Annotated in this window: 223 protein-coding genes, 5 tRNA genes and 3 pseudogenes (2 of these 231 cut by a window edge); 108 read left to right on the top strand and 123 right to left on the bottom strand. The window is 68.6% G+C overall.

Annotated features, from left to right (window positions below):
• A protein-coding gene (glsA, locus tag CyaNS01_RS10820) for a glutaminase A (protein ID WP_186697085.1) crosses the window boundary here: on the bottom strand, positions 1-1,725 show its 5' portion. It extends 117 nt beyond the left edge of the window; 1,725 of the gene's 1,842 nt are visible here — the first part of the coding sequence; the start codon lies at positions 1,723-1,725; its stop codon lies beyond the left edge, outside the window.
• Positions 1,726-1,883: 158 nt separating this feature from the next.
• Here glsA and CyaNS01_RS10815 point away from each other — a divergent pair, with 158 nt between their 5' ends.
• Together CyaNS01_RS10815 and CyaNS01_RS10810 are read left to right on the top strand one after the other, a co-directional pair.
• Positions 1,884-3,017, top strand: coding sequence for a dipeptide epimerase (locus CyaNS01_RS10815; protein WP_186700682.1), 1,134 nt, complete (start codon positions 1,884-1,886; stop codon positions 3,015-3,017).
• Positions 3,014-4,129, top strand: a complete 1,116-nt coding sequence (locus CyaNS01_RS10810; protein WP_225875644.1) for a DUF1611 domain-containing protein — start codon at positions 3,014-3,016, stop codon at positions 4,127-4,129. The genes CyaNS01_RS10815 and CyaNS01_RS10810 overlap by 4 nt, the downstream gene beginning before the upstream one ends.
• A 24-nt stretch (positions 4,130-4,153) precedes the next feature.
• Here CyaNS01_RS10810 and CyaNS01_RS10805 read toward each other — a convergent pair.
• Positions 4,154-4,226 (bottom strand) — tRNA-His (locus CyaNS01_RS10805).
• A 159-nt stretch (positions 4,227-4,385) separates the two neighbouring features.
• Between CyaNS01_RS10805 and CyaNS01_RS10800 the strand changes: the two genes are divergently transcribed.
• Genes CyaNS01_RS10800 through CyaNS01_RS10790 form a run of 3 tightly spaced genes read left to right on the top strand, consistent with a single transcriptional unit; the run spans position 4,386 to position 7,621 of the window.
• Positions 4,386-4,763, top strand: a complete 378-nt coding sequence (locus CyaNS01_RS10800) for a DUF4359 domain-containing protein (protein WP_186697084.1) — start codon at positions 4,386-4,388, stop codon at positions 4,761-4,763.
• Entirely contained in the window at positions 4,760-6,100 is a 1,341-nt protein-coding gene (locus tag CyaNS01_RS10795; protein WP_186697083.1) for an amidohydrolase family protein, read from the top strand. The genes CyaNS01_RS10800 and CyaNS01_RS10795 overlap by 4 nt, the downstream gene beginning before the upstream one ends.
• Positions 6,101-6,142: 42 nt before the next feature.
• A complete protein-coding gene (locus tag CyaNS01_RS10790; RefSeq protein WP_186697082.1) occupies positions 6,143-7,621 on the top strand; it encodes an FAD-binding oxidoreductase in 1,479 nt (492 codons plus the stop codon).
• On the opposite strand, the gene CyaNS01_RS10785 is transcribed toward CyaNS01_RS10790, so the two are convergent.
• The 5 genes from CyaNS01_RS10785 to murA all read right to left on the bottom strand — a co-directional run bounded on the left by CyaNS01_RS10785 (position 7,618) and on the right by murA (position 12,216).
• Positions 7,618-8,103: a pentapeptide repeat-containing protein gene (locus CyaNS01_RS10785; RefSeq protein ID WP_186700680.1), complete on the bottom strand. Its 486-nt coding sequence runs from the start codon at positions 8,101-8,103 to the stop codon at positions 7,618-7,620. The two genes, CyaNS01_RS10790 and CyaNS01_RS10785, sit on opposite strands and share 4 nt — an antisense overlap.
• Before the next feature lie 167 nt (positions 8,104-8,270).
• A complete protein-coding gene (locus tag CyaNS01_RS10780; protein ID WP_225875643.1) occupies positions 8,271-9,542 on the bottom strand; it encodes a folylpolyglutamate synthase/dihydrofolate synthase family protein in 1,272 nt (423 codons plus the stop codon).
• Positions 9,535-10,728, bottom strand: coding sequence for an aspartate aminotransferase family protein (locus tag CyaNS01_RS10775; protein ID WP_186697081.1), 1,194 nt, complete (start codon positions 10,726-10,728; stop codon positions 9,535-9,537). The genes CyaNS01_RS10780 and CyaNS01_RS10775 overlap by 8 nt, the downstream gene beginning before the upstream one ends.
• Positions 10,729-10,760: 32 nt before the next feature.
• Positions 10,761-10,842 (bottom strand) — tRNA-Leu (locus tag CyaNS01_RS10770).
• 12 nt (positions 10,843-10,854) lie between these two features.
• On the bottom strand, positions 10,855-12,216 hold the full coding sequence (gene murA, locus CyaNS01_RS10765; RefSeq protein WP_186697080.1) for a UDP-N-acetylglucosamine 1-carboxyvinyltransferase: 1,362 nt from the start codon (positions 12,214-12,216) through the stop codon (positions 10,855-10,857).
• A gap of 326 nt (positions 12,217-12,542) precedes the next feature.
• Between murA and CyaNS01_RS10760 the strand changes: the two genes are divergently transcribed.
• The 7 genes from CyaNS01_RS10760 to CyaNS01_RS10730 all read left to right on the top strand — a co-directional run bounded on the left by CyaNS01_RS10760 (position 12,543) and on the right by CyaNS01_RS10730 (position 18,171).
• Positions 12,543-12,626, top strand: a tRNA-Leu gene (locus tag CyaNS01_RS10760).
• 11 nt (positions 12,627-12,637) lie between these two features.
• Positions 12,638-12,886: a hypothetical protein gene (locus tag CyaNS01_RS10755; RefSeq protein WP_186697079.1), complete on the top strand. Its 249-nt coding sequence runs from the start codon at positions 12,638-12,640 to the stop codon at positions 12,884-12,886.
• A gap of 10 nt (positions 12,887-12,896) precedes the next feature.
• A complete protein-coding gene (locus CyaNS01_RS10750; protein ID WP_225875642.1) occupies positions 12,897-13,718 on the top strand; it encodes an RNA methyltransferase in 822 nt (273 codons plus the stop codon).
• 64 nt (positions 13,719-13,782) lie between these two features.
• Positions 13,783-15,237 (top strand): dihydrolipoyl dehydrogenase, encoded by a 1,455-nt coding sequence (locus CyaNS01_RS10745; protein WP_186697078.1) that lies wholly within the window; start codon positions 13,783-13,785, stop codon positions 15,235-15,237.
• Between the two features lie 41 nt (positions 15,238-15,278).
• Positions 15,279-16,163: an indole-3-glycerol phosphate synthase TrpC gene (trpC, locus tag CyaNS01_RS10740; RefSeq protein ID WP_186697077.1), complete on the top strand. Its 885-nt coding sequence runs from the start codon at positions 15,279-15,281 to the stop codon at positions 16,161-16,163.
• 36 nt (positions 16,164-16,199) lie between these two features.
• Positions 16,200-17,165 carry an amidohydrolase family protein gene (locus tag CyaNS01_RS10735; protein ID WP_186697076.1) on the top strand — a complete coding sequence of 322 codons (966 nt, stop codon included), beginning with the start codon at positions 16,200-16,202 and terminating at the stop codon, positions 17,163-17,165.
• A gap of 271 nt (positions 17,166-17,436) precedes the next feature.
• A complete protein-coding gene (locus CyaNS01_RS10730; protein ID WP_225875641.1) occupies positions 17,437-18,171 on the top strand; it encodes a sulfotransferase in 735 nt (244 codons plus the stop codon).
• Positions 18,172-18,300: 129 nt separating this feature from the next.
• Here the strand turns inward: CyaNS01_RS10730 and rpsD are convergent, their stop codons facing one another.
• Positions 18,301-18,909 carry a 30S ribosomal protein S4 gene (rpsD, locus tag CyaNS01_RS10725; protein WP_186697074.1) on the bottom strand — a complete coding sequence of 203 codons (609 nt, stop codon included), beginning with the start codon at positions 18,907-18,909 and terminating at the stop codon, positions 18,301-18,303.
• Positions 18,910-19,048: 139 nt separating this feature from the next.
• Between rpsD and yidD the strand changes: the two genes are divergently transcribed.
• From yidD to aqpZ, 4 genes are all read left to right on the top strand, one after another.
• On the top strand, positions 19,049-19,309 hold the full coding sequence (gene yidD / locus CyaNS01_RS10720; protein ID WP_225875944.1) for a membrane protein insertion efficiency factor YidD: 261 nt from the start codon (positions 19,049-19,051) through the stop codon (positions 19,307-19,309).
• A 60-nt stretch (positions 19,310-19,369) separates the two neighbouring features.
• Complete coding sequence (locus tag CyaNS01_RS10715) at positions 19,370-19,645, top strand: glutaredoxin family protein (RefSeq protein WP_186697072.1); 276 nt, start codon at positions 19,370-19,372, stop codon at positions 19,643-19,645.
• Positions 19,646-19,674: 29 nt separating this feature from the next.
• Positions 19,675-21,192, top strand: a complete 1,518-nt coding sequence (locus CyaNS01_RS10710) for a UDP-N-acetylmuramoyl-L-alanyl-D-glutamate--2,6-diaminopimelate ligase (protein WP_186697071.1) — start codon at positions 19,675-19,677, stop codon at positions 21,190-21,192.
• An 88-nt stretch (positions 21,193-21,280) separates the two neighbouring features.
• Complete coding sequence (gene aqpZ / locus CyaNS01_RS10705) at positions 21,281-22,021, top strand: aquaporin Z (protein ID WP_225875640.1); 741 nt, start codon at positions 21,281-21,283, stop codon at positions 22,019-22,021.
• Positions 22,022-22,037: 16 nt separating this feature from the next.
• On the opposite strand, the gene CyaNS01_RS10700 is transcribed toward aqpZ, so the two are convergent.
• From CyaNS01_RS10700 to sppA, 12 genes are all read right to left on the bottom strand, one after another.
• Entirely contained in the window at positions 22,038-23,222 is a 1,185-nt protein-coding gene (locus CyaNS01_RS10700; protein ID WP_186697070.1) for an aminotransferase class V-fold PLP-dependent enzyme, read from the bottom strand.
• Positions 23,223-24,365, bottom strand: a complete 1,143-nt coding sequence (locus tag CyaNS01_RS10695; protein ID WP_186697069.1) for a hypothetical protein — start codon at positions 24,363-24,365, stop codon at positions 23,223-23,225.
• Between the two features lie 153 nt (positions 24,366-24,518).
• Positions 24,519-24,698, bottom strand: a complete 180-nt coding sequence (locus CyaNS01_RS10690; RefSeq protein ID WP_186697068.1) for a hypothetical protein — start codon at positions 24,696-24,698, stop codon at positions 24,519-24,521.
• A 70-nt stretch (positions 24,699-24,768) separates the two neighbouring features.
• Positions 24,769-26,286, bottom strand: coding sequence for an AAA family ATPase (locus CyaNS01_RS10685; RefSeq protein WP_186697067.1), 1,518 nt, complete (start codon positions 26,284-26,286; stop codon positions 24,769-24,771).
• Positions 26,283-26,903 carry a DUF177 domain-containing protein gene (locus CyaNS01_RS10680; protein WP_186697066.1) on the bottom strand — a complete coding sequence of 207 codons (621 nt, stop codon included), beginning with the start codon at positions 26,901-26,903 and terminating at the stop codon, positions 26,283-26,285. The genes CyaNS01_RS10685 and CyaNS01_RS10680 overlap by 4 nt, the downstream gene beginning before the upstream one ends.
• Before the next feature lie 83 nt (positions 26,904-26,986).
• On the bottom strand, positions 26,987-28,135 hold the full coding sequence (yidC, locus tag CyaNS01_RS10675; RefSeq protein WP_186697065.1) for a membrane protein insertase YidC: 1,149 nt from the start codon (positions 28,133-28,135) through the stop codon (positions 26,987-26,989).
• Between the two features lie 61 nt (positions 28,136-28,196).
• The gene (locus CyaNS01_RS10670; protein WP_186697064.1) at positions 28,197-28,607 is read right to left on the bottom strand and encodes a PH domain-containing protein; all 411 of its coding nucleotides are present in this window, start codon (positions 28,605-28,607) and stop codon (positions 28,197-28,199) included.
• Complete coding sequence (gene rnpA / locus CyaNS01_RS10665) at positions 28,604-28,987, bottom strand: ribonuclease P protein component (protein WP_186697063.1); 384 nt, start codon at positions 28,985-28,987, stop codon at positions 28,604-28,606. Before rnpA ends, CyaNS01_RS10670 begins: the two co-directional genes overlap by 4 nt.
• A 4-nt stretch (positions 28,988-28,991) precedes the next feature.
• Positions 28,992-29,129, bottom strand: a complete 138-nt coding sequence (rpmH, locus tag CyaNS01_RS10660) for a 50S ribosomal protein L34 (RefSeq protein WP_186697062.1) — start codon at positions 29,127-29,129, stop codon at positions 28,992-28,994.
• Between the two features lie 82 nt (positions 29,130-29,211).
• A complete protein-coding gene (locus CyaNS01_RS10655) occupies positions 29,212-29,814 on the bottom strand; it encodes a DUF2808 domain-containing protein (RefSeq protein WP_186697061.1) in 603 nt (200 codons plus the stop codon).
• A 72-nt stretch (positions 29,815-29,886) separates the two neighbouring features.
• Positions 29,887-30,261, bottom strand: a complete 375-nt coding sequence (gene aroH / locus CyaNS01_RS10650) for a chorismate mutase (protein WP_186700667.1) — start codon at positions 30,259-30,261, stop codon at positions 29,887-29,889.
• Complete coding sequence (gene sppA / locus CyaNS01_RS10645) at positions 30,258-31,070, bottom strand: signal peptide peptidase SppA (protein WP_186697060.1); 813 nt, start codon at positions 31,068-31,070, stop codon at positions 30,258-30,260. Before sppA ends, aroH begins: the two co-directional genes overlap by 4 nt.
• A gap of 63 nt (positions 31,071-31,133) precedes the next feature.
• Between sppA and CyaNS01_RS10640 the strand changes: the two genes are divergently transcribed.
• Genes CyaNS01_RS10640 through CyaNS01_RS10630 form a run of 3 tightly spaced genes read left to right on the top strand, consistent with a single transcriptional unit; the run spans position 31,134 to position 35,044 of the window.
• Positions 31,134-32,069 (top strand): DMT family transporter, encoded by a 936-nt coding sequence (locus CyaNS01_RS10640; RefSeq protein ID WP_186697059.1) that lies wholly within the window; start codon positions 31,134-31,136, stop codon positions 32,067-32,069.
• The gene (locus CyaNS01_RS10635) at positions 32,069-33,193 is read left to right on the top strand and encodes a glycosyltransferase (RefSeq protein WP_186697058.1); all 1,125 of its coding nucleotides are present in this window, start codon (positions 32,069-32,071) and stop codon (positions 33,191-33,193) included. Before CyaNS01_RS10640 ends, CyaNS01_RS10635 begins: the two co-directional genes overlap by 1 nt.
• Positions 33,194-33,217: 24 nt before the next feature.
• Entirely contained in the window at positions 33,218-35,044 is a 1,827-nt protein-coding gene (locus CyaNS01_RS10630) for a glycosyltransferase family 39 protein (protein WP_225875639.1), read from the top strand.
• On the opposite strand, the gene CyaNS01_RS10625 is transcribed toward CyaNS01_RS10630, so the two are convergent.
• Entirely contained in the window at positions 35,038-35,613 is a 576-nt protein-coding gene (locus CyaNS01_RS10625) for a DUF721 domain-containing protein (RefSeq protein WP_186697057.1), read from the bottom strand. The two genes, CyaNS01_RS10630 and CyaNS01_RS10625, sit on opposite strands and share 7 nt — an antisense overlap.
• Before the next feature lie 111 nt (positions 35,614-35,724).
• On the opposite strand from CyaNS01_RS10625, the gene CyaNS01_RS10620 reads away from it, so the two are divergent.
• The 5 genes from CyaNS01_RS10620 (at position 35,725) to CyaNS01_RS10600 (ending at position 40,299) form a co-directional block, all read left to right on the top strand.
• Positions 35,725-36,504, top strand: coding sequence for a PspA/IM30 family protein (locus CyaNS01_RS10620; RefSeq protein ID WP_186697056.1), 780 nt, complete (start codon positions 35,725-35,727; stop codon positions 36,502-36,504).
• A gap of 156 nt (positions 36,505-36,660) precedes the next feature.
• A complete protein-coding gene (locus tag CyaNS01_RS10615; protein ID WP_186697055.1) occupies positions 36,661-36,993 on the top strand; it encodes a co-chaperone YbbN in 333 nt (110 codons plus the stop codon).
• Positions 36,980-38,203, top strand: coding sequence for an aminotransferase class I/II-fold pyridoxal phosphate-dependent enzyme (locus CyaNS01_RS10610; protein ID WP_186697054.1), 1,224 nt, complete (start codon positions 36,980-36,982; stop codon positions 38,201-38,203). The genes CyaNS01_RS10615 and CyaNS01_RS10610 overlap by 14 nt, the downstream gene beginning before the upstream one ends.
• Complete coding sequence (locus CyaNS01_RS10605) at positions 38,200-38,940, top strand: biotin--[acetyl-CoA-carboxylase] ligase (protein WP_186697053.1); 741 nt, start codon at positions 38,200-38,202, stop codon at positions 38,938-38,940. Before CyaNS01_RS10610 ends, CyaNS01_RS10605 begins: the two co-directional genes overlap by 4 nt.
• Before the next feature lie 132 nt (positions 38,941-39,072).
• The gene (locus tag CyaNS01_RS10600) at positions 39,073-40,299 is read left to right on the top strand and encodes a M23 family metallopeptidase (RefSeq protein WP_186697052.1); all 1,227 of its coding nucleotides are present in this window, start codon (positions 39,073-39,075) and stop codon (positions 40,297-40,299) included.
• Here CyaNS01_RS10600 and CyaNS01_RS10595 read toward each other — a convergent pair.
• Positions 40,296-41,003 carry an ABC transporter ATP-binding protein gene (locus tag CyaNS01_RS10595; RefSeq protein WP_186697051.1) on the bottom strand — a complete coding sequence of 236 codons (708 nt, stop codon included), beginning with the start codon at positions 41,001-41,003 and terminating at the stop codon, positions 40,296-40,298. The two genes, CyaNS01_RS10600 and CyaNS01_RS10595, sit on opposite strands and share 4 nt — an antisense overlap.
• Before the next feature lie 4 nt (positions 41,004-41,007).
• A complete protein-coding gene (locus CyaNS01_RS10590) occupies positions 41,008-42,600 on the bottom strand; it encodes an NAD(P)H-quinone oxidoreductase subunit N (RefSeq protein WP_370561834.1) in 1,593 nt (530 codons plus the stop codon).
• 149 nt (positions 42,601-42,749) lie between these two features.
• Between CyaNS01_RS10590 and topA the strand changes: the two genes are divergently transcribed.
• From topA to CyaNS01_RS10565, 5 genes are read left to right on the top strand one after another with little or no spacing between them, the layout of a single operon-like run.
• A complete protein-coding gene (gene topA / locus CyaNS01_RS10585; RefSeq protein ID WP_186697050.1) occupies positions 42,750-45,512 on the top strand; it encodes a type I DNA topoisomerase in 2,763 nt (920 codons plus the stop codon).
• Positions 45,512-46,048, top strand: a complete 537-nt coding sequence (locus CyaNS01_RS10580; protein WP_186697049.1) for a hypothetical protein — start codon at positions 45,512-45,514, stop codon at positions 46,046-46,048. Before topA ends, CyaNS01_RS10580 begins: the two co-directional genes overlap by 1 nt.
• Positions 46,048-46,707, top strand: coding sequence for a DUF2232 domain-containing protein (locus CyaNS01_RS10575; protein ID WP_186697048.1), 660 nt, complete (start codon positions 46,048-46,050; stop codon positions 46,705-46,707). The genes CyaNS01_RS10580 and CyaNS01_RS10575 overlap by 1 nt, the downstream gene beginning before the upstream one ends.
• A gap of 2 nt (positions 46,708-46,709) precedes the next feature.
• Positions 46,710-47,843, top strand: coding sequence for a nicotinate mononucleotide-dependent phosphoribosyltransferase CobT (cobT, locus tag CyaNS01_RS10570; RefSeq protein WP_186697047.1), 1,134 nt, complete (start codon positions 46,710-46,712; stop codon positions 47,841-47,843).
• Positions 47,844-47,886: 43 nt separating this feature from the next.
• On the top strand, positions 47,887-48,915 hold the full coding sequence (locus CyaNS01_RS10565; protein ID WP_186697046.1) for a twin-arginine translocation pathway signal: 1,029 nt from the start codon (positions 47,887-47,889) through the stop codon (positions 48,913-48,915).
• A gap of 30 nt (positions 48,916-48,945) precedes the next feature.
• Here the strand turns inward: CyaNS01_RS10565 and CyaNS01_RS10560 are convergent, their stop codons facing one another.
• On the bottom strand, positions 48,946-50,118 hold the full coding sequence (locus CyaNS01_RS10560; RefSeq protein ID WP_225875638.1) for an aldo/keto reductase: 1,173 nt from the start codon (positions 50,116-50,118) through the stop codon (positions 48,946-48,948).
• Entirely contained in the window at positions 50,105-50,683 is a 579-nt protein-coding gene (locus CyaNS01_RS10555; RefSeq protein ID WP_186697045.1) for a bifunctional nuclease family protein, read from the bottom strand. Before CyaNS01_RS10555 ends, CyaNS01_RS10560 begins: the two co-directional genes overlap by 14 nt.
• A 71-nt stretch (positions 50,684-50,754) precedes the next feature.
• Between CyaNS01_RS10555 and CyaNS01_RS10550 the strand changes: the two genes are divergently transcribed.
• Complete coding sequence (locus CyaNS01_RS10550; protein ID WP_186700661.1) at positions 50,755-51,408, top strand: riboflavin synthase; 654 nt, start codon at positions 50,755-50,757, stop codon at positions 51,406-51,408.
• Between the two features lie 27 nt (positions 51,409-51,435).
• The gene (locus CyaNS01_RS10545) at positions 51,436-52,047 is read left to right on the top strand and encodes a DUF308 domain-containing protein (protein ID WP_186697044.1); all 612 of its coding nucleotides are present in this window, start codon (positions 51,436-51,438) and stop codon (positions 52,045-52,047) included.
• 40 nt (positions 52,048-52,087) lie between these two features.
• Here the strand turns inward: CyaNS01_RS10545 and CyaNS01_RS10540 are convergent, their stop codons facing one another.
• The 4 genes from CyaNS01_RS10540 to CyaNS01_RS10525 form a co-directional block, all read right to left on the bottom strand.
• Complete coding sequence (locus CyaNS01_RS10540) at positions 52,088-52,504, bottom strand: AbrB family transcriptional regulator (protein ID WP_186700659.1); 417 nt, start codon at positions 52,502-52,504, stop codon at positions 52,088-52,090.
• A 118-nt stretch (positions 52,505-52,622) separates the two neighbouring features.
• The gene (locus tag CyaNS01_RS10535) at positions 52,623-53,252 is read right to left on the bottom strand and encodes a cytochrome c oxidase subunit 3 (RefSeq protein ID WP_186697043.1); all 630 of its coding nucleotides are present in this window, start codon (positions 53,250-53,252) and stop codon (positions 52,623-52,625) included.
• On the bottom strand, positions 53,249-54,874 hold the full coding sequence (ctaD, locus tag CyaNS01_RS10530; RefSeq protein WP_186697042.1) for a cytochrome c oxidase subunit I: 1,626 nt from the start codon (positions 54,872-54,874) through the stop codon (positions 53,249-53,251). Before ctaD ends, CyaNS01_RS10535 begins: the two co-directional genes overlap by 4 nt.
• A gap of 50 nt (positions 54,875-54,924) precedes the next feature.
• Positions 54,925-55,794 (bottom strand): cytochrome c oxidase subunit II, encoded by an 870-nt coding sequence (locus CyaNS01_RS10525; protein WP_186697041.1) that lies wholly within the window; start codon positions 55,792-55,794, stop codon positions 54,925-54,927.
• 263 nt (positions 55,795-56,057) lie between these two features.
• On the opposite strand from CyaNS01_RS10525, the gene CyaNS01_RS10520 reads away from it, so the two are divergent.
• From CyaNS01_RS10520 to CyaNS01_RS10495, 6 genes are read left to right on the top strand one after another with little or no spacing between them, the layout of a single operon-like run.
• Positions 56,058-57,056 (top strand): heme A synthase, encoded by a 999-nt coding sequence (locus CyaNS01_RS10520; RefSeq protein WP_370561506.1) that lies wholly within the window; start codon positions 56,058-56,060, stop codon positions 57,054-57,056.
• A 3-nt stretch (positions 57,057-57,059) separates the two neighbouring features.
• The gene (locus CyaNS01_RS10515; protein ID WP_186697039.1) at positions 57,060-58,022 is read left to right on the top strand and encodes a heme o synthase; all 963 of its coding nucleotides are present in this window, start codon (positions 57,060-57,062) and stop codon (positions 58,020-58,022) included.
• Between the two features lie 39 nt (positions 58,023-58,061).
• Positions 58,062-59,084 (top strand): ATP-binding cassette domain-containing protein, encoded by a 1,023-nt coding sequence (locus CyaNS01_RS10510; protein WP_370561831.1) that lies wholly within the window; start codon positions 58,062-58,064, stop codon positions 59,082-59,084.
• Positions 59,085-59,090: 6 nt separating this feature from the next.
• On the top strand, positions 59,091-59,990 hold the full coding sequence (locus CyaNS01_RS10505) for an ABC transporter permease (RefSeq protein WP_186697037.1): 900 nt from the start codon (positions 59,091-59,093) through the stop codon (positions 59,988-59,990).
• Between the two features lie 12 nt (positions 59,991-60,002).
• Complete coding sequence (locus tag CyaNS01_RS10500; protein WP_186697036.1) at positions 60,003-60,821, top strand: hypothetical protein; 819 nt, start codon at positions 60,003-60,005, stop codon at positions 60,819-60,821.
• Positions 60,822-60,823: 2 nt separating this feature from the next.
• Complete coding sequence (locus CyaNS01_RS10495) at positions 60,824-61,510, top strand: N-acetylmannosamine-6-phosphate 2-epimerase (protein WP_186697035.1); 687 nt, start codon at positions 60,824-60,826, stop codon at positions 61,508-61,510.
• A 24-nt stretch (positions 61,511-61,534) separates the two neighbouring features.
• On the opposite strand, the gene groL is transcribed toward CyaNS01_RS10495, so the two are convergent.
• Positions 61,535-63,220 carry a chaperonin GroEL gene (gene groL / locus CyaNS01_RS10490; RefSeq protein ID WP_186697034.1) on the bottom strand — a complete coding sequence of 562 codons (1,686 nt, stop codon included), beginning with the start codon at positions 63,218-63,220 and terminating at the stop codon, positions 61,535-61,537.
• 185 nt (positions 63,221-63,405) lie between these two features.
• Between groL and CyaNS01_RS10485 the strand changes: the two genes are divergently transcribed.
• On the top strand, positions 63,406-63,597 hold the full coding sequence (locus tag CyaNS01_RS10485; RefSeq protein ID WP_186700889.1) for a hypothetical protein: 192 nt from the start codon (positions 63,406-63,408) through the stop codon (positions 63,595-63,597).
• Between the two features lie 36 nt (positions 63,598-63,633).
• Here CyaNS01_RS10485 and fabG read toward each other — a convergent pair whose 3' ends face one another.
• Together fabG and CyaNS01_RS10475 are read right to left on the bottom strand one after the other, a co-directional pair.
• Positions 63,634-64,386 carry a 3-oxoacyl-[acyl-carrier-protein] reductase gene (gene fabG / locus CyaNS01_RS10480; RefSeq protein WP_186697033.1) on the bottom strand — a complete coding sequence of 251 codons (753 nt, stop codon included), beginning with the start codon at positions 64,384-64,386 and terminating at the stop codon, positions 63,634-63,636.
• Between the two features lie 66 nt (positions 64,387-64,452).
• Positions 64,453-65,286 (bottom strand): glycosyltransferase family 9 protein, encoded by an 834-nt coding sequence (locus CyaNS01_RS10475; RefSeq protein ID WP_186697032.1) that lies wholly within the window; start codon positions 65,284-65,286, stop codon positions 64,453-64,455.
• Positions 65,287-65,354: 68 nt separating this feature from the next.
• Here CyaNS01_RS10475 and ispD point away from each other — a divergent pair, with 68 nt between their 5' ends.
• Entirely contained in the window at positions 65,355-66,050 is a 696-nt protein-coding gene (ispD, locus tag CyaNS01_RS10470) for a 2-C-methyl-D-erythritol 4-phosphate cytidylyltransferase (RefSeq protein ID WP_186697031.1), read from the top strand.
• Between the two features lie 2 nt (positions 66,051-66,052).
• Here ispD and CyaNS01_RS10465 read toward each other — a convergent pair whose 3' ends face one another.
• Both CyaNS01_RS10465 and CyaNS01_RS10460 read right to left on the bottom strand, forming a co-directional pair.
• A complete protein-coding gene (locus tag CyaNS01_RS10465; RefSeq protein ID WP_225875637.1) occupies positions 66,053-66,997 on the bottom strand; it encodes an LD-carboxypeptidase in 945 nt (314 codons plus the stop codon).
• On the bottom strand, positions 66,994-67,944 hold the full coding sequence (locus CyaNS01_RS10460; protein WP_186697030.1) for a 4-hydroxybenzoate polyprenyltransferase: 951 nt from the start codon (positions 67,942-67,944) through the stop codon (positions 66,994-66,996). The genes CyaNS01_RS10465 and CyaNS01_RS10460 overlap by 4 nt, the downstream gene beginning before the upstream one ends.
• 108 nt (positions 67,945-68,052) lie before the next feature.
• Here CyaNS01_RS10460 and CyaNS01_RS10455 point away from each other — a divergent pair, with 108 nt between their 5' ends.
• On the top strand, positions 68,053-69,666 hold the full coding sequence (locus CyaNS01_RS10455; protein WP_186697029.1) for a Ppx/GppA phosphatase family protein: 1,614 nt from the start codon (positions 68,053-68,055) through the stop codon (positions 69,664-69,666).
• Here CyaNS01_RS10455 and CyaNS01_RS10450 read toward each other — a convergent pair.
• Positions 69,647-70,453 carry a helix-turn-helix domain-containing protein gene (locus tag CyaNS01_RS10450; protein ID WP_186697028.1) on the bottom strand — a complete coding sequence of 269 codons (807 nt, stop codon included), beginning with the start codon at positions 70,451-70,453 and terminating at the stop codon, positions 69,647-69,649. The genes CyaNS01_RS10455 and CyaNS01_RS10450 overlap by 20 nt on opposite strands.
• Before the next feature lie 183 nt (positions 70,454-70,636).
• Positions 70,637-70,708, bottom strand: a tRNA-Val gene (locus tag CyaNS01_RS10445).
• 214 nt (positions 70,709-70,922) lie between these two features.
• Here CyaNS01_RS10445 and CyaNS01_RS10440 point away from each other — a divergent pair.
• The gene (locus tag CyaNS01_RS10440; RefSeq protein WP_255460029.1) at positions 70,923-72,356 is read left to right on the top strand and encodes an FAD-dependent oxidoreductase; all 1,434 of its coding nucleotides are present in this window, start codon (positions 70,923-70,925) and stop codon (positions 72,354-72,356) included.
• Here CyaNS01_RS10440 and cobM read toward each other — a convergent pair.
• From cobM to petC, 4 genes are read right to left on the bottom strand one after another with little or no spacing between them, the layout of a single operon-like run.
• Complete coding sequence (gene cobM / locus CyaNS01_RS10435; RefSeq protein ID WP_186697026.1) at positions 72,318-73,079, bottom strand: precorrin-4 C(11)-methyltransferase; 762 nt, start codon at positions 73,077-73,079, stop codon at positions 72,318-72,320. The two genes, CyaNS01_RS10440 and cobM, sit on opposite strands and share 39 nt — an antisense overlap.
• Entirely contained in the window at positions 73,076-73,933 is an 858-nt protein-coding gene (lgt, locus tag CyaNS01_RS10430) for a prolipoprotein diacylglyceryl transferase (protein WP_186697025.1), read from the bottom strand. Before lgt ends, cobM begins: the two co-directional genes overlap by 4 nt.
• A gap of 31 nt (positions 73,934-73,964) precedes the next feature.
• The gene (gene petA, locus CyaNS01_RS10425) at positions 73,965-74,900 is read right to left on the bottom strand and encodes a cytochrome f (RefSeq protein ID WP_186697024.1); all 936 of its coding nucleotides are present in this window, start codon (positions 74,898-74,900) and stop codon (positions 73,965-73,967) included.
• A 37-nt stretch (positions 74,901-74,937) separates the two neighbouring features.
• Positions 74,938-75,486: a cytochrome b6-f complex iron-sulfur subunit gene (petC, locus tag CyaNS01_RS10420; RefSeq protein ID WP_186697023.1), complete on the bottom strand. Its 549-nt coding sequence runs from the start codon at positions 75,484-75,486 to the stop codon at positions 74,938-74,940.
• Between the two features lie 168 nt (positions 75,487-75,654).
• Between petC and CyaNS01_RS10415 the strand changes: the two genes are divergently transcribed.
• Positions 75,655-75,984 (top strand): DUF3067 family protein, encoded by a 330-nt coding sequence (locus CyaNS01_RS10415; RefSeq protein ID WP_370561503.1) that lies wholly within the window; start codon positions 75,655-75,657, stop codon positions 75,982-75,984.
• Between the two features lie 2 nt (positions 75,985-75,986).
• Here CyaNS01_RS10415 and tatC read toward each other — a convergent pair whose 3' ends face one another.
• Both tatC and CyaNS01_RS10405 read right to left on the bottom strand, forming a co-directional pair.
• On the bottom strand, positions 75,987-76,865 hold the full coding sequence (gene tatC, locus CyaNS01_RS10410) for a twin-arginine translocase subunit TatC (RefSeq protein ID WP_186697022.1): 879 nt from the start codon (positions 76,863-76,865) through the stop codon (positions 75,987-75,989).
• Positions 76,862-78,547, bottom strand: coding sequence for an NFACT RNA binding domain-containing protein (locus CyaNS01_RS10405; protein WP_225875635.1), 1,686 nt, complete (start codon positions 78,545-78,547; stop codon positions 76,862-76,864). Before CyaNS01_RS10405 ends, tatC begins: the two co-directional genes overlap by 4 nt.
• Before the next feature lie 61 nt (positions 78,548-78,608).
• Between CyaNS01_RS10405 and gmk the strand changes: the two genes are divergently transcribed.
• Positions 78,609-79,163: a guanylate kinase gene (gmk, locus tag CyaNS01_RS10400; protein ID WP_186697020.1), complete on the top strand. Its 555-nt coding sequence runs from the start codon at positions 78,609-78,611 to the stop codon at positions 79,161-79,163.
• A 71-nt stretch (positions 79,164-79,234) separates the two neighbouring features.
• Here the strand turns inward: gmk and CyaNS01_RS10395 are convergent, their stop codons facing one another.
• Together CyaNS01_RS10395 and CyaNS01_RS10390 are read right to left on the bottom strand one after the other, a co-directional pair.
• Positions 79,235-79,351 (bottom strand): Photosystem I reaction center subunit IX, encoded by a 117-nt coding sequence (locus CyaNS01_RS10395; protein WP_186697019.1) that lies wholly within the window; start codon positions 79,349-79,351, stop codon positions 79,235-79,237.
• Positions 79,352-79,362: 11 nt separating this feature from the next.
• Positions 79,363-79,860: a Photosystem I reaction center subunit III gene (locus tag CyaNS01_RS10390; protein ID WP_186697018.1), complete on the bottom strand. Its 498-nt coding sequence runs from the start codon at positions 79,858-79,860 to the stop codon at positions 79,363-79,365.
• A 108-nt stretch (positions 79,861-79,968) separates the two neighbouring features.
• Here CyaNS01_RS10390 and tsaD point away from each other — a divergent pair, with 108 nt between their 5' ends.
• The 3 genes from tsaD to wecB all read left to right on the top strand — a co-directional run bounded on the left by tsaD (position 79,969) and on the right by wecB (position 82,903).
• Complete coding sequence (gene tsaD, locus CyaNS01_RS10385) at positions 79,969-81,024, top strand: tRNA (adenosine(37)-N6)-threonylcarbamoyltransferase complex transferase subunit TsaD (RefSeq protein ID WP_186697017.1); 1,056 nt, start codon at positions 79,969-79,971, stop codon at positions 81,022-81,024.
• Between the two features lie 165 nt (positions 81,025-81,189).
• On the top strand, positions 81,190-81,354 hold the full coding sequence (locus CyaNS01_RS10380) for a high light inducible protein (RefSeq protein WP_186700653.1): 165 nt from the start codon (positions 81,190-81,192) through the stop codon (positions 81,352-81,354).
• Positions 81,355-81,784: 430 nt separating this feature from the next.
• The gene (gene wecB, locus CyaNS01_RS10375; protein WP_186697016.1) at positions 81,785-82,903 is read left to right on the top strand and encodes a non-hydrolyzing UDP-N-acetylglucosamine 2-epimerase; all 1,119 of its coding nucleotides are present in this window, start codon (positions 81,785-81,787) and stop codon (positions 82,901-82,903) included.
• A gap of 19 nt (positions 82,904-82,922) precedes the next feature.
• Here the strand turns inward: wecB and CyaNS01_RS10370 are convergent, their stop codons facing one another.
• Positions 82,923-83,984, bottom strand: a complete 1,062-nt coding sequence (locus tag CyaNS01_RS10370; RefSeq protein ID WP_225875634.1) for an efflux RND transporter periplasmic adaptor subunit — start codon at positions 83,982-83,984, stop codon at positions 82,923-82,925.
• A 219-nt stretch (positions 83,985-84,203) separates the two neighbouring features.
• Here CyaNS01_RS10370 and ychF point away from each other — a divergent pair, with 219 nt between their 5' ends.
• Together ychF and CyaNS01_RS10360 are read left to right on the top strand one after the other, a co-directional pair.
• Entirely contained in the window at positions 84,204-85,295 is a 1,092-nt protein-coding gene (gene ychF, locus CyaNS01_RS10365; RefSeq protein ID WP_186697015.1) for a redox-regulated ATPase YchF, read from the top strand.
• Positions 85,296-85,381: 86 nt separating this feature from the next.
• A complete protein-coding gene (locus CyaNS01_RS10360) occupies positions 85,382-85,603 on the top strand; it encodes a hypothetical protein (RefSeq protein ID WP_186700887.1) in 222 nt (73 codons plus the stop codon).
• Here the strand turns inward: CyaNS01_RS10360 and CyaNS01_RS10355 are convergent.
• Positions 85,575-86,828: an MFS transporter gene (locus CyaNS01_RS10355; RefSeq protein WP_225875633.1), complete on the bottom strand. Its 1,254-nt coding sequence runs from the start codon at positions 86,826-86,828 to the stop codon at positions 85,575-85,577. The genes CyaNS01_RS10360 and CyaNS01_RS10355 overlap by 29 nt on opposite strands.
• Before the next feature lie 56 nt (positions 86,829-86,884).
• Between CyaNS01_RS10355 and CyaNS01_RS10350 the strand changes: the two genes are divergently transcribed.
• Positions 86,885-88,450 carry an alpha/beta fold hydrolase gene (locus CyaNS01_RS10350; RefSeq protein WP_225875632.1) on the top strand — a complete coding sequence of 522 codons (1,566 nt, stop codon included), beginning with the start codon at positions 86,885-86,887 and terminating at the stop codon, positions 88,448-88,450.
• A 10-nt stretch (positions 88,451-88,460) separates the two neighbouring features.
• Here CyaNS01_RS10350 and CyaNS01_RS10345 read toward each other — a convergent pair whose 3' ends face one another.
• The 14 genes from CyaNS01_RS10345 to CyaNS01_RS10280 all read right to left on the bottom strand — a co-directional run bounded on the left by CyaNS01_RS10345 (position 88,461) and on the right by CyaNS01_RS10280 (position 100,398).
• Positions 88,461-89,492, bottom strand: a complete 1,032-nt coding sequence (locus CyaNS01_RS10345; RefSeq protein ID WP_186697014.1) for an ABC transporter permease — start codon at positions 89,490-89,492, stop codon at positions 88,461-88,463.
• Entirely contained in the window at positions 89,489-91,117 is a 1,629-nt protein-coding gene (locus tag CyaNS01_RS10340; protein WP_186697013.1) for an ABC transporter substrate-binding protein, read from the bottom strand. The genes CyaNS01_RS10345 and CyaNS01_RS10340 overlap by 4 nt, the downstream gene beginning before the upstream one ends.
• 100 nt (positions 91,118-91,217) lie before the next feature.
• Positions 91,218-91,430 (bottom strand): hypothetical protein, encoded by a 213-nt coding sequence (locus tag CyaNS01_RS10335; protein WP_186697012.1) that lies wholly within the window; start codon positions 91,428-91,430, stop codon positions 91,218-91,220.
• Between the two features lie 310 nt (positions 91,431-91,740).
• The gene (locus CyaNS01_RS10330) at positions 91,741-93,102 is read right to left on the bottom strand and encodes a homoserine dehydrogenase (RefSeq protein WP_186697011.1); all 1,362 of its coding nucleotides are present in this window, start codon (positions 93,100-93,102) and stop codon (positions 91,741-91,743) included.
• Positions 93,103-93,133: 31 nt separating this feature from the next.
• On the bottom strand, positions 93,134-93,568 hold the full coding sequence (locus CyaNS01_RS10325; RefSeq protein ID WP_186697010.1) for a SufE family protein: 435 nt from the start codon (positions 93,566-93,568) through the stop codon (positions 93,134-93,136).
• A gap of 4 nt (positions 93,569-93,572) precedes the next feature.
• Complete coding sequence (locus CyaNS01_RS10320; protein WP_186697009.1) at positions 93,573-94,109, bottom strand: hypothetical protein; 537 nt, start codon at positions 94,107-94,109, stop codon at positions 93,573-93,575.
• A gap of 42 nt (positions 94,110-94,151) precedes the next feature.
• Positions 94,152-94,331, bottom strand: a complete 180-nt coding sequence (locus CyaNS01_RS10315) for a hypothetical protein (RefSeq protein ID WP_186697008.1) — start codon at positions 94,329-94,331, stop codon at positions 94,152-94,154.
• A 71-nt stretch (positions 94,332-94,402) separates the two neighbouring features.
• A complete protein-coding gene (locus CyaNS01_RS10310; protein ID WP_186697007.1) occupies positions 94,403-95,059 on the bottom strand; it encodes a 5-formyltetrahydrofolate cyclo-ligase in 657 nt (218 codons plus the stop codon).
• 12 nt (positions 95,060-95,071) lie between these two features.
• A complete protein-coding gene (ruvC, locus tag CyaNS01_RS10305; protein WP_186697006.1) occupies positions 95,072-95,554 on the bottom strand; it encodes a crossover junction endodeoxyribonuclease RuvC in 483 nt (160 codons plus the stop codon).
• Positions 95,555-95,566: 12 nt separating this feature from the next.
• Positions 95,567-96,655, bottom strand: coding sequence for a magnesium chelatase ATPase subunit I (gene bchI, locus CyaNS01_RS10300; RefSeq protein WP_186697005.1), 1,089 nt, complete (start codon positions 96,653-96,655; stop codon positions 95,567-95,569).
• Positions 96,652-98,097, bottom strand: coding sequence for a DUF3370 domain-containing protein (locus CyaNS01_RS10295; protein WP_186700645.1), 1,446 nt, complete (start codon positions 98,095-98,097; stop codon positions 96,652-96,654). Before CyaNS01_RS10295 ends, bchI begins: the two co-directional genes overlap by 4 nt.
• Before the next feature lie 2 nt (positions 98,098-98,099).
• Positions 98,100-99,206, bottom strand: a complete 1,107-nt coding sequence (locus tag CyaNS01_RS10290) for a serine hydrolase (protein WP_225875631.1) — start codon at positions 99,204-99,206, stop codon at positions 98,100-98,102.
• Positions 99,207-99,232: 26 nt separating this feature from the next.
• Positions 99,233-100,024 carry an RNA methyltransferase gene (locus CyaNS01_RS10285; RefSeq protein WP_225875630.1) on the bottom strand — a complete coding sequence of 264 codons (792 nt, stop codon included), beginning with the start codon at positions 100,022-100,024 and terminating at the stop codon, positions 99,233-99,235.
• Complete coding sequence (locus tag CyaNS01_RS10280) at positions 100,021-100,398, bottom strand: cytochrome c (protein ID WP_186697004.1); 378 nt, start codon at positions 100,396-100,398, stop codon at positions 100,021-100,023. Before CyaNS01_RS10280 ends, CyaNS01_RS10285 begins: the two co-directional genes overlap by 4 nt.
• 135 nt (positions 100,399-100,533) lie before the next feature.
• Here CyaNS01_RS10280 and petG point away from each other — a divergent pair, with 135 nt between their 5' ends.
• A complete protein-coding gene (gene petG, locus CyaNS01_RS10275; protein ID WP_186700639.1) occupies positions 100,534-100,647 on the top strand; it encodes a cytochrome b6-f complex subunit V in 114 nt (37 codons plus the stop codon).
• 78 nt (positions 100,648-100,725) lie between these two features.
• Here petG and CyaNS01_RS10270 read toward each other — a convergent pair.
• From CyaNS01_RS10270 to CyaNS01_RS10240, 7 genes and pseudogenes are all read right to left on the bottom strand, one after another.
• A pseudogene (locus tag CyaNS01_RS10270) lies at positions 100,726-101,226 on the bottom strand (RsmD family RNA methyltransferase); the annotation flags it as partial.
• On the bottom strand, positions 101,223-101,867 hold the full coding sequence (gene hisH, locus CyaNS01_RS10265) for an imidazole glycerol phosphate synthase subunit HisH (protein ID WP_186697003.1): 645 nt from the start codon (positions 101,865-101,867) through the stop codon (positions 101,223-101,225). The pseudogene CyaNS01_RS10270 and the gene hisH, both read right to left, overlap by 4 nt.
• Positions 101,864-102,937, bottom strand: a complete 1,074-nt coding sequence (locus tag CyaNS01_RS10260; protein ID WP_186697002.1) for an LOG family protein — start codon at positions 102,935-102,937, stop codon at positions 101,864-101,866. The genes hisH and CyaNS01_RS10260 overlap by 4 nt, the downstream gene beginning before the upstream one ends.
• A 55-nt stretch (positions 102,938-102,992) precedes the next feature.
• Complete coding sequence (gene trxA / locus CyaNS01_RS10255; protein ID WP_186697001.1) at positions 102,993-103,316, bottom strand: thioredoxin; 324 nt, start codon at positions 103,314-103,316, stop codon at positions 102,993-102,995.
• Between the two features lie 165 nt (positions 103,317-103,481).
• Positions 103,482-104,645 (bottom strand): GuaB3 family IMP dehydrogenase-related protein, encoded by a 1,164-nt coding sequence (locus CyaNS01_RS10250; protein WP_186697000.1) that lies wholly within the window; start codon positions 104,643-104,645, stop codon positions 103,482-103,484.
• Between the two features lie 68 nt (positions 104,646-104,713).
• Complete coding sequence (locus CyaNS01_RS10245; protein ID WP_186696999.1) at positions 104,714-105,283, bottom strand: CAAD domain-containing protein; 570 nt, start codon at positions 105,281-105,283, stop codon at positions 104,714-104,716.
• Positions 105,284-105,353: 70 nt separating this feature from the next.
• Positions 105,354-106,508 (bottom strand): homocysteine biosynthesis protein, encoded by a 1,155-nt coding sequence (locus tag CyaNS01_RS10240; RefSeq protein WP_186696998.1) that lies wholly within the window; start codon positions 106,506-106,508, stop codon positions 105,354-105,356.
• A gap of 106 nt (positions 106,509-106,614) precedes the next feature.
• Here CyaNS01_RS10240 and gyrA point away from each other — a divergent pair, with 106 nt between their 5' ends.
• Both gyrA and crtL read left to right on the top strand, forming a co-directional pair.
• Positions 106,615-109,296, top strand: a complete 2,682-nt coding sequence (gyrA, locus tag CyaNS01_RS10235) for a DNA gyrase subunit A (RefSeq protein ID WP_186696997.1) — start codon at positions 106,615-106,617, stop codon at positions 109,294-109,296.
• A gap of 11 nt (positions 109,297-109,307) precedes the next feature.
• Complete coding sequence (crtL, locus tag CyaNS01_RS10230; protein ID WP_186696996.1) at positions 109,308-110,645, top strand: lycopene beta cyclase; 1,338 nt, start codon at positions 109,308-109,310, stop codon at positions 110,643-110,645.
• A 28-nt stretch (positions 110,646-110,673) separates the two neighbouring features.
• Here crtL and CyaNS01_RS10225 read toward each other — a convergent pair whose 3' ends face one another.
• Positions 110,674-112,242 carry a glycoside hydrolase family 57 protein gene (locus CyaNS01_RS10225; RefSeq protein ID WP_186696995.1) on the bottom strand — a complete coding sequence of 523 codons (1,569 nt, stop codon included), beginning with the start codon at positions 112,240-112,242 and terminating at the stop codon, positions 110,674-110,676.
• A 73-nt stretch (positions 112,243-112,315) separates the two neighbouring features.
• Here CyaNS01_RS10225 and CyaNS01_RS10220 point away from each other — a divergent pair, with 73 nt between their 5' ends.
• The 3 genes from CyaNS01_RS10220 (at position 112,316) to CyaNS01_RS10210 (ending at position 115,496) form a co-directional block, all read left to right on the top strand.
• A complete protein-coding gene (locus CyaNS01_RS10220; protein WP_186696994.1) occupies positions 112,316-112,933 on the top strand; it encodes an NYN domain-containing protein in 618 nt (205 codons plus the stop codon).
• A 67-nt stretch (positions 112,934-113,000) separates the two neighbouring features.
• Positions 113,001-114,644 carry a 2-isopropylmalate synthase gene (locus tag CyaNS01_RS10215; RefSeq protein ID WP_186696993.1) on the top strand — a complete coding sequence of 548 codons (1,644 nt, stop codon included), beginning with the start codon at positions 113,001-113,003 and terminating at the stop codon, positions 114,642-114,644.
• Positions 114,645-114,647: 3 nt separating this feature from the next.
• On the top strand, positions 114,648-115,496 hold the full coding sequence (locus CyaNS01_RS10210; RefSeq protein ID WP_186696992.1) for a carbohydrate ABC transporter permease: 849 nt from the start codon (positions 114,648-114,650) through the stop codon (positions 115,494-115,496).
• A gap of 18 nt (positions 115,497-115,514) precedes the next feature.
• Here the strand turns inward: CyaNS01_RS10210 and CyaNS01_RS10205 are convergent, their stop codons facing one another.
• The 4 genes from CyaNS01_RS10205 to CyaNS01_RS10190 form a co-directional block, all read right to left on the bottom strand.
• Entirely contained in the window at positions 115,515-115,955 is a 441-nt protein-coding gene (locus CyaNS01_RS10205; protein WP_186696991.1) for a hypothetical protein, read from the bottom strand.
• A 69-nt stretch (positions 115,956-116,024) separates the two neighbouring features.
• Positions 116,025-116,288, bottom strand: a complete 264-nt coding sequence (locus CyaNS01_RS10200) for a hypothetical protein (protein ID WP_186696990.1) — start codon at positions 116,286-116,288, stop codon at positions 116,025-116,027.
• Between the two features lie 4 nt (positions 116,289-116,292).
• Positions 116,293-117,369, bottom strand: a complete 1,077-nt coding sequence (locus tag CyaNS01_RS10195) for a glycosyltransferase family 2 protein (RefSeq protein WP_186696989.1) — start codon at positions 117,367-117,369, stop codon at positions 116,293-116,295.
• A 27-nt stretch (positions 117,370-117,396) separates the two neighbouring features.
• The gene (locus tag CyaNS01_RS10190) at positions 117,397-118,128 is read right to left on the bottom strand and encodes a hypothetical protein (protein ID WP_186696988.1); all 732 of its coding nucleotides are present in this window, start codon (positions 118,126-118,128) and stop codon (positions 117,397-117,399) included.
• A gap of 193 nt (positions 118,129-118,321) precedes the next feature.
• Here CyaNS01_RS10190 and CyaNS01_RS10185 point away from each other — a divergent pair, with 193 nt between their 5' ends.
• Both CyaNS01_RS10185 and CyaNS01_RS10180 read left to right on the top strand, forming a co-directional pair.
• Positions 118,322-119,695 (top strand): tetratricopeptide repeat protein, encoded by a 1,374-nt coding sequence (locus CyaNS01_RS10185; protein WP_186696987.1) that lies wholly within the window; start codon positions 118,322-118,324, stop codon positions 119,693-119,695.
• 119 nt (positions 119,696-119,814) lie between these two features.
• Positions 119,815-120,990, top strand: a complete 1,176-nt coding sequence (locus CyaNS01_RS10180) for a hypothetical protein (RefSeq protein WP_186696986.1) — start codon at positions 119,815-119,817, stop codon at positions 120,988-120,990.
• Here the strand turns inward: CyaNS01_RS10180 and CyaNS01_RS10175 are convergent.
• The 5 genes from CyaNS01_RS10175 to CyaNS01_RS10155 are packed head-to-tail and all read right to left on the bottom strand — an operon-like array spanning position 120,965 to position 129,798.
• Complete coding sequence (locus tag CyaNS01_RS10175) at positions 120,965-121,252, bottom strand: hypothetical protein (RefSeq protein ID WP_186696985.1); 288 nt, start codon at positions 121,250-121,252, stop codon at positions 120,965-120,967. The two genes, CyaNS01_RS10180 and CyaNS01_RS10175, sit on opposite strands and share 26 nt — an antisense overlap.
• Positions 121,252-122,784 carry an HlyD family secretion protein gene (locus tag CyaNS01_RS10170; protein WP_186696984.1) on the bottom strand — a complete coding sequence of 511 codons (1,533 nt, stop codon included), beginning with the start codon at positions 122,782-122,784 and terminating at the stop codon, positions 121,252-121,254. Before CyaNS01_RS10170 ends, CyaNS01_RS10175 begins: the two co-directional genes overlap by 1 nt.
• A complete protein-coding gene (locus tag CyaNS01_RS14860; protein WP_186696983.1) occupies positions 122,784-125,753 on the bottom strand; it encodes a peptidase domain-containing ABC transporter in 2,970 nt (989 codons plus the stop codon). Before CyaNS01_RS14860 ends, CyaNS01_RS10170 begins: the two co-directional genes overlap by 1 nt.
• Positions 125,750-126,571 (bottom strand): peptidylprolyl isomerase, encoded by an 822-nt coding sequence (locus CyaNS01_RS10160; protein ID WP_186696982.1) that lies wholly within the window; start codon positions 126,569-126,571, stop codon positions 125,750-125,752. The genes CyaNS01_RS14860 and CyaNS01_RS10160 overlap by 4 nt, the downstream gene beginning before the upstream one ends.
• A complete protein-coding gene (locus CyaNS01_RS10155) occupies positions 126,568-129,798 on the bottom strand; it encodes a glycosyltransferase (RefSeq protein WP_225875629.1) in 3,231 nt (1,076 codons plus the stop codon). The genes CyaNS01_RS10160 and CyaNS01_RS10155 overlap by 4 nt, the downstream gene beginning before the upstream one ends.
• Here CyaNS01_RS10155 and CyaNS01_RS10150 point away from each other — a divergent pair.
• The 3 genes from CyaNS01_RS10150 to CyaNS01_RS10140 are packed head-to-tail and all read left to right on the top strand — an operon-like array spanning position 129,707 to position 133,043.
• On the top strand, positions 129,707-131,614 hold the full coding sequence (locus CyaNS01_RS10150; protein WP_186696981.1) for a hypothetical protein: 1,908 nt from the start codon (positions 129,707-129,709) through the stop codon (positions 131,612-131,614). The two genes, CyaNS01_RS10155 and CyaNS01_RS10150, sit on opposite strands and share 92 nt — an antisense overlap.
• Positions 131,615-131,636: 22 nt before the next feature.
• Positions 131,637-132,815, top strand: coding sequence for a DUF563 domain-containing protein (locus tag CyaNS01_RS10145; RefSeq protein WP_186696980.1), 1,179 nt, complete (start codon positions 131,637-131,639; stop codon positions 132,813-132,815).
• A 3-nt stretch (positions 132,816-132,818) separates the two neighbouring features.
• Positions 132,819-133,043 (top strand): AbrB/MazE/SpoVT family DNA-binding domain-containing protein, encoded by a 225-nt coding sequence (locus tag CyaNS01_RS10140; RefSeq protein WP_186696979.1) that lies wholly within the window; start codon positions 132,819-132,821, stop codon positions 133,041-133,043.
• A 129-nt stretch (positions 133,044-133,172) separates the two neighbouring features.
• On the opposite strand, the gene CyaNS01_RS14795 is transcribed toward CyaNS01_RS10140, so the two are convergent.
• On the bottom strand, positions 133,173-133,304 hold the full coding sequence (locus CyaNS01_RS14795; RefSeq protein WP_255460028.1) for a hypothetical protein: 132 nt from the start codon (positions 133,302-133,304) through the stop codon (positions 133,173-133,175).
• 125 nt (positions 133,305-133,429) lie between these two features.
• Between CyaNS01_RS14795 and CyaNS01_RS10135 the strand changes: the two genes are divergently transcribed.
• From CyaNS01_RS10135 to CyaNS01_RS10115, 5 genes are all read left to right on the top strand, one after another.
• Positions 133,430-133,648, top strand: a complete 219-nt coding sequence (locus CyaNS01_RS10135; protein WP_186696978.1) for an AbrB/MazE/SpoVT family DNA-binding domain-containing protein — start codon at positions 133,430-133,432, stop codon at positions 133,646-133,648.
• Between the two features lie 57 nt (positions 133,649-133,705).
• Positions 133,706-134,014: a type II toxin-antitoxin system PemK/MazF family toxin gene (locus CyaNS01_RS10130; protein WP_225875628.1), complete on the top strand. Its 309-nt coding sequence runs from the start codon at positions 133,706-133,708 to the stop codon at positions 134,012-134,014.
• 399 nt (positions 134,015-134,413) lie between these two features.
• Positions 134,414-134,653 carry a Nif11-like leader peptide family natural product precursor gene (locus CyaNS01_RS10125; RefSeq protein WP_186696976.1) on the top strand — a complete coding sequence of 80 codons (240 nt, stop codon included), beginning with the start codon at positions 134,414-134,416 and terminating at the stop codon, positions 134,651-134,653.
• Positions 134,654-134,722: 69 nt separating this feature from the next.
• The gene (locus CyaNS01_RS10120; protein ID WP_186696975.1) at positions 134,723-135,130 is read left to right on the top strand and encodes a hypothetical protein; all 408 of its coding nucleotides are present in this window, start codon (positions 134,723-134,725) and stop codon (positions 135,128-135,130) included.
• A 10-nt stretch (positions 135,131-135,140) separates the two neighbouring features.
• Entirely contained in the window at positions 135,141-135,341 is a 201-nt protein-coding gene (locus CyaNS01_RS10115; protein WP_186700635.1) for a class I SAM-dependent methyltransferase, read from the top strand.
• Between the two features lie 182 nt (positions 135,342-135,523).
• Here CyaNS01_RS10115 and CyaNS01_RS10110 read toward each other — a convergent pair whose 3' ends face one another.
• Positions 135,524-136,168, bottom strand: coding sequence for a Uma2 family endonuclease (locus CyaNS01_RS10110; protein ID WP_186696974.1), 645 nt, complete (start codon positions 136,166-136,168; stop codon positions 135,524-135,526).
• Positions 136,169-136,271: 103 nt separating this feature from the next.
• Between CyaNS01_RS10110 and CyaNS01_RS10105 the strand changes: the two genes are divergently transcribed.
• Positions 136,272-136,493: a type II toxin-antitoxin system PrlF family antitoxin gene (locus CyaNS01_RS10105; protein WP_222934182.1), complete on the top strand. Its 222-nt coding sequence runs from the start codon at positions 136,272-136,274 to the stop codon at positions 136,491-136,493.
• Between the two features lie 78 nt (positions 136,494-136,571).
• The gene (locus CyaNS01_RS10100; protein ID WP_186696972.1) at positions 136,572-137,147 is read left to right on the top strand and encodes a hypothetical protein; all 576 of its coding nucleotides are present in this window, start codon (positions 136,572-136,574) and stop codon (positions 137,145-137,147) included.
• Positions 137,148-137,175: 28 nt separating this feature from the next.
• Here CyaNS01_RS10100 and CyaNS01_RS10095 read toward each other — a convergent pair whose 3' ends face one another.
• On the bottom strand, positions 137,176-137,409 hold the full coding sequence (locus CyaNS01_RS10095) for a DUF5320 domain-containing protein (RefSeq protein WP_186696971.1): 234 nt from the start codon (positions 137,407-137,409) through the stop codon (positions 137,176-137,178).
• Between CyaNS01_RS10095 and CyaNS01_RS10090 the strand changes: the two genes are divergently transcribed.
• The gene (locus CyaNS01_RS10090) at positions 137,396-137,551 is read left to right on the top strand and encodes a hypothetical protein (RefSeq protein WP_186696970.1); all 156 of its coding nucleotides are present in this window, start codon (positions 137,396-137,398) and stop codon (positions 137,549-137,551) included. The genes CyaNS01_RS10095 and CyaNS01_RS10090 overlap by 14 nt on opposite strands.
• 209 nt (positions 137,552-137,760) lie before the next feature.
• On the opposite strand, the gene CyaNS01_RS14330 is transcribed toward CyaNS01_RS10090, so the two are convergent.
• Both CyaNS01_RS14330 and CyaNS01_RS14995 read right to left on the bottom strand, forming a co-directional pair.
• Complete coding sequence (locus tag CyaNS01_RS14330; protein ID WP_222934226.1) at positions 137,761-138,039, bottom strand: hypothetical protein; 279 nt, start codon at positions 138,037-138,039, stop codon at positions 137,761-137,763.
• A gap of 64 nt (positions 138,040-138,103) precedes the next feature.
• Positions 138,104-138,181: pseudogene (locus tag CyaNS01_RS14995) on the bottom strand (hypothetical protein); the annotation flags it as partial.
• A 109-nt stretch (positions 138,182-138,290) separates the two neighbouring features.
• Between CyaNS01_RS14995 and CyaNS01_RS10080 the strand changes: the two are divergent.
• The gene (locus CyaNS01_RS10080) at positions 138,291-139,475 is read left to right on the top strand and encodes a glycosyltransferase (protein ID WP_186696969.1); all 1,185 of its coding nucleotides are present in this window, start codon (positions 138,291-138,293) and stop codon (positions 139,473-139,475) included.
• Positions 139,476-139,844: 369 nt separating this feature from the next.
• Positions 139,845-141,290 carry a heparinase II/III family protein gene (locus CyaNS01_RS10075; RefSeq protein WP_186696968.1) on the top strand — a complete coding sequence of 482 codons (1,446 nt, stop codon included), beginning with the start codon at positions 139,845-139,847 and terminating at the stop codon, positions 141,288-141,290.
• Between the two features lie 51 nt (positions 141,291-141,341).
• Here CyaNS01_RS10075 and CyaNS01_RS10070 read toward each other — a convergent pair whose 3' ends face one another.
• The 3 genes from CyaNS01_RS10070 to CyaNS01_RS10060 form a co-directional block, all read right to left on the bottom strand.
• Positions 141,342-141,536: a hypothetical protein gene (locus tag CyaNS01_RS10070; protein ID WP_186696967.1), complete on the bottom strand. Its 195-nt coding sequence runs from the start codon at positions 141,534-141,536 to the stop codon at positions 141,342-141,344.
• 313 nt (positions 141,537-141,849) lie between these two features.
• The gene (locus CyaNS01_RS10065) at positions 141,850-142,443 is read right to left on the bottom strand and encodes a zeta toxin family protein (protein WP_186696966.1); all 594 of its coding nucleotides are present in this window, start codon (positions 142,441-142,443) and stop codon (positions 141,850-141,852) included.
• A gap of 4 nt (positions 142,444-142,447) precedes the next feature.
• Positions 142,448-142,870, bottom strand: a complete 423-nt coding sequence (locus CyaNS01_RS10060; protein ID WP_186696965.1) for a hypothetical protein — start codon at positions 142,868-142,870, stop codon at positions 142,448-142,450.
• A 237-nt stretch (positions 142,871-143,107) separates the two neighbouring features.
• On the opposite strand from CyaNS01_RS10060, the gene CyaNS01_RS10055 reads away from it, so the two are divergent.
• On the top strand, positions 143,108-143,632 hold the full coding sequence (locus tag CyaNS01_RS10055) for an MbcA/ParS/Xre antitoxin family protein (protein WP_186696964.1): 525 nt from the start codon (positions 143,108-143,110) through the stop codon (positions 143,630-143,632).
• An 8-nt stretch (positions 143,633-143,640) separates the two neighbouring features.
• Positions 143,641-144,138, top strand: coding sequence for an RES family NAD+ phosphorylase (locus CyaNS01_RS10050; protein WP_186696963.1), 498 nt, complete (start codon positions 143,641-143,643; stop codon positions 144,136-144,138).
• Here CyaNS01_RS10050 and CyaNS01_RS10045 read toward each other — a convergent pair.
• Positions 144,072-144,968: a hypothetical protein gene (locus CyaNS01_RS10045; protein WP_186696962.1), complete on the bottom strand. Its 897-nt coding sequence runs from the start codon at positions 144,966-144,968 to the stop codon at positions 144,072-144,074. The genes CyaNS01_RS10050 and CyaNS01_RS10045 overlap by 67 nt on opposite strands.
• A gap of 269 nt (positions 144,969-145,237) precedes the next feature.
• Here CyaNS01_RS10045 and CyaNS01_RS10040 point away from each other — a divergent pair, with 269 nt between their 5' ends.
• The 11 genes from CyaNS01_RS10040 (at position 145,238) to CyaNS01_RS09990 (ending at position 155,916) form a co-directional block, all read left to right on the top strand.
• Positions 145,238-145,480: a Nif11-like leader peptide family natural product precursor gene (locus tag CyaNS01_RS10040; protein WP_186696961.1), complete on the top strand. Its 243-nt coding sequence runs from the start codon at positions 145,238-145,240 to the stop codon at positions 145,478-145,480.
• A gap of 184 nt (positions 145,481-145,664) precedes the next feature.
• Positions 145,665-146,516, top strand: coding sequence for a class I SAM-dependent methyltransferase (locus CyaNS01_RS10035; protein ID WP_186696960.1), 852 nt, complete (start codon positions 145,665-145,667; stop codon positions 146,514-146,516).
• A 63-nt stretch (positions 146,517-146,579) separates the two neighbouring features.
• Positions 146,580-149,597: a glycosyltransferase gene (locus tag CyaNS01_RS10030; protein WP_186696959.1), complete on the top strand. Its 3,018-nt coding sequence runs from the start codon at positions 146,580-146,582 to the stop codon at positions 149,595-149,597.
• An 84-nt stretch (positions 149,598-149,681) separates the two neighbouring features.
• Complete coding sequence (locus CyaNS01_RS10025; RefSeq protein ID WP_186696958.1) at positions 149,682-150,725, top strand: dehydrogenase; 1,044 nt, start codon at positions 149,682-149,684, stop codon at positions 150,723-150,725.
• Between the two features lie 3 nt (positions 150,726-150,728).
• On the top strand, positions 150,729-151,307 hold the full coding sequence (locus tag CyaNS01_RS10020; RefSeq protein ID WP_186696957.1) for an SIS domain-containing protein: 579 nt from the start codon (positions 150,729-150,731) through the stop codon (positions 151,305-151,307).
• Positions 151,304-151,999, top strand: a complete 696-nt coding sequence (locus CyaNS01_RS10015; protein WP_186696956.1) for a nucleotidyltransferase family protein — start codon at positions 151,304-151,306, stop codon at positions 151,997-151,999. The genes CyaNS01_RS10020 and CyaNS01_RS10015 overlap by 4 nt, the downstream gene beginning before the upstream one ends.
• Positions 151,996-152,535, top strand: coding sequence for a D-glycero-beta-D-manno-heptose 1,7-bisphosphate 7-phosphatase (locus tag CyaNS01_RS10010; protein ID WP_186696955.1), 540 nt, complete (start codon positions 151,996-151,998; stop codon positions 152,533-152,535). Before CyaNS01_RS10015 ends, CyaNS01_RS10010 begins: the two co-directional genes overlap by 4 nt.
• A gap of 83 nt (positions 152,536-152,618) precedes the next feature.
• Positions 152,619-153,563 (top strand): hypothetical protein, encoded by a 945-nt coding sequence (locus CyaNS01_RS10005; protein WP_186696954.1) that lies wholly within the window; start codon positions 152,619-152,621, stop codon positions 153,561-153,563.
• 182 nt (positions 153,564-153,745) lie between these two features.
• Complete coding sequence (locus CyaNS01_RS10000) at positions 153,746-154,531, top strand: hypothetical protein (protein ID WP_186696953.1); 786 nt, start codon at positions 153,746-153,748, stop codon at positions 154,529-154,531.
• Positions 154,532-154,649: 118 nt separating this feature from the next.
• Positions 154,650-154,835, top strand: a complete 186-nt coding sequence (locus CyaNS01_RS09995; RefSeq protein ID WP_225875627.1) for a transposase — start codon at positions 154,650-154,652, stop codon at positions 154,833-154,835.
• Between the two features lie 148 nt (positions 154,836-154,983).
• Positions 154,984-155,916: a hypothetical protein gene (locus tag CyaNS01_RS09990; RefSeq protein ID WP_225875626.1), complete on the top strand. Its 933-nt coding sequence runs from the start codon at positions 154,984-154,986 to the stop codon at positions 155,914-155,916.
• On the opposite strand, the pseudogene CyaNS01_RS14615 reads toward CyaNS01_RS09990, so the two are convergent.
• Positions 155,847-157,006 (bottom strand): annotated as a pseudogene (locus CyaNS01_RS14615) (ISAs1 family transposase). The gene CyaNS01_RS09990 and the pseudogene CyaNS01_RS14615 overlap by 70 nt on opposite strands.
• Before the next feature lie 90 nt (positions 157,007-157,096).
• On the opposite strand from CyaNS01_RS14615, the gene CyaNS01_RS09975 reads away from it, so the two are divergent.
• Entirely contained in the window at positions 157,097-157,852 is a 756-nt protein-coding gene (locus tag CyaNS01_RS09975) for a hypothetical protein (protein WP_186696951.1), read from the top strand.
• A gap of 462 nt (positions 157,853-158,314) precedes the next feature.
• On the opposite strand, the gene CyaNS01_RS09965 is transcribed toward CyaNS01_RS09975, so the two are convergent.
• The 11 genes from CyaNS01_RS09965 to CyaNS01_RS09915 all read right to left on the bottom strand — a co-directional run bounded on the left by CyaNS01_RS09965 (position 158,315) and on the right by CyaNS01_RS09915 (position 167,217).
• On the bottom strand, positions 158,315-159,910 hold the full coding sequence (locus tag CyaNS01_RS09965; protein ID WP_186696950.1) for a hypothetical protein: 1,596 nt from the start codon (positions 159,908-159,910) through the stop codon (positions 158,315-158,317).
• Between the two features lie 242 nt (positions 159,911-160,152).
• Positions 160,153-160,491, bottom strand: coding sequence for a nuclear transport factor 2 family protein (locus tag CyaNS01_RS09960; protein ID WP_186696949.1), 339 nt, complete (start codon positions 160,489-160,491; stop codon positions 160,153-160,155).
• Positions 160,484-161,185, bottom strand: a complete 702-nt coding sequence (locus tag CyaNS01_RS09955) for a hypothetical protein (protein WP_186696948.1) — start codon at positions 161,183-161,185, stop codon at positions 160,484-160,486. The genes CyaNS01_RS09960 and CyaNS01_RS09955 overlap by 8 nt, the downstream gene beginning before the upstream one ends.
• A gap of 5 nt (positions 161,186-161,190) precedes the next feature.
• Positions 161,191-162,705 carry a glycosyltransferase family 2 protein gene (locus tag CyaNS01_RS09950; RefSeq protein ID WP_186696947.1) on the bottom strand — a complete coding sequence of 505 codons (1,515 nt, stop codon included), beginning with the start codon at positions 162,703-162,705 and terminating at the stop codon, positions 161,191-161,193.
• Positions 162,706-162,709: 4 nt separating this feature from the next.
• The gene (locus CyaNS01_RS09945) at positions 162,710-163,333 is read right to left on the bottom strand and encodes an HAD family phosphatase (RefSeq protein ID WP_186696946.1); all 624 of its coding nucleotides are present in this window, start codon (positions 163,331-163,333) and stop codon (positions 162,710-162,712) included.
• Between the two features lie 6 nt (positions 163,334-163,339).
• Complete coding sequence (locus CyaNS01_RS09940; protein WP_186696945.1) at positions 163,340-163,993, bottom strand: phosphodiesterase; 654 nt, start codon at positions 163,991-163,993, stop codon at positions 163,340-163,342.
• 26 nt (positions 163,994-164,019) lie between these two features.
• On the bottom strand, positions 164,020-165,198 hold the full coding sequence (gene rfbB / locus CyaNS01_RS09935) for a dTDP-glucose 4,6-dehydratase (RefSeq protein ID WP_186696944.1): 1,179 nt from the start codon (positions 165,196-165,198) through the stop codon (positions 164,020-164,022).
• 171 nt (positions 165,199-165,369) lie between these two features.
• Positions 165,370-165,747 (bottom strand): hypothetical protein, encoded by a 378-nt coding sequence (locus CyaNS01_RS09930; RefSeq protein WP_186696943.1) that lies wholly within the window; start codon positions 165,745-165,747, stop codon positions 165,370-165,372.
• On the bottom strand, positions 165,744-166,649 hold the full coding sequence (gene rfbD, locus CyaNS01_RS09925) for a dTDP-4-dehydrorhamnose reductase (protein ID WP_186696942.1): 906 nt from the start codon (positions 166,647-166,649) through the stop codon (positions 165,744-165,746). The genes CyaNS01_RS09930 and rfbD overlap by 4 nt, the downstream gene beginning before the upstream one ends.
• Complete coding sequence (locus CyaNS01_RS09920; protein ID WP_186696941.1) at positions 166,646-166,939, bottom strand: HigA family addiction module antitoxin; 294 nt, start codon at positions 166,937-166,939, stop codon at positions 166,646-166,648. The genes rfbD and CyaNS01_RS09920 overlap by 4 nt, the downstream gene beginning before the upstream one ends.
• Positions 166,939-167,217 carry a type II toxin-antitoxin system RelE/ParE family toxin gene (locus CyaNS01_RS09915; protein ID WP_186696940.1) on the bottom strand — a complete coding sequence of 93 codons (279 nt, stop codon included), beginning with the start codon at positions 167,215-167,217 and terminating at the stop codon, positions 166,939-166,941. The genes CyaNS01_RS09920 and CyaNS01_RS09915 overlap by 1 nt, the downstream gene beginning before the upstream one ends.
• Before the next feature lie 491 nt (positions 167,218-167,708).
• Here CyaNS01_RS09915 and CyaNS01_RS09910 point away from each other — a divergent pair, with 491 nt between their 5' ends.
• The 4 genes from CyaNS01_RS09910 to galE all read left to right on the top strand — a co-directional run bounded on the left by CyaNS01_RS09910 (position 167,709) and on the right by galE (position 169,774).
• Positions 167,709-167,861 (top strand): hypothetical protein, encoded by a 153-nt coding sequence (locus CyaNS01_RS09910; RefSeq protein ID WP_186696939.1) that lies wholly within the window; start codon positions 167,709-167,711, stop codon positions 167,859-167,861.
• A gap of 269 nt (positions 167,862-168,130) precedes the next feature.
• Positions 168,131-168,412 carry a HEPN domain-containing protein gene (locus tag CyaNS01_RS09905; RefSeq protein WP_186696938.1) on the top strand — a complete coding sequence of 94 codons (282 nt, stop codon included), beginning with the start codon at positions 168,131-168,133 and terminating at the stop codon, positions 168,410-168,412.
• Positions 168,413-168,422: 10 nt separating this feature from the next.
• Positions 168,423-168,752, top strand: coding sequence for a nucleotidyltransferase domain-containing protein (locus tag CyaNS01_RS09900; RefSeq protein WP_225875624.1), 330 nt, complete (start codon positions 168,423-168,425; stop codon positions 168,750-168,752).
• Positions 168,749-169,774, top strand: a complete 1,026-nt coding sequence (gene galE / locus CyaNS01_RS09895; protein WP_186696936.1) for a UDP-glucose 4-epimerase GalE — start codon at positions 168,749-168,751, stop codon at positions 169,772-169,774. Before CyaNS01_RS09900 ends, galE begins: the two co-directional genes overlap by 4 nt.
• 5 nt (positions 169,775-169,779) lie before the next feature.
• Here galE and CyaNS01_RS09890 read toward each other — a convergent pair whose 3' ends face one another.
• Genes CyaNS01_RS09890 through CyaNS01_RS09875 form a run of 4 tightly spaced genes read right to left on the bottom strand, consistent with a single transcriptional unit; the run spans position 169,780 to position 174,099 of the window.
• Entirely contained in the window at positions 169,780-170,214 is a 435-nt protein-coding gene (locus tag CyaNS01_RS09890; protein ID WP_186696935.1) for a TA system VapC family ribonuclease toxin, read from the bottom strand.
• The gene (locus tag CyaNS01_RS09885) at positions 170,211-170,450 is read right to left on the bottom strand and encodes a hypothetical protein (protein WP_186696934.1); all 240 of its coding nucleotides are present in this window, start codon (positions 170,448-170,450) and stop codon (positions 170,211-170,213) included. Before CyaNS01_RS09885 ends, CyaNS01_RS09890 begins: the two co-directional genes overlap by 4 nt.
• A 25-nt stretch (positions 170,451-170,475) precedes the next feature.
• The gene (locus CyaNS01_RS09880; RefSeq protein ID WP_186696933.1) at positions 170,476-172,005 is read right to left on the bottom strand and encodes a peptide ligase PGM1-related protein; all 1,530 of its coding nucleotides are present in this window, start codon (positions 172,003-172,005) and stop codon (positions 170,476-170,478) included.
• 12 nt (positions 172,006-172,017) lie between these two features.
• Entirely contained in the window at positions 172,018-174,099 is a 2,082-nt protein-coding gene (locus tag CyaNS01_RS09875; RefSeq protein ID WP_186696932.1) for an HDIG domain-containing metalloprotein, read from the bottom strand.
• Between the two features lie 70 nt (positions 174,100-174,169).
• On the opposite strand from CyaNS01_RS09875, the gene folD reads away from it, so the two are divergent.
• Positions 174,170-175,051: a bifunctional methylenetetrahydrofolate dehydrogenase/methenyltetrahydrofolate cyclohydrolase FolD gene (gene folD / locus CyaNS01_RS09870; protein WP_186696931.1), complete on the top strand. Its 882-nt coding sequence runs from the start codon at positions 174,170-174,172 to the stop codon at positions 175,049-175,051.
• Between the two features lie 5 nt (positions 175,052-175,056).
• Here the strand turns inward: folD and CyaNS01_RS09865 are convergent, their stop codons facing one another.
• On the bottom strand, positions 175,057-176,388 hold the full coding sequence (locus CyaNS01_RS09865) for a hypothetical protein (protein WP_186696930.1): 1,332 nt from the start codon (positions 176,386-176,388) through the stop codon (positions 175,057-175,059).
• A 146-nt stretch (positions 176,389-176,534) separates the two neighbouring features.
• On the opposite strand from CyaNS01_RS09865, the gene crtE reads away from it, so the two are divergent.
• The 3 genes from crtE to CyaNS01_RS09850 are packed head-to-tail and all read left to right on the top strand — an operon-like array spanning position 176,535 to position 179,565.
• A complete protein-coding gene (gene crtE, locus CyaNS01_RS09860; RefSeq protein WP_186696929.1) occupies positions 176,535-177,491 on the top strand; it encodes a geranylgeranyl diphosphate synthase CrtE in 957 nt (318 codons plus the stop codon).
• On the top strand, positions 177,491-178,063 hold the full coding sequence (locus CyaNS01_RS09855; RefSeq protein ID WP_370561501.1) for a divergent PAP2 family protein: 573 nt from the start codon (positions 177,491-177,493) through the stop codon (positions 178,061-178,063). The genes crtE and CyaNS01_RS09855 overlap by 1 nt, the downstream gene beginning before the upstream one ends.
• A complete protein-coding gene (locus CyaNS01_RS09850; RefSeq protein ID WP_225875623.1) occupies positions 178,060-179,565 on the top strand; it encodes an ATP-dependent RecD-like DNA helicase in 1,506 nt (501 codons plus the stop codon). The genes CyaNS01_RS09855 and CyaNS01_RS09850 overlap by 4 nt, the downstream gene beginning before the upstream one ends.
• Here CyaNS01_RS09850 and CyaNS01_RS09845 read toward each other — a convergent pair.
• The 6 genes from CyaNS01_RS09845 to CyaNS01_RS09820 form a co-directional block, all read right to left on the bottom strand.
• Positions 179,562-180,236: a GAP family protein gene (locus tag CyaNS01_RS09845; protein ID WP_225875622.1), complete on the bottom strand. Its 675-nt coding sequence runs from the start codon at positions 180,234-180,236 to the stop codon at positions 179,562-179,564. The two genes, CyaNS01_RS09850 and CyaNS01_RS09845, sit on opposite strands and share 4 nt — an antisense overlap.
• A 20-nt stretch (positions 180,237-180,256) precedes the next feature.
• On the bottom strand, positions 180,257-180,505 hold the full coding sequence (locus CyaNS01_RS09840; protein WP_255460026.1) for an acylphosphatase: 249 nt from the start codon (positions 180,503-180,505) through the stop codon (positions 180,257-180,259).
• A gap of 2 nt (positions 180,506-180,507) precedes the next feature.
• The gene (locus CyaNS01_RS09835; RefSeq protein ID WP_186696928.1) at positions 180,508-181,977 is read right to left on the bottom strand and encodes a cobyrinate a,c-diamide synthase; all 1,470 of its coding nucleotides are present in this window, start codon (positions 181,975-181,977) and stop codon (positions 180,508-180,510) included.
• Position 181,978: 1 nt separating this feature from the next.
• Positions 181,979-183,292: a glucose-6-phosphate dehydrogenase assembly protein OpcA gene (locus CyaNS01_RS09830; RefSeq protein WP_186696927.1), complete on the bottom strand. Its 1,314-nt coding sequence runs from the start codon at positions 183,290-183,292 to the stop codon at positions 181,979-181,981.
• A 69-nt stretch (positions 183,293-183,361) separates the two neighbouring features.
• On the bottom strand, positions 183,362-184,885 hold the full coding sequence (gene zwf / locus CyaNS01_RS09825) for a glucose-6-phosphate dehydrogenase (RefSeq protein ID WP_186696926.1): 1,524 nt from the start codon (positions 184,883-184,885) through the stop codon (positions 183,362-183,364).
• 121 nt (positions 184,886-185,006) lie between these two features.
• A complete protein-coding gene (locus CyaNS01_RS09820) occupies positions 185,007-186,182 on the bottom strand; it encodes an FAD-binding oxidoreductase (RefSeq protein ID WP_186696925.1) in 1,176 nt (391 codons plus the stop codon).
• Between the two features lie 174 nt (positions 186,183-186,356).
• Between CyaNS01_RS09820 and CyaNS01_RS09815 the strand changes: the two genes are divergently transcribed.
• Complete coding sequence (locus tag CyaNS01_RS09815) at positions 186,357-186,917, top strand: SRPBCC family protein (RefSeq protein WP_186696924.1); 561 nt, start codon at positions 186,357-186,359, stop codon at positions 186,915-186,917.
• A gap of 249 nt (positions 186,918-187,166) precedes the next feature.
• On the opposite strand, the gene CyaNS01_RS09810 is transcribed toward CyaNS01_RS09815, so the two are convergent.
• Positions 187,167-187,239: transfer RNA gene (locus CyaNS01_RS09810), tRNA-Glu, on the bottom strand.
• Between the two features lie 61 nt (positions 187,240-187,300).
• A complete protein-coding gene (locus CyaNS01_RS09805; RefSeq protein WP_225875940.1) occupies positions 187,301-188,410 on the bottom strand; it encodes a histidine kinase in 1,110 nt (369 codons plus the stop codon).
• Between the two features lie 235 nt (positions 188,411-188,645).
• On the opposite strand from CyaNS01_RS09805, the gene CyaNS01_RS09800 reads away from it, so the two are divergent.
• The 3 genes from CyaNS01_RS09800 to pepN all read left to right on the top strand — a co-directional run bounded on the left by CyaNS01_RS09800 (position 188,646) and on the right by pepN (position 192,446).
• Positions 188,646-189,188: a hypothetical protein gene (locus tag CyaNS01_RS09800; RefSeq protein WP_186696923.1), complete on the top strand. Its 543-nt coding sequence runs from the start codon at positions 188,646-188,648 to the stop codon at positions 189,186-189,188.
• Between the two features lie 65 nt (positions 189,189-189,253).
• The gene (locus tag CyaNS01_RS09795) at positions 189,254-189,712 is read left to right on the top strand and encodes a cAMP phosphodiesterase (RefSeq protein ID WP_225875621.1); all 459 of its coding nucleotides are present in this window, start codon (positions 189,254-189,256) and stop codon (positions 189,710-189,712) included.
• Positions 189,713-189,749: 37 nt separating this feature from the next.
• Positions 189,750-192,446: an aminopeptidase N gene (gene pepN / locus CyaNS01_RS09790; RefSeq protein WP_186696922.1), complete on the top strand. Its 2,697-nt coding sequence runs from the start codon at positions 189,750-189,752 to the stop codon at positions 192,444-192,446.
• A 35-nt stretch (positions 192,447-192,481) separates the two neighbouring features.
• Here the strand turns inward: pepN and CyaNS01_RS09785 are convergent, their stop codons facing one another.
• Together CyaNS01_RS09785 and CyaNS01_RS09780 are read right to left on the bottom strand one after the other, a co-directional pair.
• Positions 192,482-193,636 carry a glycoside hydrolase family 10 protein gene (locus CyaNS01_RS09785; protein WP_370561827.1) on the bottom strand — a complete coding sequence of 385 codons (1,155 nt, stop codon included), beginning with the start codon at positions 193,634-193,636 and terminating at the stop codon, positions 192,482-192,484.
• A 74-nt stretch (positions 193,637-193,710) separates the two neighbouring features.
• Complete coding sequence (locus CyaNS01_RS09780) at positions 193,711-194,718, bottom strand: ribose-phosphate pyrophosphokinase (RefSeq protein WP_186696920.1); 1,008 nt, start codon at positions 194,716-194,718, stop codon at positions 193,711-193,713.
• A gap of 69 nt (positions 194,719-194,787) precedes the next feature.
• On the opposite strand from CyaNS01_RS09780, the gene CyaNS01_RS09775 reads away from it, so the two are divergent.
• Complete coding sequence (locus CyaNS01_RS09775) at positions 194,788-195,480, top strand: hypothetical protein (protein ID WP_186696919.1); 693 nt, start codon at positions 194,788-194,790, stop codon at positions 195,478-195,480.
• Between the two features lie 4 nt (positions 195,481-195,484).
• Here CyaNS01_RS09775 and CyaNS01_RS09770 read toward each other — a convergent pair whose 3' ends face one another.
• On the bottom strand, positions 195,485-196,561 hold the full coding sequence (locus tag CyaNS01_RS09770) for an LCP family protein (RefSeq protein ID WP_186696918.1): 1,077 nt from the start codon (positions 196,559-196,561) through the stop codon (positions 195,485-195,487).
• 110 nt (positions 196,562-196,671) lie between these two features.
• Between CyaNS01_RS09770 and CyaNS01_RS09765 the strand changes: the two genes are divergently transcribed.
• Together CyaNS01_RS09765 and malQ are read left to right on the top strand one after the other, a co-directional pair.
• Complete coding sequence (locus CyaNS01_RS09765) at positions 196,672-197,859, top strand: Coenzyme F420 hydrogenase/dehydrogenase, beta subunit C-terminal domain (RefSeq protein WP_186700613.1); 1,188 nt, start codon at positions 196,672-196,674, stop codon at positions 197,857-197,859.
• Positions 197,856-199,391, top strand: a complete 1,536-nt coding sequence (malQ, locus tag CyaNS01_RS09760; protein ID WP_186696917.1) for a 4-alpha-glucanotransferase — start codon at positions 197,856-197,858, stop codon at positions 199,389-199,391. Before CyaNS01_RS09765 ends, malQ begins: the two co-directional genes overlap by 4 nt.
• On the opposite strand, the gene CyaNS01_RS09755 is transcribed toward malQ, so the two are convergent.
• Entirely contained in the window at positions 199,379-200,203 is an 825-nt protein-coding gene (locus tag CyaNS01_RS09755; RefSeq protein ID WP_225875620.1) for a helix-turn-helix transcriptional regulator, read from the bottom strand. The two genes, malQ and CyaNS01_RS09755, sit on opposite strands and share 13 nt — an antisense overlap.
• Positions 200,204-200,334: 131 nt before the next feature.
• Positions 200,335-201,063 (bottom strand): pseudouridine synthase, encoded by a 729-nt coding sequence (locus tag CyaNS01_RS09750; RefSeq protein ID WP_186696915.1) that lies wholly within the window; start codon positions 201,061-201,063, stop codon positions 200,335-200,337.
• A 72-nt stretch (positions 201,064-201,135) separates the two neighbouring features.
• On the opposite strand from CyaNS01_RS09750, the gene CyaNS01_RS09745 reads away from it, so the two are divergent.
• Positions 201,136-202,140, top strand: a complete 1,005-nt coding sequence (locus CyaNS01_RS09745; RefSeq protein WP_186696914.1) for an RpoD/SigA family RNA polymerase sigma factor — start codon at positions 201,136-201,138, stop codon at positions 202,138-202,140.
• 5 nt (positions 202,141-202,145) lie between these two features.
• Here the strand turns inward: CyaNS01_RS09745 and CyaNS01_RS09740 are convergent, their stop codons facing one another.
• Both CyaNS01_RS09740 and CyaNS01_RS09735 read right to left on the bottom strand, forming a co-directional pair.
• The gene (locus CyaNS01_RS09740) at positions 202,146-202,529 is read right to left on the bottom strand and encodes a hypothetical protein (RefSeq protein ID WP_225875939.1); all 384 of its coding nucleotides are present in this window, start codon (positions 202,527-202,529) and stop codon (positions 202,146-202,148) included.
• Positions 202,530-202,598: 69 nt separating this feature from the next.
• Positions 202,599-204,278 carry an AarF/ABC1/UbiB kinase family protein gene (locus CyaNS01_RS09735; protein ID WP_186700609.1) on the bottom strand — a complete coding sequence of 560 codons (1,680 nt, stop codon included), beginning with the start codon at positions 204,276-204,278 and terminating at the stop codon, positions 202,599-202,601.
• A 183-nt stretch (positions 204,279-204,461) separates the two neighbouring features.
• On the opposite strand from CyaNS01_RS09735, the gene CyaNS01_RS09730 reads away from it, so the two are divergent.
• The 3 genes from CyaNS01_RS09730 to CyaNS01_RS09720 are packed head-to-tail and all read left to right on the top strand — an operon-like array spanning position 204,462 to position 207,345.
• The gene (locus CyaNS01_RS09730; protein WP_225875618.1) at positions 204,462-205,814 is read left to right on the top strand and encodes an aminotransferase class I/II-fold pyridoxal phosphate-dependent enzyme; all 1,353 of its coding nucleotides are present in this window, start codon (positions 204,462-204,464) and stop codon (positions 205,812-205,814) included.
• Positions 205,815-205,849: 35 nt separating this feature from the next.
• Complete coding sequence (gene cbiT, locus CyaNS01_RS09725; RefSeq protein WP_225875617.1) at positions 205,850-206,503, top strand: precorrin-6Y C5,15-methyltransferase subunit CbiT; 654 nt, start codon at positions 205,850-205,852, stop codon at positions 206,501-206,503.
• Positions 206,500-207,345 carry a phosphatidate cytidylyltransferase gene (locus tag CyaNS01_RS09720; RefSeq protein ID WP_186696912.1) on the top strand — a complete coding sequence of 282 codons (846 nt, stop codon included), beginning with the start codon at positions 206,500-206,502 and terminating at the stop codon, positions 207,343-207,345. The genes cbiT and CyaNS01_RS09720 overlap by 4 nt, the downstream gene beginning before the upstream one ends.
• A 6-nt stretch (positions 207,346-207,351) precedes the next feature.
• Here the strand turns inward: CyaNS01_RS09720 and CyaNS01_RS09715 are convergent, their stop codons facing one another.
• The 5 genes from CyaNS01_RS09715 to CyaNS01_RS09695 form a co-directional block, all read right to left on the bottom strand.
• Positions 207,352-207,960, bottom strand: a complete 609-nt coding sequence (locus CyaNS01_RS09715; RefSeq protein ID WP_225875616.1) for an LmeA family phospholipid-binding protein — start codon at positions 207,958-207,960, stop codon at positions 207,352-207,354.
• A complete protein-coding gene (locus CyaNS01_RS09710) occupies positions 207,957-208,817 on the bottom strand; it encodes an alpha/beta fold hydrolase (protein ID WP_228008990.1) in 861 nt (286 codons plus the stop codon). The genes CyaNS01_RS09715 and CyaNS01_RS09710 overlap by 4 nt, the downstream gene beginning before the upstream one ends.
• Positions 208,818-208,864: 47 nt before the next feature.
• The gene (locus tag CyaNS01_RS09705; protein WP_186696910.1) at positions 208,865-210,058 is read right to left on the bottom strand and encodes an iron-containing alcohol dehydrogenase family protein; all 1,194 of its coding nucleotides are present in this window, start codon (positions 210,056-210,058) and stop codon (positions 208,865-208,867) included.
• A gap of 94 nt (positions 210,059-210,152) precedes the next feature.
• Positions 210,153-212,702, bottom strand: coding sequence for an ATP-dependent Clp protease ATP-binding subunit (locus CyaNS01_RS09700; RefSeq protein WP_186696909.1), 2,550 nt, complete (start codon positions 212,700-212,702; stop codon positions 210,153-210,155).
• A gap of 168 nt (positions 212,703-212,870) precedes the next feature.
• The gene (locus CyaNS01_RS09695; RefSeq protein WP_186696908.1) at positions 212,871-213,401 is read right to left on the bottom strand and encodes a GNAT family N-acetyltransferase; all 531 of its coding nucleotides are present in this window, start codon (positions 213,399-213,401) and stop codon (positions 212,871-212,873) included.
• Between the two features lie 44 nt (positions 213,402-213,445).
• Between CyaNS01_RS09695 and lysA the strand changes: the two genes are divergently transcribed.
• The 5 genes from lysA to CyaNS01_RS09670 all read left to right on the top strand — a co-directional run.
• Complete coding sequence (lysA, locus tag CyaNS01_RS09690; RefSeq protein ID WP_370561824.1) at positions 213,446-214,870, top strand: diaminopimelate decarboxylase; 1,425 nt, start codon at positions 213,446-213,448, stop codon at positions 214,868-214,870.
• A 105-nt stretch (positions 214,871-214,975) separates the two neighbouring features.
• Positions 214,976-215,722, top strand: coding sequence for a diadenylate cyclase (locus CyaNS01_RS09685; protein WP_225875938.1), 747 nt, complete (start codon positions 214,976-214,978; stop codon positions 215,720-215,722).
• Positions 215,719-216,495, top strand: coding sequence for an isoprenyl transferase (locus CyaNS01_RS09680; protein ID WP_186696905.1), 777 nt, complete (start codon positions 215,719-215,721; stop codon positions 216,493-216,495). The genes CyaNS01_RS09685 and CyaNS01_RS09680 overlap by 4 nt, the downstream gene beginning before the upstream one ends.
• A gap of 57 nt (positions 216,496-216,552) precedes the next feature.
• Positions 216,553-217,524 carry a biotin synthase BioB gene (bioB, locus tag CyaNS01_RS09675; protein ID WP_186696904.1) on the top strand — a complete coding sequence of 324 codons (972 nt, stop codon included), beginning with the start codon at positions 216,553-216,555 and terminating at the stop codon, positions 217,522-217,524.
• Positions 217,525-217,534: 10 nt separating this feature from the next.
• Positions 217,535-218,134: the 5' portion of a rhodanese-related sulfurtransferase gene (locus CyaNS01_RS09670; protein WP_186696903.1), read on the top strand. 360 nt of this gene lie beyond the right edge of the window; only the first 600 of its 960 coding nucleotides appear in the window; its start codon is at positions 217,535-217,537; its stop codon lies off the right edge, out of view.

Raw genomic sequence — 218,134 nt, 5'->3', positions numbered from 1 at the left:
CTCGAGGCCCGCGCGGCCCAGCACCAGGCAGCTTCCGGGGGCCTCGGCCAGCACATCGGCACTGCCCTCGCCGCTGCCCAGGAAGGCCACTTCCCCGAACCAGCAGCCGGCGCCGAAGCTGGCGAGACGATCCTGGCGCCCGTCGGAGCCCACGGCGTTCAGCACGCTGAAGCGGCCCGATTCGATCAGAAACAGATCGCTGCCGGGGCCCCCGCCACGGCAGGCCAGCTCTCCGGCCTGGAACCTCCGCCGCTGCAGCAGGGGCTCGAGCAGCTTGCGACTCGCTTGTGGCAAGCGCTCCAGCAGCCCCGGCCGCTGCTCCAGGGGTGGAGCGGCCGGAGCGGGCCGCTCCGCCAGCAGCAGCTCCTCGGCGTGCTCCAAGGCCTCATCCAGGCTGCTGAAGGTCTGCAGCCAGGGGATTGGCGTCGGCACGCCCAGGCCTTCTGGCCACAGCGCCTCCCCGTGCCTGCCCATGCAGAGCAACACGGTGCTGTGCCGGGGGCCGAGGCTGCCGAGCTGCTGCCGCATCAACCTGGCGCCCACGGCGGGCAGGCTGCTGACCCTGGTCAGGTCGAGCACCAGCACGGACCCCGCCTTGGCCTGGCGGTCGATCTCCGCCAGGAGCTCCTCGCCGGCGGCGAAATCGAGCACCCCCTGCACCTCCAGCAGCTTCAGCCGGGCGCCCTGGCGATCGAGCCAGTCGCGCTCCCCCTGCTGGCGCCAGCGGCGCGAATGGCGCCGGCAGCCGTCGCTGCTGGAGCGCAGGCAGCGCCCCGCCGGGGCTGGCTGGTTGAACAGGTGCAGATCCAGCTGCCGAGACAACCACTCACACACCGCAACGCCTCGAACGGAGTTGCCCAGACTGTCCAGGGGCGGGGAGTACACCGCCAGCCCAAGACGGCCGGGCACCACGGCCAGCAGGCCGCCGGCCACGCCGCTCTTGGCCGGCATGCCCACATCGTGCAGCCACTGGCCGGCGTAGTTGTACATGCCGCAGCTGCCCATCACGGCCAGCACGTTGGTGGTGGTCTGCGGCTCGATCACGCTGACGCCGGTGCGGGGATGGCGGCCCTGGCAGGCGAGGGTGGCGGCCATGCTGGCCAGATCGAGGCAGCTCACCGACACGGCGCACTGCCGGAAGTACAGCTGCAGGCTGGGCTCAGGGTCGCTGCCGATGATCCCGAACTGGCGCAGCAGGTGGCCGATGGCGCGGTTGCGGTGGCCGCTGTCCCGCTCGGAGCGGAACACCGCCTCATCCACCGTCAGGGGCCGGCCGGCCAGGCTGGAATAGAAGTCGAGCAGCAGGCCCGCGGCATGGTCCGGGGCCTGGGCCATCACCTGGGCCGTGGTGGCGATTGCGCCGGCATTGATCATCGGGTTGCGCGGCCGGCCTGACGCCCCATCCAGGCTGATGGCGTTGAAGGCATCCCCCGAGGGCTCCACCCCCACCGTCTGCAGCAGCTGGCCCGCCGGCAGCAGTTTCAGGGCCAGGGCGTAGGTGAATGGCTTGGAGATCGACTGAATCGTGAAGCACTCAGCGGCGTCTCCGACGCTGTACACATGGCCGCTGGTGGTGGCCAGGGCAATGCCGAAATGGTCGGGGTTGGCCTTGGCCAGCTCCGGGATGTAGCGGGCCGGCTGGCCATCCTTCAGGTCTGAGAAGCGGGCGTGGGCCTCGTTGAGAATCTCCTGGATCGCTGTGGCGTTGACGCTGGACGGGGCCATCGCGAGGCTGCGGGGAGGGGGCCGATGCCGGGGCCGGCCGACGCCTGGAGTCTGGAGCCCCGCCCAGCCCCAGCCCCCCGCTGGCCCGCAGGCCCTTCGGTGCGACCGACCCCGTGCCAGCGTGGTTTCAACGCCGCACCCGCCAGGGGCCCGAACCGATGCGCTGCCGCCTGCGCCCGTTCCGCCTCACCAAGGCCGTGCCCCTGGCGATCAGCCGTGGCAGCACCAGCGCGGTGGAGCATCTGCTGGTGGAGGTGAGTCACGAGGGCCTCACGGGCCTGGGGGAAACCGGCGGTTTCGACACCGGCCATCGCCACTACGACACCGCCGCCGTCGCCGCCGAACTGGAGGCCCTGGCCCCGCATCTGCAGGGGGCCTCACCCCTGGGGTCGCAGAGCCTGGAACCGCTGCTGGCGCAGCTCTCGCCCCCCGCCCGCTGTGGCCTCGATCTGGCCCTGCACGACTGGCGGGGCAAGCGCCTCGGGCAGCCCCTCTGGCGGCTCTGGGGCCTGGATCCAGGCGCCTGTGTCGCCACCAGCGTCACCCTGGGGCTGGGCACGCCCTCGGCGGTGCTGGCGCGGCTCGAGCGCTGGTGGCAGCAGCTGCCCGCCAGCCGCATCAAGCTCAAGCTGGGCAGCCCGGAGGGCCTCGATCACGACCGCGCCCTGCTGCAGGCGGTGGCGGAGGCCCTGGAGCGCAAACGGCAGCAGGCTGGCGCGGCCTGTGAGCTGCAGGTGGATGCCAACGGGGGCTGGAGCCTGGAGGACGCCCTGCGCCTGCTGCCTGAGCTCCAGGCCCATGGGGTGGTGCTCCTGGAGCAGCCGCTGGCGCCGCAGCTTGACCCGACGCGCGACAGGGCCGGCTTCGCGGCCCTGCATCCCCACTGCCCCCTGCCCCTGGTGGCCGATGAGAGCTGCTGGAACCTCGAGGATCTGCTGCGGCTGGCCCCCCACACCGATGGGGTCAACATCAAGCTGCTCAAGAGCGGCGGACTCACGGAGGCCCTGCTGATGGCCCAGACGGCGCGGCGTCTGGGGCTGGGGGTGATGCTGGGCTGCTACTCCGACGGCGCCCTGCTGAACGGCGCCGCGGCCCAGCTGCTGCCGCTGGTGCGCTGGCCCGATCTCGACAGCCACCTCAACCTGGTGGACGACCCCTTCACGGGCCTGGACTGCCAGGGCGATCAGCTGCTGCTGCCCGGTGAGCCGGGCCTGGGGATCGGTGTGGCGGAGGCCTGGCCCGGGCTGGTGCCCAGGGCGGCTGCGGGGCTGGCGCCGGAGGGGCTGCCGTGAGAGCCGAGCCGCCAGGGGGGGGCGCCCGCACCTGCCTGCAGGCCCAGGATCCGGTGGTGCTGCTGCTCCACGACGGCCTCGACAACCTCTCCGGCAAGACCGGCCTGGCGATGCTGCGCTACCGGCCCGGGCCGCTGCTGGCCGTGGTGGATCCGGCCCATGCCGGCCGCAGCCTGAAGGAGGTGACCGGCATCGATCGCGCCGTGCCGGTGCTGGAGAGCGTGGCGGCAGCCCTGCCCCTGGGGCCGGCGGTGGCGGTGGTGGGACTGGCGCCCTCCGGGGGGCTGCTGCCGCCGGCGCTGCGGGCCGACCTGGCGACGGCCCTGGGGGCGGGCTGGTCGGTGGCCAGTGGCCTGCACAGCCGCATCGGCGACGACCCCGGCTTGGCGGCCCTGCTGGCGCCTGGGGCCTGGATCTGGGACCTGCGTCAGGAGCCCTCCGGGCTGGCGGTGGCGTCGGCGCGGGCGGCCGATCTGCCCTGCCGGCGCCTGCTGGCCGTGGGCAGCGACATGGCCGTGGGCAAGATGAGCGCCTGCCTGGAGCTGCTGGCGGAAGCCCGGCGGCGCGGCCGCGCGGCGCGCTTCGTGGGCACCGGCCAGGCCGGCATCCTGATCGCCGGTGGCGGTGTGCCCCTGGACGCTGTGCGGGTGGACTATGCCGCCGGTGCCGTGGAGGCCGCCGTGCTCGAGGCGGGCGCTGGCCTCGGCCGGGACGGTCTGCTGCTGGTGGAGGGGCAGGGCTCTCTCTGCCACCCGGGCTCCACCGCCACCCTGCCGCTGCTGCGGGGCAGTCAGCCCACCGAGCTGCTGCTGGTGCACCGGGCCGGGCAGCGCCACATCAAGGGTCTGCCCCACCTGGTGATCCCGCCGCTGCAGGAGCTGATCGCCGTGGTGGAGGGCCTGGCGGCCCTCGGCCGTGCCGACGGCCTGCGGCCCAGGGTGCGGGCGGTGGCCCTCAACACCATGCAGCTGGCGGAGCAGGAGGCCGTTGCGGCCACCGCCCGCACGGCGGAGCAGCTGGGGCTTGCCTGCGCCGATCCCGTACGCCAGGGCGCCGGGATGCTTCTGGAGGCCCTGGATGGGTCAGCCGGGGCTGATCTCCTGGCCTCCTGACGGCCCCCTGAGCGGGGATGGAAGGGCGAGCGAGGGGATTCGAACCCCCGAATGGCGGCGCCACAAGCCGCTGCCTTAACCACTTGGCGACGCCCGCCATGGCCTGGGCCAATGTACCAAGTCGTGCGCTGGCGTCCGGGGCTGGCCCGGGGCTCCGGTCCTGCGCTGAACGCCTCCTCCTGGTGCCAGGCTGGCAGCACTTCCGGCCTCCTCCGCCCTGCCTGACCCGCGCAGCTCCGCCTGGTGTGCACCCCTGGTGGGAGGCGCCGTCCTGCTCGCTGGGGCCGGGGGGATGCTGGCCTGGACCAACCCCGGCCCTGCCGAGTTCGCCGACTTCGCCGCGGGCCGGTTGGTGGAGGAGATCTCCAGCCGGGTGTGTGAGAGCAGCACGCTCCCCTCGGTGCTGGGCCTGGCGGTGGCCGACTGCGCCGCCCTGGTGGCCTCCCAGCGCACCTCCTTGGGCGCGGTGGTGCAGCGACAGACCCGCCGCACCAATTTCGGGGTGCTGAGCGTGTATCACAGCCAGCTGGGTGGTCAGCAGGTGCTGCGCTGGCGGGTGCCCCGCTTCGAGGCCACCGTTGTGGGTGTGGCAGGACGGTTCGTGATCGTGCAGGCGCGGGAGCCTGGTTCATGAGCGCCCATCCACCCGGCGCCACCCCCGCCAGCGCCCTCGGGAGCAGGGCGGGCCGTCTGGAGTTGCGCCTGCCCAGGGCCCTGCTGGAGGCGCGGCAGTCGGATCTCGCTCCGGTGGATGCCGAGGGCCTGGTGGCCGTGGAGCTCAGCTGGCAGGAGGGACGGATCACCGGTCTGCGCCCCCTGGGGCCGGAAGCCGCTGCCGAGTCGCTGCCCCTGGCCCTGCCCCCCCTGGTGGAGCCCCACGCCCATCTCGACAAGGCCTTTTCGGCCCCGCGCTTCCCCAACTGGGACGGCACCATGGCCGGCGCCCTGGCCCAGAACCAGAGGGAGTACGGCGAGCGCAGCGAGGCCCAGGTGCTGGAGCGGGCCGAGCGCGCCCTGCAGCTGGCCTGGCGCCAGGGGGTTCGGGCCCTGCGCAGCCATGTGGACAGCGTCGGTCCAGGGGCCGTGGCGAGCTGGGAGGCCCTGCTCGAGATCCGTCGCCGCTGGGCCGGCCGGGTGGAGCTGCAGCTGGTGGCCCTGACGCCCCTGCTGCACTGGCTCACCCCCCAGGGCGAGGAGCTGGCCCGCTGGGTGGCCGAGCGGGGTGGCCTGCTCGGCGGGGTGCTCGGCCCGCCCTACGGCGCCAGCCTCTCCGACCGCGAGGCCCTGGCGGCCCTGCTGGCCCTGGCCGAGCGCCATGGGGCGGCGGTGGATCTGCACGTGGACGAGGCCGACACCCAGCCCGCCCGGGGGGTGGAGCTGGTGGTGCGCCTGGCCCTGGAGCAGCGCTGCGAGGTGCCGATCGTCTGCAGCCATGCCGCCAGCCTGGCCCTGCTGTCGGATCGCCGCGCCGACCGGCTGGCGGAGCGGCTGGCCCAGGCCGGCATCGGCGTGGTGGCCCTGCCGCTCACCAACCTCTGGCTGCTGGGCCGGCGCCCTGGCCGCACGCCGGACCGACGGGTGCAGGCCCCGATCGCCACGCTGCAGCGGGCCGGCGTGCGGGTGGCGATCGGGGCCGACAACGTGCAGGATCCCTGGTTCCCAGGCGGTGACTTCGATCCGATCGAGCTGCTGCGCCTGGCGGCCATCACCAGCCACGTGGTGCCCAGCCGCCGCCAGGGCCTGGCGCCCTTCAGCACCGCGGCCGCCGCTTTGCTGGGGCTGGAGTGGGATGGGGTGCTGCGGACCGGCGCCCCGGCCGACCTGGTGGTGCTGGCGGCGCGCAGCTGGGGCGAGCTGCTGGCCCGCAGCCCCCAGCGCCGGGTGCTGCGGGCCGGGGTGTGGCTGGAGCCGCCACCGATGGAGCAGCCCTCCCCTCTGCTCCGCGCAGTGGGGCCAACGCCGCGCCAATGATGGTGAGCTCGGGGCCTGTGGGCTCCCCTGGGTTGCGCTGCGATGGCCTCACCTCCCCCCGCTGCTGGATCGGCTCTCTGCCTGGAGGGGCTGCCGCCGAGGCCGGATCCGGCCGTGATCGCCCAGTTGGCAGAGGAGCTCGCTGGTGAGCTGGCCCCAGAGCAGGCCCCAGACCAGGCCGCTGCTGGTGCTGGCCTGGAGCTGGTGGGGGAGGGGCAGCCGGCGGAGCTCCAGCGCCTGTCGCGGGATTTTTTCGACTACTCCCCCCTGCTGGTGCCGGTGTTCCAGGCTCAGCGGGCCCAGCTCGCTGTAAGGGCCTCGACGGTGGAGCAGGTGCGGGCCGTGGCAGCCGGCTGCGCCCGGCTGGAGGTGCCTCTCACCGTGCGGGGGGCCGGCACCGGCAATTACGGCCAGTGCGTGCCGCTGGCCGGTGGCGTGGTGCTGGAGCTGATGGGGCTGAATCGCCTGCGCAGCCTGGATCCCCGCAGCGGCGTGATCGAGGTGGAGGCGGGCCTGGTGATGGCGACCCTCGAGCAGCAGCTGGCTCCCCATGGCCGGGCCCTGCGGCTCCAGCCCAGCACCGCCCGCAGCGCCAGCATCGGCGGCTTCGTGGCGGGGGGATCCGGCGGGATCGGCTCGCTGCGCTGGGGCTTCCTGCGGGATCCGGGCAACCTGCTGGGTCTGGAGGTGGTCACGGTGGAGCCTGAACCGCGGCTGCTGCGGCTGGATGCGACGGCCAGCCAGCCGCTCAACCATGCCTATGGCACCAACGGCATCCTCACGGCCCTGCGGCTGCCCACCACCGAGGCCGTGGCCTGGCAGCAGCTGGTGGTGGGCTTCGAGTCCTGGCAGCAGGCCGTGGCGGCGGCGTCCGCTCTGGCCGGCACCGCCCTGCTGCTCCAGGCCATCACCCTGCTGGAGGCACCGATTGCGGCCCGCTCCCCCTGGCCGGCGGGCTGCCCGGCCGCGGCGCCCGGCGAACACCGGCTGCTGCTGCTGGCCGCGCCCGACAGCCTGGAGCTGCTGCCGGGCTGGCTGCAGGCCAGGGGCGGCTGCCTGCGCTGGCAGGCCCCCCAGGGGGAGAGCCGGGGCCTGCCCCTGCGCGAGCTCAGCTGGAACCACACCACCCTGCACTGGCGTGCCCAGCAGCAGGGCTGGACCTACCTGCAGATGCTGCTGCCCCAGCCGGAAGCCCCCTGCCTGGCGGCCCTCAGCGAGCGCTGGGGCGACGACCTGCTCTGGCATCTGGAGGCGGTGCGCCAGCAGGGATGCGCCCGCCTGGCGGCCCTGCCCCTGCTGCGCTGGCAGGGGGAAGCTCCCCTGGCGGCCCTGATGCAGCAGGCGCGCCAGCAGGGGGCGGTGATCTTCAACCCCCATGCGATCACGGTGGAGGACGGCGGCCTGGGCGCCATCGACGCCGACCAGGTGGCCGCCAAGGCGGCCTATGACCCGGGCGGCCTGCTCAACCCCGGCAAGCTCAGGGGCTGGCTGGAGCGTCAGCGCCAGCAGCCCCAGCCCTAGCAGCCCAGGCTGAGCCGGGTGTCGGCGCCGGTCACGGGGTGGGTGCCCTCGGCGTCGCGGCAAAGCAGGCGCTGGTCGACCCGGTCGAGCAGGGCGCCGCTGAAGTCGGCATCGGTCACCGTGGCGCCGCTGAAATTGCTGCCGGCGGCGATCACGTCGCTGAGGTTGGCGCCACTGAAATCGGCGCCGCTGAAGTCCACCTTGTCCATCAGCACGCCACTGAGGTCGGCCCCGGCGAAGCTGGCCTCGGGGAAGGCGGCCTGGGTGAGGATGGCGCCATGCAGGTTGGCGCCGGAGAAGTCGGCCTGGCGGCCGGAGGCCCCCGCAAAGGAGGTGTTGGCCAGGTCCTGGCCGCTGAAGTCCTTGCCGCTCTGGTTGGTGAGGGTGTAGTCCACTCCGGAGAATTCCGCTGCTGCTGGACCTGCCCCGGCGGTGAGTCCGCCGGCCAGCAGGCCCAGCATCAGGCCGAGCCCCAGGGCCATGCGCAGCAACGGCCGCCGCCGCCGCCATGGCTGCAGCAGCTGGTGGCAACGGCTCAGCACCTGGCTCAGCCCCTGGTCCCAAAGCCCTGCCGGTGAAATGGTGCGGAGGCGGGGGGCCATGGCGAGCGGGGCGGTGGTCTTCACTCTGGGCCCACGGGGCGCTGCCGTCAGCCTGGCGCTGCCGCGCTGGCGAGCAGGTGGCCCAGCAGGTAGAGGGATCCCGCCACCAGCACCGGCCCCCGGCCCTGCCGGGCGGCGGCCCGCAGCGCGGTGGGCAGGTCTGGGGCGCTGTGCAGCCGGGCGGCCTGGCCTGGGCCCAGACCGCCCAGCAGTGCGCTCTGGCGCCACGAGGCATGGCCGGGCACCGGCACGATCCAGGCCTGATCCCCAGGGCCGAGCAGGGCCTGGAGGATCTCGGCCCCCTGCTTGTTGGCCAGCATTCCCAGCACCCAGCGGCGGGCACCGGGGGGCAGGCCGTGGCGCCGGCCGTGCTGATCGAGCTCTGCCCTCAGTCGCTGGGCCGCCGGCGCGTTGTGGGCGCCGTCGATCAGCAGCGGCAGGCCCTGCCACTGGAGCCGCTGCAACCGCCCCGGCCAGCGGGCCGCGGCAAAGCCCTCCCGGATCGCCTGCTCGGGCAGATCCCAGCCCTGGCGCCCCAGGGCCTGCAGCATGCCCAGGGCCACGGCGGCATTGAGCTGCTGCACCTGCCCCGGCAGCCCCAGCGTCCAGGTGTTGTCATCCAGGGGGGTCACCCACCTCAGGCGCACGCCCAGCCGGGCCGCCTGCTGCCGCAGCACCGCTTCCACCGCCGGCATCTGGGGGCCGCTGACGGCTTCCACCCCCGCCCCCAGGGCGCCTGCCTTCTCCAGGGCGATGCTGGCCGCATCCGGGCCCAGCACCTCCAGGTGATCGAGGCCGATGCTGGCGAAGCCCACCACGCGCCGATCCGGATGGCAGCTGGTGGCATCGAGCCGGCCCCCCAGGCCCACCTCCAGCACCACCAGCTCCAGATCCGCCTCGGCGAAGGCCAGGAAGGCGGCGGCCGTCACCAGTTCGAAGGGGGTGAGCCGGTGGCGTTCGGCCACGGGCCGCGCCGCCTGCAGCTGGGCCCGCAGCTGCAGCTCCGAGATCGGTGCGCCGCCGAGCTGGATGCGCTCGGTCCAGCTGCTCAGGTGGGGCGAGGTGTAGAGGCCGGCGCGGATGCCGGCGGCGAGCAGGGCGGCATGCACGAGGGTGCAGATCGACCCCTTGCCATTGGTGCCCGCCACCTGAACCGCGGCGAAGCGGCGCTCTGGGTGGCCGAGCTCCGCCAGGGCAGCCTGCAGGCGCTCCAGGCCGAGCTCCACGCCCCGGTGGCTGAAGGGCTGGATCAGGTCGGCGAACGGATCGGAGCTGGGCAGGGTCCCGGCGGACCCGGCTCGAGGGATGACGTCAGGCAAGGCTGAGCAGGGCCCGCTCCAGCAGCGCCACGGCCTGGTGCAGCTCCCGGGGGCGGATGGTGAGGGGGGGTACAAAGCGCACGACCGTCGGTCCGGCCGGCACCACAAGCAGCCCCTGGGCCAGGGCCGCCTTCACCAGCTCCGGAGCGCTGGGCCCTGCCCCGCTGAGCACCAGTCCCTGCAGCAGGCCCCAGCCGCGTACGCCGGTGAGCTGGTGTGGGTGGCGCTGCACCAGGGCGGAGAGTTCCTGGCACAGCAGCGCTTCCATCGCCTGCACGTGCTGGAGCAGCTGCCGCCGCTCGATTTCGGCCAGCACCGTGAGAGCGGCCCGGCAGGCGAAGGGATTGCCCCCGAAGGTGCTGGCGTGATCGCCCGGGCGGAAGTGATCCACGGCCCGTTTCACGGCCAGGGCACCGATGGGGATGCCGCCTCCCAGACCCTTGGCCAGGGTGATCGCATCGGGCTCCACCCCCAGGCGCTCGTAGCCCCAGAGGCGGCCGCTGCGGCCCACGCCGATCTGCACCTCATCGAAGATCAGCAGGATCTGATGGGCGTCGCAGAGCTGGCGCACCCTCTGGAAGAAGGCCCGCTCGCCAGGGTGCACGCCCCCTTCCCCCTGCAGGGGCTCCAGCAGCACGGCCGCCACCTGTGGTCCCTCGGCCTCGGAGGCCTCGAGCAGGGCTTCGAAGGCGGCGGTGTCGTTGTAGGGGAAGTAGCGGAAGCCCTGCACCATGGGGGTGAACCCCTGGTGGTATTTCGGCTGGCCCGTGGCCGTCACGGTGGCCAGGGTGCGGCCGTGAAAACTGGCTTCCGCCGTGAGGATCAGCGGCGGCCGCTCCACCGTGCCCACCAGGCCCCGGACCACCTGGGCGTGCTTGCGGGCCAGCTTGATGGCGGCCTCGTTGGCCTCGGCGCCGGAGTTGCAGAAGAAGACGCGATCGAAGCAGCTGCGGGCCGTGATCGTGGCAGCGAGCTGCTCCTGTTCTGGAATCCGGTAGAGGTTGGACACGTGCTGCAGCCGGCCCAGCTGGCGGGTCAGGGCCCGCCGCAGACGGCCGTTGCTGTGGCCCAGGCTGCACACCGCGATGCCGGCGACGCAATCGAGATAGCGCCGGCCCTCGCTGTCCCACACCCACACGCCGCGGCCGCGGCAGAGGCTCACCGGCAGGCGGGGGTAGGTTTGCATCAACGGCGACCCGGGGTCGGTGGCCGTGGCGATAGGAGCGGTGGGACTTGAACCCACATGCCCGAAGGCGCTCGATTTTGAGTCGAGTCCGTCTACCAATTCCGGCACGCTCCCCTGGAGTGGAGCTTAGGCGGCGCTGCTCCCCTGGGTCTGGAGATGGCGCTCGGCCGGCGCCGGCCGAGCGCCGATCCGCTGGATGCAGGCGCCCACGGAGGCCAGCTTGTGCTCCAGGCCGGCGTAGCCGCGATCGAGGTACTCCAGGCCACGCACGCTGGTGACCCCCTCAGCCGCCAGGCCGGCCAGCACCATGGCGGCGGAAGCCCTGAGGTCGGTGCCCTGCACCGGGGCGCCGCTGAGCTGGGCCACCCCCTCGACAAAGGCGATGTTGCTCTGCAGGCGGATGGCGGCCCCCATGCGCTGCAGCTCAGCCACGTGCTGCATCCGATTCTCGAAGATGTTCTCGGTGACCACACTGGTGCCACGGGCCGTGGCCAGCAGGCTCATGAAGGGGGCCTGAAGATCGGTGGGGAAGGCGGGGAAGGGCTGGGTGCGCAGGTCCACGGCCTGGATGTCGCTGGCCTCAATGGTCATGCCGACGCCGTCGTGGTCGAGGCGACAGCCCGCCGCCTCCAGCTTGGTGAGCACAGCCCCCAGATGGTCGGTGATCACGGGGGTGACGCGCAGCCGCGAACGGGTGATCGCCGCAGCCAGAAGCAGGGTGCCGGCCTCGATGCGGTCAGGGATCACGGCGTAGTCGGCGCCATGCAGGCGCTCCACCCCCGTGATGGTGATCGTCTGGGTGCCGGCGCCGCGGATGCGGGCGCCCATGGCGATCAGCAGGCCGGCCAGGTCGGCCACCTCAGGCTCCTGGGCGGCGTTGGCCATCACCGTTTCGCCCTGGGCGAGCACGGCGGCCATCATCAGGGTTTCGGTGGCGCCCACGCTGGGACAGTCGAAATAGATGCGGCCACCGCTGAGGCGCTTGCCGCGGCCGGGTACCACCGCCGTGACCACGCCATGCTCGATGGTGACCTGGGCCCCAAGCGCCTTGAGCCCCTTGACGTGCTCCTCCACTGGCCGGGTGCCGATCTTGCAGCCGCCGGGAAGAGGCACCTTGGCCATGCCCATCCGGGCCAGCAGGGGACCGATGCAGAAGAAGCTCGCCCGCAGGCTGTTCACCAGCTCATAGGGAGCCGTGGTGCTGTGGATGCCGGAGCCGTCCAGCACGAGGCTGTTCGCCTCGCGGCTGACCTGGCCGCCCAGGCTCTGCAGCATCTCGCCCATGCCCACGATGTCGGTGAGGGGAGGCACGTTGCGCAGCCTGATCTGATCGCGAGTGAGCAGGCAGGCGGCCATCAGCACCAGGGCCGAGTTCTTGGCGCCATCGACGCGCAGCTCACCCTCAAGACGCCGGCCACCGGTGATCTGGAGCTCCGGTTGGGCCTTGCTCAGGTCGGTCGCGAGGGATGGCAGGGATAGGGCTGTCATGAATTCCCGGACATCCCCGGCCTTTTTGTCTGGGCATGTTGACAACAAAAGGCCAGATCGTCTAGGTGGCCGCTGCGGGAACTGCACCATGCCCCTGGCAGTCAGGGGGGAAGACCCGCTATCGGCTGATTCAGGGCGATCCCTGGCGCCATCCGGTTTGCTGGCCCAGGGGGGCTGCAGCGGCAGGCGCAACGGGGCGCTTGGGTGTGGCCAGGTGGATGTGCCCGTGCGCACACGGGGAGATGGGGTGTCCTGCGGGGAAGGGCCCCGGGAGCGGCGCGTCGGGCCGATGCCGTATGGTTCCGAAGTCGCAGAGCGACGGCCACGCGGATGTGGCGGAATTGGTAGACGCGCTAGTTTCAGGTACTAGTGGCAGCAATGTCGTGGGAGTTCAAGTCTCCCCATCCGCATTTGAGATTCCATGATTCTTCTAAAAATCACCAATTCCTCCGAAGTGGTTGCTTCGAAGGTGGGCAAGTTTCTGGAGAGTCTCACGCCTGACGCCATGGATCAGACCACCGTTGAGGACATCGTGGTGGGCAAGCTCATTGAAAACTTGAGGGCCGAGGGCATCAAGGGTGAAGTGGCCGCTGTTAAGGGGATGGAGCTGGAGGAGGCCGAGATCGTGATGCAGGACGCCATGCGGGTGCGCCGCCACGAGCGCTTCTGAGGCCGGCCGCTTGCTCCCGGAGCTGATCAGCAGCCGCCGCAATCCCCTCGTGCGTCGCCTGCGCCAGCTGCACGCGGGCAAGGGCCGCCGGGATCTGCAGTTGCTGCTGCTGGAGGGCACCCACCTGTTGCAGGAGGCGGTGCGCCTCGGTCTGCAGCCCGTCGACCTGCTGGCCACGCAGGCCTGGCTCGAGACGCACCGGAGCTGGCTCGACAGCCTGCCGCTGCCCCTGCAGCCCGTGCCGGTGACGCCGGAGGTGCTGGCGGCGGTGGCCACCACGGAGCACCCCGACGGCGTGGTGCTCAGCCTGTCCATGCCAGGGCTCGGCTGGGGGCCGCCCGTCCCGTCGCTGGTGCTGGCCCTGGATCGGCTTCAGGATCCAGGCAACCTCGGCACCTTGATGCGCACCGCCCTGGCCAGCGGCGTGGAGGCGCTGTGGCTGGTGGAGGGGGCCGACCCGTTCCAGCCCAAGGTGCTGCGGGCCTCGGCCGGCGCCGCCCTGGCCCTGCCGCTGCAGCGCTGCAGTCGCGCCCAGCTGCTGGCGCGCCTGCATGAGCTGGGCGCCGTCGCTGCTCACCATGGGTGCCAGCCCCCCCAGGTGGTGGCCGCCGTGCCCCCCGGCCCCGCCGCCCTGCCCTACTGGCAGCTCGACTGGCAACGCCCCACCGTGCTGCTGCTGGGCCAGGAGGGCTCAGGCCTGGCGCCGGAGCTGCTGGCCTGCGCCAGCCACTGCGTCACGATTCCCCACAGCCCGGCGGTGGAGTCGCTGAACGTGGCGGTGGCGGCGGCGCCGTTGCTGCTGGAACGCCAGCGCCAGCGGCTCACGGCCTGAGGCCCGAGCGGCAGACAGGCGACCACTGGCGAGGGAGAATGCCGCCATCTGTGCACGGCCCCTGGTGAGCGACGCCCCTGACGACCGCAGCTTCGACTTCGACCTGATCGTGATCGGCGCCGGCTACGGCGGCTTCGATGCGGCCAAGCACGCCGCCGAGCATGGCCTCTCGGTGGCGATCGTGGAAGCGGCGGAGATGGGCGGCACCTGCGTGAACCGCGGCTGCGTGCCCAGCAAGGCCCTGCTCGCAGCCAGCGGCCGGGTGCGGGAACTGGCCGATGCCGAGCACCTGGCCGGCTTCGGCATCCACGCCGCGCCGGTGCGCTTTGAGCGCCAGAAGATCGCCGACCACGCCAACCAGCTGGTGGCCACGATCCGCACCAACCTCACCAAGACCCTGGAGCGCGCCGGCGCCACGATCCTGCGGGGCCAGGGCCGCCTCGCCGGCAGCCAGCAGGTGACCGTGCGGGCCAGCGGTGGCGGCGTGGAGCGCACCTACAGCGCCCGCGACGTGATCCTGGCCACGGGGTCGGAGCCCTTCGTGCCCCCCGGCATCGAGACCGACGGCCGCACCGTGTTCACCAGCGACGAGGCGGTGAGCCTGGAGTGGCTGCCGCGCTGGCTGGCGATCGTGGGCAGCGGCTACATCGGCCTGGAGTTCGCCGACGTCTACACCGCCCTGGGCTGTGAGGTCACCATGATCGAGGCCCTGGATCGGGTGATGCCCACCTTCGATCCCGACATCGCCAAGATCGCCGCCCGCCATCTGATCGACGGCCGTGACATCGACGCCCGCGCCGGCCTGCTGGCCCGCAAGGTGACGCCGGGCTGCCCGGTGACGATCGAGCTGGCCGACATGCAGAGCCGCGAGCTGGTGGAAACCCTGGAGGTGGATGCGGTGCTGGTGGCCACCGGCCGCGTGCCCAGCAGCAAGCAGCTCAACCTGGCCTCCGTAGGGGTGGAGACCAACCGGGGCTTCATCCCCGTGGATGAGCGGATGCAGGTGCTGCTGAACGGCGAGCCCGTGCCCCACCTCTGGGCCGTGGGGGATGTGACCGGCAAGATGATGCTGGCCCACACCGCCGCCGCCCAGGGCAGCGTGGCGGTGGACAACATCCTGGGCCATGTCCGCCGTATCGATTACCGCTCGATTCCCGCGGCCACCTTCACCCATCCGGAGATCAGTTCGGTGGGGCTGAGTGAGGTTGAGGCCAAGGAGCTGGCGGCCGCCGAGGGCTTCGCGCTGGGCAGCGTGCGCAGCTACTTCAAGGCCAACTCCAAGGCCCTGGCGGAGCTGGAGAGCGACGGGCTGATGAAGCTGCTGTTCAACAAGAGCACCGGTGAGGTGCTGGGCGCCCACATCTACGGGCTGCACGCCGCCGACCTGATCCAGGAGATCGCCAACGCGGTGGCACGCCGCCAGAGTGTGATCCAGCTCGTGAACGAAGTGCACACCCATCCCACCCTCAGTGAGGTGGTGGAGGTGGCCTACAAGCAGGCCGCCATGGCCGTGGCCTGAGGGCCGGCCCCGTTCTGTCCCTTCCTCTCGTCCGTTGATCCATGCAGATTCGTCGCCGCCCCCCGAACCCCAAGGTGAAGGTGGCCTTCCTGGAGTACGGCGTGCCCCACGCCGAGGCGGCGCCGCGCCACATCCTCGAGGAGATCGTGTGGGAGAAGGACCGGGAGGTGGCCACGGCCCGCGAGCGGGTGCCCCTGCAGAAACTGGCCCGCCAGGTGGCCGATCTGCCCCCCACCCGCGACTTCGAGGCCGCCCTGCGGGCCAGCTGCCGCAAGCCGGCCGTGATCGCCGAGATCAAGAAGGCCAGCCCCAGCAAGGGCGTGATCCGCGAGCACTTCGACCCCGAGGCCCTTGCCCGCGGCTACGCCGCCGGAGGGGCCAGCTGTCTGTCGGTGCTCACCGACAAAGTCTTCTTCCAGGGAGGCTTTGAGGTGCTGGTGCAGGTGCGCCAGGTGGTGGAGCTGCCCCTGCTCTGCAAGGACTTCATCCTCAGCCCCTACCAGCTCTACCAGGCCCGCGCCGCCGGCGCCGATGCCGCCTTGCTGATCGCCGCCATCCTCACGGATCAGGATCTGACCTACCTGCTCAAGGCGGCCCGCAGCCTCGGCCTGGCCACGCTGGTGGAGGTGCATGACAAGGCCGAGCTGGAGCGGGTGCTGGCCCTGGAGGGGGTGCGGCTGATCGGGATCAACAACCGGGATCTCGCCAGCTTCCACACCGACCTGGCCACCACCGAGCAGCTGATGGCGCGCCACGGCGCGGCGCTGCGCGCCAAGGGCGCCCTGCTGGTGAGCGAATCGGGCCTGTTCAGCCGCGATGACCTCGATCGGGTGCAGAGCGCCGGGGCGGACGCGGTGCTGGTGGGCGAAGCGCTGATGCGCCAGGACGATGTGACCGCCGCGCTGGAGGCCCTGATCGGCGGCTGAAGGCGGCCTGTTCAGGTCTCTGCTGCACTGCACCCCATGCCAAGGATCCTCAACAAGATTGCTCTGGAGGAACACTTCAGCGCCCCGGGCCTTGAGCCAACGATCAACGAGGTGGCCTTCTTTGATCCCGGGGTGCTTGCGGGCATTGAGGCGGCTTTGCCGGAGCTGGCCGAACAGCGCCTCCTCGCCATGGACAGGGCCGGCATCGCGATAGCCGTGCTGTCCCAGACGGCACCGGGTGTGCAGTCCATCAGGGATAAAGCCCTGGCGGTGGAGCTTGCCCAACGGGTGAATGATTTCCTGCACACACGCATGGCGCTGGCCCCGGCGCGGTTTCGTGGCTTCGCGTGTGTGGCTTTACAGGATGTGGATGCCGCCTGCAACGAGCTCAAACGTTGTATTCAGGAACTTGGATTTGTCGGCGTGCTTGTGAACGGTGCCACTAATGGCGTCTACTTGGACGAGCCCCATTTTGCTCCTTTCTGGCATACCTTGGAGCAGCTTGATGTACCGCTTTATCTCCACCCTGGCCTGGTGAGTGAGCACGATGCGGCTTTCCGCGGCCATCCAGAGCTCGAAGGTGCCGTGTGGAGCTGGACCTGTGACACCGCCACCCACTTACTCCGTCTGGTGTTTGCTCAGCTGCTGGATCGCCACCCTCGGGCAAGGCTGATCCTGGGTCATATGGGGGAAACCCTTCCCTACATGCTCTGGCGCTTGGACAGCCGGGCTGCGGTGACAACCGTCGGTCGTGCCTTGATCCGCCCCCCATCAGAGACCCTCAAGCGTCATGTCACGGTGACGACGTCTGGAGTCTGTGCGGATGTCCCCCTGCGTTGCGCCCTTGAAGCCATGGGCGACCACGCGGTGATGTTTTCCACCGATTATCCCTATGAAGACATTCAGTTGGCGGCTGACTGGATCGAGCAGGCTGCCATCACAGAAGACCAGCGGATCAGGGTGTGCTGCACCAATGCGCGGCGCGTCCTGCGCCTGGCATGAGAGGCCTGGTCTTGAACAGGCGTTGGTGGCTCGACCATGACACAAGCCGCCAGAGGCGGGGCGGGGTGAAACAAGACAAGCTGGGATTAATCCCGGAGATCAGACCTTGCAGGAACAGAATGCCACTCTTGATAGTCCAGGCTGGAATGCCATTGTGGCAATGCGTTGACGGAGCCTTGTGGGATTAAGACTTGAACGAAGGCCTTACGCCGAAATTGCAGATGGTCTTGCTGGGTTACACGCCAGACAGGTGAGAATGGGCAGGCGATACTTGCCTAATTTCATCATCATCGGTGCCGCCAAGTCGGCCACGACAACACTTGCAGCCGTGCTCTCAAGCCATACTGATATTTTCATCAGCCGGCCCAAAGAGCCGAAGTTTTTTGGGCGCCATTACGGTAAGGGCTGGCCATGGTATCGGGGCCTCTTCAGGGCCGGATCGGGCTTTGCCTGGCGCGGTGAGGCGAGCACAATGTATGCCAGCCCGCTGAGGGAATTTCGGGATGCTCCTGGGCTGATGCATCGATACTTCCCAGGAATGAAAATCGTCTATGTCGTGCGTCATCCGCTTGATCGGCTCGTGTCTCAGTGGCGCCACGTCAAAGGACGATGCCCTGACTATGTGGCATTTGAGCGAATTCTTTCCGATCGTCGAGCCGCTCGCCTGTTGATCGGTTGTTCCAGTTACTACGAAAGAATCAACGCCTATCGAAGATATTTCCCGGATCAGCAGATCCATTGCTTGACGTTTGAGGATCTGATCGCTGATCCTGCTGCCGTGCTCGGGGAGCTGCTGGTTTTTCTGGGGCTTCCGCCTCAGACGCACAGCATTCTGGAAGCAGGAGAGTTGCCCAAGCTCAACAAGGTGGGACAAAAGGGTCGTGCCCATGTATCGGAGCCCGACTGGCCAGGCCCGATGCGTGCCTCTGTGATTCAACGGCTCCGTCCTGATGCGGAAGCCTTTCTCGCCTACATCGGCAAGCCAAAGGATTATTGGACTTGGTGATCAGGGGATGCACCTGCACGTGCTCACGCAGCGGGCGAGCAAAGGGCTCTGGGGGCTGTGGTCAGAGCTGCCCGATGAGCAGGCTGACCACAGCCCCCAGACCCCTTGCTGTGCCTCTGACTGGGAGTCCTACACCTTGCGGGAATAGAACTCCACCACCAGCAGCTCGTTGATTTCGAGGGCGACCCATTCGCGCTCGCAGCGGCTGATCACCTTGGCGGTGAACTTGCCCTTGTCCAGTTCCAGGTGGGGCGGGATGTTGGCCAGGCCCGGGAATTCCAGGTTGCCCTCCGCCAGCTTGCGGCTCTGCTTGCGCTCGCGCACGGCGACCACGTCGCCGGGCTTGCACTGGAAGCTGGCAATGTCCACGACCCGGCCGTTCACGGTCACATGGCCATGGTTCACGAACTGGCGAGCGCCGGGCACGGTGGGCCCGAAGCCGAGGCGGAAACAGATGTTGTCGAGCCGGCTCTCGAGCAGCTTGAGCAGGTTGGTGCCGCTGGAGCCTCCCTGGGCTCGCGCTTTCTTGACGTAGCGCACCAGCTGGCGCTCGGAGATGCCGTAGTTGAAGCGAAGCTTCTGCTTCTCTTCCAAGCGGATGGCGTATTCGGAGCGCTTGCGACGGGCTTGGCCGTGCTGACCGGGGGGATAAGACCGCTTGGCGGACTTACGGGTGAGACCGGGAAGGTCTCCCAAGCGCCGCGTGATCCTCAGACGAGGGCCGCGGTAACGAGACATGAAAACAAGGTGGTGGGACGGAACGGGACCCCAGGTGGGTCCCATGGCGGCCGCAGCTGGGGCATGCTGGATCAAGTCCGCTGCCCGCGCCTTGACGCGCCAACGATCGATCTTATCGGTTGGCCCCGTGGCCCTCGGACTGGCCCCATCCCCTGAGTTGCCCGGGCCTGCGGGCCCCTCCCGCTGGCTGGCCTGGCTTCTGCTGGGGCTGATCGGCCTCTACCGCCGCTTGCTCTCCCCCCTGCTGGGCCCCCGTTGCCGCTTCATTCCCAGCTGCAGTGCCTATGGCCTGGAGGCGATCAGCCGCCATGGACCCTGGCGCGGCGGCTGGCTCACCCTGCGGCGGCTGCTGCGCTGCCACCCCTTCACGCCCTGCGGCTGTGATCCGGTGCCCGACTGAACCGGCCCGAGGGCTCCCCTCAACCCTGCTCTCACCTTCCTGTTTCGCCCTGCGTCCCCGATGGCCGATCACCTGGTGCTCTACTCCCGCCCGGGCTGCTGCCTGTGTGAGGGGTTGGAGGAGAAGCTGCGCCGGCTGACGCCGCCGCCGCCCCTGGTGGTGGTGAATGTGGACGACGATCCTTCCCTGCAGGCCCGCTTCGGGCTGGAGGTGCCGGTGCTGGGCTGGCGCACGGCCACGGGCGAGCAGCTGCTGCCCCGGGTGCCGCCTCGCCTGGTGGACACGGCCCTGCTGGTTTGGTTGGGCAAGAACGGTTTTCCTGGGGGAAGCGTCTAGAACGGCGCCAGCCCACCCGTTGCCCCGCCATGCCCACCCTGCTTCACCCCCTGCTGAGCGAAGTGGGACTGCAGGTGCCTGAGGGCCTTCCCGACGCGACGGTGCGCTCGATCAGCTGTGACTCGCGCCGGGTGGGTCCCGCCACCCTGTTCATCGGTCTGCCCGGCACCCAGGTGGATGGCGGCCGCTACTGGCGCGCTGCCCTCGAAGCGGGGGCCTGCCTGGCAGTGGTGGGTCCCGGGGCGATCCTCGACGACCGCCCCGGCGACGGCGATCCGGTGCTGGTGGTGGAGGAACCCGTGGCCCGCTGGGCCGGAGCCCTGGCCGCCGCCTATTGGGCACAACCCAGCGCCCGCCTGGGCCTGATCGGGGTCACCGGCACCAACGGCAAGACCACCACCACCCACCTGATCGAGCACCTGGCGGGGGCGGCGGGTCTGCCGACCGCCCTGTTCGGCACCCTGGAGAACCGCTGGCCCGGCTACAGCGTCACAGCCCAGCACACCACCGCCTTCGCCGATCTGCTGCAGGCCCAGCTGGCCCGCGCGGTCGAGGCCGGCGCCCGGATCGCGGCCATGGAGGTGAGCTCCCACGCCCTCGATCAGCAGCGGGTGGCCGGCTGCCAGTTCGCCGGGGCGGTGTTCACCAATCTCACCCAGGACCACCTCGACTACCACGCCTCAATGGAGGCCTACTTCGCCGCCAAGGCGCTGCTGTTCACCTCCCCCCTGCTCAAGGCCAGTGCCAGCCCCACCGTGGTGGTGAACGGCGACGACCCCTGGGGTGCCCAACTGGCCCGCCAGCTGGGGCCGCGCTGCTGGCGCAGTTCCCTGCTCGACCCCGGCGCCGAGCTGTTCATCGATTCCCTCGAGATGGAGAGCAGTGGCGTGCGCGGCCGGCTGGTGACGCCCCTGGGAGAGGGCCGCTTCCAGTCGCCGCTGCTGGGCCGCTTCAACCTGATGAACCTGCTGCAGGCCGTGGGAGCCCTGGTGCAGCAGGGGATCCCCCTGGACCTGCTGCTGCCTGGACTGGCCAGTTTCCGCGGGGTGCCCGGACGCATGGAGCGGGTGAGCCCCGCCGGCAGCCAGCCCCAGCCGGTGGTGTTGGTGGACTACGCCCATACGCCCGATGGTCTGGACAATGCCCTGCAGGCCAGCCGGCCCTTCACCAGGGGGCAACTGATCTGCGTGTTCGGCTGCGGCGGTGATCGCGACCGCAGCAAACGCCCCCAGATGGGCGCCATCGCCGCGCGCCTGGCCGATCGCGTCGTGGTGACCTCCGACAATCCGCGCACGGAGGATCCCCAGGCCATCCTCGACGACGTGGTGGCCGGCATCCCCGCCGGCACCGACCTGGAGGTGGAAGGCGACCGGGCCGGCGCGATCGCCGCGGCGATCAGGGCAGCGCAGCCCGAGGATCTGGTGCTGATCGCTGGCAAGGGCCATGAGGATTACCAGATCCTGGGCACCACCAAGATTCACTTCGACGACAGGGAGGAGGCCCAGAAGGCCCTCGGCTCCAGGCTGGGCTTAGCCGGCTTGAAGTGACAAGGATGGTGAACTCGGAGCAAACACGCTGCCAGGGCGACCCTTGGCCAGTACGTTTACCTCGTCCGGTATCTGATGTCACCGCTCCATGGCTTCTTCCGTGCCCATGTCGAGGAAATTCCTCGCCGAGTTGATCGGTACGTTCTGGCTGGTGTTCGGTGGCTGCGGCAGCGCCGTGCTGGCCGCCGTCTTCCCCTATGACGATGCTGCGGTCAATCCCCTCGGTCTCGGTTTCCTCGGGGTCTCCCTCGCTTTTGGCCTCACGCTGCTCACCATGGCCTACGCCATCGGCCATATCTCCGGTTGCCACATCAACCCGGCCGTGACCTTCGGCCTCTGGGCCAGCGGCCGCCATCCCGGCTCGCAACTGCTTCCCTACATCGCCGCCCAGGTGATCGGCGGCGTGATCGCCGGCGGCCTGCTGCTGGGCATTGCCAATGGCCGACCCGGCTTTGAGCTCAGCGGCAGCAATCCCCTGGCCACCAACGGCTTCGGGGCCCACTCCCCCGGGGGCTATGGCCTGCTGTCGGCGCTGATCATTGAAGTGGTGCTCACCTTCATCTTTCTGCTGGTGATCCTGGGCGTCACTCACAAGGATGCGATCAAGGACCTCGCCGGCGTGCCGATCGGCCTGAGCCTGGTGCTGATCCACCTGATCAGCATCCCCGTCACCAACACCTCGGTGAACCCCGCCCGCAGCACGGGCGTGGCCCTCTGGGTGGGTGGTGATGCCGTGGGCCAGCTGTGGCTGTTCTGGCTGGCGCCGATCGTCGGTGCGCTGCTGGCTGGCTGGGTCCAGCGTCAGCTGCTGGATGGCCGCAGTGACTGAGGGATCAACGGAGTGATCAACTGATCAGGCCCGGCGCGGTGAACTCGGCCAGAGTTCCCACCAGCTGGGCCAGCTCAGCTTCTGTTGTGGTGATGTGGGTGCAGGCGCGCAGGCAGTGGGGGGCGTCCAGGGTGCGAAGCCAGAGGCCCCGCTTCCCCAGCTTGCGCACCAGAACCCCCGGCTCCATGCCCTCCACCACGAAGCTCACCAGCCCTGCGGGTGGGGGCTGGTGCAGCAGCGTCCGTACGCCTGCCAGCCCCTGCAGCTGCTGCCACAGGGACCCGGCCCGCGCCTGGATCTGATCGAGGCGCGGGGCGTCGGTGCCTTCACCCTCCAGCAGTTCCAGGGAGCGATCCAGGCCGGCGAACAGGGGGATGCAGGACGTGGCCACCTCAAAGCGGCGCCCGTCGGTGTGAAAGCCACTGGTGGCGCTGCCCTCATGGCTGAGGCTGCGCCAGCCGATCAGGGTGGGCTGGGCTTCCGCCAGCAGCCGCTCAGAGAGGGCCACCACGCCCAGGCCCTCCGGCCCACAGCACCACTTGTGACCTGTGCAGGCGTAGATGTCGGCCGCCTCGGCTGCCTCGGCCACGGGGATGCTGCCCAGTGACTGGGCAGCATCCACCAGGAGCCAGGGTCGCTGCGGGTGCTGGTCCAGCCGGCTGGCCACAGCGGCGATCGGCATCACCTGCCCGGTGTTCCAGAGCAGGTGGGAGAGCACCACCAGGCGGGTGCGGGGGCCGAGGGCGTTCTCCAGCCGCTGCAGCACTGCGGCGTCGGTGGCCGCTGGGTCCTGCAGCAGGTCAGCAACCTTGAAGCGCTCAATCGTGAGTTGCTGGCGTCGGGCCAGCTCCTGGCAGGCCGCCACCACGCCGGGGTGCTCACAATCGCTCAGCAGCAGCACGTCTCCCTGCTGCCAGGGCAGGCCCCAGAGGGGAAGCACGCAGCCGCTGGTCACGTTCTCGGTGAAGGCCAGGCGCTGAGGCGGTACCCCGAGCCAGCGGCCCAGGCGCCTGCGCAGGCCGGCCACCGTTGACTCCACAAAGGGCCACACATCCCCAGTGAATGGTCCCAGCTCCTGCAACTGGCCCCAGGCCGCAACCATGGCCTCCAGACTCGCGGTCGGCAGGGGGCCCTGGCCGCCGTAGTTGAAGTAGGTCTTGTTGGCCAGGGCTGGCAGCTGGTCGCGAAAGCCGCTGGTCATTCAGGCCTGGGTGCCGAAGGTCACCTGGCAGGCCGTATTGATCAGCTGGGCTTCCGCCGGTGTGGTGGGCACCTCGCCGTTCAGCAGCCCCTCTTCGCAGTCGGCCTCCATCTCATAGGTGCCTGAACCGTTGTAGACGGCAAACGTGACTCCCGTGTCTTCCATAGGTTCAACGCTGCCGTAATAGAGCTGCCAATTGGTATCGGGCACCAGCACGGTGGGCTGACGGCGCTCGATGGCCCGATCAATGGAGTCGTTGATGATCGCCGCGGTGGTGAGGGCGGTCACGCCCCACACCACGGACTGCCCGAGCCACCAGCCCCACGGTGGTGAACTGGACCAACCGCCGTACCAGCCACCGCCCCAGGGACGGGAGTTGTACCAGCCGCGTTGACGGGCCCAGCCGCCGCGTCCGTAGTAGTTGTTGACCACCACCGGACGGCGCCATTGGTTCCGCTTGGTGCGGTTGTAGCTGCGCCAGCGGTTGCTGTCCCAGCCTCTGTAGCGGTTTTCGGCCTTGCGGTAGCCGCGGTCATAACCCCGGTGGTAGCCGCGCTTGCGGCCCTTGTCGACCCCCTCCCGGTAGCCGGTCCTGACGCCTTTGTTGTAGCCACGGTCTTTGCCTTCGCGCAGACCCTGGCGATAGATACGATCGCGTTCAGCCTTGGTGAGGCTGCGATCGGATCTTGGTGTTCTGCCTTTTTTGTTGTTGCCGTTGTTGTTGTTTTTGGCGTTCCGATCCCTGGCTCGATCGTTTTTCTGCTTCCGTTCGGCTCGCTCTTTCCGTTCGGCTCGCTCCTTGCGATCGTTCTTCTGGTTGTTGCTGGTCTTTCGATTGCCGTTGTTTTTCTGATTCCTGTCGCTTGTCTTGCGGTTGTTATTCTGGCGCTTCTCAGATTTCTGATCGCGGTTCTTCTTCTTTTTCTTATCCCGGTCTTTATCCTTGTTTTTCTCCTTGGCGATCAGCACTGGGCCGCTGTCGCCGCCGCCCACCATGGCAGGGTTGGCCCGTTGGACTGAGGGTTGCTGCTGGGACTGCCGCAGAGCAGCCACGGAGGGCAGGGCGGTGGCGCCCGCCATCAGCAAAGCCATGCTGATGGCGGGCAGACTCAGACCAGCCTTGTGTTTTGAGTGGAGTGTCATGCCAAGGTCAAATTGGCGATGAAGGCACTATGGACAGCCTGGAGGGGGCTTGACAAGCTTGGCTTTCCAGTTCCCAAGGTGGTGCTGATTGTGTTCTGAAGTAACGCCCCTGCGTGGCAGCCGCAGAGGCCAACCACTCAGCGGCGTTCAGCCTCAGAGCACCTGGCCGAGGGCCACGGCCGCGATGGCCGAAAACAGGGTGATGCCGAGCGCGGTGATCGGGTTCTGTCCCTGGGCCACCGCGACGGTGGTCACCACCCCGGCACCGATGCAGGCCACGGCCAGCTGGGTGAACAGTTCACCGCGGTCACGAGGCGTGGGGCTGGGGGTCATGGCGCTGCCAAGGTCGTCAGCAGACCGTAAGGGGGGTGGACAGGCCGACCCAGCTGGAACCACGGGCTTGTTACCTGGCGTCGGAGTTCGTTACGCCCCGCAACCTGGAGGCGGGTCGGGCTCGCCCCGTGCTGGCCCATTGCTCCAGGGCCTCGAGCTGCTCGCGGGCCGTGCGGCTGAGGGGAACCACCTGGCTGGCCGCGGCGATCAGGTCGGCTTCGCCGAACTCGCGCCGCTCGGCAAAGGCCAGGTGCATGGCCTCGATCACCGTCTGCTCCAGCTCCGCTCCGGAGAAGCCCGCCGTGCGATCCACCAACACCTCCAGCGGCAGGCTGTGGCCCGGCCGGCGCTGGCGCAATTGCAGGTCGAGGATGGCGCGCCGTTCCTCCGCTCCCGGCAGTGCCAGCAGAAAAATCTCATCGAAGCGACCCTTGCGCAGCAGTTCGGGGGGCAGCCTCTCGGCCGCGTTGGCCGTGGCCACCACGAACACCGGGCTGGTCTTTTCCGCCATCCAGGTGAGCACCGTGCCCAGCACCCGCTGGCTGGTGCCGCCGTCACTGCGGCCGTCGCTGCTGGCCCCGAGACCGAAGCCCTTGTCCACCTCATCGATCCAGAGCACGCAGGGCGCCATGGCCTCCACCCTCTGGATCATGTCGCGGGTGCGGGCCTCCGAGGCCCCCACCAGGCCGGCGAACAGGCGCCCCACATCCAGTCGCAGCAGGGGCATCGACCAGCTGTGGGCAATGGCCTTGGCCGTGAGCGACTTGCCCGTTCCCTGGGGGCCCACCAGCAGCACCCCCCGGGGCAGGGGCAACCCGTAGGCCCGGGCCTCCTCGCTGAAGGCCCGGCGCCGTTGCTCCAGCCAGTGCTTGAGGGATTCGAGCCCGCCGATGTCGGCCGGGCTGGAGCTGCTGGGGCAGTACTCCAGCAGGTCGCTCTTGGCGATCGCCTGGCGCTTTTCCTCCAGCACCTCGGCCAGGTCGTCGGCACCCAGCTGGCCGCGGCGGGCCAGGGCGCGGGCCGCCAGCTGGCGCACGCGCTGTTCGCTGAGGCCGTGGCAGGCCGCCGTGAGCTGGCGCAGCACCGGCGGATCGAGCGCCCGGCCACTGGCGGCGGCGATCGAGCTCAGCAGCTGGCCGATCTCCTCGGCATCCGGCAGCGGCAGATCCAGCAGGGTGATGCAGTCATCGAGGTCCGGCGGCACCTTCCAGTCCGGCGCCGTGATGATCAGGGTGCGGGGGGTCTGGCGCAGGCTGCCGGCCAGGTTGCGCAGGCGGCGGCAGATGCCGGCATCCTCGCCGTAGCGGTGGAAGTCGCGCAGCAGCAGGATCGCGCCCTGCTCAGCAGGCAGGGAATCGAGGCAGCTCAGGGCCGCCATCGGATTGCGGCTGGCCTCGCCCTCGCGGTTCGGGGCGCCGCGCAGGCCATCCACGAAGTCCCAGCGCAGCAGGGTGCGGTTGCCCAGCCGCCGCGCCGCCTGCTCCAGCAGGGCCTCCACCCGCTGCTCCTCGAGGCTGCGGATCCAGATGATCGGGGTGCGGGCCCGGATCATCAGGTCGAGGTGGTCGGCCCAGCTGGTTTCGCTCATGGTTGCGGTCTGGGATGGTTTGGCCCCTTGGCGGCGTTCTGGCGCAGAGCGGCCAGGGCTGCCCAGCGGGGGTCGCCGCCGGCGGCCTCGCCAGGCAGCTCGCCAGCGGGCTCCCCCACGGGTGGGCCGCTGCCCCAGTGGGCCGGGCCTGGGCAGTCGGCACCGCAGCGGTTCACCAGGGGCAGCTGCAGGCTCAGCTGCTCGAAGATCCAGTGGGCCGGGTCGAAGTCGCCGCGGGGATCGAGGGATTCGCTGAGGTTGTCGGCGTCGAGATCGAGGCGGGGATCCAGCGCCCGGGTCAGGGCCACATCCAGGCTCTGGGGGTCGGCCGAGCCCAGCCAGATCAGCTCCTGAGCCTTGGCTTCCAGGGAGTGGTTGTAGTGGCCCAGGCAGCGGTCGCAGCAGAGGGTCACGATCGTGGCCGCCTCCCCCTCCACCTCCAGGGCGTCGCCGCGGTGCCGCGCCCGCACCACGCCCCGCACCGGCGTGAGGCTGTCCAGGCCGTTGAGGTGGTGCTCCAGAGGCCATTCGAGGCCGCCCTTGAGGGCCTGGAGCTCACGGATCGGCACGGGCCGCAGCCGTGGCGGCGCAGGGGGGGTGGCGTGGGGAGAATCCATCGGGGGGTGGTGGGGCGGGAAGCACCGGTGGCCGCAGTCCTCCATGCCGCTGCGGTGGACCCGCTGGCATCACCGGCGCGGGATCATTTCTTGCCCTTGGGCTCGAAGGGAAGCCGGCCGCCCCGCTCGCCGATGCCGACGCCGCCGGCTGCCACGGTGATGGCCTGCTGCGACCTCTGCTGATCGAGGATGGCCTGCAGGTTGTCGGGCAGGGCCTCGCGGCTGAGCAGAAAGGTCTGCAGAGCCTGAAAGATATTCGCCACCACCATGTAGAGCAGCACCCCGGCCGGCAGGGGGAAGAACAGGAACATGGCCGTGATCATCACGGGGGTGATCTTGTTGGCCGTGGACTGCTGCGGATTGGCCGGCATGCCCATCCCCGAGAGGATCTGGGAGATGAACAGGGTGGCGCCGAAGCCGGCCACCAGGCCGGCGATGTCCCAGTTCACCTGGCCTTCGCTCATGAAGCCCACCTGACCCAGGGCCTTGATGAACAGGAAGCCGCTGCGGGCCGCCAGGCCTGGAATCTTGGCCTCCACCGTGGCGTCGCCGGGGGCGATGGCGGTGATGGTGCCGTTCTGATCCACCCGCACCACCTCCTCGCCCTTCGTCACGCTCCAGCTGGGCTGGAAGGCGTCGCCGTTCTCCACCCCGGCCAGCACCGAGGCGAAGCTCTCATCGGTCTTGGTGTGCAGCGTCACGGTTTCGCTGCTGCCCACCGCCAGCTTGTTGCCGGCCTCGAGGCTGGCGATCACCGGCACATGGCTGGTGCTGGTGACGAAGATCGAGTGGCTGGCCGTGTTGAAGGGCTTGGTCTCGATCGTGGCCACCTGGTCGGCGGGCAGCACCTTGAGGTTCACGGTGTAGGGCACATCGGCGAAGGGTGAGCCCCGCAGGGTGGCGAACAGGGCGAACAGGATCGGCATCTGCACCAGCAGGGGCAGACAGCCCGCCAGAGGGCTGCCGAACTCCTTCATCAGCTTGCCCAGCTCCTCCTGTTGTTTCTGGGGGTTGCTGGCGTGCCGAGCCTTGATCTCGGCCTGGCGCTTCTGCATCACCGGCTGGGCGATGCGCATGCGGCGGGCATTGCGGATCGATCCGGCGCTGAGCGGAAACAGGGCGAGCCGGATCACCACCGTGAGGGCAATGATCGCCAGCCCGTAGCTCGGCACCAATCCGTAGAAGAAATCGAGGATCGGGAGGAGCAGGTTGTCGGAAATGTAGCCGATCACAGCGGTGGGGGCCTGGGGGTTGAAGGAGGGCGAGGCTCAGTGTGCCTGAGCAGGCGGGGGTTCAGGCGGCCATGCCCTTGGGGGCGGCCGGACGCCTGGCCTGACGGCGTTCCTCGATGTAGGCCTCCAGCTCACGAAACCTGGGCATGGAGCGCATTTCGAGCTTGGCGCCGTCGTTGAGCACCAGCACCATGTCGCCCCAGGCGCCGAAGCCCCGGGGCACGCTGCGCACCTCCCGGATCTGGCTGTACACCACCTGGGTGCGGTCGCGGCCCAGCCAGCCGCCATTGATCTCGATGCGGCGGCTGGTGATGCGGAAGCGCAGCCACAGGGCGCGCACCACGGCGCCCACCGCAAAGGGCAGGCCGATCACGGTGAGGCCGAAGAGCAGGTTGGTGATCAGGTCGCCCTTGGCCGGGCCCCCTTCGTAGAACACCGTTTCCTGGATCTCGGTGGGGCTCTGCTTGCTCATCGTCTCAGACCTGCCCGGTGCAGAAGCTGTTCACATTCTTCCAGCAGGGCGTCGTCTTCGCGATCGACACTGCCTGGCTTGAGGCTGAGCAGCAGCCAGATCGGCCCCTGGCACGGGGCGATCCCCTGGTTGGTCAGGTGGTTGTGCAGCAGCCGGCGCAGGTGGTTGCGCCGCACGGCCCGCTTGTGCACTTTGGAGCTGATCACCACCCCACAGCGCCAGGGACTCTGGGCATGGCCACGCTCGGCGGCGGGCTCGAGAGCCGGCTTGACGGGATGCCAGCGCAGGCTGAGGTGGGGGCTGTGGAGCTGTCGGCCCCGGCGGTAGAGGGCGTCAAAGACCCGCTGCCCCTTCAGGCGGTGGCGGCGGGGCAGAGCCATGGGTTCAGACGGCCAGGCGGGAGCGGCCGCGACGACGACGGGTGCGGATCACACGGCGGCCGGTGTGACTGCGCATGCGCACTCGGAAACCAGAAACCCGCTTGCGCTTGCGGCTCGTGCCCCCCAGGGTTCGCTTGGTCATGGCTCTCTGTTCGCTCCTTCCGTCGCGTGTTGACTGGTGATCGATCAAGCTATCAGGCCAGCTTGCGCCGCCTGGCCTGAACTCAGTTGCTGGGCGGGTCGATCTGGATCAGCCAGCTGCCCAGGTAGCCCGAGATCGGCACCTCGCCGGGGGCCTGGGCCAGGGCATTGAACTGGTACATCCCCACGTCAAAGGGGTTGAACAGCCGCATGTACACACCGATGGTGTCGGTGTCAGACACCGGCGTGTCGGGGAAGATCTCAATGGCACCGCCGTTCTCGGCGATCTCGATCGTGGCGGGGATGGTCTCCAGGCAGCGCGTGCGCGACAGCATGCCGCCCTTGCTCATCCTGCAGAGCTCCACCCGGCTGGGATCGATCTTGGCGTCAAAGTGATCGGGGATCGTGACGCTGAGCTTGAGGATGGCCGTCTTGCGGTCCTTCGGGCGCAGCACCAGGTAGTACTCCGAGCGCTGCAGGCGCTGGGTGTTGGTCATGAAGAAATAGAGCTTGCGGTAGTCGCGGCTGTTCTCCCAGCGGAACTCCAGCAAGCCAGGGGTGCCCTGGGCACGGGCCGGCGGCTGCAGGGCCGCAGGGCTCAGCAGACTCAGGGCGCTGAGGGCGGCGGTACCGAGACCCGCTGCCACGGCAAGGGCCAGGGGGCGGCGTGGTGGGTGGAAACCCATGGGGCCTGCTCCGATCAATCCCTCAATCCCAGCAGAGCGGACGGAGCGCTGCGGGCTCAGGTGGTCGGCGGGCTAGCTGGCGCGGTCGGGCCGCAGGCGGCTCGCGCCCCGCAGATAGGGATGGCAGGGCTGGCGATCCGGATCCATCCAGGCGTGGGCCAGCAGGCGGATGCAGTGGGTCAGATCCCCTGCCACCGCCATCTGCTGACAGTCGAGCAGGGCAACATGCTCCCAGCCAGCGCGGCGCCTGGCGATCGCGGCCGGGAAGCAGGCGTCGAGGTCCGTGGTCACCGAGAAGGTCACCGAGAGCACCTGATGGCCTTCCAGGCCATTGCGCTCCACCAGCGCCTGCATCAGTTCCGCCACGGCCTCGTCGATGGCAGCCGCCGTGTTCGCCTGGCAGGTGGTGGCCCCGCGCAGGGCCCGCAGCTGCAGCCCGCCGCTCATGGGCGGAACAGCCACAGGGGCTGGCCGCACCAGCCGAGCTCCAGGCTGAGCAGCTGCTGCAGCCGATCCACCTGGCTGCGGCCGGGGATCAGGCCGGCGAAGCGCCTGGGTGGCGCCCCGAAGGTGATCGGCCGGGTCTTCTCCGCATCCAGCCCGGCCAGGTCGGCCACCAGGCGGCGGGCGGCCTCCTCATCCCCCAGCGCGTCCACCAGCCCCAGCTCCAGCGCCTGGGCCCCACTGAACACGCGCCCATCGGCGAAGGCCCGCACCGCCTTGGTCTCGAGCCCGCGGCCCTCGGCCACGGCGCCCACGAACTGGTGATAGCTGGAGTCGATCAGGCTCTGCAGCAGCTCCCGTTCCGCCTCGCTCAGGGCCCGATCCGGCGAGAGGATGTCTTTGTAGAGGCCGCTCTTCACCGTTTCGAAGCTCACGCCGAGCCGCTTCAGCAGCTTCGAGAGGTTGTTGCCCCGCAGGATCACGCCGATCGAGCCGGTGATGCTGCCGGGGTTGGCCACGATCTTCTCGGCCGCCACGCCGATGTACACCCCCCCGGAGGCGGAGATGTTGCCGAAACTGGCCACCACCCGGCAGCCCTTCTGACGCAGCCGCAGCAGGGCGGCATGGATCTCCTGGCTGTCGCCCACCGTGCCGCCGGGACTGTCGATCCGCAGCAGCAGGGCCGGGCACTCCCGTTGCTCCACCTGGCGCAGGGCCTTCAGCACCCTGGTGCGCGTGCCCCCGCCGATGGGGCCTTCGATGGCGATCCGCGCCATGGTGCGGCGTGTCTTGCGGCGCCAGGGCCAGACCATGGAACTCTTGTGTGGTTGCCGGATCTTAAAAAGAAGCCTCCACCGGCCTTGAAAACCGCCCCCATGCCCCAGGCCCTGCGCTGGCTGCTGATGCTGTTGCCGTTCGCCCTCTGGGGCACGGCGATGGCGGCCATGCGCCCGCTGCTCAGCGACGGCGGGCCCCTGCTGGTGGCCACCCTGCGGCTGCTGCCGGCCGGGGTGCTGCTGCTGCTGGCGGCGCTGCTGCTGGGCCGTCCCCTTGCCATCCACCGCGCTGACTGGCCCTGGCTGCTCGCCTTCGCCCTGGTGGACGGGGCCCTGTTCCAGGGCTTGCTGGCCCGGGGCCTGGTGCAGACCGGGGCTGGCCTGGGCTCGGTGCTGATCGACTCCCAGCCCCTGCTGGTGGCCCTGATGGCCCGCAGCCTGTTCGGCGAGGCGATCAACCCGGTGGGCTGGCTGGGGCTGGTGCTCGGGCTGCTGGGCATCCTCTGCCTGGGTCTGCCGGCCGCCGTGCTGCGCCACTGGTGGCTGGAAGGACCCCTGGTGCCGGATCAGCGGGCCTGGAGCCATGGCGAGCTCTGGATGCTGGCCGCGGCGGTGGCGATGGCGGTGGGCACGGTGCTCTGCCGCTATGCCGTGCGCCACAGCGATCCGCTGGCGGTCACCGGCTGGCACATGCTGCTGGGGGGTCTGCCGCTGCTGGCGCTGCACGGGGCGCCGCTGCTGGCCTCGGGTGGCCCCTGGCTGCCGGCCTGGTCGTCGCTGCAGTGGGGCCTGATGGCCTACGCCAGCCTGCTGGGCAGCGCCCTGGCCTACGGCTTGTTCTTCTGGTTCGCGAGCAGCGGTGATCTCACCGGCTTCACCGCTCTCACCTTCCTGACTCCCGTGTTTGCCGTGCTCTGTGGGGTGGTGTGGCTGCAGGAGCGGCTCTCGCCGCTGCAGTGGCTGGGGGCCGGGCTGGCGATGGTGTCGGTGCTGCTGATCAACCGCCGCCAGCAGCTCTGGGGAGGACCGCTCTGATGCGCATCCTGGTGGTGACCACCCCGATGGGCCCCCTGGGCAGCGGCGCCGGTGGCGGTGTGGAGCTCACGGCCCTCTCCCTGGTGGCGGGGCTGCTGCAGCGCGGCCACCAGGTGATGGTGCTGGCCGCCGAGGGCTCCCGGCTGCCGGCCAGCTGCGGCGGCGCTGAGCTCTGGCTGGAGCGTGGTGAGGCCCAGCCCAGCTGCCAGCACCAGGAGCGCCACAGCCCGCTGCTGATCCCGGCCGATGGCCTGCTGCCCCGCCTCTGGCGACGGGCCCTGAGCGAGCAGCATCGCGCCGATGTGATCCTGAACCTTGCCTACGACTGGCTGCCGCTCTGGCTCACGCCCCACGTGACCACGCCCCTGGCCCACCTGATCAGCATGGGATCGGTGGGCGAGGCGATGGATGCGGTGATCGCCGAGGTGGCGGCCCGCCAGCCGGGGCGCCTGGCCTTTCACACCGCCGCCCAGGCCGCCGATTTCAGCCTGCCGGCAGCGCCGCGGCTGGTGGGCAACGGTTTTGATCTGGATCAGTACGGCTTCAATCCCCAGCCGGAGCGGCTGCTGGGCTGGGCCGGCCGCATCGCCCCCGAGAAGGGCCTGGAGGATGCGGCGGCCGTGGCGGCTCAGCTGCAGATTCCCCTGGCGGTGTGGGGTCTGCCCCAGGATCCGGCCTATGCCCGCTGGGTGGAGAGCTCTGTGCCCCCCGGCACGCTGCAGTGGCGGGGGTTTCTGCCCACCGAGCAGTTGCAGCGCGAGCTGGGGCGCTGCGCGGTGCTGCTCAACACCCCGAAGTGGAACGAGGCCTTCGGCAACGTGGTGGTGGAGGCCATGGCCTGTGGTGTGCCGGTGGCCGCCTATGCCCGCGGTGGCCCGGGGGAACTGGTGCAGGAGGGGCTTACCGGTGCCCTCGCGGCTGCCGATGACCGGGCGGCCCTGGCGTTGGCCACCGAACGGGCGCTGGGGGTGGAGCGGGCGGCCTGCCGACGCTGGGCGGAGCGCCACTGCTCGCGGGCGGTGTTCGCCGAGCGGATCGAGGGCTGGCTGGAGGAGGTGTGGCGGGAGGCGGGACTGCAGGGGGGAGGTGCTGCAGCGGAGGGTGGCCCCGCCCGGCGCAGATAGGGTCGCCCCAGTTCCCTGGGCCCTGTGACCCCTGCTCCAGTTCCCACCTGCCAGCGTCGCCGGGTGCTGCTGCTGTGTCTTGGCCTGGGGGTGGTGCTGTTTCTGTGGCAGCTGGGGGTCAGCGGCCTGGTGGACGAGACGCCGCCGCTGTTCGCCGCCTCGGCCCGGGCGATGGCCGAGGCCGGCGACTGGCTGATTCCGTGGGTCAACGGCCTGCCGCGCTACGACAAGCCGCCACTGGTGTACTGGGGGATGGGCCTGGTCTATGCCCTTCCCGGCCAGGGGTGGTGGAACCCCCTGGGCACCTGGGCGGCCCGGCTGCCCTCAGCCCTGGCCACGATCGGGCTGATGCTGGCCCTGGCCGACACCCTGCTGCGCTGGCCCCAGCACGGCCGCCGTGCCGCCCTGGCTGCCCTGACGGCCGCCGTGGCCTTCGCCCTCTCGCCTCTGGTGCTGCTGTGGGGACGGATCGCGGTGAGCGACGGCCTCTTTTCCGGTTGCCTGGGCCTCAGCCTGCTGCTCTGCTGGCGCTGCTACGCCGCGGGCGGCCGCGGCTGGTGGTGGGGCTGGCTCTGGCTGGGCCTGGCGGTGCTCGCCAAGGGGCCGGTGGCGGTGCTGTTGCTCGGCCTCACCCAGCTGCTGTTCGGCTGGCTGCAGGGTGACCTGGCGCGGCTCTGGTGTCGGCTGCGGCCGCTGCCGGGACTGGCGATCACGGCGGCCCTGAGCCTGCCCTGGTACGGCCTGGCCCTGGCGGTGGAGGGGGAGCCCTTCTGGCGCAGTTTCTTCGGCTACCACAACCTGCAGCGCTTCACGGCTGCGGTGAACAACCACTCCCAGCCCTGGTGGTTTTTCGGGCCGGTGCTGCTGCTGGCCAGCCTGCCCTGGAGCCCCGTGCTGCTGCTGGGCCTGGTGCAGGGCCTCAGGGGGGGCGAGGCCTGGCGCTGGCGCCCGGTTCCGGTGGCGCCGCTGCCCCCGGCCCTGTCGCTGCAGCGCTACAGCGCCTGCTGGCTGCTGGCGGTGCTGCTGTTCTTCACCCTGGCGGCCACCAAACTGCCCAGTTACTGGCTGCCCGCCACGCCTGCGGCGGGGGGGCTGGTGGCCCTGGCGGCCCAGCGGGCCCAGGCGAAGCGCTGGGGCTGGGGTTGGGCTGCAGTCAGCACGGTGCTGTTGAGCCTGGTGATGGCCCTTGCTTTCGCCGCTGCCCCCCTGTGGCTGCCGCTGGTGATCACGCCGGAGATGCCGTCGCTGCCCCAGGAGCTGTTGGAGTCGAGGCTGCTGGCCCTCGCCGCCGCCTGTTACGGCCTGGCGGCCCTAGTGGGGGCGGTGCTGTGGTGGCGGCGTCAGCCGCTGCCGGGGCTGGCGGCCCTGCAGGTGCCGCTGCTGCTGTTCGTGCCGCTGGTGCTGCTGCCCAGCTGGCAGCTGGGGGATCGGCTGCGGGGCCTGCCGGTGCGGGCCATGGCCAGCGCCGTGCGGCAGCACCAGACGCCTGACCAGCCCCTGGCCATGGTGGGCATGTTGAAGCCCTCGCTGCACTACTACAGCCGCCGTGTGGTGATCTACGAGGGGGCACCGGCCACGGGGCTGGTGAACCTGGCCGATCGCCTGGGCCGGGAGCGTCGCCGGGGTCAGGAGCCGAGCGGGGCGGAGCAGCAGCCTTCGGTGCTGCTGGTGATCGATGCCGCCACGGCTGAGCGGCCCCACTGGCGCGCTCTGGAGCCCGAGCTGCTGGCCTCCTCCGGCATCTATCGGCTCTGGCGCCTGGATCGCCAGCGCCTGGAGCGCCGGGCCGCGGCACTGGCCGCCGCCGGTGTACGGCCCGATTGGCAGGATCCGCGGCCCGAGCGCTACTGAGGGCTGCCGCTGACGGGGTTCTCGGCGAGGAGCTGGCGGCGGCAGAAGCTGCAGCTGCCCCAGCGGGCCATCTCCCCGGCGGGGGCTGGGCAGTGGCAGCCGGGGCAGGTGGCCATGCCGTGCACATCCACCCGGCTGGGGTGCCGGGCCCAGCTGCCTGCTGTCTCTTCAGCGGCCAGACCGGGCTGGGTGACTGGATGGTGCTGGGTGAGGCGCACTTCCCGCACGGCAAAGCCGGCGGCCCGCAGGCTGCCCAGCAACTGGTGGCGGTTGTACTGCAGGGCCTGCAGCCAGGGGCCGGGGGCGGCTCCCACCGTGAGCACCGAGCCCTGCAGGCGCAGGGGGCGGCAGTGTGGGGCCAGTTGGGGACCCGCCAGCGTCGGCCAGCGCTGCCAGAGCGCCCCCAGGTTGCCCTGGCGCTGCCACTGCTGCTGCAGGGTGTCGAGGCACTGGGCCAGGGCCGTGGCCGGCGGGTGGCTGGCCGGCACCATCACCGTGATGCTGCCGATACGGCGCTGACCCGTGGCCGGGGCATTGCCGCGGCTCCGCTGTCGCTGCGACCCTGCCATTGCCGCCAATCAGATCCTGCCCCCATTCTGAGTCCTGAGCGCGATGGTGCCGCTCCGATCAGACGCCGGTGGCGTTCATGGTTAGCCTCTGGCCTTGCCCCCAGCTGCGCCATGGGCTTTTTTGACCGCCTCAGCCGACTGCTCCGTGCCAACGCCAATGCGGCGATCGGCAGCATGGAGGATCCCTCCAAGATCCTTGACCAGTCCGTCGCGGACATGCAGTCCGACCTGATCAAGCTCCGCCAGGCGGTGGCCACGGCCATTGCCAGTCAGAAGCGGATCGCCAACCAGGCCGAACAGGCGGAGAGCCAGTCCAAGACCTGGTATCAGCGCGCCGAACTGGCCCTCCAGAAGGGGGAGGACGACCTCGCCCGCGAGGCCCTCACCCGCCGCAAGACCTACGACGACACCGCCACCGCGCTCAACGCCCAGCTCAACAGCCAGGCCGGCCAGGTGGACGCGCTCAAGAAGAGCCTGGTGGCGCTGGAGGCCAAGATCGCCGAGGCCAAGACCAAGAAGGACATGCTCAAGGCCCGGGCCCAGGCTGCCCAGGCCCAGGAGCAGCTCCAGAGCGCCGTGGGCAACCTCGGCACCAACTCCTCGATGGCGGCCTTCGAGCGCATGGAGGAAAAGGTGCAGAACCTGGAGGCCCGCAGCCAGGCGGCGGCCGAGCTGGCCGGCGCCGACCTCGAGAGCCAGTTCGCTGCGCTTGAGAGCAGCGATGTGGACGATGAGCTCGCCGCTCTCAAGAACCGGCTCTCCGGCGCCGCCGGCCCGGAACCTGTGGCCCTGCCCAAGGACAGCGATCCGGTGCCCCAGCTGGAGCCGGTGAAGGTGGCCCAGGTGGATGCCGAACTCGAAGAGCTCAAGCGCTCGATCGACAAGCTCTGATCCCCCGTTCTGCTCGCCATGGGCCCTGAACCACCCGCGGGGGTCATGGCTTGACCGTTGGCTGCCCCTGAGCGGTGCCGGCGGGCCCCTACCTTGAAGCCTCGCTCCGAAGGGTTCCCTCCCTCCACGCTCCCGTTCTTTCCCTCTGCTGTTCCCGTGTCCACTGCCGTGTCCGTCGTTCATCTCACCGACGCCAACTTCGACGCTGAAGTGATCGCCTGCAGCGAGGCGGTGCTGGTGGATGTCTGGGCCCAGTGGTGCGGCCCCTGCCGTCTGATGGCACCGCTGATGGACTGGGCTGCCAGCGACTACGCCGGCCGCCTCAAGGTGGGCAAGCTCGAGGCCGATCCCAACCCCGGCAGCCGCGACCGCCTGCAGGTGCAGGGCCTGCCGACCCTGGTGCTGTTCAAGGCCGGCGCCCCGGTGGCTCGCCATGAGGGCGCCATGGCCAAGGCCCAGCTCAAGGCCTTCCTGGATGCCCATCTCTGAGCGCCTGGCCCAGCTGGGAAGTGGCGTCTTCGCCCGCAACGACCGACGCAAGAGCGCCTACAGCCTGAGGGCCGCCGCTGCCGACAGCGGCCTGGAGCCCCTGCTCGATCTCTCCCTGGGATCCACCGATCTGCTGCCGCCGCCCGAGGCGATCGCGGCGATGCAGCGCGTCCTCGACGCCCCCTCGAGTGCGGCCTATTGCCTGCACCACGCCACGCTGCCCTTCCGGGAGGCCGCCGCGGCCTGGGCGCAGCGGCGTTTCGGGGTGTCCGTCGATCCGCAGCGCGAAGTGCTGCTGCTGGTGGGATCCCAGGAGGGCACGGCCCACCTTCCCTTGGCGGTGCTGAATCCCGGCGATGCCGCCCTGCTGCTCGACCCCTACTACCCCTCCCACCTGGGGGGCCTGCAGCTCGCCTCGGCCCGGCCCCAGCTGTTGCGCCTCGATGCAGCCAGCGGCTGGCGTCCCGATTTCGAGCGGGTGTCCACCGCCGAGTGGGAGGCCCTCAAGCTGATGGTGCTGGGGTTCCCCCACAACCCCACGGCCACCACCGGGGAGCAGGCCTGGGTGGATGCGGCCATGCACAAGGCCCTGCGCCACGACGTGGTGCTGGCCCATGACAACCCCTACGTGGACCTGGCCCTCGACGGGGAGGCCCCGGCCCTGCTGCGCCACCCGGGCTGGCGCAGCCATGGCATCGAGTTCTTTTCCCTCTCCAAGAGCTGGTGCCTGGGGGGCTTCAGGCTGGCCTTCGCCATCGGTGCCGAGTGGCTGATCACCGCGTTGAGGCAGCTCAAGGGGGTGGTGGATTTCAACCAGTCCCTCGCCCTGCAGGCCGGGGCGATCGCCGCCCTGGAGCAGGCCCCCCACTGGCCGGCCCAGCTGGGCCGGACCTACCGCCAGCGACGCGACCACATGGCCGCGGCCCTGGAAGCTGTGGGCTGGCCGGTGCGCCGCCCCAGCATGGCCCTGTATCTGTGGCTGGCCCTGCCGCCCCAATGGCAGAGCCAGTCAGGCGAGGACCAGGGCGAGGGCTCAGAAGCCTTCTGTGCCGCCCTGCTGCAGGCCACCGGGGTGGCCCTCACCCCCGGCAACGGCTTTGGCCCCGGTGGTGAGGGCTGGGCCCGCTTGGCCCTGGTCCACCCCACGGAACAGCTGCAGCAGGGCGCCGCCCGCATCGGCACCTGGCTGGCCGCCGGGGCGCCCCGGTGAGCGGCTGGCAGATCCGGCGGCTGCCCGTGTGCGCCAGCACCGAGTGGGAGCTGGATCGCTGGCTGCGGCACAGCCCCCCCGGCCCCCAGGGCCCCGATCCGTGGCGGGCCGTGGTAGCGAGGCGGCAGCGCCACGGCCAGGGGCAGAGGGGGCGGCCCTGGTGCGCGCCCGCTGGCGGGGTGTGGCTCAGTGCCGCCTTCCCCTGGCCTGGAGCGTCGCGGGCGCCGGCCAACCTGCCCCTGGCTCTGGCCGTGGGCCTGGCGCGGGAGCTGGAAGGACTGGGTCTGCCGGTGCGGATCAAGTGGCCGAACGATCTGCTCGTGCATGGCGGCAAGCTGGCGGGCCTGCTGCCGCGCCAGCGCTGGCGTGGGGGCCGCCTGCTCTGGGCCCAGGCCGGCATCGGCCTCAACGGCACCAACCGGGTGCCGCCCGGGGCGGTCTCGGTGGCTCAGGCTCTGGCCCGATCAGGAGGGCGGCGGGGACCAGGCCCCGGCCGCTGGCATCCCCAGGCCTGCCCCAGACGACTGGAGGCGAGGGTGTGGAGCGCGCTTCGCTGGGCCATGGCCCAGGCGGGTGAAGCGGAACTGGTGCGGGACCAGGCCGAACAGCGGCTCTGGCAGCCGCCCGAGGGAGTGCTGGTGGGGGAGGAGCCGTGGCAGGTGGCCGGTCTGGAGCTGGATGGTCGCCTGCGGCTGCAGAGGGGGGTGGCCCTCACCTGGCTCAGCCGTAGCTTCTGAGCCTGTCGTTCTCGCGACAGCATGGGTAGCGGCAGCTGGTCGGTTCGCGGGTGAGAATGGGGCCTCGCGGCTGCCCTGGGAGCCCTGACGCCTGCGCTGACGCTCGCCCCACTGCCTGCTCTGATCCGCTCCATGGCACGTCTGTTCCACCTCCATCTCCTTCCTGCCGCCCTGGTGACGGGTGGAACCCTGATCGGGCTGGTGGGCCTGGGGATCGCCCAGGAGCGATCCCCAGCCGATGCGGCGGCGCCCTCCCAGGCCCCCACGGCCTCAGAGGCTCCTGCCGCCGCCGCCGGCGCCGCCGCCACCTCCTCTGAGGCCGGGAGCGCTGCCGGGGCGGAGCCTCGAGCCGGGCGGCCGCTGCGCCGCCCGCCCACCCCCGCTGCCGCAGTCCCGGCACCTCGCTCCGTGCCCCCTGCCTCAGCGCGGGACTCCCCTCCAGCGGCCAGCTTCGACAGCTCCCTCGATGCCCTCGTACGCGAGGGCGTTGTCACCCCGGCCGAACGGGAGCGGGTGCGTTCCGGCAGCCGCGCCATCCCGTTCAACAGCCCCGCGAATGTCCAGGCCTGCAGCAGCGGCGCTCTCTCAGCCCAGGAGTGCCGCCGGGGCGTGGTGGTGCGGGGCTGGGGTCGCCCTGGCAGCAGCACGTCGGCCTCCGGCGGCCTTCTTGGCGGCGACGCCGGCAGCGGCATCACCGGAGCCGGACAACGGCTGATCGGCGGGGCCCCGCTCACCACGCCGCTCACGGTCCCCGTGGCGGCCCTGCTGGCCGGCAGCGGCGGCGGCTTCCGCCTTGCCGATGTGTTCGCGGTCACGCCCCGCCCCTCGCCGATCGGTGGCAACGGCAATCGCCGTCTGCTCTTTCCCCTGATCGGTTCGGCCGTCACCAGCAGTGGTTTCGGCTTCCGCGTCCACCCCGTGCTGGGCAGCTGGCTGATGCACGCCGGCCGTGACCTGGCGGCGCCGGAGGGCACGCCTGTGGTGGCCTCCCTCAGCGGCCAGGTGATCAGCAGCGGCGTGGCAGGCGGTTACGGCCTGGCCATCGAGATCGAACATGAGCGCCCCAGGCGGCGCACGCTCTACGGGCATCTCAGCGAGCTCTACGTGAAGCCCGGCGATCGGGTGCGGCAGGGGGAGGTGATCGGCCGGGTGGGCAGCACGGGCCTCAGCACTGGCCCTCACCTGCATTTCGAGCTGCGGCTACCCGCCGATGGCGGCTGGCTGGCGGTGGATCCCGGCGATCTCGACCCTGGCCGGGCCGCCGGCGGCAGCGATGCCATCGCCCTGTTGATGGGCCAGCTGCTGCAGAGCCTGGAGCGGCCCGTCGCCCCCCTGGCCCCTGCCCCTCCAGCGGGCTAGCGGGCGGCCAGGGCCGGTGTCTGGGTGGTCGTCTCGGTGATCCGGCCATCACGGAAATGGACCACCCGGTCGGCGCGGGCGGCCACATCGTCTTCATGGGTCACCATCACCACGGTCATGCCGCCTCGGTGCAGTTCATCGAAAATGGCCAGCACCTCCTCGGTGGTGCGGGAATCGAGGGCGCCCGTGGGTTCATCGGCCAGCAGCAGGGCGGGTTGGTTGATGATCGCCCGGGCGATCGCCACCCGCTGCTGCTGGCCGCCGGAGAGCTGGTTGGGTTTGTTGTTCAGCCGATCCGCCAGCCCCACCCGTCCGAGGGCCTCCTCGGAGCGCCGCCGCCGTTCCGGGGCCGGCACTCCCGCGTACACCATCGGCAGCATCACGTTGTCGAGCGCCGAGAGCTGGGGCAGCAGGTGGAACTGCTGGAACACGAACCCCAGATCGCGGTTGCGCAGATCGGCCAGCTGGTCGTCATTGAGCTGGTTCACCTGGGTGCCGCTGAGGCGGTAGCTGCCGGCACTGGGCCGATCCAGGCAGCCGAGGATGTTCATCGCCGTGCTCTTGCCCGAACCGGACGCCCCCATCACGGCCAGATAGTCACCGCGGTTGACGGTGAGGCTGAGGCCATCGAGGGCCCGCACCTCCGTGTCACCTGAGCCGTAGACCTTCTCCACGGCCTCGAGTTGGGCAACGGGCTGGATCACGGCATCAACCGATCGGTGGAGCTGTGGCGCTGGCGATGGCCTGCTGCAGGATCGGCGTGCCCACCACCGCCTCGCTGGCCCAGGTGAACAGCGGGCTGGAGAGCACCCCTCCCACCGCGGTGACGATCACACAGCCCACCAGCGCCGTGCGCAGCTCCGGCATGCCGGCAATCGACCAGGAGATCTCCGGGTAGGCCTTCACCACATCGGACGCTTCCTGGGGCTCTTTGACCACCATCATCTTGATCACGGAGATGTAGTAGTAGATCGAGACCACGGAGGTGACCAGGCCCACCACCACCAGCAGATATTGCTGATCAGCCCAGCCGGCGAAGAAGAGGTAGATCTTGCCGAAGAAGCCCAGCATCGGGGGGATACCGCCCAGGGAGAGCAGGCAGAGGCTGAGCCCCAGGGTGATCAGGGGATCTTTCTGGTAGAGGCCTGCGTAGTCGGCAATACGGTCGCTGCCGGTGCGCAGAGAGAACAGGATGATGCAGGCGAACGCCCCCAGGTTCATGAACAGGTAGGCGGCCATGTACAGCACCATGGCCGCGAAGCCGTCCTCGGTGCCGCACACCAGCCCGATCATCACGAAGCCGGCCTGGCCGATCGAGCTGTAGGCGAGCATCCGTTTCATGGAGGTCTGGGCCAGGGCCACCACGTTGCCCAGCACCATGCTGAGGATGGCCAGCACGGTGAACAGCAGCTTCCACTGAGCATCAAAGCTCTCGAAGCAGCCCACCAGGATGCGAACGGCCAGCGCGAATCCTGCCGCCTTGGAACCCACCGAGAGGAAGGCCACCACTGGGGTGGGCGAGCCCTCGTAGACGTCGGGCGTCCACTGGTGGAAGGGCACGGCGGCGATCTTGAAGGCCACGGTGGCCAGCACGAACACCAGTGCCAGGGCGGTGACCGGCGAGGCGCTGGTCTGCAGGGCCAGGGCGACGGCATCCAGTCCGGTGGCACCACCGGTGAGGCCGTAGAGCAGGGAGGCTCCGTAGAGGAACACCGCCGCGGCGGCAGAACCCACCAGCAGGTATTTGAGTGCCGCCTCGGAACTGCGGGCGTCGCGCTTCATGTAGCCCGCCAGCAGGTAGCTCGATACCGAGAGCGTTTCCAGGGAGATGAAGATGCTCACCAGATCGGTGGCGCCGCAGAGGAACATGGCGCCGAGGGTGGCGGCCAGCAGGATGGCGGCGTATTCGCCCACCGGCGTGCCGCTGCGCTCCACGTAGCGCCAGCTCAACAGCAGCGAGATCAAGGTGGAGGTCGCCACCACGCCGCGGAAGGCGATCGCCAGGTTGTCGGCGAGGAAGGAGCCGAGGAAGGACGGCTCCAGCGCCGGGGTGTTCCACTGCAGGGCCAGCAGCACCAGGGCGCCGCCGAGACCGGCGTAGCAGAGGGGCGGCACCCAGCGGCTGGCGGCCTGCTCGCCGGCCAGATCCACCAGCAGACAGGCGATCAGGGCCAGCAGCACGGCCACCTCAGGGGCGATGGCGCCGGCATTGAGCTGGAGGCTGAGCCCACCACTGCCGAACCCCGCACCGATGGCCTGGGTGGCGGGTTGGGCCGCCTCTGCGAGCGTGGCAGCGGCCACGGCTGGGAGAGCACCGAGCAGGGAGATCACGGGGGTGATGCGGCCAGATTTGGTGCCGGAACTGTAGCGGCGTTGCCCCGGTTCCCCAGCGGCAGGATGCGGTGCCGGCCGCCGATGCGATAAAGAGGGGGGAGGTCGTTCGCCTGTCTGTGGGTCACACCCTCGTCATCGTTGAGAGCCCCACCAAGGCCCGCACCATCCGTGGATTCCTGCCCAAGGACTTCCGCGTGGAGGCCTCCATGGGACACGTGCGGGACCTGCCGAACAACGCCAGTGAGATCCCTGCCGCTCACAAGGGTGAGAAGTGGGCGAACCTGGGCGTGAACACCGCCAGCAACTTCGAGCCGCTCTACGTGGTGCCGAAGGACAAGAAGAAAGTGGTGAAGGAACTCAAGGACGCCCTCAAGGGCGCCGATCAGCTCCTCCTGGCCACGGATGAGGACCGGGAGGGTGAAAGCATCAGCTGGCACCTGTTGCAGCTGCTACAGCCCAAGGTTCCCGTCAAGCGAATGGTGTTCCACGAGATCACCAAGGCGGCCATCGGCCGCGCCCTCGACGACACCCGGGAGCTCGACATGGAGCTCGTCCACGCCCAGGAGACACGCCGGATCCTCGATCGGCTGGTGGGCTACACCCTCTCGCCGCTGCTCTGGAAGAAGGTGGCCTGGGGCCTGTCGGCCGGCCGGGTGCAGTCGGTGGCGGTGCGCCTGCTGGTGCAGCGCGAGCGGGCCCGCCGGGCCTTCCACAGCGGCAGCTACTGGGACCTCAAGGCCCAGCTGGAGCAGGCCGGCGGCCGCTTCGAGGCCAAACTCAGCCACCTCAAGGGGGAGCGCATTGCCGGCGGCTCCGACTTCGACGAGACCACCGGTGCCCTCAAGGCCGGCAGCCGAGTGCGGCTGCTGGCCGAGGACGAGGCCCGCAGCCTCCAGGCCGCCGTGCAGAGCGGAGCCTGGTCGGTGGCGCAGGTGGAGGCCAAGCCGAGTGTGCGTAAGCCGGTGGCGCCCTTCACCACCAGCACCCTGCAGCAGGAGGCGAACCGCAAGCTGCGGCTCTCGGCCCGCGAGACGATGCGCGCCGCCCAGGGGCTCTACGAGCGGGGCTTCATCACCTACATGCGCACCGATTCGGTGCACCTCAGCGACCAGGCGATTCAGGCGGCCCGCAGCTGCGTGGCGGCCAAGTACGGCGACACCTACCTGAGTCCCGCGGTGCGGCAGTTCTCCACCAAGGCCCGCAACGCCCAGGAGGCCCACGAGGCGATCCGACCGGCCGGGGAGAGCTTCCGCGAACCAGGCGACACCCGCCTGGAAGGCAGGGATCTGGCCCTCTATGAGCTGATCTGGAAGCGCACTGTGGCCAGCCAGATGGCTGAGGCGCGGCTCACGATGCTGGCCGTGGATCTGGAGGTGGAGGGCGGCAGCCTCGGCACGGCGCGCTTCCGCGCCAGCGGCAAGCGGATCGATTTCCCCGGCTTCTTCCGTGCCTACGTGGAGGGCAGCGACGACCCCGATGCGGCCCTGGAGGGCCAGGAAGTGCTGTTGCCCGCCCTGGCGGTGGGCGATGCTCCGGCCTGCCAGGGGGTGGAGGCCCTCGGCCACCAGACCCAGCCTCCAGCGCGCTACAGCGAGGCCGCCCTGGTGAAGATGCTGGAGAAGGAGGGCATCGGCCGCCCCTCCACCTACGCCTCGATCATCGGCACGATCGTGGACCGGGGTTACGCCACGCTCCTGAACAACTCCCTCACCCCCAGCTTCACGGCCTTCGCGGTGACGGCCCTGCTGGAGGAGCACTTCCCCGATCTGGTGGACACCAGCTTCACCGCCCGGATGGAGCAGAGCCTCGACGAGATCTCCCACGGCCAGGTGGCCTGGCTGCCCTACCTGGAGTCGTTCTACAGAGGCGAGAAGGGTCTCGAAACCCAGGTGCAGCAGCGCGAGGGTGACATCGACCCCGGCGTCTCCCGCACCGTGTCGCTGGAGGGGCTGCCCTGCGTGGTGCGGATCGGCCGCTTCGGGGCCTACCTGGAAACCAAGCGGGTGGCCGATGACGGCACCGAGGAGCTGCTCAAGGCCACCCTGCCCCTGGAGATCACCCCGGCCGATCTCGACGCCGACAAGGCCGAGCTGCTGCTGCGCCAGAAGGCGGAAGGTCCCGAGTCCCTGGGCGAGGACCCCGAGACGGGTGAGCAGGTGTACCTGCTGTTCGGCCAGTACGGCCCCTACGTGCAGCGCGGCCAGGTGAGTGAGGCCGTTCCCAAGCCCAAGCGCGCCTCGCTGCCCAAGGGCCAGAAGCCCGAGGAGCTCAGCCTCGCCGATGCCCTGGGCCTGCTGCGCCTGCCCCGGACCCTCGGCGACCATCCCGAGGGCGGAAGGGTGGAGGCCGGCCTGGGCCGCTTCGGGCCCTACGTGGTGCACCACAAGGGCAAGGGCGAGAAGGACTACCGCTCGCTGAAGGCTGAAGATGACGTGCTCATGGTGCCCTTGAGCCGCGCCCTGGAACTGCTGGCGATGCCCAAGCGTGGCCGCGGTGGCCGCACCGCCCTCAAGCAGCTCGGGCTGCCGGAGGGCAGCGACGAACCGGTGCAGCTCTTTGATGGTCCCTATGGCCTCTACGTGAAGCAGGGCAAGGTGAACGCCTCCCTGCCGGAGGGCACCACGGCCGACACCATCACCCTGGAGCAGGCGATCGAGCTGCTGGCGGCCAAGGCCGCCACGGGCAAGACCTCCAGGGGCAAAGCCTCCCCTGGCACGACAGCCACCGGCAAGCGCGCCGCCTCCGCCAAGACCGCCAAGACAAAAGCCGCTGCGGCGGCCAAGAGCCAGCAGGCCGCCGCCAAGAAGCCTCCCACCACCACCAAGACCGGTCGGCTGCGGGCCAGCGCCGTGCGCGTGATCAAAGCGGCGGAGAGTTGATGCTCCGGCCCCGCCCCGATGGCCGCCGCTGGGGGCCGGTTCTGTGCGCCGGCTTCATCGGCGTGCTGCTGGGCGGGTGCAGTGGGACTCCCCTGGGGGAACAGCTCTCGCGCAGTTTCTCGGCCCCCGACCCCGCCACACCAGGTGATGGGGCCCCTGCTGCCACGCAGGAGACCACAGCGCCGGCCACCCCTGGATCCCCCACCGCGGCCCCCGGCGCTGCAACCCCGCCCGGAGGGGCCACGGCCCCAACGGCGGCCCAGCCGAAACCGGAGCCGGGGGCAGCCACCCCCCGGGCGCCCGTGCTCTCCCCGGCTCCCTACCGGATCACGCTCAAGCTGGCCGGGGCTGATCCGGCTGCGCCCGCCGAGGCCCTCACCGAGGCCCTGCGGGCGGCCGGGGTGCCCTTCGAAGTGGAGATGATCGAGCGGGTGCTGTCCTCCGGCGGTGCCGCCGACCCTGCCCCCATAACCACTCCCGCTCCGGCCCCAAGCGCCACGCCCCCCGCGACGCCTCCGGCCCCGGCGACCCGCTGATGGCTCCCCGGTCCGTCGACAACAGCCTCAGCCGCCGCCAGGCCCGCCAGCTGATGGACACCGCCTACCTGGCCGCGGCCACCGGGCTGCTCTGGCTGGCGCTCTACTACCTGCCGGTGGGCAGTCCCCTGTTCCGCCTGGCCCTGCCCCTGCCCCTGGCCCTGCTGCAGCTGCGCCACGGCTGGCGCTGCGCCGTGGAGGGGCAGGCGGTGGCCTGCCTGCTGGCGGTGGCGCTGATGGGGCCGATCCGCGGCCCGCTGCTGCTCTTTCCCTATGGCCTGCTGGCCCTCTGGCTGGGCTGGTGCTGGCGGCGCAAGCTGAACTGGTGGCTCAGCTGGTCGGTGGGCAGCCTGATCGGCGCCGCCGGCTTCCTGGTGCGGGTGGCGGTGCTCTCTGTGCTGGTGGGGGAAAATCTCTGGGTGGTGATCACCACGGCGGCGGCCGGCCTGCTGGAGCGCCTGGCGGGGCTGGTGGACCTGGTGTCCGCCATCGACCTGGCCCAGGTGCAGGTGGCGGCGCTGCTGCTGGTGCTGGTGCAGAACGCCATCGTGGTGCTCACCCTGCACGCCGTGGCCTACTGGATCTTTCCGCGCTTGCAGGCCCCCATCAGCGAACCGCCCGCAGCCCTCAGGGCCCTTGTGGCCCTCGATCCCCTCTGACCATGCCGGCCCCGCCGGCGGAGGCGGTCGCCTGGGGGCGCAGCCGGCCGGTGCTGTTGCTGGCGGCCACAGCCACGGCGGCGGTGGAGGGGATCTCCGCCGCCGGGGCCACTCCCGCCTCCCGGCGTGCCACGGCCGCCGCCGATGCCGAGCTGGTGGTGCACGGACCGCTCGGGCCCCGTCCCCACGCCCTGCCACCCCTGCCGGCGGGGGTCAGCCCTGCCCTGATCAGTCACGTGGTGCTGGAGCGTCTGGGGCTGCTGGAGCGCCTGCAGGTGGTGGACCTGGGCTGCGCCGTGGCTCCCGCCGTGCCGCACCTGCGCCTGCCGGCCCTGGAGGGAGCGGGGCCAGCGCGCTGCGTCAGCAGCGGCCGGGCGCTGCCGCTGCAACGGGTGCGGGCGCTGCTGCAGCGCGGCCGCCGCTGGGGGGAGCGCAGCGCGCCGGACTGCCCCCTGCTGCTGGCGGAGTGTGTGCCCGGCGGCACCACCACGGCCCTCGGGGTGCTGCGCGGGCTGGGGGTGGCTGCCGATGGGCTGGTGAGCGGCAGCCTGCTCCACAGCGACCATCCCCTCAAGGCCCGCCTGGTGGGGCAGGGCCTGGCCCGGGCAGCCCTGGGGGACGCCGGGGTGGCTGGAGGAGCGGTTGGAGGAGCCGTTGGCAGTGGGACTGATCCGCTGGCCGTGCTGGCCGCCGTGGGGGATCCGATGCAGCCGCTGGCGGCTGGCCTCGCCCTGGCTTTCGCCCGCCGCGGCGGCACCGTGCTGCTGGCCGGCGGCAGCCAGATGGCGGCGGTGCTGGCCCTGGTGCTGGCCCTGGCCGCCCCCCGGGAGCGGCTGGGTCTGGTGGCCCGGATCACGGTGGCCACCACCGCCTGGGTGGCCGATGAGCCCGGCAGCGATCTGGCCCTCTTGCTGCAACGCCTGGGGCATCGCTGGCAGGTGGTGCCGCAGCTGGCGCCCGCGGGGCTGCGCTTCTCGGCCTGCCGCAGCGCTGCCCTGCGCGACTACGAACGGGGCTACGTCAAGGAGGGGGTGGGCGCCGGCGGGCTGGCCGTGCTCTGGGAGCGGCTGGGCCACAGCCCGGAGGCCCTCGCCCAGGCCTGTGACCTGGCCTGCCGTCAGCTGCTCGGGGGTTGACGGGCCGCCCTGGCCGGGTGGGGCCGGCTCCTACGGTCGGTTGATGGCCAGTTCACCGGAGTTCCTCTGCCGCCGAGAGCTGCTGCGCCTGGGAGTGGGGGCGGCGGCGCTGGGAGCGCCCTGGCTGCTCGGCGGCTGCCGCTCTGCGCAGGGGGCGGCGGTGCTGGCGCTCACGGCCAAGCAGCTGCCGGCTGCCTGGCTCAAGGACCTGCCGGCTGGTTGGCGGGCGCGCCAGCTCGAGGCGCCCCAGGCCGTGCTGGAGCAGGGCCGGCGCGACCCCGTCGCCGCCCTGCTGGCCCTCAGTGATGGCTGGGCCGGCTCGGTGGCATCCTCCAGCTGGCAATCCTTCGGGGCCCCGGAGCTGCTGGCCCGCCTCACCCCCCTGGCGGCGTCGGCCAGCAGGCTGTTCGCGCCCGAGGGACAGCCGGCGCTGGCCTATCCCTGGTCGTTCACGCCCTGGGTCATCCTGCTGCGCTCCCGTCCCGACCTGCAGGAACGGGCTCAGGAGGGCTGGTCGCTGCTGCTGGATCCGAGTCTGCGCGGGCGGCTGGTGCTGCCCTCCAGCCCCCGGGTGTGCATGGCCCTGGTGGGCTCCGAGCCGGAGCAGCTGAAGCAGCTGCGGCGCCAGGCCCTGGCCTACGACGAACGCGATGGCCTCAACCTGGTGCTGAGCGGCGCGGCCGAGGCCGCCGTGCTGCCCCTGCGCCGGTTGGTGCCACTGCTGCGGCGCGACCTGCGCCTGGCCGTGCTGTGGCCCGCCAGTGGGGCACCGCTCAGCTGGGAGCTGCTGCTGAGGCCCACCGGTGTGGAGCAGCCCGTGCCCCTGGCCTGGCTGGCGGAGCTGCTGGAGGGGCCGCTGCTGGCCTCCCTGCTGGCGGCCGGCTGGGTGCCGCCCCTGCCGCGAGAGCAGCTGGAGCCGCTGGTGAGCCGTTTCCCGGCGGCCATCGCCAGCCTGCTGCTGCCGCCAGCGGGTCTGCTCGAGCGCTGCTGGAGCCTGCCCCCCCTCGACACTGCCGAGCGCCTGGCCCTCCAGAGCCGCTGGGACGCCGCGGCGCCGCTGCCCGGAACCTGAAGCCCAGCCCCTGAACACCCGGCGGCCCGCTCAACCCCAGAGCCGCCGCCGCGGCGCGGCCGCCAGGCGGCGGTGGGTGTCGGCCAGCAGCTCGGGAATCGCCAGCCCGTGGGGGCAGCGGGGCAGGCAGACGCCGCATTCCCGGCAGGCCTCGGCATTGAGGCTCTCCCACCAGTGGCCCGCCCGGCCGATCAGGTTGTAGCGCTCCCGGGCAAAGCTCTCCATGCCATGGCCCACGGCCAGGTTGCGCAGCCGCAGCAGCTCGGGAATCGGCACGGCACTGGGGCAGGGCAGGCAGGCCCGGCACTGGCCGCAGCGCTCGGCGCCGAGCCGCTCCGCCGCCCCCTCGCTCAGCCGGGCCAGGGCGGCCCTGACCTCCTGGCTGAGAGCCTCGGGGCTGGCCTGGCCGAGCGGGCCGCCGCCCCCCAGTTCGCCCGCCTGCCAGCGCTCGGCCCAGATCAGATCCCCGGGCTGGGCCGCCCCCAGGCTGAGGGTGGAGATCCCCTGCTCCAGCAGAAAGCGGTAGGCCAGCTCCAGGGGCTGGAACGGCGCGCAGTCGGCCAGCAGCTCGGGCGAGGGGGCATAGAGCTGGCCGCCCTTGTCGGCGGGGGAGATGGCCAGCACCCCCAGACCTGCCGCCAGGGCGGCCCGCGCCAGGGGCAGGCGGCTCTGGTCGAACAGGTGAACGTGCAGGGCGCAGAAGCTGAAGCGACCGCTGGCCAGGGCCTGCTCGATCACGGCCTGGCTGCCGTGGCTGCTGAAGCCCACCTGGCCCACCAGCCCTTGTTCCAGAGCCCAGGCGAGCAGTTCGGCGCCCGGCCCCTGGCAGGCCCAGGCCAGGTGCTCGGGCGTGTTCAGCCCGTGCACGGCGAGGCCGTGCAGCCGCGGCACCCCCAGGCGCATGAGGATGCCCCGCAGCTGCTGCTGGCTGCTGGCCAGGTCGCCGCCCGGCAGCAGCTTGCTGGTGATCAGCCAGCCCCCCTGGGGCGCCAGGCCCCGCCGCGCCAGGGCGGCGATGGCCTCCCCCAGAAAGCGCTCCGCTGGCCCGTAGGCGGGGGCGGTTTCCAGATGGTTGATGCCGGCGGCCAGGGCCGCGCCCAGCACCGCCTCCATCTGGCCGGGGCTGCCCAGGGCGCGCATTGTGCCCAGGCTGAAGGCCGACACCGCCGGCCCCCGCCCGAACGGCCGTCTAGCTGGGTTCACGCGGCTGATCCGGGGTGTCCGGTTCGCCGGGGTCGCTGGGGCTGGGGTCGTTCTCGGGCTGGGCCCGGCCCAGCTGCCGCACCAGCTCGGCGGGGCTCACCGAGTCGAGGAAGCGGCGGAAATGGGCCTGGTCGGCGGCGTCGGCCTCGGCGTCCACCGGAATCGAGGCATCCGCCACCACCTCCTCCAGCATCCAGATCGGCGTGCCGGTGCGCACGGCCAGGGCGATGGCATCGCTCGGCCGGGCATCGACTTCGCTCAGGCCTTCGGGGCCCGGGTTGTCTTGGCTGCGCAGCTTCAGCACAGCGCGGAAGGTGCTCTCCTCGATGGCGTGGATGATCACCCGCTCCAGATGCAGTCCGCCCGCCTCGAGCAGGGCCACCATCAGGTCGTGGCTGAGGGGCCGCGGGGGGCGGTCATGGCCGAGCCCCACCAGGATGTTCTGGGCCTGGGCCTGGTCGATCCAGATCGGCACCTGGCGCCGGCCGGCCGGGTCCCGCAGCAGCACGATCGGGCTGCGGCTGGCCGCATCCAGGGCGATGCCGGCGACGCGCATTTCGACCATGGCCGGCAGTGCCGCTAGGCAGCGATGAACCCGTGCCTGATTATGGCCAGGAGGAGCTGGAGCCCACGCCGATGTTCACCGGACTGGTCCAGGCCACGGGCACGATCGAACGGGTGCAGGGTGGTGTGCGGCTGCGCTGGGCCGCCAGCGAGGGCGGCTGGTCGGCCCACGATCTGGCCCTGGGCGAGAGCGTGGCCGTGGATGGGGTGTGCCTCACGGTGGCGGAGCGCTTCAGCGATGGCTTCCGCGCCGATGTCAGTGACGAAACCCTGCGCCGCAGCACGCTTGCGGCCCGGGCGGAACGCCGGGGCGCCGTGAATCTGGAGCCGGCGCTGCGGCTGGCCGATCGCCTCGGCGGCCACCTGGTGAGCGGTCATGTCGATGGCCTCGGCACCGTGCTGTCGGTGGCGGCCGAGGGGGAGTCGTGGCGGCTGGATCTGGCCTGGCAGGATCCGGCCTACGGCCGCTACGTGTGCGACAAGGCCAGCGTCTGCGTGAACGGCATCAGCCTCACCGTGGCGGGCTGCAGCCCCGATGGCGTCAGCTTCTGGATCGCCGTGATTCCCCACACCTGGCGGGGCACCACCCTGCAGGGCCTGCGCCAGGGCGATGGGGTGAACCTGGAGGCCGATCTGCTGGCCAAATACACCGAACGGCTGCTGGCTGGCGGCGCCCAGCCCGACCTCGACCGCGCCTGGCTGGCTGAACACGGCTGGCAGGCCTAGGGTCCAGCCTCTGCCTCTTGCGTTGCCATGGTCCAGCTCAGCCCAGCCCGGGATGCGGCAGCTCTGAGGACCTTCACCCTCGGGGAGGGGGTGCTGATGCTGGTGCTCGGCTTGCTGGCGATGATCTTTCCGCTGGCCGCCTCCCTCTGGGTCACGGCGATGGTGGCGCTGATCTTTCTGGTGGGAGGCCTGCTCGGCTGGATCAACAACCTGATGCGGGCCCGGCTGCTCGGCCGCTGGCTGGCCTTCTGGCGTCTGGTGGTGTCCACCCTGCTGGTGGCAGCGGGGCTGTCGATGCTGCTGCAGCTCGGTTCGGGACCGACCCAGGCGGCGGCCCCGATCGCCACCCTGGCCCTGGCCATCGGAGTGGTGTTCGTGGTGGAGGGTTTGGTGGCCCTGGGGGTGTCCCTGGCCCACCGGCGCATTCGGGGCTGGGGCTGGGGCCTGCTCAACGGCCTGATCACCCTGGCCCTGGGCACGACGATCCTGCTGCTGCCCGGCCCTGTGCTGTTGCAGGTGCTGGGCCTGCTGGTGGGCATCAGCTTCGTGTTCAGTGGCCTCGACCTGCTCAGCTTCAGCGCCAGTTTCCACGGCCCCGATCAGGACACAGCCGGCCAGCCCGAACCCCCCGGCAGCTGAGGTCCTGAACCGCTGGAGAGCCACCCCGGGCGAAACGTGCTCAGTCGCACCCCGCTGAAGCGGTGTCGTCGCTGGCTTCGGCCTCGGGGAACTCGCCGTCTTGGAGCGGCAGCAGCCGGATGGAGCGGCTGTCCCGCTGCAGTTCGATGCGGAATTCCTGGCCGGGCTGCAGCCCCAGCCGGCGGGTGTAGGCGTTGCCGATCAGCAGATTGCCGTTGCCGTGCACGCGGGTGCGGAACTCCGCCTGCCGCCCCTTGCCGGGGCCTGGGGCGGCGGCGCTGCGACCGGAGCTCGCCTCGGGAACGGGGTAGCCCTTGGCGGCCACCAGGGCCTTGTGGAAACTCTTCCTGAGCACGCGGCCACTGGGGCCGACGTACCCACAGGCGCGGGCAATCAGGTCTTCGGGCTGGTCGCTGAGGGCTCTGGCCCTGTCGAGCAGGGCCTTGCCTTCGAGCATCCCGCCCGGACCACCGCCACTGCTGGGACTCATGCCTGGAGATCCTGGCGACAGGTCATGAGCTGAATTGTGCCCAGTCCGCAGGCTGATCGGCAACAATCCCGGGGCTGGAAGGGGCTCAGAGCACGTAAAGGATGCCGTAGAGCACCACCCAGATGCCGTCCACAAAGTGCCAGTAGAGTTCTGCGGCCTCGAGGCCGAAATGCTTCTCAGCGCTGATCCGACCACCGCTGCGGGTCTGCAGGGCCACGATCAGGATGCAGATCACCCCCAGGGTCACGTGCAGACCGTGGAAGCCCGTGAGGGCATAGAAGGTGCTGGCAAAGAGGTTGTCGGTGAGGCCGAAGGGCAGGGTGAAGTACTCCACCATCTGGCCGGCCAGAAAGGTGGCTCCGAGGCCGGCGGACACCAGCAACCAGGTGCGGCAGGCGGCCAGGCGATTGGCGCGGATCTCGCGGCCGGCGCGGTGGAAGGTGAAGCTGCTCAGCACCAGCAGCACGGTGTTGATGGTGGGCAGCAGCAGCTCCAGCTCGTAGATGCTGCCCTCGGGCAGCGGATTCACCGCTTTGAAGGTGAGGTAGGCCGCGAAGAAGCCCGCAAAGGTCATGCCATCGGCCACCAGGAAGGTGGTGAGGCCGAACATGCGCACATCGGCGTGCAGGTCGGCCTCGGTGCTGGCCTCAGCGGTTGGGGCAGCCGCTGCAGGGCTGCTCAGCAGCGAGCTGTCGGAGGAGTTGGTGGTGGTCATGACTGGGCCTCAGGACGGGTGCCGTAGCCGTAGGGCTCGGTGACGAGGGGGGCATCCCCCTTCCAGTTCTCCACCGGAGGGGGCGAGGAGGTGAGCCATTCCGGCGTCAGGGCGTTCCAGGGATTGTCGCCTGCCGGTTCACCATTCCTGGCCGTGATCACCACGTTGATCAACAGCGGCAGGATGCTGATCGCCATGATCAGGGCCCCCACGCTGCTCACCTGGTTGAGCGTGGTGAAGGCCGGGTCGTATTCCGCCACGCGCCTGGGCATGCCATTCAGCCCCAGCCAGTGCTGGGGCAGGAAGCAGAGCTGGAAGCCGATCAGGGTGAGCACGAAGTGCAGGCGACCCAGATCCTCGTTGAGCAGACGGCCCGTGAACTTCGGATACCAGTGGTAGAGCGAGGCGAAGATCACAAACACCGTGCCTCCGTAGACGATGTAGTGAAAATGACCCACTACAAAGTAGGTGTCATGAACATGGATGTCGAAGGGCACCTGGGCCAGGCTGATGCCTGTGATGCCGCCGAACACGAAGTTCAGAATGAAGCCGCATGAAAACAGCATCGCCGAGTTGAGGGCGATCTTGCCTCCCCACAGGGTGGCGATCCAGTTGAAGAACTTGATGCCCGTGGGCACCGCAATGAATGAGGTGGCAATGGTGAAAAACAGCCGCATCCAGGGGGGTGTGCCACTAGTGAACATGTGGTGGGCCCACACGATCAGGCCCAGCCCCACGATGCCCATGATCGAGTACACCATGGTGGTGTAGCCGAACAGGGGCTTGCGGGCATGCACCGGCAGGATTTCGCTGACCAGGCCGAAGGCCGGCAGCACCATGATGTACACGGCTGGATGGGAATAGAACCAGAAGAGGTGCTGGTAGACCACCACGTTGCCGCCCAGGGCCGGGTTGAAGAAGCCGGTGTGGGCCACGATGTCGAAGCTCAGCAGGATCAACACGCCGGCCAGCACAGGGGTTGAGAGCACTACCAGCAGGCTGGTGCCCAGCATCGCCCAGCAGTACATCGGCAACTGCATCATCTTCAGGCCAGGGCGGCGCAGCTTCAGCACCGTGGCGATGAAATTGATGGCGCCGAAGATGGAACTGCCCCCCAGCAGCAGCACACTCAGAATCCACACCACCTGGCCGGCAGCCGGGGTGGTGAGACTGAGGGGTGGGTAGGCTGTCCAGCCGGACTGGGCAGCGGCGCCCGCCAGGAAATAGCTGCTGATCAGCAGGATGCCAGCCGGCGGAATCATCCAGAAGGCCACGGCATTGAGCCTCGGGAAGGCCATGTCCCGGGCGCCGACGTAGAAGGGAATCAGATAGTTGCCGAAGCCGCCATTGACCACGGGCACGATCCACAGAAAGATCATCACCGTGCCGTGCAGCGTCAGCACCTCGTTGTAGGTGTCACGGCTCACGAAGTCGGACATCGGACTGACCAGCTCGGTGCGGATCACACCGGCCAGCGCCCCTCCCACCAGATAGAAGGCAAAGCCGCACACCAGATACTGAAGCCCGATCACCTTGTGATCGAGGCTGAAGCTGAGATAGCGGGCCCACCCGGTGGGCTGCAGACCCTCCTGGGGCAGAGGGCCTGGACTGGCGATCGTCATCGGCTGGAACGCTGCGGGGGAAAGTTCGGGGTCACGGTCAACACGCCAGTTCAGGTGCTCGTGGTGGGGGTGTTCTGCGCCAGCCAGGCGTCGAAGCTCTCGCGTTCATGCACCACCACGTTGGAGCGCATGCCGCCGTGGTAGGCCCCGCAGAGTTCGGCGCAGACGATCGGGTAGGTGCCGGCGCGGGTGGGGGTGAAGGAGAGCTGGGTGGTCTGGCCCGGAATCACATCCTGCTTGAGGCGGAACTGCGGCACCCAGAAGGCGTGGATCACATCGCGGGCCTCCATGCGCAGCTCCACGGGCTGGCCCAGCGGCACATGCAGCTCGCCGCTGGTGATGTCCCCCTGGGGGTAATGGAAGATGAAGGCGAACTGCATGGCCGTCACCTCCACCGGCAGGGTCGGGGGAACCACGCCTGTCTGATCAGGGGTGGCGGCAGCGCCGATGCCCCCCCAGATGCGCTCCGGGTCTGGGCCGGGGCTGTCACTGACGAGGGCGGCCTGGTCGATGGTGCTGTGATCCATGGCGCTGTGATCCATGGCGGCATGGTCCATGAGGGGGGCCATGCCGCCCATGCGCTCGTAGATGTCGTAGCTATAGATACCAACGAAAAGAATGACCACCGCTGGTATCGCAGTCCAGACGATTTCGAGGGGCAGGTTGCCCTCAATGGCCACACCGTCGCTGGTGTCGCCGGCGGTGCGGCGAAACCGCAGCAGGCTGTACACCAAAACAATGGTGATGCCGAGGAACAGCATCGTGCCAATGCTGAATAAAACCTTAAAAAGGGAATCGTAGGTGGCGGCGTTGCTGCTCGCATCGAGCGGCAGCATGTTCACCCGATTGCCCACCAGGAGCCCTGTTCCCACAAGGCCAGTCGTGGCCAGCACGGTGGTGAGGGCTGTGCGGATCTGCACGGCATTGGAAGTACTGAGGATCAGCCTATGGGCAGGGCCGTGCCGATGCGAGCCATTGCGCCTGCACAGTTGTGATCAGCGCATCTCAGCGGGGTGTTGGTGTTGCTGGCGGCTGGCCATGTTGTGAATTGACGATGTGAGCGAATCCTCATCCCTCGCTCCCCGCACCATCGCTACCGTGCAGCGACTCTGGGGCGCTCGCTCCGATGCAGACAGGCCTGCGGCCATCCCAGACGCCCGACTCTGGGGCCCCGGCCGAGGCCGTGTCCCCTCAGGCAGGTCCCATCCAGGCCGGCTCCCCTGCTGATCACCTGACCCCACGGCAGGCCGATCGGCTCGGGCAGCTCAGCCGCCTGAGTGGCCACCTGGTGGTGGCCTTGGTGGCCCTGGTGGTGATCGGTGGGGCCACCAGGGTCATGCAGGCCGGCCTGGCCTGCCCTGACTGGCCGCTCTGCTACGGCGTGCTGCTGCCTGGCCGGCAGATGAACCTGCAGGTGTTTCTGGAGTGGTTTCACCGGCTCGACGCCTTCGTGGTGGGGGTCGCCCTGCTGGTGATGGCCGCCGCCAGCCTGGTGGGCCGCCGTCAGCTGCCCGGCTGGCTTCCCTGGGCCTCCGGCCTGGCCCTGGCCCTGGTGGCCGTGCAGGGAGGTCTTGGTGCCCTCACCGTGACCCGGCTGCTGGCCTCCTCGATGGTGACGGCTCATCTGGCTGCGGCCCTCAGCCTGCTGGCCCTGCTCAGTGGGCTGCACCAGGCCCTGAAGCTGCAGCAGGCTCTCAAGCGGCACTCTCAGCCCGGCACGGCTCCCCTGGAGCGGCCCTGGCGACTCGTCTGGGGCCTGGCTGTCTGCGCCGCCCTGCTGCTGGTGTTCTGCCAGAGCCTGCTCGGGGCCTGGATGGCCAGCCACTGGGCCGCTGATCGCTGTCTGGCTGCCGGCGATGACTGCCGCTGGCTGCTGCTGCATCGCCAGCTGGCCCCTGCGGCCGGGGGTGCCGTGCTGGCTGTGGCCGCCCTCGCCGCCCTCTGTCCTGCCCTGCCGCGCTCGACCCGCCTGCTGGCCCTCGGCGGCGCCCTGCTGGTGGTGGCCCAGCTGGTCCTGGGCGTCACCACCCTGAGGCTGGCCCTCGCCGTGCCCGCCGTGACCATCGCTCACCAGCTCGGTGCGGCCCTGCTGGTGGCCGTGCTCGCCGGCCTGCTGGGCCAGCTGCCTGGCCTGGCCGGCCGGCCCCCCTCAACATCCCCATCCCCCTCTCCCCTGAGCTGATCCATGGTGAGCCTCTCTGCCCTGCCCATGGCCCAGCCCCCTGCGGTGCGCCCCTCGGTGCGCCTGCCGGCCTGGCTGGAGGTGGCCAAGCCCCGGCTGATTCCGCTGTTGCTGGCCACCACCCTGGCCGGCATGGCCGTGAGTGGCTCCAGCATCACCACTCCCGTGGTGCTCTGCACCCTGCTGGGCGGCGCCCTGGCCTCCGCAGCGGCAGGGGTGCTCAACTGCCTCTGGGAGCAGGAACTCGATGGCCGCATGCAGCGCACCAGCCGCCGGGCCCTGCCCTCGGGACGGCTGGCCCAGCGCCAGGCCTTCGGACTCGCCGTGGCGCTCACCCTGGTCTCGGTGACGGTGCTGGTGCTGGGGGTGAACCCCCTGGCCGCCAGCCTGGCCCTGCTGGGGTTGTGCAGCTATGTGCTCCTGTACACCGCTCTGCTCAAGCCCCGCACGCCCCAGAACATCGTGATCGGCGGGGTGGCGGGCGCCATCCCCGCCCTTGTGGGAGCTGCGGCGGCCAGCGGCGAACTCGGTGCCTCCAGCTGGTGGTTGTTCTCTTTGGTGATGGTGTGGACCCCGGCCCACTTCTGGGCCCTGGCGCTGCTGCTCAAGGACGACTACCGCTCCGTCGGCATCCCCATGCTTCCGGTGGTCAAAGGCGTGCAGGTGACGGCCCGGGCGATCAGCAGCTATGCCTGGCTGACGGTGGCGCTGAGCCTGCTGGGGGCCTGGATGCTGCCCAGTGGCGGCCTGTTCTACGGCCTGCTGGTGCTGCCCTTCAACGGCAGGCTGCTGCAACTGGTGAGCAAGCTCAGCCGCAATCCCAACGACCCTTCCTCCGCCAAGGCCCTGTTCCGCTGGTCGATCTTCTATCTGTTCGGCGTGAGCCTGCTGCTGCTGATGGCACGCCTCCCCCAGGCGGAGCCGTTCTCCATCGGGCTGGGGATGCTGCCTACATTGGGCGGCTGATCGACGCACAACCGCTCTGATGGCCACGGGAGAGAGGGGCTGGTGATCGAAATCGATCGGTTGAGCAAGGCCTACGGCAGTGGCACGTCCAGGGTGGCTGCCCTCGATGGCCTCAGCCTGAACGTGCCGGCGGGCACGCTCTATGGCTTGCTGGGCCCCAATGGCGCCGGCAAGACCACCGCGCTGCGGATCCTCTGCACCCTGCTGGCCCCGGACGGGGGCAGCGTCCGGGTGGCCGGAGTGGATGCCCTGCAGGACCCCCGCCAGGTGCGGCGGCTGCTCGGCTACGTGGCCCAGGAGGTGGCGATCGACAAGATCCTCAGCGGCCGCGAGCTGCTGCAGCTCCAGGGCGACCTCTACCACCTGCAGCCTTCTCTGAGGCAGAGCCGCATTGCCGAGCTGGTGGATCTCCTGGGTATGGGCGACTGGATCGACCGGCGCTGCGGCACCTATTCCGGTGGCATGCGCCGCCGGCTCGATCTGGCCTCCGGTCTGCTGCATGCCCCGCGGGTGCTGGTGCTGGATGAGCCCACCGTGGGCCTCGACATCGAGAGCCGGGCGGCGATCTGGACCGTGCTGCGCCAGCTGCGCGATGGCGGCACCACGATCCTGCTGAGCAGTCACTACCTGGAGGAGGTGGATGCCCTGGCCGACCGCCTGGCGATCCTCGAGGCGGGCCAGCTGATCGCTGAGGGCACCCCATCGGAGCTCAAGGATGCTCTCGGTGGCGATCGCGTCACCCTGCGGGTGCGGGAGTTCAGTGATGCCGCGGAGGCCAGCCAGGTGCAGGAGCTGTTGAGGGCCTGCCCGGGGGTGCGTCAGGTGGTGGTGAACCGCGCCCAGGGCTATTCGCTCAACCTGGTGGTGGAGCACCAGGGGGTGGTGGAACAGCTGAGGCATCAGCTGGCCGAGGCCCAGCTGCCGGTGTTCGCCCTGGCCCAGAGCCGGCCCAGCCTCGATGATGTGTATCTCCAGGCCACGGGCCGCACATTGATGGATGCGGAGCTGGCTGTGGCCGGCAGCCGGGATCCCAAGGCCGAACGCAAACAGAGCATGCGCTGATCCGTGATGACCACCACTTCTTCTGCTTCTTCTTCCGGCGCCTCGCTGTCCAGCCAGGTCAGCCCTCCGTCGCCGTTGCCCCTCGGCCCCGAGGCCTCCGCCCTGGCCGAGATCAGCCAGGAAACCCTGGCGCTCACCAAGCGCCTGTTCCTGCAGCTGCAGCGCCGCCCCTCCACCCTGATCGCCGGAGTGTTGCAGCCCCTGATCTGGCTGATTCTGTTCGGGGCTCTGTTTGCCAAGGCCCCCGCCGGCCTGCTGCCGGGCGGCATGAGCTACGGCCGCTTTCTGGGGGCCGGCGTGATCGTGTTCACCGCCTTCAGCGGCGCCCTCAACGCCGGCCTGCCGGTGATGTTCGATCGGGAGTTCGGCTTCCTCAATCGGCTCCTGGTGGCGCCGCTGCGGGCGCGCAGTTCGATCGTGCTGGCCTCGGTGCTGTTCATCACGGCCCTGAGCCTGGTGCAGAGCCTGGCGATCATGGCGGCCGCTGCCCTGCTGGGCTACGGCTGGCCGGGCGCCGGTGGCCTGCTGCTGGTGCTGGTCACGCTGCTGCTGCTGGTGTTCGCCGTCACGGCACTCAGCCTCGGGCTGGCGTTCGCCCTGCCGGGTCACATCGAACTGATCGCGGTGATCTTCGTGGCCAACCTGCCGCTGCTGTTCGCCAGCACCGCCCTGGCACCGATTTCCTTCATGCCGGCCTGGTTGGGCTGGCTTGCGGCCCTGAATCCCCTTACCTTCGCGATTGAACCGATCCGCGCCGCCTACGCCGGCCATTTCTCCCTCACCGCCGTGGTGCTCGAGGCTCCGTACGGAGACCTCACCGCCGGCACCTGCCTGGCCGTGCTGGCCCTCCTGGCCGCTGGACTGTTCGCCCTGATCCGGCCCCTGCTGGATCGCAAGCTCACCTGATTCCCGGTCCCCGTGCCCCGTACTCCCCGCTTCCCCGCCCCGGACCGCCCTGATCCGGAGGCACGGCTCCTGGCCGCCGTGGCTGAGCGCGATGGCCCCCTGGCCCGCCGCCTGGGTGAGCGGTTCGTGCACCGCCGCGGCGTGGCCGCTCTCGAGAGCCTGCTGCAGCGCAAGCTGGAACCCATCCAAGGCGCCGAGGCCTGCAGCTGGCTTGCCGCCCTGGTGGGGGTGGAGCCACTGGTGAGGCCGGCGGCCGAGGATGCGGCCCAGGCCCCTCTTGTGGCGGTCGCCGGCTCAGAGCCACGGGCCAAGGACGTGATCGACGAGGCTCCCGTGGCTGATCCCTGGGCACCGGTTGCGTCCGGCCTGGAGGGAATGGGCAGTTTCAGTGCCGCTCTTAGCTCTGCCGCAACTCTGGACTCCGCGGGCGCAGAGTCCGGGGCGGCTCTGATCGCGTCCTGGCTGGAGGATCTGGAACAAGAGCAGGCAGAGCTGGGCCAGCTTGCTGAGGCCCTGAAGCCCGCTGCTGAGCAGCTCGCTGATGCTGAGCCCCAGGTGGCTGATCCCCGGCCGGGCGAGCCGAAGCTGGCTGCCCTCCAGGCTTCCGACCTGATGGTGTTCGGTGGGGGGGGATCTTCAGCTTCGTCCCCGGCCCATTCAGCCCCACTGCCGGCGCAGCAGGTCGATCCTGACCCCCTGCTGCGCCGCCTCCAGCTGGTGGCTACCCCCAACGGCCAGGCCCCTGCAACCGTAGGGCCCGCGCCGGTGCCGGCCTCGCTGGCACGCCTGCGCTCGTGGCTCCATGACGATCAGCTACCGGAGGCGAGCTGAGCATGGCCAAGGCGCCATGGCCCCGGGGGCTGATCGTGTCGGTGCAGGCCCCGGAGGGATCACCCATGCGTCACCCCGAGGTGATCGCGGCCATGGCGGAGGCCAGCCTCAACCAGGGCGCCAGCGGGGTGCGGCTGGAGAGTCCCGAACACATCGGTGCGGTGCGTCGGCGCTGCCCGGAGGCCCTGATCGTGGGGCTCTGGAAGCGCACCTACCCCGGCAGTGCGGTGTACATCACCCCCACCTGGATCGACATCCAGGCCGTTTGGGCGGCTGGGGCCGATGTGGTGGCCATCGATGCCACGAGCCGACCGCGGCCCTGCGGCGAAGATCTGGCGGAGCTGATCCTCCGGGCCGCTCAGGAGCTGGGGGCGCCCCTGATGGCCGATGTGGATTCCGTGGCCCACGGCCTGCGGGCCGCCGAGCTGGGTTGCGGCTGGGTGGGGACCACCCTGTTCGGCTACACCGACGACACCGCCAGCTGCCCCCCTCCTGCCATGGACCTGCTGGCGCCCTTGCGGGCCTCTCTCCCCAACGAGGTGGCCCTCATCTGTGAGGGAGGGATTCACTCGGCAGCCCAGGCCCGCGCGGCGCTGGCGCACGGGGCCGATGCGGTGGTGGTGGGTACGGCGATCACCGGGATCGATCTGCAGGTGGCGGCCTACCTGAGGGCGCTCGCCCAGCCCTGAGGGGGGCGGGAAGCGCAGCCCGGCTCACATCATGCCGGGCATCCCCATACCGCCCATGCCTCCCATACCACCCATTCCACCCATGCCGCCCATACCTCCCATGCCGCCCATGTCGTCGCCGGGGCCTGCGGCCGCGGGCGGTTCGGGCTTGTCGGCGATCACGGCTTCGGTGGTGATCAACAGGGCCGCGATCGACACAGCGTCCTGGAGCGCCAGCCTGGTGACCTTGGCGGCATCGAGAATGCCGGCGGCCAGCAGGTCTTCGTATTCACCGCTGAAGGCGTTGTAGCCCTTGCCGCCGCGCAGGATCTCGGCGCTCACCACGGAGCCGTCGATGCCCGCGTTCACGGCGATCTGGCGCACCGGCTCAGCCAGGGCCCGCTTGACGATCTCCACGCCGGTGCGCTCATCGCCCTGGCATTGGGCAGCCAGTTCGGAGAGGGTTTCCGCCAGTTCCAGCAGGGTGGTGCCGCCACCGGCCACGATGCCCTCCTCGACGGCGGCCCGGGTGGCGTTGAGGGCGTCCTCGATACGCAGCTTGCGGTTGCGCAGCTCGGTTTCGGTGGGGGCCCCCACCTTGATCACGGCCACACCGCCGGCCAGCTTGGCGATCCGCTCCTGCAGCTTCTCGCGGTCGTAGTCGGAGTCGGTGGCGGCCAGCTGGCGACGGATCGAGGCGATGCGCTCAGTCACAGCGGCCTGATGTTCCTCGCTGGCCACGATCGTGGTGCTGTCCTTGGTGATCGTGATGCGCCGGGCCTGGCCCAGGTCGGCCAGGGTGGCCTTCTCCAGGGTCATGGCCTGGTCTTCGCTCACCACCGTGGCGCCGGTGAGGGTGGCGATGTCCTGCAGGTAGGCCTTGCGGCGATCCCCGAAGGAGGGGGCGCGCACGGCGGCCACCTGGAGCACGCCACGGTTCTTGTTCACCACCAGGGTGGCCAGGGCTTCACCCTCCACCTCCTCGGCCAGGATCAGCAGCGGGCGGCCGCTCTTGGACACGGCTTCCAGCACCGGCACCAGATCGGCGATGCTGCTGATCTTGCGGTCGGTGATCAGGATCAGAGCAGCGTCGAACACGCACTCCCGGCGCTCCGGATCGGTCACGAAATAGGGGGAGCTGTAGCCGCGGTCGAAGGCCATGCCTTCAGTGATCTCGAGCTCGGTGGCCAGGGAGTTGGACTCCTCCACCGTGATCACGCCATCGACGCTCACCTTGTCCATCGCCTGGGCGATCATGGCGCCGATCTCGTCGTCGTTGCCGGCGCTGACGCTGGCCACCTGGCGGATCGCGTCGCCCTCCACGGGCACGGCCCGGGCGGCGATGCCCTCCACCACCAGGGCGGCAGCCCGCTCCATGCCGCGGCGCAGGTTCACGGGGCTGGCGCCGGCGGCCACGTTGCGCATGCCCTCCCGCACCAGGGCCTGGGCCAGCACGGTGGCGGTGGTGGTGCCGTCACCGGCCTCGTCCTTGGTCTTGCTCGCCACCTGCTGCATCAACTTGGCGCCGAGATTTTCGAAGGGATCCTCCAGTTCGATTTCCTTGGCGATCGTCACGCCGTCGTTGACGATGTCGGGGGCGCCGAACTTCTTCTCGAGCACCACATTGCGTCCCTTCGGACCGATGGTCACCCGAACGGCATCGGCGAGGGCGTTGACACCCCGCTCCAGGGCGGCGCGGGAGGCGTCGGAAAAGCTGACCAGCTTGGTCATCGGCTCACAGGAGTTCCAATGCTTCAGGTTCCCACGCGGCCTGGGGCCTGGTCCGGTAGGGAAAGCCGAAAAGACTGTCGGGCTGCCCTGACGGACCGATAAGGTCTGGTGAGGGGGCCTGGAGCCGCACAGAGGTCTTGGACGAGTTGCTTCAGAGCGCCCTTGACACGGCTTCAGCCGAAGCCATGCCCCTGAGCACCGCCAGCGGCGCCAACGCCATGGTGTTCGTGCTGGTCACGGCGCTCGGGCTGCTCATGGCACTGATCTATGTGCCGCTGCGGCTCTACCTCACGCTCACGGCGCGCAGCCGGCGGCTGCGGCTGCTGCAGCGGATCCGCCGGCTGCGGGAGGAGCTGGGCCAACCGATCGGCGGCTGAGCCCGGCGGATGGCGCGGTGGGTTGTGCCGCGGCGCTCAGCGCATCACCATGCCGCCATCCACCTGAAGCACCTGGCCGGTCATGTAGGCGGCGCTGGGATCGGCGGCCAGGAAGCGCACCGCCCCGGCCACTTCGGCGGCGCTGCCCATGCGGCCCAGGGGGATGGCCTTGAGGATCGGCTCCTTGTCGAGGGAGGCGGTCATGTCGCTCTGGATGAAGCCGGGGGCCACGGCATTCACGGTGACGCCCCGGGCGGCAAACTCGGCCGCGTTGCTGCGGGTGAGGCCGATCACCCCGGCCTTGGCGGCGCTGTAGTTGGCCTGGCCGGCATTGCCGCATAGCCCCACCACCGAGGTGATGTTGATGATGCGGCCGCTCCTGGCCTTCAGCATCGGCCGGCTCACGGCCCTGGTGCAGAGGAACACGCCGGTGAGGTTGAGGTCGATGACGCTCTGCCAGTCGGCGGTCTTCATGCGCATCAGCAGCCCGTCGCGGGTGATGCCGGCGTTGTTGACCAGCACGTCGAGGCGGCCCTCGCGCTCCAGCACCGCCTTCACCATCGCCTCCACCTCGGCCTCCTCGGCCACGTTGGCCCGGTGGGCCCAGGCCCTGCCACCGGCGGCCTCGATGGCACCCACGACATCGGCCGCGGCCTGTTCGGAGCTGGCGTAGTTCACCACCACGGTGGCGCCGTTGGCGGCCAGTTCCAGGGCGATCGCCGCGCCGATGCCGCGGCTGGCGCCGGTGACCAGGGCGACCTGACCGGTGAGGGGAGCGGCGACGGCCATCGAGGGGGAGGGGTGAGTGGCGCCGATCGTATGGCGAGATCCATCACCCGCTGGGCTGGGGGCCGCTCAGGCCAGCCCCAGGGCGCTCAGCACGGCGGCGCTGCCGAGCTGGGACAGCTCGTCTGCGTTGCCCAGCGCTTTGACTCCCTCGCGCTGGGGGAGGTCGCCGGCTGCAGCCCCGAGGGCCACCAGCGGCAGGCCCAGCAGCAGGGCCAGCTCCACGCTGGCCGGATCGCTGGCCAGCACCACATCGGCGCAGGCCAGGCGTGCGGCCCGCTGGCTCCAGGAACCCTCTCCGGCTCTGGCGCTGCGCAGCCCGGGCAGCTGGGCGGCGATCAGGGCCGGCAGCTCCTGCCAGCGTTCGGGTGGCCAGTCGCCAACGCCCCCCGCCGGGGCCTGCAGTAGCAGGGGCCCATCGCCGGCGGGCAGGGCGGCGGCGGCGGCCTGGAGATCGGCCGGGGGGATCGGCAGGCGGAAGGCCTCGGCGTTCAGGCTCAGTCCCAGGGGGCGCAGCCAGGTTTCCCAGGCCTGGGAAGGCCAGCCCCCTGCAGGCTCCTGCACCAGCGCGGTGGCCGAGAAGCCCTGGCTGGCCACCCGGGTGGGGATGTGGCTCATGGACAGCATCAGGTCCATGGCCCGACTGGGAGCGCGGTTGATGCAGAGCTGGAAATCGGGCTCCCGCACCGAACCCAGCAGGTTGGCCCAGTCGGCGAGGGTGGCGTTGGCGAAGCTGAAGGGCAGGGCGCGGCTGACGCCGGGGTGCAGGCGCCAGAGACCAACCGCTTCAGCGGGGCAGACCACCTGCACCACCGCCTTGAGCTGGTCCGCCACGGCGGCCACAGCAGGGAAGGCCTGGAGCTGCCGGCTGCTGTCGCCGGGCAGCAGGAACAGGGCGCGCATCGAGGGGCAGTCACGGCGGACTGATTGTATGGAGCGGTTCCGGACGCGCCTGGCCGCGGGAGACGCCTGTGCATCTGTTGATCGCCGCCGCCGGCAGTGGCCGCCGCATGGGCGCCGCCGGCAACAAGCTGCTGCTGCAGGTGGCCGGGCGGCCGGTGCTGGCCTGGACCCTCGACGCCGCCCTGGCCTGCGCGGCGATCCGCTGGATCGGCATCGTGGGCCAGGCGGTGGATGCCGAAGCGGTGGCGGCGATCATCGAGGCCGCCAGGCCGGATCGCCCTGTGCAGTGGATCCTGGGGGGCGACAGCCGCCAGGAGTCGGTGAGCCGCGGCCTGGAGGCCCTGCCTGCCGAGGCCGCAGGCGTGCTGATCCACGATGGCGCCCGCTGCCTGGTGCAGCCGGAGTTGCTGGCGCGATGCGCCGCGGCGGTGGCCGCCGGGCGGTCGGTGATTGCCGCCACCCCCGTGACCGACACGATCAAGCAGGTGGACGCCGTCGGGGCGATCCTGGCCACCCCCGATCGGGCTGGACTCTGGGCGGCCCAGACCCCCCAGGGGTTCCCGGTGGACCAGTTGCGCTCGGCCCATGCCAGGGCCCGGCGCGAAGGCTGGAGCGTCACCGATGACGCGGCCCTGTTCGAGCGGCTGGGCCTGCCGGTGGCCGTGCTGGAGGCGCCGCCCTCCAACATCAAGCTCACAACGCCGTTTGATCTCACGGTGGCGGCGGCCCTGCTGGCCTCCGAGCGGGCTGGATCGTCTGGCTGACCTCAGGCCCGAGGGGTGGGCAGCAGCCGAAGGTGGCCGGCGTCAGCGTCCAGCCGGGCCCAGACACCCAGCGGCAGGGCCCCATTGCCGGCTTCGTGGCCCACCGGCAGCTCGGCCAGCACCGGAATGCCCAGATCCCCGGTGCGATCGTGCAACACCTGCTCCAGGCTGAACCGCGCCGCCATCGCGATGGGGTCGGCTCCGGACTCTCCAGGTGGGTGGTCGTCGCAGCCGCTGAACTGGCCCAGGCCGATGCCGGCCAACTGACCCAGGGCGCCACTCAGGCGCCAGTGGGTGAGCATCCGATCGATCCGGTAGGGAGCTTCGCCCACGTCTTCGATCACCAGGATGGCGCCGCGCAGGTCGGGCAGGTGGGGAGTTCCGAGCAGGTGGGTGGCCACGGTGAGATTCGCCACCAGCAGGGGGCCTTCGGCCACGCCACCCCGCCATGGGGTGCCCGGCAGGTCGGCCACCGGCTCCCCGAACAACAGGGCCCGCAGCCGCTCCTGGCTCCAGGACGGCTCCGCCGCCAGGCTGGTTAGCAGGGGGCCGTGCACGCCACCACCGTGCCCCTGGGCCAGCTGGGCCCAGAGCAGGGCCGTGACATCGCTGAAGCCCAGCAGCCAGCGGGGAGAAAGGCTGGTGAGGGACTGCTCCAGCAGCCGGGCCGCCCCCCAGCCCCCGCGCAGGCAGGCCAGCAGCTCGGCCCCCACGTGTTCAGCCCGCAGCAGATCATCGCGGCGCTCGGCGTCGCGGCCGGCCAGATAGCCCCAGCGCCGCTCATGCAGGGCGCGGCGCTCCACCTCCAAGCCCCAGCTCTCGAGCACGGCGATGCCGGCTTCCAGGCGCTCCAGGTGATCGCTGGCCGCCAGCGCGGAGCTGGCCGCCACCAGGGCCACCCGGGCTCCTGGACGCAGGGGAGGAGGTTGCCTGGGCGGGAGGGTCACGCCAGTCGCCCCAGCACCAGGGCCAGCCACCACAGCCCCCCCAGCCACACCTGCTGGCGGAAATGGCGCCCGAAGGCCCCCCGGGACTGACCTGGCCGTTGCAGCAGAACCCCGGCACGCACCATGCCGAGGCTCGCCCCTGCGGCCAGCCCCCAGCCGAGCAGGTTGAGGCCCTCCCCCGCGGCCGTCAGGGTTAAGGCGGCCGCGGCCAGGCAGAGGGATGCTGCCAGGTAGCAGAGGGTCACCACCTGCGGCGCCCGGCGCCCCAGGCTGAGGGCGCTGCTGCGCACCCCGATGGCCCGGTCGTCGTCTCGGTCGGCCATGGCATAAACCGTGTCGAAGCCGAAGGTCCACAGCAGCGTGGCCAGCCAGACCAGGGCGAGCGGCCAGCCCCCGGCCAGGCTGCCCGTGGCGGCGGCCCAGGGGATCAGCACGGCGAAACCCCAGCAGAGGGCCAGCACCAGCTGGGGGTAGCCGAACCAACGCTTGGCCGAGGGGTAGAGCAGCACCAGGGGAAGGGTGGCGAGAGCCAGCAGCAGGCAGAGGCCCCGGCTGCCGGCGGGCAGGCCCCACAGCACCACCCCCAGGGCCAGGCCCAGGCAGACCGTGAGCAGCGCCAGGGCCGTGCCCACGCCCACCCGGCCGCAGGCCAGCGGCCGCAGCTGGGTGCGTTCCACCTGGGGATCGATGCGGCGATCCCAGAGGTCGTTGGCGATGCAGCCGGCCCCACTCACGGCCAGGCCTCCCAGCGCCAGGGCCAGCAGCAGCGAGGCCGGTGGCGGGGTTGTCGGCAGCAACCACAGGCTCCAGCCCGCCGGAATCAGCAGGATCAGGCGGCCGCTCGGCTTGTCCCAGCGCAGCAGCTCCAGCCAGGCGCCCAGGTCGGCGCCGAACCCTGCGGGGCCTGCCGCCGCGTTGCTCTCCTTGCCCACCGCCGAGCCTGCCATGCGCCTCCCCTGACGATGCAACCGTGTTGAGTGAGGAACGCTAGGCGTCTGCGGCCAGGGGCCCCGGGGTCAGTGGCAAACTGGCTGCGCCCTGGCTGCCCCGGTTCGATGGCCCAGAGCCCTCCCTCCCAGCGCCCCGATCGACGCCGGGTCGCGGCCATCGACATCGGCACCAACTCGATCCATCTGCTGATCGCCGAGGTGGATGAGGAGCTGCGCAGCTTCTCGGTGCTACTGGCCGAAAAGGCCACCACCCGCCTGGGCGAGCGCGACCCCGACTCCGGTGATCTCAGCCCTGCCTCGATCGAGCGGGCCTTCCGCACCCTGCGTCACGACAAGGAGCTGGCCGAGAGCCACCAGGTGGAGCAGATCGTCACGGCGGCCACCAGCGCCGTGCGCGAAGCGCCCAATGGCCGCGACTTCGTGCAGGCCCTCTACGACCAGCTGGGCCTGTCGGTGGATCTGGTGAGTGGCCCGGAGGAGGCCCGTCTGATCTACCTGGGGGTGCTCTCGGGGATGGGCTTCGGCGAGCAGCCCCACATGATCCTCGACATCGGCGGTGGCTCCACCGAACTGGTGCTCGGTGACGGCCGCGACGCCCGGGTGCTCACCAGCACCCGCATCGGCGCTGTGCGGCTGCAGCGGGAGTTCTGCCAGCAGGAGCCCCTTCCCCTGGAGCGGCAGCGCTTCCTGAAGGCCTACATCCAGGGGGCGCTGGACCCGGCCGTGTCCGAATTGAAGCGGGCCCTGCAGCCTGGCGAGCAGCCCCGGCTGGTGGGCACCAGTGGCACGGCGATGGCCCTGGCCTCCCTGGCGGCAGCGGCAGAAGCCAAGCCACCTCTCAAGCTGCAGGGCTACCGGTTGCCCAAGCAGCGCATCGATGAGCTCGTTGAGGCCCTGGTGGCGATGACCCCGGAGCAGCGCCGTGAGCTCTCGGCCATCAACGAGCGCCGCGCCGAGATCATCGTGCCCGGCTCCCTGATCCTGCAGACCGCCATGGAGATGGTCGGTGCTCCCGAGCTGGTGGTGTGCGACCGGGCCCTGCGGGAGGGCTTGATTGTGGACTGGATGCTGCGCAACCAGATCCTGGGCGATCGCTTCAGCTTCCAGAGCACGATCCGCGAGCGCACCGTGCTGCACCTGGCCCAGAGCTATGGCATCGACCGGGAGCGGGCCGATCGGGTGGCGGGCCACGCCCTCAGCCTCTACGACCAGGGCAAGGGCCTGCTCCATCACGACAGCGGCGCTGGGCGTGAACTGCTCTGGGCCGCGGCCCAGCTGCACACCTGCGGCAAGAGCATCAACATCTCCGCCTATCACAAGCACACCTGGTATCTGATCCGCCACGGCGAACTGCTGGGGTTCTCCCAGGCGGAGCACCTGATGGTGGCGGCCATGGCCCGCTATCACCGCCGCAGCCTGCCGAAGAAGCGCCATGAGTCGTGGCAGCTGATCGAGGAGCGCGATCAGCGCAGCATGGTGTTCTCCATGGCCCTGTTGCTGAGGCTGGCCGCTGCCCTCGATCGCCGGCCCGCGGCGGGCATCGCCGCCATCCGCGTGCATCCGGCCGCGGCTGGGGTGCTCGACCTGGAGCTGGTGCCCCATGCTCCCGAGCCTCGAGAGCCGGCGATCGATCTGAGCCTGGAGCGCTGGAGCCTGCGCTCCTGCAGTGAGGTGGTGGCGGAAGCCTGCGGGCTGGAACTCAGGGTGAGGGAGCCCTGAAGCGCTGCCAGCGCACCTGCTCGATCGTGCCCAGCAGGCGTCTGGGCTGGCCTGGGGGCACTACTTCCACCAGGTCTGGCCGGCCGGCCAGCACCTGCAGGTCCGCCTCAAGCGGGAAGGACTGCTCCCCCTCCAGAGTGCCGCGGAAGAGGGTGGTTCCGTCGGCGCTGCGCACTTCCAGCCAGCTCGGTTGCTCGGCCCGCAGCAGCAGTTGGCCGGAGCCGGCACCGCTGGCGCCTGAGGGTTCCAGCGCCTGTGCTGGGCCGCCGACAGCGCTTTCTGGGGCCGAGGCGGCAGCTGGTTGCGGCGTGCCGGCTGGGGCCAGGGCGGTGCTGCCGCTGCCGCCGTCAGGCGCCACCAGCCTCTGGTAGCCGACCAGCCCAACGGCGCCGAGCGCGACCAGCAGCCCTGCGGCGGCCAGGGGCAGGGGCCATCGGGCTGCCTGGCTGGACCGGCTGGGGGCTGAAGTCATCGCCAGCGGTTGGGCTGGGGTGCTCGACGCTTCGGCCGGCTGCGGAGCGGGTTTTCGGCCCTGAAGGCTGACGCGCAGCGCCTGGATCTCAGGATCGATCGACACGCCGAGGGCCGAGGCCACCCGCCTGGCCTGGGCGATCACGAACACCGGTTCGGGCAGGCTGTCGGAATCGGCATTCTCCAGGCTCTGCAGTTGCTCACGGCCCATGTGCAGGCGGTCGGCCAGATCTTCGAGGCTCAGCCCCTGGCTCAGCCTGGCCTGCTGCAGACACGAGGCCAGCCGTTGCAGATCGGACATGGGGTCTGCGCTCATGTCAGCGAGGGATCCAGGTAGGGCGGCGGGCAGGGGCGCCGATTCACCCCGGAACCAGAATGGTGGAGATTCTGCAGGGAATGACTGCCAACTGTCACCACTGGTGCCCCAGTGATGCACCGGTGGTGACGGCAGCCCACGGAGCCATACCGTCCTAAGCCCCCGTTTGGGGGCTCGCTGACATGGGCGATACTGGACTCGAACCAGTGACCCCTTCCGTGTGAAGGAAGTGCGCTACCGCTGTGCTAATCGCCCGTTGATTTGGCCTTGACCCTGCGGATCCGGTTCCTTCCTGGGAGCTTAAAACACCGCCGGAACCTGTCTCTGCCGGCATCGGCCAATCCTGTGCCTGCTGGCATCAGCCAAAATGGTGGGCCGTTCCGATGTGCCTGTGAGCAGCGCCCCTCCGTTCCCGCACATGTCCGCGCCCCAGGCCGCTCAGCAGGCTTCCCTCCCCGCTGACGCAAGCGTGGATGTGCTGATCGTGGGCGGAGGAGTGTGCGGCACGGCCCTGCTGTTCGAGCTCGCCCGCTACACCGACCTGGGCCGGGTGGCCCTCGTGGAGCGCTACGACGCCCTGGCCAGCGTCAACTCCCGCGCCACCAACAACAGCCAGACGATCCACTGCGGCGACATCGAGACCAACTACACGCTGGAGAAGGCCCTGAAGGTGAAGCGCACCGCCGAGATGATCGTGCGCTACGCCGAGCTGCTCGATCCAGCCAGCCGGGAGCGCTGCGTGTTCCGCACACCGAAGATGGTGCTCGGGGTGGGGAGCGAGGAGTGCGCCCTGTTGCGGGAGCGCTTCCAGCGCTTCTCGCCCCATTTCCCGGCCATGGAGCTGCTGGATGCCGAAGCGATCGCGGCCTGGGAGCCCCGGGTCGCCCTGCTGAACGGCCAGCCACGCCCTGAAGAGCTGGCGGCGATCGGCATTCGCGGCAGCTACACCGCTGTCGATTACGAGGCCCTCTCGGCCTCCTTCGTGGCCGAAGCTCGCGCTGCGGTGGCGGGCAGCGAACGCCAGCTGGAGCTCCAGCTGGGTACCACCGTGGCGGCGATCACGCCCGAGGGGGAGGGCTTCCGGGTGCTGCTCACCCCCACCCCGGGCTGCTCTGCGGCGGCAGACCAGGCGGAACGGCAGCTGTGGGCCCGCCATGTGGTGGTGAACGCCGGGGCCCACAGCCTGCTGATGGCTCAGCAGATGGGCTACGGCCTGGAGTACTCCTGCCTGCCGGTGGCCGGCAGCTTTTACTTCACCCCAGATCTGCTCAACGGCAAGGTCTACACCGTTCAGAACGACAAACTTCCCTTCGCGGCCATCCACGGCGATCCGGATGTGCGGGCTCCGGGCAAGACCCGTTTCGGCCCCACGGCCCTGCCGCTGCCGCTGCTGGAGCGCTACCGCCTGGCCTCCTTCTGGGAGTTCCTCAAGGTGCTGCGCCTGGACTGGGCCGTGCTGGCCGTGGCCTGGCAGCTGCTGCGGGTGGGCGACATCCGCCGCTACATCCTCAGGAATCTGTTGTTCGAGGTGCCCTGGCTGCGGCGGCGCCTGTTCCTGGCCGATGCCCGCAAGATCGTGCCGGGCATGCAGCTCGAGGACCTGCGCTTTGCCGATGGCTACGGCGGGGTGCGTCCCCAGCTGATCGACAAGCGCCAGCGCCGCCTGCTGCTCGGGGAGGCCAGCATCCCCGCCCGCCCCGGGCTGGTGTTCAACGTGACGCCCTCCCCCGGCGGCAGCTGCTGCCTGGGCAATGCCGCCCGCGACCTGGAGCAGATCGTGGCGCGGCTGGGCTGCGGCTTCGATCGGGCCAGGCTGGAGCGGGAGCTGCACGGCACGGCCGAGGCTTCAGGCCCCGCCGCAGCCTCAGGCTCCGCCGCGGAAGAGGTGGTGGTGGCTGGCTGAGTACAGCTTGGAGCGGGCCTCGGCACTGGCAGCCAGGGCCGGACTCACCACGTAGAGCGTGGTGCGGATCAGGCCCCGCTCCTCACTGGCCTGGGCCATGGCCGTGAGCGGCACCACCTGCAGCCACTGGTCCGGCCAGCTCACCCTGTAGCCGATCGCCACGGGGGTGTCCGGGGGGTAGTGCTGCAGCAGCTCCTGCTGCACCTCCTGAACGTGGCGGGCACTGAGGTAGAGGCAGAGGGAGGCCCCGAGGGCCGCCAGCCGGCCCAGGGATTCCTTCTCGGGAACGCCGGTGCGCCCGCCGGCGCGCCCGAGCACGATCGTCTGTACCAGGCCGGGAATGGTGAGCTCCTGCTGCAGGGCTGCGGCTGTGGCCTGATAGGCGCTGAGGCCGGGCACCACCTCCACGGCCAGTTCAGCATCGGCCAGGCGGCAGATCTGCTCGTGCAGGGCGCCATAGAGGCAGGGATCGCCATCGTGCAGGCGCACCACCTGCTTGCCTGCTGCGGCCCGCTCCTGCACCAGCGCCATCACCTGCTCCAGGGTGAGGGTGCTGGTGCGGATGCGTTCGCAGCCTTCGGGGGCCAGGGCCGCGATCTCGGGGCTCACCAGCGAGTCGGTCCACACCAGCACCTCGGCCTGCTCGATGGCCCGCAACGCCCTGAGGGTGAGCAGGTCCACGGCGCCGGGGCCGGCCCCCACGATCGAGACGCGTGGCGTCACTGCACCACCCCGCTGGGGTCAGGCAGGCGGCGCTGGCGGCCGTAGAGCCACCAGAGGCCCAGGCCACCCAGCACGATCAGCAGCAGGCTCACCACCTGGGCCATGCGCAGACCGCCCTCGCAGAAGGGCGGTTGGGAGAACAGACAGAGCGGGTCGATGCGCAGGCCCTCGATCCACACCCTGCCGGCGCTGTAGGCCATCAGGTAGATGCAGCTGAGGCTGCCGGCCGGCAGGGAGATGCGGCCCTTCTGGCCCTGGCGGAACAGCACCAGCAGCAGCACACACACGCCCACGTTCCAGAGCGATTCGTAGAGGAAGGTGGGATGGAAATCCACCTGATCCAGGAATTCCGTGGGCCGGTTGGCGAGGGGGATCTGCAGCTTCCAGGGCAGGTCGGTGGGCAGGCCGAAGGCCTCGGAATTGAAGAAGTTGCCCCAGCGACCGATCGCCTGGCCCAGGGCCACGGCCGGCATCAGCACGTCGAGCAGGGGCCAGAAGGGCTGGCGACGCCAGCGGCAATAGAGCACGGTGGTGAGGCCGCCGCCGATCAGGGCGCCGTGGATGGCGATGCCGCCCCGCCAGATCGCCAGGGCCTCAACCCAGTTGTCCTCGTACTGGCGCCATTCGAGCAGCACGTAATAGATCCTGGCGCCGATCACGGCTCCCAGCACCAGCAGGGGCAGCAGGTCGGCGATCAGGGTGGGCTCAATGCCGCGCAGCCGGCCCAGCCGGGTGGCCAGGGTGAGGCCCGCCAGCACCGCCAGGGCGATCAGCAGGCCGTACCAGCGCACGGAAAGGGGGCCCAGCTGGAACACCAGGGGCCCCGGGGAGGTGAACACAAGAAGCACGTTCAAGGGCCTGACGAGGGGCTCGGCGCCAACCAGCTCAGACAATGCCTTCGGCGGCCTGCACTCGCTCCACCTGGCGCTTCTTCAGCACCAGGAAGATCTGGGCCACGGCAATGGCCGCGAAGAACGCCAGCAGGCCGTAGATCCGCACGGGATCCTGCAGCACCACCTCGGTGTCGATCTGGCCGAAGCCCCCCACGTTGGGGTCGTTGGTGAGCGGTGCGCCGGCCGCCACGGTCTCACCGACGGCGGCGGTCACGGTCGGACCGGCCGGGATGGTTTCGCTGATCACGGAGCCGTCTGCCGTGGTGATCTCCACCACGGTGGCGCCGCCATCGGCGGGAGTCACAGCGGAGACGGTACCGGCGGCCGTGGCGTTGAAGATCGTGTTGTTCGACTTCTCACCGGTGGGATACACCTGGCCGCGGCCACGGTTGCCACCCACGTGCAGCTGGTATTTGCCGAAGTGGATGCTGCTGTCCTGGGCCGGATCGGGGGAGAGCAGGGGGAAGACGATCTCCTGGTGCTGGTCGCCAGGCAGAGGACCCACGAGCAGGATGTTGGGCTGGTCGTCGGAGTACTGGGTGTAGTAGATGCCCGCCGTTTCCTCCTTGAGCTCCTCACTGAGGCGATCCTGGGGGGCCAGGGTGAAACCATCGGGCAGCATCACCACGGCGCCCACATTCAGGCCGGTGCCGCTGCCATCGCCGGAGAGCTGTTGCACCGAGGTGTCGTAGGGAATCTCCACCACGGCCTTGAACACCGTGTCCGGGAAGACGGCCTGGGGAAGTTCGATGCGGGTGGCCTTCTTGGCCAGGTGGCAGTTGGCGCAGACCAGCTTGCCCGTGGCTTCACGGGGGCTGTCGTAGTTCTGTTGAGCCCAGAAGGGGTAGGCCCAGCTGGGGGAAGCGGCACCGAGCAGCACGGTGACGCTGAGAAGGCAACCGAGCAGCAGGGAGAGGGAGCGGCGCATCAGGGGTGGGGCGACAGGGGCGAACGGGGAAAGCGGATCAGGCCCACCAGGGCTTGTCGCCGTTTCGGAAGTCGGTTTCGGTCCACTGGCTGAGGAACACGTTGTCGTCTTCGACGGACACATGGGCCAGGGCCAGGGAGAGGGGAGCCGGTCCTCGCACCACCATGCCGGTGGCGTCGTACTGGGAGCCGTGGCAGGGGCAGATGAACTTGTTCTGGCCGCCGTTCCAGGGAACCACGCAGCCCAGGTGGGTGCAGATGGCATTGATGCCATAGCTGCCGATGGCGTCGTCGCCCTCCACGATCAGGTAGGTGGGATCGCCCTTGAGACCCTGCACCAGGCTGCGGTCCCCTTCCTTGTGGGAGCTGAGCCAGCCGCTGCCGGTGACGGGATTGCCGAGCTCGTCCTTGGCGGAGGTGCCCCCACCACCGCCGGCGGCCTTGGGCGGAATGAAGTAGTTGACCACCGGGTAGAGCGCTCCGAGGGCCACGCCCGTGAGGGAGCCGAAGGTCAGCAGGTTCATGAACTGCCGACGGCCCATGCCGGGCACATCACCGCTCGAAGCACTCGCTGGCATCTGGGTCATACAGGGCGGCCTGGAAGCCACAGCAACGTGGCGGCCACCCTAAGACCTGACTCCACCTGAGCCGGGCTGCCCATGGGCCCTGGCGGGGGCTCTGCAACAACCCGTTGCGGATTTCTGGCTCGGCCCGGATTCCCTGGTACTGGCATAGGGGCCTGAGCGTCTGTGGTTGTGGATCCTTCGTCTCCCCTCAGCGCCGAGGAGCTGCTCGGCCTGCTGCGCCGGCGCTGGCAGGCCAGCTACGACCTGCAGCTGGTGCAGCGCCGCGGCCGCCTCTATCTCCAGGTGATGTGGGCCTATCTGGAACAGCAGTCGTTCCCGCTCTCCGCCGAGGCCTACGCGGCCAAGCTGGAGGAGCTCACGGGGCTGCTGAATGGGCTGGGCGTGGCGGGCCAGGTGAGGGCCTGGCTGGAGACCACCTCCGATAAGCCCAGACTGGGTCGGGCCCTGGGCCTGGCCCTGGAGTTGCCGCCAGAGCGGGCCAGTGAGTTCTTTCTCTGAGCTCAGGCCTCCTCCGAGCCAAGGGGCTGGGCCCCGGCCGGCCAGGCCCGAAGCCGCTCGCTGAAGGCCACCAGGCCCACGCCCACCAGATACAGGGCGCTGATGGCGCCGGTGAGCAGCAGCATCGTGACCGGATCGGTGGAGGGGGTGAGCACCGCTCCAGCCAGGGCCGCCAGCAGCACCACCCAGCGCCAGCCCGAGAGCATGGCGCCGGAGCGCACCAGCCCAAGGGCGCCCAGCAGCAGCTGCAGCACCGGCAGCTGGAAGGCCAGGCCGGTGGCCACCATCAGCAGCAGCACGAAGTCGAGGTAGCGCTCGATCGACCAGCTCGGCTCCACCACATCGGCGCCATAGCTCACCAGAAAGCGCAGGGCGGCCGGCACCAGAGCCCACCAGGCAAAGGCCAGCCCGGCGGCGAACAGCACCGCCGAGCCCGCCACCGCCGGCGCCACCAGCCGCCGTTCCCGCCGGTTCAGACCCGGCAGCACGAAGGCCAGACCCTCGTAGAGCACGTAGGGGAGGGCCAGGGTGAGCCCGGCGTAGCCCGCCACCTTCAGAGACACGAACAGAAACTCGCCCGGCGCCAGCTGCAGGAAGCGGATGCCCTCGGCCGGCATCTCCAGGAGCCGCACCAGCGGTTTGACGAACACCAGACACAGGGCCGCCCCCGCCAGCAGCGCCAGCAGGGCCCGCAGCACCCGGCGCCGCAGCTCCTCGATGTGGTCCACCAGGCTCATCTCCACTTCGCCTGGGAACTCCTCGCCAGCAAGGGCGCCGCTGGGGGTGGCGGGACGGGGTTCCCGCTCACCCCGACCGACCTCGATCCGGATCGGCGGCGGTGGCCCGGCAGGGCCGGGATCCTGGGGGGAGGTGTCCGTCATGGTTGCCGTGCTGCCAGCAGGCTAAGAGCCCGCTCCGGTTCCCCCCAGAGCAGGCTGCCGCCGCGATGCCGCACCGTGCCGGGGGCGGCGCCCGGAATCCGCTGCAGCTCTGCCGTGGGCACCATCAGCACAGGCACGCGGCGGTTGCCCCGCCCGCGGCTGAAGTGGGCTGCCAGATCGGCCGCAGCCTGCAGATCCTCGTCCCCCGCCGCTGCCGCCGAACTGCGCAGCACCACGTGGCTGCCCGGTAGCTCCTGGGCATGGAACCAGAGGTCGCCGCGCCGGGCCTGGCGAAAGGCGATCCACTCGTTCTGGCGGTGGTTGCGGCCCACCTGGAGCGTGAGCCCCCCCGGGCTGATCAGCTCGAGGGGCTGGGGCTGGCCCTCCCGACCCTGGCCGCTGCCCCGCCGGGACTGCCGGGCTGGCCTGCCGCCGGGGTGGAGGTGTTCCTCCAGATCCCGGCCCAGGCCCTGGAGCGCCTCGAGATCCTCCGCCTGGTCGAGGTAGGTGAGGCTGGCCTCCAGCCAGGCCAGGCGCTGCCCGTGCCAGGCCAGCCGCTCCTGGATGGCCGCCACGGAGCGGCGTCGCCTGCGGGCCTGGCGGTAGAGCTTCTGGGCGGTGTCGATGCAGCTGCGGCTGGGCTGGAACTGGCTCAGCAGGGCATCGGCCTGCAGCTGCAGGGCGTCGCTCTCCGGTACGGCATCGAGCAGGGCCTGCTGGCTGCCGGCCTGCTGCTGCTCGCGCCGCAGCAGCCGCTCCAGCTGCTGCTGCAGCTGCCGGCGCTGCTGGCTCAGGCTCTGCTGGGCCAGGGCGCGGCCATAGAACGCAGCCAGGCCGCGGTTGATCGGCATCGCGGCGCTGGCTGGTGGCTGCGCATGGGGCTCGGCGCTCCAGCAGCGGTAGCCCTCGGCGTCGCCCTGCCAGCAGAAGCGCTCGGCCTCCACCGCCGCCAGCCAGAGCTGCCAGCGCTGCCAGAGCAGCTCCCACTGGTGACTCTGCAGCTCGGTCACAGGTTGCTGCAGCCACTGCGGTGGGGCGAGCTGGCGGGCCAGGGCCGGGCTGATGCCCTGGTAGGCGCTGCGCAGGGCCTGCTCCAGCGGCAGGGGCAGCAGGGCCACGCGCTGGCGCCAGCGCTCGAAGCTCTCGGCGCGGCTGGGCGGGGCCCCGTCCAGGGGCGGGGGTGGCTGGTAGGGATCGCCGGTGCCGATCGGCCGCAGCCGCGACTGGGCTGTCTTCACCTGGCGCCCCAGAGCCACCACCTGGCGGCCGTCGCCATCGGGCTCCAGCAGCAGCAGGTTGCTGTGCCGGCCCATCAGCTCAGCCACCAGCCAGCGCTGCGGAGCCTCACCGGGGCGGCGGGCGAAGCCCAGCTCCAGCACCCGCTCCCAGCCGACCTGCTGAAGGCTCACCAGGGCCAGTCCACCGAGCCCGTGCTGCAGCTGCTGGGCCAGGGTGCTGCCCTCACCCTGGCGCGGTGGGGGGGCGATGGCGTGCACCCGGGCCGCCTCGGCCTGCCAGCTCAGCTCCAGCCACTGCATCCCCTGCAGGTGGCGCAGCCCCAGCTGGATGGTGCCCGGGCCGGCCTGCTGGGCTTTTTCCAGGCGGCTGGGCAGCAGCAGGCGCCGCCATTCGGCCAGCACCGCCTTGAGGCTGGTCACGTCCTGGGCCTGGAGGCTCGCCATGGCTGCGCTCCAGCCCTTCCGCGTGTGGCTTCTACTCTGCAGCCCTGCCTGCGCGCGTTCCATGGCCCGACTCACCGTGATCACCGGTCCGAGCGGGGTGGGCAAGGGCACGCTGGTGGCCGAGCTGTTGCGGCGCCATCCCGAACTCTGGCTGTCGGTGTCGGCCACCACCAGGGCCCCCAGGCCCGGCGAACAGGAGGGCAGCAGCTACTTCTTCCTCAGCCGCGAGCGCTTCGAGCAGCTGGTGCAGGAGGGGGGATTTCTGGAGTGGGCCGAGTTTGCCGGCAACCGCTACGGAACGCCGCGGCGGCCGGTGGAGGAGCATCTGGAGGCAGGCTGCTCCGTGCTCCTGGAGATTGAACTGGAGGGGGCCCGCCAGGTGCGGCAGACCTTCCAGGCTGGTTATCAGCTGTTCATCAAGCCCCCCTCCCTGGAGGAGCTGGAGCGTCGCATCCGTGGGCGGGGCACCGACAGCGAGGAGGCGATCCGCCGCCGGCTGCAGCGGGCCTCGGTGGAACTGGCCGCTGAGGAGGAGTTCGATGGGGTGCTGGTCAACGGCGATCTTGAAGCGGCCGTGGCTGAGCTGGAAGCGGCCCTTGGCCTGGCCCCCGGCTGATGTCATGAAAAAACGGCCCCTAGGGGCCGCAGGCTGAGGTGAACGCTCTGAGGTGAACGCTGAGCCGTGCCTCAGAGGGGGCGAAGGATCAGGTCAGGGAAGAAGCGGAAGATCTCGATGGTGATCCCGGCCGTGAGGGTGAACCAGATGGCAGCCACGACGGGGGCGGTGGTGAGGAATTTTTTCATGGTTCCAGGAATCAGCGGGGGGAAACGGTCACTTTGGAGTCGGCTTCAACCATTTTTCCACCGGCAAACTCAGAGAAGGCTGCCAGGGGCCAGACGGCAGCGGCGAGGGTGGATTTGAACGCCAGTGGCATGTCGATCTGGATCTCACGCATGGTGGCGTCCTTGCTGCCGCGGATCGCGATCAGATAGGAGCGGCCGGCCCAGCCGATCGTGCCGGCGATGTAGAGGAAGAGCAGGCCTGGGATGAGGAAATCACCGGCGTGGCTGAAGCGGCCATCCACGATCAGGCGGGGCAGGCCGTCATCGCCGCAGAGGGCCTGGCTGTACACGTTGAACCGGGACTTGGCCTGGTCGGTGCTGGCAGCTGAGGCCCGCTGCTGGAAGCGGGGGCTCTCGGCACAGGGGGTCAGGCCGGCCACCGATTCCGCGGCCGAAGCCACGGGAGCAAGGCCGATGAGCAGAAAGGCCGAGAGCAGAACCGCACACAGGCGGGGGAGAAGACGTCGCATGGAAAGCCTGGGTAGAAGCCGGGAAGAGTGCCCTGCGGAGCCCTGCATCGGCGTGGGGCCGCAGGGCAGGATGTCACTCGCGGACAGTAGGGGAGCTCCCCGGGCGCCATGCCAACGGTTCTGGCCCTCGAAACAAGTTGTGACGAGTCAGCGGCTGCGATTGTGCGCGATCGCACGGTGCTGGCCAGCGCCGTGGCCTCCCAGGTGGAGGAGCATGCCCGCTGGGGCGGCGTGGTGCCCGAAATTGCCTCGCGGCGCCATGTGGAGGCCCTCCCCGCCCTGATCGATCGGGTCTGCCGCCAGGCCGGCCTCGGCCCCGCCGCCATGGATGCCATCGCCGCCACCGCCACCCCTGGGCTGCTGGGGGCCCTGCTGGTGGCCTCGCTCACCGGCCGTACCCTGGCTCGGCTCCATGGCCGGCCCTTCCTGGGCATCCATCACCTGGAGGGTCATCTCTGCTCGGTGCAGCTCGGCGATCCGCTGCCGCCAGGGCCCTACCTGGTGCTGCTGGTCAGCGGCGGGCACACGGAGCTGATCCAGGTGAGCGGCCCAGGGCTCTACCGGCGGCTGGGGCGCAGCCACGACGACGCGGCCGGCGAGGCCTTCGACAAGGTGGCCCGCCTGCTGGAGCTGGGCTATCCCGGTGGACCTGCCATTCAGGCCGTCTCGGGCGCGGGGGATCCCCATCGCTTCGCCCTGCCCAAGGGCAGGGTGTCGAGGCCTGAGGGCGGCTACCACCCCTACGACTTCAGTTTCAGCGGGCTCAAGACGGCGATGTTGCGGCTGGTGCGGTCGCTGCAGCAGAGCGGAGAGCCGCTGCCGCTGGCCGACCTGGCCGCCAGCTTCGAGCAGGTGGTGGCGGAGGTGCTGGTGGAGCGCAGTTGCCGCTGTGCCCGCGACCTGGGCCTCGGCACCCTGGTGCTGGTGGGCGGCGTAGCCGCCAACCGGCGGCTGCGGGCCCTGCTGCAGGAGCGGGCCAGCCGCGATGGCCTGCAGTGGCGGGTGGCTCCCCTGCCGTTCTGCACCGACAACGCCGCCATGATCGGGGTGGCGGCCTGTCAGCGCCTGGACCTGGGCCAGACCAGCTGCGCCAACCTCGGTGTGTCGGCCCGTTGGCCCCTCGAGCAGGCGGACAGGCTCTATGAAGCTGCGGCCTGTTTCTGAGCAGAGTGGAGCCTGGAGGCTGCGAGACAGGGCGTCAACACAACAGCCCTATTCTGAACGGCAACCGGTGGATTTCCAATGCCCCCCGCAGACGCTGAAATGGACAGCGAGCCAGGGGCCGTGGTGGGCACGGAAGTCGAGGCCGCCGTTGCTGACGGCCATGCGCTGAAGCCGAGCGAGCCCGACCATGAGCCGGTGAGCCCCACCGAGCTGAACGCCTGGCGGCGTGGCTTTACCCCCCAGGCCGAAATCTGGAACGGACGTCTGGCCATGCTCGGCCTGTCTGTGGGGCTGACGGTGCTGCTGCTGGCCAGGCTGGCCATGGGCTGAGCCGGAGTCAGGTTCTACCCCTGAAGGCCCCTCCTCCTCCCTGCCGGCGTTCACCAGATCCAGCAGCGACTGGTTGATGGTCTGCATGCCGTCGAAGCGGCTGCGCCTCATGAGCTCCTCGATCGCATCGAGTTCGCCGCGCTGGATGTCATCCCTGCAGGCATCGGTGTTCAGCAGGATGTCCAGGTAGGCGGTGCGTTGCCCCTCCCTTGTCTTGATCAGGCCCTGGGATACCACAGCCAGCAGCGCTTACGACTGCCGAACACCAACTGGCCCGTGTGGGAGGCCTCGATGGCGGTGGAGAGGGTCTCGCGGTCGCGGATCTCGCCGATCAGGTCACGTCGGGGTCTTCGTGCATCGAGGCCCGCAGGGCGGTTTGACTGGCAGCTTTCGGGCCCCTTCTTAGGATCCCGCCGTCCGCAGACCCGCCTTGACCAAGCCCCTCGTGAGCATCGTGCTGGGCACCAGGCCAGAGGCGATCAAGCTGGCCCCGGTGATCCTGGCGTTCCAGCAGGCCCACGACTTCCGCACCCGGGTGGTGCTCACCGGCCAGCACCGCGAAATGGTGAGTCAGGTGATGGAGCTGTTCGCCCTCACGGCCGACTGCGACCTGGCCCTGATGGCACCGCAGCAGACCCTCACCCACATCACCTGCGCCGCCCTCGAGGGTCTCCAACGGGAGTTCGCCGAGCACCCTCCCGATCTGGTGCTGGTTCAGGGCGACACCACCACCGCCTTCGCCTCGGCCCTGGCCGCTTTTTACGCCCAGATCCCCGTGGGGCACGTGGAGGCCGGCCTGCGCACCGACAACATCCTTGATCCCTTCCCGGAGGAGGCCAACCGGCGGCTGATTTCCCAGCTGGCCCAGCTCCACTTCGCCCCCACCGAGCAAGCGGCCGCCAACTGCCGGGCCTCGGGGGTGGTGGGCCGCATCCTCACCACGGGCAACACCGTGATCGATGCCCTGCTGCAGATGGCCGAGCGGGCCCCGGCCTACGGGCTCGACGGCCTCGACTGGCAAGGGCAACGGGTGATCCTGGCCACGGTGCACCGGCGCGAAAACTGGGGTGAACGCCTGCGCGAGATCGGCCAGGGATTCCTGGCGCTGCTGGAGCGCTTCCCCGACACGGCCCTGCTGCTGCCCCTGCACCGCAACCCCACGGTGCGCGAGCCGCTGCAGGAGCTGCTGGGCACTCACCCGCGGGCCTTCCTCACCGAACCGCTCGACTACGACGAGCTGGTGGCGGCGATGCGCGGCTGCACCCTGGTGCTCAGCGATTCCGGCGGGCTGCAGGAGGAGGCGCCGGCCCTGGGCAAGCCGGTGCTGGTGCTGCGCCGCACCACCGAACGGCCCGAGGCGATCCAGGCCGGCACCGCCAAGCTGATCGGTACCGCCAGCAGCGACATCCTGGCCGAGGCCTCAGCCCTGCTCAGCGATGCGGCGGCCTATGAGGCGATGGCCCGGGCCCATAACCCCTTCGGCGACGGCCTGGCCAGCGGCCGGATCGTGGAGGCGGCGCGGCATTTCCTGACCGACCAGGACGCCTGAACCCACGCGGGCCGCGCCCTCAGCGCTGCTTGTTCGACCAGGGGGGCAGGTCGATGAACACCCTGGTGCCGGCTTCCAGGCCGGAGAGGATCTGGGTGTCCTTGCCGCCGCTGATGCCCAGTTCCACCGGCTGGAACAGCGGCTGTCGATCCTTGTCCACCAGCAGCACGCCGGGCCGGCCGTCCTCGGTCACGATCGCCACGGTGGGCACGAGGGTCTCGGCCTGCACCTGGCCGGTCCTGAAGTCCACGTCGGCGGTCATGCCGATGCGCAGATCGGGCTGAGCCTCGAGGAAGCGCAGCACCACGTCGAAGGAGGTCACGTTGTTCAGCTTCACCGCCCGGGGGGTGATCCGCTTCACCACCACCTCGAAGCGGCGGTCCGGGAAGGCATCCACCCGCACGCTGGCCTCCTGGGCGAGCCGGATGCGGCCGATGTCGCTCTCGGGCACCTTGGCCACCACCTCGAGCCCCTGGGCCAGCTCCACGATCGAGGAGCTGGTGGCGCCGGCCGTGGCCGAGGCGGCGGTGGTGGGGGTCACGAAGGAGCCTGGATCGGCGAAGCGCTGGGTGATCACGCCGGTGAACGGGGCGCGCACGATCAGGTCGGCCTGCTCCACCTTGCGGGCCGCCAGGCGCTGACGGGCGGCTTCAGCGGCAGCCTCATCCACCAGGAAGGTGCTGCGCACGGTGTTGTAGTCGCTGAGGCTGATGGCGTTTTCCTCGAACAGCTTTTCGTTGCGCTCCAGTTCGCTGCGGCTGCGCATCAGCTGGGCCTGGGCCGACTGCAACTGGGCCCTGAGCTCATTGAGGCGGTCGGCGAGATCGCCGCTGTCCATGCGGGCCAGGGCCTGGCCGGCCTGCACCTGGTCGCCCTCCTCCACGAACAGTTCCTGGAGCACGCCCTGGCGCTTGGGACTCACGTTCACCCGCTTGACGGCCTCCAGCTCCCCGGAGGCGCTCACCACGCCGGGCAGGTCACCGGACTGGGCCAGCACGGTGTAGGGCTCAAGGTTGGCCGACGCCGCGTTGCGCTGGCGCTGCCACACCACCCCCGCCGCCAGCACGAGCACGATGGCCACGCCGGCCACAGCCCAGAGGCGCCGCCGTTGCCACCATCTGGATGCCGGGGCAGGGGCGCCTGAATCGCCGTTCTGAGCTGGTTCTGGAGCGTCGGTGGAGGGATTGGAGTCGGCCGGAGTCCTGGGCCGGCGTGGGGTAAGGATCGGAATCGGCCTGGCCAGCATCTGCCCCCAGTCTCGCGGCCGAGGGGGCCGGGCTGCGGCCCGTAGATTTCCCCCATGCTCAAAGCCGGAATCGTCGGGCTGCCCAACGTGGGCAAGTCCACTCTGTTCAACGCCCTGGTGGCCAACGCCCAGGCGGAGGCGGCCAACTATCCGTTCTGCACGATCGAGCCCAACAGCGGCGTGGTGTCAGTGCCTGACCCACGCCTCGATCAGCTGGCCCAGCTGAGCCGCAGCAAGGAGATCGTGCCCACGCGGGTGGAGTTCGTGGACATCGCCGGCCTGGTGGCGGGGGCCAGCCAGGGGGAGGGGCTCGGCAACAAGTTCCTGGCCAACATCCGCGAGGTGGACGCCATCGTGCACGTGGTGCGCTGCTTCGAGGACGACGACGTGATTCACGTGTCGGGTTCGGTGGGGCCGGAGCGGGATGCGGAGGTGATCAATCTCGAGCTGGGGCTGGCGGATCTCAGCCAGGTGGAGAAGCGCCGGGAACGGCTCAGGAAGCAGGTGCGCACCAGCAAGGAGGCCCAGCAGGAAGATGCCGTGCTGGCGCGCATCCAGGCGGAGCTGGAGGCCGGAGGGGCCGCCCGCAACCTCGACCTGAGCGCCGAGGAGCTGGCCCTGGTCAAACCGCTCGGCCTGCTCAGTGCCAAGCCGATCATCTACGCCACCAATGTGAGCGAGAACGATCTCGCCGGCGGCAATGCCCATGGGGAGGCCGTGGTGGCCCTGGCCGCTCGGGAGCGTGCCGAAACCGTGCGCATCTCCGCCCAGGTGGAAGCCGAGCTGATCGAGCTGCCCCTGGAGGATCGCGCCGAATTCCTCGATGGCCTCGGGGTGAGCGAGGGGGGCCTGCAGAGCCTGATCCGCGCCACCTACTCCCTGCTGGGCCTGCGCACCTACTTCACCAGCGGCGAGAAGGAGACCCGCGCCTGGACGATCACCGCCGGCATGACCGCCCCCCAGGCGGCCGGAGTGATTCACACCGATTTCGAACGGGGGTTCATTCGTGCCCAGACCATCGGCTGCGGCCAGCTGCTGGAGGCCGGCTCCCTGGCGGAGGCCCGCACCCGGGGCTGGCTGCGCAGTGAGGGCAAGGACTATGTGGTGGTCGAGGGCGACGTGATGGAGTTCCTGTTCAATGTCTGAGCTGATGCACACCCCCAGGCAGCCTCCATGGCGGGGGGCCTAGGGCCTGGCATCGGTCAGAATCAAGACCCCCAGCGGAGGACACCATGAGCCAGACATCAGGTCCGGGCGAGGCGGCCCCCGAGAAGGCCCAACCTGCCGGCCCTACTCCAGATCTCCCCGCCGACCACCCCCATAACTTCGACGCCCAGAAGGAGCTGCACCGCAAGATCCGCAACGATCCCGACTACGACGACTGGGAGTACGGCACCGAACCGCTGCCCCATGAGGCCTGGGCCCTCAGGCAGCCTCCAGAGACCTCGGCCTGATCCTCTGCACCAGCAGCTGGCCCCCCAGACACAGGGCTGCCGCCGTGAACCACACCCCCACGCCGTGACCCTGGCGATCCAGGGCCAGACCCGCCAGCAGTGGAGCGGTGAGGGCGCTGAGGGCAAAGCACTGGGAGAACAGGGCCATGGCCAGGCCCCTGTGCTGGGGCGGGGTGATCTCCACCACGGCCTCGCTGGCCACCGGCAGAAAGGCGGCCTCGCCGAAGGCCAGCGGGATCTGGGCCAGCAGCACCAACACCAGGCCGGCCCCGCTGAGGGCTGAGGCCCCCAGCAGGCCCGTGCCCAGGGCAAAGGCCGCCAGGCTCAGCCCCAGCCCCACCCGCACCGGGCGCCGGGCCAGGGCCTGACCCACCGGCCACTGGATCAGCAGCAGCAGCCCCAGCTTCAGGCCGATCAACAGGGCCCCCACGCTCTCGGGCAGCGCCTGGCGCTCCAGGCCGCCCCGCACCAGGTCCAGGGGCAGGGCGCTCTGCATCAGGGCGGGCAGGGCGGTGGCCAGCAGGGCCACGGCCAGCACCGGCAGCAGTGGCCGCCACCAGCCGCTGCCGAGTTCCAGGCCACTGCCCACGGCGCGCCGCTTCGGGTTGGGCAGCGGTCGCAGCACCAGCAGCAGCGCCATGGCCGCCAGGCAGACCATGTCCACCCCATAGATCCAGCGCAACTGGCCGGCTGCGGCCAGGCCAGCCCCCAGCAGTGCCCCGGTGGCGATGCCGGCGGCGTCGGCGCTCCGCACCAGGGCATAGCCACGGGCCGAGGGGATGGTGTGAGCCCCCTGCTGGCAGCTCAGGGGAACGGCCAGCTCAATCGCCGGCCAGTACAGGCCCATGGACACGCCCATCAGCAGCTGGCCCTGCAGGTAGGCCGGCAGGTCGAGGGCTCCCAGCAGGCGCACATCCGCCAGCAGGGCGGTGAGGGCAGCCAGCAGCACGGGGACTGAGCAGTTGAGGCCGCGATCCAGCAGCCAGCCGCTCAGAAAACGCCCCCCCGTGCCCGCCAGGGCTGCCAGGGCGACCCCCTGGGTGACGCTGGCGGCGCTGAAGGCCTGCTGGTGAAACACCATCGGTGTGAGATAGAGCACGCCACCGGCCCCGATCGATCCCACCAGCCGCACCCAGGCCACTTCGCGCAGCGGCGCGGGAAACTGGAACCACCAGCCCCGACGCCGCGGCGTCCCCTCCGTTGCCCCCTCGGCCTCTGCGATCACCTGCTCGTTGCCTGCCGCGGTTGCTGGCCAGTCTGCTGCTGCTCCCCCCCCTCCTGGTGCCTGCCCTCGCCCCCCAGCCGGTGCGCGCCTCCGGGGAGGTGGTGGTGGAACTGGATGGGCTGAGGCTGCCGATCGATCTCGATGAGCTGGCGGCCTGGACCCTGCAGCCGGATGGTCAGAGCGGCAGCCTCGGTCTCTGGCTCAATCTGCTCGATGCCGAGTCGAGACAGGGGCTGATCAGGCTGTTGCGGGCCCCTCTGCTGCGGGACCGTGGTTTCGGCCTCCAGCTGCTGAGCAGCTGGACCGGGGAGCCGATGCTGCGCGAGGTGGGGGGCCTGATCACCACCGCCGCCGGCGAGAACACCGGCGTGCTGCTGCTGGAGACCCTGCAGCAGCTGCTGGTGCGCCAGAGCATGATCACCACCCTCGACCTGCTGCAGGCCCTGCCTCCAGAGAGGCTGAATCTGCGCATCGATGGCCTGCTGGACCTGGCAGCTGACTGGCGTCGCCAGCTCCAGGGCCAGGAGCGGGCGATCCAGCGGCTGCGGCAGCTGCCGCTGCCCAGGCGCAGCTCCCGCAGCCTGCTGATCGGCCGCCAGCAGCTCGGGGCCCCCCAGCAGATTCAGCTCACCGTGGCCCACCGCTCCGAGCCCCTGCCGCTGGAGCTCTGGCCGGCTCGCCGGGCCAAGCGGGGCCCCTGGCTGCTGCTGATGCCCGGGCTGGGCGGCAACACCGAGCAGCTCAGCTGGCTGGCGGCGGCCCTGGCGGAGCGGGGCTGGCCGGTGCTGGTGATCGAACATCCCGGCAGCGACGAGCAGGCGGTGCAGGCTTCCCTGAGGGGGGAGGGCCCACCACCGGGAGCGGAGTCGCTGCCCGACCGGCTGGCGGATCTGCAGGCCGTGCTGACGGCACGCCGCGAGGGCAGCCTGCCCTCGCTGGGTCCCCAGCCATCAGGGGAGGACGGCCTGGTGCTGATTGGCCACTCCCTCGGTGGCCTGGCGGCCCTGATGGCGGCTGGCCTGGTGCCGGAGCAGGGGCTGCGGCAGCGCTGTCAGCAGGCCCTCTCCTCCCTGCCGGTGACGAACCTCTCGCGCCTCCTGCAGTGCCAGCTCCCCGACATCACCGGCGATGGCGCCAGCAGCTCCTTTCCGGTGAGTGGTTCGTCGCTGCCGGACGCCATCCCCCTGCGTGGGGTGATCACCTTCAACGGCTTCGGCAGTCTGCTGTGGCCCAGCCGCGGCCTGGCCGATCTGGCCGTGCCGGTGCTGGTGGTGGGCGGCAGCCTCGATCTGGTCACCCCGCCCGTCACCGAGCAGCTGGGCCTGTTCAACGGAAGCAGCGATCCCCGCAGTCGCCTGGTGGTGGTGGATGGGGGGAGCCACTTCTCGCCGGTGCGGCTGGCGGCGCAGAACGAGCCGCTGTTCCGCCTCGGTGACCAGTTGGTGGGGGAGCAGCCCGAGCGGGTGCAGGAGCTGCTGCTGGCGCTCACGATCGAGTTCCTGGAAAGCACCCAGCACCCCTCCCTGCTCTCCCCCCAGCGGCGGGTGCACAACGGCATCACGGGCTACGTGCTCGATCCAGCCCAGGCCGAGCGCTGGCGCCGTGCCATCCACAGCCCCTGAGCTCAGGGGCTCAGAAGCGGATGCGGGGATCCAGCAGGGCGACCAGCACGTCCACGGTGACCGTGACCAGCACCACCAGGGCCGCCACCACCACCACGATGCCCTGCACCAGGGGGTAGTCGCGCTGGCTGATCGCCTCCTGCAGCCGGTAGGCGATCCCGGGCCACGAATAGGTGACCTCGATCAGCAGGGCACCGCCGATCAGGGAGGCCACGGTGATGCCCGTGATCGTGAGCACCGGCAACAGGGCATTGGGCAGGGCATGGCGCAGGATCACCCGCGCCTCTCCCAGGCCCCGGCTGCGGGCTGCCTCCACATAGTCGCTGCCGAGGCTGCGGCGCAGGTTGAGGCGCAGGGCGTTGGCGAAGATGCCGCTCAGCAGCAGTGCCAGGGTGCCGGCCGGCAGGGTGAGGTGCCGCAGGGTGCCCTGCAGGGCCTGCCACTGGCCGCTGGCCAGGCCGCTGCGCAGGCTGTCGAGCAGATAGAAGCCGCTCCCCTCCGGCGGCAGCAGCGTGGGGGGGAAGCGGCCGCCCACCGGAAGCCAGCCCAGCCACACGGCAAACACCAGCTGCACCACCATGGCCGCCCAGAAGGGGGGCAGGGCATAGGTGCCGATGCCGTAGAGCCTGCCGGCCAGGTCGAGCTTGCCTTCGGGCCGGGCGATCCCGGAAAAGCCCACCGCCAGGCCCACCACGGCCGCCAGCAGCAGGGCCACGCTGCCCAGCTCCAGGCTGGCCGGCAGGGTCTGGCCGATCACGCCGCTCACGGGCTCCTGGTTGGTGAGGGAGTCGCCCAGATCGCCGCGCAGCAGATCGCCCAGAAAGTGGCCGTACTGGTGCAGCAGCGGCTGGTCGAGGCCGAGGCGGCTGCGCAGAGCGGCCCGGGCCGCCTCCGGGGCGCGGGTGCCCAGCAGGGCGTCGATCGGATCGCCGGGGGCCAGCCGCAGCAGCAGGAACACCAGGGTGGCGATCAGCCACAGCATCACCGGGGCCAGGGCCAGCCGGGCTCCCACGTACTGGACCAGGGCGCGGCGGCGGCTCATCGGGCTGCCCCCACGGGCCCAGCCCCCGCCGGCGCCAGGGCCTGGAGCAGCAGGCGCCCGGAACCGTCGAAGCGGGGCTGACTCACCCCAGGCTGGGCCCAGGCCTTGGGCGACACCAGCCAGAGGGGCACGTAGGGGTTGGCGGCGGCCGTGATCCGCTGAATCCGCTGCAGCACGGCATGGCGCTCCTCGCCCTGGCTGCTCTCACTGCGGCGCAGCAGGGGCTGCAGCCCTGGCTGGGCCCAGAAGCTGCCGCTGGCGGCACTGGCGCCCTCGAGGCAGCGCTCCCCCTCCTCCTGGCTGCAGGCCAGCAGGGGGATCAGGTAGTTGTCGGCGTCGGGGAAGTCGCCCATCCAGTCGAGCAGGATCAGTGTGAAGGCCCCCTCGCCGAGTTGGCGGTAGGCCGTGGTGGATTCCATGCCGCTCACCTCCAGCCGCACACAATCGCCCAGATCCTGCTGCAGCTGGGCCTGCCAGGTAAGGGCGAACAGGCGGTCGCTGGGGATGTTGGAGCGGAAGGTGAGCGGCAGGGGCAGCTGCTTGCCCTGGCAGTAGCCCGCCTGGCGGTAGAGCTCCCGGGCGCGCTCGGGGTCGTAACTCACCCAGGCGGTGGGATCGGAGCCCGGCAGGCTGGGCGGCACCAGCTCCCGCAGGGGAGCGCGCAGGCCCAGGGTGACGCGCTCGCTGATGGTGGCCCGATCCAGGCTCAGGGCTAGGGCCTGCCTCAGCCTGGGGTCGTCGAAGGGGGGCTGGTCGCTGAGCAGGGTGAGGTAGCTGATCTCCAGTGCCGGCCCTCTGCTCTCCTGCAGCTCGCCGCGGCGGGCGCGGCTGCGCAGGGCGGCCTGCTGGTCGATCTCCAGGCTGGTGGAGAGCAGTACGTCCACTTCGCCACTGATCAGGGCACCGAACAGGGCGGTGGAGTTGCTGAGGGAAACCAGGTCCAGGCCGTCGTTGGCCGGCTGCTCACCCCAGTAGCCCTCGAAGGGCTCCAGCCGCTGCTGCTGCTTGCTGAAAAAGGTGAGCCGGTAGGGGCCGGTGCCCACGAAGCGGTCGTTGAGCAGGCTGTCGCCGTGCTGGCGGTAGGCGGTGGGGGAGAGCGGGGTGAGGGCCACGGCGCTGAGCAGTTCCGCCAGGGGAGCGAAGGGCTGGCGCAGCTCCAACTCCAGGGTGTGGGAGTCCACAGCCCTCACATCGCTGACCCGGTCGCCGAGCAGGTAGCTGAGCTTGCCGATGGCCAGGAAGCGCTCAAGGCTGAACACCATGGCCGCGGCATCGAACGGGGTGCCGTCGTGGAAGCGCACACCGCGGCGCAGGGGAATGGTGGCGGTGCGACCATCGGCGCTCAGCTGCGGCGGCGCCAGGGCCAGCCTCGGCTCCAGCTCGCCCGTGTCACTGACGGCATAGAGCGGATCACCGAGGGCGCTCAGCAGCTGCATGGCGCCGAAGGTGAAGGCGCCGGCAGGGTCGACGGTGTCGACGCGGTTCCTGCTGGCCACCACAAGGCGATCGGGCGTGTCCTCGGGGCGGCCTGTTGCCCCCGGTGCCCCGCCTTGCTGCGGCAGGCAGCCGGCCATGGCCACGGCCAGGCAGGCCTGCAGCAGCCCGCTGCAGAGCCGTTGGGGCATGGCACGGATCCTTCGGGCCGGCACCGTCAGGGCAGCGGCGGAGCGCTGGCTCCGCTGCAGAGCGTTGTGGTCACACGGATTGTCGACGGTCGGCGCTCATTCAAGAGCGGTGGGGCCTGGCAGGACGCACCTGTTGCAGGGAAATTTCAAACACTTCCGAACCGTGGCGGGCCAGGGGCCAGCGCCGCAGCCAGCAGCGGTCGTGGCGATCGTCCACGCCGATCACTTGGTAGAGCTGCTCATCGAAATCAAGCTGAACGCATTCCCCCTGATGGGGAATGGTGGCTGGCTTGAGGCAGGAGATGGCCGTCATAGGGGACGTGACGTCAGGATCTGGAACTGGAAACGCTGGGCCTGTGGGTTGGAACTGGAAACGCTGGGCCTGTGGGTTGGAACTGGGCCCATGCTGCGAAACGGGTCCAGGTTGAAATGTTTGTGGTGATACAAACGTCTGCTGGGGTGCGGAGACGCGGATCAAAGAGATGTCAGCCCGCTGGGGCCAGCTGTGCCGTTCAGGGTCTCGTTGGATGCGATCACTCTGGCGCCTCGACCCCACCCGACGCCAGGGGCAAGGCATTGGCGTGTCTGATTGACGTGATCAGCCGCCCTGTCCCAGCCGGGGGCTAAAGGGTGCGCAGGCAGGCGGCCACCTGGTGGACTTCGGCCAGGGCCTCGATGGCATCGAGGGCGTGGCGGAAGCGGGCCTCCAGCACTTCGTGGGTGATCACCACGATTTCGGCACTGCTTGCCTCGCCCGCAGCAGCGGAACCCTCGCCGGCGTACTGGACGATCGACTGGATCGAGACGCCGGCCTGGCCGAAGCAGCTGCCGATCTGGCCGATCACCCCCGCCTGGTCGCTGGTGCGCAGCCGCACGTAGTTGCGGTGGGTGGTGAGGGCGCCATCGACGAGGGAGCACTGGCGCCAGTTACCCGCTGCCAGCAGGGGATCCAGTCCGCCGCCCTGGGTTCCCGAGCCGCCGCCGGTGGCCTGGCGGATGCCGGCGATGTTGAGGATGTCGGCCACCACGGCCGAGGCAGTGGGTCCGGCTCCGGCCCCTGGGCCGTAGAACATCACCTGGCCCACGGGGTCGCCCTCCACCAGGATGGCGTTGTTGACCCCGTTCACTCCCGCCAGGGGATGGCCCCGCGGCACCAGGGTGGGGTGCACGCGCACATCGAGCTGCAGCCCCGCAGCGGTGGTGTCGGCTGGCTTCGGCGGCTCACTCCCCACCCGTTGGGCCACGGCCAGCAGCTTCACCACGAAGCCGAGCCGGGCGGCGTAGTCCACGTCCCGGGCGTCGAGCTGGTCGATGCCCTCGGTGGGAATGGCCGGGCGGGGCACCGTGCCGCCGTAGGCCAGGCGCGTGAGGATGGCGATCTTGTCGGCGGCATCGCCACCTTCCACGTCGGCGGCGGGATCGGCCTCGGCGTAGCCGAGCCGCTGGGCATCGGCGAGCACCTCGCCGTAGGCGGCCCCCTCGGCCGCCATCCGGCTGAGGATGTAGTTGGTGGTGCCGTTGATGATCCCGCTCACCCGCTGGATGCGGTTGCCGCCCAGGGATTGCTTCAGCGGTTCGATGATCGGGATGCCGCCGCCCACGGCCGCCTCGATCAGCACATACACCCCCTTTTCGGCTGCCGCGGCGGCGATCTCATCCCCATGCCGGGCGATCACGGCCTTGTTGGCGGTGACCACCGCTTTGCCGGCGGCGATCGCCCGCAGGATCAGGCTGCGGGCCGGCTCCAGGCCGCCGATCACCTCCACCACGATGTCCACGGCTGGGTCATCGACCACGGCCTCGGGGCAGGTGGTGAGCAGCCCTGGCGCCAGGCTGAGGGGCCTGGGCCGCTCCAGATCGCGCACGGCGATGCGGCGGAGCTGCAGGTCGGCCACCAGGGGGTGGCGGCCCTCAGGGGTGCTGAGGATGCTGGCCACACCGGCTCCCACCGTGCCCAGACCGAGCAAGCCGATGCCGATGGTCATGCCGTGCGCTGCGAAAGAGGGATCCTAGAAATCAGGCCCCCAGGGCTCCGGCCTGGGCCTGCATCAGCTTGAGGATGTTCAGAAAGCCGTTGGCCCGCGAGGGCGTCAGGCTGGCCTGCAGTCCGGTGGCGGCGATGAAGCCGGGATCGATGGAGGCGGCCTGCTCGGGGGTGAGCCCTTCCATGGCCTGGATCAGCAGCGCCAGCAGCCCCTTGGTGATGGCTGCGTCGGAGTCGCCCTGCCAGTGCAGGCGGCCGTCCTGGAGCGTGCCCACCACGTACACCTGGGACACGCAGCCCTTCACCTTGAAGGCGTCGGTGCGGAAGGCCTCCGGCAGGGGCTCGAGCTTCTTGGCCAGCCAGAGCACGTACTCGTAGCGGCGCCTGGGGTCGGTGGTGCCGGCCAGGCGCGCCACGATCTGATCGAGGGCGGGGCTGCCCGTGGCCCCGGGGGTGGGCTCGGCCATTCAGTCAGCGGCGGCGACGCAGGGCCAGCATGGCGGCTGCGCCCCCACCGATGGCGCTCATGCCCAGCAGCCAGCCCGTGGAGGGCCGCAGCGCCAGCGGACGGATCGGGCGGCTTGGGGCGCTGGGTTCGAGGCCGGGCGGCGGTGTCTGGGATCCCGGCAGTTCCAGATAGTCGCGGTGGCCCGGGCCCCGGTCCACCTGAACCTCCCAGTCGGGGCTGGCCTGGCTGGGCAGGCTGAAGCGCAGGCGCCCCTCTCCATCGGTGCGGCCCACTTCGATGGGCTCGCCGCCGGGGGGCATCAGCCGCACGATGGCGTCGTCGGCGGGCTCCCCGGTGCCGAAGCGGCTCTCCAGCAGGAAGTCGTTGTTCAGGGCCTGGACCCGATCCAGGCTGCTCTCGATGGCGTGGGCCCTGGCCGGCGGAGCACTGCTGGCCGCCCCCAGAACCAGGGCCGTGGCGGTGGCGAGCGCGGGAGCCAGGCAGGACAGCGACGTGCTGGCTCGCCAGCGGGCGACACGAAGCTCAGAGGCAGCAGCCATGGGGTCCAGTGGCATGGGGGCTGAAGGCGTGGAACAACGAGGTCAGGAATCCTGCCAGCGACTGTCGCGGCTCTGGCCCGCCTGCACCATCCGCACCATCGAGCTCACCATCATCGAGAGGGCGTCGTGGGTATCACCCCGACCAGCCAGCTCGGAGGCGAGGACGCGATCGGCGGCACTCGGGGCTGTGGCGGGGGCAGACAGCTTCACAGACAGAGTCACAGAATTCGGTGTGGCCGCTGGCGAGATCTTCGCAAATCCCTCCGGCAGATGAGCTGCCTGCCGAGGCTTTGTCAAGGTTTGTCGTGACCGTCCAGATGCGGAGCAGCCGGCTCAGTCTTGCCCAGCCAGTGCAGGCCCCGCTCCGTCAGCCAGCCATCGAGGGGCACGTCCCAGGGATCCCTGGGGAGCTGGTCGCACAGGCAGCCGGAGGGCAGCACGGCCAGGGCCGGCACCCGCCGCCAGCACTCCTGGCCGCGCAGGCGGTCGTACCAGCCGCCGCCATAGCCCAGCCGCACGCCCTGCCTGTCGATGGCCAGGGCCGGCACCAGCAGCAACGCCAGGGCTTCGGGCTCCAGCCTGCCCGCCCGCTCCAGCGGTGCGGGGATGCCGCAGGCGTCAGCGGCCAGGGCCTCCCCCGGCTGCCAGGGGCGGTAGTCGAGGCGGCCGGCGGCGATGGCCGGCAGGGCCAGGTGCCGGCACCAGGTGGGGCTTGTGGTCAGCAGGGGACGCAGGTCCGGCTCCCCCGCCAGGGGCCAGTAGAGGCCCAGCCGGCCCCGCCTCGTTGCCAGGACAGGGGCTCCGCCATCCTGCGGCCAGGAGCCGGCCTGGGCCAGCAGGACCTCCAGGTGCTGCAGCAACCCTGCGCCGCAGCCGGCCAGCAGCTCTCGGCGGCGCACCCGGAAGCTCGCCCTCAGAGTCTCTTTGCCGGCGCCATGGGGCTGCTGCATCTGCCGGCCGTCTCAGCGCTGGAACCAGCCGGTGAGCGCCGCGGCCAGGGCATCGGCGGCATCATCCGGGCGGGGTGGAGTCTCCAGGCCGAGCTCCCGCATGACGGCCTCCAGCACCTCGGCTTTGTCGGCATGCCCATGGCCCGTGAGGGCCTGCTTGATCTGCATCGGCGGCAGCTCCACCACCGGCACCCGGAAACGGGCCAGGGTCATGATCACCACGCCCCGGGCCTGGACCACGGCGATCGTGGTGCTGGAGCGGTAAAAGAAGAACTTCTCCACCACGGCCAGATCGGGCCGCCAGGTGCGCAGCAACTGCCTCAGATCGCCGGCGATCTCCACCATCCGCTCGCCCTCGCTGCGCCCCGGGGCCGTGCGCACGATGCCGCAGTCCAGCAGCTGCTGCCTGGGCTGCCCTGCCGGCCCGGACTCCTCGACATCAATCACGCCGTAGCCCACCCTGGCCAGCCCGGGATCGATGCCGAGGATGCGCACAGCCGCGGCCGCCTAGGCCGCCAGGGCCAGTTCGAACTGACTGCGGTCGCTCGGTTCGGCCCGCTCGAACACCTTGCAGAACACCTTCACCACCCGATCGCCCGAGTCGATCTGTTCCAGGGGGTCCTTGCGCAGGCGGTGGCGCAGGCAGCAGGCCGCCACCCGGGCCACGTCATCGTCGTCCACTTCGGTGCGCCCCTCAAAGGCGGCCAGGGCCCTGGCCGCCCGGTTGGTCACGATGTCGCCGCGCAGGCCATCCACGTTGAGGTCGCCGCAGATGGCTGAGATGCGGATGCGCAGGTCATCGTCGATGCGCACCTGGGGGAGCCTCTGCTGAGCCTCCACCACCCTGGCCTGCAGGGCCTCCTGACGGGCCTGGACGGCGTCGTTGAAGCCATCGGGGTCCTGGTCGAAGGCGGTGCGCTGATCCACCACCTGCACCCGCAGCTCCGGATCCCGCACGGTGCGCACCTCCACGCTCATGCCGAAGCGATCCAGCAGCTGGGGCCGCAGCTCGCCCTCCTCGGGGTTGCCGGAGCCGATCAGCACAAAGCGGGCGGGGTGACGCACGCTCACCCCCTCGCGCTCCACCGTGTTCCAGCCCGAGGCCGCCGAATCGAGCAGCACGTCCACCAGGTGGTCGTCGAGCAGGTTCACCTCGTCGACGTAGAGCAGGCCGCGGTTGGCCTTGGCCAGCAGGCCGGGCTCGAAGGCCCGCACCCCCTCGCTGAGGGCCCGTTCGATGTCGATGGTGCCGCAGAGCCGGTCTTCGGTGGCCCCCAGGGGCAGATCCACCATCGGCACCTGGCGCTGCTCCACCGGCAGCTGCTCGCCGGCCTCGGCCCGCTGGCGCACCTCAGCGCTCTGGAGGTCGGGGTCCTCCGGAGAGCTGTTGTAGGGGTCGCCTTCCACCACGGGAATGCCGGGCAGCAGATCGGCCAGGGCCCGGATCGTGGTGCTCTTGCCCGTGCCCCGGTCGCCCATGATCATCACGCCGCCGATGCGCGGGTCGATCACATTCAGCAGCAGGGCCAGCTTCATCTCCTCCTGGCCCACGATGGCGGTGAAGGGGAAGACCCGGCGCTTGCGGGCTTGCGTCACGGTTGGCTGCTGGCTGGGGTCGGAGGGGATTGTTTCACAGGCAACAGGCTGAGCACCTGGGGCGGGGTGGCGTCGGCCGGGTAGATCAGGCGCACCCGCAGGTTGCGCTGGGCTCCAGGAGCCAGGCTCACCGTGCCCAGGGCCGGCCCCTCCTCGCCGGCGCGCTGCACCAGGTGAAAACGACGGCGGCTGCTGGGGCGGCCCCCCGGGCCATCCAGCCCGCTCACTTCGATCGGGCCGCGGAACATCACTGCCCTGGAGGGGGTGACGTTGAAGCGCAGGCCCCCCTGGGCCTGGTCGCCCTTGATCGGCGATTCCAGGGCCAGCTGGAGTGTCACCGGATCTGGGCTGGTGTTGCGCAGCGGCAGCGTGATGTCGTATTCCACGCCGTAGTTGCCGTGGGCGGCCCAGGCGGTGCCCGGGTAGAAGGCCTTGAGTTCGGCGGTCTGGATCTGGTCGGTGCCGAGGCGGCCCCGCTCCAGGGAGGCGATCGGCCAGGAGATCGGCGCAGAGGAGGTGCTCAGCCAGCGCTGGCCTGGATCGGTGATGGTGCCGCGCCAGGTGCTGCCGATCTGCACCCCGGCGACGCGGGAATAGATGATCCGGCCCTTTGCACCCCGGGGCGTGGGGGTGTGCTCTTTGGGGCTGAGGCCGCCATCGAGCAGCCTGGCCCAGGTGTCCGCCGGCGGCGGGGTGTCGTTGGGGCCGAAGGCGGCCAGGGTGGCCAGGCTCACCGGGCCGCTGCTCTGGAGCCGCAGCTGCAGGTTGCGGCCGTTGAGCAGGGGATCGAGGCCGCGCACAGGCAGGGGCAGCACCAGCAGGGTGCTGGGGCTGCCGGCGGGGAGGGTCCACTGGCGCGGAATCTCCGGGCTCACCGTGCGGGCCAGCAGCTCGGTGGCCACCCGGCTGCCGGGGCCGGCATAGGCCGGGCTGGTGGTTTCCGCCAGCAGCGGCGGCAGGGGCAGGAACGGCGCCCCCGCCATGGCCGGATCGAGCGACTGCGAGAGGGCGGTGGACCCCCCCAGCAGGGTGAGCGTCACCGGCGCCGGCCCCCGGGGCTCGGCCACCACCGCCAGCCAGAGGGTGGAATCGAGGGCTTCCGGCTTGCCGGCATACACGTGGTGGCTGAACAGGTCGAAGCGGCCGCTGAGGGGCACATCCAGGTGGGCCTCCGGCACGGAGCGCTCGCTGCCCGCAAAGGTGGAGATCAGGATGCCGGGCCCCGTGATCAGTTCGGGGTTGTTGTCGTTCACCACCAGCACCGCATCGAGGCCGCCCGGCAGCGGCGCCACGGTCTGGGGCCGGAGCATGGGCCGGGGGGGCTCCGCCGCCGCAGGAGCGGCTGGGGCTGGGGCGGCTGGAGCTGGGGCCGGTGCTGCGGCCCCCAGGAGCAGGGCGCTGGCGCTGCTGACGGTGAGCAGGGAACGGATCAGAGAGGTCATCGTCATCGGCGGCCCACGAGGGTTTTGGCGGCCTCAGCGGCCATGGAGCGGATCAGATCGGCGGAGCGGGGGTCGTTGAACGGCCCCTTCACCATGAAGGCGGCCACGGCGCGCTGGCCGGTGGGCAGGTGGATCAGGGCGGCGTCGGAGTAGGCGATGCCGATGTCGCCGGTCTTGTTGTAGGCGGTCACGCCGAAGCTGAGCAGTTCGCTGTCGGGATCGGATGCGTCCTTGCCCAGGCCCTGGAGCAGGCCCAGGGGGATCAGGGTGTCGGTGCGGGAGGTGGCCATGATTTCGCGAAACAGATCCCGGGCCCGGGGGCTCAGTTTCTCGCCCGTGTCCACCAGGGCGATCGAGCGGGCCAGATCCCGGGCGCTGGTGGTGTTGGTGCCATCGAGATCCGGCAGCCAGTTGTTCACGACTGTGGCGGGCAGTCCGAGAGCCTGAAAGCGGGTGTTGAGGCTGGTCTTGCCCCCCAGCCGTTTGATCAGCAGGTTCGTGGCGCTGTTATCACTCACCCGGATCATCTCGGTGGCCGCCTCGAAGAATGGGAAGCGGGTGCCCACGGGCTTGCTCGCCATCCAGCCGGCACCGCCGCCCACCAGCTCCTTGGTGAGGGGCAGGGGCTCATTCCAGCGGATCTTGCCGCCATCCACGTCCTCCAGGCCCGCCAGCAGGATGGGTGTCTTGATCGAGCTGGCCGCCGGCAGGGGCTGATCCGCCGCCAGCTGGGCGAAGCGCCCATCGTCCAGCACCAGCAGAAAACCGGAGGCCTGCAGACCTTTCTGGGCCGCCGCCAGCTGGGCCCAGCGCTTGCTGAGGGCGGTGAGCTCCTGCTTCGGTTGGAAGCGTCCCGGCTTGAGCGCCTTCCCGGCTGGTGGTGCGCCCGCTGGGAGGGCGCCTGGCGTGGTGGCAGAGCCGCCAGGGGCTGAGCCCCCACTCGGGATCAAGACGGGCAGGGTGCCGTTGGCCACGTAGGGGGCCAGCAGTTTCAGGCCCGTGCCGGCCAGAATTCCAAGACCCACTCCCATCACGGTGAGCCGCAGCAGCAGCCGCAGCGGTTGTCCCCACCCCGCGCGGGGGGCCTGGGGGGGTCGGCCAGCAGTCAACGCGGTTCGGAACGGGTGGCCCGACGCTAGGGGTCTGGCCCGCCCTTGCCAGCCGGGCGGATGGCGCCCTGTTGGCTGGCCCAGCGCAGCTGGCGCACCATCCCCCGCAGCAGCGCGGTGTCTTCACTGCTGGGGGTGGCGCGCTGCAGCAGGGCCCGCAGCTTGGCCATCCGCGCCCGGGCGGTGTGGGGGTAGAGGAAGCCCACGGCCAGGAGCAGAGCCTCCGCATCGCTGAGCAGATCCTCGAGCTCGCCGCGCCGGCAGGGCTCCCGGCTGGGCTGGCCTGCCGCCGGGGTTCCGCCGAGGCCCCGCCAGGCCTGCAGGGCCAGCGCCACCGCATGGGAGAGGTTGAGGGAGCGGTAGGGGGTGGCGGTGTCCAGTTGCAGCAGGCAGCCGGCCTGCAGCAGTTCATCGTTGCTGAGGCCCCGGTCCTCCCGGCCGAACACCAGCGCCACGATCTGGTCTGGCGGCCCATCGGCCAGCCAGGTCAGGGCCGGAATGGCCCCCAGCAGCGGCAGGGGCTCCCCCTCGCCACGGCCGCTGGTGGCGACCACCCGGTGGCAGTCGGCCAGGGCTGCCGCCAGGTGGGGGAACACCCGGGCCCGCTCCAGGTGGGCCACCCCGTGCACGGCCATGCGGCGGGCCTCTTCGCCGAGAGGATCGCACCGGGGGGCCACCAGCCGCAGCTCCTGAACGTCGAAATTGGCGCAGAGGCGCGCCACGCTGCCCACGTTGAGGGGGCCGGCAGGCTCCACCAGCACCACCGCCAGCGGCGAGATCCCCTGCCGGGGAGCGCTCGCCTCGGGGGACTGCGTCACACCAGCCCGTTCAGGTAGGCCAGCAGGTCGGCCATGGCCTGGGGTTCGGGCTGGAAGCGCGGCATCGGCGGCGTGCGGCCGCTCACCACCTGTTGAATCAACTGGCGCTGGTTCTTGCGCTGGGACACGCCGTGCAGGTCGGGGCCCACCAGGCCCTGGGCGGCAATGCCGTGGCAGCCGCTGCAGTTGAGCCTGAACAGCTGGGCCCCGTGCTCCACCGACCCGCGCAGTTCCAGGGTCTGGCGGGTGTAGGGGTCGCGGCGGGAGGCCGGCAGCACCAGCAGAGCCACCACCACGCAGGCCACCGCCGCCGCCAGCACGAGGGCCGCCACCAGGCCCCGGGGGATGGCGGGTTGGGCGATCTGGCCGGTCATCGAGGCGGGTGGGGGCTGCAGGACAGGGAAGCGGGTCTAAGGGAGTGGCGAGGCAGGATCAACGTTGCCATTGCCTTCCCCAACAATGGCGCTGCCCATGGGAAGATTGTGGACTGAGGCCTGTTGCGCGTCCCCATGATCGAACCCCTGCTCTGCGGCATCGTGCTCGGCCTGGTCCCCGTGACGCTGCTGGGTCTGTTCGTGGCCGCCTGGAACCAATACCGCCGCGGCAGCGCCCTCGACGCCTGACGGGCCCCAGGGCCTCAGGATGATCACGCTGGTGGAGCCGTAGCGCCGCTGCTGATCGAGGCTCCATGTCGGTGGCACGGCCGGTGCAGCGTCGCTGGCGCATTCCAGCAGCAGCCTGCCGTGGCCGCTGAGCCACCCCCCTTGGGAGATGGCCTGCGCCAGGGCTGGGTACAGCCCGGCCCGGTAGGGCGGATCGGCGTAGATCAGGTCGAAGGGCTGGCCCTGGCAGCCCCGCTGCAGCCAGCGCACCACCTCGCAGCAGTGCACCTGCACCCGGCCCGTGCCGGGCTCAGGCCCGCCCTCTACAACGGGCACACCGCCCAGCACCAGCTCCAGGTTGCGCCGGGCCAGGGAGGCCAGGCGGCGGTCCTGCTCCACGGCCACCACCAGCCGGGCACCGCGCTGCAGGGCCTCGCAGGCCATGGCGCCGCTGCCGGTGCAGAGATCCAGCCAGCGGCAGCCGTCCAGCTCGGGGGCCAGGTGATTGAGCACGGCCTGCCGCACCCGCGACGGCGTGGGGCGGGCCTTGGCTCCAGGAGGGCTTTCGAGCTTGCGGCCGCCGCTGAGGCGCAGGCTCACGGCGTCCGCTCCACGCCACGGGCCTGCTCCAGCCACTCCAGCCAGCGCCGCAGCATCGCCTCGCCCGCCTCCGCCGACTTCTCGGGGTGGAACTGGCAGGCGGCGATCGCTCCCTGCCACACCGCCGCGCTCACCAGCTCCCCCGCCACGCTCACCCAGGCGGTGGTGCAGGCCGGGTCCAGGGGATCCGCGGCGTAGGAGTGCACGAAATAGACCCAGGCTTCAGGAGCTTCGGCGGGCAGGAGCGGACTGGCCCGGCCCGGCACCAGCGGCTCCCAGCCCATGTGGGGGATCGGATGGCCCGGCTTGCGGGGCAGGGCCCGCACCCGGCCGGGGATCAGCCCCAGGCCCCGGGAACGGCCCTCGTCACTGGTCTCGAACAACAGCTGCAGGCCCAGGCAGATGCCCAGCAGGGGGAGTCCTGCGCCGCACCAGTGGCGGGTGGCGGCGGCGAGCCCGCTGCTCTCCAGCCGTTCCATGGCCGGATCAAAGGCCCCCACGCCCGGCAGCACCAGGCCGTCACAGCCCTGCATCTGCTCGGCGGCCTGCACCGGCACCACGGCGGCCCCCAGGCGCTCGAAGCCCCGCTGCACCGAGTGCAGGTTGCCCATGCCGTAGTCGATCAGGCCGATGCGGGTCATGCCGGCTCCTGGCTCGGCAGCTCCACCGGGAGGTCTGAGGGAACGTCCATGGCGTTGAGGCTATCGATCAGCTGATACAGCCGCCCCATCCGCCGCCTGTCGAAATGAAAGCGCAGACAGGGCCGCAGAAAGCCGCGCTGATCGATGCTTTCGGCGGCCTGAATGCTGCCCTGGTCCACCAGGTCGTCGTAGCTGAGGTTCAGCTGGCGCAGCTGCTCCTCTGTGAGGGAGGCGTTGAGCAGCAGCTCCACCCGGTCCCGTTCCAAGGTGGCGGCGTGGAAGCGGCGGTAGAAGCGCTCGATCTGGGCCATGGCCGCCTCGGCGCTGTCCGTGAGAAACAGCAGGGAGGTGTCCTCCGGGGAGATCAGCCCCCGTTCCTGCATCGCGTTGAGGCTGTGCTCCTGCCAGCTGAGCCAGAAGGGGTCGTCCGGGGCGGCCAGCAGCACCAGCGGGATCGGAGGGGTGCGACCGGTCTGGATCAGCGTGAGCGACTCGAACAGCTCGTCGAGGGTGCCGAAGCCACCGGGCAGCACCACCAGGGCATCGCTCTCCCGCAGGAAGAACAACTTGCGGGTGAAGAAGTAACGGAAGTGCAGCAGCCGTCCGTCACAACTGCTCACGATCGGATTGGGATGCTGCTCGAAGGGCAGGTCCACATTGAGGCCGATGCTGCGCTCACAGCCCGCGCCCCGGTTGGCGGCCTCCATGATGCCGCTGCCGGCGCCGGTGATCACTTCAAACCCTGCGGCCACGGCGGCTTCGGCCAGCTGCTCAGCCAGCTGGTAACTGGGATCATCCAGCTCGGTCCGGGCAGAGCCGAACACCGACACCTTGCGCACATCCCGGCGAGGACGGAACACCGCCAGGGCTTCACTGATGTCAGCCAGGGTGCCTTCGACAATGCGCCAGGCCTCGGGCTCCTGCTCCTGCCGGCAGATGTCCAGAAGGGATACCAGGGCCCGGTCGATCAGGCGCCGCTGGGGATGGTTCCGGCTCACGGCCGCGATCGCATCCAGGGGGCTCAGGCCACCGGCCCTGGTGGCGGGCTGGATGGGCCCGGAACCGCTCATGGGTTGGAACTCAACACAGGGGCGAGGCCCCTGAGGGGCTCGAAGCGGGCCCGCTTCAGAGGTATTTGGAGATGGTGCCGGAGAGGGTGGTCTTGGGGACGGCCCCCACGACCGTGTCCACTTTCTGACCACCCTTGAACACCATCAGGGTGGGGATGCTGCGGATGCCGTACTGACTGGCGACGTTGGGGTTCTCGTCGGTGTTGAGCTTGAACACCTTGATCTGGCCCTCGAACTCCTTGGCGATTTCGTCCACGATCGGCGCCACCATCCGGCAGGGGCCACACCAGGGCGCCCAGAAATCGACCAGCACGGGCACGTCGCTCTTGAGCACGTCCTGTTCGAAGGAGGCGTCGGTAACGGCGGCTGCGCTGGACATCCTTGTGGTGATCGGGTTTCTGCAATCTAGCAAGGGCCGTCTGATCTCCCCTGACGAGGCCAGACAAGCGTTGCAGGGCGTTAAGGACAAAAGGCCCGGACGTGCCGGGCCGGAGGGTGTGAGGAGTGTGCGAGCTGTGAAGCCCCCACGGTTTCAAGATAGGACTTACTTGCCCATGCCCAGCTGCTGGGCCTTCTGGTACACCTTGCCCTCGGTGAGCAGGGACGGGGCCACCACCACCTCCACCTGCTGCATCTCCTTGAGAGTGCGGGCCCCCAGGGTGCCCATGGAGGTGCGGATGCAGCCCAGCAGGTTCTGGGTGCCGTCGTCGAGGCCCGCCGGACCCCGCAGGATGGTCTCCAGGCTGCCGGTGGTTCCCACCTGGATCCGGGTGCCCCGTGGCAGCACCGGGCTGGGGGTGGCCATGCCCCAGTGGAAGCCCCTGCCGGGGGCTTCGCTGGCCCTGGCGATGGGGGAGCCGATCATCACGGCGTCAGCCCCGCAGGCCAGGCACTTGCAGATGTCGCCGCCGGTGACGATGCCGCCGTCGGCCACCACCGGCACGATCCGGCCCGTCTCGGCGGCGTAGTCGTCGCGGGCGGCGGCACAGTCGGCCACGGCCGTGGCCTGGGGGATGCCGATGCCGAGCACACCGCGGCTGGTGCAGGCCGCACCCGGCCCGATCCCCACCATCACGCCGGCGGCGCCGGCCCGCATCAGCTTCAGGGCCACCTCATAGGTGACGCAGTTGCCGATCACCACCGGCACGCCGAAGTCGCGGCAGAGGGCCTCGAGATCGAGGGTCTGCTGGCCCTCAGGCCCCACGTGCTCGGTGCTCACCACCGTGGCCTGCACGAAGAACAGGTCGGCACCGGCTTCGGCGATCGCCTTGCCGAAGCGGATGGCGGCCACAGGGGTGGCGCTCACGGCGGCGATGCCGCCCTGGTCCTTGATCTCCTTGATCCGCCGGCGGATCAGGTCTTCCCGCACCGGCTGGCTGTAGAGCTCCTGCATCAGCCCCACGAACTCACTCTTGCCCACGGCCGTCATGCGGTCGAGCACGGGGTTGGGGTCGTCGTAGCGGCACTGCACCCCTTCGAGGTTGAGCACGCCGAGGGCCCCCTGGCGGGTCAGTTCCACGCACATGCCCACGTCCACCACGCCATCCATGGCACTGGCGATGATCGGGATGTCGCGCTTGATCCCCCCCAGAGTCCAGCTGCTGTCCGTCACCGAAGGGTCCACCGTGCGGCCGCCGGGCACCAGGGCGATCTCGTCGATGCCGTAGGCGCGACGGACGGTTCGGGAGCGGCCCAGCTGGATGTCCACCGGAAACTGACGTATTGGGGTCAAGCTATCAAGTGGTCTGACGAGCTCCGCCGCCGCCAGGCAGGCCTTCAGCCGCCGCCGAGGAACGACTCCCAGCGCTGCCTGAGGCCGGCCACGAGCTCGCGGCGCTCGTTGCTGCGCAGCAGTTTGGGCAGGCCCTTGCGCAGCACCCAGATCACCCCCACCAGCTCCAGCAGGCCGGGCACCAGGGGCAGACCGTTGAGCGCGCCGAGCAGGGAGGCGTAGATCCGCAGCACCAGCACAACCGCCACCGCAGCCAGCAGGGCCGTGAGGGGTGTGCGGGACTGCTGCCAGATCCGCTGCAGCTCGCCGCTGGCCAGCCAGTCCTGCAGTTTGCCGCTGAGCAGGGCCCACTCGCCCCCCTCAGCGCCGTCGGCGTCCGCGCCCTCCAGCGGCGGCACGGTGATCGTGGCGGCGATGCTGGGGTCGAGTGCGGGGCTGGGCTCCGGGGGCACACCAGGAGCTGCCGCGGTGACGCCCGCATCGGGGGGGATGGCCGCCGGCTCGGCAGGCGGGGTGCTCTCGGGTTGAGGCGGCTGCGGGATCGTCTCTGCCGAGCTGTCTGCGGCCCCGCTCTGCTCAGCCCCGCTCTGCCCAGTCTTGTTGTCCTCAGCCATGGCCCTCCGGCAACCGTGCGGTGATCGTGGTGGGGGGGAGCTTAAGCGTGGTTGCCGTGGTGGTCAGACATCAGGGATCGAGCGGCAGCTGGGCGGATCGGCTGCCCAGGGCCCGGCTGGGCAGACGCAACGGGAAACGGCCCGCCTGCAGGGCCTCCAGCAGCTGCTGGGCGATCTCCTCGGCCAGGCGGGGGCTGTGGGCCGGCGCACAGCGCACGGGGCGGTCTCGCAGCCGGAAGCTGCCCTGGGTCAGCTCGGCGTAGCTGACGCGCCCGAAGGCCGGCTTGACCCGCCTGGGCAAGGCCAGATCCAGCACCGTGGCCTCGAGCTCTGAGGCCCCGGCCGCGGCCTGGCGGGCCCCCTCGAGGTGGAGCAGGGGCACCGGCGCGGCGATCGCCACCAGCAGGGCGGCGCCATGGCCCTCGAAGTGGGCGGCCCGGAGCCAGCGGCGATCGAGGCCATGCAGATCCACCGCCACCGCCACGGCGGCTCCGGGGGTGGTGGCATGGCCGCTGGCCTGGCGCCGCGGGCTTGGCTGGTGGCCGCTGCCACTGCCCATCACCCAGCCGATGCAGCCTGCCACGAGCACAGGGGAGCCCGGCCCAAGCAAGCTCAGGGCGGGCATGGTGAGGCCGATGCTGCCGGCGCCACCGCAGCTGTACAGGCCTGTGGTGAAGGGGCCCAGCAGCGGGCCGAAGGGGCTGTGGCACACCCCGGGGGCGCTGCTCACCGCCACTACGCCGTTTTCGACGATGGCGCGGTGCAGCAGCAGACGTCCGGCACCGATGCGCTCCAGGTTGAGGTCGGTGTGGAGCTCCCGCCTGGGGTGCAGGGGTGTGGCCTCGCCACTGGCATCGAGGGGGAGGGTCTGCCCCGCCAGCAATTGATCCAGCACGGTGGCACCACTGAGCCGGTCGGGGTCCGCCAGGCCGCCGCCGATCGGCAGCACCAGTTCGCCGCTGCCGCCGCTGGCCAGGCCGCTGACGCCGCCCAGCTGGACGCTGTGCAGCCGGATCGGCGGATCACTGGGGCCCAGGGAGAGGTGCAGGGACGCCTGGTCGGTGAACACCGCATCGGCGGCCACCACCACATCGGTGCTGGCAAAAGCCGCTTCGAGGCCCTCCTGCCGCACCAGGCGGCGGTAGGCGCTGGCACGGCGCACCCGCAGGTCGCCGCGCTGCTGCCGCTGCTGCAGCTGGGCTTCGCTTCGGATCGGTGGCTCCATGGTCGGTGGCCTCAGCGGCGGGGGTCGGTGGCCTCAGCGGCGGGCGGGGCCCCGGAGCAGCGGGCGCAGCTGTCGATAGGATGGGGGGTGTTGAAGGTTGCTCTGCATGGCGGATCCCACCGGACCGAACAACTCCGGTGACTCCGGCTCCAACGGTGATTCTCGGATCATCCAGACGGACCTTCGCAACGAGATGTCGCGCTCCTACCTGGAGTATGCGATGAGCGTGATTGTGGGCCGGGCCCTGCCCGATGCCCGCGATGGCCTCAAGCCCGTGCATCGCCGCATTCTCTATGCGATGTACGAACTGGGTCTCACCAGCGACCGCCCCTACCGCAAATGCGCCCGCGTGGTGGGTGAGGTGCTCGGTAAGTACCACCCCCACGGGGATACGGCCGTGTACGACGCCCTGGTGCGCATGGCTCAGGATTTCAACATGCGCATGCCGCTGGTGGATGGGCATGGCAATTTCGGTTCGGTGGATGGTGACCCACCGGCCGCCATGCGATACACCGAATCACGCCTGCAGGCCCTTACCACAGACTCTCTGCTGGAGGACATCGAAGCCGAGACGGTTGACTTTGCCGACAACTTCGATGGTTCCCAGCAGGAACCCACGGTGATGCCGGCGCGGATTCCCCAGCTGCTCCTGAATGGGTCCACGGGGATCGCCGTGGGCATGGCGACCAACATCCCGCCCCACAACCTCACTGAATTGATCGATGGCCTGCTGGCCTTGATCGAGGATCCTGCGCTCAGCGAGCAGGCCTTGATGGCCATCGTGCCGGGGCCGGACTTCCCCACCGGTGGGCAGATCCTGGGCCGCCGCGGCATCCGCGAGACCTACACCACCGGGCGCGGTTCGGTGACCATGCGCGGTGTCGCCTCGGTGGAGACGCTGGAAGTCAAAGGACGTCCTGACCGGGATGCGGTGATCATCACCGAGTTGCCCTTCCAGACCAACAAGGCGTCGCTGATCGAGCGGATCGCTGAACTGGTCAACGACAAGAAGCTGGAGGGGATCTCGGACATCCGGGATGAGTCGGATCGCGATGGCATGCGCATCGTGATTGAGCTCAGGCGCGATGCCTACCCCCAGGTTGTGCTCAACAATCTGTTCAAACTCACGCCACTACAGAATAATTTCAGTGCCTACATGCTGGCCCTGGTCAAGGGTGAACCGGTGGTGCTCACCCTGCACAAGATGTTGCAGGTGTTCCTCGATTTTCGAGTCGAAACGATTGAGCGGCGCACCAGATACCTGTTGCGCAAGGCAGAAGAACGCGACCATATCCTGCTCGGCCTGCTGATTGCCCTCGACAGCCTCGATGCGATCATCGCCCTGATCCGAGCGGCCGCCGACACGGCCTCGGCGCGTGCCGAATTGGTGCTTCAGTTTGGCCTCACGGAGATTCAGGCCGACGCGATTCTGCAGATGCAACTGCGCCGGCTCACGGCCCTGGAGGCCGACAAGATCCGGCTGGAGCACGAAGATCTGCTCGCCAAGATCACCGACTACAAAGACATCCTGGCCCGGCGCGAGCGGGTGTTCGGCATCATCACCTCGGAGCTGGGGGCGATCCGCAGCCGCTACCTCTCGCCGCGCCGCACCGAGATCCTCGATCTCGAAGGTGGCCTGGAAGACATCGACCTGATCGCCAACGAACGCTCGGTGGTGCTGCTGACCGAAACCGGCTACCTCAAGCGGATGCCGGTGAGTGAGTTCGAGGCCACCAGCCGGGGCACCCGCGGCAAGGCCGGCACCCGCACTCAGGGCGAGGAGGCCGTGAAGCTGTTCATCAGCTGCAACGACCACGACAATCTGCTGCTGTTCAGCAACCGCGGTGTGGTCTACGCGGTGCCCGCCTACCGGGTTCCCCTCTGCAGCCGGGCGGCCAAGGGCACGCCGATCGTGCAAATGCTGCCGATCCCGCGGGAGGAGCAGATCACCTCCCTGCAGGCCGTGAGTGCCTTTTCAGAGGATGCCGTGCTGGTGATGCTCACCAGTGGCGGCTACATCAAGCGCACCCGCCTCTCCGCCTTTGCCAACATACGCTCCAATGGCCTGATCGCCATCTCGCTGGAAGACGGCGATGACCTGCGCTGGGTGCGCCTGGCCCTGCCTGGAGACAGCGTGCTGATCGGCTCCCTCAAGGGCATGACGATCCACTTCCGTCTCAGCGACGAGGAGTTGCGCCCGCTGGGCCGCACGGCGCGCGGTGTGCGGGCCATGCAGCTGCGTGCCGGCGACCAGCTGGTGAGCATGGATGTGCTCTCGGCCGAACTGGCTGACCGGGTGGCCAACAGCAGCAGCGACGAGGAGCAGGCGGCCGATGACCTGCCGGCGGAGGTGGCTCCGAGTGAGGGGCCCTGGGTGCTGGTGGCCAGCGCCGGAGGCCTGGGCAAGCGGGTGCCTGTGGATCAGTTCCGGTTGCAGAAGCGGGCTGGCATGGGCCTGCGGGCGATCAAGTTCCGGGTGGATGGCGACGTGCTGGTGGGGCTGAAGGTGCTGGGAGCCGGCGAGGAGGTGCTGCTCGTGACCGAGCGAGGGGTGATCGTGCGCACCGAGGCCGATGCCATCCCTCAGCAGTCGCGGGCGGCCACCGGCGTGCGGCTGCAGCGGCTGGATCGGGGCGACCGCCTCGTGGAGATGGTGCTGGTGCCTCCCGCCCTGGAGGACGAGGAGGAGCTGGCAGAGCCCGGCACGGAGCAGGCCACCTCTGCTGACGCCGCTTCCGAGCTGGTGGACGCTGCTGAATCAGAGGGCGGCGACCAGGAGCTGACCTGATGCTGGGGGCCATGGCTCTACCGCTGGCGGCGGAGCCAGCCGAGGGCGCCCTCTGCGCTGAGGTGCTGGTGCTGGGGGCTGGACCGGCCGGCCTCGCGATCGCTGCGGCGCTGGTCGAGCAGGGGGTGGCGGTGGCGCTGCTCTGCCCCGGCGATCCGCAGGCCGCCTGGCCCAACACCTATGGGGTCTGGGGCGATGAGGTGGATGCGCTCGGGCTGGGGCACCTGCTGGAGCACCGCTGGCAGCACACCGTGAGCTACTTCGGCCCCGGAGCCGCCGACGCCGCCGACTCCGCCAACGCCCCCACGCCGCACAGACGTGACTACGGGCTGTTCGACAAGCAGAAGCTCCAACACCACTGGCTGGAGCAGCTCCGCCGCGGCGGCGTGCCCTGGCATCGCGGTGAGGCGGTGGCCGTTGAGGTCGCGCAGAACCTTGAGCCGGGCCGTGCCGGCGGCCCCCCGGGGGGCTGCAGCGTGGTGACCCTGGCCAGCGGTGAGGTGCTGCGGGCGCGGCTGGTGGTGGATGCCAGCGGCCATGGCAGCGCCCTGATCGGTCGCCCCAGCGATGGACCGGTGGCCGGCCAGGCCGCCTACGGCGTGGTGGGGCGGTTCACGGCTCCCCCGGTGGAGCCCGGCCAGTTCGTGCTGATGGACTTCCGCTGTGACCATCTCCCCTTTGAGCAGCGCCAGCAGCAGCCCACGTTTCTCTACGCGATGGATCTGGGCGACGGCCGTCACTTCGTGGAAGAGACCTCCCTGGCCCTGGCGCCGCCGCTGTCGTTTGACACGTTGCGGCAGCGACTGCAGCTGCGCCTGGCCCATCGGGGCCTGGCCATCAGTGCCGTGGAGCACGAGGAGTTCTGCCTGTTTCCGATGAACCTGCCGCTGCCGGATCTGCAGCAGCCCCTGCTGGCCTTCGGCGGCGCGGCCGCCATGGTGCATCCGGCCAGTGGCTACCTGGTGGGGGCGTTGCTGCGCCGGGCTCCCGAGCTGGCTCAGGCCCTGGCCGGGGCTCTGGCCGATCCCGCCGCCTCCCCCGCCAGCCTGGCGGCCGCCGGCTGGCAGGCCCTCTGGTCCCAGCCCCTGCGCCGCAAGCATGCGCTGTATCAGTTCGGCCTGGAGAAACTGATGCGCTTTCCCGAGCAGCGGCTGCGCCAGTTCTTCGCCACTTTCTTCGCCCTGCCCAACGAGCAGTGGTATGGCTTTCTCACCAACACCCTGAGCGTGCCTGAGCTGGTGGCGGCCATGGTGCGTCTGTTTCTCACGGCGCCCCCCGGCGTGCGGCTGGGCCTGATGAACCTGCAGGGGCGGGAGCTTGCCCTGCTCGCCCGCCTGCTGCGCCCCTAACAGGTCCCCGGTCGTTCAGCTGGGCCCTTCAGCCTGGCGGGGCCAGCCAGTCGGCGGCATTCAGCTCCGGCAGCAGGGCGTCCTCGCGCTGCACCGCCTCCAGCCAGCCCGGTGGCAGCTCGGCGCCGCTCTCGATCGCATTGAGCAGCCGCCAGAAGCGGTCGAGGTGGCGTTCGATCCGCTCCTGCGCCAGCTCGGTGGTGGTGCCGGCCCGCAGGATGAAGCTCCAGTCGGAGCTCTGGGCGAGCAGCAGCTCCCGCCCCGCCTGGGTGAGCAGCTGGCGATGCAGCTGGCTGCCCACCCCCTGGCCCACGCGCCGCACCATGGCCCGAGAAGCGCGCTGCCATTGCGGCACCACCCAGGCATTGGCGGGGTTGAGCCAGTAGTTGTGATAGCCGCCCTCCCCCCAGCTACTGGGGGAGGGGCGCACCACCTGCAGCGGCCGTGCCTGGGCCAGCACCTCCCGCAGGGTCACCAGCTGCACGCCCATGGCGGCGGCCTGGCGGAACAGGCCGGCCAGGAACTGGGGCCCCTCAAACCACCAGTGGCCGAACAGCTCCGCATCGAAGGGCGCCACCAACAGCGGGGTCTGCTGCATCGACCGCGCCAGATCCACCAGCTCCCGCCTGCGGCCCCGCAGGTAGTCGCGAGCATGCTCCTCCACCTGCTCCAGGGCGGCTGCGGGCTCGTAGGGCTGTTTCTGATCCAGGCGACTGCCCCGCTGGCTGACGCGGTGCAGCTTCAGTCCCAGGGGCCTGCGGCTGCTGATGCCCTCGCCCCGCAGCAGCTCCTCGTCCAGATCCCAGCCGAGGTCGCGGTGGAATTCCCGGTAGACGCTGTCGCCGGGGTAACCCTCGCGGGCGCTCCATACCGGCAGGGTGGCGTTGCCGTCGCGGCCGAAGAAGGCCACCCCCGCCGGACTGCAGATCGGGGCGAACACGCCGTAGCGCGGGCGGGGCAGGCCGTGCAGCAGGCCGTGGCCATCCAGCACCGAATAGCGCAGGCCCACGGCCGCCAGCTGCCGGTCGAGGTCCTCGTAGTAGGCGCACTCCGGCAGCCAGATGCCCAGAGGGGCCTCCCCCAGCTGGCGCCGGTGCTCGCGCACGGCATTGATCAGCTGGGCACGCACGGCCTCCGGCACCTGCCGCAGCAGGGGCAGGTAGCCGTGGGTGGCGCCGCAGGTGATCAGGTCGAGCACCCCCAGCTGTTGCAGCCGGCGGAAGCGGGCCACCAGATCGCCCCCGCAGGCCTGCCACTGCGCCGTCACGCCCTGAAGCTGCTCGGCCAGAGCGGTGGCGGCGCCGCGCAGTTGCCGGGGCGCGTGCTCAAGCAGCCGCAGGCGCACAGCCAGCCAGCCGCTGAAGCGGGCATTGAGCTCGCCATCGGCCATCAGGCTGAGCAGGGTGGGGGAAAGCCCCAGGGTGAGCCGGGGGTGCTGGGCCGGATCGGCCGCACTGGCCTCAAGGCTGGCCAGCAGCGGCAGGTAGCACTCCTGCAGGGCCTCGAAATACCAGTCTTCCTCCAGGGAGCCCGGCTCGCTGGAGCGCACGTAGGGCAGATGTGCGTGCAGAACGAGGGCCAGTTCCCCAGTGGCCATGGCCTGACTGCGAGATTTGCACTGTAGGTGCAGTCTCTGTTGCAGCCCTCTCAGCGGTCCTAGGGTTTTTTTGATGGAGAACCAGCTCGGAGCCCGGTTTGAACCGCGACTGCGGCAGTTGGTGCTGGCCGTGGACGGCCACAGCATGTTCTACGCCCAGCAGAAGCTGGGCTGGTTCTTTGATCCGCGCCGGCTGCTGGTGCATGCCGCGGCCCAAGCGGGTCTGGAGCTAGCGGGTGCCTTCTGGTATGCGGGGCTCAAGGACCCCTCCGACCAGCGCCCCTTCCGCGATGCCCTCACCAGCCTGGGGTTCACGGTTCGGACCCGGCCCCTGCGGGAGCTGACGCCCCCGGACTCCCCGCGCAGGCCTGCCGAACCCAGGTCACTTGAGCCACGGCCTGCGGAGCCCAAGCAGTTCGTGCGCGCCAATCTCGACGTGGAGGTGGCCGTGGATCTGATGATGGTGGCGCCGCGCACCGATGAGGTGTGGCTGCTCAGCGGCAGCCGCGATCTCGACCGGCTGGTGGAGGTGCTGCGGGCCCAGGGGCTGCGCATCACCCTGATCAGCACCGAGGGCATGGTGGCGCGGGAACTGCGCAATGCCGCCGACGGGTTTGTGGATCTGGCCAGCCTGCGGCCCGTGCTCGAGAAGGCCGAATCACTGCAGCAGCCGGTGTTCCTGCGCAACTGAGGGGGCCAGCGCCCTGCCAGCCCATACAATGCATTAACTCATAGTCACTACGGATAGAGCCGCCGTTATGGCCCGTGACCCAGGCCGTGTCCTGATCTTCGACACCACGCTGCGCGATGGCGAGCAGTCTCCCGGTGCCAGCCTCAACCTGGAGGAGAAGCTGGCCATCGCCCAGCAGCTGGCCCGCCTCGGTGTGGACATCATCGAGGCCGGCTTCCCCTTCGCCAGCCCCGGCGACTTCAACGCGGTGCAGCGCATCGCCGAGAGCGTCGGCAGCCCCGAGGGGCCGGTGATCTGCGGCCTGGCCCGCGCCGCCGCCGGCGACATCAAGGCCTGCGCCGATGCGGTGGCCCCCGCCGCCCGCCGCCGCATCCACACCTTCATCGCCACCAGCGACATCCACCTCGAGCACAAGCTGCGCAAGAGCCGCGCTGACGTGCTGGCGATCACCGCCGAGATGGTGGACTACGCCCGCTCCCTGGTGGACGACGTGGAGTTCTCCTGCGAGGACGCCGGGCGCAGCGATCCCGGCTTCATGTATGAGGTGATCGAGGCCGCCATCGCCGCCGGCGCCACCACGATCAACATTCCCGACACGGTGGGCTACACCACCCCGGCCGAGTTCGGCGAGCTGATCGGCGGCATCAATGCCCACGTGCCCAACATCGACCAGGCCGTGATCTCCGTGCATGGCCACAACGACCTCGGCCTGGCCGTGGCCAACTTCCTCGAGGCCGTCAAGAACGGCGCCCGCCAGCTCGAGTGCACGATCAACGGCATCGGTGAGCGGGCGGGCAACGCCTCCCTGGAGGAGCTGGTGATGGCGCTGCATGTGCGCCGCGCCTACTTCAATCCCTTCCTGGGGCGCCCGGCCGAGAGCGGCGAGCCGCTCACGGCGGTGCGCACGGTGGAGATCACCAAGACCTCGCGGCTGGTGAGCAACCTCACCGGCATGGCGGTGCAGCCCAACAAGGCGATTGTGGGCGCCAATGCCTTTGCCCATGAGTCTGGAATCCACCAGGACGGGGTGCTCAAGAACCCGCTCACCTACGAGATCATCGACGCCCGCACCGTGGGCCTGGCGGACAACCGCCTCTCCCTGGGCAAGCTCAGCGGCCGCAGTGCCTTCCGCGCCCGCCTGGAGGAGCTGGGCTACGAGCTCGACCGCGATGATCTCGACGATGCCTTCGCCCGCTTCAAGGAGCTCGCCGATCGCAAGCGCGAGATCACCGACCGCGACCTTGAGGCGATCGTGAGCGAGCAGGTGCAGCAGTACGACGAGGGGCGCTTCAGCCTCAAGAGCGTGCAGGTGAGCTGTGGCACGGGCCTGCAGCCCACCGCCACTGTGACCCTGCTCACCGCCGACGGCGCCGAGATCAGCGAGGCCGCCATCGGCACCGGACCGGTGGACGCCGTGTGCCAGGCGCTCAACAATCTGGCCCGGGTGCCCAATGCCCTGGTGGAGTTCTCGGTGAAGAGCGTCACCGAGGGGATCGATGCCATGGGCGAGGTGACGATCCGGCTGCGGCATGACGGGGTGCTCTATTCCGGCCATGCCGCCGACACCGACATCGTGGTGGCCTCGGCCCAGGCCTTCGTGAATGCCCTCAACCGGCTGGTGTCGGGGAGCCAGAGCCAGCCGCTCCATCCCCAGAAGGCGCCTCTGCCCCAGCTCGGCGATCTGCCCCTGGCCGATCGGCCCAGGGTGTAGGGGATGGGCTCAACCTCTGCCGGCCAGGGCCGTTCGCTGCTCACCTCCGCCCTGCAGCTGGGATTGCTGCTGCTGGTGGCCCTGGCCATGCTGGTGCCGCTGCTGTGGCTGGTGAGCACCTCCCTGAAGGGTCCCGCCGAGAACATCTTCACCAGCCCGCCGGCCCTGCTGCCCGCCGAACCCAGCCTGGAGGCCTACGGGCGGCTGTTCGCCGACAACCCCATGCTCACCTATCTGCTGAACAGCACGGTGGTGAGTGCCCTGGCGGTGCTGGCCAACCTGCTGTTCTGTTCCCTGGCGGCCTACCCCCTGGCCCGCCTGCGCTTCGCGGGCCGGGGCCTGGTGCTGGCCCTGGTGGTGGCCACGATCCTGATCCCCTTCCAGGTGGTGATGATCCCCCTCTACCTGCTGATGGTGCAGATCGGCCTGCGCAACACCCTCTGGGCCCTGATCATTCCCCAGGCCGCCACCGCCTTCGGCATCTTCCTGCTGCGCCAGAGTTTCCTGGGCGTGCCGGTGGAACTGGAGGAGGCGGCCCGCAGTGATGGCTGCACGCCCGTCGGCGAATGGTGGAACGTGATGATCCCAGCCGCTCGGGCCGATCTGATCACCCTGGCGATGTTCGTGTTCATCGGCACCTGGAGCGACTTCCTCTGGCCCCTGGTGATCCTCGATGAGCCCAGCCTTTACACCCTGCCCCTGGGCCTGCAACAGCTGGCCAGCAGCTTCTCGCTCGACTGGCGCCTGGTGGCGGCGGGGGCGGTGGTGTCGATCCTGCCGGTGCTGGCCCTGTTCATCGGCCTGCAGCGCTACATCCTGCCCAGTGCCAGTGGCGATGCGGTGAAGGGCTGAGGCCGGCGAGCCTGGCGTTCAGGGCTGGGCAGCTTCCGGTGCCGCCGGGTCCGGGCTGGCCGCGGGGGGTACGGGTGGCGGCGGTGCGGTGGGTCTGGCGGTGGAACCCGGGGCGGCGCTGCGCCGGAGCCGCTGCAATTCAGTCTTGAGGGCTGCGGCCTCAGCACTGAGCACCTCGATGCGGGAGGAGTTGCGCTCCACCACCTGCAGCCGCTCCACGGTGGAGCGCAGCTGCTCCTCCAGCCCGGTGGTGCGATCCAGGGCACGGCTGTTTTCCAGCCCCTGCAGGCGTTCCTGCAGCTCAAGGATCTGCACGCCCTGCTGGCGTGTCTTCCCCACCATCACCAGGAACAGCACGGCCAGCAGCACCGTGCTGCCCGCCTGCAGCCAGTTCACCCAGTCGGGCAGCTGGGGCAGGGGCCGGATTTTGGAAGCCGAAGTACTGAGGAACGGGGCCATCGAACTGTCTCTTGGTGATGATGGGCCGCGCCATCAATCCTGCCGGATCGCCCGGGTGGCTGCATCCTCTCAGGAGGGAGGAGGCAGGCTCGGCGGGTGGCGATCGCCCGGGTCGTCTGCGCCGGAAGCGCCCCTGGAGCGGCCCAGCCGGCCAGCCACGTAGCCCGCCAGTCCTCCGAGCAGGAAGCCCTGGAGCTGCCAGATCTGGCGGCGGTAGCGCCAGGGGATCGTGCCCAGCTGGATGCCCACCAGCACTGCGATCACCACGGCTCCAGCCCCGAAGCTGCGGCTGAAGACGTGGCCGAGGCCCCGGCGGCCGCGCTTGGCGGCCACGGAGTCAGCTCTGAGCGGGCCTTGCTTGAGGCGATCCTGCTCGGACGAGAGGGGCATGGTCTGGGGGCTGTGGGGGAAGGTCGTCACTCCACTGGGCCAGCCAGAGCCGGCGCCAGCTGCCCCGGGGGTCGCGGCGGAGGCGCCGCTCACTGAGGTACCAGAGGCGGTTGAGCTCGTAGCTGATGCCGTTGTAGTGCCTCAGTTGCGGGTCACTGGCAATGGTGGCGCTGTGGGTCTGGTTGAGGGCGATCATGGCGGGGTGGGCGAAGCTGCCGTCCAGTTCCTCGGCGCCGGCGCTGGCCTGGAGGCGGTCGCGGTAGTCGAGGTCCTCGCAGTAAGCGGGGTGGAAGTTGGCATCGAAGAGGCCCAGCCGATCCCAGCAGAAGGCCGTGAGCAGGAAGGCGCTGAAGCCGTGGGGCGGGGGCAGCAGCGGCAGGAACTGGGCGCGGCCTGGATCGATCCGGTTCAGGGCTGCCTGCAGCACGCCCGGAGCGAATTGCATGTCGTTGTTGGCCAGCAGCAGGGTGGAGGCCTCGGGAAAACTGGAGAGGATCAGGTTCCAGCTGGCCGCCACGCCCAGATTGGAGAAGGGCCGGGCGATGTGGATCCGATCCACCAGGGGATGGCCCCGCTCACGGATCGCCTCGAGCTGGGCCGACACTGCGCTGGGGCCTGCAGCGGCGGCGCTGTTGTCAACAATGGCCAGGGTGGCCACCGGGTGATCGAGACTCTCCAGCAGCCGCTCGAGCAGATCGGGGCGGTTGAGGATCGGCACCCCCAGCAGGGGCAGGCTGCTGAGGCCCTCGGACGGCGGGGGAGGCGGCAGACGATCGAGCAGGCACCAGAGGCGCTCGATCGGGCCGTGATCGCCACTGAGCACCACCACGTCGGCCAGGCAGGCCCAGAGCTCAGGCTGGCGCAGCAGCGCGCGGCCCGGCATTTCGGGCAGGGAGGTAGCCCAATCGCGCAGCCATTGCAGGAGCAGCTGGCTGGCAGACGCCACCTCCTGGCGCTCGAGGGCCGCCCTTACCCCAGCGGCCCGCTGCACAGGATCGAGCATGGTGCTGGGGGCGACGGCCACAGGCGCAGCTGAGCTTCAGGTCAGGGGTCAGAACCTGACGTTGTCGTCGGCGTTGTCGACGTTGATCCAGTTGCGGTCTCCGTCGTACTCGTACTTGGAGGAGCCGATGAAGAGCACATCATTTTCATCGGCGCCGAAGATGCGCAGGCCTTTGACCTTGGCATCTTCGGAGATTCTCACCACATCGCGTTCGCCATCACTGCCGCCTAGGTTCAGGTCGGTGTTTCGCACATCCCCCTTGAAATTGACTTTGTCAGCGCCGTCGCCGGCGAAGATGCTGGAGTTGCGCACATTGCCGCCGAACACCAGCTTGTCATCTCCATCGCCAGAAGCAATGGTGGAGTTGTTAACTCCTCGGTTGAACTCGAGTACGTCATCACCTGTGCCAGCAGAAACATCTGACCGATTGAAGTCGCCCTGATTGACGAACCTGTCGTCACCTTCGCCCAGGTCGATGGACGATCGTCTGGCACCTCCACCGATCACCAGGGTATCGTCGCCGCCGCCGAGATCGGCGTCGAGCCTGCGAGCAAGAACATCTTTCCGTGATCCTCCGCCCTCGGATGGACTTCCTGTGCGGAGCCTGACGAACTCGCCCCCAGCACTGCCATCAAGGTTAAGACCAACAATGGGGCTACCGTCATTGTTGAAAAGCTGAATTCTCCCCCTGCGCTCAACACCTTCGAGCTTCTGATCGCCCGTTTCTGTACTAGCAGTTAGGGTGAACCCGCCCTGGCCAAAGGCAAGAGTTTGAGACATGATTATATTTGGTTCTAGTGCTTACAAGTTACCAGAAACGCGCAGGATTGGTCAAGAAACGCGCAGGATTGGTCAAGCCATGTGCGATTTGCAAAGTGTCTACTCCGTTGCTGGCACTGGGTTGGCTGCGTTTTTTGTTCGATACGATACTTTCTAGGGAGAGGTATGTGTGCATTTGCGCATCGTTTGAGCCATGCAGGATTTGCGCGAACCGGAACCAGGCGGGACGTTCGCGGCCCAGCTCGCGGCGTTGGTGCGCAGCGAGACGTTGGCGCGTAGCGCTGACGACTGGCTGGCGCTTGCGGAGGGCTACGCAGCCGCCCAAATTCTTGCGCCCCAGGATCACCGTCTTGCGGCCAATCGCGGCAACGCCCTGTGGATCGCCGATCGGCCGATGCAGGCCCTGGCGGCCTATCAGCGGGCCGTGCAGCTGGCGCCCGACGACCCGGTTGTGTACCGAGGGCTCGCCAATGTGCACTGCGACCGCCAGGCCTTCGAGGCGGCGGATCGGGCCTATGCCCGCAGTCGCGGCCTGGCAGCTGAGGCGATCACGGCCTGGAACCACAGCCAGTTGCTGATCGGGCTGGAGCGCTACGCCGAGGGCTACGCTCTGGCTGAGAGCCGCTGGGAACTGGCCGGGCTTCAGCCGTGGCGGGATCCGACCACGGCCTGGCGGGGCGAGCCGCAGGGCTGGCAGGGTCCGCTGCTGCTGTGGAGCGAGCAGGGGCTGGGAGACACCCTGCAGCACCTGCGCTGGCTGGGTCCCCTGGTGCAGCGCCGCGGTGAGGCCGCTCCTCCCCTGGTGCTGGAGGTGGAGCCCTGTCTGGTGGAACTGCTCCGCCAGGGCCTGGCCCACCTGGAGCCCCGGCCGGTGGTCCGGGGCAAGACGGGTGGCGATGCGCCGACCTGGCGGGGAGCCCAGGTGTCGCTGCTGAGCCTGCCGGGCCTGCTGGGGGGGGCACCGCTTCCCAAGGCGGCTGCCTGGTTGCAGGCGGTGTCGTGGGCGCAGCCTCGGGAGCTCGGGCGGCAGGGGCAGCAGGGCTTGCAGCCGTTGCGGGTGGGGCTGGTTTGGGCGGCGGGCCGCAAGCTGGACGACCCCGTGACGGCCCGGGAGTACCGGCGTCGCAGCCTCAGCCCGGAGGCCCTGGGGGCGCTGATCCTGGGCCTGGAAGGGCTGGGGGCCCGCTGTACGTTGCTGCAGTTCGGGCCCGATCGCCACCAGGCGGACCCATTTAGGGCCCCTGGGACGGAGGAGCTGGCCGCCGAGGCCGATTTCGCCGCCACGGCGGCGCTGGTGGCGCAGCTGGATCTGGTGATCAGTGTGGATACGGCCATGGCCCATCTGGTGGGGGCGATGGGCCGGCGGGGCTGGCTGCTGCTGCCGTTCAGCGCCGCGCCGCGCTGGCTGCGCCACAGGGCCGATACGCCGTGGTATCCGAGCCTGCGGCTGTTCCGCCAGCCTCAGCCGGGGGATTGGCAGGCAGTGGTGTGGGAGGTGCTCACGGCGCTGCGGGATCGCGGTGCTGATCTCGGAGCGGAAGTTGAACTTAAAGCGGGCTGCAGCTGAGAAACAAGCCAGACAACCACCGGAGAAACCGGCCGAGCAATGGACACGGAAAACTGTTCCCGTTGGCCGAATGATCCCGGTCATTCCCTTACGATCCGAGCCCTGGCTAGAGGTCTGGAATGTCACTGTGGAGCCGGCTGTTGCGTCGCCTCGGAGTCGATAACGGGGCCGGCCTGGCCAGGCCGCCGCTGGACACCCTGGTGGATGATCCGCGCCTGACGGCCACGGGTCTGGGCTCCACCCCTCGGATCACCCCCTGGTCGGTGGCACGGCTGGCCGGCATCTTCCAGGCCTACGAGAGCAGCGGCTCGCCGGAAGCGCTGGCGGAGGCGCGCCTGGCTCGCCAGTGCCTGTGTCAGTTCTGGCTGTCGGCGCCGGTGGACCAGCTGGAGGTGCTCTACCGCTCGCCGATCGGCGAGTGCTACCGGGTGCTGCTGGCCGGTCGGCTGGCGCGGGAAACGCTGGTGCAGCAGGAGCAGGCCTGGAAGGATGCCCTGGCCCACCGGCTGACCAGCGCCTTTGAGCGGCCCGAAACCGCCAATGTGCTGCTGGCGGCGATGCCCTACTTCCAGCCGGGCAAGATGCGCGTGGCCGATCCACTCAGCCAGGTTCCCGACTGGCTGCAGGAGGACTACGCCCGTCTGTTCGATCCACAGATGCTGCAGCGGCTGTGGCAACCGGCTGCGCTGCTGAAGCCGGCCGGGCAGGCCTATGGCCGGGCGCCCAGCCTCGGCGTGAACCCTGACCGCCATGGGGGTCCTGCCCCCCGGCGCGAACCACTCCCCCAGCTCCCCCAGCTGTCATCGCGGCGCGGCGGCGAGGCCCTGGAGCTGGCCCAGAGCGCCGACTTTCAGAGCCGCATGAACGGCCTGATCAACCTGCATGTGATCGATCCGGAGGATCGGGCGGTGCAGCAGGAGCTGGAGGAGCTGCGTCTGCTGCTGGGACAGATCTGGCTGGATGCGCCGGCGGAGCAGCTGGAGGCGCTGTACCGCAGCAGTTTCGGAAGGTTGTATCGGGACCTGCTGGGCAGCGGATTCTCCGCAACTGTGCTCAGCCCGGACGACCGCCAGCTGCGCAACGCGCTGGCGCCACTGGTGGCCGACATGAGCCAGCCGAGGGCGAACAATGCCCTGATGGCAGCTCTGCCCTTCTACCCCCCGGGCCGGATCGCCTTCGGGGGCGGGGAGCAGCACCTGCCGGTGTGGCTGGTGCGGGAGATCTCCGGCATCTATGGCCAGCAACCCCAGGCGGCCAGCTCCCAGGCGGTCAGTGGTGGAAGTCCTTCCACATGAGCCAGTAGGCGAGGCCGGCCAGGGCCGGCAGCAGCACCAGGGGGAGCACCACCAGCAGGGTGATGGGGCCTGCGCCGGCACGCAGCATCCCCAGGGCGATGGCGAGGTAGAGGCCGAGCAGCAGCGCCAGCTGGCCAGACCGGCTGCCGAGCGCCGTGCCCAGCCGCCGCCAGCGGCGGCGCCGCTGCACGCCGCGCTTGTCGGCAGCCGGCACGTGCTGCCACCAGGGGTGCTGGCGGGGGTCGTCGTGGCCGGGCGCCATCAGCGCAGCCGCTCGAGGTTGCGGCGCTGGTCTTCGAGGAAGCTGGTGAGGATGTTGATGAAGCGGCGTTCGCGCAGCTTGATATCAGCGGTGAGGGTCATGCCCGCCTGTAGCGGTACCTGCTTGCGGCGCAGGTCGATGGTCTGGCGCTCGAGCCGCAGCACGGCGGGATAGAACAGGCCTGAGGCCTGGGTGCCGAGCACACGGGTCTGCTCATCGGCGGTGAGGGCATCGGAGGCGATGCGCTCCACCACGGCGGGCACGGTGCCGAAGTCGCCAGCCTCGAAGGCCGCGATCGAGAGCTGGGCGGTCTGGCCGGGCTGCACGAAGCCGATCGCGGTGTTGGGCAGGTAGACCAGGGCCTCAAGGGCCTCCTGGGGCACCACCTTCATCAGCGACTTGCCCACGGCGCTGGTGCTGGTGCCGGTTCCCTGGGCCACGACGCTGCCCGGACTCACCTCGATGTCGAAGACCGTGCCAGCGGCGGGAGCGGTGAGTTCGCCGAACTGGATCTGCTGGCGGGCCAGCTGAACTTCGCTGTCGAGCTGGGCGATCTGGCGCAGGTTCTCCTCCACCTTGCGGCGCAGTTCCACGCTGGTGACGGCGCCGGTGTTCACCAGCGTGGACTGCAGCCGGGCGATCTCGCGCTGCTCCTGGGCGATGCTGCTCTCGGTTTCCTGCACCCGCTGACGGGCCTCCAGCAGCTGCACCTCGCTGGCGGCTCCCTCGCTCACCAGGCCCGCGAAGCGGTTGGCGATGTTGCGGTAAGTGGCGAGGGTAGCCCGGAAGCCGGCGTAGCGGGCTTTGGCCTTGGCCAGTTCCTGGCGGGCCGCTTCGCGGCGGCTGGCCAACTCTTCGGCCTGGCTGGCCAGTTGCTGGCGCTGGTTAGCAGTGAGGGCGGCGGTGGCGGCGGCGTCGCCCAGGGTGGCGGCGGCGATCTGGTTCTCGTTCAGCAGGCGTTCGCGGATGCTCTCGGCGGCAGCCAGTTTGCTACGGGGTTCGCGCAGGTCGAAGCGCACCAGGGGCTGGCCCTGGCGCACCTGCTGCCCCTCCTGCACGAGCACCTCCTCCACCACGCCGGGCACTGGGGCATCGATGCGGCGGGTGGCATTGCCTGGCTCGAGCTTGCCCTCCACGGCCACGGTTTCGGCCAGGGGGGCGGTGATGGCCCAGAGGCCCAGCACGGCGGTGGTGCCGATGCCAGCCCAGATCATCACCGAGGAGCCGCGCCGCTGCTTGCGCAGCAGCACCGTCTGGTTGAAGCTCCAGGAGGGGGCCAGGCCCTGCGGGCGGGGCGCCAAGGAACCGCCGAAGGTGGTGGGCGCGTCGTTGCCGGCGAGGGAGGTGGGCTCGCCGCCCACCAGGTCAACGCGCACGGGCTCGATCGGCGCGGCGCCGGCTGCGCCGTTGTCTGCGGGTGGCCTGGGGCGCCGCGAGCTGCCGAAGGCCCGCGGGCGGCGATTCAGGGGCGAGCGCAGCCAGTGCAGGCAGCGGTCGTAGAGGTTCACGAGGGAGGAGGGTCGGCGCTGCATCAGGCCATGCCCTCCTGGTTCTGACTGCGGTAGAGGGCGTAATACCAGCCCTGCTGGTCCATCAGACGCTGATGACTTCCCAGTTCCATGATCGCACCCCTTTCCATCAGCACGATCACATCGGCGGGCCGCACGGTAGCGAGGCGGTGGGTGATGAAGAACACAGTGCGGCCGCGGAAGGCCTCCAGCAGGTTGATGCAGAGCTGCCGCTCGGTGCTGGCGTCGAGGGCGCTGGTGGCCTCATCGAGGATGAGCATGCGAGGGTTCTGCAGCACGGCCCGGGCAAGGGCGAGGCGCTGACGCTGGCCGCCGGAGAGGCCGGCACCGCGTTCGCCCACGCCGGTGTTGTAACCGCGGGGCAGCTCCATGATGAAGTCGTGGGCGCAGGCGATACGGGCGGCACGGATCATCTCGGCGGCGGTGGCGTCGGGCTTCACAAGCAGCAGGTTGTCGCGGATGGAGCCGTCGAACAGCATCGATTCCTGCGGCACCACGCCGATCTGGTGGCGGAGGGAATAGAGCTCGATCTTGCTGATGTCGAGACCATCCACCAGCACCGCGCCCTCCAGGGGGGCATAGGAGCGGGGCAGCAGCTTGAGCAGGGTGGACTTGCCGCTGCCGGAGCCCCCCACCAAGCCCACGAAGGCGCCAGCGGGGATCTCCAGGTTCACGCCTTCGAGGTTGAGCGGGCCCTCATCCCGGTAGCGGAAACTGACGTTGCGGAACTCCACCCGGCCCTGCAGCGCCGGCATGGGGATGTTCTGGGTTTCGGCCAGGGTCTGCTCGGTGGGCCTGTCCACCACATCGGCCACGATTGCCAGCGACTGGGCGCCGAGCTGGATCTGCTGCCACTGGCGCGGCAGCTGCGTGAGGGGCCCCACCACATAGCCCCCCAGGATGCGCACGGCGAAGAGGCCGCCGATGCTCATTTTCTGCTGGATCACCAGCCACATGGCCACCACGATCAACAGCAGCTGGCTGAAGTTGTTGAGAAACTCGAGCAGGTTGGCGTTGGAATCGTTGATCACGCGCAGCTTGAAATCTTCCCCCAGGAAGCGGGTGTAACGGTCTTCGAATTCCCAGCGGGTCTTGAGTTCGGCGTTCTGGGCCTTGATCGTCTGCACGCCGGTGAGGGCCTCGGTGAGGAAGCTGTAGGTGCTGATCGCCTCGCCCTTGGCGCGCTGGATCTGGGCCTTGATGGCCGGATTGGCGAGCAGGCCCACGCCGAGGATCACCGGAACGGAGGCGAGCTGCACCAGGGCCAGCACCGGGCTGATGAACAGGATCACCAGCAGGTAGAGGGGCACGAAGGCCAGGTCGATCAGGGAGGTGAGGGTGCGGCCGAGCAGCAGGTCGCGCAGCTTGTCGAGCTCGTTGAAATAGAACACCACCCGGCCCACCGGCCGGCTGTCGAAGAAGCCCTGGGGCAGGCGGATCAGGTGGTCGAGCACGGTGCTCTTGGCGGCCTGGTCCACCCGGTTGGCGGTGTCGGTGAACACGTAGGTGCGCAGGCTCTTGAGCAGCGCTTCGATCACGGCCGCCAGCAGCATCACGGCACCGATGCTGAGCACGGTGCCGATGCCGCCGCTCACGCTGCTGGAGCGAATCAGGGTGAGCATGCCGAGGGGGAACACCAGCCGCAGCACGTTGATCACCACGGAGCTGAGCAGCACCTCCACCAGCTCGCGGCGGTGCTCGCTGAGGTAGGGGCGGAACCAGCCCCAGCCGAAGTTCTGGGTCTTGGCGTCGTCCTTCTTCTGGAACAGCAGCAGCTCGGTCTGGTCGCCGTCGTGGGTGGCCAGCTGCTCGCAGGGCACGAACAGGGTGCCGAGTTCGGCTTCGAGCAGCCGGGCCTGGCCTTCGGGATCGACGCCGTCGAGCAGGCCGATGCGGCCGTTCTGCATCAGGGCGGCCGGCGTGGGCACGCGGCTCAGCCGGTCGGTGGGCACGCGGCTGAGCACCACCCGCAGGCCGAGGGTGTCCATGATCTGGCCCAGGTTCACCAGGTTGATGGCGGCCTGGCGCTGCAGGATCGCGTCCACCTGCTGGTGCAGGGAGTCGCGGTTGAGGGGCAGGCCGAAGTAGTCGGCCAAGGCGGTGCAGAGGGCCAGGGCGATGGCGCGGGAGCCACTGGCGGGCTGGAGGCGCAGCTCGCCGGGCTGGCTGCGGGCTGGGGGCGGTTCCGGAGAGGGGGTGTATTCGTCGGGGCCGAGCACTTCGGGGGTGGCCAGGGGGGGCTGACTGTCGACCGCCGCCCGGCTGGGCGCGTCTGCGGCTGGAGGGGCCTCTGCGGCGGGCTCGGGGGCCGGGAAGCCGATCAGACGCAGCCAGGGATCGCTGGCGGCGAGGGGGGCCAGGGCCGGCGGCGGTTCGGGCCAGGCTTCGCCGAGGGGACGGCCGCTGCTCACATGCCAGTGGTAGCCGGGCGGCAGGGCCAGGTTGGTTTCCGGGCCGGGCGCCAGGCTGCGCACGCAGCTCGTGGTGAGGGGCTCGGGCCAGGCCTCGAGCTCCTGCAGGGCCCAGGGCTGGGCGGGGGCGAGGGCCAGCAGCACGGCGTGCAGCTCGCTGGCGCTGGGGCGCTGCTGGAAGGCGGCGGCCAGGGCCGGGTGGCCGGCGAGCAGCTCGCGGAAGGGGGCTGCGGGGAGCAGGGAGGCCTCCACTTCGGTGGTGGCGCGCAGGTGCTCGCAGGGCTCGTCGCGCAGCAGCGACACCCAGCCGGCGATGGCGCCGGCGCCGAGGCGCTCGATCGTGCGCAGCCCCTGGCCGCGGGGGGCGGGGGCGAGGCTGCGCAGCTGGCCGCTGCGGATCAGCAGCACCCCGGCGGGCAGCACGTCGGGGCGGAGCACGGTTTGCCCGAGGCGGAAGCGGCAGGGCTCCAGCAGGGGGTCAAGCAGGGGAGCGAGGGCCACGGGCAGGCGCTCGAAGGGCGCAAAGCCACGGAGCAGCAGCTCGGCCGGAGCGGAGGTCATGGGGCGGAGCCCGGCAGGGGCGGCAGGGCGGGCAGGGGCTCGCCGGCCAGGAGCAGATTCAGACGCTCCTGCAACCAGGCTTCGAACAGCTCGCCCATCATGCGGGTCCTGGTTTCGGCGTTCAAGCGGGCCGGCAGGCGCTGCTCGAGCCGCAGCACCACCCAGAAGCGCTCCACCGGGAAGGGGGGCCAGAGCTGGCCGGGCTGCCCCAGCCGCAGCCGGCCGGCGATCTCGGCATGGGCGGCGGCCATCGGAATCGGGCCGATCACTCCGCGGCTGTGGCGCTCCCGCCCCTCGGCGTGCTGGGCGGCGAGGCTGCCGAAGTCGGCCTCGGCGGCGGCGATGCGCTGGTGCAGCTCCTCGGCCAGGGCCTGGTCGCTGACGCGCAGCAGGGAGTACACGGCCTGATCGAGCTCGGCCTTGCGGCGCAGGAACTGCACCTCCACCTCATCCCCCCAGCGGTGCTGGCGAAAGCTCTCCAGCCGTTCCTGCTGGGTGGCGAGCACGGCCAGATCGCTGCGGCGCAGCCGCTGGCGCTCTAGCCAGGCGTCGAGTTCCAGCTCGCTGTGGACCCCCTGCTGCTCTACCCAGGCGCGGATCAGCTGCCGCTCCTGCTCGGCATCCAGGGGAATGGCCCGCACCAGTTCATCGAGCAGCCAGGCGCGGGCCAGGGCCGGGGCGAGACCCTGCTGGCGCACGAGCCGGTTGGTTTCGCCGAGGGTGAGCCAGGGCAGGCCATGGCCCAGCTCCACCACCGCCGCATCGGGTAGACCCGAGAGGGGCTCGGGCAGGTTGGTGCGGGGGGTGGGCTGGCTCATGCGGGTTGGCTCAGGGGTAGCCGGAGGCGCTGCAAGGCGTCGGCCATCAGGGCCAGCCCCCGCTCCCGGCTCCAGGTGCTGCGGGCGTAGCGGTGGGCGGCATCGCCCATAGCCTGCCATTGGTGGTCGTTGTGGCAGAGCTGCTCCACCCCCGCGAGCCAGTCGCTGGGCGCCTCCGCGATCCACACCTCCTGGCCGTGGCGCAGGCCGGTGGCCTCGGCGGCCAGGGGGCTGAGCAGCTGGGGGATGCCGTGGGCGGCGGCGGCGGCCACCTTGCCCTTGAGGCCGGCCCCGCTGCGCAGCGGGGCGAGGAAGAGGCGATGGCGGGCATACACGCTGGCCGGATCCGCCACCCAGCCTTCCAGCACCACGCCGGGGATGGCACCCCAGCTGGCGCTGAGCTCCGCGGGCATACCGCTGCCATAGAGGTGCAGATGCTGCTCGGGGCAGTGCTGCTGCAGCAGGGGCCAAACCTCGTCCAGAAACCACTGCACCGCTTCGCGGTTGGGCGGGTGGCCATAGCTGCCGAGGAAGGCCAGGCCGGCGCGACCGGCCAGGGGGGCGGGCTGCTCGGGGGCCTGCACCACCCAGGGGCAGGGGGCGGTGGGGGCGCCGCCGAGGGTTGCGGCCTCGATCACCGCCCGTTCCACCTCCGAATAACTGAAGGTGAGGTGCACCTGGCGGATCACGGCCAGCTCCTGCTGCTGCACCTCCCGCACCTGGGCCAGGGCACGCTCAGCAGCCTCGCCCTCGAGGGCCTGGGCTCGGGTGGCTCGCAACTCGCGCAGGTGGTGCAGGTCTGCGTTGCAGAAGAGGATCCGGGCCTGGGGGGCATGGCGGGCGATCAGCGGCAGGGCCTGCTGGGCCACCGTGTAGCGGGTGATGTAGATGAGCCCAAACTCAGCGCCGCGCTGGCGCAGCACTTGCTCGAGTGAGAGCACAAACGGGGCATGCAGGGCTTCGATGCCCCGGCGTTGCAGCTCCTCGGTGTAGCGGCCCAACCAGGCCAGGTTGGCGGGCAGAAAGGTGACCTTCCAGCCCAGGGCCTGCACCAGCTCCATCTCCACCAGGGCGGCGTGGCTGCCGGCATCGCGGTCGGGCCGGGGGGTGTCGTGGTCGAGGAAGAGGGCGCGGCCGAGGATGCCGCGGTCTTTGATCCGTTCGGCGCGGCTGAGGTCGGGTTGATCCGACCCCTCGAAGGCCTCGGCCCACTTCCGCTCGAAGAGGGGCCGGTTGAGCTCCTGGTAGCGCTTGAGGCCGCTGGCGGCCTCGGTGTCGCTGCCGTTGCTCACGCCCTCGTGGTGGATCACCCGGGCCAGGGGGGCGTAGCGCACGGTGTGGCCGGCCTGGCGCACCTTGAAGGCCAGGTCGGTGTCCTCGTAGTAGGCGGGGGAAAACTCGGGGCTGAAGCCGCCCACCTGGCGCCAGAGCTCGGCGCGGATCGCCAGGGCTGCGCCGCTGGCGTAGTCCACCTGGCGGGCGTAGGCGTAGCGAGGGTCGTAGGGGTTGCCGCCGCGGCCGTAGTTCCAGGGCTCGCCGTTGCCCCACACGATGCCGCCGGCCTCTTGCAGGCGGCCGTCGGCAAACACCAGCTGGGCGCCGCTGAGGCCGGTATCCGGCCAGCGCTGGAAGGGATCGAGCAACTCCTCAAGCCAGTGGGCGCAGGGCTCGGTGTCGTTGTTGAGCAGCACGATGAACTCCCCACGGGCGGCGGCGGCGCCACTGCAGCAGGCCTGGTTGAAGCCGCGGGCAAAGTCGTGGCGCACCAGGCGCACGGCCGGAGCCTCGGCCTCCAGCCAGGTGGTGGTGGCGTCGGGCGAGCCGTCGTCGACCACGATCAGCTCATAGGGCACGGCGGTGGGGGCGTGGGCGATCGCCGCCAGGCAGCGGCGGGTGCTGGGGTATTGGCCGTGCACCGGGATCACGATCGACACCCGCGGCTGCTCGCTTACCGGCAGCTGCAGGGGCTGGCGGGGCACGGGGGCGCCGTCGGGGCCGGGTTCGCAGCCGGGCGGCAGGGCCAGGCCCTGGCCGTCGCGGCGCAGGGGCTGGCTGAGCAGCCGTTGCCACAGCGGCAGCTGGGCGGGCAGGGGTTGGCCGCTGCGGTCGGACTGCTCCAGCCAGAGCAGCAGGCTGCGCTGGCGCTCGCGGGCCAGGGGCGAGAGGTGGTCGGGGAAGGGGGCCTGGCCGTGCTCGAGCAGGGCGGCCCAGGGGGTGAGCTGGAAGGGCACCAGCTCAAGGCGTTCGTCGATTGGTTCACCCTGGTCGGTCTCCAGCTGCAGGTGGTGCACGGCGCCGTCGCAGAGGCCGGCGGGCAGCTCCAGCTGGAAGGGCCATTCGCCCTGGGGCAGGGGGTCGGGTGGGGCGATTGGCAGGGGGGCCTCGCCGCCATCAAGGCGGAGCTGCAGGGGGGTGGTGCCGGTGGCCCAGCCCCGCAGTTGGTGGCCGTCAAGGCCCACCAGGCGGGCGCGGCGGCCCAGCCCCAGGCGACAGAGCTCCTGCAGCAGGGCGTAGCGCTCGCCGTCGAGGCGCAGGGGGCTGCCGGGCAATTCCTGCCAGGTTTCAGCCGCCTGGGCCGGCAGCTGGCAGAAGGCACGCAACACCATGCCGGAGCTGTGGGCTGGCAGCTCCACGCCGGAATGGCCGAGGAAGAGAAAACCGCAGGCCCGCTCCAGCTCCATCCCGAGGGCGGGCAAATCGGGGCGGGGTTGCTGGGCCTGCAGTTCGGCCAGCTGCCAGGTGCGGCTGGGGTGGAGCAGGTCGGCGAGCACCAGCCGCACGGCCAGGGGTGGGGCGGCGTTGGCGTCTTGGTTGTTGTCGCCGGTGCCGCTGGCCGTCGCACACACCCAGCCCGCCACGCCGCCGGTGGTCACAAAACCCTCAAGCTCCCCCACCACGGGTCCCCGTTGCAGGTGTCGCAGTTCTTGGGGTGAGGCCGCCTGCACGGGCTCGAAAAGCTGGGGCGACTCCATCGTGGCGTGGGATGGCGCGGCGTGGGATGGGCTGGGCGGAAGTGGCGAAGTCGGCGATACTTGAAACAAAGCCACCGCGTTGATTCTGACCGTCTCGCCACGTCCCTCCGCCAGTTCAGGGTCAAGCCCTGCTGCCGCAAGCCAGCCGGGCAGCGGGCCGGGGGTGTGGCTGTCGATCGAGCAGCTGCGGGCGCTGCCGCTCACCCAGGAGGCGCGGTTGGCGCTGCTGCGGGAGCTGCAGGGTTCCGCCCCCACCGGTGCGGCTCAGGTGCAGCTGATGGCCGAACAGGCCGAGTTGCAGCTGCGCTGCTGTGAGCACGCCTGGACCACCGGTGCCTGGCTCGAAGCCCTGGAACACCACGATCAGCTGCTGCAGCTGGTGGTGGATCTGGCGCAGGTGCTGCCGGAGCAGGCGGCATCATTCTGGAATCGCTATGGCGAGCTGTTGGCGAGCCTCACCGCCGCGGTGCACGGGGCGGTGAACAGCCACAGCACTGCGCCGCCGCCTGAGCCCCTGCGCTCGGAGCTGTGCTGGCGTTTGGCTGAACGCTTGAATCTGGGCCGGCAGCTGCCGTTCACGCCGCCGGAGTGGCTGGCGGTTCTGGAGCAGCAGCTGGTGCAGGACGGAGCTGCCTACTGGACGGCCCTGATCGAGGCGGAGCAGGGCCAGGAGCCGGGGGTGGCACGGCAGCGGGCCTATGGGCTGTTGCTGCGCCTCAATCAGCTGCTGGCACCCGCACCGGCCTGGGTGTTGCAGCAGGCCCGCGACCATCTGGCCGCTGCGGTGGAGCAGCTGCTGGCGCGGCCCACCGCGGATGCGGCGGCCCTGGCCCAGCTGTGCACACACCTGGAGAGCCTGCCGGTGGAGCCGGAGCAGAAGGAGCCCCTGGCTGCGGCCCTCCTGCGGGCGCGGCTGGTTCTTGAGCTGCTGGCGCCGGAGCTGGGGCCGCTGAGTCCAAGGCCGGCGGTTGGGGGCAGCGCTGCCCAAGCGGAAACCTCCGCTGCTGGGGTGGCCGCACTGGTGCTGCTGGAGCCGGGCGGGGAGACCTCCCCGTTACAGCTGGATGTGGCGCCGCTGCTGGCTGGGGATGGGGAGGCGGGCTTTGAAGCGATCGAGGCCGCCCTCGACGATTTCGTGTGGCACCTGCCGCGGGGTAGCCATGCCCAGCCCGCCGCCCCCGCGCTGTTGGCGGCGCTGGAGCCGGCCTGGCGTGCCGGGCTGCGGCTGCCGGCGGCTGCGTTTGAGCGGTTGGCGTACCTGGCGGCAGCCTGGCAGCGGCGGCTGGCGGAGAAGCTGGAGCCCCTGCCGCCGATCGACTGGCAGCACAGCCTGCTGATCGAGCTGGATAGCACCGAACTGGCGGTGCTCCACCCATTGCTGGCCCAGCCGGAGGCGCTGGAGCCGGTGTTGGCGGAGCTGCGCCGTGAGCACCACAATCCTGGGTTCTGGCAGGAGCGCCAGGAGCTGCCCTGGATGCAGTGCCCGCCACCGCTGGAGGCGCTGCGGCGTCTGCACCTGGAGCAGGGTTATTACGCCAGTGCCCACGAGCCCCTGGAGGGGCTGATGGACTGGGGCCGGGAGGTGGTGCGGGACCTGCTGGAGGCTGAGCTCTGGACCGATGACGCCGCTTGCCTGGCTCGGTGGCTGGCTGTGGCCCAGGAGCTGGTGGGCCAGCAACAGGTGTCGGCGCTGCCGCTGCTGGGGGCACCGCCGGCACCGGAGCAGCTGCTGGCGGAACTGGGGGGTTTGGAGGTGGTGTATGTCGGGGATCGGGCGGCGGCGGTGCAGGAGGCTCACCGGGCCGGGCGCTGTTTCCAGGGTGAACCCTTCGGATTGCGGGTGCTGGAGAGCCCTGCCAGCTGCTGGCCGGCGCGGCCGGCCGCCAGCTTTGCCGAGAGCCTGGCGGTGCTGTTGGAGGGGGTGGATGGCCTCCACCGCCAGCGGCCGTTTGCGGTGCTGCTGGCCGATTGCGGCGCCTACCGGCTGCCGCTGCTGCGGGCGGTGCACCAGCGCTATGGCGTGGCGGCCCTGAGCAGCGGCCGGCCCCTGTCCAGCTGGCTTGGGGCCTGAACGGGTGGGGCGCGGGGCTTTGTTGGGGGCGTTGCTCGAGCACAACCGCCGCCAGGGGGTGAGCACGGCGGTGTGGGGTGATGCCGGGGCGGAGGCGGCGCGCCAGGCCCTGCAATGCGTGGCGGCGGAACTCCCCGCCTGCAGCGATGGCGAAGCCACCACGGCCCTTCGGCTGGATACGCCCCTGGATCTGGCCTATGGGGTGCACTGCGATGCCCCTGAACGGCTGCACTTTCCCCAACGGGGAGGCTTGCCGGGGCTGAACAGCAGCCCCGTAAGCCTTGAGGTGGCCCTGCTCAAGGGCGGGGTGGTGCGGCTTTGGCAGGGCTATCACCTGGTGAGCCAGGGCACGGCCCTGGTGGCCGATGCTTCATCGGCCTACTGGCCCCTGGCCGGTGGGCTGCTGTGCGGCGACGGCTTGCTTCCGCCGGCGGAACCAACGCGGCGGGAGGAGCTGCCCGAAGCTTTTTTGGTCTGCGATGACGTTGATGGCACCAACTTCTGCCACTTCGTGTGCGATGTGCTGCCCAAGATTGCGCTGGCGGGGGAGTGCCGCCGCCGGATTCCGCTGGTGGTGGACGCGCCCTGCCAACCCTTTCAGCGGGAGTTGCTGGAGCGGGTGGCTGCCCGTTGGGGTCATCCGATCGTGCCGCTGGAGCCGGGCCTTGAGCTGGCGGTGGGGCAGCTGTTCTACCTGCGGCGGGCCATTCACATCCATCCGCTGTTGCGCTGCAGCGGCCTGGCGATGGGCTGGGTGCGGCAGCTGGTGGATGCCCGGCCGGCCCCGGCTCCGGCTCCGGCTGGCAGCGTGCTCTACCTGTGCCGCCAGCGGCGCCGGGTGGTGAACGAGGCTGCGTTGATCGCCGCCCTGCAGCGGCATACGCCGCGGCTGCAGGTGGTGCACGGGCTGGAGGGGCTGGGCGTGAGGGAGCAGGCGGAGCTGGTGGGGCGGCATCAGCGGGTGCTGGGGCCCCACGGGGCGGCCTTCACCCATCTGCTGTTCGCCGGCGCGGCGCCGCAGCGGGCGCTGGAGCTGATGGCAGAGGGCAACGGCACACTTTCGTTCGCGCTGATTTCAGCGCGGCTGGGGATCGATCACCGCATCCACGTGGGCGCGGCGCTGCCGAGCGCCAACGGGCCCAACTATCCGGATCTGCGGGTGGATCCGGAGGCGGTGCTGGCGCTGCTGGAGGAGGACTGAGCCATGGCCACCACGGCAAGGCAAGCGTTGCGGCCCTGGCCCATAAGGCGCACCCTCCTCGAGGATCAGGAGGTGGAGCTGGCGGTTCTGGAGGAAGGCGTCCTCATCCGCTCCGCCCACCCGCGTCTGAGCCTTGCGGAGCGCCTTGAGGCGTACCGGCCCATGGAGGCTGACGCCACCGAAGCCATGGCCTGGGGCCGGGTTGGATCCCCCAACGTGTGGACGTGATTTGGATGGATCACCATCCGTTTCTGGAGCTGGGAGCACCGGTTTTCCAGAGCACGGTGGGGCTGGAAGTGCTGGAGATCGTGGGTCAGATTCTTGGCTTCTGCCCTTGAACACGCGCATCAGTCGCGCTCATGTCAGGGCGTCGCGGCTCCACGGCCCGGTGCTCACGCTTCGGCTGCTGCCGGCGATGGCTTCAAAGCTGGCGAGGGAGGCCAGGCGGTTGCTGCGGGCATCCACATAGCGCTCAAGAAAATCGGGCACCAGGGCATTCACCGAGGTTTCCTGCGCAGAGCGCCTCGCGGCCTGCTGTAATGACGCCTTACCGCAAGGATCGCCTGCAGTAAGATGTTGGCCAGCAAAAAGGTCATCATGAGCACGGGGTCGCCATGGAGCTGGCCACACTCACAGCCAAGGGCCAGGTGACGGTGCCGAAGGCCGTGCGCGACGCCCTGGGCCTGCAGCAGGGTGATCAGCTCAGCTGGGAGCTGGAGGATGGGGCGGTGCGGGCCGTGGCGCCGCTGGATGTGGCCTACCTGAAGGGCCTGGAGGCCACCCTGGCGGAGTGGAGCAGCCAGGCGGACCACGAAGCGTTTCAAGACCTCTGAGCCGGGATTCCCCACAGGCCAGCGATGACACCCTTCGACAGGTTTGCTGGGGTTCGGGTGCCCTTCCCTTTCAGCGATCGTGAGGACAGCAAGCGGCGGCCGGCCCTGGTGCTGTCGCCGCCAGGGTTTCAGCAACGCTGCGGCCATCTTGTGCTGGCGATGATCACCTCGGCCCGGCAATCGGCGTGGCCCCTGGATTGGCCGATAGCGGATCTGCAGGCTGCTGGCTTGAAGCAGCCCTGCCTGGTGCGCTTCAAGCTGTTCACACTGGATGCACGGCTGGTGCTCGGGGCTGTTGGAGCGCTGGAGGCAGAGGACCAGGCCGGGGTGATGGCCCACCTGCGCCGCCTGCTGCCCGTAGCTTGAGGCCAGATTCCCAAGCACGCCATGACCGCGCGGCCATCGCGCCCTCACGGCTGAGGAGAACCAGGAGGTCTTTCTCAGCCGCATGGAGCAGACGGTGGCGATCTGCCAGGCCGATGGCAAGGCCCTGGTGATCCGGGATCACAGCCACACCGCTTTCTGCATGGGCGAGGCACTGGAGCCGATCACGCCAGCGGTGTCCCATGGAGTAGCGCGCCTCCCTCAGATCCCAGCTGTGGCAATGACCCTCACCCAGCGGTGGTGCCGAGGCATGCATGTTCTGGATAGGTGCGATGGAATACCGACATTGGGGCAATATCTGTAAGGATGATTGTCTGCGCGAGACGATGGAATTAATGCGCCAGCGACCAGCGACCAGCGACCAGCGACTGGGGGTAGGCCATGAAGAGCCCTGCCCTGCGGCAGTTCCTGCAAGCGGTGGCGGCTGACCCGGCCCTGCAGGCCCGGATCGGTGCGGCGAGCGACCTGGCGCAGCTGGTGCAACGGGCCCAGGCCGCCGGCTTTGCCATCACGGCCAGGGAGCTGCAGCTGTATGCCCACGACGAGGCCTTCACCGCACCCTGGTGGCCCTGGACCGGGGGCGGGCGGGCAGGGCGGACAGCGTTTTTCAGAGGTCAGTAGCAATGAAGGCGGCATGGGTGAGCAACCGGGAGGATCTGCTTACAGTCATTTAACTGAGAGACGGCTTTGGTGGTGCAGGCTGCTGAGCGTCCAGCGCAGAAGTCCAGCGAAGGGATGCTGGCGCTGCACGATCTGCAGCTGGTTTATGCCAACCTGGGCGACTTTCTGCTCCTGCTGCCGGCGCTGCTGCAGCAGGGCGGTCTGCTCGGCGACTGCGTGCAGGCGAGCCAGGCCCTGGGGATCCTGGAGCCGTTTACCGGCGAGCACATCCCGCCGGAGGCGATCACGATTCAGGGGCCGAACTACCGCGAGGCGCTGATCGCCAAGGGGCTGCTCAGCCGCAACCGGGCGGTGCTGCTGGTGCTGGAGCAGCTTGATGGCTCCCTGGAGGGGCTGGGCCAACAGGCCATCTATCTGGTGGAGGCGCTCCCGGGTTTTCCCTGTGGCTGCGGCGTCAGCCGGGGGAGGGGCGGCTGAGCTGCAGTGAATTCCTGGAGGATGCCGAGCAGGCCTTTCGGATAGTCCCCACCAGGACCTCTGCGCCCTCACCTTCACCGATGCCAGCTTTGATCTGGTGCTGTGCAACGAGCTGTTTGAGCACGAGCAGGATCTGGAGCTGGCCTTCCGCGAGATCGCCCGGGTGCTGCGGCCGGGCGGGAGGCTGTTGGCCACCTGCCCGCTGGCCTGATTACCACGGCGATCCGGTGCGGCCGCATCAGGGCTCACTGGTGTATCGCATCCCCGCCTGGGATGTGCTGGAGCAGTTGCAGGCCGCCGGCTTCTCGGAAGCGCGCATGCACCACATCGCCAACTGGAAGCACGGGGTGCTGGGCTCGGATCTGCCCCGCGACCGACTGGCCTGGCTGCCGCTCACCCCTGCCAGATCTCCAGCAGATCGATCTGCAGCCCGGGGAACAGGGAGCCGGCATCAAGGCTGGTGGCGACATCGATGCGCAGGGGATCGCCACCGCCACTGGCGGGCCACACCTCCACCGCCTGTTGCTCAGGAATCAGCAGCCAGCCCAGTTGGGCGCCATTGGCCTGATAGGCGGCCATCTTGCGGCGCAGGCCCGTGAGGCCGCGCGGCCCCTGGTCGTTGGGGCTGGCCAGCTCCACCACCAGATCGGGGCAAAGGGGTGCAAAGCCGCGCCGTTCCTCTGGCGTGAGGGCCGCCCAGCGCTCTTGCCTGATCAGGGCAGCATCAGGGCTGAGCACCGAGCCATCGGGCAAGCGAAAGCCGCTGGAGCTGTCGAACACCTTCAGTGGCAGCCCAGCTGTACGCACCGCAATCCAGAGAAGAGCCCCGAGCGCCTGGTTTCTGGATCCGGTTTCGCTGCCGGTGGGGGTCATGTGGATCACGTGGCCGCTGGCGTCGAGCTCCAGCACGGCGTCGGGGTTGACCTGGCAGACGGCCTCAAACTGCTCAGCTGTGAGCCGCAGCTCATGCGGCAGCAGCAACGGCGCGAGGGCATGCCCGGGGCAGTCGACGGGGCTTGCTGGCGGGGCAAGTGTCATGGTCACTGGGCGGCGCCTTCGTCAGGGTAAGGGCAGCAGGCGCGAACCGAGCGTCCAGTACCGCACCAACCCAGCCCGGTCGCCTGGTAACGCCAAGGGCCAGGTGACCGTGCCGAAAATGGTGCGTGATGCCCTGGGCCTGCGGCAGGGCGATCAGCTCTGTTGGGAGCTGGAGGATGGCTCGGTGCGGGTGCCGTTTGCGTTCGCGGATCGGCAAGCCCAGAAGCGCCGGCCGGCGTTGGTGCTCTCCCAGCCCGGCTTTCAGCAGGCCTGCGGCCACGTGCTGCTGGCTGCGGGGCTGCCCAAGCCCTGTGTGGTGCGCTAGCAGCCGCGCCCGACAGCGCCGAACCCCCGCTCATTACTGTGCTGATTCCGGTGCACATCCACTGGGCGATCACGCTGAATGCGCTGCTTAGCCTGGGGTTCCCCCGATGGCCAGCGCCTGGCGATTGAGCTGGGGGCACCGGAATACACCGCCGACACCTTCGGCTCAAAGCGCTACACGCTGCTGGCCACCCGCAGCAGCGGCCACTCCGTGCCGCTTGTGAACGGCCAGGAGCAGGCGTCGGGCAGCGAGTTTTCAGCAGAGCTGCTCGATGTCGTGGCCGGCACTGATGAGGTGTCAATTCAGCTGGACCTCACCAAGGCCTATCCGGCGGTGGGCCAGCGGCGCTTGCTGCGCCAGATCAGGCTCGACGGCAACGCGGCGTGTCTCACGGTCGAAGACCAGCTGTGGGCTGATGAACCCTGCAGCCTGGAGAGTGTGCTGATCACCGCCAGCGATAATGCCGAGGTGCTGGGACTTGAGCCGTTGCCGGGTAGCCAGCTGGCCGGCAAGGAATGCCTACGGTTTCGCGATAACCGCGGCGAAGAGCTCACGGCCTGGCGCTGGTGTTGGCAGGCAGCTGTGACCCCGCCAATCTGTGATGGAAACGAACCGCAGTGCGTTGGCTATGTGATCAGACCTGCGGGGAACTGACCCACCCTTCAGCCAGCCAGTTCGTTGGCTATGTAGGCGAGGAATCGCCGGTGGAGGGGGCTGGGTTCGAGGAGGAAAAGAGCTCCTGCTCGAAGCGCGCGATTCTGGCGTTGCTCTCTTGCAGCAGCTTCAACCGCTTCTCGCTTTCGAGCATCTGCTTCTTGCTTTCGAGCAGCCGCTTCTCGCTTTCGAGCGATTCGATCCTCAATCTCTCGGTTTCTTGCTCGATGTCGTAGACGGGACGCCAGTTGAACATCGCCAACAAGCGCCGCCAGGGCGGCAAAGTGGAGACATACTCCGACCTGGTCATGGGCCGGGAGTCTGCGGAAGCGGGAGAGGTTGTCATCGCCATAGTTGGTGGTGAACGAAATCAGCAGCAGCAAGGAGCCGGCTACAAGGGTTGACCAGCCCTGGAGATCCAGCAGCCGGGGCGGCGGGACTGGAGCAGGCAGCCCCGGAAGGCTTTGACCATCTGACATCACCGTAGCCAGGGCGCACCGATCCCGATCACGCCATGGTACTGCAGTACTAGCTGCGATGGGTGCGTGGTTTCGCGGGCTGGCGGCGGGCCTGGTGGGTGATGCCTGCAGCGACGCTCACTGGATTCGCGATTTCAGGCACCAGGTGTGGTGTGGTTTTGGGCTGAATCCAAGAGCGTCGCGGAAGGGTCTTTCGAGAGGGAGGGGCGGGCTGAAGGGAGGCGGTAACGCTTCCACTCGGTGGCCTCTTCTTTGGTGGCTGCAAGGGTCAATCGGCCATCAGCCAGAGCTTTGGGGTCAATCCACACCGCAAAGCGCCGGCCGGCCAGGCCCGCACCCCCACCGAAGTGCTGGCTGATCAGGCGATGCAAGCGCTGCTTCTGTAACTGGTTCACCGTTTCCACGGAGCCCATGCGCGGGTCGGCGCCGATGCCGATGCGGCCTTTGGCTGAGCTCGGCCGAGCGCAGGTCCATCGCCACGATGCGGTCGGGCTGCTGGAAATCAGCCACGGCCGAACCATCCTTGATGAACTCGGGGTTCGACACCACCTCAAATGGAATTACCACGCCGCGGGCCTGCTGCTCGGCGCGGATGGCAGTGGCCAACTTGCGGCGACACGGTTGTTCCCCGTCATGATGGGGCGAGACACGGCAACGCGCAGCCATGAGCCGCGAGGCATTTGAGCGGGGCAACTGGCAGGCGGTGATCGAGGCGCACCCGCTCGAGAGCCACGACCCAGGGGAATGGCTGCGCTACGGGGTGGTGCTGCTGCAGACGATCCAACCGGGCCCGGATGTGGGCAAGCAGCAACAGCAGGCGGCGCTGGCGTTTGTGCAGGCGCAGAAGGAGGGGGCGACGGCTGAGGCGGTTGCGGGCGCCCAGCGGCGCTCAGTGCTGCTGAGCCTGGAGCAGGCCTTGAGCCTGGTGGGGCTGCCTGAGCAGCCAGCGCTGCAGACCCTGCTTCAGCAACCGCTACGGGCGGATGTGCGCACAGGGCCGCCCGTGACGCTCACGGCGATCAGCAGCCGCCTGGCGACACTGCCTGCGGTGCTGGAGTCGCTGCGGCAGCAGACCTACCGGCCGGCGCAGGTGCACCTGCACCTCTCGCAAGACCCCCACCTGCTGGATCAGGGCATTGCCGCCGACGATCCACTGCTGGAGGAGATCACGGCTGATGGCTGGGTGCAGTTGCACTGGGTGGCCAACCTGGGACCGTATCGCAAGATCATCCCCTTTTTGCAGGAGGACGGTTATGCGCAGGCGGGGCCATCGCAAACAGACGGCGACCTGTTCATCACCGTCGACGACGACACCCTCTACCCGCCGCGCTTCATCGAATACCTGGTGCGCAATTACGAGCGTCACGGTTGCGTCGTGGCGCACCGGGGCCGGCGCATCCGACTTGCGGAAGGGGAGGCCAGCGGAACCTTCCGGCCCTATGCCGAGTGGCACGACGGGGTGCGTGAACCACGGCTGGCCAATCTGCCCACGGGGCAGAGCGGGGTGCTGTACCGGCGCAGCTGGTTTCCGCGGGATCTGGAGCTGGAGGCGGCGCTGGCGCTGGCCCCAACCCACGACGACCTGTGGCTGCACTGGCTCACGGCGCGGCAGGGGGTGCAGGCGGTGATCCTGCAGCCCAATGCGGCTGCCAAAACCAAGGAACTGGCCTTCCCGGCTGCCAGCCGGGAGCCGATTGCCCAGAAACAAACGCTCTGGCATGCCTTCAATGGCCCAGCTGGGGGCAATGACGACGCGGTGGTGGCGGTGCAGGCCTACTGGCAGGCGCGCGGGTTTGACCTGGCGGCGCTGTTGGCAGAGGAGCAGGAGCGGCAGGCGGATTTTTATTGAGGCCGGGCTGATGCAAACGATGCCCCAGGCCCGCTTGCTCCCCCCATGGGGTGATCACCGCTGGCAGATCGCTGCCCAAACCCCCTATGGCCAGACCCTGGTGCGGGAACTGGCAGCGCTGCAGGCCGGGGACTGCAGAACGCCGCTCCCGTGTCTCACCCTTGAGCTCTTCAGCCAGGTGCATCGCACCGGTGAGCGACTGCCATTTGAGCGGGTGTGGCAGGAGCGGCGGCGGCGGTTGGCGCGGGCTGCGGTGCGCTTGCTGCTCGATCCTGCACCCCGTGCCAGGCCGGCGGCCTTTGGTGGGGCCAGCTGCTGGCGGCGATTCAGGAGCTGCTGGCGGAGCCAGCCTGGGCCTGGCCGGCCCATGTGCGCGATCCGAGCGGGATTGGTCCTGATGTGATCGACCTGTTTGCGGCGGAAACCGCCAATCTCTGCGGCGAGCTGGTGAGTTTGTTCGGGCCCTGGCTGCCGCCGGTCTGGCTGGCGGTGATGCGGCAGCGGGTGTTGGTGGGCATGGTGGAGCCGTTTCTGGCCCATCCGGAGCGTTATGGCTGGACGGCCAAGCCCAGCAATTGGAATGCGGTGTGCCATCAGGGGCTGGTGGGCGCGGCACTGGCCTTGGGCCTGGAGAGCGACAGCCTGCAGCGGTTGCTGGAGCTCAGCCGTCAGCACTTGCAGCTGTTTCTGGATGGCTTCAGCGCAGCGGGCAGCTGCCTGGAGGGAATCACCTACTGGGAATACGGATTTGGCTGGTTTGTCCTGCTGAATGAGCAGTTGGAGCTTTGGAGTGGTGGGCAGCAGAGTCTGCTTGCGGGCCAGGAAGAGCAGATCTCCCGCATAGCGCGCTTTGGGTCGTCGATGCTGCTAAGAGGTGGGCTGCTCGTGAACTTCGCCGACAGTCGGCTGGATATGCCGCCGCGGGCCAGCTTGCTGATGTTGCTGGGTCGGCGTCTGCAGCTGCCGGAGAGCACCTCAGGTGGTTTGAGCCTGTATCGGCAGCTCTTGGCGCGGGGGCTGGATCTGCATGCACAGCGCTGCGATCTCTTCTATCTCACCCGCATGCTGCTGGAGTCGCCCAGTGCGGAAGCGTTGGCCACGGCCAGCGAGCCCGATGGGGCCGACTGGATCGACCGCGAGGCTGGCTTGGTGGTGGTGAGGCGTTTTGATCGCCAGGGCCGCTGCTGGGAGCTGGCTGTGAAAGGCGGCCACAACGACGAGCCGCACAACCACAACGACTGCGGCAGCTTTCTGCTCCAGGTGGACGGCCAGCGCCTGGCGATTGAGCTGGGTGCGCCGGAATACACCGCGGACACCTTCGGCCCGAAGCGTTACACGTTGCTGGCTACGCGCAGTAGCGGCCATTCCGTGCCGCTTGTGAATGGCCAGGAGCAGGCGGCGGGGAGGGAGTCTTCAGCGGAGCTGCTGGAGATCAATGCCGGCACTGCTGCGGTGGAGATCCAGTTGGACCTCACCCATGCCTATCCGGCGGCGGCAGGCCACCGGCGCCTGCTGCGCAAGATCCAGCTCGACTGCAACGCGGCGTGTCTCACGGTGGAAGACGAGCTGTGGGCTGATGAACCCTGCGGTCTGGAGAGTGTGCTGATCACCGCCAGCGATGATGCCGAGGTGCTGGGTCTGGAGGCGTTGCCGGGAAGCCAGCTGGCCGGCAAGGAATGCCTGCGGTTTCGTGATAACCGCGGCGAAGAGCTCACGGCCTGGCGATGGCGGTGGCAAGTTGTTATGCCCCCGCCGAGCTGTGATGCAAACGAACCGCAGTGCGTTGGCTTCATGATCAGGCCCCCTGGGTACTGACCCACCCCTAGCTCGCCTGCTCGCCTTGCGGCGGGCCTGCCAGTTCGTTGGCTATGTGGGCGAGGAATCGCCGGTGGAGGGGGCTTGGTTCGAGGAGGAAAAGAGCTCCTGCTCGAAACGCGCGATTCTGGCGTTGCTCTCTTGCAGCAGCTCGATCTCGCTCTCGAGCTGCTTCGCGCGCTTCTCGCTCTCGCGTCCACGCATCTCGATGTCGTAGACGGGTCGCCAGTTGAGCGTCGCCAGCAAGCTCCGCCAGGGCGGCAAGGTGGAGACCCATTCCGAACTTGTGAGCGGCCTGGAGGTTGCCGAAGTGGAGAAGGTTGTCATCGCCGTAGTTCGTGGTGAACGAAATCAGGAGCAACAGGGCGCCAGCAAACAGGGTTGGCCACCCCTGACGATCCAGCAGCCGAGGCGGCGGTGCAGAATCAGGGTGCTCCGGAAGGCTTTGAACGTCTGTCCTCACCGTAGCGAGCCCGCACCAGGGCCGATCAATCAATAGTACGTCCGTACTGGTGCAACGAGGCTGCCATCACCTCCCCCGCAAACCTGCTATTTGAGCTCAGCTATCAGGAGATGAATCTGCAAGCATATTCACGGCCCAGGCAGGAAGGGGGGCAAGATGGGTCTCGAGACTGCCGTTGCTGATGGTGAAGACAGGCATGAATGGATGATCAGCAGAACTGTTGTCATAGGCCCTCAGCACATCACAAAGGGGCAGTGACTTTTTCACCTGTTCCAGCAACCTGGGAATACGCTTCTGTACTTTTTCGGGCGGCACAGCATGGCCGCCCTGGCTCACGCGCATGCTGATGCGTGCCTGATTCAAGCTGGGATCGCCCAGGTGAATGAACACCATCACCACCTGATAGCCAAGGGCCTTGGCGCGGCCTACAAAGTCGATCTTTGAGGGGTGGGAGTAAACGGTTTCAAAACAGAAGCTCACACCTTGAAGCAGTAGCTGCTGGCGCTGCTCCTGCGCTAACAGGGCTGCTTCATAGCTGGATTGCTCTGGTGCCTCGGGATAGGCGATCTGGGCGAGCAGGTCAGCATTCACAAAGGGCAGACCCAGAGGCTGGAGGTAGAGGCGATAGAACGTGGATTTTCCAGCTCCGTTGCCGCCAACCAGCACCCACAGCTGCTTTTCAGCGCTCAAGGCGTCAGGCCTTGGTGTCCGGGGTGTTCAGCGGCGTGAACACGCCATCCTGGAAGCTGCCCAGCATCCGGGTGCCATCGGCAGCGATCTGCTCCAGGTAGCCCGGCGAGCCGGTGGCCACCTGGTAGCGCAGGGGGGCTGTGGTCACGGCTCCCACCAGAATTCCAGAAGCACGGTCAGCGTCGACGGCTGCAAACACCTGCTCTGGCGACACGCTCGGCGTCACAACGGGTTCCAGATGGAGGCGAACTGCACCGGCAGCCAGATCAAGCAGGGTGTCGGGATCGAGCACGCGGGCCACCCGGCGTCCAAGATCCGCCCAATATTCGATCTGCTCGGCAGCACTGCGGTGGTGGAGAGCTCCCGCCCTGGCCGCACTCTCCATCAGCTCGCTCTGAAGCCGAACAGGGGAAGAAGCCTTTGCCATCAGATGCAGCCGGGCATGCGTCACTTACGACCGTAGCATTCTGCTACGTGGTGGGTCGACGATCTGGCCAGCGCCGATCCCGCGGGCCCCAAGGCGGCAATGAACGCGCCAGGGCTACCAACGGCCCTTGATCATGGGATAATCCAGAACCAGCTGTGGAGAATTCCAATGTCCACGCATCAGCGAGCGCAGCCGGCGGCATCGCTGCCAAGATTGCCCCGCCACAGCGCAGCCGGGATGGAACCCGCGCTGATCGATGCCTGGGTGCTTGAGGTGCTCGACAACAAGGCCCTGCAGGCCCGGGTGCGTGAGCTCAAGAAGGTGGAACTCGCCAGCGTCTGGCAGCTCACAGAAGCAGCGCTGGCTCAGCAGAGCACCCTTGGCAGCCAGCCTCTGGAGCCGATGGCCGTGCATCGCCGCCTGGCGGCTGGCCTGGCGGGAGAGTCGCTCTTGGTGTCGTCCTCGATGTTCCTGAACACCCTCAGCGATGCAGAGGGGTTCTTTGGGCTGAGCTTCAAGACCATCAAGGCCAGGCTGGGCCATCCGCTCGACACCGCCGCCAGTGAGCGAGCACTGCGTGCTGCACGGGTCACGGTGACAGCGGCCGATGTGCTGGGTAGCTTCGCTGCAGCGAGAGCGTATATGCACACGCCCAACTTCGCACTAGGTGGCTCCACCCCAGCCGAGCTGGTGAAGACAGGTGATGGCGAGCGGCTTGTGCTCAATGAATTGCACACCCAGGCAGAAGGCGGCCCCCTCTGAGATTCGGGATGCTGGTGTATCGCGCAAGCCGGCGCCCCCGAGATGCCTTTGATCCCCTGGACACACAGGCATCCGTGGCCCGAGATGGCTGGCGCTTCAACGACAGGCGCTGCCCGATTCTCTATGCAGCAGAGGTTCAGTCACTGGCCATTCTGGAAGTCGTGAGTCGACCGGGCTGGCAGACCTTGACTGAACTGACGATCGCGGCCCTGTCGATTCCCGACGGGTCGGTGGTGGACCTGGATGATCTGGGCCTGATCCTTCCTACCAACTGGAACGTGCGCCCTGTTGGCCCGAATGCTCAGAGCATCGGCCGCGAATTCATCACTGCCGTTGATCGTGCAGCTGCTGATGGCCAGCACGTGTGTGGGCTGCGGGTGCCATCGGTGATCAGCACAACGGATCACAACGTGGTGTTGGATCCCCGCCAGGTCAGCCATTATTCGATTGATGACTGGGTGCGACTGCCCTTCAATTGGTTGGTTGACACAGCGACCAGCTTCTGAGAGCCGTGGCTCGATGGGCTGGGCGGCGGCAGCGCGATGCCGTAGCGATCGGCCACCGAGGTGAGGAAGCTGGAGATCCGGTCCAGCTCCGCCTCGTAGGGAATGGTCTGGCTGGCGCGGCTTTTGAGGTCGGCCATCTTGGCGGCGTGGCGGCGGTTCACCAGGGCCGAGGCCCACTTGAACTGGCGCTCGGCGCGGGCCTGCTCGATCGCCGCATCCCAGCAGCGCAGCGCCTCCTGCACGAACTGCTGCTGCAACCGCAGCCGGGCCTCCACATCCAGCAGCGAGATGCTGCGGCGCTCAGCGGCCGGGGCGGTTTCGAGGTGGTGGTGGCAGAGCTCGAGCTGCTCGGCCTGCAGGGCCAGGTCGCAGGCCATCAGCCGCGCCCAGCTCCAGTCGGGGCAGCGGCGGCAGAGCTGGTCCCACAGCTGCACGGCCTGCAGCAGGTCCGCCTGCAGCATCGCCTCCCCGAAGACCTCCTGCAGATCGCTGTGCAGGCGGGTGAGGGCGTCGCCTTCGCAGGAGCTGAGTAGCAGGCCCAGGCGCAGCAGGGCATCGGGGCTGAGCGCGGCCTGCCAGCCGCTGGTGGCCGCAGCTTTCCAGCTGCTGTAGAGGCTGAGCGGATCACTGCGCTCCAGGCTCTGCAGCTCGGCTTGGTGCTCAGCGCTGAGCAGGGCGCTGCGGCGCAGGCGAGCGGCCTGCTCGGGGTGGCCGGTTTGCAGGCAGAGCAGGGCCAACTGCAGCAGTGCGACCGACGAGGGCGCTGTCTCACTGGCCAGCAGGGCACTCACTTGGGCGGTGAGCTCAGTGGGCTCCGCGTAGAGCTGCATGCTGGAACGCTACGCAGAGCGGAGCAGCACTGCCATCGGGCCAGGGCCCCAAACAGCCCTAGGCATGCATGTTCTGCATAGGTGCGATGGCATACCAACAACTGGGGTAATATCGGTAGAAACTGGCATTGACTGCGCGTGATTGCGGAAATAATGCGCCAGCGACCAGCGACTAGCGACCAGCGACCAGCGACCAGCGACCAGCGACCAGCGACCAGCGACCAGCGACCAGCGACCAGCGACCAGCGACCAGCGACCGGGGGTAGGCCATGAAGAGCCCTGCCCTGCGGCAGTTCCTGCAAGCGGTGGCGGCTGACCCAGCCCTGCAAGCCCAGATCGGCGCAGCGGCCGACCTGGCGCAGCTGGTGCAACGGGCCCAGGCCGCCGGCTTTGCCATCACGGCCAGGGAGCTGCAGCTGTGGGCGCATGACGAGGCCTTCACCGCACCCTGGTGGCCCTGGGCCGGTGGTGGGCGGGCGCAGCGGACGGCGTTTTTTCGGAGCTTGCCGTGATCAGCCCGAGGTACGCCACCAGCGAGCAGGGGCGGCCATGGGGATCAGGGGCAGAGATGCTGGGGTGTCGCAGTGGTGACAAACAGGCCTCGGGCATTCATTGGCAGTTACCACCAGGACTGCTTAGGCTCCCCAAACAATGGTGAGGGCTTCCTTGGTGCAATCATCAGCTCGACCGAAGTTAATGCCGAGCGAGGCGGTGCTTGGCTTGCAGGGCTATCAGAAGAGTTACTTCGACTTTGCCGAGTTCAAGCCAAATATTCCTTCTCTGTTGCATCAAGGCGCACTCCGGGAGGACTGCCTCGCTGTCATTCAGAGGCTCGGAATGATTGAGCCATTGACGGGATCCTACGTGCCACCGGGCGCCATTGATCTCTCGGGCACCAATTACCGCGAGGGCGTTGTTGCCAATGGTCTGCTCAGCCGCAATCGTGCCGTGCTGAAAGTGGTGGAGCGCACCTACGGCTCTGTCGAAGCCTTGGCGCAACAACAGATTTATCTCGTGGAGGCCATCAGTGGCTTTGCCAGCTGGATGCGCCGGCGCGTCGGCGATCAAGGTCTGATCTGCAGCGAATTCTTGGAAGAATCGGAAATTCCCGTCAGCGATATTCCCCATCAAGACCTGTGTGAACTGTCCTTCTCAAACCAGACATTCGACCTGGTGCTCTGCAATGAATTGTTCGAGCACGTCAGAGACCTCGGTCAGGCGTTCTCCGAAATCCACCGTGTTCTGAAAGCAGAAGGACGACTGATTGCAACCTGTCCACTAGCCTTTGGCCAGAGGGACTCCATTCTCAAAGCCCGCTTGAACCAAGAGACGGGAGAGCCTGATATGATCGGCGAACCCGAACACCACGGTGACCCTGTACGTCCTGACCACGGCTCCTTGGTGTATCGCATTCCAGGATGGGAAATTCTTGATCAACTGCAGCGCGCTGGGTTCAAGATGACAGCCATTCATCACATCTGCAGTTGGAGGCACGGGATTCTTGGATCTGACCTGCCTGGCGTCCTGGTGATTGAGGCCCAGCGGTAGCCGTGTAGATCTCAACTTCGGTCTCGATTCAATCCAGGCTCTCCATCTGATTACACCCCAGCAATGGCCACGATCCAACAGCAACTTCTGGACGACCCCTGGAACGCAGCCTTGTGGGAGCAGCTAGAGCAGGAGAGGACCACTGCACCGCCCGATGCCCAGTGGCGCACCGTTCTGCAGGCGGCGGGTGAGAAGGCCAGTGAGATCCGCGCCTACATGGACCTGTTGCTCGATGACCAACAGCAGGCCGCCCAACAGAAGCTCGATGGCCTGGTCACAGGAGGGGTGATCAACATTGCCGAATGGCAGCTGCTGCAGATTGCCAGCAACCTCTGGTCTGGTCGCATTGAATCCGCAAACCAGTTGAGCCAGGATTTTCTGGCTGCCCAGCCGGCCGGGTCGTCGTTGGCCTCTGCCTGTCACCTGCTGCGTAAGGCAACCGTGCAGGGGCGAATCGGCTCAGCACCACTGATGAATGTTCTCAGTGGCGTGTTGGGCTTTGAAACGGATCAACAGCAGGCCAGGGATAGCGTCCCCACGAACTGGGTTGCTCTCACCAACAGGCCCGTGCTCGTGCCTGTGCGTGAGCGGCCAGGCTGGAAGGCAGTGCTGGAATGCACCGAGAATGATCCAGAAGCCAGGTTCTTACTGGAGTACTACCTCTCGGCCATCGATGGAGTAGTAGCGATCCCTCGACCACTGCTCTGCACGGCTGACCCTGTTGTTTCGGTTGTCATCCCGGTCTACAACCTGTGGCCGCTGCTGCAGAATTGCCTGAAAAGCATTGCAGCGGCCGCCAACAGCGTTCCGTTTGAGGTGATCGTTGCGGATGACTGCTCCACCGATGAGACAGCCGAGCTACTGAAGCTCAATCCATGGGTGCGCCATGTGCGCATGGAGTCGAATGGACGCTTCATCCGCAACTGCAACAATGCCGCCATGCACGCGCGCGGCAAGTACATCTACTTCTTGAACAACGATACCGTTGTTCTCGATCATTGGCTGGATCAGGTTGTCGCCACCTTCCAGCTCAGGCCAGAAGCGGGCGTCGTTGGCAGCCAGGTGCTGTTTCACAATTCCGAGATCCAGGAATCAGGCGGGATCGTCTGGCCGGATGGGGAGTGCTGGAACTTTGGTCGCAACTTTGAGAAGGAAAAGGTCTATCAAGTGAATTACTCCCGCGAGGTCGACTACGTGTCCGGTTGCGCGCTGGCGGTGCAACGTGACCTGTGGGTGCAGGTGAAGGGATTCGGGGAGGAGTTCATCCCTGCCTACTGCGAGGATTCTGATCTCTGCTTCAAGATCCGAGCCCTTGGCAAGCAGGTGTGGGTGCAGCCACAATCGCGAATTATTCACTTTGAGGGGCTGAGCAACTCTAAAGATGTAGAGAAGGGGCTTAAGGCTTATCAGAAGATCAATCTGCAAAAGCTGAATCAAAAGTGGAAGTTGCCCATCCTCACCCGAGGGTTGAGCAGCACTGCCGACATCCTCCATGCCAGTAACCACCGCCTGCGCACGCACAAGACGGTGCTGGTGGTGGATCACTACGTGCCGCAGCCCGATAAGGATGCCGGTAGCCGCACGGTGCAGGCCTTCTGTGAAGCGCTGATCCAGCTGGGCTACAACGTGGTCTTCCTGCCAGAGAATTTTACAGCTCACCAACCCTACACCTCAAATCTTGAGGCGTTGGGGGTGATGGTGCTTCATGGCAACTACGTGGCCAATCAGCTCGAGCAGATTCTGCGAGAGCAATTGCGCTTTGTGGATTGCATCCTCTTCAATAGGCCGCACATCACCAAGCGCTACATCGACCTGCTCACCGAGGAGTTCCCGGCCGCCAAGACCTTGTATTACATGCACGACATGCATGGCCTGCGCGAGCATCTGGAGCTGGCCTTTGCAGGCGCCGCATGGGGTACGCCGATCGATCTCGCCGGCGCTGAGCTGCTCACGCCGGATGAGGAGCGGATCATTCGCAAGGTGGATCTGGCACTGACGTGCTCGCCCAAAGAAGAAGCACTCCTCAAGCCGGCGCACGGCAATGTGGCCACGATCTGCCCCTATGCGATCCAGGTGGCTTCTGATGGCGCCGCCGGTGTGCCGCCTGATGGCGGATCAATGGCGCAGAAGGATCTGCTGTTTGTTGGCGGTTTTGGCCATACCCCTAACCGGATCGGCATCGAGTGGCTGGTGGATCATGTGCTGCCGCTGCTCGATCCAGGGGTGCGCATTCATGTTGTTGGTAGTCGCTGCCCGGATGAGCTGAAGGCCAAGCTCGAATCCAATTCTCTGATTGTGTTCCATGGCTTTGCTTCCGATGCCAAGCTCGAAGAGCTGCTGCGGCAAACCGCCGTGTCACTGGCTCCACTGCCCTACGGAGCAGGCATCAAGGGCAAGGTCGTGGAGGCCTTTGCCGCTGGCCATACGGTGATTGGCTCTGAATACGGAATCGAAGGAATGGAAGATGCTCCCCAGGGCATCTATTTCACTTGCGATACAGCCCAGAAGTTTGCCTCAGCGATTCAGCAGGTGTTCCACCGAGATCGTTCTGCCTGGATCGAGAACAGCAAACGAGCCCGCAGCTATGTGGCCGACCGCTTCAATCTCGGTCGCATTCAGACAGTGTTCAAGCAGGCCATCGGTCCGGCGATGCGAGATAAAGAAGCAGCGCAGACCCTCCTGCAAAAAAGAACGGAGACAAAGTTCAGTGGCTGTACCCTGATGCCTGCCAGCTACGGCATTGAGCACGATGGCTGGCTGGTTCGCAACAACCAGCTGATCCTTTCGATTCCCAATCAAGCCAGAGAGCTCTCAATTGCCGGCTATTTGCCTGAAGGGGAGAAGGTGATCTATCACGATGCAATGGAAGTGCATGTGGATGTGTTGTACGACGGCAATGAGACCCTCTCATTTGTGCAGCGCGTACAGCCAGGAATGAATTCATTTGTGATTCACTTTCCTGCCACTAAACCCCTTTCTGTTGCGGCACTTGAGTTAAGCCCCGCTTACCGCATCGAAACGCCAGGCTCCGCAGACCGCCGCGAGCTCAGCATGCTGTTGCCTCGTATCGATGCCGGCTGAGCGATGCAGGCCTTGCATGTTCGCTAACGCACAATTGCTGCAACGGTCTTTCCAGCCCCATTGGAACTGTAGTAAGCTAGATTAATGACCAGCAGCGTCCTGCCAAGGCTTGTGCGTGCCCGAGCCCCCCTGCGGGTGGGGCTGGCCGGCGGCGGCACAGACATCAAAGATTTTTACAGTGTGCATGGCGGTGCTGTGCTCAACACCACCATCAATCGCTACGCCTATGCCGAGCTGTCGCGCTGCGACGACGGCTTTATCGCCGAAGCGCTTGATTCGGGCCTGCATCAACAGATCAACGGAGATACGCCGGTCGAACAATTGCCGCGTCAGTTGCTGTTGCATCAAGCCGTTTACAACAAGATCGTTGCTGATTTCAACAGCGCTACACCGTTTGCCTGCCGGCTGAGCACCTACTGCGATGCACCGATTGGCTCGGGTTTGGGTAGTTCATCCACCTTGGTGGTGGCCATGGTGAAGGCTTTTGTGGAGGCCCTCAACCTGGGGATCGACGACTACGAAATCGCTGAGCTGGCCTACACGATCGAGCGGGAAGACTGTGGGCTGGCAGGGGGGCGGCAAGATCAGTATTCGGCTACCTTTGGCGGCTTCAACTTCATTGAGTTTGAGCACGACCGCACGATCGTGAATCCTCTGCGGGTGAAGAATTGGTTCCGCTGTGAGCTGGAATCGTCGTTGCTGCTGCACTTCACCGGCGTGTCGCGGCAATCGGCTGAGGTGATCGAAGATCAAACCAAAGCGGCCCACGAGCAGCAAAGCGAGAAGCTCAACTTCCTGCACAACCTCAAGCAGGAAGCGCGCACGATGAAGGAGGCGGTGCTGAAGTGTGACCGTGACGGGATACGGGAGTCGCTCAACCGCAGCTGGCAGAACAAGGCGCAGACCTCCAGCAAGGTGAGCAGCCCTGTGATCGATGAGCGCATTGCCCTGGCCCAACAGCATGGGGCTGAGGCCGCCAAGGTGTCGGGCGCTGGGGGCGGTGGCTTCATCTTGTTCATGACCCATCCCTCCAGGGCGATCCAGCTGCGGCGCGCCCTGCTGGAGGCCGGGGGTGAAACCAACTTCTGCTGCCTCAGCGAACACGGCGCCCAGGCCTGGAGGATCTGAACGATGCCGCCCTCGATCGCCCAGTCGTTTGCAGATGCCGCCCGCACCTACGCCGAGCTGGCCGCCGACGCCAGCATCCAGAGCAGCCTGGAGGCGGTGGTGGAGCTGGTGGTGCAGGCCCTGGCGAAGGGCAACAAGCTGCTGTTTGCCGGCAACGGCGGCAGCGCGGCCGACTGTCAGCACATGGCTGGCGAGTTTGTGAGCCGCTTCATGTTTGACCGCAACCCGCTGCCGGCGGTGGCGCTCACCACCGACACCTCGATCCTCACCGCCATCGCCAACGACTATGGCTATGAGCAGGCCTTCAGCCGGCAGGTGCAGGGGTTGGCCAAGGCGGGGGATGTGCTGTTGGCCTACTCCACCTCCGGCAACTCGCCCAACATCGTAAAGGCCCTGCAGGTGGCAAGGGAGCTGGAGGTGGCCACGGTGGGGCTCACGGGAGCAAGCGAGGGGCGCATGGCCCCCTATTGCGACCAGCTGCTGCGGGTTCCCAGCAGCTGTGTTCCGCGGATCCAGGAGGGCCATCTGCTGATGGGCCACACCATATGTGAGATGGTGGAGCAGCGGGTGTTTGCCCCATGAGCCCAGCGATGGCGGTTCATGTGCTGATCCTGGCCGGCGGCCTGGGAACCCGGCTGCGCAGTGTGGTGGCTGATCGCCCCAAGGTGCTGGCGGAGGTGGCCGGCAGGCCCTTCATCACCCACCTGCTCGACCAGCTGGCCCAGGCGGGGTTCCAGGCGGCCACGCTGCTCACTGGCTACAAGGGGGAGATGGCGGAAGAGGCGCTGGGACTCGCCTATGGGGGGATGCAACTGGGCTACAGCGTGGAGGAAACCCCGTTGGGCACCGGTGGAGCGATCCGTGCAGCGGCGCGGGTGATCGCCTGTGAGCAGCTGCTGGTGCTCAATGGCGACACGTTCTTCGATGTGGACTACCGCCAACTGGTGGCGCAGACCCCAGCCGGATCGGATCTGATGGCCTGCCGGCGTGTGGAGGATGTGGGTCGCTACGGGGCTGTGCAGCTGGATGCCAGTGGGCGGGTGGTGGCACTGGCGGAAAAGGGAGCCCAGGGGCCTGGCTTGATCAATGGCGGCATCTACGTGCTCCATCGCGAAGCCATTGCGGCCTGGTCTGAAGCTGTCTTTTCGATCGAGACCGATTACTTCCCGAAGCGCCTGGCTGCAGAACGACTGTGCGGCACAGCTTGTGAAGGAGCTTTTATCGATATCGGCGTGCCCGATGATCTGAAACGTGCTGCGGAGGTGTTGCCATGAACAGAGCCTTGTTCCTGGATCGCGATGGGGTCATCAATGAAGACTATGGGTATGTGCATAAGATTGAAGACTTTCACTTTCGAGAAGAGATCTTTGATGTATGCAGGGCCGCTCAAAAAGCGAGAATGAAGATTGTGGTTGTGACGAATCAGGCGGGGATTGGGAGGGGTTATTATTCACATGAGGATTTCAGGCGTGTAACAAGTTACATGCTTAATAGGTTTTGCCTACTTGACATTACTATCAATCGGATCTATCATTGTCCTTTCCACCCGATTCACGGTGTCGGAGCCTATAAAAAAGACTCATTCTGCCGAAAGCCGAAACCAGGCATGCTTGTTCAAGCCTGTAACGAGCTTGATCTTAACCCACGCTCATCAATTATGATTGGAAATAACGACTCCGACCATGCGGCGGCTATAGCTACTGGAATATTGAGTTACATTGACGCGCGCCAAGCTGATTGGCACATAAAAGCGATTGGCGCAATTCATGAGCAAAATATTCTCGGAAAAAGTTGTTTTCGATATTCTTGAATACTCCATGATTACTCATTTAAGTCCGCCTTCAGGAAAGTGACAAGCAACAGCTTCAAACGCAAACTCCCAACGTTTCACCGATGACCCCAAAGGCATACATACACGCTGGCCTTCATAAAACAGCAACAACTTTTCTTCAGACAGCGCTTAAAGACTCCTCGCGCGAGCTCGCAGCAAAGGGTTTTTATTATGGTCAGTGGGGAATGGGTCCTGGACAAGCAAATCTGGCAGCGAAAGTTGTTGCCCAAGGTAAAGACAGAAAAAATGAGACAGGTATCCTTGACAAATATGCCAAGGATGGATTCTCATCAGATGACTCCATAGAGAATATAGTTTTTTCTTCTGAAGTACTTATTGATGCCGAGATTGAGATTCTAGAAAAAGAGCTTGCCTTGCTTGCAAAAGACTGCGAAGTAAATATAGTACTTACAATACGACCTTTTCGCAAAATGATATCTAGCCTTTTTCAAGAAAGGCTTAAGTGGGGACATCCCATGAAATTCAGCAGAAAAGATGACTGGCTGAACCTATTGACATCCAACGACCTCTCTCTTGGATATCTTACAAGACTGATCAAGATTGCCGAGAAAGGAGGATATCGCATGCATTGCATTAATGTTGACGATCAACAAACTTGTATGCCTCATGAAAAGCTTTGCAAAATTCTTAATCTAGACCCCAGCGTGATAAAGGCGCCTCAAGACTCAGTAAATTCTTCGTACCCGGCTTTAAATCAATTAGTATTAGAGTTGATCAACAACCTTCCAGCCTGTGAAGAGATATCTCTTGAAGTTCCATTCATGGTTAGACAGAGTTTAGCTAATCTCCTTTCGAATGGCAAATTACCAGATAGTTCTCCTGTACAGAATAATGACCTCATACCATCAAGGAGAGTGCTTATGGAGATAGCAAAGAATGCCATCTTGCCACCTTGCGAACTTGATGATTTATTTGCGGATCTTGAAAATGGAAGAGACCAACTCATTCTATATGCATCTCGCACAACAATTGGCACATATCTATAGCATGCCCAGCAATACATAATGGAAAGAATCCTCCTACGCATTATATGAATATAGCAGTAATGATTCCTGGCTTACTACGCTGTCTTGACACAAATCTGAGGATTGTCAGGCAGATAGCTAAATCCAATTACCAGACTCATCTATTTGTAGTCACCCATAAGAGCGAAGAAGGGAAGATAGACATGTTCGACTGTCTAGACAATGTCACCGTATCTTATATTGAAGGCAGCCAATATGAATGCAGGGACCAAGAACTTATCGCTAACGGTCAGCAGAACATGCGGCAATGGTTAAAATATAAGATGGCATGTGAAATGATTATTAAGTCTGAGGAGGACTGCAAAATCGAGTTTGATTTTATCTTCAAGATTAGAACAGATTATGAGTATAAGGACTTTGATTCATTACTCAGCCTGGCGGCAGCATGTGTTTCTGGCAAGGATTCGAGCCGCAAAAGTTACCTATACGCAAAAAGTGATCTTATTTTCTGCGGACCGCGTAATCCGATGCTTTCTCTCGGGAGCATAATGGAATTCTTCGAGACATTCTATGTCTCGGGACTAATCAATAAAATTCCAGTGAATCTCAAAACACTAAAAGAATCATCAGGTCTTCATAGGTTTGAATCATTTCCCGTGATCATAAGAAGCAGAGGAGAGTCTGATGCTTCTTGGTCGAAAAGAGTTGACGCTCTACATTTTTTAAAGAACGATCGTGAAAGACTAAAAGAAACGGTTCTTGCTACCCATATTGCGACAGATTACTCACAAATATTGCATCTCGGGCCTGGTGATATTGTTTTACTGGGTGATCAGTGCTGCTACAGAAGCAATGCGGTAGTTGTCTTTGTTGGCAATAGACTGGCGCCTTCGGAACTAGTCTTTGCGAAGTATGTTAATGTTGCTGGAACCCCTGTTTACTGGAGCGATTGCTTAGATGGATATTTAAAAAAAGATAGACATGACTAGACTCAAGACATAGAAATAGTTGCATACCAAATATACGGACTCATTTGCGTGAGCTTTTGTGGAAACCCTTGGATTGCTCAGTTAGCTGACGTTGACCCCGGAAATCGGTCTAGGGTGAATGAGAGTCCTCATCCGGCCAGTCAACGACAGGCGCTCCTTCGAGGAGTTTGTCGGTCTTGGCGTGATGAACAGCATTCCCGATGCAACCACGGTCGCCTTCTTCAGAGAGAGACTACGAAAGACGGGTGTGATCGAGGAGATCTTCGAGATGTTTGAGGCTAATGTCCGGCGACAATCAGGTTGACCGGCGCATTGCATCGTTGCTTTGGTTACCAGCCTAATGTTGTTGCATCAATGCCTGGCGCGTAGTGGTGGCCATGCCGAGCGGGGTAGCGAGTGGAAGGCGTGGGGATGGGCTGGCCGACCCTGATCCGCAGCGCAGACGGGCCGCTATGGAGGCGTCCCGCCAGCGCTACGGGGGCCTGAGTGCTGCCGGCAAGCGCCGGTTGCTGGATGAGCTGGAGGGGATCACGGGATACCACCGAAAGTCCCTGCTGCGGCTACTCAACCGGAAGGTCCCTGCCGCTGCCGGCGCGGCGGTGGCCTCTGGTGATCAGGGCGAGGCCATGCAGGCCCCCAAGCCCCACCCCCGCCGTCGCTATGGCCCGGAGGCTGCAGCGGCGTTGGTGCCGCTCTGGGAAGCCAGCGATCGGCTGTGCGGCAAGCGCCTGGCGGCCCTTCTGCCGCTGCTGGTGGAGTCGCTGGAGCAACACGGCCACCTGTCTCTGGAGCCGGCAGTGCGCGAGCAGGTGCTGGCGATGAGCAGCGCCACGATCGATCGGCTGCTGGCACCGATTCGCAAGGCCAGTGGCGGCAACAACTGGCGGCGCCCACCGCGGGCCTACAGCGGCGTGCGTCGGCGGGTGCCGGTGCGCACGTTCAAGGGCTGGGAGGACCACCACGAGCCCGGCTGGCTGGAGATCGACCTGGTGGCCCACTGCGGCGGGCGGATGCAGGGACCGTTCCTGTGGACCTTGGTGGCGACCGATATCGCCACCGGCTGGAGTGAAAGCGTGCCGATCCTGGTGCGCGATGGCGCTGTTGTGCTCACGGCCCTGCAGCTGATCCGCCGGCAACTGCCCTTCCCGCTGCGGGGCATCGATGCGGACAACGATCCGGTGTTCATGAACAGTCTGATGGAGGCCTGGTGCGACCGGCCTGGTCATCAGATCGTGCTCACCCGATCGCGGGCCTACCAGAGCAACGACCAGGCCTGGGTGGAGCAGAAGAACGGGATGCCAGGGTCTATTAGAAGTCACCCTGAGGGTCGTTCTTCCGCCGGTTCCCGCCACCCCAGCAGTCTGAGCAGTCCCTTGATGTCGTGAGCCAGGGCGGCGATGCCCTCGGTGATCGACCAGATCCCATCGAGCCGCAGGGCATTGATCGCCAGGCTGCGGAGGGTGGCCAGGATCTGGACGCCGTTGTCCTCCCGGTAGCGGTGGGCGTCTTCCCTTAGCGGCACGTCGCGCACCCAGTGCCAGCTGTTCTCGATTGACCAGCGGTCTCTGACGTGCCGCAACAGGGCCATGGCTCCGGTCCGCAGACTTGAGACGTAGTAACGGGTCTCGTCTGTCGCCTTGCCATCACGGATGCCATGGCTGCGCACGGCGATGATTGTCGCGCTGCCCGGCCACTGCTCCACCACCCACTCCGGCGCAGGCATCGCCCGCAGGGTCCAGGTGATGTCACGGCCCCGTTTCAGCTCCCGTCTGCTGGTGCGCCACGGGATTCGCCGGCCATAGGTGAGCCGGTCTCTGATCAGCCGAAACCCCTTGCGGCGGCTGTGTTTGACGGCGATCAGGAAGTCGGCGCCGCGCTGGGCGAGGTAGAGGAAAAAGGGCGGTTGGCATGCAGCGCGTCGGCCTGCACCAGCACCCCGTCGAGCTCGACGGCCTCCAGCAGCTGGCGCAGCGCCTGGATCTCGCCACTGGCATCGGTGGCGTAGGTGGTCTGGGCGATTGCCACGCCCAGCGATTGGGAGTAGAGGCTCACCTGGGCAATGAACTTCGCTGCGCCGGAGGCGGTTTCATCGATGGAGCCCCGCAGCGTCTTGCCGTCACACACCAGGGTGTCGAGCTCCTCGGCCACGCCCGTCTGGGCCGCCATCCAGTCGCGGAGCAGGGTTTCAAAGCCCGCCACATCCAGCTGGGCCAGCAGCAACCGGAAGGTCGAATCCGACGGCGACTTGCCGAAATCAGTACCCAGCAGTTCGTTGAGCGTCTGGCGATGCCGTTTGGCAAAGCGCTCCATCCCCACCAGCGAGCCCTGGCCGCTGAGGATCGCGAGGATCGCCACCAGCAGCATCCACCACTGGGGGAAGCGGATGCCACGTCGCATGCGGCAGTCCGGCAGCGCCTGGAGAAAACTGATCAGATCGCCTGCTGCAGCAGGCGTGGTGGCGGGCTCAGAGGCCAAGGGTCAAGAGCGGGTCCCGCGCACGACACCGTAGGCGGGAGGCCCCGGCCAGGGCTATTGAGACAGACTTCTAATAGGCCCTGGAACGGGATGCTGGTGCGCCGGGTGGTGGGCTACCAGCGACTGGAGGGCCTGGAAGCCGCTCAGGTGCTGGGGGAGCTGTATGGGGCCCTGCGTCTGTTCACCAATCTGTTTCAGCCCTCGTTCAAGCTCAAAAGCAGTGAGCGCGATGGCGGCCGGATCAAGCGCCAACACCACCCGCCCCGGGCGCCGCTGCAGCGGTTGATCAAGAGCGGCGCCCTGTCTCAGGGCCAAGGCGAGGCGCTGCGGGATCTGCAGCGCCGCACGGACCCGGTGGCGTTGCTTGTCACTATCCGCCGCTGCCAGGGGCAGCTGGCCGTACTGGCCAGCGGTGAGAACGGATCACAAGAGCAGTCAGGCAAGACGGCTCGGGATCTGGCCGCTGAGAACCGTTCACTGGAGGTGTTCCTGGGGGGACTGCAGACCCTGTGGCACAGCAGCCAGCCGAGGCGCCGCAAGCCCAAACCCCGCAGCGGCAAGCGCTCCAGGCCCGATCCGTTTGAGCCGGATGTGGCGCTGATCGAGCAGTGCCTGGTCGCCGAGCCGATGATCCGCGCCAAAACCCTGCTGGAGCGGCTGATCCAACACAACCCAGAGCGCTATGGGGAACGTCACCTACGCACCCTGCAACGCCGGCTGCGCGGTTACCGGCTGCAGCGGATCGAGCGGGAGATGGAGCAGATGCTGGATGCCAAAGCCAGGGGGCAAAAAGAGACAGAACCAGAAGAGATAGCAGTGTTACCAGGTGTCAAAGAAAATGGGTAACAACTTGTTGATGCAAAGCGACGGCCAAGGGGCTTGACGCGAGACAGGCTAACCTGCTTTCGAGGATTTGTTGAGTCTCGGTGGTTTCGAAAGCCTGATTCACGAAAAAAGGGCGCGCAACAATCCGCTTAGCGAGGCCGCCAAAGAACTCAATCGCGTCAAATCAGTAATCAGAGCGTGTGTTGAGCACGTTTTTGGATGCATGACTATGCCAATGGGCGGAAAGACGACTAGAAAAATTGGGCTGGCAAGAACTGTGGCGTGGTGGGGGCTCAAAACCTCACATTCAACTTCCTCCGATATCTGCAGCGCACTTCCAGCCTGGCTGCAGCTACGTCGCACTGAAGCAAGTCGTTCTAATTTGCTATCCGCTCCAATCAGGTAGTTGCACGCTTGTGCACTTCATCCCACCTCTTTTGGCGGCTTCTCAATGTAGTTTCATGCCTGTTAATCCCGATCTTTCTAGGTGCTCTTAATATGGTCTAACAGTCTTTCCAGGAATAGACATGTAGGTTCGTCATGAGACCCAAGTTCACATTCTCTAATTAGTAACTCAACAAGCTCTTGGTCAGACACTCTAGATGAGCTGTCATGCAAAATATTAAGGTTTTCGATTGGGGCTACATTGATACAGTCTAATATAGACTTATCCATTAGCCTCGTGTGAGGTTGAGTAGCATGTCCTATTGAACCAGATCTATCAAGATCTAGAGTGGAAAAGCTTGTCCAAAGATTGCAGTAAGAGTTGATAGCCTCATAGTTTCCAATTATACATTGATCCCCAAAACCTCCACCTCTATCGACATATCCATCAATGGTGCCATCCAGTACATCCCGAATGGCATCGTTGATCACACTCGTGTTCTTGACATAGCCATCGGGGCGAATCCGAACAAATACATCATAATCACCTTTATTTGGGATTAAGTCAAAACACTTTTGATTAAGATATACCATCTTGGATGAGTTAGTGGGCTTTGAATGACAAGTATAGTGCGGATGCCTTGTCCACATATCATCTATTAGACCCTTATGTTTTTCAGCAAACTCGGATTCATCTTTGACCACAAGATTGCAGAGGGGTATTTCAGATCTCATATAGGTCTTCGCTAAATAGCCATTGTCAATTGGCTTTGACAAGTGAGAAGACAACATCCTTTCATTCTCAAAGAATGAAACAGCGCTATTTGGATGGCGCAAACAGAATTCAACGACACGCTTTGAAAAGACTCTATTTAACTGAGCTATTGTTCCCTTGGTAAGTGTTGGTTTCCTAAAGCCAGACTGATTCCATGTTGCCAAGTAGAATGTGCTTTCGTAGTGTGAGAACTGCTCTTTTAGCCATTCGTTGGCACGTTCATATCCACGAAACTGACCGGAGAGAAGTACGGCAATCTTGGGAGGAGCGGAAGATTTGCGGAAACTCAGCAAAGTCGACCAAGAATGGAGGCAAGGCTCAATCTTTCTTTCTTCAATTCTTTGTCGTATGTCTCCCTTGAGCAATCTCATATCTTGTGGAGACATTACACATATCGATGATCTGCTTACCTTATGAAGGAAAAAAGATAACTTATCTGCAGGCAGTAATTCATTATCGTATAGACCGAAAAGTGCAAATACGCATCCATGAACTGCAATGCCACAAAAAAGTCTGTTCCTGCAACGATTGCTGCTTGTGGCGCATTCAATAGAATGCAAGCCAATAAGTTCTATAAGATGCGCTAGATAATGCAGAGGGTAATTACTCTTCAAAAAGGGGAGCAGAGATAAGAACCGATAAGAATTATCGTCGCACTTAGACTTGAGAAGTCTGATGTATGTAATATTGATGCCGACCGAGTCCTTGTGATAATCGAGCTGTTCTTCGACAAGAGGAATTGCACCTAGCAGCTCTTCTTGTTGTGCAATTAAAGAGCAGTATAGATCCGCGATCTGCTCAAGATCGATAACTCTACCTGGATAGCGCTTGAGGATCCGAGCAACTTGCTCTTTAGGGTCATCGCAGTTCTTGACGTCTAGCAAGAAAGACCATGGACTATCGGGTAACTGGCTGGTCATTTCTGAATTGGTGTACAAGTAATTGACATGCTTTGGAAGAGTCAGTTATGCTATGCTGAGCCATATTAGCTTGTAAAAGGCAAAAAGCTCTTGCTGTAGTTTTCCAAATAGGCACGATGGGATGAGTCAAGCATGAGAGGCAAGACCTAATCAAGAAAAATGCACGTAGCAAGCATAAATAAATACTACTAGCATATGTTTGCTTCAGAAGCAATCTAAGGTTGGATTTCCCTCCAAATAGGCTAGAACTGCTTTGTAAGGTAAGCGAGAATAGAAGAGATCTTGTCTTGCTTCCAGTTAATTAAGTCAATTCCATGGTACCTCTCTTCACCAAGAGATAGGGCAAAGTGGAGGGCAGTGATATCATCACCTACAATAATATCCAGCGCTTGAAAACTCAAAACTGAATTAGACATAAATAAACCACGAATATATTCAATTGCCTTGTCCCTGGGTTCCAGTTGCGTAACTGAAGGATCAGTAATGCTGAAATCTTCCGTCAAGAGGGCGGATACACCATCTATGTCTTTCGCATTGAAGGCTGCCACATATTGCTGGGTAAGCTCTCGAAGCTCAGCCATATAAGGGTCTATGAAACTTACAGTCTATAATATCATAGGCGCGCTCGAGTGTCACCTGTTTTCCCTGGGCAATGACACCATTGAAGAGGGGGCACACATAAAATAGATCGTTGTGTGTGTGGCTAGGCTCATTGTCAATTGCATGGGCTAAGGCTTTTAGAACGGTTGAGCAGTCACGAAAGATGTAAGTGCCCGCTGATGCCTGATCTGAAATCACTTTCTTCTCTGCTGCTCCGACGACTCGACCATTAGCGTCACTTGCCAAATAGCTGTATTGAGGATTTTGCGACTGAAATACCAAGGCAATGCCGCCTATGTCTGGGCCTGCTTGAAGCACTTGTTCAATACTTGCATTACTTTTGTAAATAATATCGGCCAAGTCAATTATCAAAGGATGGCAAAACTCATTTAGTGTCGAAAGACCCGCAAGGGTACTAATTGCGGCTCCACGGCTAAATGAATCTAGGTAAACAATAGAGCATCCCTCGTACCATTGCTTTAGGCAGTCATGGGCGAACCGTCTTGTTTCCTCGCAATCATAAAGAACAAATGAATGGCTGATAGCCTTTGAAGCCCACGGCCTGGAATCGAGTGCATATCTAAGGAGAGGCTGGCCTTGAAAGGAATCTAGGGCTTTAATACTTCCGTCTGCCCGCACGAAGTCGGGGCCGGCTAGAGGAACAATTACGTGCATCGGTGTCAATCCGGGGAGTCAATGGATGGTGAGGCACCACGTTCCTGCAGGAACTGGTTGAGATCGTCTGGTGTCCCTAGACCTGACATCGCATCCATCGGGACTTCATAAATCCCAATTCGGGCACCATTTTGGATCATGTAATTGTAGACGGGACACGTGTAAAACTCGTCATTCACGCGATCGTTGGCAACCATCATATCCAATGCTGCTCCAACAAAATCCTTGCCCTTTGCGAATAGATAGATGCCAACTGTGGCCAAGTCGGATATTGGCTTTTTCTCTGCTACTTCAAGCACAAGCCCGGCCTCATCAACTCTCGCAAAAGACCACTTGGGGTCCATTGACGGATCTCGAAAGACCAGTATTGAGCCATCCAGCTTGCGCTGTATGCAGTCCTCAATAAAGTCGTTGACGTCAAAATCAACGAGCTGGTCTGAATTGGCCACCATCATCGGCTGTTCATTGTCAAACGTTCGCCTTGCCAACAGAACGGTTGATGCGGTTCCCTCCGTTAACCGAGATACCGAAGTAATGCGATGGCCGTTTTCTTGCAATCTATAAGCAATTTTAGGATGAGCATCAAGATGCTCTTGGCGAAGAAGGATTGTAACGGCAGCTTCTGTGGGCGTGACATTGTTAATGACATGCTCCAGCATCAGTTGCCCGTCAACATCAATGAATGGCTTTGGTTTCTTCCATCCTGCTTTTGCAAACCGGCTTCCTTCACCGGCAGCTGGAATGATCACATTGACTGCTTTTTGAGCAAGCGTGCCTTCCCTAAGCTCCTTCGCATAGGCGGATCGCTCAAAGTCTGCAATCTTTCCTGGCGCATAAAAAGAATGATATGCATGGCTTGCAATCGGCAGCTGAAGAACTCTTCCTCCCTCGAGAATAATTTCGTTGAGTGACGACGAAATGAAGTAAACACCATCTACTTGTGCATCGTTCAAGATGACTTGCTTTGCTGCTTCAACAAAAGCAGAGGCCGTCCTGAAGTAATAGAAACCTGCAATGGCATTGCGAGAAGCAACCTTCTTCTCAAAGGTCTGAATCACTTCGCCCTGCTCATCGTCTACGACATAAGACCATCTGGGATGGATTGATTCAAAGGTGATTACCCCGGCTGAGCAGTCGTTAGCGCTGAGAGTCTCAACTGCTTGCGCCAGGTCATCTTCGATAATCTGATCGCTATTGGCGATGATCAACGGCTCATTGATATCTAGAGTATCTATTGCTAACAAGCAGGAGCAGAGTGCCCCAGATGTTGGGCCAGGCTTTTCTATGATCTTTGTATTATCTCCGGCGAGAAGCTGCAGAGTTCGGTCTAGAGAGAACGAGCGAGCATCCTCTGGGTCGATGACAAAAATAAAACGTGCATCCTTAAACTGACGCTGTAGTTGTCTGACGACAACTTCAATCATTGCTATGCCAGCCACCTCAATTAGTGGCTTTGGAAAATAATAATCTTCTTTTGAAAAGAAAGCTGAGTATCCTGAAATCGGGATGAGGATCTGCATGGGTTTAAGCGGGCTCGACTTCACTGATACGGGTTGTAATCGCTTGATATGTCACGTCATCAGGTTCGCCTATTCTGAGCAGGTGACCGCCCGATGTAACTGCAGCTTGGATGCCGTGTTCATTATCCTCAAGAATCAAGCATTCATGCGGTTCAACATTTAAGCTCTTCATCGCTTTAAGGTACATTTCTGGATCGGGCTTTCCCTTCTCAACGTCTTGGTTGGATACAATCAAGTCAAGATTGGCGGATAGTGCGGAAAGCCTCATCATCGCTTCGATTGACTGCCGGACAGAGTTCGAGCACACTGCTAGCTTATAGCCATCTCTTCTGAGGCGAGTAAGGGCGTATTGGTGATTGAACACCGGCTTGCAGCGTTGGTAGCTAATTTCCAGCGTGTATGCCTGCTTCAGCGCATTGAGAAAGTCGTGAAGGCCCTCTGGTAAGCCTCTTGAGCTGGAGAGCATGCGGAGTTTGTCCCGTGTTGGCAGGCCGTCAAAGGTGGAAAGATGGCTCTCTCGGCTGATCGTGTATCCAAAGTGCTCAAGCGCACGATTAAGAGCCTCATAATGCCAGTCCTTGGCATCAATAAGAACTCCGTCCATGTCGAAAAGGATCGCTTTAATCATTGCGGGTCAGGCCTTGCAGAATCGGTTGGCTGCTTCCACCGGAAAATCAGTGCACAGTTCGAAGAGTGGGCTCAGATGCAGCTCTTCTTCCACGATTTCATTCCACAAACTCTCATGGTTGCGACGATGTAGTTCTGGTGAGACTACTGCGACTCTAACCCCTTGGTCTATCAAATCCTTCGCGCGCTTTACTTGCTGAAAAGATCCGCTGAAGTTGTCAACCCATACTCCCTTGGCCCTGTCTAGAAAGGCCGGCATGGGTTCGTAATCGCTAATTCGGGAGTACACGGGAAGAGATCCTTTTAAATATGAAAGGCCGTCTGGCACTGACATATCGAAGCCAAAAAATCGGTCGATATCAAGTCCTATGGCTTTTAATTCTGATTCAATCATTACTGACAGGCCGTCCGACTTAATATTTAGACCAATGCGACCGGCTGATGGTGACGAGGCGACCTGCTCAAGAAGCCACTCAAAAGTACTAGGCAAAGGATTCCCTCGGGGGGGGTCGTGTGAAATAACTACCCTGCCATCAAGATCTCGGAGGTCGGTCTCGATTCCAAATCCTTCGTCAAGTGCTCTTCTTAATGCTTCCGGTGAATTCTTTTCGGATTCACTTGAAAACATTCCTCGATGGGCAAGTATTGACGAGCGCTTCATTCCCGACTGGCTGCTATTGGAAGAGCTTACACGGAGTTCCTGTTCTGTCGGGTATTCCCTGCGGCATTCCTTGGGGCTGGATCTCGTTTCGTGTTTCCCGTCAGCACCCCCATCCGACCGCCGCTGTAGCCGCCCTGCTCCCGCACCCGCTGGCACCAGCCTTGCTGCTCCAGAGTCCAGCACACCGTGGCCGCCAGGCCCTCCTCAAAGCTGTGGCGCGGCTGCCAGCCCAGCTCCGTGCTGATCCGGGTGGGATCGATCGCGTAGCGCCGGTCGTGGCCCGGGCGGTCGCTCACCGGCGTGATCAGCCGGCTGTGGGGAGCACCTGCGGGCAGCAGCTGGTCGAGCGCCTGGCAGATCGCCTCCACCACCTGCTTGTTGGTGCGCTCGCCATGGCCGCCCACGCAGTAGCTGCGCCCCAGCTGCCCATGGGTTGCCGCCAGCAACAGGGCATCCACGTGGTCTTCCACATACAGCCAGTCGCGCACGTTCTGGCCATCGCCATAGAGCGGGATCGGCTCGCCGGCGGCCGCCTTGAGGATCACCACCGGGATCAGCTTCTCGGGGAACTGCCAGGGACCGTAGTTGTTGGAGCAGTTGGTGAGCACCACCGGCAGGCCGTAGGTGTGGTGCCAGGCGTTCACCAGGTGGTCGCTGGCCGCCTTGCTGGCCGAATAGGGGCTGCGGGGGTCGTAGGGGGTGGTTTCGGAAAAGCGGCCGGTTGCGCCGAGGGAGCCGAACACCTCATCGGTGGAGATGTGGTGGAAGCGGAAGGCCGCCTGGCGCTCGGCCGGCAGCTGCTGCCAGTGGGCCCGCACCGCCTGCAGCAGCTGGAAGGTGCCAGTCACGTTGCTGGCGATGAAGGCACCGGGGCCCTCGATCGAGCGGTCCACGTGGCTCTCGGCCGCCAGGTGCAGCACCAGATCCGGATCGGCCTGGCGCACCGCCTCCGCCGTGGCGTCTGCGTCGGTGAGATCCACCTGGAGCAGCTGGTGGCGGCTATTGCCCTCTGGGGTGGAGGCGCGATCGCCCAGCTCCGCCAGCACCTGCTCGATGCTGGTGAGATCGCTGGCGTAGCCGCACTTGTCGAGGTTGAACACCAGCGCGTTGCTCTCGGCCAGCAGGCGGCGTACCACGGCCCCGCCGATGAAGCCGCCGCCGCCGGTCACCAGGATGCGGCGGCGGCCGGCGAGCAGGGCTTGCACGTTTGGCGGAGCGGCTTCAGGCACGGGCGTACGTATGTACCAAATTGGTGGATGTCGGGATTGGGCTGGGCTGCTTAGGGTGGATGAGATTCTTCAGGATCTGGATGCGCCGCTCCCCTGGTGGCGCCTGGGGTTTGACGGCAAAGCCCTGCTGGAAGCCGGGTTTTTCGCCTATCTGTTGGCACTGTCGTTGGCCTGATCGCGCTTTTTTCGTCCTATGACCACGTCTCCCTCCCCCACCGCCAGCTCCCTCTCCAGCAGCAATGGGGCGTCTGGCTCATCGCTGTCTCCCTTCCGCTCGTTTTTGCAGATGCTCAACTGGCGACGCGATCCCGCCAGGGAGATGCGGTTGAAAGAGCTCGAGAAGCGTTCGAAACAGCTCGAGAGAGAGCTCGCGTTGCTCGATTGGATGCACTCCGAGCTCGACTTGATCGAGGCCGACTTGCCTTCCAGCTCGACCCCTCCGCCAATAACCGCCGCAAACTCCAACGACTGTTGACCCTGCTCAACAGCCCTGAACTGGCTGCGTTGTACCGGGGTTGAAGTCATGCCACGGCTTCCAGGAGCTGGCGCAGGGCCTGGCGCCAGGGGGTGGGTGCCAGGCCGAGGGCCTGGCGGCTGCTGGAGCAGTCGAGCAGGGAGTAGCTGGGCCGCTGGGCCGGCAGCGGGTACTCCGCCGTGGTGAGCGGGTTCACGGGAGCCGGCTGCTGCACAAGTCCCAGCTCCTGGGCCAGCTCGCCCACAGCCACGGCCACATCAAACCAACTGGCGGCGCCGGCATCGCACCAGTGCAGCACCGGCTCCTGCACTTGGGCCGTGATCACGCGCCAGCAGGCCGCCGCCAGGGTGGCGGTGCTGGTGGGGCAGCCCACCTGGTCTTCCACCACCCCCAGGGCCTGGCCGCTGGCGCCGCGCTCGCGGTGCAACCGCAGCATGGTGAGGGCGAAGTTCTTGCCCACCGGGCCCATCACCCAGCTGGTGCGCAGGATCACGCCCCGGCCACTGCCGCCCAGCATCTGCTCCACGGCTTCCTCGCCGGCGGCCTTGGTGCGGCCATAGGCGCCGAGGGGATCGCGGGCCTGCTCAGGCCGGTAGGGGCTGCCCTGCTGGCCGTTGAACACAAAGTCGGTGCTCACCTGCAACAGGCGACCGCCGGTGTCTGCCACGGCCTCGGCAAAGGCCCGCGGCGCCCCGCCATTCACCGCCAGGGCCAGCTCCGGTTCGCTCTCGGCCCTGTCAACAGCCGTGTAGGCACCGCCGTTGAGCACCCAGTCGGGCCGGTGCTCCAGCACCGCCGCGCGACAGGCGGCGGCATCGGCCAGATCCAGGGGCAACAGGCCAGTGGCGGGATCACCGCTGCGGCTGGTGGCGATCAGCTCGATGCCCTCAGGCAGCTGCTGGCGCAGGGCCTGACCCAGCTGGCCGGCGGCGCCGGTGAGCAGGATTTTCATGCCGGCGTGAGCTCCATCGGGGTCAGTCCAGAAAGATCGAGTCGCTGCCGGGCCTGCCAGAGATCGTGGCTGTCCTGCATGGCTAGCCAGCTTTCAGCACTGCGCCCTAGCACCCGCGACAGGCGCAGCGCCATATCCGGGGACACACGGCTTTTGCCTGCCACCAGCCTCTGAAAGGTGGATGCCGAAACCCCCAAGTGCTCGGCCACCTGTCTGATGGAGAGCTCACAGGGCTCCAGATACACCCCTTCGATGAATTCCCCGGGGTGGGGCGGATTGTGCATCTGCATCAGTGGTAGTCCTCAAAGTCGAGATCGAACACGTGGCCATCGCGGAACGCAAACGTGAGCCGCCAGTTGCCGTTCACCCAGATCGACCATCGCCCCTTGTCTGCCCCCTTGAGCGGATGCAGGCGATAGCCCGGCAAATCGAGATCCTCGATCAGGGCAGCGGATTGCAAGGCCGCCAGCTGCAACCTCAGCTTGCGGGCAAGGGCTGGCTGAATCCCTGCCGTGCTGCCTGTCTCGAAGAACAATCGCAGCCCCTTGTGGCGGAAGCCATGAATCACCCAGCCGATCAGCAGCGATCACAGCGTAGCGCGATGCGCAACGGGTGACGCCTTAGCCTGAATCGAATCGGGTTGGCCGGTTCACTCGAGCACCTCTCCGGCCGCCAGCGCCTCGGCGAAGGTGGTAGCGGCGGAGTCCTTATCGGCCAGCAGCGGCGCCACGCCCGCGAGGCGATCCAGCGGCCAGCGGGCTCATCCGGATCCGGACGGCATCCCACAGAGCGGCGTCATAAGGCGTTTGCATGGTCGTCGGTTGGGCCCCCTGGTGGACGGGTCAGACCGAGCGGACTTCTTTGCTGACAGTGGGGGGTGCCATACCCTGGCACAACGAAATCAAAGAGCTTTTAGTGCGAAAGATCTGCACTGACCTGGGCATTCCACGCCCCTGAGCCCTCCCTTTCATCTGGCGCAGGGCCTGAAGCTATCCGGCAGCGCCGGTGAGTAGGATTTTTAGGGCCAACTCAGCTGACAGTGCTTGTGACCAGCGTATTGTGCATTGGGGTGAAGATCCGCGCTGTGATCAAGGCCTTGGAGCAGACAGTCCAATCATCCACGACGCCATTGCCTTTCACCTCGAAGGCCTTGCCGCCGATGCCCAGCCGCAGCCGCCTGTGCGCTCCAGCGTGGCCACCGTGCTGGTGTAGCGAAACTCCTTGAAGTAGAGCCCCCAAAGCGGTCATCAGGCTCTAGAAGCTGGCAATCGTGCAGCGCTGTGGGTCGTTCTCCAGCGACGACACTGTTTGCTGCTGCAAGTCGCCAAGCTGTGACGGAAGGCGGGCCCCATGGGACAAGACTCATCCCCTGCAAGGAATAGATCGTACTTGTCCCCTATGGGACTTCAAATCCAGTTAACCCCTGTAGGGGTTCATCGGAGCCGATCCTTGGCCCTGGGGATTGGGGCCACAATGCCGCCATGAACCGCTCCGCTCACCTCGGCCTCGCGCAGCAGGTGTGGGGCCATGGCCTGGGCCGCTCCTTCCGCGATCTGCCCCCTGCCGCCTCAGCCCAGCTGGCGGAAGCGGTGAGCGATCTGGAGGATCGCCTTCGCATTCTCGATGCTCTCTACATCCCCACCCGCTATCCCGATAGCCTGCCTGATGGAGCCCCTACCGACCATTTCGGTCGTCTGCAAAGCGACGACGCCCTTCGCCATGCCCGTGCGGTCGTTGACGCAATCCGTGCTGCGCTGGCCTGAACCTGGGCAGGTGATTGCTCAGGTTCAGGCCTGGGCGGTGGACCAGGCAGCCCGCGTGCCCTCCCTGCAGAAGGTGGCGCTGTTCGGCAGCTACGGCCGGGGCAGCGCTGGGGTGGGCAGCGACCTGGATCTGCTGTTGGTCGATGCCGCTGCCAGCGGGCCCCAGCAGGCGAGATTGCTCTGCTGGCAGCTGGAATTGCTGCCCCTTAGCTGCGATGCGCTGGTGCTCACCCCGGCCGAACACGAGGCGCTGCTGGGGGCTGGATCACGCTTCGCCACCGAGCTCCACCGCGATGCCCGCTGGGTGTGGTGCCGCCAGCTGTCCGATCCACAGCCATGACCATCCTCGTGACCGGCGGGGCGGGCTACATCGGCAGCCACACCGTGCGGGCCCTGCAGCGCGCCGGCCAGCCCGTGCTGGTGCTCGACAACCTGGTGTACGGCCACCGGGCCATCGCCGAGCAGGTGCTGCAGGTGCCCCTGGTGGTGGGGCAGCTGGGTGATCGGTCCCTGCTCGATGCCCTGCTGCAGGGCTCCCATCCGCAGCTGCCGGCCGGGCCGGTGCGGGCCGTGCTCCACTTCGCCGCCTACGCCTACGTGGGCGAGAGCGTGGTGGATCCCGCCCGCTACTACCGCAACAACCTGGGCGACACCCTGGTGTTGCTGGAGGCGCTGCATGGCGAGGCCCAGCGCCACGGCCAGCCGATCCCGCTGGTGTTCAGCTCCACCTGCGCCACCTACGGCATCCCCGCTGCCGATCAGATTCCGATCAACGAGCGCTGCCCCCAGGCGCCGATCAACCCCTACGGCCGCAGCAAGTGGATGGTGGAGCAGCTGCTGGCTGACTTCGGCGCCGCCTACGGCCAGCCCAGCGTGATCTTCCGCTACTTCAACGCCGCCGGTGCCGATCCCGCCGCCGACCTCGGCGAAGACCACGACCCCGAAACCCACCTCATCCCCCTGGTGCTCGAGGCCCTGGCCGGCCGCCGTGAGGGTATTCAGGTGTTCGGCCGCGACTACCCCACCCCCGATGGCACCTGCATCCGCGACTACATCCACGTGGGCGACCTGGCCGCCGCCCACGTGCTCGGCCTGGAGCGGCTCATCGCCCAGGGTGGCCAGCACACCTACAACCTCGGCACCGGCAGCGGCTATTCCGTGCAGCAGGTGATCAACGCGGCCTGCCAACACACCGGCTGCAGCCTGAAGGTCGTCGACGCGCCCCGCCGCCCGGGGGATCCCGCCGAGCTGGTGGCCGATGCCTCCCTGGCGATGGCGGAGCTGGGCTGGAAACCCCAGCGCTCCGATCTGGCCACGATCCTGGCCGACGCCTGGGCCTGGCACCAGCGCCGCCGCAGCTGAGGGATTCAGCTCAGCGCCAGCCGTTGCAGGCCCCGAAAACGCTCGAAATCCCGATCGAAACTCACCAGGCGCCAGCCGTTGGCCATGGCCAGCGCGGCCAGGTAGGCATCGGTGCAGAGCCGTGGGGGCAGGTCTCCCTGGCGCAACAGCCGGTGGAACACCTCCCAGCCGTGATCGGCTGGTACGGCCAGCGCCACGCCGGGTTGATGGCAGAACGCCTCGAGCAGCGCCGAGGCCTCGGCGGCGCTCTTGACGGCAGCACCCATCAGCCTGGGCTGGCTCAGAAGCCGCACCAGCCCAAGGGCCGTCACCGTACAGAACAGCACTTGTTCAGCCGCCTGCTGTTCCCAGTAGTGCAGGGCCTGGCGGTGGTGCAGATGGTCAGCGGCGGCCAGCGCCAGCCACACATTGAGATCCGGCAGGTCGGTGCTGGTGCTCACGGGTCGAGCAGCTCAAACAGCCCTGCATTGCTGCAGTGCTCACGCCCCAGCCTCAGGGGGCCGTCCAGTCGCGGCAGCTCGGCGGCGGAACGGCCACGCGGGTCAACGTCTTGAACGGTGCTGAGCCCCTGCTCCACGTAGCTGCGCAGCAGTTGTTTGAGCGTCATGCGCTGGCTGGCCGCCCGCGCCTTCAGCCTTTCGAAGAGCGGATCCGGAAGATCCAGCGTCGTGCGCATACCACCCCGGTGATATGTGCGCATCTTAGTGCGCATCAACAGCAACTCCATGGCGCTCAGCGGCGGCCTCCACCAGCCGCTGCTCGGTGGCCCGGTACACCGCTTCCGCCTCCGCCGCACTGCGGCCGATGCAGGTCATGCCGAGCTTGCCGTACTCCGAGAGGCAGCCCAGCAGGTGGAACACACTGCCGCGCAGCTGGGCCGGGTCGTAGTGCAGGCCCGCTTCCGCCACGATGTCGATCAGGTCGATCGGCAGCAGGCCGCGCAGCTGGGCTGCGCAGAAGTTATCGGTGGCCCGGTAGTGCAGCGCGGCGCCGGTGGGGGAGCGGTAGAGCCCGTCGGCGGGGTCGAGCCGGCCGCTGGTGATGGCGTGCAGGGCCATGTAGGGGTGTGTGGTGCCCCCCTGGCGCAGGTTGATCTCGATCGCCTGCAGCTCCCATCGTGCGCCGAAACGCCGGGCGATGAAGTCCACGGCATAGCGTTCCAGGGCTCCCTCGGCCGCCAGGGCCCGGCCGATGGCCAGCCCATGGGCCATCAGCTCGCGGCGGTAGTCCTCGCTGGCGGGGAAGCTGCAGCCCAGGTAGGTCTGGCCGCTCGGCCCCCCCAGCACCTGCTCATGGGTGGAGAGCACCTCCACGGCGCCGGGGCGTCCGTCCGCCCCCGGATGGATGATCCCCTGAACGCTGGGGGAGCGCAGGGCCTCACCCCCCTGCAGCCAGGCCTCCACCAGGGCGCCCTGGCGGGCCATCAGCTCCCGCCAGGCGGGCGCCGGCATCGGCAGCTGCTCCAGCGCCTGGCGCAGCAGCTGCCGCCGCTGTGGCGCTGAGTGCTCCTGAAGCTGCAGTGGGGCCAGCTCCAGCAGGGCGTTGCCCTCGCCGCTGAAGCCCTCGTTGAGCTTCACCACGCAGCGCTCCAGCCCGGGATGCTGCTCCCAGAGGTCGGCTGTGGCCTCCGCCAGGCTGGCCAGGTCGAACACCCGCTCGCTGCCGGGCGGGTGGGGCACACCGCAACGCCGAAACAGGGCACGGCTGCCGGCCTTGCTGCCCCACTGCAGCAGGTGGGGGGAGGTGCCCAGCAGCGGCACCTGCAGGCGCTCCGACAGCTCCCGTTCCAGCTCGCTCACCACGAAACAGCTGATGAAACTGCGGCCCGGCCGCAGCAGTTCGCCGATGCGGGCCAGCAGGGCGGGCCGCTCCAGCAGCTTGGCGGTGAGGGGGCGGCCCGAGGCGTCGTCGGTGTCGAACAGGTGCAGGCGGCGGCGGGCGTGGGAGGTGGGCACCCCCGGCAGCAGCTCCAGCACCGCATCCACCACCAGCTCGGCCAGGGGCTTGCTGCTGGCATACACCATGCGCACCCCCGGGTGGCGCAGCCCGATCAGGGCGAACAGCTGGCGCTCCTCGTAGTGGTGCGACCCCGTGACCAGGGCCATCTGGCTCTGGTCCATCGAGAGCGAGGGCACCAGCAGCACGTCCACCTCCGGGCCCATGCCGCCGGCGGTGTGGCCCCAGGAGGGCTGCAGCTGCCGCTGCAGCTCCACGAAGCTGAGTGCCGTCATCCTTCTTCCCCCTCAGGCACTGAAGGCCTTGCGGGCGGGAATCGGATAGGGGATGCGGCGGTGGCGCATGCGCTTCCACACCCGTACGAAGGCCCGGATCAGCAGCTCCAGCTCGGCGCGGCTGATGCCGCTGCCCGCCAACTGGCCGTCCCGCTGCCGCGCTTCCAGGATGCGGCGCACCATCGTGCGCGCTTCGTGTTCATTAGTGCCGGGCGGCAGGGAGCGCAGGGCGGCTTCACAGCCGTCGGCGAGCATCAGGATCGCCGTTTCGCGGCTGCGGGGGGTGGGGCCGCGGTAGCGGAAATCGGCCTCCCGAACTGAGCCGTCGCGTTCGCGGGCATGGTGCAGGAAGTAGCCCATCTTCAGCGTGCCCTGATGCTCGGGGATGAAGTCCGCCAGGGGCCGCGGCAGCCGGTAGCGCCGGGCCAGCTTCAGGCCTTCATCCACATGGGCCTGCAGGATGGCGGCGCTGGCGTAGGGGTCATCGAGGGTGTCATGGGGGTTGGCCCCCTCCTCCTGGTTTTCGATGAACCACTGGGGTCCGTGCAGCTTGCCCACGTCGTGATACAGCGCCCCGGTGCGCACCAGATCCACGTCGGCACCGATGCTGCGGGCCCCCTCCTCGGCCAGGCCGGCGATCATCAGGGTGTGCTCGAAGGTGCCGGGCGCCTCGCAGGAGAGCCGGCGCAGCAGGGGCCGCTCCAGGTCGGCCAGTTCCAGCAGCCGGGTGCGGGTCATCAGTCCGAAGAAGGTCTCCACCAGGGGGGCCAGCAGCAGGCCCGCCATCAGCAGCCCCGCCAGCAGCAGAGCTTCACTGAGCAGGTCGAACTGCCCCGGCTGGCCCCGGCCCTGCAGCAGCAGCCACTGCAGCAGCACCGCCCCGCCCGGCAGCAGCACGGCCAGCTGCAGCAGCTCGGCCCGGCTGCGCTGGCGGCCGGCGGTCACCGCCGCCACCGCCGCCGTGGCCGCTGCCAGCAGCAGCCGCAGGCCCAGCAGACCGCTCATCGGCACCGGCCAGAGCAGGGTGGCCGCCGCCAGCCAGGCCAGGCCGCTGGCGGTGCCCAGGCCCTGGGCGAGCAGCAGGGTGGGCGGCACCAGCAGCACCATCGGGCTGGCGCCCGGGCCGAGCCAGAGATGCACCCCCTGCACCGCCAGCAGGGTGCCCAGGGCGAGCATCGCCTGGCGCGGCTCGAGGCTGGAGCGCCAGCGGCGCAGCAGCAGCACCATGGCGCCGGTGACGGCCAGGCTCTCGAGGAAGTGGCTCAGCCACACCAGCGGCCTGGGCCGGCGGTTGACCAGGCCGAAATGGTCGAGCACGTCGAACACCTGGGCGTTGATCACCTCCCCCTGCCGCACCACCAGGTCGCCCTTGCTGACGCTGATCGTGGGGATGCCCTGCTGGCTGATCAACGCCTCGATGCGGCGTTGGCTGAGGGCTGGGTCGCTGCGCAGGTTGGTCTGGCCCTGCAGGCTCTGCACCACCAGCCGGGCGCCGAGGTTGCGCCCCAGCCCGGTGAGCTGATCCAGCTGCAAGGAGGCGGCCTCCAGCAGCTGGCCTTCGGAAACTCCCGGCGCCAGCCCCTGGCTGAGCATGCGCAGCTGGGCCCGGCTCACCTCTGCCTGCCAGGCGGTGAGCTGGGCCGGGCTGAGCCCCCGCAGCCAGAGGCGTTCCTGGTCGCTGAGCGGCAGGGCCTCCACCCGGTCCCGGGCGCGAGCCAGTTGGTCTTGCATCAGCTTGAGCTGTTCGCCCAGCTGGGCGCGCAGACGCAGGCTGGCCTCCTCATCCACCACCTGGACGGTGGTGCGGGGCAGCATCTGCTGGCGCCGCTCCTCCAGGGCGGTGCTGTCCACCACCTCGGCCGATTCGGGCGCCTGCACCGTGAACGGGGCGAGCATGCCTGGGCGCAGGCTCGGCTCCGCCAGCCACGACCAACTGCTCAGCACCGCCACCAGGGCACACACCATCAGCACCGCGAGACTGTCCTGACCCCGCCAGCAGGCGGGTGGCTGGCGGGGTCGTTCGGTGCGCAGCCACTGGCGCCACAGGCTGCGCACCCGGCCGGGGATCTGGATCGTCAACAGCCGGCCACGCATGCTTCGACGCTAGCGAGGGCCGCTCGGGCGCCAGCATTGCAAGCTGGGGATTGCGCAGCCCCCTCGATCCATGGCCACCCGTCTCGATGGGCGTGAGCTCGCCGCCGCGATCGAAACGAGGCTCGCCGCCACCATCGCCGCCCACCAGCCCCGTCTCGGACGTCCCCCCGGCCTGGCGGTGCTCAGGGTGGGCGATGACCCCGCCAGCGGCGTCTACGTGGCCAACAAGGAGAAGGCCTGCGGCCGGGTGGGCATCCGCAGCCTCGGGGCGCACCTGCCGGCGGCCACCGAAGCGGAGCAGATCCTGGCCAGGATCGAGGCCCTCAACGCCGATCCGGCCGTTGACGGCATCCTGTTGCAGCTGCCCCTGCCCGGCGGCCTCGACGCGGCGCCCCTGCTGATGGCCCTCGACCCCGCCAAGGATGCCGATGGTCTGCACACCCTCAACCTCGGCCGCCTGCTCAAAGGGGAGCCCGGCCCGCGCAGCTGCACCCCGGCCGGGGTGATGGCCCTGCTGGCCCAGGCCGGCGTGGAGCTGGCCGGGCGGCGGGCGGTGGTGGTGGGGCGCAGCATCCTGGTGGGCCAGCCCATGGCCCTGATGCTGCAGGCCGCCGATGCCACGGTCACCGTGGCCCACTCCCGCACCCGTGACCTGCCCAGCCTGACCCGCGAGGCCGAGGTGCTGGTGGTGGCGGCGGGCCGCCCCCGCATGCTCGGGGCCGAGCACGTGCGGCCCGGTGCGGTGGTGGTGGATGTGGGCATCCACCGCCGGCCCGAGGGCGGCCTCTGCGGCGATGTGATCGTTGAGCAGGTGGAGCCCCTGGCCGCCGCGATCACGCCGGTGCCGGGGGGAGTGGGCCCGATGACGGTGACCATGCTGCTGGTGAACACCGTGGTGGCCTGGTGCCGCCGCCATGGGCACGAGCATGGGCTGGATGATCTGGTGCCCTGAGCCGGTCAGCGCCGCCCACCCCGCACCCGCCCCATCAGGCGCTTCCACAGGGAGCTCTTGCGCTTGCCGCCCAGCAGCTGGGCGCCCTGGGCGGCGATGGCAGCCAGCTCCCCCTGCAGCCGGCTGCGCTCTTCGGCGCTCAGCTGGTCGGGGGTCACCCGCGCCAGCAGCTTGCGGCTGTTGCGCAGGTTGATCAGCAGCCTCTGGGGGGGCTGCCCCTGCCGGCACTGCATCCGCAGGGTGTCGAGCACGTCCTGCAGCTCCTTGGCCCTGGTGCTGCGGCCTTGTCCGTCCGCCGCCACCGCCGCCAGCGCCCGCAGCTGGGCCCGCGGCAGAGCCACCGCCAGCAGCGGACTGCTGTTCTGCTCGTCCCCGCTGGACTCTCGCTCCATCCCCCACTCCTGGGCGAGCCGTGAGAGCGTTTCGGCGGGGAATAGCGGTACCGGTGGAGCCGTGAAAGGGAAGTGCTTGGCCATGCCCCCATCGAGCTCAGCGCGGCGGTCGATCAGCAGGAACCCCAGCGCCTGCCAGCAGGGGCGCAGCCGCTTTGGCAGCAGGGGCAGCTGGGCGCTCAGCCCCACGATCAACGGCTCCGCATCCTCCAGGCTGGAATAGCGGCGCGGCTGCCTCTGGAACTGCTCCAGAAAGGTCTCGGCCAGGGCCAGCTCGGCCAGCTCCTGCTCCAGCTGGGCGGGATCGGCCAGCCGGTAGGCCTCCTGGATCCATTCGTCGGCCAGGCCGAGGCGAGCATGCTGTTCCCGCAGCTTGAGGCGCCGCTCCAGCCAGCCGTAGGCCAGCTTGGTGTCCGGCGCCATCTGCAGGCTCGCCTCCAGAAACTCCAGGTCGGCCCGGCTGACGCCCGGGGGCAGGATCGCCACCAGCGGCGTGTGGAAGCGCTGGTAGCGCTGCGGATCCTCGGCCAGCAGACGGCGCATCGCCGCCAGCCGCCGGTTGCCATTGATCACCACCCCATCGTTGTCCACCAGCAGTGGCTCGGTCTGTACGGCGAGCCGCTGCAGTTCCTGCAGGATCGGCCCGCGGCTGTCGCCGGCCTTGGTCACCAGCAGCCCGTGCAGCAGGGTCTGGGTCTCCATGCTGTCCTCGCTGGCGTGCAGCCGCGCCAGGGCCCCCGGCTCGCCGCCCAGCTGCTCCTCCAGATCAGCCAGCAGCCGGCCGTTGTCCACCCGGTACACCAGCAGCTCCTGGGCCAGCGGCGCGGCCGGGATCGTGACGGCCCCGTCATGCAGGGTCACCCAGTGGTCGCGCACGGCCTGGGCGGCGGCACTGGCGATCCGTTGCCGGCGCGTGCTGACCTCGAGGAGGCGGGGCAGATCCATGCAGGCAGAGCCATCGGACAGCGTCCTCCAGTCTCCCGCAGCGGCATGGCAGGTCCCACCGGTCTTGCCATGTGTGTGGCCTGGACCCGCCAGGCCTGGGGAATGGGGCTTCACCTGAGAGAATCGCCCCCAGTCCCCATCTCCCCATGACCGCGGCGGTGAGCACGACCCCTGGCAGCCCCGCCGACGGCACCGGTGCAGGCCCCGAGGCGGGCAGCTTTGATTTCCCTGCCTATCTGGAGGCGACGCGCCTGCGGGTGGAGACCGCCCTCGAGGCGTCCCTGGGGCCGGAGCGACCCGAATCGCTGCGGGAGGCGATGCGCTACTCGCTGCTGGCGGGCGGCAAGCGGCTGCGGCCGATCCTCTGCCTGGCGGCCTGTGAGCTGGCCGGTGGCGACAGCGCCCTGGCCATGCCCACGGCCCTCGCCCTGGAGATGATCCACACCATGTCGCTGATCCATGACGATCTGCCGGCCATGGACGACGACGACCTGCGCCGGGGGCGGCCCACCAACCACAAGGTGTACGGCGAGGCCAAGGCGATCCTGGCCGGCGACGCCCTGCTCACCCGGGCCTTCGAGATGGTCGCCCTGCGCAGTCCCCAGGTGCCGGCCGAGCAGCTGCTGCGGGTGGTGGGCGAGCTGAGCCTGGCTTCCGGTGCCCCGGGCCTGGTGGGGGGCCAGGTGGTGGATCTGGAGTGTGAGGGCAAGGACGTGGACCTTGACACCCTGGAGTACATCCACCTGCACAAGACCGGCGCCCTGCTGCGGGCCTGCGTGCTCAGCGGCGCCCTGATCGCCGGCGCTCCCGCAGCCCTGCTCGGGGCCCTCCGCACCTACGCCCGCGGCATCGGCCTCGCCTTCCAGATCATCGACGACATCCTCGATGTCACCGCCAGCAGCGACGTGCTCGGCAAGACCGCCGGCAAGGATCTCACCGCCGACAAGACCACCTATCCCAAGCTGCTGGGGCTCGAGGAGTCGCGCCAGCGGGCGGAAGCCCTGGTGGCCGCTGCCAAGGCCGCCCTGGAGCCCTTCGCTGCCGAGGGCCAGGCAGCCCCCCTGCTCGCCCTCGCCGACTACATCACCAGCCGCGACCGATGATGGAGATGCCTCTGGCGGCGCTCCACGATGCCCAGCCCCTGGCGGCCCTGCTCGCCAACAGCACCCTCTGGTGGGGGCTGGTGGCCTGCGGGCTGGCCCAGGCGTCCAAGCTGGTGATCGAGCTGGTGCTGCACCGGCGCTGGCGCCCGGCCGTGCTGCTCGAAACGGGCGGCATGCCCTCCAGCCATTCCGCCCTGCTCACGGGCACCACGGCGGCGCTGGGCTGGCAGCAGGGCTTTGCCGATCCGCTGTTCGCCCTGGCGGCCGCGCTCTGCTTCGTGGTGCTCTACGACGCCTCCGGGGTACGGCGGGCCGCCGGGCTCACCGCCGGGCGGGTCAACCAGCTGCCCGAGGCGCTCTGGCCGCCTGAGCCCGGCAGCGCCGATGCCGATTCCTCAACACTGAGCCCAACCCCGAGCCGCAGACCGCTTAAGGAAAACCTCGGCCACACCCGCCTGGAGGTGCTGGTGGGCAGCCTGCTGGGCCCGGCGATCGCTCTGCCCGGGCTGGTGCTGCTGGGCTCGCCCCTGGAGTTGGCCCACGCCTGGGGTGTGTGGCTTGGGCTCGGTTGAGCCAGCCTCCCGCCCCGGCTGAGCCGCCGGTCCCTGGCACCGTGTTCACGGCGGGGCAACAGGCGGCCTGCACGGCCTTCGCCGCCTGGCTGGCCGAGCCGGCAGAGGGCCGGCCCTTTGTGCTCAGCGGCTACGCCGGCACTGGCAAGACCTTCCTCTCGATGGCGTTCCTGCAACTGGTGGAGGCCCAGCAGCTCTGCTGGACCGTGGTGGCCCCCACCCACAAGGCGGTGGGCGTGCTGCGCCACCACCTGGGCCGGGCCGCCCTCCAGCCCACCTGGTACCCCTCCACCATCCACCGCCTGCTGCGCCTGCGCCTGAAGCGGCAGGGCGACCGGGAGCGCTGCGAGGAAACCGAGCAGACCGCCGCGGCCCTCGAGCACCTGGGCCTGGTGCTGGTGGATGAGGCCTCGATGGTGGACAGCACCCTGCTGGAGATCAGCCTGCGCTGCGCCCATCCCTTCGGCACCCGCCTGGTGTTCGTGGGCGATCCGGCCCAGTTGCCGCCGGTGGGGGAGCCCTGCAGCCCCGTGTTCAGCCTGGGGCGGGCCGCTTCGGCGGAGCTCACCGAGGTGGTGCGCCATCAGGGGCCGGTGCTGCAGCTGGCGCAGGGCATCCGGGAGCAGCGGCTGCCCGCGCGCCAGCCCCCCGCCCTGCCGCCCGTGCGCACGGCGGTGGGGGAGGTGGCGCTGCTGCCCCGCCAGCAGTGGCTGGAGGCGGCCCAGGACGCCCTGCGCCGCAGCGCCGCCACCGACAACCCCGATCTGGCCCGCATCCTCTGTTACACGAATCGCTCCCTGGAGCAGCTGGTGCCGATCGCCCGCCGCGCCCTGCATGGCGCCATGGCCGACCAGCTGCCGGTGCTGCCCGGCGAGGTGCTGATCACCCGCAGCGCCGTGATGGCGCCGGCCTGCCGCGAGGGCGATGAGGCCGCCGAGGAGCCCGACATGGTGCTCGGCTCCAACCGGGAGCTGCTGGTGCGCGACGTGACGCCGGAGCGCTGTGATCTGGGTGAGTTCGGCCTCAGCTCGGCCGATCTGGGCGGGGGTCTGGCGGTGCCCGTGGTGGACACCCTGATGGCGGCGGTGGACAGCGGCGACAGCCAGTTCAACCTGCGCCTGCTGCCCCCGCTCGGCACGGCCGGCCGCGCCGCCATCGAGCAGGTGCTGGCCACGTTGCGGCAGCAGGCCCGCAGCGCCGACAAGCAGGCGGGCCGCGCCCTGTGGCGCCGCTTCTTTCTGCTGCGGGATGCCTTCGCCGCACTCGGTCCGGCCGCCGTGCTCACCGTGCACCGCAGCCAGGGCAGCACCTTCTCCGAGGTGTTCGTGGATGGCGACGTGTTCTGGCCTGGGGATCCGCTGCTGCGGCGCCAGCTGCTCTACGTGGCGGTGAGCCGCGCCAGCCAGCGGGTGGCCCTGGTGGCCGGCGGTGGCGGTGGTGGTGGTGGCGGTAGAGGTGGCGGGGATGCCCGGCTCTGGCAGCAGTGGCTCTCCAGCTCCTAAAGGCTGAGCTGCAGCCCCTCGATCCCCTGCCAGCCCAGGTAGAGCGCCAGGCCCAGGCTCACCAGTCCCACCAGAGCATCGCCCCGGGCCAGCAGCCAGGCCTTGCCTCCCCGCAGCAGCGGCAGCACCCGCTCGCTGCCCAGCAGCAGCAGGGCCAGCAGCGGCAGCAGCAGCAGCAGGCTGCTGGTGAGGCTGAACAGCAGCGTGCCCACCACCTCCTGGCCCGGCGCCAGGCCCGCCTCCAGCAGGCTGCCGGCGGTCTTGGCAAACAGGAACAGATCGTCCGGGCTGATGATCTGCAACCCGATGCTCAGGGCCAGCAGCAGGGGCAGGGGCAGGGCGCAGAAGCGCTCCAGCTTGTCGGCCCAGCCAGGCGGAGCGTTCTCTTCGCCGCGGTTGAGCAGCTCCTTCAGGCCCAGGGCCAGCAGGGCCCCGGCGGCCAGCAGGTCGAGGCCGGTGCGGTGGGCCGTGCCCTTCTCCATGGTGAGCAGCAGCCCATGGCCCACCGTGAGCAGGGCGGCCACCACCAGGGCGCTGGTGGCCCACCAGGCCAGCACGAAGCCCACGCCCCGCAGCCGGGGGCGTTCGCCGAGCAGCAGCAGCAGCAGCAAGCCGATGTGCAGGGGTGAGATGGCCAGGGCCAGCCCGAAGGCCGAGAGTTCCCCCAGCAAGTGCCCCGTGGTGAGGTTGGTCAGGACAGCACCTCAAACCAGTCGGTGCCGGTGAGGCCGATCGGCAGGGTCGTCACCCGCCCCACCCTGGCCAGGGACGGGCCCCGTTCACACCAGAGCCTCAGGGCCTGCAGCTGCTCAGCACTGCCCTCGGCCTCCAGCTCCACCCGGCCGTCGGAGCGGTTGCGCACCCAGCCCGCCAGGCCGAGGCTCTGGGCCTGGCGGCAGCAGGCCGCCCGGTAGCCCACACCCTGCACCTTCCCTTCCACGGTCAGCCGCCAGCGCTCAAGGGCGATTCCCTGGGGCTGTTCGCCAGGGTGAATGAAGCGGCGCTGGTCGGCACCGGCACGGCGTTCGAGGCTGCGGCGGCGATCCGGGCGGGAATCGCCGGGCAGCCAGCCCAGTGGAGATGCAGCCAGCTGGCGTGCAGCGTTGCTGTTGACCATCCTTCGCTCCGGCTCGGACAACCCCAGCCTTCAAGCTGCCATAAAGGGCCGGAGTCGGCCACATCCTGGAGCTGCCAGCGATGGAACTCGTGGCCGCGCAGCCGTTCGCCGCGGCGCACCAGCAGTCCATCGGTGTGGGCCGTGGCCTCGCGGTAGCCGAGGCTGAGGCTGCCGCGAGCGGCCGAAAAGGGCAGCACTCCCGCCATCGCATGGGAGCGGCCCTGGGGATCCAGCAGGCTCCGGCCCAGCAGCAGCAGCCCACCGCACTCGGCGGCGATCGGGATCCCGGCCGCGGCGGCCTGGCGCAGCGAGGTGAGGCTGCGCCGGCTGGCGGCCAGGGCCTCCGCGTGCAGTTCCGGGTAGCCCCCCGGCAGCAGCACCGCCCGGCAGCCTGGCGGCAGCGACTGATCGGCCAGGGGACTCCAGGGCAGGGGTTCGAGGCCCCAGGCGCGCAGCAGCTCCTCGGCCTCCGGGTAGCCGAAGTGAAAGGCGGCATCCCTGGCCACGGCGATCGGCAGCGGCTCTGGCGAGGTGGCGCCTGGCTGTTGCAGCCGAGAGCGGGCGGGCTCGGAGGCCACGAGGGTGGCGATCGGATCCACCGCCCTGGCCAGGGGCTGCACCGGAGCCAGCAGGGGCCAGAGCTGGTCGAGATCGAGATGGCGTTCCGCCAGGGCGGACCAGGCCCGCTCGCGTTCCGGCAGGTCCGGAATTTCATCGGGCGTCAGCAGCCCCAGATGGCGCGAGGGCCACTCCAGGGCCTCCTCGCTGGGCAGCACCCCCAGCAGCGGCACCTCGATCGCCTCCAGGGCCTCGGCCAGCAGCTGACGGTGCCGCGCACTGCCCACGCGGTTGAGCACCACGCCGGCGAGCCGCACCGGGGGCGGGCCGTGGTCGCGGAAGCCCCGCACCAGGGCCGCCAGGGAGCCGGCCTGGCGGGAGGCCTCCACCACCAGCACCACGGGCAGATCCAGCAGGGCCGCCACCGCCGCGGAGCTGCCCTCGCTGCTCGACCCCCGACCATCGAACAGGCCCATCACCCCCTCCACCAGGGCCAGGTCGGCCCGGCTGCCATGCCACTGGAAGCTGTCCTGCAGCCAGCGCTCACCGCAGAGCAGCGGGTCGAGGTTGCGGCAGGGCAGGCCGCTCACCCGGCTGAGCAGCTGCGGATCGAGGTAATCGGGCCCCACCTTGAAGGGCTGCAGCCGCAGGCCCCGGCTGCGGGCCAGGGCGGCCAGGCTCACACTCAGCAGGGTCTTGCCGCTGCCGCTGCTGGGTGCGGCGATCAGACAGGGCACCTCAGGCGGGCAGCAGCCGGGCGGCGATCGGCGCCGCTGCCGCCAGCAGCGGGTTGGTGGTGTCGTGGCCGCCCGAGAGCAGCCGGGCCAGCTCTTCTTCCTCGCTCTCGTTGGGGAGCGGCACCACGTCTTCCTCGAGTTCCATCGAGGCCATGCCTCCGGCCTCCAGGCGCATGCAGCCCCCGGATTCGGAGCAGAGGATCACGCACAGGGGCGGCCGCCCCTCCGGTGCACAGATCAGGCGCAGGCCCACCAGGGCGCCGGGATGGATCTTGGGGCTGCCCACCGGCACAGGCATCAGCCGGAACTGCACCGGCGAGCCATCCCTGCGGCGGAACTCGGCGCCGATCCCCTCTTCATGGGCGCCGCTGCCGCAGCCGTCCACGGGCACGGCGTAGGACTCCACCAGCTCCCAGCCGAGCCGGTCGGCCAGCCAGGCCGCCAGCAGCAACCCCTTCAGCGGGTGGTCGCCCTCCACATCGATGTCCAGCTGCACCACGTGGTCGAGGGCATTGCGGCGTGAGGGCGGATCGAACACCATCGCCAGGGATTCACGCCAGGTGCGCAGCCGCAGCCAGTTGAGGTCGTTCACCGCCTGGCCGGCGGCGATCCGCTGCACCAGCAGGTCGATGCAGCGCCGGGGCCGGCCCAGGGAGCTGTCCACCACCAGGCGCCTGGTGGGCGGTGCCAGGGCCTCCAGCAGTTCGGGGGCCTCGTCGAGACTGCTGTTCCACCACACCCAGCAGGGCAGGTCGTCGGCGATCAGGGGCAGCACCAGATCCAGCTGCTGCTTGAGCACCTCGCGGCCGCCGCGCAGCACCACCACATCGCCGCAGGCCGAGCCGCCGCCGCCCTCCTCCGGCAGGGGGCAGTAGGCGGCCACGAGGGTTTCCAGCGGCCTCGACTCCTCCAGGGTGGGAGCCAGGGTGATCAGGCGCCGCGGCATGTGGGCGCTGATCGCCCCGTCCACGAACTGGCCGCGCTGGTCTTCGGCGCTGGCGCTGCCGGCCTGCTGGCCCAGGCGCCAGGCCAGGCGCTGGTCCATCACGGCGGTGCTGAAGGGCAGGTCCAGATCGGGCACGGCGGCCTTGGCCGCCTCGATCAGGTTGGGGTCCAGCAGGCCGGTGAGCGGTCCAGGGATGCGGCCGGTGCGGATCAGGTGCTGCTGCAGCCAGGAGGGCTCGTACACCACCAGGCTGAAGGTGGGCGCTCCGCTGGCATGCTGCAGCCCCTCTCCCCAGAGGTGCTCCAGGTAGCTGGCCACATCGGCGGGCGGCAGGGCGGTGGGGACCTGAAGCGTGAGCTGGGGGGACATCAGCAGGTGGCGGTGGAGGCTGAAACGGGAGCTGTCACAGGCGAGGCGCAGCTGAGCGGGGGGTGGGGCTCAGGGGCGGCGCCACACCAGGTCGTCCTCGGCCAGCAGGTTGTCGGCGGCGGCCGGACCCCAGGTGCGGGCCTCGTAGGGCTGCACCGGCAGTTGCCAGGGCGCATCCTCGATCAATTTGATCAGCGGGGTGTAGAGCCTCCAGGCGGCTTCCACTTCGTCGCTGCGGGTGAACAGGGTGGGCTCCCCCAGCATGGCGTCGGCGAGCAGGCGCACGTAGCCCTCATCACTCGGCTCGCCGAAGGACTCGTCGTAGCTGAAGGCCATGTCCACCGGGCGGCTGCGCATGCCGGAGCCCGGAGACTTCACCTCGAACTTGATCTCGGCGCCCTCGTCGGGCTGGATCCTCAGGATCAGCTGGTTGGGGGTGGGGGCGCCGCCGGCGGCATCGAACAGGTGCACCGGAGCCTTGCGGAAGGTGAGCACCACTTCGGAGAGCCGTTTGGGCAGGCGCTTGCCCGTGCGCAGGTAGAAGGGCACCCCCTGCCAGCGCCAGTTGTTGATGAACAGCTTCATGGCCACGTAGGTCTCGGTGGTGCTGTTCGGATCCACACCCTGCTCCTCGCGGTAGCCCTGAATCGGACTGCTGCGGCTGCCACCGGCGCTGTACTGGCCGCGCACGCAGCACTTCCATGGCTCATCCTCATGGGCCAGGTGGGCGGCCTGCAGCACCTTGGCCTTCTCGTTGCGGATCGCCTCGGCGTCGAAGCGGCCGGGTGGCTCCATGGTGGTGAGCGCCAGCATCTGGGTGAGGTGGTTCTGCACCATGTCCCGCAGGGCGCCTGAGGTCTCGTAGTAGCCGGCCCGCTCTTCCACCCCCACGGTTTCAGCGGCCGTGATCTGCACGTTGGCGATGTAGTTGCGGTTCCAGATCGGCTCGAAGATGGTGTTGGCAAAGCGCAGCACCAGGATGTTCTGAACGGTCTCCTTGCCCAGGTAGTGGTCGATCCGGAAGATCTGTTTCTCCTTGGCGCAGCTCAACACCACCCGGTTCAGCTCCTGGGCGCTGGGGTAGTCGGTGCCGAAGGGCTTCTCGATCACCACGCGGCTGCGCTCGCTGTCGCTGAGCAGGCCGGCGGCGGCCAGGGCGCGGGTGCCGCTGCCGTAGAAGGCGGGCGATACGGAGAGATAGAAGGTGCGGTTGCCCCGGGTGGCCCGCATCCGGTCGATCGCTTCGAGCCGCTCCCCCATGGTCACGATCGTGGCGGGGTTGGAGAGGTCGGCCGACTCATAGAACAGGCCGGCGGCGAAGTTCTCCCAGGCGACGGGGTCCTCGGCGATCACGTCGCTGAGGGAGCTGGCCATGCGCGAGCGAAACTCCTCGTCGCTCCAGGGGCGGCGGGCGCAGCCGAGCACGGCGAACTCACTGGGCAGGCGCCGCTGGCGGTGCAGCTCGAACAGGGCCGGGATCAGCTTGCGGTGGGTGAGGTCACCGCTGGCCCCGAAGATCACAATGATCTGGGGCGCGATGACCCGCTCCTGGCGCAGGCCGACCCGCAGCGGATTGGTGAGAACGGCGGCCATGGAGCACCCAGTGATCCCTCTGGTTTAACGGCGCCAGCGGCAAAGCCCAGCCCAGCGGAGCCTTTGTGATCCGCTCTGTGAGCGAACAAGAAAAAAGCCCGCCTGCTGGCGGGCAGCTGGGTCAGTAGGTTTCCACGTGCCAGCGGTCGGCCTTCTTGAGCTGGGGCCTCAGCTCGCTCCAGTCGATGCCCTTGGCGGCGGCAGCGGTGGTCATGGCCTCGTCGATGCCCGGCTCCATGCCGCGCAGACCGCACATGTACACGTGGGTCTTGGGATCTTCGATCATGGTGAAGATCTCATCGGCATGCTCCAGCACCCGGTCCTGGATGTACATGCGGCCATCCCTGCTGTTCTTCTGCTCGCGGCTGATCGCCTTGGTGTAGCGGAAGTTGTCGGGGAACTGGCTCAGGTAGTGCTCGAAGTCGGCGTCGTAGAGCAGGTTGGGGGTGGTGGGCACGCCCATGAACAGCCAGGCCTTGCCGCGGAAATGCCAGCCGTTCTTCTCCCGCTCAGCCGGCTCGAACATGCGGCGCAGGTAGGCCCGCATCGGCGCGATGCCGGTGCCGGTGGCCAGCATGATCACGTTGGCCTCCTCATCCTCAGGCAGGAGCATCTCCTTGCCCACCGGACCGGTGATCTTCACCTTGGCCCCGGGGTCGATGTCACACAGGAAGGAGGAGCAGACGCCGTTGATGGTGGCGCCGTCCAGCTCGTACTGGAGCTGGCGCACGCACAGCGACACGGTGTGGGCCTCCATGTTGTCGCCGTGGCGGGTGCTGGCGATCGAGTACAGGCGGAGCTTGTGGGGCTTGCCCTTGGCATCGGTGCCGTCGGGGATGATGCCGATGCTCTGGCCCTCCACGTAATGGAGCTGGGGATCGCCGCCCGCCAGGTCGAAGGTGATGTGGTTCACCCGGCCGATGGCTCCTTCGGCCAGCAGGCTGTAGTTCTCGGTGACGGTGCCGACGAACGGATCCTTGGGCTTGTAGAGGTTGACCGGGACGGCGGCGTGGGACACGGCAGCTGGTTTCGAGGGGTTGGGGGCTGGGGCAGGGGCCGCTGCGGCGGCAGGAGCCGAGGCGGCGTCGCCAGGGGCGGCAGACAGCCCATCCGCCATCTCCACCGCCTTGATCCGTCCGCCCTGGCGGGCGATGGTCTGGAAGATGGTCTGGAGCTGGGCGAAGGGCACGGTGAAACGACGCTCGGCCTGGCGCTGGCGGCCGATGCCGAACGCCTCGACCACCACGCTCACCATGCGGCTGTCGGACTGGGAGGCACTGCCCGTTGAAACACGCATGATGGCTGGGCCCTGGCAAAAATCCGGCTGATCATAGGAAACACACCGGATCGTCGATCTCAGGAGATTGCGTTTAGGTTTGTGATGCAGCACACACCGACTCCATTGGCGCAGCGCCTGGCATCGCCTCTCGCCGCAACTCCCGTGGCTGCCGGACCCGAGGTGAGTGGTTCGATGTCTTCAGCCACCGGGTCCCCTGCCACCAGTTCCGCCGACACGGGCAGCTGTCGCCTCGACACCATCCAGCAGGAGATGGAGTATCTGGCCAACGGCACCCGCCGCCTGGCTGTGCAGCTGCGGTTGCCGCTCCATGCCGACTGCCTCTGGGCCGTGCTCACGGACTATCCCAACCTCAGCAGCTTCATCCCGAACCTGGCCAGCTCCCGCCAGCTCTGGCGCCGCGGTAACCGGGTCTGCCTGGAGCAGGTGGGCACCCAGCAGTTCTGTGGCCTGCGCTTCAGTGCCAAGGTGGAACTGGAGCTGGTGGAACACCGTGAAGCCGGCGAGCTGCGCTTTGCGATGCGCCAGGGCGACTTCCGGCGCTTCGAGGGGGTCTGGCGGATCGGCCAGGAACCCGGGCGCAGCATCCCGGAAAGCAGCCTGCTCTACGAGCTGATCGTGCAGGGCCGGCCCGGCATGCCGCTGGGTTTGATCGAGCAGCGCCTGCGCAAGGACCTGGCCAGCAACCTGCGTGGCGTCCAGCTGGAGGCGATGCGCCGGGCCGCCATCAACTGAGTGTTCTGATCAGAGCCGGGAGTAACGCATCAGCGGGAGTCACCCCTGGGGTGATCAACCGGCCCCGAGATCCATCCGGTGTCTCCCGATCGGGTTGGAATCGATGCAGCCATACCTGAGCTGGACAGACTTGAAGCAGCCCAAAGCCAAACCAAGGGCTGTAGTTCTATGGGATGGGTTGAACCATCCTGGCTCAAACTCCGATCCCCAAGCCCACAACCTTCCACGCTGCCCGGCAGCATGAATGAATACCCCCAAGGGGATTCGAACCCCTGTCGCCTCCGTGAAAGGGAGGTGTCCTAGGCCTCTAGACGATGGGGGCGAGGCCACAGCAGAAACAACGGCAGAACTGATTTCTGAACCGCAGTGCTGATGGAAGGAAGCTACGGGCCAGGGTGACCCTTCGTCAAGGCAGGTTGGTCCTGCCCGCTCCAGACCGGCACGGTCACGTGGAAGCAGGCCCCCTCCCCCGGCTCCGACACCACCCAGATGCGGCCGCCGTGGACCTCGGCGATGCGGCGGCACACCGACAGGCCGACGCCATAGCCGGAGGTGGTGTCGGCGGTCTGCGGCAACCGCACCCGGTCGAGAAAGATCTGCTTCTGCTGGGCGGCGGGTATCCCCGGGCCGCTGTCTCCCACGCTCACCTCCAGCCACTGCTCGGTGCGGTGCAGCAGGGTGAGCCTCACCTCCCCGCCCGAGGGGGTGAACTTGAAGGCGTTTTCCAGCAGGTTGAGCAGAACCTGGTGCAGCCGCCGCTCGTCGCCGTAGACGTCCGGCAGGTCGGCCGGGATGTCGGTGATCAGCCGCAGCGCCTTGCCCACCCAGAGCTTCTCGAGTTCGAGGATGGCCTCGGCGGCCAGCTTGCCGAGGCTCAGGCGCTTGGGGTTGAACAGGGCCTCCCAGCGGGTGGTGCCCACCTCCAGCAGATCCTTGGAGAGGGCCTCGATGTCATCGAGACGGCGGCGCACCACCTCCTGGTAGCGGCGCTCATCGATCTGGCCGAGCTGGTGGCTCTGCAGGGCCAGCTTGGCGGCGGTGAGGGGGGTGCGGAGTTCATGGGCGACCATCCGCAGCAGCCGTTCCTGGATGCCCAGGCGCTCGATCAGGGTTTCGTTCTCCTGGCGCATCACCAGCAGCTGGTCCTCCAGTTGCAGCTCCCGCCGCGAGCGGCTGGCCTCGAGATCGAGGCTGCCGCGGTTGATGCCGAGGTCGTTGACCACGGCCAGCTGCTGCCAGCGCGGCAGCCAGCTCTGCAGCCGCGGGCTGATCGGACTGCCGGCAAACACCTGGCGGGGCGCGGGGGAGAGCTTCACCAGGGCCGGGGTGGCGAGCAGCCGGTGCAGCTCCAGCAGTTGCGGCTGCCGGCGCGGATCAGCGATCTCCAGCTTCACCTCGAAGCCCAGATCGTCGCGTTTGAGCACCTGCAGCAGGGCCCGCAGATCGGCACTGGCCAGCTGCTGGCCGGTGGCCACAAGCAGCAGGTTCAGCACCTGGGGGCCGACCTGGGCCGCGCTCGCGCCTGTGGTCGTGCCCGCGCCCGTGGCCGTGCTCGTGGAGTCCTCGTTCACAGCTCCCACGTTATGGCGTCTGGGCGGGGGCGGCTCAGCGTGGCTAGGACAAGGACAGGGCCCGCCGCGTGTTGGCACCTCCTGGGTTCAAGGTCCGTGCCCAGGACGCCACAGCCATTCCCCTTGCTGGAGAGCCTCCTCCGGAGCCACCGAACCCATGCCGAGCACCCCGCCGCCCCGCATCCAGCTGGACAGCAACCTGAAGCGTTGGTTTGCCCGCAATCTCGGACTCTGGAAGTCGCGCCGGGTGTATTTCTTCGCGGATGGCGAAACCCTGCTGGTGGAGATGATGCTGCGGGTGCAGGCCTTTGATTCGCCTCTGGATGGGGATGCGGCCTACCGCTTCACCTGGTGGCCGGAGAAGGAGTTCGATTTCTTTGAGCGCAAGCCCCAGTACCCCCGCACCGGCAGCATGGAGGCCGTGCTCTGTGGCCACCAGCTGCAGCGCAGCAGTGGCTACCTGCAGGAGAGTGCGGCGGAGCAGAGTTCAGCCGCCAGCCAGATCCGCCAGGTGGATGAGCACGAGCTGATCTTCACGTCGCACTATGGCGATTGGACCATCCTCGAGCACATTCGCCTCGTGGACCAGGACCGCTACCGCTCACGCTCCATCTACTCCTGGCGTCATGGGGCCCTGGAGATCGCTGAAAACCACCATGAGCTGCACCTGGAGCCGGCCGGGGAGCTGCTGCAGAGCTGAGACGCCGCCGAAGATCTGAGGACCCTGGCCGCAGCGGTGATGCAGCATGGGTTGATTCTCAGTGCGTGCTGCTTGTGGGTTGCCGATCGGGCCGCGCCGGGCTGCTGGCCCTGCCGCTGCTGGCGCTGCTGGCCTCGCCCCGTCCGCTTCAGGCCGCTGCGGCCACCGAGGCCGATATGCTGCTCTACACCCGCATCGCGGCGCTCAACGTCTGCGTGGCACTGGTGGCAGAGGTGCCCTTCGACAAGGCCGTGGTGATTGCCGGCGAGACGATCGCCCGGGTGATCCGGGGTGAGCACGACAGTGCCATTGAGCAGCTGGGCGGTCAGCCCCTCAGCCTTGATGAGCTGCGCCGGGGCTCGATCAACTCGGCTGTGCTGGGGGCTGCTGAGGTCTGTCCCGACCAGTTGCCCGAGTCGGTGCGCCGTGATGTGGAGGCGGCCGTGCAGCGGGTCACCGGATCGGAGGCGATTCCGCCGCCGCCCCAGCCGGCGACCCTCCCTCCCGGCGACGCCGCCAACTGATCCCCAGCTCCTCCCTGTCCCCCCGTCTCCCGGTTTCATGGCCACGGTGCACCGTTGCGACTACCGCCCCGCCCCCTGCCAGCTGGACCGCACCGACCTGACGGTGCGGCTGTTCGACGACCACACCGAGGTGGAGGCCCGCCTGGCGCTGCGGCCCAACCCCGCCGCAGAGCCGGGGCCGCTGGAGCTGCGCGGCCTGGACCTGGAGCTGCTGGAGCTCCAGCTCGACGCCGAACCGCTGGAGGCGTCGGCCTATGGGCTTCTGGACGACGGCCTGGTGCTGCGGCAACCGCCCCAGCGCCCCTTCGTGCTGCGCAGCCTGGTGCGGATCCATCCCGAGCACAACACCACCCTGGAGGGGCTCTATGTGAGCAGTGGCCTGTTCACAACGCAGTGCGAGGCCGAGGGGTTCCGCCGCATCACTTATCACCCCGACCGCCCCGATCTGCTCAGCCGCTTCCAGGTGCGGATCGAGGCCGATCGGCTGGCCTGCCCGGTGCTGCTCTCCAATGGCAACTGCGTGGAGAGCGGCGCGCTGGCGGGCGAGCCCGGGCGCCATTACGCCATCTGGGACGACCCCTTCCCCAAGCCCTCCTACCTGTTTGCCCTGGTGGCGGGCCAGCTGGAGGAGGTGCGCGAGTGCTTCACCACCGCCAGTGGCCGCACGGTGCAACTGCGGCTGCATGTGGAGGCGGGCGACAGCCCCTTCACGGCCCATGCCATGGCCTCCCTGAAGCGGGCGATGGCCTGGGATGAGCAGCGCTATGGGCTCGAGTACGACCTCGATGAGTTCAACATCGTGGCGGTGCGTCACTTCAACATGGGCGCCATGGAGAACAAGAGCCTCAACATCTTCAACTCCAAGTTGGTGCTGGCGGATCAGGAAACGGCCACGGATGGCGAGCTTGAGCGAATCGAAAGTGTGGTGGCCCATGAATATTTCCATAACTGGACGGGCAATCGCATCACCTGCCGCGACTGGTTCCAGCTCTCCTTGAAGGAGGGCCTCACGGTGTTCCGGGACCAGAGCTTCAGCGCTGATCTGCACGGCGCGGCCCTCAATCGCATCGAAAACGTGTCGATGCTGCGCAACACCCAGTTTCGAGAAGATGCCGGCCCCACGGCCCATCCGGTGCAGCCCGATGCCTACCAGGCCATCGATAACTTCTACACCACCACCATCTATGAGAAGGGCGCGGAGGTGATCCGGGCGCTCCACACCCTGCTGGGTGAGGAGACGTTCCTGCAGGGAATGGCGCTCTACGTGAGCCGCCACGACGGCTCCGCCGCCACCTGTGACGACTTCGTGCAGGCCATGCAGGATGCCGCCGAAGCCGCCTGGGCCGCGGGTACCCCGGAGGCGGCCCGTTTCGATGTGGATCAGTTCAGGCGTTGGTATCACCAGGCCGGCACGCCGGTGCTGCAGATCCACCGCCACTGGGACGGCGAGCGGGGCGAGCTGGAACTGGTGATCCGGCAGCACACTCCCCCCACCCCTGGCCAGCCCGACAAGCAGCCCCTGGTGATTCCCCTGGCCCTGGGCCTGATCGATCAGGCCGGGGAGCCCCTGACCGTGCGGCTGCAAGGGGAAGACGAGGCCACGGCGGCTGCGGCCCAGCGGCCCCTCAGCTGGGGGCAGGGCACCCGCCTGCTGGTGGTGGAGGCCGAGGAGCAGCGGCTGCGTCTGGTGGGCCTGCCCCGCCAGGCCCACCCCCCTGCCCTGTCGCTGCTGCGTCAGTTCTCGGCGCCGCTGAAGCTGGAGATCGGCCGCCCCAGCAGCGAGCTCGTGCACCTGCTGGCCCACGACAGTGAGGCCTTCGCCCGCTGGGATGCCGGCCAGGGGCTGCTGCGCCAGGCCGTGCTCGCCCGGGCCGCTGGCCAGCCGGATGGGGGTCTGGAGGATGCCCTGATCACGGCCTTTGCCCGCATCCTGCACGACCCGCGGCTTTCGGAGGCCAGCCGCGCCATGCTGCTGGCCCTGCCGGGGCTGGCGGAGCTCGAGGATGGCCCCGGCGAGCCGGACTCCCCGGCCCTGTTTGCGGCCCTGGAGGCCCTGAGGGCCCTGTTCGGGGCGGCCCTGGCGGCGCCCCTGCAGGCAGCCCTGGAGCGTTGCACACCGCAGTGGAGTCTGGACTGGCCGGACGGCAGCGGTGCCCGGATGCTCACCGGCACTATCTGGAGCTGGCGTGCTGCGGCCGGGGATGCGGCGGTGATCGCCGCGGCCCGGGCGGCCGTGGATGGCCCCTCGATGACCCTGGCGCGGGCCGGCCTGCGGGCCCTGCAGGCCCGGGAGATTCCCGAGCGGCAGGAGGCGGTCGATGCCTTCTACCAGCGCTGGCAGTCCAGGCCCGTGATCCTGGATGCCTGGTTTGCCCTGGAGGCCTCGGCCCCCTTCGCCGATGGTCTGGAGCGGGTGCAACGGCTGCTGCAGCACCCTCGCTTCGATCCGGCGGCCCCCAACTCCGTGCGGGCGGTGCTCGGTGGCCTGGCCGGCAACCCGCCCGTGTTCCATGCTGCCGATGGCAGCGGCTACCGCTTCATGGCCAGCCAGATCGCGGCCCTCGACCGCCGCAACCCGATCACCGCCTCGCGCCTGGCCAAGGTGTTCAGCCGCTGGCAGAGCTATGGCCCCGGCCGTGGCGGCCAGATGCGCCAGGCCCTCGAGAGCCTGGCGGCGTCAGAGCTGTCCACCAACAGCCGCGAGGTGGTGGAGCAGTGCCTGGGAGCGGCCTGAGCTGGCTGAGCCGCTTCTGGCTCCTGCCGCACTGATCAGCGGCCGCTGCGGTTCACCTCCTCGTGCAGCTTGCGGAAAGCCGCCTTGCGGGAGGCGCCGCCCTCCGGGCCGGCGTGGACGCCCCACAGCCCCTCCCAATAGAAGTAGATCACCCCGTGGCCCCTGGCGGTGGCCAGTTTCACCTTCTCCCGCAGGGTGGTCATGTTGGGGGTGCGGCCGCCGAAGCCCGCCAGGATGCCGATCTCCACAGGCATGCCCCACTCCTTGGCCTTCACCAGGGCCGGTTGGTCGAGATCCTTGGCGAAGCCCCGCACCGAGTAGGCGTAGTTCTGCACGATCAGGTCGTCCACCAGCTCGCCCACCGACCAAAGCTCCCAGTCCTGCAGCCAGCGGTTGTAGGCGAAGCGGAACGGACCGGGCGAGAGGCTGATCACCCGCTCAGGCGGTTGACCCAGCCGGCCGCGGCCCGAGCTGGCATCCAGCTCATTCAGTTGCTGCCGCAGCTCCCGCAGCAGGCTGGTGAGCTGCTGGCGGCGCCACTTCATCCAGAAGCGGTCGGTGTGGTTGGCGGGCGGCTCCACCCCCTTCTCGGCCCGGTAGAGCTGGCGGGTGTAGGGGTCGTAGCCGAGCTCCACCGGCCAGGCGAAGTGGTCGTCGAGCTGGATGCCATCCACGTCACAGCGCTGCACGATCTCGGTGATCAGGCCGAGAAAGCGCTGGCGCACTCCCGGGTGGGCCGGGTTCAGCCACACCATGGTGGTGCCGTGCATCTCCACGCCCGTGCTGCCGTCGCGGCGCTGCAGCACCCATTCCGGCCGCTCCCGCACGATGGCCGCGCTGGCCGGCTCCATCAGGCCGTACTCGAACCAGGGGATCACCTCCATGCCGCGCCGCCGGGCGCTGCGGGTGAGCCGGCAGATCGGATCGAGGTTGGGGTTGGCCTTGGCCAGGGCCGGTTCCATCGGCGCGTGGCGCGAGCGGTGGAACGTGGTGCCCCTGCTCCAGACGTTCGGGTAGAGGGTGGTGAAGCCACTCCTGGCCAGATCGTCCACGGCCCGATCGATGCGTGCGCCGTCGTAGTAGAGGGTGCTGGGGCTGTTGGTGAGCCACACGCCGATACGGCGAGGCTGGGGCGTGGCGCTGCGGGCCGCCGCTCCGATCGGCAGGCCCACCACCGCGGCGAGCAGCACGTTGAGGCTCACCGGCAGCAGGGCCTTGAGCCGGCTGCCTCGCTTCAGGGGCGGCGGGGCCACGGCAGGAGTGGTCAGCGGAACATCGAGCTCACGGAGCTTTCTTCGTGGATGCGCCAAATCGCCTCGCCCAGCATGTTGGCTACCGATAGCACCCGGAGCTGGGGGAAGTGGCGCTCCTCGGCCAGGGGGATGCTGTTGGTCACCACCACCTCCTCAAACAGGCCAGGCTCGGAGAGCCGCTCCACGGCGGGGGGGGAGAAGACGGCGTGAGTGGCGCAGCAGAACACCCGGGCAGCCCCGTTGCGGCGCAGCAGCCGGGCGCCCTGGGCGATCGTGCCGCCGGTGTCGATCATGTCGTCGATCAGCACGGCGGTCTTGCCGGCCACATCGCCGATCACGGTGAGACTCTCCGCCACGTTGTGGGCGGCGCGGCGCTTGTCGATGATCGCCAGGGGGGCGTCGTCCATCTGCTTGGCGAAGGCCCGGGCCCGAGCCACGCCGCCCACGTCCGGCGACACCACCACCATCTCGTCGAGATGGCGGGTGCGCAGGTAGTCCACCAGCACCGGCGAGCCGTAGATGTGGTCGCAGGGGATGTCGAAGTAGCCCTGGATCTGGGAGGAGTGCAGATCCATGGCCAGCACCCGGTCCACGCCGCTCTTGGTGAGCAGGTTGGCCACCAGCTTGGCGGTGATCGATTCGCGGCCGGCGGTCTTGCGGTCGGCGCGGGCGTAGCCGTAGTAGGGGATCACGGCGGTGACCTGCCGGGCCGAGGCCCGTTTGCAGGCATCCACCATGATCAGCAGCTCCATCAGGTGGTCGTTCACCGGGGCGCAGGTGGGCTGCACCAGGAACACGTCGCAGCCGCGGATCGACTCCTGGATCTGGATGTAGGTCTCGCCGTCGGCGAAGCGCTTGATCACCCGCGGACCGTCCGGCACGCCGAGATAGGCGCCGATCTCCCGGGCCAGGTCGTGGTTGGAGGTGCCACTGAACAGGCGCAGCCGCCTGGTGTCGTGGGCGGCTTCGGTGGCGGTGCGCTCCTGTGCCAGCCGATCAGCGGTGAGAAAACTGGTCACGGCGGGCGCAGACGCGTCGGCTCAAGTCTGATGGTAGAAGCGAGCCGGTCCGCACAACTGCAAACAACCATGACGCTTTCCGAGCCGCTCCACTCCGGGGAGCGGGGTTCAGCTCTGGGCTTGCCGCCCCTGCCGCCCCGACTGGTGCTGGTGGCGGCCGGCCCGCCCGAGTCGGTGGGCGCCCTGCTGCAGCAGGCGGCTCCAGCCCTGGCGAGGGTGCTGGGGGCTGGTCTGGGCACGGGTTTGGGGGCGAGTCTGGGCACGAGCCCCGCACCGGGCCTGGTTGAGGGGCCCGGCTGTGGGGAGCCCGCCGGGGAACTGGCCGCCCTGCTGGCCGGCGAGCCCCCGTTCGATCAGTCGCTAATGGATCCGTCGCCAATGAACCAGTCGGCATCTGATCGGTCGGCGCCAGGGCCCGTGCTGGTGCCGCTGCTGCTCGATCCGGGGTTCAGCCTGGAGAACGGCAGTTGCTGGGCCGAGGCCCTGGGAGCCTGGCGCCAGCCCACCGTGGCGGTGCTGGGCGCCGAGCAGCTTCGCAGTGGGCTGCCGGCGGCCATGACCGCCCTGCTGCGCCAGGCAGCGGTGCCCCTGGCCGGCCTGGTGCAGTGGGGCCTGCCCTGGGAGCCGGAGCGCCGTCGCCGGGAGGCCTTGCCCTGGCTCGGGGCCCTGGACAGCACCGCTGCCGCCGCCGCTGCCGATTCCCATGACCTGGGGCGCCATCTGGCCCTGGCCCTTCGCCTGGCCTGCACCAAGCTGGGCTAGGCGTTCAGGAGCCGGCGGCGGTCGCCGCCGGTGGGGGCCAGAGGTCACTGGGCGCCGACTTGGCGACCTGCCGCAGTTCTGATCCGCCGGCCGCTGCCTTGTTGCCGTCCTTGGCCGCATCCTTGGGGGGAGGGGCCAGGGGCACGGTGGCAAAGCTCACGCTCTGGCCCGGCTTCAGGGTGGCGGCCATCAGGCTGAGCACCTCGGCGGGGGTGAGGTTGCTCTCCACCTGAGCCCTGAGGCTCTGGACCAGGGCCGGAATGTCCTGGCTGCGGCCGGGGGTGTTGAGCTCCCTGAGCAGGCTGCGCATCACCGCTTCCTGGTTGGCGCTGCGGCTCTCGATCGGCCGGCTGGGGTCGCGGTAGCGCACCAGCTGCTCCACCTGGGCGCCCTTGAGCCGCTGGACGCCGCTCTGCAGGTCGATCTTGAGTCCCTGGCGCTTGTCCTCATAGACCATGGTGCTGCCGGGATTCACCTCCAGGGCGCCGAGGCCATCCACGAGGCTGCGCAGGGCGCCGCGGCTCAGCACCAGATAGCGATCCGGTTCGGTGCTGGCGAGCCCCACCAGGTTGCGGGCGGCGTCGGCCGTGAGCGCGACACCGCCCTGGCGGTAGAGGCTGCCGAGCGACTTGACCCCGCTGCTGCCGGGCAGCTGCACCGCCAGGGCGGTGGGCAGGTTGAGCACCTGCAGGGGGCCGCCGGGGTTGACGCGCAGCAGCAGCAGGGCGTCGGCATTGGCGGCTCCGGCGGGGGCGGCCTTGTTGTTGGGGTCCTGCAGTTGATCGGCGTCCACCCCGATCACCAGCACCGTGACGGCGCGGCTGGGCGGCTTGGCCAGATCGGCGAGCGCGTCAGGCGCCTCGGAGCCGCCGCTCGGGTCTGACTCGGGCCAGAACACCCCCAGCAGGGCGAGGCCAACCGCGGCGCCCACACCCACAAGGGCGAAGCGCAGCAGCACGACCGGTCGCAGCCAGGCGAAAAGCTTGATGCCTCCCAGGGGGGAGCTGCGCCGCTGGGCGGGGGATGCGGCCGGTTGGGACCTGGGGCTGGGGGGCATCGGGATCGCTGGGCGCCCGCTCATCACTGGTCGTCCACTCTGACTCACCCTCTGCAGGGCCCCACCCGATAGGTTGAGCACCAGCGAGAGGCCCTGCCTTGCCGGCCCGTTCCCCATCCCCGTCTGGCGGCTCCCTGGCTCCCCATGAACGGGCCCGTCCCCTGGCCAAGGGCAGTGTGTATCCCGCCAAGGAGCTCTGCAGCCAGTGCGGGCTCTGCGACAGCCGCTGGGTGGCCTATGTGCGGCAGAGCTGCGCCTTCCTCACCCAGCGCTTCGAGGCCATGGAGGCCGCCGCCCACGGGCGCAGCCGTGATCTCGACAACGAGGACGAGCTCTACTTCGGTGTGCATCAGCGGATGATGAGCGCCCGCCTGCGCCAGCCCCTGGAGGGGGCCCAGTGGACCGGCATCGTCAGCCGCATCGGCGTGCGCGCCCTGGAGACCGGGCTGGTGGATGCCGTGCTCTGCGTGGGCCAGAGCGAGACGGATCGCTTCACCCCTGTGCCGCGCCTGGCCCGCACGCCCGAGGAGGTGCTCAGCGCCCGGGTGAACAAGCCCACCCTCTCGCCCAACCTGGAGGTGCTCGAGCAGCTGCCCGGCAGTGGCATCCGCCGGCTGCTGGCCATCGGCGTGGGCTGCCAGATCCAGGCGCTGCGCGCCGTGCAGCCCACCCTTCCCCTCGATGAGCTCTATGTGCTGGGTCTGCCCTGCGTCGACAACGTGTCCCGCGAGGGCCTTCAGACCTTCCTGGAGAGCACCGTGAGCTCCCCCGACACGGTGGTGCACTACGAGTTCATGCAGGATTTCCGCATCCACTTCCGCCACAGCGACGGCCGCATCGAAACCGTGCCCTTCTTCGGTCTCGACACGCCGAAGCTCAAGGATGTGTTCGCCCCCAGCTGCCTGAGCTGCTTCGACTACACCAATGCCGGCGCCGACCTGGTGGTGGGCTACATGGGGGCCAGTTTCGGGCGGCAGTGGATCACCGTGCGCAACCCCCTGGGCCAGAGGTTGCTTGAGCTGGTGGAGCCGGAGCTCGAGGTGGCCCCCGTGACCAGCCGCGGCGATCGCCGCGCCGCCGTGCAGCAGGGCATCGAGGCCTACGACAAGGCCGTGAAGCTGCCGCGCTGGCTCGCCGATCTGATCGGGGGGTTCGTGCAGCGCTTCGGTCCGAAGGGCCTGGAGTATGGCCGCTTCTCGATCGATTCCCATTTCACCCGCAACGCGCTCTGGGTGCGACGCCATCATCCTGAGAAGGCCGAGGCCCACATCCCGGCCTTCGCCAAGAAGATCGTGAGTCGCTACCGGTTGCCCTCAGCGTGAGTCAGGTTCTCTCCGCCGCCCGGCGTCGCTGTGGTGTGTTGCTCCACCCCACGGCCCTGCCCGGGCCCGGCCCCTGCGGAAGCTTCGGCGCCGAGGCCCACCACTGGATCGAACTCCTGGCCGAACATCACATCGGTCTGTGGCAGCTGTTGCCTCTGGCCCCCACCGACGGCACGGGCTCGCCCTACAGCTCCCCCAGCGGCTCGGCCCTGAACCCCTGGCTGCTGGATGGGGACCAGCTGGTGCAGGAGGGCCTGCTCACGGAGGCCGATCGCCAGGCGCTGCCCGGCAACGCCAGCACCGAGCGCCTCGATCTGGAGGTGATGCCCCAGCGCTGCGCCGCCCTGGCCGCCGCCCTGGCGCGCCGCTGGCCCCAGCAGGACGAGGCCGCCCAGCAGGCGTTCGCGAGCTGGCGCCACAGCCAGCGCCACTGGCTGGAGGATCACTGCCGCTTCATCGTGCTGCGGCAACAGCAGGGCGGCCGCCCCTGGTGGGAGTGGCCCGAGCCGCTGGCCCGGCGTCAGCCCCAGGCCCTGCGCCAGCTGGATCGTGATGGTGCCGGCGCGCTCCTGGAGCAGGCGCTGCTGCAGTGGCAGCTGCAACGCCAGTGGCAGGCCCTGCGCCGGCGCGCCCACAGCTGCGACCTCGACCTGGTGGGCGACCTGCCCTTCTATGTGGCCCACGACAGCAGCGACGTCTGGTGTCGCCCCTGGCTGTTTTCCCTGGGGAGCGGGGGTGGCCTGGAGCAGCAGAGCGGCGTGCCGCCCGACTACTTCTCCGCCACGGGCCAGCTGTGGGGCACGCCGGTGTACCGCTGGCCCCGGCATCTGATCAGTGGTTTCAGCTGGTGGATGGCGCGGCTGGATCGTCAGTTCGAGCTCTTCGACCGCCTGCGCCTCGATCACTTCCGGGCCCTTCAGGCCTTCTGGAGCGTGCCCGGCGGCGATCCCACCGCCGAGAACGGGTGCTGGCGCTGGTCGCCGGGCAGCCTGCTGTTGCGGCTGCTGTGGTTGCGCTGCTGGATCAAGGGCCAGTTGCGCGATGGTCATCTGCCCCTGATCGCCGAAGACCTGGGCGTGATCACCCCGCCGGTGGAGGCCCTCAGGGATCGCTTCTCCCTGCCCGGCATGAAGATCCTGCAGTTCGCCTTCAACGGCGATGGCGACAATCCCTACCTGCCCGCCAACATCCAAGGCCCAGACTGGGTGGTGTACACCGGCACCCACGACAATCCCACCACCACCGGCTGGTGGCAGGACCTCGACCACGACTCGCGTCAGCGCGTGGAGCATGCCCTGGGCGCGGCGGTGACCGCCCCGGCCTGGCAACTGCTGGAAGCCGCCCTGGCCAGCCCGGCCGATCTGGCCGTGGCGCCCCTGCAGGACCTGCTCGAACTTGACGATCACGCCCGCTTCAACACCCCAGGCACCACCTCCGGCAACTGGACCTGGCGGCTGAACCAGCCGGTGGCCAGCCTCGCCGGACCGCTGAAGGGCCTGGGCGAGATGGCCCACCGCTATCAGCGCGCCTGAGGCTGGAACCGGCCCGGCTCGCCCGGGCTGGCGCGGAGCGATTGACCGAGCCACTGCACAGCTCCAGGCGAGGTGGGCGCTGGCGTGATCCGCAGGGTCCAGGGGGCGCTGAGGCTGAATTCGAGCCGGCCGCTGGCGGCCTTCAGCTCAGTGCTGCCGCCGCCCGCGGTCTCGAGGTTGAGGCTGGCCGGCGCGGCCAGGGTCACCACCAGGGCCCCCCGTGGGCTGATGGCCTGTTGCGGTGGGGCGGCTGCTGGGCTCTGGCGCCGCCAGAGGGCCAGGGCCTGCCCCGCCCCGGCCTGTTGCAGCGGCCGCAGGCTGGGAACAATGGCGAGCAGGGCCTGCTCACTGCCCTGCTCACTGCCCTGCTTGCCGCCCTGCTCCTGCATCGGCAGCGGCGGAATGGGGCTCACGGCCAGGAGCCCCTCCTGGGCGAGTTGGCGTTGCTGCAGGTTGAGGCCATACACGAGCCCGAGGGTGAGCACGCCGTAGAGCAGGGTGCCCTGCCAGGTGGTGAAGACATCGATCGAGCCAGGCGTGAAGCGCTGCAGCAGCCCGCGTGGCTGCTCCTGCGGCGGCAGCCGGTCGGCCGAGGTCGGCAGCACCCCCTCCAGGCTGCCTGGCTGCAGCTCGAGATGCCGCTCGATCAGGGGCAGCATCGTGCGCAGGTAGGCGGCCTCGGGCAGGCGATCGCGCCAGCCGCGCTCCAGGGCCTCCAGCACCGGTGTGCTGATGCGGGTGTCCAGAGCCAGCTGGCGCAGGCTGAGCTGGCGTTCCTCGCGCCGCTGCCGCAGGGCACGCCCTGCCGCCACCAGCGGATCCTCCCTGGCCGGAGCACTGGCGGGGGACGCACGCCGACTCCGCCAGCGCCACAGCCACCGGAAGGGCATGGGCCGTGCCGCTGGAGGCGTGGTGGCAGGGGGCCGGGGCGCTGATGGCGGGCTCAGGACTCGGGGGCGACCAGGGCGTCCCATTCTCGGCGATCAAGGGCTCGCCAGCTTCCCTCCGGCAACGGGCCCAGCCGCAGCGCACCGATGCCGATGCGCTGCAGGTCCAGCACCGGGTGCCCCAGCAGCTGGGCGGTGCGCCGGATCTGGCGGTTGCGTCCCTCGCCCATCTCCAGTTCCAGGCCGGTGCTCCTGGCGCTGTGCTGCAGCACCCGCACGCCCACCGGCTGGCTGGCCTGGCCATCGAGCGGCACGCCCGCGGCCCAGCGCGCCAGGGTGGCCCCACTGGGTCGGCCCGCCACCTGCACCCGATAGAACTTGCGGTGGCCATGGCGCGGATGGCTGAGCCGCAGGGTGAGGGCGCCCTGGTTGGTGAGCAGCAGGGCACCCCGGCTGTCGGCATCGAGACGGCCGATCGGGTGCAGGCCCCGGCCCCGCCGCAGCTCTGGCGGCAGCAGCTCAAGCACGGTGGGGCGGCCGCGGGGGTCGCTGCAGCTGCACAGCACGCCCACCGGTTTGTTGAGCAGCAGCAGCAGCGGCTCGGCCGCGGGGGCGAGGGGTGCGCCATCCACCGCGATCCGATCGCTGGCGGGATCGGCGCTGTCACCGATCCGGGCGGTGGCTCCATTCACCTGGATCCGGCCGGCGCGCAGCAGGTCTTCGGCCCGGCGGCGGGAGCAGAGTCCAGCCGCCGCGATCAGTTTCTGCAAGCGCTCTCGGGCCATGGACCCATGCTGCAGGAGGCCGGGAAAAGGATGGTAGGTTTACGAAACAGAACTGTTTCGCAATTCTCCGTCATGCCTTCCCTGCCCGTGGCCGCTGCCGATGGGTCTGCTTTGCCTGGTGGCGCCGACCTGGTGCGCAGCTACCTGCGGGACATCGGCCGGGTGCCGTTGCTGAGCCATGAGCAGGAGATCACCCTGGGCCGCCAGGTGCAGGAGCTGATGGCTCTTGAGGAGATCGAACAGGAGCTGACGATGCGTGCCGGGGGTACGGCGCCGGAGCGGCCGGAGCTGGCGGCGGCGGCGGGCCTGAGCCTGCCGGTGCTGAAGAAGCGTCTGCAGGCGGGCCGCCGTGCCAAGGAGCGGATGGTGGCGGCGAACCTGCGGCTGGTGGTGAGCGTGGCGAAGAAATACACCAAGCGGAACATGGAGCTGCTGGACCTGATCCAGGAGGGCACGATCGGCCTGGTGCGGGGTGTGGAGAAGTTCGACCCGACGCGGGGCTACAAGTTCAGTACGTATGCGTACTGGTGGATCCGGCAGGGGATCACGCGGGCGATCGCGGAGAAGAGCCGCACGATCCGGCTGCCGATCCACATCACCGAAACGCTGAACAAGCTGAAGAAGGGTCAGCGGGAACTGAGCCAGGAGCTGGGCCGCACGCCCACGGTGAGCGAGCTGGCGGTGTTCGTGGAGCTGCCGGAGGAGGAGGTGAAGGACCTGCTGTGCCGGGCGCGGCAGCCGGTGAGCCTGGAGACGAAGGTGGGTGACGGCGAGGACACGGAACTGCTCGACCTGCTGGCCGGTGATGGGGAGCTGCCGGAGGAGCGGGTGGACGGAGAGTGCCTGAAGGGGGACCTGCGTGCACTGCTGGAGCAGCTGCCTGAACTGCAGGGCCGGGTGCTGAAGATGCGCTACGGCATCGACACCGAGGGCCAGGGCCTGGGCGAGCCGATGAGCCTGAGTTCGATCGCCAAGAACCTCGGCATGAGCCGCGACAAGACCCGCAACCTCGAGCGCAAGGCCCTGGAGGGGATCCGCTCCCAGTCGCGGCGCCTCGAGGGCTACCTGGTGGCCTGAGCGGCCTAGAAGAACTGGTCGAAGTTGTCGAAATCGACGGCGCTGAAGGTGCCGTCTTCCACCTGCTGCATCAGCCGCTCCAGCTGGGCCCAGAGGGCCCCTGCCGTGCCGATCGAGAGCACGAAGGACACCAGCATGGCCGCCCCTGAGGCGAAACCGAACACCTGCAGCGCCCCGCCGATGAACAGGGTGACACCCACCACGATGCCGATGTAGGGCAGGGTGGTGCCGCCGTTGCCCAGGGGCAGCAGGGGCAGTCGGTCCTGCTTCCAGCCCTCCAGCCGGTTCTGCACCATCTTGGCGAAGGTGAGGCCGCAGAGCACGCTGATGGCCAGGCCCAGCCCCGACACCAGGTAGGGCGGCTGGATGAAGGTGCCGTACTCAATCATCAACTCGCTGGCCTTGAGGTCGAGCGGGGCGGTGTCGATCACGGCGCACAGTCGGGTCGGAGGCTGACCCTAGGCGGCGGCCAGGGGGTTGAGCCGCGCCAGCAGGGTGCCCGCCAGCTTGCGGGCGCTGAACGTGCGCCGCAACAGGTCCATGAGGGCGCGCAGGTCTTCGGCATTGAGGCGGTCATCGCGCACCAGGGTGAGCAGCAGCCTCTGGCGCAGGCTGGCGCCATCGGGACCCAGCAGCAGCTTCAGCCCTGAGCCCATCACCGGCAGCAGGTCGGCCCGCGGCCCATCGTTCTCCAGCACCGCCAGCAGGCTCTCGAGCCGCTCGATCTGCAGGCGGCCCTCCCGGTCGAACAGCACGTCGAGCAGCTTCTCGCGCATCTCGGCGGTGTCGCCCGCCAGCAGCCGGCGGGCCACGTAGGGGTAGGCCACGCGGATGATCTTGAAGTCGGGGTCGAGCCGCAGGGCCAGGCCCTCCTGGCTCACCACCGCCCGGATGATCAGGGCGAAGCGCACCGGCACCCGGAACGGGTAGTCGAACACCAGCTCGGAAAAGCGGTCGGTGACCGCCTTGAAATTGAAGTTGCCGACGTTCTCGCCCAGGGTGCCGCCCAGCACCTCCTCCAGGGCCGGAATGATCGGCTCGAGGTTGGTGTCCGGGCTGAGAAAGCCCAGGGCGACGAAGTCGCTGGCCAGGGCTCGGAAATCGCGGTTGATCAGGTGCACCACCGCCCCGGTGAGGGTGAGCCGGTCGGCATCGGAGATCGAATCCATCATGCCGAAATCCACGTAGGCCACATGGCCCAGCTGGCCGGTGCGTCCCGGCAGGGCGAACAGGTTGCCGGGGTGGGGATCGGCGTGGAAATAGCCGAACTCCAGCAGTTGCTGCAGCCCCGCCATCACCCCGGTGCGGATCAGGGCGGTGGGATCGAGGTGGCGCGCCTCCAGCACCTGGCGCTCCTGCAGCTTGGTGCCATGGATCCAGCTGGTGGTGAGCACCCGCCGGGCACTCAGCTGGCGCTCCACGTGGGGCACGGTCACCTCGGGATGGGCGCTGAACAGGCCGGCGAAGCGCTCGGCGTTGTCGGCCTCCTTGCGGTAGTCGATCTCGTCGAAGAGGGTCTGGCCGAACTCGTCGATGATGGCGTCGAGCCCGAAGCCCAGATTGAGGGGCAGCAGCGGCGCACTGAGCACCGCCAGCATGCGGATGATCACCAGGTCGCGGCGCAGGATCTGGGGCAGATCGGGCCGCTGCACCTTCACGGCCACCCACTGGCCGTCGTGCATCTGGGCCTTGTAGACCTGCCCCAGGCTGGCGGCGGCAATCGGGTAGTCGGGGAACAGGGCAAACAGCTCCCGGGCCGGTGCCCCCAGCTCCGTCTCGATCGTGCGCAGGGCCACCTCCTGGGGGAAGGGGGGCAGGTTGTCCTGGAGCTGGGTGAGCTGCTCGAGCCAGTCGCGCCGCACCAGGTCGGGGCGGGTGGAGAGGGCCTGCCCCACCTTGATGAAACAGGGGCCCAGGCTGGTGAGGGTGGCGAGGATGCGCTTGCCCAGCCGCTGCTGCACGGCCCGGTCGCCGCTGCCGGCATGCACCACCAGGGTCAGGGCCAGGCTGATCAGCTGCCACAGCACCGAGCTGAGCCGGCTGAGGAACAGCCACGGCCGCCCCAGCAACCAACGCCGATCAGCCCTGGGGTCGTAGGCCGGCGGGGCGGGGCTCGCTGCGGCGGTCAAGGGCGCGATGGGGTGAGTGGGCCGACTCTAGAAAGTCCGGCCGGGCTGACCGCGCTGGCGATGACCGCCCCGGAGCCGATCGGGCTAGCGGGCGGGCGTGCCCAGCCCAGGAGCGGCCAGACTCCTGATCCGTGCCAGAGCGCTGCCGGGACTGTCTGCGCAGCTGCATCCCTGGCCCTGGCCGCGCCGGTGTTGCTCCCCCCCGCTGATCCCGATCTCCTGGCCCTGCACCTGCCCGCCCATGGGCGCGGCCGGGGCCTGGCGCCGCCGCTGGCGCAGTTGCTGCGGCGCCGGCCAGGCAGCTGGGATCTGCCCGAGCTGCCTGGTTTCGGCGGCCCCCTGGAGCCGGAGGGTGCGGTGGCGGAGGAGCAGCGCCAGTGCGCGGCGCTGCTGGGGGCTGAACACTGCTGGTTCGGGGTGAATGGCGCCAGCGGCCTGCTGCAGGTGGCGCTGCTGGCTGTGGCAGCCCCCGGCAGCAGGGTGCTGCTGCCCCGCAACCTGCACCGCTCGCTGCTGCATGCCTGCGTGCTCGGCCAGCTGGAGCCGGTGCTCTACAGCCTGCCCTTCGATCCCGCCACTGGCCTGTGGCTGCCCCCCACCCCCCAGCTGCTGGAGCAGGCGCTGGCGGCAGCACGAGCGGGCGGCCCCCTGGCGGCGGTGGCGGTGGTGTCCCCCACCTATCAGGGTCTGGCTGCTGACCTGCCGGCCCTGGTGGCGGTGGCCCACGCCGCCGGCCTGCCGCTGCTGGTGGACCAGGCTCATGGCGCCGCTGAGGCCGTGGCCGCCGGGGCCGATCTGGTGGTGCTCTCCTGCCAGAAGAGCGGCGGCGGTCTGGCCCAGAGTGCCGTGCTGCTGGCCCAGGGCAGACGCTGCGCTGTTGAGGCGATCGAGCGGGCCCTGCTCTGGCTGCAGACCTCCAGCCCCAGCGCGCTGCTCCTCGCTTCGGCTGCGGCCAGCCTGCGCCATGGCCGCAGCGCCGCCGGCCTGGCCCAGCGCCGCCGCGCCCTGGCGCTGGCGCGTCGCCTGCGGCGCCGTTGCCGCAGCCTGGATCTGCCCCTGCTGGCCAGCCAGGACCCGCTGCGTCTGGTGCTGCCCACGGCGGCACTGGGCATCAACGGGGTGGAGGCCGATGCCTGGCTGCTGGAGCGGGGGGTGATCGCGGAGCTGGCGGAGCCCGGCAGCCTCACCTTCTGTCTGGGAGTGGTGCCTCCGGCCGGGGTGGTGCGGCGGTTGCCTCGGGCGCTGTCCGCCCTGCGCCAGGCCCTGGGCGGTGCGCCGCTGCCGCCCTTCAGTCCCCCGCCTCTGGCGGCGGTGGCACAACCGGAGATGCCGGTGGCCCTGGCCTGGCGGGCCGCCGCAGAGCCCGTGCCCCTGGCGGCGGCGGCGGGCCGGATCGCTGCGGAGCCCCTCTGCCCCTATCCCCCCGGGATTCCACTGCTGATTCCGGGAGAGCGCATCGATCCGGCCCGGGCCCACTGGCTGCAGCGGCAACGGCACCTCTGGCCCGGCCTGATCGCTGATACGGTGAGCGTTGTGGTGGGCTGACGCGGGATCGCCAGCGGCGTGCCACGCCCCCTGTTTTGCGCGCTCCACAGGCCTCGCCGGTGATCGACGACCCCACTGCAGCGTCTCCGACGCCTCCCTATCAGTGGGATTTCGTCACCCCCGGACTGCCCGATGGCGTCTTTGATGCGGCGCCGGGCTTCAGCCCCACACCGATGGAGCTGCGGGTGATGCTGCTGGCCCACCTGCGGCCGCGGGCCGATTCCCTGGTGTGGGACGTGGGCGGCGGCACCGGCGCCCTGGCCCTGGAGATCGCCCGCCTGATGCCCCGGGGCCAGGTGCACACGCTCGAGCGCGACCCGGAAGCCATTGCCCTGCTGGAGCAGAACCGCCAGCGGCTCGGCATTGTCAACCTCCACATCCACCCCGGCGCGGCTCCCGACGATCTGGCGGCCCTTCCCCCCGCCCCCGACCGGGTGGTGCTGGAGGTGGGCCGGCCCCTCGGCGATGTGCTGCGGGTGGTGTGGCAGGCGCTGCAGCCGGCGGGGCGGCTGGTGATCAGCACCGCCAGCCTGGAGGGCCTGGTGGATGCCACCGACACCCTGGGGCAGCTCGCCGCCCGTGATGTGCAGGTGGTGCAGGCCACCGTGCACCGCATGCAGCGCCGCGGCAGCCAGGCCAAGCTGGCAGCGGCTGAGCCCCTGTTCCTGATCGCCGCTGAGCGGCCGTGATTCCGCAGCCCCGCACCAGCACATCACTGCCGCGCCTGCTGAGCGGCTGGGCCGCCGGGGGCTTCGGCTTCGTGGTGGTGATGCTCGGCGGCTGGTGGTTCACCGTGGCCGTGGGTGTGATCGTGCATCTGGGGCTGCTGGAGTTCTTCCGCATGGCCCAGTTCAAGGGCATTCGGCCCGCCACCAAGACCACCCTGGTGGCGGTGCAGCTGCTGCTGGCCACCACCCAGCTGGCCGGCACCGACAGCTGGCTGGCCGGCGATGTGGCCGCGGCGGTGCTGCCCGCCTCCGGCGCGGTGATCTGCGGCTGGCTGCTGCTGCAGCCCGTCACCGGCACCATCGCCGACATCGCCGCCTCGGTGTTCGGCCTCTTCTACCTGGGCTTTCTGCCCAGCCACTGGATCAAGCTGCGCGATCTGCCCGACTCCGGCCTCGAGCTCACGCTGCTGGCCTGCTTTCTGATCGTGGCCACGGACATCGGCTCCTACGCCATCGGCCGGCGGCTGGGCCGGCGGCCGCTCTCGCCGATCTCGCCGGGCAAGACGGTGGAGGGTGCCCTGGGGGGGGTGGCCTGTGCGATGGCCGTCGGGGCGGTGGGGGGCTTCTGGATCGGCTGGAGCTGGGGCTGGCTGATCGGGGCGGTGCTGGGGGCGGTGGTGGCCCTGTTCGCCCTGGTGGGGGATCTCACCGAGTCGATGATGAAGCGCGATGCGGGCCTGAAGGATTCCGGCGATGCGATCCCCGGCCATGGCGGCATCCTCGATCGCATCGACAGCTACCTGTTCGTGCCGGCGGTGGTCTATTCGCTGGTCACCCTGGTGCTGCCGCTGCTCGAGTCCTGAGCGGCTTCAGGGCGTCACCGTGGCCCGGCCCTGCAGCACCAGCCGGCCGTTCTCCACGGCGGCCCGCTCGATCCGCACGGCCGGGTCCATCGGCAGCCGCAGCTCGGCGCTGCCATCCACGGCACGGATCAGCACCGTGCCGGCCTCCGCGCTCAGGCTCGTTTCCAGCTCCAGCGCCCCATGGCTTCTCAATACCAGGTGCTCCCGGCGGAGGCTGAGGCTGCTCCCCCGCCAGGCGGCGCTTCCGAGCAGCTGGCCGGCGAGCTGGTCGGCCAGGGGTTGCCAGCTCGCCTGGGCCAGGGAGTGCTCCAGCCCCTCGGGGCTGAACCGCACCTCCCCCCTGATCCCGAAGGGCTGACCCAGCTCGATGGCCTGGCCCCGCCGCAGTCCAGCCACCTGGAGGCTGATCGGCTCGCTCGTGAGCGTCACCGCGTCGAGTTCCAGCCCCCGGTAGAGCACCTGCCGGGCCTGGAGCTGGGCCCCGGCCAGCCGGCCGCGCAGCAGCTGCAGATCCCGGCCCTCCAGCTCCAGCGAGAGGGCGCCGATCTGCTCACACTGGCGGCGAATCCACAGCTGCAGGCCCGTTGCCAGCAACTGCAGCAGGGGGCCACTCATGCGCCGTTGCCGGCCAGCCAGGTGGCGGCCACGCACTCCGGCTGGTCGATGTGGGGCAGGTGGCCGCACGGCTCCAGCTCCCGCACCCGCTCCCCGAGCAGGGCCAGGGCGGCGCGTTTCTGGGGCTGACGCAGGATGCGGTCGTTGGCCCCCCACAGCACCGCGATCGGCTGGGGCGGCAGCGGAGCACCGCAGCCGGCGAAGCCGCCTGAGCGGGCGAAACGCCCCAGGGCCTGGCCCCATCCCGGCGCGGCGAGGTGCAGCGAGGCGATTTCGAGCTCGGCCGGGCCCACATCCCGATCGGGATCGGCGAAGGCGCTGCGGCAGAGGCCTTTCCGCACACCGGGCCGGGCCAGGAAGCGCACCCCGAGTCCATCCAGCAGCGGCGGCAGGGGCATGGGCCGGCCGGTGAGGCCGGCGGGGGCCAGCAGCAGCAGGCGGCTGATCTGCCCGGGGTGGCGGCGGGCCAGCTCCACGGCCACGGAGCCGCCCATCGAGGCGCCGATCAGGCCGAGCGGTGCGGCCTCCGGGCTGCGGCTGGCGATGGCCGCCAGCAGGGCGGTGAGGTGCTCCAGCACGGCGGCGGGGCCATAGGCCGCCTGGGCGGGACGGGGGCAGAAGCCGAAGCCGAACAGGTCGGGGATGAACAGCTGATGGCTCTGGGCCAGCCGCGGGGCGATGCGCCGGAACTCCAGAAAGGAACTGTCGAAGCCGTGCAGCAGCAGCAGCGGTGGCCCCTGGCCGAGCACCGCCACGGGCCAGAGGTCGGGCAGGCCCTGCAGGGGCCACCACTGCACGGCCTGGGCCAGGGCGCGGCCCTGGGGATCCAGCAGCTCCCGTGCCGCCCGCTCCACCAGGGCCTGGGAGCTGAGCTCAAGTGGGCCGCAGGCCTCAGCAGCGGCGCTCACGCGGCGACCCGCTCGCCGCAGCGGGTGCTCACCAGGGCGGCCATCAGATCGATGGCGCTGACGCTGAAGGGCAGGTGGTGCAGGTCGGAGCCGGGAGCGCAGGCAAAGGCACAGGCCTGCTGCAGCTGCTCCAGGGTGGCCTGGCCCAGGCCCAGATCGGCCAGATCAGCGGGCAGGTCGAGCTGGCGGAACAGGGGCAGCAGCTGCCGCCGGGCCTGGCCGGCCAGCTGATTGCCCCCCAGCACTTCCTCCAGCCGCAGCTGCACCAGGATGCCGAAGCCCACCTTCTCGCCATGGAGGGCGCCATGGCTGGCACTGAGCTGGGTGAGGCCGTTGTGCACGGCGTGGGCGGCCACGGTGCGGCAGCGGGCACCGCCGATGCCACCCATCAGCCCGGCGGTGAGGCCACAGGCCTCCGCCACCCGCACCCAGGCCTCGCTGCTGCTGTCCAGCAGGGCCTGTTCGGCGTCGAAGAGCAGCTGGTCGCGCAGCACCCGGGCCATCTGCACGGCCTGCTGAATCAGTCCGTCGCTGCTGGCCGCGGAGCTCACCGAGGCCTCGTACCACTTGGCCAGGGCGTCGGCGATGCCACTGGCCAGGGTGCGGGCCGGGGCGGTGCGCACCAGGGCATGGTCGAACACGAGCAGCTCGGGGCAGCGCCGCAGCTCCACATCGTGCTGAAAGGCGCCCTCCGGGCTGTAGACGTTGGCCAGGGCCGTCCAGCCGGCGCAGGTGGCGGCGCTGGTGGGCACGGTGACGCAGGGCAGGCCGTGGCGGTGAGCCAGCAGCTTGCCGGCGTCCAGCACCTTGCCGCCGCCGCTGGCGATCACGGCATCGGGTCGGCCCTCGCTGCCGCCGTCAGCCAGGCTGCGCCCCAGGCGCTCCAGGTCCAGCTCGCAGCAGTCGTGCTCCAGCCGCTCGAGCTGGGGCGTCAGCCCCTCCTGGCGCAGGCTCTGCTCCAGCTTCTGCCGCAGGGGCAGTGTGGCGGGCCCTCGCCCCAGCAACAGGGGGCGGTGGCAGAGGCGGGCGATGCGGGGCAGGGCCTGCTGCCAGGCCCCCTCACCGCGCAGCACCTCGGCGGGGGCGATGCGGTGGGCCTGAGGTGTGGCCGGGGCCGAGCCAGCGGCAACCGCCCGATCGCGGGCTGGGCTGGTGGGCTCCACAGAGCCCCGGCGGGAACGCTGGCGCATCAGCCCATCGTAATGAACATAAAACCGCCCAGCTGCTGAGCCGGGCGGTTGAAGACGGCCACCTCAGCAGGGAGGCAGCCAGGGGCGGCAGGCCTCAGGCGCCGGCGCCGGCGAGTTCGGGCATCACGGGCAGGGCGCTCTGCTTGCGGATCACCACCTGCTTGTCCTCGCCCACATCGACCAGGGCGGAATCGCCCTCGCTGATCCGGCCCGAGAGGAACTCCTCGGCCAGGGAGTCTTCCAGCAGGCGCATCACGGCCCGGCGCAGGGGACGGGCGCCGTAGGAGGGGTTGTAGCCCTCTTCCACCAGCCGTTCCTTGAAGGCCTCGGTGACGGAGAGGTGGATGCCCTTGTCATCCATGCGCTGGAACACCTCCTTGAGCATGATCTCGGCGATGTCTTTCACTTCGTCGCGGGTGAGCTGGCGGAAGACGATGATTTCGTCGAGACGGTTGAGGAATTCGGGGCGGAAGTACTGCTTCAGCTCCTCATTCACAAGCGAGCGAATGCGGTTGTACTGGGTGTCTTCGGCGGCACCGCCGGAGAACTCAAAGCCGAGTCCGCCGCCACCCTTCTCGATCACCTTCGAACCGATGTTCGAGGTCATGATGATCAGGGTGTTCTTGAAGTCCACCGTGCGGCCCTTGGAGTCGGTCAGGCGACCGTCCTCCAGCAGCTGCAGCAGCAGGTTGAACACGTCGGGGTGAGCCTTCTCGATCTCGTCGAACAGCACCACGGTGTAGGGCCGGCGCCGCACCGCTTCGGTGAGCTGGCCGCCCTCGTTGAAGCCCACGTAGCCCGGAGGCGAGCCGATCAGCTTGCTGACCGTGTGGCGCTCCATGAACTCGGACATGTCGAGGCGGATCATCGCCTCCTCACTGCCGAAGAAGTAGGCCGCCAGCGACTTGGTGAGCTCGGTCTTGCCGACGCCGGTGGGACCGGAGAAGATGAAGCTGGCAATCGGCCGGTTGGGGTTCTTGAGACCCACCCGGGCGCGGCGAATGGCGCGGGACACCGCCTTGACGGCTTCGTCCTGGCCGATCAGCCGCTGGTGGAGGGTTTCCTCCATGTTCAGCAGCTTGGCCGATTCGCTCTCGGTGAGCTTCTGCACGGGCACACCAGTCCAGGAGGCCACGATGTGGGCGATGTCCTCCTCGGACACCATCGGAGCGCGGTCGGGGTCGGCGTTGCCGATCAGGGCCGTCACCGTGCCCAGATCGGGAGCCGCAGACTCAGCCTCAGGGGAGGGCGTTTCGTCCTCCTTGCGGGCCTGCAGGATCGTGCGGATCTGATCGCGCAGCTCCACTTCGCGGTCACGCAGTTCGCCGGCCTTGGTGAAGTCCTGCTCGCGCACGGCTTCCTCCTTCTCCTTCTGCACACCGCGCAGTTGCTTGTCCACCTCCTTGGCGGCAGGGGGCAGCTTGGAGTTCATCAGCCGCACCCGGCTGCCGGCCTCGTCGATCAGGTCGATCGCCTTGTCCGGCAGGAAGCGGTCGGAGATGTAGCGGTCGCCCAGGGTGGCTGCGGCAACCAGGGCCTCGTCGGCGATCTTGAGCCGGTGGTGCTCCTCGTAGCGCTCCCGCAGGCCACGCAGGATCTCAATGGTGTCTTCCACGGAGGGCTCACCCACCATCACGGGCTGGAAGCGGCGTTCCAGGGCCGCATCCCGCTCGATGTGCTTGCGGTATTCGTCGAGAGTGGTGGCGCCGATGCACTGCAGCTCGCCGCGGGCCAGGGCCGGCTTGAGGATGTTGGCGGCGTCAATGGCGCCTTCGGCGGCGCCGGCGCCGATCAGGGTGTGCACTTCGTCGATCACGAGGATCACGTTGCCGGCACCTCGGATCTCCTCCATGATTTTCTTGAGGCGCTCCTCGAACTCACCGCGGTACTTGGTACCAGCCACGAGCAGGCCGATGTCCAGGGTCAGAACGCGCTTTTCCTCGAGGATGTCGGGGATGTCGCCGGAGTTGATGCGCTGGGCGAGGCCCTCGGCGATGGCGGTCTTGCCGACGCCGGGCTCGCCGATCAGCACGGGGTTGTTCTTGGTGCGGCGCCCCAGGATCTGGATCACCCGCTCGATCTCCTTCTGCCGGCCGACCACCGGATCGAGCTTGCCGTCGGAGGCCTGCTGGGTGAGGTTGCTGCCGAACTCGTCCAGGGTGGGGGTCTTGGTGGAGCCCTTGCTGCCACCACCGGCGGCCACTTCGGCGGTCTCGCCGAGCATGCGGATCACCTGGGTGCGCACCTTGGCCAGGTCGACACCGAGGTTCTCGAGCACCCGGGCGGCGACGCCCTCGCCCTCACGGATCAGGCCGAGCAGCAGGTGCTCGGTGCCGATGTAGTTGTGGCCCAGCTGGCGGGCTTCCTCCAGGGACAGCTCGAGAACGCGCTTGGCGCGGGGGGTGAAGGGGATCTCAACGGCCACGAAGCCGGAGCCGCGGCCGATGATCTTCTCCACCTCGACGCGGGCGTCCTTGAGGTTCACGCCCATCGACTTGAGCACTTTGGCGGCGACGCCGGTGCCCTCGCCGATCAGGCCCAGCAGGATCTGCTCAGTGCCCACAAAGTTGTGACCAAGGCGGCGGGCCTCTTCCTGGGCCAGCATGATCACCTTGATGGCCTTCTCGGTAAACCGCTCGAACATGGGGCGGGGCCTGGTGCAAGTTCACCCAACCTATCAGGGTTGAAAGGGTGGTGTGGTTGCGGGGAGCTCAGTTCGCTAAAGCCAGTGATGGCAAGAGGCTGGCCGCTTTTCAGTGCAATTCAGGCCAGCAAATTGCAGCTCTTGTGCAATAAGAAAAGCCGGTTATCCCTACCGGTCGATCGTGTTGTCCGCTCGATCGCCTGGGCGCGGCTGCGTGAGGGGAAGCCATTGGATCAGGGCCGCCTCGCCACTGCGGTAGTAATCGCGACGCCTGCCGCGGCTGCTGAACCCCAGAGCGCCGTACAGGTCCAGGGCGGCTCGGTTGCCCTCAGCCACCTCCAGGGTGGCGGCCCTGGCGCCGCGGCCCTGGCCCTCCGCCAGCAGGGCCTGCAGCACCTGCCGCCCCAGGCCCCGGCGCCGCTGCTGCGGCTGCACCGCCACCAGGGTGATGTGCAACTCATCGACGATCAGCCAGCCGCAGGCCATCGCCACCAGGGCGTCCCCCTGCCAGAGGCCCATCGCCAGGCGCGCCGCATCGGCCAGCTCCGCCTGCCACTGGGCGGTGCTCCAGAGCTGGCCCAGGGCGGCGGCGTCGAGGTCCTGGCAGGCCGCCAGCTGCCCTGGTCCCAGCCGGCTGAGGCGCAGGCCGCCCTCAGCCGGCTCGCCGGGCCCCCTGCTGCCTCGGTTGTTTCCGTACATTCGTCTGTGTCGTCGCGCCCCCGACCTGCGGTCTTTCCATGGTGATGTCCAGCGAGCCCGTCACCGGGACCGAGCCAGCCTCCGAGCCAGCGCCCCAGGCGGCGCTGGCCCAGCAGCCCTTCGAGAGCGGCTGCGATGCCTCCAGCCCCAACCGCAACCTGGCACCGATCAGCAGCGGCCTCGACGCCGAGGGGCGCCTGGTGGTGGGGGGCTGCCGCCTGAGCGATCTGGCCCGCACCTACGGCACGCCCCTCTACGTGCTGGATGAGGCCACCCTGCGCTCCAGCTGCCGGGCCTACCGCGACGCCCTGGCCGCCTCCTACCCCGGCCCCTCCCTGGCCCTTTATGCCTCCAAGGCCAACAGCTCCCTGGCGATCACCGCCCTGGTGGCGCAGGAAGGGCTGGGGCTCGATGCCGTGTCCGCCGGGGAACTGCTCACCGCCCTGGGCGGGGGCATGCCGCCCGAGCGCATCGTGCTGCACGGCAACAACAAGAGCCCCGAGGAGCTGGCCCTGGCGGCCCAGGCGGGCGTCACGGTGGTGCTGGACAACTGGCGCGACATCGAGCTGCTCAGCGCCCTGGCCCCCTCCCTGGCGCAGCCGGTGCGGCTGATGCTGCGCTTCACGCCAGGCATCGAGTGCCATACCCACGAGTACATCCGCACCGGCCACCTGGACAGCAAGTTCGGCTTCGACCCCGAGCAGCTGCCCCAGGTGCTGGGCCACCTGGCCAGCTGCAGCTGGGCGCGCCTCACCGGGCTGCACGCCCACATCGGCTCCCAGATCTTCGAGCTCCAGCCCCACCACGACCTGGCCGGCGTGATGGCTGACGCCCTGGCCCAGGCCCGTGGCCTCGGCCACCCCGTGAGCGACCTCAATGTGGGCGGTGGTCTGGGCATTCGCTACGTCGCCAGCGACGACCCGCCCACCATCCAGGCCTGGGTGAGCACGGTGGCCGGGGCGTTGGCGGCGGCCTGCCGCGAGCGGGGGCTCGACCTGCCCCGCCTGTTGTGTGAGCCGGGCCGCTCCCTGGTGGCCACCGCCGGAGTCACGGTGTACGAACTGGGCAGCCGCAAGGCCATCCCGGGCCTGCGCACCTACATCTCCGTGGATGGCGGCATGAGCGACAACCCCCGCCCGATCACCTATCAGTCGCAGTACACCGCCCTGCTGGTGGACCGGCCCACCGCCGAGGCCAGTGAGACCGTGACGGTGGCAGGCAAGCACTGCGAATCAGGCGATGTGCTGCTGCCGGAGATCGCCCTGCCGCCGGCCACCAGCGGCGACCTGCTGGCCGTGTTCGCCACCGGCGCCTACAACGCCTCGATGGCCTCCAACTACAACCGCATCCCACGGCCGGCGGCGGTGCTGGTGCATGAGGGTCAGGCGGAGCTGGTGCAGCGCCGCGAGCAGCCGGAAGACCTACTGCGCTACGACGTTCTGCCAGCGCGCCTGACGCCGGTAATCTGACGCCGAGAATTGGGTTCAGGCGTGACCGGGCCGTGGCTGGAAGGTTGGCTTCGGCTGCTGGATTGGCGTCTGTTGATTGATCTGGTCTGCGCCACGGCCCTCGGCATGGTGGTGCTGGGCCGGGTCACCGAGGCGCGCACGCTGTGGCTGCTGCGCGGCTACCTGCTGCTGGTGGCGATGGCCTGGCTGGTGCAGCGCTTCGCCAACCTGCCGCTCACCACCAAGCTGGTGGATGCCCTGGTGCTGGCCTGCAGCCTGGCCCTGGCGATCCTCTGGCAGGGGGAGCTGCGGCGGCTGATGGAACTGCTGGGTACGGGCCGGCTGGGGCTGCTGTTCGGCAACCGCAGCCGCGATCAGCTGATGTCCAGCTCGGTGGGGGTGCTGAGTGAGGCGGCCGGACGCCTCTCCCAGGCGCGGCGCGGCGGCCTGATCGTGGTGGACCTGGGCAGCGACCTGCGCCCCGAGGACTTCCTCAGCCCCGGCCTGGCCATCGACGCCCAGCTCTCGGTGGATCTGCTGCTCAACCTCTTCGCCGCCGACACCCCCCTCCACGACGGCGCGGTGCTGGTGAAGGGCAACCGCATCCTGGCGGCGGGGGTGATCCTGCCGCTCTCGCGCCAGGGGATGAACCGCTACGGCACCCGCCACCTGGCCGCCATCGGCCTCACGGAGCGCTTCGACCGCTGTCTGGCGATCGTGGTGTCCGAGGAGACGGGCACCCTGGCCCTGGCCTGCCAGGGCCGCCTGGAGCGGCCGATCACCAGCAGCCGACTTCATGATCTGCTCACCCGGGCGCTGGCCCAGGCCGGCGGGCGTACCGTGACCAAGGACACGCCGGATTCCCGCGGATGAGTCGCGCCCTGGCGACCAGCAGCACAAGGCAGACCCATCCCTTGCCGGCGGGGCTGGATCCCACCCGGCTGCCGGCCCATGTGGCGGTGATCATGGACGGCAACGGCCGCTGGGCCCAGCGGCGCGGCCTGCCCCGGGTGGTGGGCCACCGGGCCGGCGTGGAAGCCCTCAAGCGCACCCTGCGGCTCTGCAGCGACTGGGGCGTGGGCGCCCTGACGGCCTATGCCTTCTCCACCGAAAACTGGAACCGGCCCGGCGAGGAGGTGAACTTCCTGATGGCCCTGTTCGAGCGGGTGCTGCAGCGGGAGATCGAGGGCCTCGAGCGCGAACAGGTGTGCATCCGCTTCCTGGGGGATCTGGAGCCCCTGCCCCTGGGCCTGCAGAACCTGATTGCCAAGGCCACGGCCCGCACCGCCGCCGGCAGCGGCATCCGCTTCAACGTCTGCACCAACTACGGCGGCCGGGCGGAGCTGGTGCGGGCGGCCCGTCGCCTGGCGCAGCGGGCGGCCGAGGGGGAGCTGGATCCGGCCAGCATCGACGAACAGTGCTTTGCCGCCGAACTGCACACCGCCGGCCAGCTGGATCCCGATCTGCTGATCCGCACCAGCGGCGAACACCGGATCAGCAACTTCCTGCTGTGGCAGCTGGCCTATGCCGAGCTGCACATCACCGATGTGCTATGGCCCGATTTCGACGGCGAGGCCCTGCACGCCGCCCTGCTGGACTACCAGAACCGCCAGCGCCGTTTCGGCGGCGTGGACCCGGCCCCCTGAGCGGCCTCCGCCCTGGCTGTCCACCCTTCCCACCCTGCCCTTTCCCCGCCCCTCTCAGTGACCCACCGCCACGACTGGACCCGCGCCGAGATCCAGGCCCTGCTGGAGGCGCCGCTGATGGAGCTGCTCTGGCAGGCCCAGCAGGTGCACCGCCAGGCCAACCCCGGCTACCGGGTGCAGCTGGCCTCGCTGCTGAGCGTCAAGACCGGTGGCTGTGAGGAGGACTGTGCCTACTGCCCCCAGTCGATGCACCACAGCGCCGATGTGAGCGGCCGGCCGGAGCTCGAGGTGGAGCCGGTGCTGGCGCGGGCCCGGGCGGCCAGGCAGGCGGGTGCCCATCGCTTCTGCATGGGCTGGGCCTGGCGGGAGATCCGCGATGGGGCGCCCTTCGAGGCGATGCTGCAGATGGTGCGCGGCGTGCGCGCGCTGGGCCTGGAGGCCTGCGTGACCGCCGGCATGCTCAGTGACGCCCAGGCCGCCCGGCTGGCCGAGGCGGGCCTCACCGCCTACAACCACAACCTCGACACCAGCCCGGAGCACTACGAGCGCATCATCAGCACCCGCACCTACCAGGAGCGGCTCGAAACCCTGGCGCGGGTGCGGCGGGCCGGGGTGACCGTCTGCTGCGGCGGCATCATCGGCATGGGCGAGGCGCTCAGCGACCGGGCCGGGCTGCTCGAGGTGCTGGCCAACCTCGATCCCCACCCCGAGAGCGTGCCGATCAACGCCCTGGTGGCGGTGGAGGGCACGCCGCTGCAGGAGCAGCCGCCGCTGGATCCCCTGGAGCTGGTGCGGATGGTGGCCACGGCCCGGATCCTGATGCCCAGCAGCCGCGTGCGGCTCAGTGCCGGCCGCGAACAGCTCAGCCGCGAGGCCCAGATCCTCTGCCTGCTGGCCGGCGCCGATTCGATCTTCTACGGCGACACCCTGCTCACCACCGGCAACCCCGACGTGGCCGCCGACCAGGCCCTGCTCGCCGCCGCCGGCGTGACGGTGGAGGGGGCGGCGGCGGCGCTGTGCCCTGCCTGAGCCGCTCCCCATGGGCCTGAGCCTGGCTGCCTTCTACCGCTTCGCGGCCTTCGATCCGGCGGAGCTGCCGCCGCTGCGCCAGCGCCTGCTGGCCTGCGGCGAGGCCGGCGGCGTGCGGGGCACGGTGCTGCTGGCGCCGGAGGGGGTGAACGGCACGGTGAGCGGGCCAGCCGAGGCGGTGGAGGCGCTGCTGGAGCTGCTGCGGGCCGATCCGCGCCTGGCCGCCCTGGAGGTGAAGCGGGCCGAGGCGCCCCAGCAGGCCTTTCACCGGCTCAAGGTGCGGCTCAAGCGCGAGATCGTGACCCTGGGCGATGCCTCCCTGCGCCCCTACCTGGCGGCGTCGGTGGGCCGCCACGTGGCGCCCGATCAGTGGGAGGCCCTGATTCAGGATCCAGACACCCTGGTGGTGGACACCCGCAACGCCTACGAGGTGGCCCTGGGCAGCTTTGACGGCGCCATCGACCCGGGCACCACCAGCTTCCGGCAGTTCCCCGCCTGGGTGGAGCAGCAGCTGCGGCCCCTGGTGGAGCAGCGCCGCCCCAAGGCGATCGCCCTGTTCTGCACCGGCGGCATCCGCTGTGAGAAGGCCACGGCCCACCTGCTGCAGCAG

Source organism: Cyanobium sp. NS01, from assembly GCF_014280235.1.
In the GTDB taxonomy this organism is placed as follows: domain Bacteria; phylum Cyanobacteriota; class Cyanobacteriia; order PCC-6307; family Cyanobiaceae; genus NIES-981.
Note: the sequence above shows the minus strand (reverse complement) of the source record. Positions and strands in the feature narration are given on the sequence as shown.

What these genes read in the sequence shown, in the direction of transcription:
- CyaNS01_RS10170 (WP_186696984.1), bottom strand. Translation starts at nt 122,784, where the DNA reads ATGCAGCGCCGACCCTCCTCCCTCGTGAACCTCTACGACCGCTGCCTG.
- galE (WP_186696936.1), top strand. Translation starts at nt 168,749, where the DNA reads ATGACCATCCTCGTGACCGGCGGGGCGGGCTACATCGGCAGCCACACC.
- CyaNS01_RS10735 (WP_186697076.1), top strand. Translation starts at nt 16,200, where the DNA reads ATGCCAAGGATCCTCAACAAGATTGCTCTGGAGGAACACTTCAGCGCC.
- CyaNS01_RS14330 (WP_222934226.1), bottom strand. Translation starts at nt 138,039, where the DNA reads ATGGGCTCCGTGGAAACGGTGAACCAGTTACAGAAGCAGCGCTTGCAT.
- CyaNS01_RS10680 (WP_186697066.1), bottom strand. Translation starts at nt 26,903, where the DNA reads ATGGATTCTCCCCACGCCACCCCCCCTGCGCCGCCACGGCTGCGGCCC.
- CyaNS01_RS10685 (WP_186697067.1), bottom strand. Translation starts at nt 26,286, where the DNA reads ATGAGCGAAACCAGCTGGGCCGACCACCTCGACCTGATGATCCGGGCC.
- CyaNS01_RS10045 (WP_186696962.1), bottom strand. Translation starts at nt 144,968, where the DNA reads ATGCAGCTCTACGCGGAGCCCACTGAGCTCACCGCCCAAGTGAGTGCC.
- CyaNS01_RS09975 (WP_186696951.1), top strand. Translation starts at nt 157,097, where the DNA reads ATGCTGGTGCGCCGGGTGGTGGGCTACCAGCGACTGGAGGGCCTGGAA.
- CyaNS01_RS09940 (WP_186696945.1), bottom strand. Translation starts at nt 163,993, where the DNA reads ATGAAGCGCTCGTCAATACTTGCCCATCGAGGAATGTTTTCAAGTGAA.
- CyaNS01_RS09960 (WP_186696949.1), bottom strand. Translation starts at nt 160,491, where the DNA reads ATGGCTGAGCTTCGAGAGCTTACCCAGCAATATGTGGCAGCCTTCAAT.
- CyaNS01_RS09775 (WP_186696919.1), top strand. Translation starts at nt 194,788, where the DNA reads ATGACGCTTTCCGAGCCGCTCCACTCCGGGGAGCGGGGTTCAGCTCTG.
- CyaNS01_RS10625 (WP_186697057.1), bottom strand. Translation starts at nt 35,613, where the DNA reads ATGGCAGGGTCGCAGCGACAGCGGAGCCGCGGCAATGCCCCGGCCACG.
- CyaNS01_RS10135 (WP_186696978.1), top strand. Translation starts at nt 133,430, where the DNA reads ATGGAGCTGGCCACACTCACAGCCAAGGGCCAGGTGACGGTGCCGAAG.
- trxA (WP_186697001.1), bottom strand. Translation starts at nt 103,316, where the DNA reads ATGTCCAGCGCAGCCGCCGTTACCGACGCCTCCTTCGAACAGGACGTG.
- CyaNS01_RS10325 (WP_186697010.1), bottom strand. Translation starts at nt 93,568, where the DNA reads ATGGCCGAGCCCACCCCCGGGGCCACGGGCAGCCCCGCCCTCGATCAG.
- CyaNS01_RS10185 (WP_186696987.1), top strand. Translation starts at nt 118,322, where the DNA reads ATGCAGGATTTGCGCGAACCGGAACCAGGCGGGACGTTCGCGGCCCAG.
- CyaNS01_RS14860 (WP_186696983.1), bottom strand. Translation starts at nt 125,753, where the DNA reads ATGACCTCCGCTCCGGCCGAGCTGCTGCTCCGTGGCTTTGCGCCCTTC.
- petC (WP_186697023.1), bottom strand. Translation starts at nt 75,486, where the DNA reads ATGACCCAGATGCCAGCGAGTGCTTCGAGCGGTGATGTGCCCGGCATG.
- CyaNS01_RS10100 (WP_186696972.1), top strand. Translation starts at nt 136,572, where the DNA reads ATGCGCTGCTTAGCCTGGGGTTCCCCCGATGGCCAGCGCCTGGCGATT.
- CyaNS01_RS10580 (WP_186697049.1), top strand. Translation starts at nt 45,512, where the DNA reads ATGCTCCGGCCCCGCCCCGATGGCCGCCGCTGGGGGCCGGTTCTGTGC.
- CyaNS01_RS10160 (WP_186696982.1), bottom strand. Translation starts at nt 126,571, where the DNA reads ATGAGCCAGCCCACCCCCCGCACCAACCTGCCCGAGCCCCTCTCGGGT.
- fabG (WP_186697033.1), bottom strand. Translation starts at nt 64,386, where the DNA reads ATGGCCGTCGCCGCTCCCCTCACCGGTCAGGTCGCCCTGGTCACCGGC.
- CyaNS01_RS10080 (WP_186696969.1), top strand. Translation starts at nt 138,291, where the DNA reads ATGAGCCGCGAGGCATTTGAGCGGGGCAACTGGCAGGCGGTGATCGAG.
- CyaNS01_RS10700 (WP_186697070.1), bottom strand. Translation starts at nt 23,222, where the DNA reads ATGACCAGCGGCTTTCGCGACCAGCTGCCAGCCCTGGCCAACAAGACC.
- ychF (WP_186697015.1), top strand. Translation starts at nt 84,204, where the DNA reads ATGCTCAAAGCCGGAATCGTCGGGCTGCCCAACGTGGGCAAGTCCACT.
- CyaNS01_RS09885 (WP_186696934.1), bottom strand. Translation starts at nt 170,450, where the DNA reads ATGCGCACGACGCTGGATCTTCCGGATCCGCTCTTCGAAAGGCTGAAG.
- CyaNS01_RS10640 (WP_186697059.1), top strand. Translation starts at nt 31,134, where the DNA reads ATGCCCCAGGCCCTGCGCTGGCTGCTGATGCTGTTGCCGTTCGCCCTC.
- CyaNS01_RS09830 (WP_186696927.1), bottom strand. Translation starts at nt 183,292, where the DNA reads ATGTCCCCCCAGCTCACGCTTCAGGTCCCCACCGCCCTGCCGCCCGCC.
- CyaNS01_RS10565 (WP_186697046.1), top strand. Translation starts at nt 47,887, where the DNA reads ATGGCCAGTTCACCGGAGTTCCTCTGCCGCCGAGAGCTGCTGCGCCTG.
- crtE (WP_186696929.1), top strand. Translation starts at nt 176,535, where the DNA reads ATGACCGCGGCGGTGAGCACGACCCCTGGCAGCCCCGCCGACGGCACC.
- aqpZ (WP_225875640.1), top strand. Translation starts at nt 21,281, where the DNA reads ATGGCTTCTTCCGTGCCCATGTCGAGGAAATTCCTCGCCGAGTTGATC.
- CyaNS01_RS09695 (WP_186696908.1), bottom strand. Translation starts at nt 213,401, where the DNA reads ATGTACGGAAACAACCGAGGCAGCAGGGGGCCCGGCGAGCCGGCTGAG.
- CyaNS01_RS10635 (WP_186697058.1), top strand. Translation starts at nt 32,069, where the DNA reads ATGCGCATCCTGGTGGTGACCACCCCGATGGGCCCCCTGGGCAGCGGC.
- crtL (WP_186696996.1), top strand. Translation starts at nt 109,308, where the DNA reads ATGGCTCTACCGCTGGCGGCGGAGCCAGCCGAGGGCGCCCTCTGCGCT.
- CyaNS01_RS10240 (WP_186696998.1), bottom strand. Translation starts at nt 106,508, where the DNA reads ATGGAGCCACCGATCCGAAGCGAAGCCCAGCTGCAGCAGCGGCAGCAG.
- CyaNS01_RS10020 (WP_186696957.1), top strand. Translation starts at nt 150,729, where the DNA reads ATGCCGCCCTCGATCGCCCAGTCGTTTGCAGATGCCGCCCGCACCTAC.
- CyaNS01_RS10540 (WP_186700659.1), bottom strand. Translation starts at nt 52,504, where the DNA reads ATGCTCGAAGGCAAGGCCCTGCTCGACAGGGCCAGAGCCCTCAGCGAC.
- CyaNS01_RS10345 (WP_186697014.1), bottom strand. Translation starts at nt 89,492, where the DNA reads ATGAGCCGCCGCCGCGCCCTGGTCCAGTACGTGGGAGCCCGGCTGGCC.
- CyaNS01_RS10715 (WP_186697072.1), top strand. Translation starts at nt 19,370, where the DNA reads ATGGCCGATCACCTGGTGCTCTACTCCCGCCCGGGCTGCTGCCTGTGT.
- pepN (WP_186696922.1), top strand. Translation starts at nt 189,750, where the DNA reads ATGGCCACGGTGCACCGTTGCGACTACCGCCCCGCCCCCTGCCAGCTG.
- CyaNS01_RS10555 (WP_186697045.1), bottom strand. Translation starts at nt 50,683, where the DNA reads ATGGTCGAAATGCGCGTCGCCGGCATCGCCCTGGATGCGGCCAGCCGC.
- CyaNS01_RS10505 (WP_186697037.1), top strand. Translation starts at nt 59,091, where the DNA reads ATGACCACCACTTCTTCTGCTTCTTCTTCCGGCGCCTCGCTGTCCAGC.
- CyaNS01_RS10225 (WP_186696995.1), bottom strand. Translation starts at nt 112,242, where the DNA reads ATGGCCACTGGGGAACTGGCCCTCGTTCTGCACGCACATCTGCCCTAC.
- zwf (WP_186696926.1), bottom strand. Translation starts at nt 184,885, where the DNA reads ATGGCCGCCGTTCTCACCAATCCGCTGCGGGTCGGCCTGCGCCAGGAG.
- CyaNS01_RS10190 (WP_186696988.1), bottom strand. Translation starts at nt 118,128, where the DNA reads ATGTCTCAAACTCTTGCCTTTGGCCAGGGCGGGTTCACCCTAACTGCT.
- CyaNS01_RS09965 (WP_186696950.1), bottom strand. Translation starts at nt 159,910, where the DNA reads ATGACCAGCCAGTTACCCGATAGTCCATGGTCTTTCTTGCTAGACGTC.
- ctaD (WP_186697042.1), bottom strand. Translation starts at nt 54,874, where the DNA reads ATGACGATCGCCAGTCCAGGCCCTCTGCCCCAGGAGGGTCTGCAGCCC.
- CyaNS01_RS10180 (WP_186696986.1), top strand. Translation starts at nt 119,815, where the DNA reads ATGTCACTGTGGAGCCGGCTGTTGCGTCGCCTCGGAGTCGATAACGGG.
- CyaNS01_RS09715 (WP_225875616.1), bottom strand. Translation starts at nt 207,960, where the DNA reads ATGAGTGGCCCCCTGCTGCAGTTGCTGGCAACGGGCCTGCAGCTGTGG.
- CyaNS01_RS10360 (WP_186700887.1), top strand. Translation starts at nt 85,382, where the DNA reads ATGAGCCAGACATCAGGTCCGGGCGAGGCGGCCCCCGAGAAGGCCCAA.
- CyaNS01_RS09745 (WP_186696914.1), top strand. Translation starts at nt 201,136, where the DNA reads ATGCCTTCCCTGCCCGTGGCCGCTGCCGATGGGTCTGCTTTGCCTGGT.
- CyaNS01_RS10310 (WP_186697007.1), bottom strand. Translation starts at nt 95,059, where the DNA reads ATGCAGCAGCCCCATGGCGCCGGCAAAGAGACTCTGAGGGCGAGCTTC.
- CyaNS01_RS10220 (WP_186696994.1), top strand. Translation starts at nt 112,316, where the DNA reads ATGGAGAACCAGCTCGGAGCCCGGTTTGAACCGCGACTGCGGCAGTTG.
- CyaNS01_RS10330 (WP_186697011.1), bottom strand. Translation starts at nt 93,102, where the DNA reads ATGACCATCGGCATCGGCTTGCTCGGTCTGGGCACGGTGGGAGCCGGT.
- CyaNS01_RS10030 (WP_186696959.1), top strand. Translation starts at nt 146,580, where the DNA reads ATGGCCACGATCCAACAGCAACTTCTGGACGACCCCTGGAACGCAGCC.
- CyaNS01_RS10140 (WP_186696979.1), top strand. Translation starts at nt 132,819, where the DNA reads ATGGCCACCACGGCAAGGCAAGCGTTGCGGCCCTGGCCCATAAGGCGC.
- rpmH (WP_186697062.1), bottom strand. Translation starts at nt 29,129, where the DNA reads ATGACCAAGCGAACCCTGGGGGGCACGAGCCGCAAGCGCAAGCGGGTT.
- CyaNS01_RS10815 (WP_186700682.1), top strand. Translation starts at nt 1,884, where the DNA reads ATGCGCTGCCGCCTGCGCCCGTTCCGCCTCACCAAGGCCGTGCCCCTG.
- CyaNS01_RS09990 (WP_225875626.1), top strand. Translation starts at nt 154,984, where the DNA reads ATGGAGGCGTCCCGCCAGCGCTACGGGGGCCTGAGTGCTGCCGGCAAG.
- CyaNS01_RS10485 (WP_186700889.1), top strand. Translation starts at nt 63,406, where the DNA reads ATGCCCCTGAGCACCGCCAGCGGCGCCAACGCCATGGTGTTCGTGCTG.
- CyaNS01_RS10670 (WP_186697064.1), bottom strand. Translation starts at nt 28,607, where the DNA reads ATGAGCAAGCAGAGCCCCACCGAGATCCAGGAAACGGTGTTCTACGAA.
- CyaNS01_RS09950 (WP_186696947.1), bottom strand. Translation starts at nt 162,705, where the DNA reads ATGCAGATCCTCATCCCGATTTCAGGATACTCAGCTTTCTTTTCAAAA.
- sppA (WP_186697060.1), bottom strand. Translation starts at nt 31,070, where the DNA reads ATGGTCTGGCCCTGGCGCCGCAAGACACGCCGCACCATGGCGCGGATC.
- aroH (WP_186700667.1), bottom strand. Translation starts at nt 30,261, where the DNA reads ATGAGCGGCGGGCTGCAGCTGCGGGCCCTGCGCGGGGCCACCACCTGC.
- CyaNS01_RS10710 (WP_186697071.1), top strand. Translation starts at nt 19,675, where the DNA reads ATGCCCACCCTGCTTCACCCCCTGCTGAGCGAAGTGGGACTGCAGGTG.
- CyaNS01_RS09945 (WP_186696946.1), bottom strand. Translation starts at nt 163,333, where the DNA reads ATGATTAAAGCGATCCTTTTCGACATGGACGGAGTTCTTATTGATGCC.
- CyaNS01_RS10280 (WP_186697004.1), bottom strand. Translation starts at nt 100,398, where the DNA reads ATGACCGGCCAGATCGCCCAACCCGCCATCCCCCGGGGCCTGGTGGCG.
- CyaNS01_RS10405 (WP_225875635.1), bottom strand. Translation starts at nt 78,547, where the DNA reads ATGGCGAGCCTCCAGGCCCAGGACGTGACCAGCCTCAAGGCGGTGCTG.
- trpC (WP_186697077.1), top strand. Translation starts at nt 15,279, where the DNA reads ATGCAGATTCGTCGCCGCCCCCCGAACCCCAAGGTGAAGGTGGCCTTC.
- rfbD (WP_186696942.1), bottom strand. Translation starts at nt 166,649, where the DNA reads ATGAAAATCCTGCTCACCGGCGCCGCCGGCCAGCTGGGTCAGGCCCTG.
- CyaNS01_RS10110 (WP_186696974.1), bottom strand. Translation starts at nt 136,168, where the DNA reads ATGACACTTGCCCCGCCAGCAAGCCCCGTCGACTGCCCCGGGCATGCC.
- CyaNS01_RS09865 (WP_186696930.1), bottom strand. Translation starts at nt 176,388, where the DNA reads ATGGATCTGCCCCGCCTCCTCGAGGTCAGCACGCGCCGGCAACGGATC.
- CyaNS01_RS10795 (WP_186697083.1), top strand. Translation starts at nt 4,760, where the DNA reads ATGAGCGCCCATCCACCCGGCGCCACCCCCGCCAGCGCCCTCGGGAGC.
- CyaNS01_RS10775 (WP_186697081.1), bottom strand. Translation starts at nt 10,728, where the DNA reads ATGCAAACCTACCCCCGCCTGCCGGTGAGCCTCTGCCGCGGCCGCGGC.
- CyaNS01_RS09740 (WP_225875939.1), bottom strand. Translation starts at nt 202,529, where the DNA reads ATGATTGAGTACGGCACCTTCATCCAGCCGCCCTACCTGGTGTCGGGG.
- CyaNS01_RS10000 (WP_186696953.1), top strand. Translation starts at nt 153,746, where the DNA reads ATGTTCGACTGTCTAGACAATGTCACCGTATCTTATATTGAAGGCAGC.
- CyaNS01_RS09905 (WP_186696938.1), top strand. Translation starts at nt 168,131, where the DNA reads ATGAACCGCTCCGCTCACCTCGGCCTCGCGCAGCAGGTGTGGGGCCAT.
- CyaNS01_RS09930 (WP_186696943.1), bottom strand. Translation starts at nt 165,747, where the DNA reads ATGACTTCAACCCCGGTACAACGCAGCCAGTTCAGGGCTGTTGAGCAG.
- CyaNS01_RS10475 (WP_186697032.1), bottom strand. Translation starts at nt 65,286, where the DNA reads ATGCGCGCCCTGTTCCTGCTGCCCGGCGACAGCAGCCGGCAGCTCCAG.
- CyaNS01_RS10785 (WP_186700680.1), bottom strand. Translation starts at nt 8,103, where the DNA reads ATGGCCCTGGGGCTCGGCCTGATGCTGGGCCTGCTGGCCGGCGGACTC.
- CyaNS01_RS10535 (WP_186697043.1), bottom strand. Translation starts at nt 53,252, where the DNA reads ATGACCACCACCAACTCCTCCGACAGCTCGCTGCTGAGCAGCCCTGCA.
- CyaNS01_RS09750 (WP_186696915.1), bottom strand. Translation starts at nt 201,063, where the DNA reads ATGGCCCGAGAGCGCTTGCAGAAACTGATCGCGGCGGCTGGACTCTGC.
- CyaNS01_RS10055 (WP_186696964.1), top strand. Translation starts at nt 143,108, where the DNA reads ATGGAACCCGCGCTGATCGATGCCTGGGTGCTTGAGGTGCTCGACAAC.
- CyaNS01_RS10755 (WP_186697079.1), top strand. Translation starts at nt 12,638, where the DNA reads ATGATTCTTCTAAAAATCACCAATTCCTCCGAAGTGGTTGCTTCGAAG.
- CyaNS01_RS10010 (WP_186696955.1), top strand. Translation starts at nt 151,996, where the DNA reads ATGAACAGAGCCTTGTTCCTGGATCGCGATGGGGTCATCAATGAAGAC.
- hisH (WP_186697003.1), bottom strand. Translation starts at nt 101,867, where the DNA reads ATGACCCGCATCGGCCTGATCGACTACGGCATGGGCAACCTGCACTCG.
- CyaNS01_RS09680 (WP_186696905.1), top strand. Translation starts at nt 215,719, where the DNA reads ATGAGTCGCGCCCTGGCGACCAGCAGCACAAGGCAGACCCATCCCTTG.
- CyaNS01_RS10005 (WP_186696954.1), top strand. Translation starts at nt 152,619, where the DNA reads ATGACCCCAAAGGCATACATACACGCTGGCCTTCATAAAACAGCAACA.
- CyaNS01_RS10060 (WP_186696965.1), bottom strand. Translation starts at nt 142,870, where the DNA reads ATGGCAAAGGCTTCTTCCCCTGTTCGGCTTCAGAGCGAGCTGATGGAG.
- CyaNS01_RS10515 (WP_186697039.1), top strand. Translation starts at nt 57,060, where the DNA reads ATGGTGAGCCTCTCTGCCCTGCCCATGGCCCAGCCCCCTGCGGTGCGC.
- CyaNS01_RS10295 (WP_186700645.1), bottom strand. Translation starts at nt 98,097, where the DNA reads ATGACCTCTCTGATCCGTTCCCTGCTCACCGTCAGCAGCGCCAGCGCC.
- CyaNS01_RS10210 (WP_186696992.1), top strand. Translation starts at nt 114,648, where the DNA reads ATGGGCTCAACCTCTGCCGGCCAGGGCCGTTCGCTGCTCACCTCCGCC.
- CyaNS01_RS10025 (WP_186696958.1), top strand. Translation starts at nt 149,682, where the DNA reads ATGACCAGCAGCGTCCTGCCAAGGCTTGTGCGTGCCCGAGCCCCCCTG.
- CyaNS01_RS09800 (WP_186696923.1), top strand. Translation starts at nt 188,646, where the DNA reads ATGCCGAGCACCCCGCCGCCCCGCATCCAGCTGGACAGCAACCTGAAG.
- rpsD (WP_186697074.1), bottom strand. Translation starts at nt 18,909, where the DNA reads ATGTCTCGTTACCGCGGCCCTCGTCTGAGGATCACGCGGCGCTTGGGA.
- CyaNS01_RS10545 (WP_186697044.1), top strand. Translation starts at nt 51,436, where the DNA reads ATGGTCCAGCTCAGCCCAGCCCGGGATGCGGCAGCTCTGAGGACCTTC.
- CyaNS01_RS10335 (WP_186697012.1), bottom strand. Translation starts at nt 91,430, where the DNA reads ATGACGGCCATCTCCTGCCTCAAGCCAGCCACCATTCCCCATCAGGGG.
- CyaNS01_RS10175 (WP_186696985.1), bottom strand. Translation starts at nt 121,252, where the DNA reads ATGGCGCCCGGCCACGACGACCCCCGCCAGCACCCCTGGTGGCAGCAC.
- CyaNS01_RS10655 (WP_186697061.1), bottom strand. Translation starts at nt 29,814, where the DNA reads ATGGGTTTCCACCCACCACGCCGCCCCCTGGCCCTTGCCGTGGCAGCG.
- groL (WP_186697034.1), bottom strand. Translation starts at nt 63,220, where the DNA reads ATGACCAAGCTGGTCAGCTTTTCCGACGCCTCCCGCGCCGCCCTGGAG.
- CyaNS01_RS10015 (WP_186696956.1), top strand. Translation starts at nt 151,304, where the DNA reads ATGAGCCCAGCGATGGCGGTTCATGTGCTGATCCTGGCCGGCGGCCTG.
- CyaNS01_RS10035 (WP_186696960.1), top strand. Translation starts at nt 145,665, where the DNA reads ATGCCGAGCGAGGCGGTGCTTGGCTTGCAGGGCTATCAGAAGAGTTAC.
- CyaNS01_RS10215 (WP_186696993.1), top strand. Translation starts at nt 113,001, where the DNA reads ATGGCCCGTGACCCAGGCCGTGTCCTGATCTTCGACACCACGCTGCGC.
- CyaNS01_RS09995 (WP_225875627.1), top strand. Translation starts at nt 154,650, where the DNA reads ATGAGAGTCCTCATCCGGCCAGTCAACGACAGGCGCTCCTTCGAGGAG.
- CyaNS01_RS10125 (WP_186696976.1), top strand. Translation starts at nt 134,414, where the DNA reads ATGAAGAGCCCTGCCCTGCGGCAGTTCCTGCAAGCGGTGGCGGCTGAC.
- petG (WP_186700639.1), top strand. Translation starts at nt 100,534, where the DNA reads ATGATCGAACCCCTGCTCTGCGGCATCGTGCTCGGCCTGGTCCCCGTG.
- CyaNS01_RS10260 (WP_186697002.1), bottom strand. Translation starts at nt 102,937, where the DNA reads ATGAGCGGTTCCGGGCCCATCCAGCCCGCCACCAGGGCCGGTGGCCTG.
- CyaNS01_RS10320 (WP_186697009.1), bottom strand. Translation starts at nt 94,109, where the DNA reads ATGGCTGCTGCCTCTGAGCTTCGTGTCGCCCGCTGGCGAGCCAGCACG.
- CyaNS01_RS10340 (WP_186697013.1), bottom strand. Translation starts at nt 91,117, where the DNA reads ATGCCCCAACGGCTCTGCAGCGGGCTGCTGCAGGCCTGCCTGGCCGTG.
- CyaNS01_RS10610 (WP_186697054.1), top strand. Translation starts at nt 36,980, where the DNA reads ATGCCCATCTCTGAGCGCCTGGCCCAGCTGGGAAGTGGCGTCTTCGCC.
- CyaNS01_RS09820 (WP_186696925.1), bottom strand. Translation starts at nt 186,182, where the DNA reads ATGCGTGTTTCAACGGGCAGTGCCTCCCAGTCCGACAGCCGCATGGTG.
- gyrA (WP_186696997.1), top strand. Translation starts at nt 106,615, where the DNA reads ATGGCGGATCCCACCGGACCGAACAACTCCGGTGACTCCGGCTCCAAC.
- murA (WP_186697080.1), bottom strand. Translation starts at nt 12,216, where the DNA reads ATGACAGCCCTATCCCTGCCATCCCTCGCGACCGACCTGAGCAAGGCC.
- CyaNS01_RS10395 (WP_186697019.1), bottom strand. Translation starts at nt 79,351, where the DNA reads ATGAAAAAATTCCTCACCACCGCCCCCGTCGTGGCTGCCATCTGGTTC.
- CyaNS01_RS09955 (WP_186696948.1), bottom strand. Translation starts at nt 161,185, where the DNA reads ATGCACGTAATTGTTCCTCTAGCCGGCCCCGACTTCGTGCGGGCAGAC.
- CyaNS01_RS10575 (WP_186697048.1), top strand. Translation starts at nt 46,048, where the DNA reads ATGGCTCCCCGGTCCGTCGACAACAGCCTCAGCCGCCGCCAGGCCCGC.
- CyaNS01_RS09770 (WP_186696918.1), bottom strand. Translation starts at nt 196,561, where the DNA reads ATGAGCGGGCGCCCAGCGATCCCGATGCCCCCCAGCCCCAGGTCCCAA.
- CyaNS01_RS09855 (WP_370561501.1), top strand. Translation starts at nt 177,491, where the DNA reads ATGGAGATGCCTCTGGCGGCGCTCCACGATGCCCAGCCCCTGGCGGCC.
- CyaNS01_RS09685 (WP_225875938.1), top strand. Translation starts at nt 214,976, where the DNA reads ATGGTGGTGCTGGGCCGGGTCACCGAGGCGCGCACGCTGTGGCTGCTG.
- CyaNS01_RS09705 (WP_186696910.1), bottom strand. Translation starts at nt 210,058, where the DNA reads ATGCGCCAGCGTTCCCGCCGGGGCTCTGTGGAGCCCACCAGCCCAGCC.
- CyaNS01_RS10695 (WP_186697069.1), bottom strand. Translation starts at nt 24,365, where the DNA reads ATGACACTCCACTCAAAACACAAGGCTGGTCTGAGTCTGCCCGCCATC.
- CyaNS01_RS10205 (WP_186696991.1), bottom strand. Translation starts at nt 115,955, where the DNA reads ATGGCCCCGTTCCTCAGTACTTCGGCTTCCAAAATCCGGCCCCTGCCC.
- CyaNS01_RS09880 (WP_186696933.1), bottom strand. Translation starts at nt 172,005, where the DNA reads ATGACGGCACTCAGCTTCGTGGAGCTGCAGCGGCAGCTGCAGCCCTCC.
- CyaNS01_RS10460 (WP_186697030.1), bottom strand. Translation starts at nt 67,944, where the DNA reads ATGGCAGGCTCGGCGGTGGGCAAGGAGAGCAACGCGGCGGCAGGCCCC.
- CyaNS01_RS09700 (WP_186696909.1), bottom strand. Translation starts at nt 212,702, where the DNA reads ATGTTCGAGCGGTTTACCGAGAAGGCCATCAAGGTGATCATGCTGGCC.
- rnpA (WP_186697063.1), bottom strand. Translation starts at nt 28,987, where the DNA reads ATGGCTCTGCCCCGCCGCCACCGCCTGAAGGGGCAGCGGGTCTTTGAC.
- folD (WP_186696931.1), top strand. Translation starts at nt 174,170, where the DNA reads ATGGCCACCCGTCTCGATGGGCGTGAGCTCGCCGCCGCGATCGAAACG.
- CyaNS01_RS10550 (WP_186700661.1), top strand. Translation starts at nt 50,755, where the DNA reads ATGTTCACCGGACTGGTCCAGGCCACGGGCACGATCGAACGGGTGCAG.
- CyaNS01_RS10790 (WP_186697082.1), top strand. Translation starts at nt 6,143, where the DNA reads ATGGCCTCACCTCCCCCCGCTGCTGGATCGGCTCTCTGCCTGGAGGGG.
- lysA (WP_370561824.1), top strand. Translation starts at nt 213,446, where the DNA reads ATGTCCAGCGAGCCCGTCACCGGGACCGAGCCAGCCTCCGAGCCAGCG.
- CyaNS01_RS10600 (WP_186697052.1), top strand. Translation starts at nt 39,073, where the DNA reads ATGGCACGTCTGTTCCACCTCCATCTCCTTCCTGCCGCCCTGGTGACG.
- CyaNS01_RS10390 (WP_186697018.1), bottom strand. Translation starts at nt 79,860, where the DNA reads ATGCGACGTCTTCTCCCCCGCCTGTGTGCGGTTCTGCTCTCGGCCTTT.
- CyaNS01_RS10690 (WP_186697068.1), bottom strand. Translation starts at nt 24,698, where the DNA reads ATGACCCCCAGCCCCACGCCTCGTGACCGCGGTGAACTGTTCACCCAG.
- CyaNS01_RS10040 (WP_186696961.1), top strand. Translation starts at nt 145,238, where the DNA reads ATGAAGAGCCCTGCCCTGCGGCAGTTCCTGCAAGCGGTGGCGGCTGAC.
- tatC (WP_186697022.1), bottom strand. Translation starts at nt 76,865, where the DNA reads ATGACGGACACCTCCCCCCAGGATCCCGGCCCTGCCGGGCCACCGCCG.
- CyaNS01_RS10245 (WP_186696999.1), bottom strand. Translation starts at nt 105,283, where the DNA reads ATGGCTGAGGACAACAAGACTGGGCAGAGCGGGGCTGAGCAGAGCGGG.
- CyaNS01_RS09815 (WP_186696924.1), top strand. Translation starts at nt 186,357, where the DNA reads ATGTCTTCAGCCACCGGGTCCCCTGCCACCAGTTCCGCCGACACGGGC.
- CyaNS01_RS09920 (WP_186696941.1), bottom strand. Translation starts at nt 166,939, where the DNA reads ATGCAGATGCACAATCCGCCCCACCCCGGGGAATTCATCGAAGGGGTG.
- petA (WP_186697024.1), bottom strand. Translation starts at nt 74,900, where the DNA reads ATGCGCCGCTCCCTCTCCCTGCTGCTCGGTTGCCTTCTCAGCGTCACC.
- cobT (WP_186697047.1), top strand. Translation starts at nt 46,710, where the DNA reads ATGCCGGCCCCGCCGGCGGAGGCGGTCGCCTGGGGGCGCAGCCGGCCG.
- tsaD (WP_186697017.1), top strand. Translation starts at nt 79,969, where the DNA reads ATGCCAACGGTTCTGGCCCTCGAAACAAGTTGTGACGAGTCAGCGGCT.
- CyaNS01_RS10495 (WP_186697035.1), top strand. Translation starts at nt 60,824, where the DNA reads ATGGCCAAGGCGCCATGGCCCCGGGGGCTGATCGTGTCGGTGCAGGCC.
- CyaNS01_RS10455 (WP_186697029.1), top strand. Translation starts at nt 68,053, where the DNA reads ATGGCCCAGAGCCCTCCCTCCCAGCGCCCCGATCGACGCCGGGTCGCG.
- gmk (WP_186697020.1), top strand. Translation starts at nt 78,609, where the DNA reads ATGGCCCGACTCACCGTGATCACCGGTCCGAGCGGGGTGGGCAAGGGC.
- CyaNS01_RS09875 (WP_186696932.1), bottom strand. Translation starts at nt 174,099, where the DNA reads ATGCGTGGCCGGCTGTTGACGATCCAGATCCCCGGCCGGGTGCGCAGC.
- CyaNS01_RS10450 (WP_186697028.1), bottom strand. Translation starts at nt 70,453, where the DNA reads ATGAGCGCAGACCCCATGTCCGATCTGCAACGGCTGGCCTCGTGTCTG.
- CyaNS01_RS10050 (WP_186696963.1), top strand. Translation starts at nt 143,641, where the DNA reads ATGCTGGTGTATCGCGCAAGCCGGCGCCCCCGAGATGCCTTTGATCCC.
- CyaNS01_RS10620 (WP_186697056.1), top strand. Translation starts at nt 35,725, where the DNA reads ATGGGCTTTTTTGACCGCCTCAGCCGACTGCTCCGTGCCAACGCCAAT.